Annotated in this window: 188 protein-coding genes, 3 tRNA genes, 1 other RNA gene and 3 pseudogenes; 78 read left to right on the top strand and 117 right to left on the bottom strand. The window is 61.5% G+C overall.

Going from position 1 to position 183,987, the window contains the following annotated elements:
- Positions 1–443 precede the first annotated feature (443 nt).
- Complete coding sequence (locus QTL95_RS28430; protein WP_289723160.1) at positions 444–1,241, top strand: creatininase family protein; 798 nt, start codon at positions 444–446, stop codon at positions 1,239–1,241.
- Positions 1,242–1,252: 11 nt separating this feature from the next.
- On the opposite strand, the gene QTL95_RS28425 is transcribed toward QTL95_RS28430, so the two are convergent.
- On the bottom strand, positions 1,253–2,203 hold the full coding sequence (locus QTL95_RS28425; RefSeq protein WP_289723159.1) for a LysR family transcriptional regulator: 951 nt from the start codon (positions 2,201–2,203) through the stop codon (positions 1,253–1,255).
- 183 nt (positions 2,204–2,386) lie between these two features.
- On the opposite strand from QTL95_RS28425, the gene QTL95_RS28420 reads away from it, so the two are divergent.
- The 6 genes from QTL95_RS28420 to QTL95_RS28395 all read left to right on the top strand — a co-directional run bounded on the left by QTL95_RS28420 (position 2,387) and on the right by QTL95_RS28395 (position 8,442).
- Positions 2,387–3,403: an ABC transporter substrate-binding protein gene (locus QTL95_RS28420; protein ID WP_289723158.1), complete on the top strand. Its 1,017-nt coding sequence runs from the start codon at positions 2,387–2,389 to the stop codon at positions 3,401–3,403.
- Between the two features lie 64 nt (positions 3,404–3,467).
- Positions 3,468–4,298 carry an ABC transporter ATP-binding protein gene (locus QTL95_RS28415; RefSeq protein WP_289723157.1) on the top strand — a complete coding sequence of 277 codons (831 nt, stop codon included), beginning with the start codon at positions 3,468–3,470 and terminating at the stop codon, positions 4,296–4,298.
- Complete coding sequence (locus QTL95_RS28410) at positions 4,298–5,140, top strand: ABC transporter permease (RefSeq protein WP_289723156.1); 843 nt, start codon at positions 4,298–4,300, stop codon at positions 5,138–5,140. Before QTL95_RS28415 ends, QTL95_RS28410 begins: the two co-directional genes overlap by 1 nt.
- Positions 5,140–6,453, top strand: coding sequence for a cytosine deaminase (locus tag QTL95_RS28405; RefSeq protein WP_289723155.1), 1,314 nt, complete (start codon positions 5,140–5,142; stop codon positions 6,451–6,453). The genes QTL95_RS28410 and QTL95_RS28405 overlap by 1 nt, the downstream gene beginning before the upstream one ends.
- Position 6,454: 1 nt before the next feature.
- Positions 6,455–7,864, top strand: a complete 1,410-nt coding sequence (locus QTL95_RS28400) for an FAD-binding oxidoreductase (protein ID WP_289723154.1) — start codon at positions 6,455–6,457, stop codon at positions 7,862–7,864.
- Positions 7,861–8,442 (top strand): NAD(P)H-dependent oxidoreductase, encoded by a 582-nt coding sequence (locus QTL95_RS28395; RefSeq protein WP_289723153.1) that lies wholly within the window; start codon positions 7,861–7,863, stop codon positions 8,440–8,442. The genes QTL95_RS28400 and QTL95_RS28395 overlap by 4 nt, the downstream gene beginning before the upstream one ends.
- Here QTL95_RS28395 and QTL95_RS28390 read toward each other — a convergent pair.
- The 3 genes and pseudogenes from QTL95_RS28390 to QTL95_RS28380 form a co-directional block, all read right to left on the bottom strand.
- Positions 8,439–8,827 (bottom strand): annotated as a pseudogene (locus QTL95_RS28390) (VOC family protein). The gene QTL95_RS28395 and the pseudogene QTL95_RS28390 sit on opposite strands and share 4 nt — an antisense overlap.
- An 11-nt stretch (positions 8,828–8,838) precedes the next feature.
- A complete protein-coding gene (locus QTL95_RS28385) occupies positions 8,839–9,234 on the bottom strand; it encodes a RidA family protein (protein ID WP_289723152.1) in 396 nt (131 codons plus the stop codon).
- 55 nt (positions 9,235–9,289) lie between these two features.
- Positions 9,290–9,967 carry a GntR family transcriptional regulator gene (locus QTL95_RS28380; protein ID WP_289723151.1) on the bottom strand — a complete coding sequence of 226 codons (678 nt, stop codon included), beginning with the start codon at positions 9,965–9,967 and terminating at the stop codon, positions 9,290–9,292.
- 325 nt (positions 9,968–10,292) lie between these two features.
- On the opposite strand from QTL95_RS28380, the gene QTL95_RS28375 reads away from it, so the two are divergent.
- From QTL95_RS28375 to atzF, 10 genes are read left to right on the top strand one after another with little or no spacing between them, the layout of a single operon-like run.
- Positions 10,293–11,417, top strand: coding sequence for a BMP family ABC transporter substrate-binding protein (locus tag QTL95_RS28375; RefSeq protein WP_289723150.1), 1,125 nt, complete (start codon positions 10,293–10,295; stop codon positions 11,415–11,417).
- A gap of 18 nt (positions 11,418–11,435) precedes the next feature.
- Positions 11,436–12,575: an ABC transporter permease gene (locus QTL95_RS28370; RefSeq protein ID WP_289723149.1), complete on the top strand. Its 1,140-nt coding sequence runs from the start codon at positions 11,436–11,438 to the stop codon at positions 12,573–12,575.
- A complete protein-coding gene (locus QTL95_RS28365) occupies positions 12,575–13,501 on the top strand; it encodes an ABC transporter permease (RefSeq protein WP_289723184.1) in 927 nt (308 codons plus the stop codon). The genes QTL95_RS28370 and QTL95_RS28365 overlap by 1 nt, the downstream gene beginning before the upstream one ends.
- A gap of 42 nt (positions 13,502–13,543) precedes the next feature.
- A complete protein-coding gene (locus QTL95_RS28360) occupies positions 13,544–14,560 on the top strand; it encodes a formamidase (protein WP_289723148.1) in 1,017 nt (338 codons plus the stop codon).
- Positions 14,561–14,572: 12 nt separating this feature from the next.
- Positions 14,573–15,274, top strand: a complete 702-nt coding sequence (gene biuH / locus QTL95_RS28355) for a biuret amidohydrolase (protein ID WP_289723147.1) — start codon at positions 14,573–14,575, stop codon at positions 15,272–15,274.
- Positions 15,274–16,326 (top strand): ring-opening amidohydrolase, encoded by a 1,053-nt coding sequence (locus QTL95_RS28350; protein ID WP_289723146.1) that lies wholly within the window; start codon positions 15,274–15,276, stop codon positions 16,324–16,326. The genes biuH and QTL95_RS28350 overlap by 1 nt, the downstream gene beginning before the upstream one ends.
- A 1-nt stretch (position 16,327) precedes the next feature.
- Positions 16,328–17,878, top strand: coding sequence for an ABC transporter ATP-binding protein (locus QTL95_RS28345; RefSeq protein ID WP_289723145.1), 1,551 nt, complete (start codon positions 16,328–16,330; stop codon positions 17,876–17,878).
- The gene (locus QTL95_RS28340) at positions 17,878–18,546 is read left to right on the top strand and encodes a cysteine hydrolase family protein (RefSeq protein ID WP_289723144.1); all 669 of its coding nucleotides are present in this window, start codon (positions 17,878–17,880) and stop codon (positions 18,544–18,546) included. Before QTL95_RS28345 ends, QTL95_RS28340 begins: the two co-directional genes overlap by 1 nt.
- Positions 18,539–18,892, top strand: a complete 354-nt coding sequence (locus QTL95_RS28335) for a cupin domain-containing protein (protein ID WP_289723143.1) — start codon at positions 18,539–18,541, stop codon at positions 18,890–18,892. The genes QTL95_RS28340 and QTL95_RS28335 overlap by 8 nt, the downstream gene beginning before the upstream one ends.
- On the top strand, positions 18,889–20,715 hold the full coding sequence (gene atzF / locus QTL95_RS28330) for an allophanate hydrolase (RefSeq protein ID WP_289723142.1): 1,827 nt from the start codon (positions 18,889–18,891) through the stop codon (positions 20,713–20,715). The genes QTL95_RS28335 and atzF overlap by 4 nt, the downstream gene beginning before the upstream one ends.
- Before the next feature lie 25 nt (positions 20,716–20,740).
- On the opposite strand, the gene QTL95_RS28325 is transcribed toward atzF, so the two are convergent.
- The 3 genes from QTL95_RS28325 to metG are packed head-to-tail and all read right to left on the bottom strand — an operon-like array spanning position 20,741 to position 23,922.
- A complete protein-coding gene (locus tag QTL95_RS28325) occupies positions 20,741–21,574 on the bottom strand; it encodes an MBL fold metallo-hydrolase (RefSeq protein WP_289723141.1) in 834 nt (277 codons plus the stop codon).
- Positions 21,575–21,578: 4 nt separating this feature from the next.
- Positions 21,579–22,361 carry a TatD family hydrolase gene (locus QTL95_RS28320; RefSeq protein ID WP_289723140.1) on the bottom strand — a complete coding sequence of 261 codons (783 nt, stop codon included), beginning with the start codon at positions 22,359–22,361 and terminating at the stop codon, positions 21,579–21,581.
- 7 nt (positions 22,362–22,368) lie between these two features.
- A complete protein-coding gene (metG, locus tag QTL95_RS28315; RefSeq protein WP_289723139.1) occupies positions 22,369–23,922 on the bottom strand; it encodes a methionine--tRNA ligase in 1,554 nt (517 codons plus the stop codon).
- Between the two features lie 241 nt (positions 23,923–24,163).
- Between metG and QTL95_RS28310 the strand changes: the two genes are divergently transcribed.
- Positions 24,164–24,964 carry a sulfite exporter TauE/SafE family protein gene (locus QTL95_RS28310; RefSeq protein WP_289723138.1) on the top strand — a complete coding sequence of 267 codons (801 nt, stop codon included), beginning with the start codon at positions 24,164–24,166 and terminating at the stop codon, positions 24,962–24,964.
- Positions 24,965–24,968: 4 nt separating this feature from the next.
- Here QTL95_RS28310 and QTL95_RS28305 read toward each other — a convergent pair whose 3' ends face one another.
- From QTL95_RS28305 to QTL95_RS28285, 5 genes are all read right to left on the bottom strand, one after another.
- Positions 24,969–25,994 (bottom strand): DNA polymerase III subunit delta', encoded by a 1,026-nt coding sequence (locus QTL95_RS28305; RefSeq protein ID WP_289723137.1) that lies wholly within the window; start codon positions 25,992–25,994, stop codon positions 24,969–24,971.
- Positions 25,987–26,670, bottom strand: a complete 684-nt coding sequence (gene tmk, locus QTL95_RS28300) for a dTMP kinase (protein WP_289723136.1) — start codon at positions 26,668–26,670, stop codon at positions 25,987–25,989. Before tmk ends, QTL95_RS28305 begins: the two co-directional genes overlap by 8 nt.
- A 127-nt stretch (positions 26,671–26,797) precedes the next feature.
- Positions 26,798–27,994: a D-alanyl-D-alanine carboxypeptidase family protein gene (locus QTL95_RS28295; protein ID WP_289723135.1), complete on the bottom strand. Its 1,197-nt coding sequence runs from the start codon at positions 27,992–27,994 to the stop codon at positions 26,798–26,800.
- 71 nt (positions 27,995–28,065) lie between these two features.
- Positions 28,066–29,139 (bottom strand): septal ring lytic transglycosylase RlpA family protein, encoded by a 1,074-nt coding sequence (locus tag QTL95_RS28290; protein WP_289723134.1) that lies wholly within the window; start codon positions 29,137–29,139, stop codon positions 28,066–28,068.
- A gap of 197 nt (positions 29,140–29,336) precedes the next feature.
- A complete protein-coding gene (locus QTL95_RS28285; protein ID WP_289723133.1) occupies positions 29,337–30,899 on the bottom strand; it encodes an FAD-dependent oxidoreductase in 1,563 nt (520 codons plus the stop codon).
- A gap of 242 nt (positions 30,900–31,141) precedes the next feature.
- On the opposite strand from QTL95_RS28285, the gene QTL95_RS28280 reads away from it, so the two are divergent.
- From QTL95_RS28280 to QTL95_RS28255, 6 genes are all read left to right on the top strand, one after another.
- Positions 31,142–31,231: transfer RNA gene (locus QTL95_RS28280), tRNA-Ser, on the top strand.
- A 311-nt stretch (positions 31,232–31,542) separates the two neighbouring features.
- Positions 31,543–31,791, top strand: a complete 249-nt coding sequence (locus QTL95_RS28275; protein ID WP_336622299.1) for a helix-turn-helix domain-containing protein — start codon at positions 31,543–31,545, stop codon at positions 31,789–31,791.
- Positions 31,788–32,615 carry a hypothetical protein gene (locus QTL95_RS28270; RefSeq protein ID WP_289723132.1) on the top strand — a complete coding sequence of 276 codons (828 nt, stop codon included), beginning with the start codon at positions 31,788–31,790 and terminating at the stop codon, positions 32,613–32,615. The genes QTL95_RS28275 and QTL95_RS28270 overlap by 4 nt, the downstream gene beginning before the upstream one ends.
- Positions 32,616–32,697: 82 nt before the next feature.
- Positions 32,698–32,955, top strand: a complete 258-nt coding sequence (locus tag QTL95_RS28265) for a hypothetical protein (RefSeq protein WP_289723131.1) — start codon at positions 32,698–32,700, stop codon at positions 32,953–32,955.
- 159 nt (positions 32,956–33,114) lie between these two features.
- On the top strand, positions 33,115–35,880 hold the full coding sequence (locus QTL95_RS28260) for a DUF3987 domain-containing protein (protein WP_289723130.1): 2,766 nt from the start codon (positions 33,115–33,117) through the stop codon (positions 35,878–35,880).
- Between the two features lie 882 nt (positions 35,881–36,762).
- Complete coding sequence (locus tag QTL95_RS28255; protein ID WP_289723129.1) at positions 36,763–37,080, top strand: hypothetical protein; 318 nt, start codon at positions 36,763–36,765, stop codon at positions 37,078–37,080.
- A gap of 5 nt (positions 37,081–37,085) precedes the next feature.
- On the opposite strand, the gene QTL95_RS28250 is transcribed toward QTL95_RS28255, so the two are convergent.
- The gene (locus tag QTL95_RS28250; protein WP_289723128.1) at positions 37,086–37,352 is read right to left on the bottom strand and encodes a helix-turn-helix domain-containing protein; all 267 of its coding nucleotides are present in this window, start codon (positions 37,350–37,352) and stop codon (positions 37,086–37,088) included.
- Between the two features lie 137 nt (positions 37,353–37,489).
- Here QTL95_RS28250 and QTL95_RS28245 point away from each other — a divergent pair, with 137 nt between their 5' ends.
- Complete coding sequence (locus QTL95_RS28245) at positions 37,490–37,765, top strand: hypothetical protein (RefSeq protein ID WP_289723127.1); 276 nt, start codon at positions 37,490–37,492, stop codon at positions 37,763–37,765.
- Here QTL95_RS28245 and QTL95_RS28240 read toward each other — a convergent pair.
- Entirely contained in the window at positions 37,723–38,364 is a 642-nt protein-coding gene (locus QTL95_RS28240; protein WP_289723126.1) for a recombinase family protein, read from the bottom strand. The two genes, QTL95_RS28245 and QTL95_RS28240, sit on opposite strands and share 43 nt — an antisense overlap.
- A gap of 584 nt (positions 38,365–38,948) precedes the next feature.
- Between QTL95_RS28240 and QTL95_RS28235 the strand changes: the two genes are divergently transcribed.
- The 9 genes from QTL95_RS28235 to QTL95_RS28195 all read left to right on the top strand — a co-directional run bounded on the left by QTL95_RS28235 (position 38,949) and on the right by QTL95_RS28195 (position 46,552).
- Entirely contained in the window at positions 38,949–39,461 is a 513-nt protein-coding gene (locus QTL95_RS28235) for a hypothetical protein (protein WP_289723125.1), read from the top strand.
- Entirely contained in the window at positions 39,454–39,921 is a 468-nt protein-coding gene (locus QTL95_RS28230; protein ID WP_289723124.1) for a hypothetical protein, read from the top strand. The genes QTL95_RS28235 and QTL95_RS28230 overlap by 8 nt, the downstream gene beginning before the upstream one ends.
- Before the next feature lie 11 nt (positions 39,922–39,932).
- A complete protein-coding gene (locus QTL95_RS28225) occupies positions 39,933–41,522 on the top strand; it encodes a hypothetical protein (protein WP_289723123.1) in 1,590 nt (529 codons plus the stop codon).
- A complete protein-coding gene (locus QTL95_RS28220; RefSeq protein WP_289723122.1) occupies positions 41,522–43,675 on the top strand; it encodes a hypothetical protein in 2,154 nt (717 codons plus the stop codon). The genes QTL95_RS28225 and QTL95_RS28220 overlap by 1 nt, the downstream gene beginning before the upstream one ends.
- Positions 43,676–43,677: 2 nt before the next feature.
- Complete coding sequence (locus QTL95_RS28215) at positions 43,678–44,130, top strand: hypothetical protein (RefSeq protein ID WP_289723121.1); 453 nt, start codon at positions 43,678–43,680, stop codon at positions 44,128–44,130.
- Positions 44,131–44,140: 10 nt separating this feature from the next.
- Complete coding sequence (locus QTL95_RS28210) at positions 44,141–44,770, top strand: hypothetical protein (protein WP_289723120.1); 630 nt, start codon at positions 44,141–44,143, stop codon at positions 44,768–44,770.
- A gap of 99 nt (positions 44,771–44,869) precedes the next feature.
- The gene (locus QTL95_RS28205; RefSeq protein ID WP_289723119.1) at positions 44,870–45,025 is read left to right on the top strand and encodes a hypothetical protein; all 156 of its coding nucleotides are present in this window, start codon (positions 44,870–44,872) and stop codon (positions 45,023–45,025) included.
- Positions 45,026–45,236: 211 nt separating this feature from the next.
- Positions 45,237–46,079, top strand: a complete 843-nt coding sequence (locus QTL95_RS28200) for a DUF6731 family protein (RefSeq protein ID WP_289723118.1) — start codon at positions 45,237–45,239, stop codon at positions 46,077–46,079.
- Entirely contained in the window at positions 46,079–46,552 is a 474-nt protein-coding gene (locus tag QTL95_RS28195) for a hypothetical protein (RefSeq protein ID WP_289723117.1), read from the top strand. Before QTL95_RS28200 ends, QTL95_RS28195 begins: the two co-directional genes overlap by 1 nt.
- A gap of 24 nt (positions 46,553–46,576) precedes the next feature.
- Here QTL95_RS28195 and QTL95_RS28190 read toward each other — a convergent pair whose 3' ends face one another.
- A complete protein-coding gene (locus QTL95_RS28190; protein ID WP_289723116.1) occupies positions 46,577–47,674 on the bottom strand; it encodes a DUF6161 domain-containing protein in 1,098 nt (365 codons plus the stop codon).
- A gap of 144 nt (positions 47,675–47,818) precedes the next feature.
- Here QTL95_RS28190 and QTL95_RS28185 point away from each other — a divergent pair, with 144 nt between their 5' ends.
- The 4 genes from QTL95_RS28185 to QTL95_RS28170 all read left to right on the top strand — a co-directional run bounded on the left by QTL95_RS28185 (position 47,819) and on the right by QTL95_RS28170 (position 50,826).
- On the top strand, positions 47,819–48,004 hold the full coding sequence (locus tag QTL95_RS28185; protein WP_289723115.1) for a hypothetical protein: 186 nt from the start codon (positions 47,819–47,821) through the stop codon (positions 48,002–48,004).
- A complete protein-coding gene (locus QTL95_RS28180) occupies positions 48,004–48,219 on the top strand; it encodes a hypothetical protein (protein WP_289723114.1) in 216 nt (71 codons plus the stop codon). The genes QTL95_RS28185 and QTL95_RS28180 overlap by 1 nt, the downstream gene beginning before the upstream one ends.
- A 405-nt stretch (positions 48,220–48,624) precedes the next feature.
- Entirely contained in the window at positions 48,625–49,356 is a 732-nt protein-coding gene (locus QTL95_RS28175; protein ID WP_289723113.1) for a hypothetical protein, read from the top strand.
- A gap of 12 nt (positions 49,357–49,368) precedes the next feature.
- Positions 49,369–50,826, top strand: a complete 1,458-nt coding sequence (locus QTL95_RS28170) for a KAP family P-loop NTPase fold protein (protein ID WP_289723112.1) — start codon at positions 49,369–49,371, stop codon at positions 50,824–50,826.
- On the opposite strand, the gene QTL95_RS28165 is transcribed toward QTL95_RS28170, so the two are convergent.
- The 4 genes from QTL95_RS28165 to QTL95_RS28150 form a co-directional block, all read right to left on the bottom strand.
- A complete protein-coding gene (locus QTL95_RS28165; RefSeq protein WP_289723111.1) occupies positions 50,823–51,125 on the bottom strand; it encodes a hypothetical protein in 303 nt (100 codons plus the stop codon). The genes QTL95_RS28170 and QTL95_RS28165 overlap by 4 nt on opposite strands.
- A 90-nt stretch (positions 51,126–51,215) precedes the next feature.
- Positions 51,216–52,433, bottom strand: a complete 1,218-nt coding sequence (locus QTL95_RS28160; protein WP_289723110.1) for a tyrosine-type recombinase/integrase — start codon at positions 52,431–52,433, stop codon at positions 51,216–51,218.
- 432 nt (positions 52,434–52,865) lie between these two features.
- Positions 52,866–53,219 carry a hypothetical protein gene (locus QTL95_RS28155; RefSeq protein ID WP_289723109.1) on the bottom strand — a complete coding sequence of 118 codons (354 nt, stop codon included), beginning with the start codon at positions 53,217–53,219 and terminating at the stop codon, positions 52,866–52,868.
- Positions 53,220–53,399: 180 nt separating this feature from the next.
- Positions 53,400–53,696: a hypothetical protein gene (locus tag QTL95_RS28150; protein WP_289723108.1), complete on the bottom strand. Its 297-nt coding sequence runs from the start codon at positions 53,694–53,696 to the stop codon at positions 53,400–53,402.
- A 183-nt stretch (positions 53,697–53,879) separates the two neighbouring features.
- Here QTL95_RS28150 and QTL95_RS28145 point away from each other — a divergent pair, with 183 nt between their 5' ends.
- The 3 genes from QTL95_RS28145 (at position 53,880) to QTL95_RS28135 (ending at position 56,054) form a co-directional block, all read left to right on the top strand.
- The gene (locus QTL95_RS28145) at positions 53,880–54,137 is read left to right on the top strand and encodes a YMGG-like glycine zipper-containing protein (RefSeq protein WP_289723107.1); all 258 of its coding nucleotides are present in this window, start codon (positions 53,880–53,882) and stop codon (positions 54,135–54,137) included.
- A 164-nt stretch (positions 54,138–54,301) separates the two neighbouring features.
- The gene (locus tag QTL95_RS28140) at positions 54,302–55,051 is read left to right on the top strand and encodes a cytochrome c biogenesis CcdA family protein (RefSeq protein WP_289723106.1); all 750 of its coding nucleotides are present in this window, start codon (positions 54,302–54,304) and stop codon (positions 55,049–55,051) included.
- Between the two features lie 52 nt (positions 55,052–55,103).
- A complete protein-coding gene (locus tag QTL95_RS28135; RefSeq protein ID WP_289723105.1) occupies positions 55,104–56,054 on the top strand; it encodes an AEC family transporter in 951 nt (316 codons plus the stop codon).
- Here the strand turns inward: QTL95_RS28135 and QTL95_RS28130 are convergent.
- The 5 genes from QTL95_RS28130 to cysG are packed head-to-tail and all read right to left on the bottom strand — an operon-like array spanning position 56,034 to position 61,237.
- Positions 56,034–57,245: a UbiH/UbiF family hydroxylase gene (locus tag QTL95_RS28130; RefSeq protein ID WP_289723104.1), complete on the bottom strand. Its 1,212-nt coding sequence runs from the start codon at positions 57,243–57,245 to the stop codon at positions 56,034–56,036. The genes QTL95_RS28135 and QTL95_RS28130 overlap by 21 nt on opposite strands.
- A 36-nt stretch (positions 57,246–57,281) precedes the next feature.
- Positions 57,282–57,794, bottom strand: coding sequence for a DUF934 domain-containing protein (locus tag QTL95_RS28125; protein ID WP_289723103.1), 513 nt, complete (start codon positions 57,792–57,794; stop codon positions 57,282–57,284).
- Between the two features lie 10 nt (positions 57,795–57,804).
- The gene (locus QTL95_RS28120; protein ID WP_289723102.1) at positions 57,805–59,475 is read right to left on the bottom strand and encodes a nitrite/sulfite reductase; all 1,671 of its coding nucleotides are present in this window, start codon (positions 59,473–59,475) and stop codon (positions 57,805–57,807) included.
- 8 nt (positions 59,476–59,483) lie between these two features.
- Complete coding sequence (locus QTL95_RS28115) at positions 59,484–59,798, bottom strand: DUF2849 domain-containing protein (protein ID WP_037178063.1); 315 nt, start codon at positions 59,796–59,798, stop codon at positions 59,484–59,486.
- Positions 59,799–59,800: 2 nt separating this feature from the next.
- On the bottom strand, positions 59,801–61,237 hold the full coding sequence (gene cysG / locus QTL95_RS28110; RefSeq protein WP_289723101.1) for a siroheme synthase CysG: 1,437 nt from the start codon (positions 61,235–61,237) through the stop codon (positions 59,801–59,803).
- Positions 61,238–61,499: 262 nt separating this feature from the next.
- Between cysG and QTL95_RS28105 the strand changes: the two genes are divergently transcribed.
- Genes QTL95_RS28105 through QTL95_RS28095 form a run of 3 tightly spaced genes read left to right on the top strand, consistent with a single transcriptional unit; the run spans position 61,500 to position 64,178 of the window.
- On the top strand, positions 61,500–62,087 hold the full coding sequence (locus tag QTL95_RS28105; protein WP_289723100.1) for a deaminase: 588 nt from the start codon (positions 61,500–61,502) through the stop codon (positions 62,085–62,087).
- 19 nt (positions 62,088–62,106) lie between these two features.
- On the top strand, positions 62,107–62,940 hold the full coding sequence (mazG, locus tag QTL95_RS28100; RefSeq protein ID WP_289723099.1) for a nucleoside triphosphate pyrophosphohydrolase: 834 nt from the start codon (positions 62,107–62,109) through the stop codon (positions 62,938–62,940).
- Between the two features lie 8 nt (positions 62,941–62,948).
- Entirely contained in the window at positions 62,949–64,178 is a 1,230-nt protein-coding gene (locus QTL95_RS28095) for an FAD-dependent oxidoreductase (RefSeq protein WP_289723098.1), read from the top strand.
- A gap of 9 nt (positions 64,179–64,187) precedes the next feature.
- Here QTL95_RS28095 and hflX read toward each other — a convergent pair whose 3' ends face one another.
- The 7 genes from hflX to dusB all read right to left on the bottom strand — a co-directional run bounded on the left by hflX (position 64,188) and on the right by dusB (position 73,467).
- Positions 64,188–65,516 (bottom strand): GTPase HflX, encoded by a 1,329-nt coding sequence (gene hflX, locus QTL95_RS28090; RefSeq protein ID WP_289723097.1) that lies wholly within the window; start codon positions 65,514–65,516, stop codon positions 64,188–64,190.
- Positions 65,517–65,593: 77 nt separating this feature from the next.
- Positions 65,594–65,836, bottom strand: coding sequence for an RNA chaperone Hfq (hfq, locus tag QTL95_RS28085; protein ID WP_003539403.1), 243 nt, complete (start codon positions 65,834–65,836; stop codon positions 65,594–65,596).
- A 194-nt stretch (positions 65,837–66,030) separates the two neighbouring features.
- Positions 66,031–67,395 carry a nitrogen assimilation response regulator NtrX gene (gene ntrX, locus QTL95_RS28080; protein ID WP_289723096.1) on the bottom strand — a complete coding sequence of 455 codons (1,365 nt, stop codon included), beginning with the start codon at positions 67,393–67,395 and terminating at the stop codon, positions 66,031–66,033.
- Entirely contained in the window at positions 67,385–69,655 is a 2,271-nt protein-coding gene (locus QTL95_RS28075) for a sensor histidine kinase NtrY-like (protein ID WP_289723095.1), read from the bottom strand. The genes ntrX and QTL95_RS28075 overlap by 11 nt, the downstream gene beginning before the upstream one ends.
- A 196-nt stretch (positions 69,656–69,851) precedes the next feature.
- Positions 69,852–71,303 (bottom strand): nitrogen regulation protein NR(I), encoded by a 1,452-nt coding sequence (gene ntrC / locus QTL95_RS28070; protein WP_037178055.1) that lies wholly within the window; start codon positions 71,301–71,303, stop codon positions 69,852–69,854.
- Positions 71,300–72,454 carry a two-component system sensor histidine kinase NtrB gene (locus QTL95_RS28065; RefSeq protein WP_289723094.1) on the bottom strand — a complete coding sequence of 385 codons (1,155 nt, stop codon included), beginning with the start codon at positions 72,452–72,454 and terminating at the stop codon, positions 71,300–71,302. The genes ntrC and QTL95_RS28065 overlap by 4 nt, the downstream gene beginning before the upstream one ends.
- Positions 72,451–73,467, bottom strand: a complete 1,017-nt coding sequence (gene dusB, locus QTL95_RS28060; RefSeq protein WP_442981362.1) for a tRNA dihydrouridine synthase DusB — start codon at positions 73,465–73,467, stop codon at positions 72,451–72,453. The genes QTL95_RS28065 and dusB overlap by 4 nt, the downstream gene beginning before the upstream one ends.
- A 147-nt stretch (positions 73,468–73,614) precedes the next feature.
- Here dusB and QTL95_RS28055 point away from each other — a divergent pair, with 147 nt between their 5' ends.
- Together QTL95_RS28055 and QTL95_RS28050 are read left to right on the top strand one after the other, a co-directional pair.
- Complete coding sequence (locus QTL95_RS28055) at positions 73,615–74,829, top strand: bifunctional 2-C-methyl-D-erythritol 4-phosphate cytidylyltransferase/2-C-methyl-D-erythritol 2,4-cyclodiphosphate synthase (protein WP_289723092.1); 1,215 nt, start codon at positions 73,615–73,617, stop codon at positions 74,827–74,829.
- Positions 74,830–74,831: 2 nt separating this feature from the next.
- On the top strand, positions 74,832–75,332 hold the full coding sequence (locus QTL95_RS28050; RefSeq protein WP_289723091.1) for a CinA family protein: 501 nt from the start codon (positions 74,832–74,834) through the stop codon (positions 75,330–75,332).
- Here the strand turns inward: QTL95_RS28050 and QTL95_RS28045 are convergent.
- From QTL95_RS28045 to QTL95_RS27960, 18 genes are all read right to left on the bottom strand, one after another.
- Complete coding sequence (locus QTL95_RS28045; protein ID WP_112534195.1) at positions 75,323–75,766, bottom strand: type II toxin-antitoxin system RatA family toxin; 444 nt, start codon at positions 75,764–75,766, stop codon at positions 75,323–75,325. The two genes, QTL95_RS28050 and QTL95_RS28045, sit on opposite strands and share 10 nt — an antisense overlap.
- A 9-nt stretch (positions 75,767–75,775) precedes the next feature.
- Positions 75,776–76,345 carry an AAA family ATPase gene (locus QTL95_RS28040; protein ID WP_289723090.1) on the bottom strand — a complete coding sequence of 190 codons (570 nt, stop codon included), beginning with the start codon at positions 76,343–76,345 and terminating at the stop codon, positions 75,776–75,778.
- 43 nt (positions 76,346–76,388) lie between these two features.
- Complete coding sequence (locus QTL95_RS28035; protein ID WP_289723182.1) at positions 76,389–76,976, bottom strand: AAA family ATPase; 588 nt, start codon at positions 76,974–76,976, stop codon at positions 76,389–76,391.
- Between the two features lie 69 nt (positions 76,977–77,045).
- Complete coding sequence (locus QTL95_RS28030) at positions 77,046–77,330, bottom strand: type II toxin-antitoxin system RelE/ParE family toxin (RefSeq protein ID WP_289723089.1); 285 nt, start codon at positions 77,328–77,330, stop codon at positions 77,046–77,048.
- Positions 77,331–77,335: 5 nt separating this feature from the next.
- Positions 77,336–77,572 (bottom strand): type II toxin-antitoxin system ParD family antitoxin, encoded by a 237-nt coding sequence (locus QTL95_RS28025; protein ID WP_289723088.1) that lies wholly within the window; start codon positions 77,570–77,572, stop codon positions 77,336–77,338.
- Positions 77,573–77,638: 66 nt separating this feature from the next.
- Entirely contained in the window at positions 77,639–78,613 is a 975-nt protein-coding gene (gene lipA / locus QTL95_RS28020) for a lipoyl synthase (RefSeq protein WP_289723087.1), read from the bottom strand.
- A gap of 40 nt (positions 78,614–78,653) precedes the next feature.
- Positions 78,654–78,902, bottom strand: coding sequence for a GlsB/YeaQ/YmgE family stress response membrane protein (locus tag QTL95_RS28015; RefSeq protein ID WP_289723086.1), 249 nt, complete (start codon positions 78,900–78,902; stop codon positions 78,654–78,656).
- Positions 78,903–78,915: 13 nt separating this feature from the next.
- On the bottom strand, positions 78,916–79,170 hold the full coding sequence (locus QTL95_RS28010; RefSeq protein ID WP_289723085.1) for a GlsB/YeaQ/YmgE family stress response membrane protein: 255 nt from the start codon (positions 79,168–79,170) through the stop codon (positions 78,916–78,918).
- A 76-nt stretch (positions 79,171–79,246) separates the two neighbouring features.
- The gene (gene lpdA / locus QTL95_RS28005) at positions 79,247–80,692 is read right to left on the bottom strand and encodes a dihydrolipoyl dehydrogenase (protein ID WP_289723084.1); all 1,446 of its coding nucleotides are present in this window, start codon (positions 80,690–80,692) and stop codon (positions 79,247–79,249) included.
- Between the two features lie 15 nt (positions 80,693–80,707).
- Entirely contained in the window at positions 80,708–81,289 is a 582-nt protein-coding gene (locus tag QTL95_RS28000; protein ID WP_289723083.1) for a GNAT family N-acetyltransferase, read from the bottom strand.
- A gap of 2 nt (positions 81,290–81,291) precedes the next feature.
- Entirely contained in the window at positions 81,292–81,933 is a 642-nt protein-coding gene (locus QTL95_RS27995; protein ID WP_289723082.1) for an SGNH/GDSL hydrolase family protein, read from the bottom strand.
- 19 nt (positions 81,934–81,952) lie between these two features.
- Positions 81,953–83,299 carry a pyruvate dehydrogenase complex dihydrolipoamide acetyltransferase gene (locus QTL95_RS27990; protein WP_289723081.1) on the bottom strand — a complete coding sequence of 449 codons (1,347 nt, stop codon included), beginning with the start codon at positions 83,297–83,299 and terminating at the stop codon, positions 81,953–81,955.
- An 18-nt stretch (positions 83,300–83,317) separates the two neighbouring features.
- On the bottom strand, positions 83,318–84,703 hold the full coding sequence (locus QTL95_RS27985) for a pyruvate dehydrogenase complex E1 component subunit beta (protein WP_289723080.1): 1,386 nt from the start codon (positions 84,701–84,703) through the stop codon (positions 83,318–83,320).
- Between the two features lie 19 nt (positions 84,704–84,722).
- The gene (gene pdhA / locus QTL95_RS27980) at positions 84,723–85,769 is read right to left on the bottom strand and encodes a pyruvate dehydrogenase (acetyl-transferring) E1 component subunit alpha (protein WP_112534186.1); all 1,047 of its coding nucleotides are present in this window, start codon (positions 85,767–85,769) and stop codon (positions 84,723–84,725) included.
- Positions 85,770–85,915: 146 nt separating this feature from the next.
- Entirely contained in the window at positions 85,916–86,236 is a 321-nt protein-coding gene (locus QTL95_RS27975; RefSeq protein ID WP_037178023.1) for an FtsB family cell division protein, read from the bottom strand.
- A gap of 139 nt (positions 86,237–86,375) precedes the next feature.
- Entirely contained in the window at positions 86,376–87,650 is a 1,275-nt protein-coding gene (gene eno / locus QTL95_RS27970; protein ID WP_289723079.1) for a phosphopyruvate hydratase, read from the bottom strand.
- A 140-nt stretch (positions 87,651–87,790) separates the two neighbouring features.
- The gene (kdsA, locus tag QTL95_RS27965; RefSeq protein WP_289723078.1) at positions 87,791–88,633 is read right to left on the bottom strand and encodes a 3-deoxy-8-phosphooctulonate synthase; all 843 of its coding nucleotides are present in this window, start codon (positions 88,631–88,633) and stop codon (positions 87,791–87,793) included.
- Entirely contained in the window at positions 88,630–89,511 is an 882-nt protein-coding gene (locus QTL95_RS27960; RefSeq protein WP_289723077.1) for a VOC family protein, read from the bottom strand. The genes kdsA and QTL95_RS27960 overlap by 4 nt, the downstream gene beginning before the upstream one ends.
- 201 nt (positions 89,512–89,712) lie before the next feature.
- Here QTL95_RS27960 and lexA point away from each other — a divergent pair, with 201 nt between their 5' ends.
- A complete protein-coding gene (lexA, locus tag QTL95_RS27955) occupies positions 89,713–90,438 on the top strand; it encodes a transcriptional repressor LexA (protein WP_289723076.1) in 726 nt (241 codons plus the stop codon).
- On the opposite strand, the gene QTL95_RS27950 is transcribed toward lexA, so the two are convergent.
- Positions 90,419–92,872, bottom strand: coding sequence for a ComEC/Rec2 family competence protein (locus QTL95_RS27950; RefSeq protein ID WP_289723075.1), 2,454 nt, complete (start codon positions 92,870–92,872; stop codon positions 90,419–90,421). The genes lexA and QTL95_RS27950 overlap by 20 nt on opposite strands.
- Positions 92,873–93,165: 293 nt before the next feature.
- On the opposite strand from QTL95_RS27950, the gene gltA reads away from it, so the two are divergent.
- Entirely contained in the window at positions 93,166–94,455 is a 1,290-nt protein-coding gene (gene gltA, locus QTL95_RS27945) for a citrate synthase (protein ID WP_289723074.1), read from the top strand.
- 28 nt (positions 94,456–94,483) lie between these two features.
- On the opposite strand, the gene lpxB is transcribed toward gltA, so the two are convergent.
- From lpxB to QTL95_RS27870, 15 genes are all read right to left on the bottom strand, one after another.
- Positions 94,484–95,665, bottom strand: a complete 1,182-nt coding sequence (gene lpxB / locus QTL95_RS27940) for a lipid-A-disaccharide synthase (protein WP_289723073.1) — start codon at positions 95,663–95,665, stop codon at positions 94,484–94,486.
- Positions 95,662–96,543, bottom strand: a complete 882-nt coding sequence (locus tag QTL95_RS27935; protein WP_289723072.1) for an LpxI family protein — start codon at positions 96,541–96,543, stop codon at positions 95,662–95,664. Before QTL95_RS27935 ends, lpxB begins: the two co-directional genes overlap by 4 nt.
- Positions 96,544–96,546: 3 nt before the next feature.
- Positions 96,547–97,365: an acyl-ACP--UDP-N-acetylglucosamine O-acyltransferase gene (gene lpxA, locus QTL95_RS27930; RefSeq protein WP_112534182.1), complete on the bottom strand. Its 819-nt coding sequence runs from the start codon at positions 97,363–97,365 to the stop codon at positions 96,547–96,549.
- Positions 97,362–97,829 carry a 3-hydroxyacyl-ACP dehydratase FabZ gene (gene fabZ / locus QTL95_RS27925; protein ID WP_289723071.1) on the bottom strand — a complete coding sequence of 156 codons (468 nt, stop codon included), beginning with the start codon at positions 97,827–97,829 and terminating at the stop codon, positions 97,362–97,364. The genes lpxA and fabZ overlap by 4 nt, the downstream gene beginning before the upstream one ends.
- Positions 97,822–98,883, bottom strand: coding sequence for a UDP-3-O-(3-hydroxymyristoyl)glucosamine N-acyltransferase (gene lpxD / locus QTL95_RS27920; protein WP_289723070.1), 1,062 nt, complete (start codon positions 98,881–98,883; stop codon positions 97,822–97,824). Before lpxD ends, fabZ begins: the two co-directional genes overlap by 8 nt.
- 51 nt (positions 98,884–98,934) lie before the next feature.
- Positions 98,935–101,274 carry an outer membrane protein assembly factor BamA gene (bamA, locus tag QTL95_RS27915; RefSeq protein ID WP_289723181.1) on the bottom strand — a complete coding sequence of 780 codons (2,340 nt, stop codon included), beginning with the start codon at positions 101,272–101,274 and terminating at the stop codon, positions 98,935–98,937.
- A 195-nt stretch (positions 101,275–101,469) separates the two neighbouring features.
- Positions 101,470–102,603, bottom strand: coding sequence for an RIP metalloprotease RseP (gene rseP / locus QTL95_RS27910; protein ID WP_289723069.1), 1,134 nt, complete (start codon positions 102,601–102,603; stop codon positions 101,470–101,472).
- Positions 102,604–102,631: 28 nt separating this feature from the next.
- Entirely contained in the window at positions 102,632–103,465 is an 834-nt protein-coding gene (locus tag QTL95_RS27905; protein WP_289723068.1) for a phosphatidate cytidylyltransferase, read from the bottom strand.
- Positions 103,465–104,211 carry an isoprenyl transferase gene (locus QTL95_RS27900; protein ID WP_289723067.1) on the bottom strand — a complete coding sequence of 249 codons (747 nt, stop codon included), beginning with the start codon at positions 104,209–104,211 and terminating at the stop codon, positions 103,465–103,467. Before QTL95_RS27900 ends, QTL95_RS27905 begins: the two co-directional genes overlap by 1 nt.
- A gap of 44 nt (positions 104,212–104,255) precedes the next feature.
- Positions 104,256–104,816, bottom strand: coding sequence for a ribosome recycling factor (frr, locus tag QTL95_RS27895; RefSeq protein ID WP_289723066.1), 561 nt, complete (start codon positions 104,814–104,816; stop codon positions 104,256–104,258).
- 52 nt (positions 104,817–104,868) lie between these two features.
- Positions 104,869–105,591 (bottom strand): UMP kinase, encoded by a 723-nt coding sequence (gene pyrH, locus QTL95_RS27890; RefSeq protein WP_037177986.1) that lies wholly within the window; start codon positions 105,589–105,591, stop codon positions 104,869–104,871.
- Positions 105,592–105,684: 93 nt separating this feature from the next.
- Positions 105,685–106,611 carry a translation elongation factor Ts gene (gene tsf / locus QTL95_RS27885; protein WP_037177983.1) on the bottom strand — a complete coding sequence of 309 codons (927 nt, stop codon included), beginning with the start codon at positions 106,609–106,611 and terminating at the stop codon, positions 105,685–105,687.
- 243 nt (positions 106,612–106,854) lie between these two features.
- The gene (gene rpsB / locus QTL95_RS27880) at positions 106,855–107,622 is read right to left on the bottom strand and encodes a 30S ribosomal protein S2 (protein WP_037177980.1); all 768 of its coding nucleotides are present in this window, start codon (positions 107,620–107,622) and stop codon (positions 106,855–106,857) included.
- Between the two features lie 223 nt (positions 107,623–107,845).
- Positions 107,846–108,556, bottom strand: coding sequence for a pentapeptide repeat-containing protein (locus tag QTL95_RS27875; protein ID WP_289723065.1), 711 nt, complete (start codon positions 108,554–108,556; stop codon positions 107,846–107,848).
- Positions 108,557–108,669: 113 nt separating this feature from the next.
- Positions 108,670–109,500 carry a cell envelope integrity EipB family protein gene (locus QTL95_RS27870; RefSeq protein WP_289723064.1) on the bottom strand — a complete coding sequence of 277 codons (831 nt, stop codon included), beginning with the start codon at positions 109,498–109,500 and terminating at the stop codon, positions 108,670–108,672.
- 136 nt (positions 109,501–109,636) lie between these two features.
- Between QTL95_RS27870 and QTL95_RS27865 the strand changes: the two genes are divergently transcribed.
- The 4 genes from QTL95_RS27865 (at position 109,637) to QTL95_RS27850 (ending at position 112,572) form a co-directional block, all read left to right on the top strand.
- Positions 109,637–110,104 carry a RidA family protein gene (locus QTL95_RS27865; RefSeq protein WP_289723063.1) on the top strand — a complete coding sequence of 156 codons (468 nt, stop codon included), beginning with the start codon at positions 109,637–109,639 and terminating at the stop codon, positions 110,102–110,104.
- The gene (locus QTL95_RS27860; protein ID WP_289723062.1) at positions 110,104–110,823 is read left to right on the top strand and encodes a glycerophosphodiester phosphodiesterase; all 720 of its coding nucleotides are present in this window, start codon (positions 110,104–110,106) and stop codon (positions 110,821–110,823) included. The genes QTL95_RS27865 and QTL95_RS27860 overlap by 1 nt, the downstream gene beginning before the upstream one ends.
- Positions 110,824–110,901: 78 nt before the next feature.
- Entirely contained in the window at positions 110,902–112,092 is a 1,191-nt protein-coding gene (locus QTL95_RS27855; protein WP_289723061.1) for a GNAT family N-acetyltransferase, read from the top strand.
- Between the two features lie 54 nt (positions 112,093–112,146).
- Positions 112,147–112,572, top strand: a complete 426-nt coding sequence (locus tag QTL95_RS27850; RefSeq protein ID WP_289723060.1) for an HIT family protein — start codon at positions 112,147–112,149, stop codon at positions 112,570–112,572.
- Here QTL95_RS27850 and QTL95_RS27845 read toward each other — a convergent pair whose 3' ends face one another.
- From QTL95_RS27845 to QTL95_RS27810, 8 genes are all read right to left on the bottom strand, one after another.
- The gene (locus QTL95_RS27845) at positions 112,573–113,499 is read right to left on the bottom strand and encodes a phosphatase PAP2 family protein (RefSeq protein WP_289723059.1); all 927 of its coding nucleotides are present in this window, start codon (positions 113,497–113,499) and stop codon (positions 112,573–112,575) included.
- A gap of 115 nt (positions 113,500–113,614) precedes the next feature.
- Positions 113,615–116,116 carry an ATP-dependent Clp protease ATP-binding subunit ClpA gene (gene clpA, locus QTL95_RS27840; protein WP_289723058.1) on the bottom strand — a complete coding sequence of 834 codons (2,502 nt, stop codon included), beginning with the start codon at positions 116,114–116,116 and terminating at the stop codon, positions 113,615–113,617.
- 10 nt (positions 116,117–116,126) lie between these two features.
- Positions 116,127–116,480, bottom strand: coding sequence for an ATP-dependent Clp protease adapter ClpS (clpS, locus tag QTL95_RS27835; RefSeq protein ID WP_037178986.1), 354 nt, complete (start codon positions 116,478–116,480; stop codon positions 116,127–116,129).
- Positions 116,481–116,739: 259 nt separating this feature from the next.
- A complete protein-coding gene (locus tag QTL95_RS27830; protein ID WP_289723057.1) occupies positions 116,740–117,108 on the bottom strand; it encodes a phasin family protein in 369 nt (122 codons plus the stop codon).
- Between the two features lie 220 nt (positions 117,109–117,328).
- Positions 117,329–117,760: a DUF3597 domain-containing protein gene (locus QTL95_RS27825; RefSeq protein WP_289723056.1), complete on the bottom strand. Its 432-nt coding sequence runs from the start codon at positions 117,758–117,760 to the stop codon at positions 117,329–117,331.
- A 252-nt stretch (positions 117,761–118,012) separates the two neighbouring features.
- Positions 118,013–118,216: a DUF3126 family protein gene (locus QTL95_RS27820; RefSeq protein ID WP_037177956.1), complete on the bottom strand. Its 204-nt coding sequence runs from the start codon at positions 118,214–118,216 to the stop codon at positions 118,013–118,015.
- Positions 118,217–118,353: 137 nt separating this feature from the next.
- On the bottom strand, positions 118,354–119,187 hold the full coding sequence (cysE, locus tag QTL95_RS27815) for a serine O-acetyltransferase (protein WP_289723055.1): 834 nt from the start codon (positions 119,185–119,187) through the stop codon (positions 118,354–118,356).
- Positions 119,188–119,312: 125 nt separating this feature from the next.
- Entirely contained in the window at positions 119,313–120,098 is a 786-nt protein-coding gene (locus QTL95_RS27810; RefSeq protein ID WP_289723054.1) for an alpha/beta fold hydrolase, read from the bottom strand.
- Positions 120,099–120,267: 169 nt separating this feature from the next.
- Here QTL95_RS27810 and QTL95_RS27805 point away from each other — a divergent pair, with 169 nt between their 5' ends.
- Together QTL95_RS27805 and QTL95_RS27800 are read left to right on the top strand one after the other, a co-directional pair.
- Positions 120,268–120,513: a zinc-finger domain-containing protein gene (locus tag QTL95_RS27805; protein ID WP_037177950.1), complete on the top strand. Its 246-nt coding sequence runs from the start codon at positions 120,268–120,270 to the stop codon at positions 120,511–120,513.
- 27 nt (positions 120,514–120,540) lie between these two features.
- Positions 120,541–121,692: an FAD-dependent monooxygenase gene (locus QTL95_RS27800; RefSeq protein ID WP_289723053.1), complete on the top strand. Its 1,152-nt coding sequence runs from the start codon at positions 120,541–120,543 to the stop codon at positions 121,690–121,692.
- 30 nt (positions 121,693–121,722) lie between these two features.
- Here the strand turns inward: QTL95_RS27800 and QTL95_RS27795 are convergent, their stop codons facing one another.
- Positions 121,723–122,913: a cystathionine beta-lyase gene (locus tag QTL95_RS27795; protein ID WP_289723052.1), complete on the bottom strand. Its 1,191-nt coding sequence runs from the start codon at positions 122,911–122,913 to the stop codon at positions 121,723–121,725.
- A 370-nt stretch (positions 122,914–123,283) separates the two neighbouring features.
- Here QTL95_RS27795 and QTL95_RS27790 point away from each other — a divergent pair, with 370 nt between their 5' ends.
- From QTL95_RS27790 to QTL95_RS27775, 4 genes are all read left to right on the top strand, one after another.
- Positions 123,284–124,309, top strand: a complete 1,026-nt coding sequence (locus QTL95_RS27790) for an amino acid ABC transporter substrate-binding protein (protein ID WP_289723051.1) — start codon at positions 123,284–123,286, stop codon at positions 124,307–124,309.
- Positions 124,310–124,418: 109 nt separating this feature from the next.
- Entirely contained in the window at positions 124,419–125,621 is a 1,203-nt protein-coding gene (locus QTL95_RS27785; protein ID WP_289723050.1) for an amino acid ABC transporter permease, read from the top strand.
- Between the two features lies 1 nt (position 125,622).
- On the top strand, positions 125,623–126,777 hold the full coding sequence (locus QTL95_RS27780) for an amino acid ABC transporter permease (RefSeq protein ID WP_289723049.1): 1,155 nt from the start codon (positions 125,623–125,625) through the stop codon (positions 126,775–126,777).
- Between the two features lie 17 nt (positions 126,778–126,794).
- Entirely contained in the window at positions 126,795–127,568 is a 774-nt protein-coding gene (locus tag QTL95_RS27775) for an amino acid ABC transporter ATP-binding protein (protein WP_037177935.1), read from the top strand.
- A 454-nt stretch (positions 127,569–128,022) separates the two neighbouring features.
- Here QTL95_RS27775 and QTL95_RS27770 read toward each other — a convergent pair whose 3' ends face one another.
- Positions 128,023–128,457: a hypothetical protein gene (locus QTL95_RS27770; protein WP_037177933.1), complete on the bottom strand. Its 435-nt coding sequence runs from the start codon at positions 128,455–128,457 to the stop codon at positions 128,023–128,025.
- A 379-nt stretch (positions 128,458–128,836) separates the two neighbouring features.
- Here QTL95_RS27770 and QTL95_RS27765 point away from each other — a divergent pair.
- Positions 128,837–128,911: transfer RNA gene (locus QTL95_RS27765), tRNA-Glu, on the top strand.
- Between the two features lie 114 nt (positions 128,912–129,025).
- Here QTL95_RS27765 and QTL95_RS27760 read toward each other — a convergent pair.
- From QTL95_RS27760 to QTL95_RS27750, 3 genes are all read right to left on the bottom strand, one after another.
- On the bottom strand, positions 129,026–130,366 hold the full coding sequence (locus tag QTL95_RS27760) for a glycerate kinase type-2 family protein (protein ID WP_442981358.1): 1,341 nt from the start codon (positions 130,364–130,366) through the stop codon (positions 129,026–129,028).
- Between the two features lie 78 nt (positions 130,367–130,444).
- A complete protein-coding gene (locus tag QTL95_RS27755) occupies positions 130,445–131,671 on the bottom strand; it encodes an adenylate/guanylate cyclase domain-containing protein (protein ID WP_289723047.1) in 1,227 nt (408 codons plus the stop codon).
- Positions 131,672–131,799: 128 nt separating this feature from the next.
- Positions 131,800–132,564 carry a TIM barrel protein gene (locus tag QTL95_RS27750; protein ID WP_289723046.1) on the bottom strand — a complete coding sequence of 255 codons (765 nt, stop codon included), beginning with the start codon at positions 132,562–132,564 and terminating at the stop codon, positions 131,800–131,802.
- On the opposite strand from QTL95_RS27750, the gene QTL95_RS27745 reads away from it, so the two are divergent.
- Positions 132,563–132,766 (top strand): hypothetical protein, encoded by a 204-nt coding sequence (locus tag QTL95_RS27745; protein ID WP_289723045.1) that lies wholly within the window; start codon positions 132,563–132,565, stop codon positions 132,764–132,766. The genes QTL95_RS27750 and QTL95_RS27745 overlap by 2 nt on opposite strands.
- A 13-nt stretch (positions 132,767–132,779) precedes the next feature.
- Here the strand turns inward: QTL95_RS27745 and QTL95_RS27740 are convergent, their stop codons facing one another.
- The 9 genes and pseudogenes from QTL95_RS27740 to QTL95_RS27700 all read right to left on the bottom strand — a co-directional run bounded on the left by QTL95_RS27740 (position 132,780) and on the right by QTL95_RS27700 (position 140,467).
- Positions 132,780–132,968: a hypothetical protein gene (locus QTL95_RS27740; protein ID WP_289723044.1), complete on the bottom strand. Its 189-nt coding sequence runs from the start codon at positions 132,966–132,968 to the stop codon at positions 132,780–132,782.
- A 267-nt stretch (positions 132,969–133,235) separates the two neighbouring features.
- Positions 133,236–133,456, bottom strand: a pseudogene (locus tag QTL95_RS27735) (hypothetical protein).
- 200 nt (positions 133,457–133,656) lie between these two features.
- Positions 133,657–133,732: transfer RNA gene (locus QTL95_RS27730), tRNA-Lys, on the bottom strand.
- 127 nt (positions 133,733–133,859) lie between these two features.
- The gene (locus tag QTL95_RS27725) at positions 133,860–134,771 is read right to left on the bottom strand and encodes a PhzF family phenazine biosynthesis protein (RefSeq protein ID WP_289723043.1); all 912 of its coding nucleotides are present in this window, start codon (positions 134,769–134,771) and stop codon (positions 133,860–133,862) included.
- A 65-nt stretch (positions 134,772–134,836) separates the two neighbouring features.
- Positions 134,837–135,577 (bottom strand): NUDIX hydrolase, encoded by a 741-nt coding sequence (locus tag QTL95_RS27720; RefSeq protein ID WP_289723042.1) that lies wholly within the window; start codon positions 135,575–135,577, stop codon positions 134,837–134,839.
- Positions 135,578–135,588: 11 nt separating this feature from the next.
- On the bottom strand, positions 135,589–136,698 hold the full coding sequence (locus tag QTL95_RS27715; RefSeq protein ID WP_289723041.1) for an endonuclease/exonuclease/phosphatase family protein: 1,110 nt from the start codon (positions 136,696–136,698) through the stop codon (positions 135,589–135,591).
- Positions 136,699–136,768: 70 nt separating this feature from the next.
- Complete coding sequence (locus tag QTL95_RS27710; RefSeq protein ID WP_289723040.1) at positions 136,769–137,797, bottom strand: ABC transporter ATP-binding protein; 1,029 nt, start codon at positions 137,795–137,797, stop codon at positions 136,769–136,771.
- Positions 137,785–139,479 carry an ABC transporter permease gene (locus tag QTL95_RS27705; protein WP_289723039.1) on the bottom strand — a complete coding sequence of 565 codons (1,695 nt, stop codon included), beginning with the start codon at positions 139,477–139,479 and terminating at the stop codon, positions 137,785–137,787. The genes QTL95_RS27710 and QTL95_RS27705 overlap by 13 nt, the downstream gene beginning before the upstream one ends.
- Positions 139,480–139,489: 10 nt before the next feature.
- Complete coding sequence (locus QTL95_RS27700) at positions 139,490–140,467, bottom strand: ABC transporter substrate-binding protein (protein WP_289723038.1); 978 nt, start codon at positions 140,465–140,467, stop codon at positions 139,490–139,492.
- A 169-nt stretch (positions 140,468–140,636) separates the two neighbouring features.
- Between QTL95_RS27700 and QTL95_RS27695 the strand changes: the two genes are divergently transcribed.
- Complete coding sequence (locus QTL95_RS27695) at positions 140,637–141,695, top strand: aldo/keto reductase (RefSeq protein WP_289723037.1); 1,059 nt, start codon at positions 140,637–140,639, stop codon at positions 141,693–141,695.
- 18 nt (positions 141,696–141,713) lie between these two features.
- Here the strand turns inward: QTL95_RS27695 and QTL95_RS27690 are convergent, their stop codons facing one another.
- Positions 141,714–142,937, bottom strand: coding sequence for an aminotransferase-like domain-containing protein (locus QTL95_RS27690; protein ID WP_289723036.1), 1,224 nt, complete (start codon positions 142,935–142,937; stop codon positions 141,714–141,716).
- Positions 142,938–143,138: 201 nt separating this feature from the next.
- Here QTL95_RS27690 and QTL95_RS27685 point away from each other — a divergent pair, with 201 nt between their 5' ends.
- Positions 143,139–144,239, top strand: a complete 1,101-nt coding sequence (locus tag QTL95_RS27685) for a branched-chain amino acid aminotransferase (protein ID WP_289723035.1) — start codon at positions 143,139–143,141, stop codon at positions 144,237–144,239.
- An 83-nt stretch (positions 144,240–144,322) separates the two neighbouring features.
- Here the strand turns inward: QTL95_RS27685 and QTL95_RS27680 are convergent, their stop codons facing one another.
- Positions 144,323–144,811, bottom strand: a complete 489-nt coding sequence (locus QTL95_RS27680; RefSeq protein WP_289723034.1) for a YidB family protein — start codon at positions 144,809–144,811, stop codon at positions 144,323–144,325.
- Between the two features lie 143 nt (positions 144,812–144,954).
- On the opposite strand from QTL95_RS27680, the gene QTL95_RS27675 reads away from it, so the two are divergent.
- Together QTL95_RS27675 and QTL95_RS27670 are read left to right on the top strand one after the other, a co-directional pair.
- Positions 144,955–145,212: a GlsB/YeaQ/YmgE family stress response membrane protein gene (locus QTL95_RS27675; protein ID WP_289723033.1), complete on the top strand. Its 258-nt coding sequence runs from the start codon at positions 144,955–144,957 to the stop codon at positions 145,210–145,212.
- A gap of 102 nt (positions 145,213–145,314) precedes the next feature.
- The gene (locus tag QTL95_RS27670; protein WP_289723032.1) at positions 145,315–145,902 is read left to right on the top strand and encodes an SAM-dependent methyltransferase; all 588 of its coding nucleotides are present in this window, start codon (positions 145,315–145,317) and stop codon (positions 145,900–145,902) included.
- Between the two features lie 57 nt (positions 145,903–145,959).
- Here the strand turns inward: QTL95_RS27670 and ilvC are convergent, their stop codons facing one another.
- From ilvC to QTL95_RS27655, 3 genes are all read right to left on the bottom strand, one after another.
- Positions 145,960–146,979 carry a ketol-acid reductoisomerase gene (gene ilvC / locus QTL95_RS27665; RefSeq protein ID WP_289723031.1) on the bottom strand — a complete coding sequence of 340 codons (1,020 nt, stop codon included), beginning with the start codon at positions 146,977–146,979 and terminating at the stop codon, positions 145,960–145,962.
- 58 nt (positions 146,980–147,037) lie between these two features.
- A complete protein-coding gene (locus QTL95_RS27660) occupies positions 147,038–147,691 on the bottom strand; it encodes a TetR/AcrR family transcriptional regulator C-terminal domain-containing protein (protein WP_289723030.1) in 654 nt (217 codons plus the stop codon).
- Between the two features lie 120 nt (positions 147,692–147,811).
- Positions 147,812–148,714: an AraC family transcriptional regulator gene (locus QTL95_RS27655; RefSeq protein ID WP_289723029.1), complete on the bottom strand. Its 903-nt coding sequence runs from the start codon at positions 148,712–148,714 to the stop codon at positions 147,812–147,814.
- A gap of 201 nt (positions 148,715–148,915) precedes the next feature.
- Between QTL95_RS27655 and QTL95_RS27650 the strand changes: the two genes are divergently transcribed.
- A complete protein-coding gene (locus tag QTL95_RS27650) occupies positions 148,916–149,962 on the top strand; it encodes an NAD(P)-dependent alcohol dehydrogenase (protein ID WP_289723028.1) in 1,047 nt (348 codons plus the stop codon).
- A gap of 78 nt (positions 149,963–150,040) precedes the next feature.
- Here QTL95_RS27650 and QTL95_RS27645 read toward each other — a convergent pair whose 3' ends face one another.
- Positions 150,041–151,303, bottom strand: a complete 1,263-nt coding sequence (locus QTL95_RS27645) for an NAD(P)/FAD-dependent oxidoreductase (protein WP_289723027.1) — start codon at positions 151,301–151,303, stop codon at positions 150,041–150,043.
- A 184-nt stretch (positions 151,304–151,487) separates the two neighbouring features.
- Between QTL95_RS27645 and QTL95_RS27640 the strand changes: the two genes are divergently transcribed.
- From QTL95_RS27640 to QTL95_RS27630, 3 genes are all read left to right on the top strand, one after another.
- Complete coding sequence (locus tag QTL95_RS27640) at positions 151,488–152,405, top strand: bifunctional helix-turn-helix transcriptional regulator/GNAT family N-acetyltransferase (protein WP_289723026.1); 918 nt, start codon at positions 151,488–151,490, stop codon at positions 152,403–152,405.
- Between the two features lie 58 nt (positions 152,406–152,463).
- Complete coding sequence (locus tag QTL95_RS27635) at positions 152,464–153,081, top strand: TetR/AcrR family transcriptional regulator (protein ID WP_289723025.1); 618 nt, start codon at positions 152,464–152,466, stop codon at positions 153,079–153,081.
- A 76-nt stretch (positions 153,082–153,157) separates the two neighbouring features.
- Positions 153,158–154,369, top strand: coding sequence for an MFS transporter (locus QTL95_RS27630; protein ID WP_289723024.1), 1,212 nt, complete (start codon positions 153,158–153,160; stop codon positions 154,367–154,369).
- A 51-nt stretch (positions 154,370–154,420) separates the two neighbouring features.
- On the opposite strand, the gene QTL95_RS27625 is transcribed toward QTL95_RS27630, so the two are convergent.
- Positions 154,421–154,840 carry a winged helix-turn-helix transcriptional regulator gene (locus QTL95_RS27625; protein ID WP_289723023.1) on the bottom strand — a complete coding sequence of 140 codons (420 nt, stop codon included), beginning with the start codon at positions 154,838–154,840 and terminating at the stop codon, positions 154,421–154,423.
- 123 nt (positions 154,841–154,963) lie between these two features.
- Between QTL95_RS27625 and QTL95_RS27620 the strand changes: the two genes are divergently transcribed.
- Positions 154,964–155,851: an SDR family oxidoreductase gene (locus tag QTL95_RS27620; RefSeq protein WP_289723022.1), complete on the top strand. Its 888-nt coding sequence runs from the start codon at positions 154,964–154,966 to the stop codon at positions 155,849–155,851.
- Between the two features lie 69 nt (positions 155,852–155,920).
- Here QTL95_RS27620 and QTL95_RS27615 read toward each other — a convergent pair whose 3' ends face one another.
- Entirely contained in the window at positions 155,921–156,673 is a 753-nt protein-coding gene (locus tag QTL95_RS27615) for a pyridoxine 5'-phosphate synthase (RefSeq protein ID WP_289723021.1), read from the bottom strand.
- 424 nt (positions 156,674–157,097) lie between these two features.
- Here QTL95_RS27615 and QTL95_RS27610 point away from each other — a divergent pair, with 424 nt between their 5' ends.
- Positions 157,098–157,784, top strand: a complete 687-nt coding sequence (locus QTL95_RS27610; protein WP_289723020.1) for a MerR family transcriptional regulator — start codon at positions 157,098–157,100, stop codon at positions 157,782–157,784.
- An 8-nt stretch (positions 157,785–157,792) separates the two neighbouring features.
- Here QTL95_RS27610 and QTL95_RS27605 read toward each other — a convergent pair whose 3' ends face one another.
- On the bottom strand, positions 157,793–158,920 hold the full coding sequence (locus tag QTL95_RS27605) for an ATP-dependent DNA helicase (protein ID WP_289723019.1): 1,128 nt from the start codon (positions 158,918–158,920) through the stop codon (positions 157,793–157,795).
- A gap of 175 nt (positions 158,921–159,095) precedes the next feature.
- Here QTL95_RS27605 and QTL95_RS27600 point away from each other — a divergent pair, with 175 nt between their 5' ends.
- The 3 genes and pseudogenes from QTL95_RS27600 to QTL95_RS27590 all read left to right on the top strand — a co-directional run bounded on the left by QTL95_RS27600 (position 159,096) and on the right by QTL95_RS27590 (position 160,793).
- Positions 159,096–159,476 (top strand): COG4315 family predicted lipoprotein, encoded by a 381-nt coding sequence (locus QTL95_RS27600; RefSeq protein ID WP_289723018.1) that lies wholly within the window; start codon positions 159,096–159,098, stop codon positions 159,474–159,476.
- A gap of 21 nt (positions 159,477–159,497) precedes the next feature.
- Positions 159,498–160,014, top strand: a pseudogene (locus tag QTL95_RS27595) (RNA polymerase sigma factor).
- Positions 160,011–160,793, top strand: a complete 783-nt coding sequence (locus QTL95_RS27590) for an anti-sigma factor family protein (protein WP_289723017.1) — start codon at positions 160,011–160,013, stop codon at positions 160,791–160,793. Before QTL95_RS27595 ends, QTL95_RS27590 begins: the two are co-directional and overlap by 4 nt.
- Positions 160,794–160,821: 28 nt before the next feature.
- Here the strand turns inward: QTL95_RS27590 and QTL95_RS27585 are convergent, their stop codons facing one another.
- The 8 genes from QTL95_RS27585 to QTL95_RS27550 form a co-directional block, all read right to left on the bottom strand.
- Positions 160,822–161,193 (bottom strand): nitrile hydratase accessory protein, encoded by a 372-nt coding sequence (locus tag QTL95_RS27585; RefSeq protein ID WP_289723016.1) that lies wholly within the window; start codon positions 161,191–161,193, stop codon positions 160,822–160,824.
- Positions 161,194–161,280: 87 nt separating this feature from the next.
- A complete protein-coding gene (locus QTL95_RS27580; RefSeq protein WP_289723015.1) occupies positions 161,281–161,706 on the bottom strand; it encodes a type II toxin-antitoxin system death-on-curing family toxin in 426 nt (141 codons plus the stop codon).
- Complete coding sequence (locus QTL95_RS27575; protein ID WP_289723014.1) at positions 161,703–161,954, bottom strand: hypothetical protein; 252 nt, start codon at positions 161,952–161,954, stop codon at positions 161,703–161,705. The genes QTL95_RS27580 and QTL95_RS27575 overlap by 4 nt, the downstream gene beginning before the upstream one ends.
- A 74-nt stretch (positions 161,955–162,028) precedes the next feature.
- Positions 162,029–162,694, bottom strand: coding sequence for a nitrile hydratase subunit beta (nthB, locus tag QTL95_RS27570; RefSeq protein WP_289723013.1), 666 nt, complete (start codon positions 162,692–162,694; stop codon positions 162,029–162,031).
- On the bottom strand, positions 162,691–163,344 hold the full coding sequence (nthA, locus tag QTL95_RS27565; RefSeq protein WP_289723012.1) for a nitrile hydratase subunit alpha: 654 nt from the start codon (positions 163,342–163,344) through the stop codon (positions 162,691–162,693). The genes nthB and nthA overlap by 4 nt, the downstream gene beginning before the upstream one ends.
- Before the next feature lie 80 nt (positions 163,345–163,424).
- Complete coding sequence (locus tag QTL95_RS27560; RefSeq protein ID WP_289723011.1) at positions 163,425–164,018, bottom strand: LysE family translocator; 594 nt, start codon at positions 164,016–164,018, stop codon at positions 163,425–163,427.
- Positions 164,019–164,127: 109 nt separating this feature from the next.
- Positions 164,128–164,451: a type II toxin-antitoxin system PemK/MazF family toxin gene (locus QTL95_RS27555; RefSeq protein ID WP_289723010.1), complete on the bottom strand. Its 324-nt coding sequence runs from the start codon at positions 164,449–164,451 to the stop codon at positions 164,128–164,130.
- Between the two features lie 28 nt (positions 164,452–164,479).
- Positions 164,480–164,749, bottom strand: a complete 270-nt coding sequence (locus QTL95_RS27550) for an AbrB/MazE/SpoVT family DNA-binding domain-containing protein (protein WP_289723009.1) — start codon at positions 164,747–164,749, stop codon at positions 164,480–164,482.
- A gap of 69 nt (positions 164,750–164,818) precedes the next feature.
- On the opposite strand from QTL95_RS27550, the gene QTL95_RS27545 reads away from it, so the two are divergent.
- Positions 164,819–165,664 carry an aldo/keto reductase gene (locus QTL95_RS27545; protein WP_289723008.1) on the top strand — a complete coding sequence of 282 codons (846 nt, stop codon included), beginning with the start codon at positions 164,819–164,821 and terminating at the stop codon, positions 165,662–165,664.
- Between the two features lie 40 nt (positions 165,665–165,704).
- Here the strand turns inward: QTL95_RS27545 and ilvN are convergent, their stop codons facing one another.
- The 4 genes from ilvN to QTL95_RS27525 are packed head-to-tail and all read right to left on the bottom strand — an operon-like array spanning position 165,705 to position 168,876.
- Positions 165,705–166,277: an acetolactate synthase small subunit gene (gene ilvN, locus QTL95_RS27540; RefSeq protein WP_289723007.1), complete on the bottom strand. Its 573-nt coding sequence runs from the start codon at positions 166,275–166,277 to the stop codon at positions 165,705–165,707.
- A 28-nt stretch (positions 166,278–166,305) separates the two neighbouring features.
- Positions 166,306–166,710: a type II toxin-antitoxin system VapC family toxin gene (locus QTL95_RS27535; protein ID WP_289723006.1), complete on the bottom strand. Its 405-nt coding sequence runs from the start codon at positions 166,708–166,710 to the stop codon at positions 166,306–166,308.
- Positions 166,688–167,026 carry an AbrB/MazE/SpoVT family DNA-binding domain-containing protein gene (locus tag QTL95_RS27530; RefSeq protein WP_289723005.1) on the bottom strand — a complete coding sequence of 113 codons (339 nt, stop codon included), beginning with the start codon at positions 167,024–167,026 and terminating at the stop codon, positions 166,688–166,690. The genes QTL95_RS27535 and QTL95_RS27530 overlap by 23 nt, the downstream gene beginning before the upstream one ends.
- Before the next feature lie 56 nt (positions 167,027–167,082).
- Positions 167,083–168,876 (bottom strand): acetolactate synthase 3 large subunit, encoded by a 1,794-nt coding sequence (locus tag QTL95_RS27525; protein WP_289723004.1) that lies wholly within the window; start codon positions 168,874–168,876, stop codon positions 167,083–167,085.
- A 334-nt stretch (positions 168,877–169,210) separates the two neighbouring features.
- On the opposite strand from QTL95_RS27525, the gene QTL95_RS27520 reads away from it, so the two are divergent.
- The gene (locus tag QTL95_RS27520; RefSeq protein WP_289723003.1) at positions 169,211–171,250 is read left to right on the top strand and encodes an ATP-binding protein; all 2,040 of its coding nucleotides are present in this window, start codon (positions 169,211–169,213) and stop codon (positions 171,248–171,250) included.
- Positions 171,251–171,260: 10 nt separating this feature from the next.
- Here QTL95_RS27520 and miaA read toward each other — a convergent pair whose 3' ends face one another.
- A complete protein-coding gene (gene miaA / locus QTL95_RS27515; RefSeq protein WP_289723002.1) occupies positions 171,261–172,157 on the bottom strand; it encodes a tRNA (adenosine(37)-N6)-dimethylallyltransferase MiaA in 897 nt (298 codons plus the stop codon).
- Here miaA and serB point away from each other — a divergent pair.
- Positions 172,156–173,046: a phosphoserine phosphatase SerB gene (gene serB / locus QTL95_RS27510; RefSeq protein ID WP_289723001.1), complete on the top strand. Its 891-nt coding sequence runs from the start codon at positions 172,156–172,158 to the stop codon at positions 173,044–173,046. The two genes, miaA and serB, sit on opposite strands and share 2 nt — an antisense overlap.
- A 50-nt stretch (positions 173,047–173,096) precedes the next feature.
- On the opposite strand, the gene QTL95_RS27505 is transcribed toward serB, so the two are convergent.
- The 8 genes from QTL95_RS27505 to QTL95_RS27470 form a co-directional block, all read right to left on the bottom strand.
- On the bottom strand, positions 173,097–174,740 hold the full coding sequence (locus tag QTL95_RS27505; protein ID WP_289723000.1) for a DegQ family serine endoprotease: 1,644 nt from the start codon (positions 174,738–174,740) through the stop codon (positions 173,097–173,099).
- A gap of 173 nt (positions 174,741–174,913) precedes the next feature.
- Positions 174,914–175,849 (bottom strand): protease modulator HflC, encoded by a 936-nt coding sequence (gene hflC, locus QTL95_RS27500; protein WP_289722999.1) that lies wholly within the window; start codon positions 175,847–175,849, stop codon positions 174,914–174,916.
- Positions 175,850–175,852: 3 nt separating this feature from the next.
- Positions 175,853–176,956, bottom strand: coding sequence for an FtsH protease activity modulator HflK (hflK, locus tag QTL95_RS27495; protein WP_289722998.1), 1,104 nt, complete (start codon positions 176,954–176,956; stop codon positions 175,853–175,855).
- A gap of 153 nt (positions 176,957–177,109) precedes the next feature.
- Positions 177,110–177,622, bottom strand: a complete 513-nt coding sequence (locus tag QTL95_RS27490) for a dihydrofolate reductase (protein ID WP_289722997.1) — start codon at positions 177,620–177,622, stop codon at positions 177,110–177,112.
- Positions 177,623–177,744: 122 nt separating this feature from the next.
- Entirely contained in the window at positions 177,745–180,315 is a 2,571-nt protein-coding gene (locus QTL95_RS27485) for a TonB-dependent receptor (RefSeq protein ID WP_289722996.1), read from the bottom strand.
- 123 nt (positions 180,316–180,438) lie between these two features.
- Positions 180,439–181,368 carry a FecR family protein gene (locus QTL95_RS27480; RefSeq protein ID WP_289722995.1) on the bottom strand — a complete coding sequence of 310 codons (930 nt, stop codon included), beginning with the start codon at positions 181,366–181,368 and terminating at the stop codon, positions 180,439–180,441.
- Positions 181,365–182,003, bottom strand: a complete 639-nt coding sequence (locus QTL95_RS27475) for an RNA polymerase sigma factor (RefSeq protein WP_289722994.1) — start codon at positions 182,001–182,003, stop codon at positions 181,365–181,367. Before QTL95_RS27475 ends, QTL95_RS27480 begins: the two co-directional genes overlap by 4 nt.
- 47 nt (positions 182,004–182,050) lie before the next feature.
- Positions 182,051–182,845 (bottom strand): thymidylate synthase, encoded by a 795-nt coding sequence (locus QTL95_RS27470; protein WP_289722993.1) that lies wholly within the window; start codon positions 182,843–182,845, stop codon positions 182,051–182,053.
- A 116-nt stretch (positions 182,846–182,961) separates the two neighbouring features.
- Between QTL95_RS27470 and ssrA the strand changes: the two genes are divergently transcribed.
- Positions 182,962–183,333, top strand: a transfer-messenger RNA (tmRNA) gene (gene ssrA / locus QTL95_RS27465).
- Between the two features lie 127 nt (positions 183,334–183,460).
- Positions 183,461–183,973 (top strand): SspB family protein, encoded by a 513-nt coding sequence (locus QTL95_RS27460; protein ID WP_289722992.1) that lies wholly within the window; start codon positions 183,461–183,463, stop codon positions 183,971–183,973.
- Positions 183,974–183,987 lie beyond the last annotated feature (14 nt).

Here is a 183,987-nt window from a genome sequence, read left to right as displayed (position 1 = left end):
TCCATGTCGATATGGGAATAGGTGCGGTTCATTGCAGCTTCCTTGCGAGTGACAACCCATTGGTATCATTCGCAAGTCGCACTTCATCCTTGAACCCACCACCCCACAAACAAAAATCGCATAATCTATGTTATGGAACTATCATGGGTATCCACTTGAGCTAGCCGCGCCATCCAGCCGGTCGATCTTTCTCACGTCAAAGCGACCCATAACTTCCCCGAAGTCCATCGCACATCGAGCGTGCAACGCAATCCAGATGTGCGCGGCCTCGTTTGGCCAGCCTATCTGCGGCAAGCGCTTCGATGCAACATCAGCAACGAGGCTCATTGTCCTACTAATTTTGTCTCTCGCAAAAAGGCATCGGCATGGACGCAAATTGATGCTTTTCCCATGCCGCCGTATTGCCTAGTCAATGGCAACCCAGCTTCGAAAGGAACACGGCGATGGCAACCCCATTCTATTGGAACGAGCTCAACACCTACGACTTCGCCGGGCTTTCCGCGGACACCACCATCGCCATCCTGCCGATTGCTTCAACCGAGCAGCACGGGCCGCATCTTCCGATCGCAACCGATGTCGCCATCGCCACAGGGATGCTTCAGGAACTTCGTAGCCAACGTGCTGACGATCTCGACATACTGGTGTTACCGACTCAGGAGATCGGCAAGGCCAACGAGCATATCCATGGTCCTGGCACGCTGTCGCTTGGAGCCGAGCTTCTGATACCGGTCTGGACCGCGATCGGCGCCAAGGTGGCGGAAGCGGGCATTCGCAAGATGGTGATCGTCAACTCGCATGGCGGCAATGTCGACATAATGAGCATCGTCGCGCGCGAACTCAGGGTTCGCTACCAAATGGCGGTGATCTCCACGCAATGGGGCCGCTTCGGCCATCCCGATGGCATGATCAGCGAACACGAGACGCGGTACGGCATTCATGGCGGCGAAGTCGAGACATCACTGATGCTGCACTTCCGGCCGGATCTGGTGCGCATGGAGAAGGCCGAGAACTTCGTCTCCAAGGCCGAATGGATGCGTGAGCAGTCGGACTACATTCAGCCGCTGCCGCCGCATTCGCTGGCCTGGATCGCCCACGACCTCAACCCGAACGGCGTGGTGGGCAATGCTTCGCTCGGCACCGCCGCCAAGGGCGAAGCGATCTGCCGGCACCAAGTCAAGCGGTTCATCGAGATGCTCTACGATCTCAAGCGCTATCCGCTGGTCAATCTTTATTCGAAATAGGACCAGGCCAACTAGGCCGCGGCCGGCTTGTCGCACGCGATATGGCCTTTTTCCTGCAGTTCCTGAACCAGTCCGGCCATTTCGGCCAACAGATATTCGACGAACAGACTTGTCGCTGCATCGAGCGGCGCACGCGCGCGGGCAAACAGCTTCATCGGTTGATGCCGGGCATGCGGCTCGGCAATCGGGCGGAAAACCAGTTCGCCGGCACGGCATTCCGTTACCACGTCCAGTGGGTTCAGCAGCGTGAGCCCTGCCCCGCATTTGACGAGCTTTTTCAACATCTCAGAAGCATTGCTTTCCAAGACGGGTTCGACCGGCACATCGAGCCGCGCCAATGCTAGATTGATCACGTCGCGCAGGCTCGTGCCCGGCTGGGCCAGCAGCAGGCGCTCCTGGACGACATCACCTAGGTTGATCGGCCCCGGGGAGATCAGATGGTGGCCCGGCGGAAGCACGACGCCGATCGGTATGTCGAAACTACCGAGTGAGCGAATGCCCGGCGTAGCGGGAATGTTGAATCCAAGGCCGATATCGACCTCCCCCGACAAGACCGGATTGACCGTTGTAGTGCCGGCATCGTTTCGTATCTGGAAATAGACGCGCGGATGCTCCGACTGGAAACGGGCGATAATCTCGGCGAGCGGGCCTGAGGCCAGCCCGACCGTCGTCACCAGCCGCACCTTGCCGGCCTGCTGCATCTTCAAGCTTCGGATGCGACCCTCCAGGCGATCGTAGTTCTTCAGCACCTCGCGGATATGCTCGATGCAGAGCTCTCCGGCGGCCGTTAGTCTGAGACCGCGCGGGAGCCGTTCGAACAAGGGCGCACCGATTTCCTCTTCGAGCGCGAGAATCTGCCGGTTGATCGCCGAGGACGCGACGTTCAGACGGGCGGCGGCCTTGCGGATCGAGCCAGAGCGGGCGATCTCGTCTATGTACTGAAGCTTCCTGGAGTGCAGCATAATATCCTCGTTGCATCTATTTTAAGCGCGGCGCCCAAATAAGACACAGCCGCGTTCGCAGATGCCAAAAAGGCATCGTTGCGCACGAATTTTGATGCTTTTCAAAGCGCAAGGCAACCGTTCAAATAATGGAAATGAGCGCTATCGAAGTACGCTCCACGGCCTTGAAGGGGAACGCCGCACATGTCCAAAACATTGAAGAATATGGCATATACTGCGCTGCTAGGCTTCGGATCCACTGTCGTCGCGACAGCGCCGGGCTATGCCCTCGACAAGGTCAGCTACGGCACCAACTGGCTGGCGCAGGCCGAGCATGGCGGCTTCTACCAGGCGGTGGCCGACGGCACCTACGCCAAGCACGGCCTCGACGTGACGATCGTCCAAGGCGGGCCCAACGCGGCGAACTCCGCACTGCTGATTTCAGGCAAGATCGATTTCTATATGGGCAGCTCGCAGGGCGAACTGACGGCGGTCGAGCAGGGTATTCCGCTGGTCGATGTCGCCGCGATCTTCCAGAAGGATCCACAGGTGCTGATCGCGCATCCCGACGCCGGTGTCGAGAAATTTGAGGACCTCGCCAAGCTCAACACGCTGTTCCTCGGCAAGGACGGATATCTGACTTTCTTCGAATGGATGAAGGCCAATTACTCCGGCTTCAAGGACGAGCAGTACAAACCTTACAACTTCAATCCCGGTCCGTTCATCGCCGACAAGTCTTCGGCGCAGCAGGGCTATCTGACGTCCGAGCCCTACGAGATCCAGAAGCAGACCGGCTGGGAGCCGAAGGTGTTCCTGCTCGCCGACAACGGCTACACCCCCTACTCCACGGCGATCACCACCACGCAGACGATGATCGATAGCAAGTCCGACGTCGTGCAGCGCTTCGTCGATGCCTCGATCGAAGGTTGGTACAACTATCTCTATGGCGATAACACCAAGGCCAACGAGCTGATCAAGAAGGACAATCCCGAGATGACCGATGGTCAGATCGCGTATTCCATCGCCAAGATGAAGGAATACGGGATTGTCGAGTCCGGCGAGGCACTGGACAAGGGCATCGGCTGCATGACGGACGCGCACTACAAGAAATTCTTCGACGAAATGGTCGGCATCAAGGTGCTGAAGGCCGACACCGACTACACCAAGGCGTTCACCACCAAATATGTCTGCAAGGGCGTGGGCATGGCGCTGAAGAACTAGTCCCGGTTCCCCTCTTCCTCTCGGGGAGGAGGCTTCTGGCAGACGCAAGAAATGAGCGGACCTTATGACTTCATCGCAGCCCCTCCAGTCAGCGACACCAGCCGAAGCCCGCAGGCGGCCGCTCGTTGCGATGAAGCAGGTCTCAAAGATATTCTCCAGCGGCACGGTCGCGCTTTCGGGCATGACGCTGACGGTCGAGAGTGGTGAATTCATCAGCCTGCTCGGGCCATCGGGTTGCGGGAAATCGACGGCGCTGCGGATCATGGCCGGGCTCGGCGACGTGTCATCCGGGACGATCGACTGGCCGAGCTCGCGCATCAATTCGCGCGGACTGCCGGAGGGCGATATCAGCTTCGTGTTTCAGGAGCCGACGCTGATGCCCTGGAAGAACGTGTTCGACAATGTGCACCTGCCGTTGAAGCTGCGCGGCGTGTCCAAGGCGGCGGCGCGTCCAGACATCATGGCAGTGCTTGCGACGGTCGGGCTGCAGGATTTCGCGGAAGCCTATCCGCGCGAGCTCTCGGGTGGCATGAAGATGCGCGTGTCGATCGCACGCGCACTGGTGACGAAGCCAAAGCTGCTCCTGATGGACGAGCCTTTCGCGGCGCTCGACGAAATCACCCGGCAGAAGCTCAATGACGACGTGCTGCGGCTCTGGAAGGAGACCGGCATCACGGTGATCTTCGTCACGCATTCGGTGTTCGAATCCGCCTACCTCTCCAACCGCATCGTCGTGATGAAGGCGCGACCCGGGCGCGTGCATGCCGATCTGCCGCTCCTCACCAGCCTTGAGCGCGACGCGCATTACCGCACCTCGGAGGAATATCGCCGGGCTTGCGAGACGGTCTCGCACTCGCTGATCGGGGCGATCAATGCCGCGAAGGAAGATCACTGATGGCCGATATCGCCGACACTGCCGTCATGGAGGTTACCAACCCGATCAATGCGCGGCGCCGCGACCTGGCGCTGCGGATCCTTGTTCCGGGGCTCACCGTCGCGGTGCTGGTCGTGATCTGGTGGCTCTATGTCAAGCTGTCTGGTGTGCCTCCGTATATCCTGCCGGGGCCGGCAGCCGTAGCCGCCTCTTTTGTCAGCGATTGGGGAACGCTCGCCCCTGCCCTCTGGGTCACCACCAAGATCACGTTCCTCTCTTTGATCCTGGCGCTGATCGGCGGTGTCGGCTTTGCCGTCTTCCTGGTGCAGTCGCGCTGGATCGAGATCGCGTTTTATCCTCTGGCGGTCATCCTGCAGGTGACGCCTGTGGTAGCGATCTCGCCGCTGATCCTGATCTACGCGCCGTCGACGCAGGTGGCACTCTTGATCTGCGCCTTCCTGGTCGCCTTCTTTCCGATCCTGTCGAACATGGTGCAGGGCCTGAAGAGCGTCGATCACAATCTGATCAACCTCTTCGAGCTCTATGGCGCCTCACGCTGGCAGACATTGCTCTATCTGAAGCTGCCGGCCGCACAGCCCTATTTCATGACGGGTCTCAGGATCGGTGGCGGGTTGGCGCTGATTGCCGCTGTCGTCGCTGAATTCGCGGCGGGTTCGGCGGGCGCCGGATCGGGGCTGGCCTTCCGTCTGCTCGAGGCGCAGTACCGCATGAACATCCCTCGCCTCTTCGCGGCCCTGCTGATGCTGTCGCTGCTCGGCGTGGCGATCTTCGCGGTCACCTCATTCATCTCCTGGCTCAGCCTGCATCGCTGGCATGAGAGCAGTTTGAAGCGGGAAAACTGATGACCTATTCCTTCATGTCGCCGCCCAATTCCGCACGCTTCGTTCTGAGCCACGCGACGCTGCCCACTATCGCCGTCGCGGATTACGAGGATGTCTCGGTCGAGGGGCTGGTAAAGGCCGATCTCGTTATCGAGGACGGGTTGATCGCCGCGATCCTGCCGCCCGGTTCGGCGCCGCAGGAGCTTGCGAAATCCGACATGCGCGACGGCATGGTCTGGCCATGTTTCGCCGATGTGCATACGCATCTCGACAAGGGTCATATCTGGGCGCGCAACAGCAATCCGGATGGCACCTTCATGGGCGCGCTGACCTCCGTCGGCATCGACCGCGCGACCCACTGGAACGCCGCCGATGTGCGCAAGCGGATGGAGTTCTCGCTACGCTCGGCCTACGCGCACGGCACCAGCCTGATCCGTACGCATCTGGATTCACCGGCTCCGCAGCATCGCATCTCGTTCGAGGTGTTTGCCGAGGTGCGCGATGCCTGGAAGGACAAGATCGCCCTGCAGGCGGCGGCCCTGTTTCCTATGGACGACATGGTCAACGAGGCCTATTTCGCGGAACTCGTCCAAATCGTTCGTAACACAGGCTGCCTGCTCGGCGGCGTGACGAAGATGAGCGCGGATTTGACCTGGCAGCTCGATACGCTGCTGAAGGCCGCCGCCGACAACGGGCTCGACGTCGATCTGCATGTCGACGAGACCGACGATCCCGGCGCCGAGACGCTGAAGGCGATCGCCGAGGCTGTCATCCGCAACGGCTTCACCGGCAATGTGACGACAGGCCATTGCTGCTCGCTTGCCAGGCAGGATGACGCGCTCGCCAGGCGCACCATCGAACTTGTGCAAAAGGCAAATATTTCAATAATTTCTCTGCCGATGTGCAACATGTATCTTCAGGACAGGTATCCCGGTCGGACGCCGCGCTGGCGGGGCGTGACGCTGTTCAAGGAGCTCGATGCGGCCGGGGTTCGGACCGCCGTCGCCTCCGACAATACGCGCGACCCGTTCTATGCCTATGGCGATCTCGATCCCGTCGAGGTGTTTCGCGAGGCGGTGCGCATCCTGCAGCTCGATCATCCGCTCGACAGCGCCGCACGCATCGTGACCACATCGGCCGCCGATATCGCCGGACGCGCGGATATGGGTCGCATTTCCGTCGGAGCGCCGGCCGATCTCGTGCTTTTCAGCGCCCGGCGCTGGAGCGAATTTCTATCCCGTCCGCAGGCCGACCGCGTGGTGCTACGCCGCGGCAAGGTCATTGATCGCAGCCTGCCCGATTACCGTGAACTCGATAGCGTCGTTGGAGCCTGACATGCCGGATTACCAGAAGATCAAACAGGAACTCGAAGGCATCGCGATCGAGGACAATCCGGCGCTGGTGCGCCAGAAGAGCCGGGACTTCTATTGGTACTCCCCCGTTCTGAAGGCGCAGCTCGACGGCGTCACGGCCGATCTGGTGGTCACGCCGAAAAACGAAGCGGAGGTCATCCAAACGCTGAAGGTGGCGTTCGCCCACGGCGTTCCGATCACGCCACGCGGGGCCGGAACAGGCAACTACGGCCAGGCCATGCCGCTCTCCGGCGGTATCGTTCTCAATCTTGCGGCGATGGACCAGATCAAGGAAATCCATCCGGGCCGGGTGATCTGCGAACCGGGGATCATCATCGCGCAGCTCGACAAGCAGACCAAGGCGCATTCCGGCCAGGAGCTGCGCTTCCATCCATCGACGGCGCAGACGGCGACGATCGGCGGCTTCATCGCCGGCGGCTCCGGCGGCGTCGGGTCGATCACCTGGGGCGGCCTGCGCGATATCGGCAACATCATCCGGCTGCGGGTGGTGACGATGGAGGCCGAGCCGCGTATTCTGGAGCTGACGGGCTGGGACCTGCAGAAGGTCAGCCACGCCTACGGCACCAACGGCATCATCACCGAGATCGAGATGCCGCTCGCGCCGGCCTATGATTGGGTGGATGTGCTGGTCGGATACGACCAGTTCATGGACGGCGTGCGCTACGCGGATGCGCTGGCAAAGTGCAACGGCATCCTGACCAAGGAGATCGCCCCGATTGCCGCCCCCATCCCCTACAGCTACTTCACCCGCCACAAGCCCTATATCCGCGAGGGGCAGTCGGTCGTGGTGGTGATGGTGGCACCGCACTCGATCGATGCTTTCAGCGCGTTCACGGCCTCGCAGAAGGGCGAAATCATATTCCGCTCCGACAAGGTGGAGAGCATGAAGGGCATTCCACATGCCTATGAGCTCGCCTGGAACCACACGACGCTGCGCGCGCTCAAGGTCGATCCCGAATACACCTACCTGCAGGTCCAGTATCCCGGCCCAGACCATGTGGCGAAGGTCGCCAAGATGGTCGAGATTTTCGGCGACGAGGTACCCGGCCATCTCGAGTTCATCAAGTTCGACGGGCAGATCCAGTGCTCCGGCCTGCCGCTGGTGCGCTACACGACGGAAGAGCGGCTGGAGGAGATCATCAAGATCCACCAGGACCACGGCTGCCCGATCTTCAACCCGCACCGCTACACGCTCGAGGAAGGTGGCATGAAGCAGACGGATAAGGTGCAGCTGGCCTTCAAGCACGAAACCGATCCGAAGGGGCTGCTCAACCCCGGCAAGATGATCGCCTGGGAGAACCCCGACTTCGATTTTTCCGCCGGCCAGAACTATCTGTTCCCGGGCCTGGCCTCGGTGATGGAGAGCGCATGAGGGTACTCGTCCTTCACTCACATCCGGTGGAATCGAGCTACGGCAAGGCGCTCTATCAAAAAACGCTGGAGAGCCTGAAGGCGGGGGGCCACGAGGTCGATGGATGCGACCTCTACGCCGAGGAATTCGATCCTGTTCTTTCGCGGCATGACCGGCTGATCTACCACGACTATCCTGAGAACGCCGAGTTAGTGAAGGATCATGTCGAGCGGCTGAAGCGGGCCGAGGGATTGGTGATCGTCACGCCGATCTGGAACTTCGGCTTCCCGGCAATCCTAAAGGGTTATTTCGACCGCGTCTGGCTGCCGGGCGTGTCCTTCGAACTGGTGGAGGGAAAGGTGGAATCCCGTCTCAGGCACATCCGCAAGCTTGGCGCGGTGCTGACCTACGGGGCCACCCCTTTCCGCGCCTTCGTCGCCGGCAATCCGCCGAAGAAAATTGTCAAGCGGGTGCTGAGGGCGCAGATCAACCCGGTGCGCCCGGTAACCTTTCTCGCCCACTACGACATGAACAATTGCACCGAGGAGACGCGCGCGCGGTTTCTGGGCCGGGTGCATGCGGCAATGGAGCGTTTCTAGGGGGAGGTTGGTGCGCCCTGCCCGCCTTGGCGAAACGCGCGGCTGGAAACGGAGACTGGGTTGCCGGAGGGATCGCGGGCATTGGCATAGACATAGCCGTCGGCCTCGTGCTGCGGGCCGAAACCAGCCCTTCGACAGCGCGGCCAACGCAGAAGGCTGCCACGTCCTCCATAGCGAAGATCAGCTTTACTGTCGACTGACCCTGCTTCACTGCCTTTCCCGCCTGATGGACAAGAATGCGGCCGCCGCCACTTTCATTTACTAGCTCGACTATTCTGTCAGCATCATCTCTCACTGCTTTGAAAAAGAAATGCTTTTCATAGAATGAAATCGTGCCTTCAACATCTCGCGCATAGATCACGACGGCTGCGAATTGAACGGTCAAGGTAGCCTCCGTTACGGCGTCATCACCTTCGCCGCCGTCACTTCCACCTCGACCAGAAACTCCGCCCGTGTAAAGCCGCCAACGACGATCAGTGTGGAGACAGGCTTGGGGTCGAGCGTATAGCGGTCGCGCACCGCCATGTAGGCCGGAAAATCCTCCCGGCGGGTCACGAAGCCGGAGATGCGGATCACGTCGGCAAAGGTCATGCCGGCCTCATCGAGGATCGCGCCAATCGCCTTGAAACAAAGCTCCGCCTGGGCGGTGACGCCCTCCGGAATGCCGTCGTCAAGCGCGATACCGAGTTGGCCAGATGTCACGAGTAGCGATGCTCCAGGCGGCACGAGCAGGCCGTGATTGTAGTTGCCGAAGGGCTTTCGAACAGATGGGGGATTGATCGCCTTCTTCATGAAAACCTATATTTCATAGATCGTTATGGTGCATTTCTGATACCCGACAGGAGGATCATTCCGCCTTGTCGGACGCGAATACAATACTGGCATCACTGACGATGGCAACATGCGAATAGGCGGCCTGGCTGGCCGCCGCGCTGTCGCCGCGCATGATCGCGGTGACGATAACATCGTGCTCGTCATATGACTTGGCGAGGCGCCCGGGGAGCCGGAATTGCGCGCGGCGGAACGGTGCCAGGCGTGCCCGGGTCTGCGTCACCATTTCGTAGATATGGTCGTTATGGGCGCCGCGATAGAGCCGGGTGTGGAACTCCGTATTGTGGGCGGCGTAGTCTTCCTGGGCGTTGGCGTGGACCAGCCTCGCCGATGCGCGGTGCTCGAGTTCGAGCGCGTGGCGCTCGTCGACCGTCATGCGCTCGGCCGCAAGCCGCGCGCAGATGGCTTCCAGTTCCGACATCGCCTCGAACATGGAGTGAAGATAGGCTTCCGTGACATTGGCGACGACGGCGCTGCGGTTGGGTTCGCGATCGACTAGGCCCATGGCGCCCAGTTCCCTCAAGGCTTCGCGCACCGGCGTTCTCGAAACGTCGAAACGGACAGCGAGCGAGAGTTCATCCAGCCGTTCGCCGGGATGCATCACGCCAATGACAATCATATCCGCGATGGCCCGCACCATCTGCTCGACGGTGGTGCCCGTGCGTATGACCTGCCTTCGCCTGATCTGCTTCACTTTCGACCTCTATATTGCTTGTTGCATACAGATGATCTTCAGTACTTACAAAGTCAAATAATTTCGTATTTGCCGCATCTTATGGCCGTATGCGAATATCTAAGTGCAGCTTTTCCCGCGTGTTTTCAGTCATGTACGCTCATTTTTCCAGCATGGATGCATTTTTAATCACGCGCGCAGCGAAATCTGCATACAGTTTACGCTCTCCCGCCTCCCCTCTTTTGAAAGTGATGCGATAACAATAACTTAAAATCTGGCACGGTCATTGCATACACTTTTCCTGCCACCATTTGTTTGACGCGGCCACGCCGCAGGGAGAATCGCAATGACCAAACTCCTTTCCATGAATCGCCGCCATTTCCTCCAGGCCTCCGCCGCCGGCGCGCTGGCGGTAACGCCGGGCCTGTTGTCGGGTCGGGTGATGGCACAGACCGCGCTGACCGTCGGCTTCATCTATGTCGGCCCCAAGGACGACTATGGCTATAACCAGGCGCATGCCGAAGGTGCCGCCGCCGTCAAGGCGCTTGAGGGCGTCACCGTGGTCGAAGAGGAAAATGTGCCTGAAACCGTCGATGTCCAGAAGACGATGGAATCGATGATCAACCTCGATGGCGCAACCCTGCTCTTCCCGACCTCGTTCGGCTATTTCGACCCCCACATGCTGGCCATGGCCGCGAAATATCCCGACATCCAGTTCCGCCATTGTGGTGGCCTCTGGCAGGAGGGCAAGAACCCTGCGAATACCGGCTCTTATTTCGGTTATATCGGCCAGGGCCAGTATCTGAACGGGATCGCCGCCGGTTATGCCACGAAGAGCAAGAAGATCGGCTTCGTTGCCGCCAAGCCGATCCCGCAGGTGCTGCAGAACATCAACTCCTTCCTGCTCGGCGCGCGCTCGGTCGATCCCGCCATCACCTGCCAGGTGATCTTCACCGGCGAATGGTCGCTGGCCGTCAAGGAAGCAGAAGCCACCAACGCGCTGGTCGACCAGGGCGCCGACGTCATCACCTGCCATGTCGACAGCCCCAAAGTGGTTGTCGAGACTGCTGCCGGCCGTGGCGCCTTCGTCTGCGGCTACCACGCAAACCAGAGCCCGCTGGCGCCAGAAAAGTATCTCACCGGTGCGGAATGGGCCTGGGGCAACGTCTACACCGATTTCGTCAAGAAGGCGCAGGACGGCGAGAAGCTCGGCAATTTCGTACGCGGCGGCCTGAAGGACGGCTTCGTGAAGATGAGCCCGCTCGGGCCGGCCGTTTCGGCTGAAGCCCGGACCAAGTTCGAGGCCGTCCACGCCGAGATCATGAGCGGCAAGTTCTCGGTCTTCAAGGGGCCGATGAAGGACAACAAGGGGAACGTCATCGTCGCTGCCGACAAGGCGCTCGCCGAGGACGCGATCGAACTCGAGAGCATGGACTATCTGGTCGAGGGCGTCGTCGGTTCCACGGCTTAAGCCAGAGGGAGAAGCGTCATGACAATCGAGGCGAACACTCCATCCCTATCGCCTGCAATCTCCGATACGCCGGCGCGGTCCATCTTGGGACCGTTGCTGGAATGGCTGGCGCGGCGGGCAGAGCCCGTCGTCATCAGCCTTGGCGCGATCCTGGTCGGTCTGGCGCTCTTCTCGCTCTTCATCTTGGCGGTCGACAAATCGCCGGCCGTGCTTTTCCAGCTCATGTATACGGGCGGCTTCGGCAGCTGGTTCTCGGTGCAGAACAGCCTCAGCCGGTCCGCGCCGCTGCTTCTGACGGCGCTCTGCGTGGCGCTGCCTGCAAGGCTTGGTCTGACGATCATCGGCGGCGAGGGCGCGGTGGTGCTTGGCGGCGTGGCGGCTGCAGCGATTGCCCTTCCCTTCATCGGCACGCTGCCCGCTATTCTGGTGCTGCTTCTGATGGCGGCGGCCGCCATGGTGGTCGGCGGTATCTGGATCGGCTTCGCGGGCTTCCTGCGGCACTATCGCGGGGTCAACGAGACGATCTCTTCGCTGCTGCTTGCCTATATCGCGATCGCGCTGATGAACCAGTTCGTCGAGGGGCCGCTGCGCGATCCCGCGAGCCTCAACAAGCCCTCCACAGCGCCGCTGCCGGCGGAGTACATGATGGGCAAGATACCCGGCATGGACGTGCACTGGGGTCTGGTGATCGGTATCGTTGCCTGTATTCTCTCCTGGATCCTGATCGAGGTGACGAGCTACGGCTTCGCTGCGCGCATCGCCGGCGGCAATGTGCGTGCAGCGCAGATCCAGGGGTTGCCGGTGGGACGGCTGATCGTGGGCTTCACCGCGATCGCCGGCAGTTTCGCCGGGCTTGCCGGCATGATCGAGGTCGCTGCCGTCCAAGGTGGCGCCAATGCCTCGATCGCGGCTGGCTACGGCTATACCGGCATCCTCGTCGCGTTCCTGGCGCGACACAATCCGTTGGCGATCATTCCCGTCGCCATCCTTCTCGGTGGCATCGATGCCTCGGGCGGGTTGATCCAGCGGCGCATGGGCCTGCCGGATGCGACCGTGCTGGTGCTGCAGGGGACGCTGTTCGTCGTCATCCTGCTGTTTGAGACCTTCTACGGTCGCTTCAAGATCTTCAACCCCGACCTTTGGAAGAGGAACCCATGATGGACGAGACCGGTATCGGCATATGGGGCGTACCACTGGCGATTTTGGCCGGCGCCATCCGCGTCTCCACGCCCTTCATCTTCGTCAGCCTCGGCGAGACGATCACCGAACGATCGGGGCGCATCAATCTCGGGCTCGAGGGTACGCTGGTGTTCGGCGCGATGACGGCCTACGCGGTCGCTGTGATGAGCGGATCGGCATGGCTCGGCGTGCTGGCGGCGATGGGCACCGGCGCCGTATTCGGCCTCGTACACGGCTGGATCTGCAAGTGGCCGAAGGTCAACGACATCGCCATCGGCATTGCCATGATGCAGTTCGGCCTCGGGATGGCCTTCTTCCTCGGCAAGCCCTTCATCAAGCCGGTGGCGCCGCACCTGCCCTCGATCCCGCTCGGCGGCTGGTCGAGCCTGCCACAGGTGCAGGCGGCGCTGAACATCAATGTGCTCTTCGTCATCGGCGCGCTGCTCGCCGTGGCGCTGTGGTGGGCGTTCAAAAATACGCGCGTCGGTCTGATCCTGCGCGTCGTCGGCGACAGCACGGATGCGGCGCGCGCCATGGGCATCGATCCGGATCGTGTCCGCTTGCTCGCCACGGCCGCAGGCGGATCGCTGGCGGCGGCGGGCGGGGCTTATCTCTCGCTCTACTATCCGGGGTCGTGGAACGAAGGCATCTCTTCCGGCCAGGGCCTGATGGCGGTGGCGCTGGTCATCTTCGCGCGCTGGAACCCGATCGGCTGCTTCCTCGCCGCCCTGCTGTTCGGCGGCGCAGGTGCGCTCGGCCCTGCCCTGCAATCGGTCGGCGTCACGCAAGGCTACTACCTGTTCTACGCGGCACCCTACGTGCTGACGCTTGCCATCCTGATCGCCACCTCCTCGCCCACCCGCTCTCTCGCGGGTGCGCCGGGGGCCCTGTCACTAACAAAATAAGTCACTCACCAGACAATTCTGTTTCGAAATAAGGATTTAGCCATGAACGGTCTCGGCGGCCTCAACAAATCCGAACACGGCGTTGGCATCGGCCTCGTACAGCTGCAGCTTCCCGTGACTGTCACCAAGGAGGATCTGGCGCGACAGACGCAGGTGATCGTCGACCTTGTCGGCAAGGCGCGGCGCAACCAGCCGGGCATGGATCTCGTGGTGTTCCCCGAATATGCGCTGCACGGTCTGTCGATGGACATCAACCCTGACATCATGTGCCGGTTGGATGGGCCCGAGGTCGCGGCCTTCAAGAAGGCGTGCCTGGACAATAAAATCTGGGGCTGCTTCTCGATCATGGAATTCAATCCCGGCGGCATGCCCTACAACTCCGGCATCGTCATCGACGACACGGGCGAACTGAAGCTCTATTACCGCAAGATGCATCCCTGGGTGCCGGTCGAGCCGTGGGAGCCGGGCAACCTCGGCATTCCCGTCATCGACGGCCCCAAGGGCGCCAAGCTGGCGCTGATCATCTGCCATGACGGCATGTTCCCGGAGATGGCGCGGGAATGCGCCTACAAGGCCGCCGAAATCATGATCCGCACGGCGGGCTATACCGCGCCGATCCGCGATAGCTGGAAATTCACCAACCAGTCCAACGCGTTCTGCAACCTCATGGTCACGGCGAGCGTGTGCATGTGCGGCTCGGATGGCACTTTCGACTCGATGGGCGAAGGCATGATCTGCAACTTCGACGGCTCGATCATCGCCCACGGCACATCCGGTCGCGTCAACGAGATCATCACCGCTGAAGTGCGGCCCGATCTGGTGCGTGAGGCGCGCCTCGGCTGGGGCGTCGAGAACAACATCTACCAGTTCGGCCATCGCGGCTATGTCGCTGTCGCGGGCGGCGCGGGCGACGCGCCCTACAGCTACATGCACGACCTGATCGCGGGCCAATACAAGCTGCCGTGGGAAGCGGACATCAAGATCACCGACGGCACGTCCTGCGGCTTCGACAAGCCTGTCAGGCGCTATGGCGAAACACTCAAGCTCGCTGGCGAATAGAGGAGACGGACGATGGACATGATGACCGAGGCAAAAGAGCACTACGTCAAGGCCGATCCCTATCCCTGGCCCTATAACGGTGCACTACGCCCCGACAATACGGCCCTCATCATCATCGACATGCAGACCGACTTCTGCGGCAAGGGCGGCTATGTCGATCACATGGGCTACGACCTGTCGCTGGTGCAGGCGCCGATCGAGCCGATCAAGGCGGTGCTGGCAGCGATGCGCACCAAGGGGTACCACATTATCCACACGCGCGAGGGTCACCGGCCTGACCTCGCCGACCTGCCAGCCAACAAGCGCTGGCGCTCGCAGCGGATTGGCGCCGGCATCGGCGACGCCGGGCCCTGCGGCCGCATCCTCGTTCGCGGTGAGCCGGGCTGGGACATCATTCCCGAGCTTTATCCTCTTGAGGGCGAAGTGATCATCGACAAGCCGGGCAAGGGCTCGTTCTGCGCCACGGATCTCGAACTGATTCTCAACCAGAAGCGCATCGAGAATATCATCCTCACCGGGATCACCACCGACGTCTGCGTCTCCACCACCATGCGCGAAGCCAATGATCGCGGCTTCGAATGCCTGCTGCTGGAGGATTGCTGCGGTGCCACCGACTATAACAACCACCTCGCCGCCATTCACATGGTGAAGATGCAGGGCGGCGTGTTCGGCTCGGTCTCCAATTCCAAGGCCCTGATCGAGGCGCTCGTCTGATGTCGTCGATGCGTGCCCAAGTCTTTCGCGTGCCGGCCGACGGGCCGGATGATGTCTCGGGCGTCGAGGCGCTGTTCGCTGCCGGCCTGAAGCCGGAGAGCGTGGTGGCTATTCTCGGCAAGACCGAGGGCAATGGCTGCGTCAATGATTTTACCCGCGGCTATGCGACATCGAGCTTCGAGGCGCTGTTTCACCGACATAGTGTCGAGGGCGTGTCGATCGTGATGTCCGGTGGCACCGAAGGGGCGCTGTCGCCGCACTGGACGGTGCTTGCCCGCGAGGAAACTGACGCGCCTGCGACGCGGTCGCTGGCGATCGGGGCGGCCCGGACGCCCGCCCTACCCTCGCATGATCTCGGACGTCGGGCACAGGTGCTGATGGTGGCCGATGCCGTGAAGGCGGCGATGCGCGATGCCGGTATTGATGATGCTGCCGACGTACATTTTGTGCAGATCAAATGCCCGCTTCTCACCACACAGCGGATCGCCAAGGTCGAAGCATCCGGCAAGACCGTTGCCACGCGCGATACGCTGAAATCGATGGGGCTTTCGCGTGGAGCGTCGGCGCTCGGCGTGGCGGCGGCGCTCGGTGAGATCGATGCCGACGCGATCACCGACAGCGATATCGGCACGCGCCACGACCTCTACTCGCGCTGCGCTTCGGCATCCGCCGGGGTCGAACTGCTCGATCACGAGATCGTCGTGCTCGGCATGAGTTCCAGATGGTCAGGGCCGTTCCAGATCGACCATGCTGTCATGCAGGACGCAATCGATGTGCAATCGGTCAAGGCAGCCTATGCGCGGCTGCCTGGGGGCAAGCTTGCGGCGGTGCTGGCCAAGGCGGAGCCAGACCCGAGTGGTCAGGTGCGCGGCAACCGGCACACCATGCTTGGCGATTCCGACATTTCAGGCACGCGCCATGCCCGCGCCTTCGTCGGCGGCGTGCTTGGTGGCGTGTTCGGGATGACCGATCTTTACGTCTCGGGTGGCGCCGAGCATCAGGGGCCGCCCGGTGGCGGCCCAGTAGCAATCATCGTCGAAAAGGAGACCTGAAGTGAGCATAGTCCGCGACACGCCTCTTCCGCAGGCCGGCAAGGCCGTCGGCATCCAGACGCTCGACATGACCATGCGCTTCGGCAGCTTCACGGCGCTCGACCATGTCTCGGTCGATATCCCCGCCGGCAGCTTCCATGCGCTGCTCGGAGAAAACGGCGCCGGCAAGTCGACGCTGGTGAAATGCATCATGGGTTTCTACCACCAGACCTCCGGCTCGCTGTCGGTGGATGGGCGCGAGGTGGCGGTCGCCTCACCCAAGGATGCGGCGACCTATGGACTCGGCATGGTCTACCAGCACTTCACGCTGGTGCCGTCGCTGACGGGCGCCGAGAACCTCGTCATCAGCCGTGCCGCAGTGCCCGCGATCATCAACTGGGCCAAGGAGCGCAAGGACCTTGCCGCCTTCATGGAGCGGATGCCGTTCAGGATTCCGCTCGACAGGCCGGTGAGCGAGTTGGCGGCCGGCGAGAAGCAGAAGCTGGAGATCGTCAAGCAGCTTTATCTCGGCCGATCCTTCCTGGTGCTCGACGAGCCGACCTCGGTGCTGACGCCTGCAGAAGCGGATGAAATGCTCGGGCTGGTGCGCGGGATGACCGAGCGCGGTGAGCTGACCGTCCTGATGATCTCGCACAAGTTCCACGAAGTGACCAAGTTCGCGGATGCCGTCTCCATTCTCCGACGCGGCAAGCTGGTGGGATCAGGCAAGGTCGGCGAGCTCTCGACATCGGACATGGCGGCGATGATGATCGGCGACGTGAAGCTTGCGGAACTAGACACGCGCGTACCGGTGTCCTCGGCCGCCAAGCCGGTGCTCAAGGTCGAGAAGGTGAAGGCGCCGGATCGCTCCGGACTGAAGACCATCGAGATCAACAGCCTGACGGTGCGGTCCGGCGAGATCGTTGGGATCGCCGGCATTTCGGGCAACGGCCAGAAGGAGCTGACGGAAATCCTCGCCGGCCAACGGCCGACCGATGCGGGCACGGTTGAGGTCAACGGCGACGCCTATGGCGCGACGCGGCCGGAAACGCGGCGCAACAATGTGCGCTTCATCCCCGAGGAGCCGCTGCAGAACGCCTGCGCGCCGAAGATGACCGTCAGCGAAAACCTGGCGTTCCGCACCTTCGATCTAAAGGCCGATGGAAAGGATGCGATCTGGCTGAGCAAAGGAAAGATGCGCAAACGCGCCACCGACCTGATCGCCGATTTCAAGGTCAAGACCGCGTCGTCCTCCTCGCCCATCGCCGCCCTGTCGGGCGGCAACGTGCAGCGGGCGGTGCTGGCGCGCGAGCTCACCGGCGAGGTCGATCTGCTGATTGTGTCCAACCCATGCTTCGGCCTCGATTTTTCGGCGGTGGCAGAGATCCGGGCGCGGATCATGCGGGCGCGCAATTCGGGTGCCGCCGTGTTGTTGCTTTCGGAAGACCTCGATGAATTGTTGGAGATGTCGGACCGCATCATGGTGATCTCCGAGGGCAAGCTCGTCTACGAGACGCCGGCGCTGGCTGCCGATATCTCCGTCATTGGCGCGCATATGGCGGGGCATCACTGATGGCTGAGATCAGCGCGCAACCGTTTTCCTTTCCCTTTAGAAAACAAGAGATCGCGCTCGTCGTCATCGACATGCAGCGCGACTTCGCTGAGCCAGGCGGCTTCGGCGCCAGCCTCGGCAACGATGTCGGTCGCATCACCAAAATCGTGCCCGAGGTCAAGCGGCTGATCCAAGGCTTTCGCGATGCCGGGTTGCCGGTCATTCACACGATGGAATGCCATCGCCCTGACCTCTCCGACCTGCCGCCGGCCAAGCGCAACCGGGGCAAGCCGAGCCTCAGGATCGGCGACGAGGGGCCGATGGGGCGCATCCTGATTGCAGGCGAGCCGGGTACGGCGATCCTGCCGGAACTCGCGCCCATCGAAGGCGAAGTCGTTATCGAAAAGCCGGGCAAAGGCGCCTTCTACGCAACCGAACTCAGCGACGTGCTGAAGGAAAAAAGCATCAAGCAGCTGGTGTTCGCGGGGGTGACGACCGAGGTCTGCGTGCAGACGACGATGCGCGAGGCCAACGACCGGGGTTACGAATGCCTGCTCTGCGTGCAGGCGACCGAAAGCTACTTTCCGGAATTCAAGGAAGCCGCCTTTGCGATGATCCGCGCCCAAGGGGCGATCGTCGGGTGGACGGCCGATATCGATGACATATTGGAGACGATCAGCCATGCCTGAGACGACGCGCGAACTGCTGACATCGGGTGGGTGGAGAGACCTGCCGTTCGGACCGTTTCGCGATGCCGTGACGATCCACTGGATCAAGCCCTTCGAGGGTGACCAGCCGGGCGTCGCTTTGCTGAAATACGAGGCCGGCGCTTCCGTGCCACGGCACCGGCATGAGGGGCTGGAGACGATCCTTGTGCTCGATGGCGTTCAGTCGGACGAAGCTGGCGACTATGGCAAGGGCAGCTATGTCGTCAATGCGATCGGTACCGAACATTCGGTGTGGAGCGACACGGGCTGCGTGGTGCTGATACAGTGGGATCGGCCAGTGAAAATTCTTGAGGAGGAAGCGGCATGAGCAACGGACCTGCTTTCGACATCGCTTCGCTGCACGCGTTCTACGCCGGCGGTGGCACAGCGGCCGAGATCATCGATCAGGTGTTCGCACGGATCGCTACCGTCGACGATCCCGGCATCTTCCTTCATCTGGCCGATCGCCAGTCTCTGGTAGCAGAGGCGGCCGCTCTCGGCGCCTTCGATCCAGTGGCAAAGCCGCTGTGGGGCGTACCATTCGCCGTAAAGGACAATATCGACGTGGCCGGCATGCCGACGACGGCGGCTTGCCCTGACTACGCTTATAAGGCAACCGCCGATGCGACAGTCGTGCGGTTGCTCAGGGAAGCGGGTGCGCTTGTGATCGGCAAGACCAATCTCGATCAGTTCGCGACGGGCCTTGTCGGCGTCCGCTCGCCCTATCCGATCCCGCGCAATGCGATCGATCCGATGCTCGTGCCGGGCGGATCGAGCTCCGGGTCGGCGGTGGCGACGGCGCAGGGGATCGTCAGCTTCGCGCTCGGGACGGACACTGCCGGTTCCGGCCGCATTCCAGCCGGGCTGAACAACATCGTCGGGCTGAAGCCCAGCGTCGGCGCGCTGTCGACCGCTGGTGTCATTCCCGCCTGCCGGACACTCGACTGCGTGTCGATCTTCGCGCTTTCCGTCGATGATGCATGGCGCGTCTTCAGTGTCGCCGCCCGAGAGGATGGCGAGGATGCCTACTCGCGAGCGGTGTCGGCGACCGGCTACGGACGGTTGCCACCAATGCTGACGATCGGCGTGCCCGCGAAGGCGGACCTGCGCTTCTTCGGCGATGCCGTCATGGCGGCAGCCTATGAGGATGCGCTCAATATGCTTCGGGGTCTCGGTCATCGGATCGTCGAGGTCCCGTTCGGCGATTTCTACGATGTTGCCAACCTGCTCTACGAGGGTGCCTGGGTTGCCGAGCGCTATGCGGCGGTGAAGGACTTCTTCGATGCGAGCGAAGAGGCCTTCCACCCGGTCACCCGCAAGATCTATGGCGCGGCCAAGGAACTGACGGCGGCCGATGCCTTCAACGGTTTCTATGCGCTGCAGGCGATGAAGCGGAAGCTCGCGCCTGTCATCGCCTCTGTCGATCTCTTCTGCGTGCCGACGGCGCCGAGCCATTACACGCTTGCCGATCTCGCCGCCGAGCCGATCCGCGAGAATTCGCGGCTCGGAACCTACACCAACTTCGTCAACCTGCTCGACATGTGCGGCATCGCGGTTCCCACCGGCAAGCGTTCGGACGGCCTGCCGGCGAGTGTCACCCTGCTCGCGCCCTTCGGCCGAGATGGGCTGACGGCGTCACTCGCCAGCGACATCCACCGTGCATCTGGGCTGACGCTGGGTGCTACCGGCTGGTCGCTTCCAAGCACCGAAGAAAGGAAGGCAGGGATCGACGATGCCGGGATCGATATCGTCGTGGTCGGCGCACATCTCTCTGGCATGCCGCTCAACGTACAACTTCGCGATCTCTATGCGCAATTCATGCGCGAGGCGCGGACGACGGATTCCTATCGGCTGTATGCGCTTGCCGGCCAGGTACCAGCGAAACCGGGGCTGATCCGTGTCGCGCAGGGCACTGGAGGGGCGATTGACGTGGAGGTGTGGCGACTGACGCCGGACGCCTTCGGTCGCTTCGTGGCCGCCATCCCCTCGCCGCTCGGGATTGGCAGTATCTCGCTGTCGGATGGAACTGCGGTGAAGGGGTTTCTGGTCGAGGCGGCGGCGATCTCCGGCGCCACCGATATCACCGCCTATGGCGGTTGGCGCAACTATGTCGAGGCGGGATCACAGCAGAAGGCCGGCGGCGCGCGATAAGACGACGCGGGCGGAACGCGTGGGCTTAGTCTCCGTGCTCCAGGCTTTCCAGTTCGACCTCGAAGCTCATCTGGTCATACGCGGGGACGACGTGATCCGGCGTCTCGCCCATGACTGTGTCGTAATCCAGCGGCGTGTGCATATGGGTGAGGATGGCGCGCTTGGGCTGCAGGCGTGCTATCCAGTCGAGCGACTGTTCGAGCGACAGGTGGCTCGGATGATAGCGATACTGGAGCGCGTCGATGACGAGGACATCGAGGCCTTCCAGCTTTGCAATAGTTTCGGGCGGGAAATCACTGATATCGCTACAATAAGCGACATCGCCTACCCGGAATCCCAGCGACGTGATGTCGCCATGCTGCTGCACGTGCGACCGTAGCGAAATGGTGCCGCCGGCGCCGGTGATGCGCACCGGGCTTTCGATATCCTCGATCAGCCTTGCTTCCACGATCGGCGGATAATTGCTCCCCGGCGGGGTTTCCAGGCAATAGCCGAAGCCCTGGCGAATACGGTCCATGGTAGGCCGGTCGGCGTAGATCGGGACGCGCTGCTGGGACCCGAAATAATAGCCGCGCAGATCGTCCAGCCCATGGATGTGATCGGCATGCGCGTGCGTGTACATCACCGCATCGACGTGTTCGACCCTGGCGGCGATCATCTGCTCACGAAAGTCGGGACCGGTATCGATGACGACGGTGGTCACACCGCCGTTGTCGTCATATTGCTGGATCATGAAGGCGGCGCGGGTGCGCCGGTTCTTCGGATTGTCGGGATTACAGGCACCCCAATCGCCGGTGATGCGTGGAACGCCCGGAGACGAGGAACAGCCGAGAATGGTGAACCGCCGCCTGTAGCCCACCGTGTCAGATCCTTGGCATCTTGGAGAAGCAACGGAAGGCATTGTCCGTCGTGATCGCGGCCATCTCGGCATAGCTGAGGCCGAGAGTCTCGGCGAGCACTTCCGCCGTGTTGACAACATAGGACGGCTCGTTGCGCTTGCCGCGCCAGCGCTTCGGCGCGAGATAGGGCGCATCGGTCTCGACCAGCAGACGGTCGTGCGGGACGGTGGCGGCGATGTCGCGCAGCTCCTGCGACTTCGGGAAGGTCAGGATGCCGGAGAAGGAGATGTAGCCGCCGAGCTCGACACCAACGCGCGCCAGATCCGCGCCGGCCGAAAAGCAATGCAGGATGAAGGGGAAGGCGCCCTTCCCCGTTTCCTCGATCAAGATCGCGGCCATATCCTCGTCGGCGCTGCGGCTGTGAATGACCAGCGGCAGTTTGGTTACGCGGGCGGCCTCGATGTGGCGCAGCAGCCCGGTCTTCTGATCCTCGGGCTTCTGCGTGTCGTAGAAGTAGTCGAGACCCGCCTCGCCGATCGCCACCACCTTCTCATGCGCATTCGCCAGACGGATCAGGTCTTCGGCTTGGATGTCCAATTCTTCGTCGGCATTGTTGGGATGCGTGCCGACGGAGCAGAAGACGGACGGATACTTCTCGGTGATCGCAAGCAGGCTGTCGAGCTTGCGCACCCGTGTGGAGATCGTCACCATCTGCTTGACGCCGCTGTCGTGCGCACGTTTGACGATCTCGTCGCGCTCCTCTTCGAAGTCGGCGAAATCCAGATGGCAATGGGTATCGATCAGCATCTTTGCCTCACGCCTTCGGCGCGACGTAACGCGGGAAGACCGGCGTCGGCGCTTCGAGCGGCGTGCCCGAAACCAAGCGACCGGTTTCACCCAGCACCGTAAAGTCGCGCTGGTCGGCGGCTGCACCAACGAGATCGAGCAGCTTTTCGGCGGAGCCCGGAACGAAGGGCTGCAGCAGGATAGCGATCTGGCGCACAACTTCGGCCGTAACGTAAAGTACGGTCCCCATGCGATCAGGATCGGTATCCTTCAGCGCCCAGGGCTTCTGGCCAGCGAAATAGCGGTCAGTCTCGGACACAACAGCGATAATGGACGTCAGCGCGCGATGGATGAGCTGGTTGCCCATGTCCTCGCGCGTCGAAGCGAGCAGCGAGTCGACGGCATCAAGCATCGCCTTGTCCTCGTCGGTCAGCGGACCGCAGACGGGCACCCTGCCTTCGCAGTTTTTGCCGATCATCGACAGCGATCGGCTGGCGAGGTTGCCGATGCCGTTGGCGAGGTCGGCGTTGATGCGGGTGCCAATCGCCTCTTCGCTGCAGTTGCCGTCATGACCGAACGAGATTTCGCGCATCAGGAAGTAGCGGATCGCGTCGAGGCCGAAATGCTCGATGAGCTCGAACGGATCGAGCACGTTGCCGAGCGACTTCGACATCTTCTCGCCGCCCTTGGCCAGCACGAAACCATGCGCGAAAACGCGCTTGGGCAGCGGCAGCTTGGCCGACATCAGGAAGGCAGGCCAGTAGACGGCGTGGAAGCGGATGATGTCCTTGCCGATGATATGGACGTCGGCCGGCCAATACTTGGCGCGTGGGCCGTTCCTGTCCTCAAGGTAGCCGGTGGCTGTGAGGTAGTTGGTCAGCGCGTCGACCCAGACGTACATCACATGCTCAGGATCATTGGGCACTTTGATGCCCCAGTCGAAGGTCGTGCGCGAGATCGACAGATCCTTCAGCCCCGACTTGACGAAGGCGATCACCTCGTTGCGGCGCTCGGCCGGGCCGATGAAATCGGGCTCCGCTTCGTAGAGGGCCAAGAGCTTGTCCTGGTATTCGGAGAGCTTGAAGAAGTAGCTGGCTTCCTCCACCCATTCGACGGGCGTGCCCTGCGGTCCGTAGCGCACGCCGTCGGCGCGCAGCTCGGTCTCGTTTTCCTGGTAATAGGCCTCGTCACGCACCGAGTACCAGCCGGCGTAGCTGTCCTTGTAGATGTCGCCGGCATCGGCCATCAGGTTCCAGATGTTGCGCGACGTCTCGTGGTGACGCTCCTGCGTGGTGCGGATGAAGTCGTCGTTCGAGGCGTTGAGGAGCTTGGCCATCGCCTGGAATTCGCCGGAATTGCGGTCGGCGAGTTCCTGCGCGGTGATGCCTTCGGCGCGAGCCGTCTGCTGCATCTTCTGGCCATGCTCGTCTGTGCCGGTCAGGAAGAACACGTCCTTGCCGTCGAGGCGCTGGTAGCGCGCCATGGCATCCGTCGCGATCAGCTCGTAGGCGTGGCCGATGTGCGGCTTGCCGTTCGGGTAGGAAATCGCGGTGGTGATGTAGAAGGGTGTCTTGTCTGTCATGGCGGCCATTCTCGTGCGGCTTATTCTTTGAAATTTATATGCCGCTCCTTAGCGCATGTGGCGGCGAAGCGAAACACTAAGTTTCGAAAGGCGCGAGGGATTTACCGCGTGCAGGCGTACCGCACTTGACTCGTTTTTGAGCACATTCTACCCAAAGAGGACGCTCACACGAGGGGACTCGCAGTTTGACATCACCGGTTCCCCGCGACAGCATCGACCGCGCAAGCCAGAGGTCGGCTGCTTGACGTTCCTTTCCGATTTTAATCCGCTCTACTCGCTGTCCGGCCTATTCGTCGGCGCGCTCGTCGGCATTACAGGCGTCGGCGGCGGATCGCTCATGACGCCGCTGCTGGTGCTTCTGTTCGGCGTCCATCCGGCCACGGCCGTTGGCACCGACCTGCTCTATGCCGCCGTCACCAAATCAGCCGGCACGGCTGTGCATGGCATGCATGGACGCGTCAACTGGCGGGTCGTCGGCTGCCTGGCTGCGGGCAGCGTGCCCGCAGCGCTGCTGATGCTCTGGCTGATGGCAGGTGTCGACCGCAAGAGCATCGGTGTTGCCCATACCATCACGACGGCGCTTGGCTGGCTGCTGGTCCTCACTGCCGTGATGCTGATCTTCCGCAAGCCGGTGCTCGCCTTTGCCCGGCGCGCGATGGGCGAGCGATCCGCGCCCTCGCCCCTCACCGTCTCTGCCTTCACCGTAATCCTCGGGCTCGCGCTCGGCATCCTGGTGACGCTGACCTCGGTCGGCGCCGGCGCGCTCGGGGTCACCGTCCTTCTTGTGCTCTATCCGCGCCTCGATGTCCGCGAAATCGTCGGTTCCGATATCGTCCATGCCGTGCCGCTGACGCTGATCGGCGGCATGGGCTACTGGATGATCGGTGAGATCGACTGGGGCATGCTGCTCGCGCTGCTTGTAGGCTCGATCCCCGGCATCATTGCCGGCAGCCTGCTCGCGCCGAAGCTGCACGAGCGCACTATCCGCATCGTACTGGCTCTGACGCTCGCCGTTGTCGCCTGGAAACTCCTGACCGCCTGATAGTTTACGGCCCCGGTTGCTTGATCTCGCCGAGAATGCCGAGGATCGTCTGCTTGCGATCGAGATTATAGGCATCGGAAACGGCGAAGCGTTCGATGATATCGGCATGCAGGCGCGAGAGGCGCTCGGCGGCCGCCACCTGGCCGGCAATCGCGGCGGCGCGCGCGCGCGCCATCAGATCGTCGCCGATATGGCTTGCAAAGAACTCGAAGATCGTATCGCTGTCCTTGCCGGAAACCGCGTCGGCCAAGCGATGCATCGCCTTGCGTGCGGAAGGACCTTGCGCGGACAAGACCTCCTCATAGGCCGCGATGATCTCGCCGCCGCCATAGTTGATCAGCTTCAGCGCCTCTCCGACGCTGCCGTTGGCTGCCGCGAGCAGACCGGCGTCGCCGGCATCGACGCCGAGATTGGCCAGCGCCCTGTTCATCGCATCGTCGCGAAGGGCAGAGAGCTTCAGCGGCAGGCAGCGCGAGCGAATTGTCGGCAGCAGTTTGCCCGGCGCATGCGAGATCAACAGGAACAGCGCCCGCTTCGGCGGCTCCTCCAGGATCTTCAGGATGGCGTTGGCGGCGTTGCGGTTCATGTCGTCGGCCGGATCGATGATGACGATGCGCCAATTTCCGGTGCCCGATGTCTGCGAGAAGAAGCGGCCTGCCCGTCTCGCCTCCTCCACCGTGATTGCGGATTTCACCTTGCCGGTCTTTTCGTCGACCGGGCGGGCGAGGTGCAGGACGTTGTGCGACGCGCCGGATGAAATCTGGCGGCTAACCGCCGAGGACGGATCGGGGTCTGCCATGCGCTCAGGCGCCGTCAGCGGATCGGGGTGTGAAAGCACATGATTGACGAAGCGGAAGGCCAGCGTCGCCTTGCCGATGCCCTGTGGCCCCTCGATCAGGATCGCGTGGTGGTTCTTGCCGGAGCGGTAGCACTGCGCCAGGAAGGCTTCCGCCTCCTCGTGGCCGAAAAGCTTGGTGTTGTCTGCGGGCCAGATGGCACCGTCGAGGAGGCCCGGGCGTTCGTCACTCATCGCTCACCTCCGCCAGACTGTTTGTAACCTTCGGCTCGAGCAGGCGATCAACATGCTCGCGGACGAGAGCCGCGATCTGCTCTTCCGGCTGCGTCGCATCGATGACATGGCAGCGCTCCGGTTCGCGGGAGGCGATGTCGAGAAAAGCTTCGCGGCGCTTTTCATGCGTCTCCATCTCCTCCTTCTCGAAGCGATCTGGCGCGACATCACCGGCCGCGCCGCGGCGTCTTGCGCGCTCCAGGCCCGTCCGGGCAGGAAGATCGAGGATCAAGGTGCAATCGGGCACGATGCCGTTGATGGCAACGCGCTGCAGGGTCTCGATGAATTCGGGTTCCAAATTGCCGGTCACGCCCTGATAGACGCGCGAGGAGTCGATGAAGCGGTCGCAGAGCACGATCATACCCGCTGATATCGCCGGGCGAATGAGTTCCTCGACGTGGTCGTTGCGGGCCGCGGCGAACAGGATCGCCTCCATGCGCGTGCCGAAGGCTTCGGCGGCGCCGGATAGCAGCACATGGCGCACGGCCTCTGCTCCTTTCGATCCGCCAGGTTCGCGCGTCAGAAGCACGTCATGCCCACGCGCCCGGAGCGATTCGGCGAGATGGCGGATCTGCGTGGACTTTCCCGCACCTTCTCCGCCCTCGAACGTAACGAATAATCCAGCAGCTCCCGGCAATGATACTTTCCTGCATTTCGACGCGCGCGCCCGCGTCCCTATCCTAGCTCTAGCCGAAGACGCTCCAGAGTGAAACCTTCAAGGGGTCTAGGCGTGCGGATACTCACGGTGATCGCAAATGCGATGCTTACGTGGCCTCTGGCTTATCCCATAGCCATGAAAATAGCAGCGTTTCACCAAGTTCCATCACGGCATCGATGGCTCGGCTGCTCAGCGAGCCGACGCCAACGCTCTCCTTGGTATAGAGCGGAACCTCGCGAAGGAGCCTGGCTCCAGCCATGACCCGCAACGTCCCCACCTCTCGGCCCGCTTCGACGGGTGCCGCCAGCGGCCACCGGTAGATGATGCGCGCTGACAGGCGTTCCGGATTGCTGGTCGGGATATAGACGCTGAGCGGCACCTTGGCGACCAGATCGACGCTGCGCGATGTACCGCCATAGACGCTCGCGGAACCGATGACCTCATTATCCGCGAATAGCTGCCGGCTCTCGAATGATGTCAGGCCCCATTCGAGAACGCGTCGCGCCTCTTCCGTGCGTTCCTTGTCCGACGCAATGCCGCCGAGCGCCAGAAACAGCCGCCGGCCGTTGTTCTGGGCGGAAGCGACGATCGAATAGCCCTCGCCTTCGGCAAAGCCCGTCGCCAGGCCATCGACGCCAAGACCGAGGCCAAGCAGCGGATTGCGGTTTCGCTGGAAGATCTTGTTCCATTCGAAATCCGGCATTGCGAAATAGGCATAAAGCTCCGGATAGGCGCTCTGCAGCTCTGCTGCGAGCGTGACCATATCGAAGGCGGTCGTCTTGCTCTTGCCGTCAGGCAGGCCGGTGGAGTTGCCGAAGATCGAGCGCTGCATGCCGAGCGTCTTTGCCCGCCGCGTCATGGCATCGGCAAAACCGAGCTCGCCGCCGCTCATCCCTTCGGCCAGTATGATGCAGCTGTCGTTGGCGCCCTGGATCGCGATGCCCTTGATGAGGTCCTCGACGCGCACATTCGACTTCAGCGCCGCGAACATCGTTGCCGTGCGCGACGGCGCGCCACCGGTCCGCCACGCGTTCTCGGAGACCGGATATTGCGTATCGAGGGTGATCTGCTTGTTGGTGACGGCGCCGAAAACGAGCTCCATCGTCATCAACTTGGCAAGCGATGCCGGCGAGAAGGTCTGGTTTTCGTTCTTGGCGAGCAGGACCGTTCCGGTCGAAGCTTCGATCATATAGGCTTGTGCGGCCTTGGTCACGAAAGCAGGCGCCTGATCGCCTCCGGCGGCGAGCGCGCCGGAGGCCAGAGGCAGAAGGCAGGCGCAAATCCTGATCACGCGCTTGAACATCCGGACCCCCATGCAAACCAGCGACACGTAGCGATTTTAGATGCGGATCGGCGCGGTTACAACCGACCCGATCACTTGCTTTTCTGGCGCTTCCACGATTTCAGGATCGCATCCTGCGTCAGCCCGTCGTTGCGAACCATGACCGCGTCGAAGGCGAGGTCGACGGTAACCGTCTTCACCGCCTCTTCCTGATAGCCCATGGCCAGCGAGCCCTGCGGGCCGCCATAAGGCCGTTCATAGGGAACGGGTCCAATTTCTGGCAGGAATACCGTCTGCTCGAAGGTCGGCGCTCCGTTGCCGAAGGACGGCGCGCGCAGCGGTGTCGGGACCGGCGCCTCGTAAGGACCGCCGCTCGGCGTGGAGCCGGCGTAGGAGGTGGCGGACAGGGGAACCGGCACGTTTGACGGCGCTGAGTAATCGCCGGCACTCCTCAACTGATCGGCGGTGATCCGCTTGCTGTTCGACGCAACCATGACACCGCTGGCGATCTGCCCTTCGCCCGGATTGATGCCGGGCATACGGCTACCCTTCGGCACATAAGACGCCATCAGATAGGGCATGTCGTGGCCGTCCATGCGGGCCTTGCCGACATACTGCACGCGAACATTGCCGGTGCCGCTGTGCTGCAAGTCGAGCATATCGGCGGTCTTGTTCGACAGGTCGATGATGCGGCCCTCATGATAGGGCCCTCGATCGTTGACGCGAACGATGACGGACGAACCGTTTTCGATATTGGTGACGCGGGCGTAGCTCGGCAGCGGGAATGTCGGATGCGCGGCGGAAAGGTGCATCTGGTCGTAAACTTCGCCGTTGGCCGTCAGGCGGCCATGGAAGGCCGAACCGTACCACGAGGCGATGCCCACCTTGTTGTAGGAGAAGTCTTCCTTCGGGTAATACATCTTACCCTTGACCATGTAGGGATTGCCGACGATGTAGCGACCGCCGCCCTTGGGAATGTTGTTGCCGGTGGCGACGCGCGGGCTCGCCTTGACGCCATATTCCTTCTCGGAGAAATATTCCTTACCGTGGGTGCGCTTGGCCACTGTGGGCGCCGTGCCGCATGCCGTGACCGTCGCACAGATCAGTGACAGACCAAGCCATCGCATTCCCGTCGCAAATGACGCCGCCCCGTAGTCTCGTCTCATATGTCCCACGCCGCAAAAGACCGTTATGGTTAAGAATTCCGCCCCAATATGGGTCAGCCACCCCTAGTCCCATCAACCTAACGAGACTTTAATCATGCGGCTTTCATGGCAAATTTGCGAAACCTTTCGCGAAGATCGGGACAATTCTAATTAACATGGTTAATAAATAGCTAATATTTAAAGCGCGAAAGCCACACTCAGGCGGTATCCGTCGATGCGGTCGACATTACTTCACGGTCGCCACTCAGGATTTTCGCGATATACTGCCCTACTCTCAGAGCATTTGCCGCGATCGTGAGACTGGGATTGACGCCGCCGCTGCTTGGAAAGAACGATCCGTCGACGACAAACAGGTTCTGCAAATCATGCGTTCTATTGTTCCTGTCGAGCACGGAGCTTTCCGGATCGTCACCGAACCGGCAGGTTCCGCAAGCGTGGCCGAAATTGAGATTTACGCCTGAATGGAGAATGAAGACCCAGTGGCCAGCGAAGGCGGTGCGATAAAGCCGCCGGAACCAGGCGGTCCGGCGCTTCAGTTCATCATGCGCGGTATACACGATACGGATCGCGGCCGGCGTCGCCGTCCCAGGCAGGACCCGATTTTCCCAATAGGGATAGTCTTCCAAGATCGATGCGAAGACGACCGCCCGGCCGAAAACCCACGCGCCGATCAGACCTGGTATGTGCGTTAGTTGACGCAGGAATCGCGGCCAGCGAATTCCGCTGCGATCAAGCTTCTGCTTTAGGAAATAAACGATATTTCCCCTGCCCGCAGTTAGCCCGGTCGATTGGATCTGGCCGAATTTCTCGCCCTCGTGCCAATAGAAATCGCGAAACGCGATCGACTTTGCCGTCGACGAGACCCTCACACGACCGCGCGGCCATACCGCCATCATGTCGCTGACGTGAAACATCAGGTTTCGACCGACCAGTCCGGACGAATTGGCAATGCCGTCCGGCCAGTCCGCACTCGTCGAGTTGAGCATGAGAACAGGCGTAGACAACGCCCCCGCTGCCATGACGTAAACCATCGCCTTCACCTCGAACTCGCCGTTCTCGGTCTCGCACAAGAGCCCGGTCACGCCTTCGCGTGTCGCTTCAATGCGCTTGACGGCGCAGTTGGGAAGGAGATGCACATCGCCGAGCGCCGTCGCGGGCTCGAGAAAAGCGGTCATTGCGTCGATCTTGCCGCCGCGCTCCCTGTCGCCGGCATTATGCAGCTGATAGGGATGCATGCCATTCTTATGCAGAGAGCCAAAGAAGTGCTGATCGCCGGGACTGAGCGGGGGCGGATCAGGAAGATCGGTCGGGTCCGACTGCAGCGGGTCGCCTCCTCCCCTGGCTCCGAGCCGTTCCTCCGCCAGACGATAAAATGGCGCGAGGTCATCGTAGGAAATCGGCCATGACGGAGCGACGCGTTGTTGCTCCGGGCCGCTCATGAAATCGTCTCTCTGCAAGCGCTCAAGAGCGCCGGCATAAAGAAGCGTCGAGCCGCCGGCACCGCATCCCAGCGCAGCAAAGAAGCTCGAATCGACGGAATCGATCGTAGCCTCTATCTGATCCGGCCAGCGGCCCGCCCGCATTCGCGCGTCAGGATCGAGAGAGTCGGCACCCGCCCCGTCGGTATCGACACGTGCCCAGCCTTTCTCGATGACCAGCACCTTTTGCCCGGACGTGGCGAGCGAATAAGCAAGCGCCGCTCCGCCCATTCCAGCCCCGACGATCGCTACATCCCATTCCTCCGCACTCGGATCGCGCATGTTTGCCCCCCGGCAACTTTCGCTGAGCTAACGTATGATATCGGTGCCGCCAAAGAACAGCAAAGTCAAGATTATCCAATAGACTGCGCGGCGCGGCGGCAGCGCTTCCAAGACGCATCGCAAGACTTACAGATCGTCCAGGCCAGCCAATGAATGCCTGGCGCAAGGCGGCCCGAAAGACGCCGATGCTGCGGAACAGGTTGACGCTGCAAATCGAACGGCTATAAAGCCGGGAAACCGATGGAAGAGTGTCCGAGTGGTTTAAGGAACCGGTCTTGAAAACCGGCGTGCGGGAGACCGTACCGTGGGTTCGAATCCCACCTCTTCCGCCATAACACGCCTTAAACCGCTGTTTTTAAATCACTATTTTAGCGCGACCGTGATCGCCCTAGCATTTACCCTAACTTCGATCTCCCCTGAACCGCGCGTTATCACTGCGTTGGGGGTATTCCGCACGCCAAAAGCTAAAACACACGCTTAGGTATGTCACTTATATGGCACCTGTATGTCACGAGCGCGGATTATGAATTGTGTAGCGGACAAAATGTCCTAGTTATTACATGTACTTAAATCTTATCTGGCTTCTTGACTTGGGTGGAAAAGGGCACGACTATACATTGCAGAACTAGGAGAACCATCTGCGATGACCTCTTCAGCATCCCCCAAAGTAATGACGATCAATGAGTGCGCCACATATCTGCGGTCCTCGCGCAACCACATCTACAACTTAATGCGCCGTGGGGATCTCCCGTCCATCAAGATCGGCGGCCGGCGGCTTCTTCGCCTCAGCGATGTGGACGGGCTGATCGATCAGAACGTTGTCAAATTCCAGCCTTCACGCCGGTCTGCGCCCTGTCTCGTCCGGATTGCTTCGGAAGGGATATTCGGATGAGCAACCACTATGAGGTCTTCGCCGACAAACCTGCAGAGAATTCGGATTACGAGTTCTATACCGCCGGCTTTGAGATCCTGATGGAAAAGCCCTACCTATCGGAACTTGTTGCGGCGCTCTCGTCGCCTGAAAGGCCGGTGGGCGCATTCGCGGGTTACATCGCGATGTTATACGATAACAAGCGGCGGTCGGTCATCTGTGAGATGCGCGACGCCGGCCTGCTCAACGCCCCCAACTTCGCAAACTCCGTGGAATTGCCCGGCTCAGTCGACGCGCTGATAGCAGAACTTGCGACCGGTCGCCTGGCTTCCATACGATCGGTGTTGGAATACGTGGGGCAAACACGCGACAGTGTTTATCGTATCCCTGCCTTCTTGCGGGTGCTGTCCGCCGCAGAAACCGTAGCAGGCAGCCCGACGGCGGCCGCCCACTTGCTTGGGCAAAACAGCGGCTCGTTCACCAAGGTTCTAACGCGGCACCATGTCGCCCGCGGCCGTTTGAGGTATGTGCAGGCGCTTCACTCATGGCTCGAGACATTCCGTCTGCCTGGCGTAGATATCATGGCTGCGATCAGCGAAGTCGACAGACTTTGGTTTCGCGCCCTGCGGGAGGTGCGAGAGAACGCGAAACGTGACGCCGCCTATAGGCGCCTTCGTGGACGCGTGTTGGCGGAGGCACTCAACGAAGAGCTGGAGCTGTGGCGACGGGCGCTTGATGCCGCAAACATGCTCGATGAAGCCGCGGGGCTTCCGTTGCGAACCTTGTTTTCGATTGCGATGTTGGACATGGCTTGCCCGATCCGAGATCGATCAGCAGCGGCATAGTGCGATTTCCGTGCTTTTGTCAGGGCTATATTCGCACCGCCAATCGCGACACGATTTGCCACCGACAACGAAAGGCAAGTCAATGTTCCTGACCAGATACCCCCGCGACCAAAAAGTTCTGACTGTTTCCGAAGCCGCCGCTTTCTTCGCCCGATCGACATCATGGGTCCGCGACGAGATCGCTGGCGGCAGATTGAAGACACTCCACCCCGCGGGGCGGCGCCCGTTCCTGGTCACTGAAGCCAGCGCGAAGGCCCTAAAACGGTTCATTCTAGAGCGGTCGCAGGCACCAGGCAAAAGGCTGCCGGCGCTTCGGCTCGTCGTCGACAACACAAAATGAAGGCCGGCGCGCACTGCGAATGCGACCGGCCTACAGGAAGAAGATATGCAACATCAACATATAGACGACCGGCATGGAAATCAATCTACCGGTGGCAACGGGCCCCGGCTCGGCGATCTGCTCAGCGGGAAAAATCCGCGCGTTGATCAGCAGAATTCCATGGTCCAGCCAAAAGCGCCCGATCTCGAAAGCGAGAAGACACTCTCCTGCTCGATGACGCTGGTCACAAGCAAACACCCGCTGACGAAAACAATTTCGCGCCTCTCCGATGGCACCCTGAAGAAATCAGGGGGCGTAGCGCTCGCCGAAGGGGCTGCGCGACGTGTCGACCTGGTTGGCGCGCCGAACGAGATCCTGCGGCAACTGTCGGGCCTTTTGGTCAACCTGACAGCGCACCAGGCGATTATATGCGCTCCGCCGCCAGCATCGAAACCGGAATGGCAGATCGTCTCCAGAGACGCGGCGCCGTATAACCAAGGCGCGATAACTCGCAGCAAGGAAAACTTCGTTCGCCGTGCCGAACCTGCAATCCTTGCGATGGACTTCGACACAGCCGAATTTCCTGACCAGCTGCTCGATCGGCTTCGAGACGCCGGCTCGGTATCGCACGCACTTGCTTCGGTTCACGCAGGTTTTCAACGCGCTGCCGTTATCAGTCGGAACTCGGTTTCGGCTGCTGTAGCGCAGCCCGGAAAGCACGTTTCCGGCCACCATCGCTATTATGTGGTGGCTGATGGTTCGGCTCTGGAAAGTTTCGCTCGAAACCTTGCCGACAGGCTGATGCTGTCCGGCTTTTTGTGGGGCAAGATCAGCGAGACGGGTGCAATTCTGCCGCGCACGATCTTCGACGTCCCCGCGACGGAGCAAGCCAGCAAGATTTTCTATGAGGCCGACCCGATCTTGCAAGATGGCTTGACCGCGACGCCTGGCGCCCGCGACGTGCACCGGACCGCAGGCGGTGTGTTGGACACTTCCGATCTTCTCCCTCTCACTGAAGCCGAGCGGAAGACACTGAGCGGGCATATCCGTGCGCTCGAAAAGCAACTGGAACCGGAGGCTCGGAAACAGCGCGACGCCTGGCAGAAACGGCGCATTGCCAATCTGGTCGCCAAGGGCATGAGCGAGGCCAAAGCTGTCAGAACGGTTACTTGCGCCCTCGAACGAAAGGAACTTGGCGAGGATTGGGAGATTGCGCTCGATGACGGCACGTTCGTGACTGTCGGGGAGATCCTCGCTGCCCCGGACGCATACCACAGAAAGACCTGCTCCGACCCAATGGAGCCGGACTATGGCGCCGGGCGCAACCTTGCCGTCATATACTCCGACCGGCATCCGGTGCGCATCTATTCTCACGCCCACGGCGGAATAGACTACATTCTGACACCGTCTCCGGAAACCTACTTCGACGTACTTCCAGATCTCGCAGAGGCGCCGCAGAAAGCGGACGGTCTCGAGCCTTTCGATATATTCGGTCACGACGACGTGGCAGAGCTTCGCGAACCGCCGCCCAACTGCCTGCCGCCGATCCTCGAACGGTGGGCGCGCAGCGAGGCACGACGGAAGGGTGTGTCGCTGGCATTCGCCGCCGCATCGGGATTGACCGCGGTCTGCGGCGCGATCGGCGGCTCTCTGCGTATCCAGGTCCGCGAACACGATGAGCATTTCACCGAGCCCGCGGCCCTGTGGACAGTGCTTGTGGCAAATCCTGGCAGCGCGAAGTCCGCAACCATCAATGCGGCGCTGGAACCCATCCGCACGCTGGAACGCAAGTGGCGACGTGAGGACGAGCCGAAACATGCGGAGTGGAGCAAGCGCGCGAAGCTCGCAGCCAAGGCAAAAACGGACATGCGCGCCGACCCGGAACCAAGACTTCGTCGGCTTCTGGTCGATGACGTCACGGCCGAGAAACAGATCATGCTGCACGCCGCAAATCCAAATGGCTTGCTGAGATCTACCGACGAACTGACTGGCATTCTCGAAAGCCTTGGCGCGTATAAGCGCTCCGGCGGCGGCGATCGCTCGTTCATGCTGCGTCTCTTCGATGGTGGCGAGATCAAAGTAGACCGCGTCACATCCGGTTCGCTTTTCGCAGAGCGAGGGCTGATGAGCATCCTGGCCGGAACGCAGCCCGACAAACTCCGTACCATGGTCCGAGATCTTCAAACCGACGGCCTGCTGCAGCGCTTCCTCTTTATCCTCGACGATGGAGAAAAGGTCGAGGCTGTCGACGAACCTGCCGACAGGTCGGCGCTCGTCGACTACGAAGCAATGCTCCGCGAATTTGCTTCGGCAAATTACCTGTTTCCGGCCTCGCTTAAAATGTCTGCGGCTGCCCGGCCGGTTTTCAAGGCGTTCATGACGGAGGTCAGCAACCTGGCGGAACTCCCCGCCGGTGTCTCCTGGCGGGGACATGTCCATAAAATGGAGAAGATCGCCGCGCGCGTAGTCCTCGCATTCCATGCAATGGACCAATTCGCGGTGATGGGGAGTGTCAGCGAAACGCTGGCGATTGACGACACCACGGTGACGCGTGCCCTCACCTTCACGCGCTTTCTGTTGCGCCACAGCCTGCGCTTTTACGAGCAGTTCTTCGATGCGGACCCCGCGCATACCGAGACGTTGGGGTTGGCGGGCTTTCTGTTGACGCGGCCAGAGCTGACGGAGATCAAGCGGCGCGACATTTATCAGGCGCGAGCAGCCTTGAAGGGCGCCGAAAACCGCAGAGCCCTCGTTGCCGTGGCGAGATCGCTGGAAGACGCCGGTTGGCTCGCGGTCACGGAGCGGGAAGCGGACGGGCCGTCGTCGTGGCGTGTTAATCCAAGAATTCATGTGCGCTTTAAGGATCGCGCAGCGCGAGAGCGCGCGGAGCGGTCGGCACGTCATGACGCAATCTTGCGTGCCGCCGATGCACGCCGCCGACTTTAAAGGGGACGGTTGCCGTGTTTGATCTTCAGGTTTGGGGTAATTGGGGCTTGTGCGCGCGAGGTAAATTTATCTCTCCGCCTTCTTCTTTACCTATTATATCCCCTCTCCCCACTCTTTGTGGAAAAGTACTACGTACGCGCAAGCCCCAATTACCCCAAAGGAAACGGCAACCTTCCTCACACGCTCACTGGCACGCTTCGGACATTCTGTCCTTGCCGCAGCCGGGTAATGGCTCGCCTCGATTTCGTCAGACCTCGATTTTCGATGGATACCTTAAGGGGCCGTGCCTTGGAATGTTGCCGCGGGGAGCGCACCGCCGATGAAGAAGCGGACGAGGTCGCGCCGGCCCCTGACGGCGTGGGAAAAATCCGCCGAGTTCCGAGCAATCGCAGTTGCGACCCTCCGGAAACTAAACGCCGAGCGCCATTTGCTCCCAAAATGCAAGGCAAAGGCGAAGTCGACAGGTGATCGCTGTAAGCACCCTGCCCTCGCAAACGGCACCTGTCAGTATCATGGGGGCCGGACGCCTAAAGGCAATGATTGGCACCTGACGCAGTGGCCCGACGGAAGCGCAGCGGACGCGGAAACAAAACTCGATCGGAAGCTTAGAGCCCAACAGCGTGCAGCCACGGCCAAAGCACGTCGCATGGCGTCGATGAGCGAACAAGAGCGGCAGCGACATTCGGCTTGGCAGAAAACCCACAGGCCAGGTCGAGCCAGTGACCGCGCCCGTTCAAAGAAGGAGCGAGCCGACGCCGCGTCCTTTGCGGCTAGCCTCGATGCACCGGCGGCGCCGATCTCAATTGAACAAGCACGGTTGGCGAACGAGCTACAGGCGCTGAGATACAAACTCGCGATCTTAGAAGGCGAAGGGATTTTCGGATGAGTGAGAAAAAGACAGCGGATCAGCCTATTCCGCAAGACGTTCGAAAGCTTATAGACGACGCGCTGCCGCGCATCTGTAAGCGCGCGATCGAGCTGATTGACAATCCCGCTGTAGCGCCGTCCGCGCAGGCGCAGATGATTTCAACGCTCTTCCGCGCAGCGGGCCTGTTCAACCCGGACAACGCGAAAAACAAGAAGCAGCCTCACGAGATGACAGCCGCGGAGCTCGCGGAAGAACTTGCCGAAGCCAGGTCGAAAGCGGCCGCTCTTATGAGGGGCGAGCGAGTTGAAAACGATCGGGGAATTTTGGGCTGATCGGCCTATCGCGATCGTGGCGCGCGTTTCGGTTTCAGAAGCGCCAGGCGCGCCCACTCCTGCGCGCTGATTGTAGGCTTCGTGTCTGCTGCTTGTGCTTTGGCCTGGACTTCGCGTTTGCTCGCCTCGATATATGCCAGCAAGTCGACCTCGTCGATAAGCAGCGGCCGCCCGGGGATATAGGGCAGCTTTCCGGAAAACCGGAGCCGCTTCACCTTCCCTCGACTGCAGCGAAGAATGTCGGCCACTTCTTGCTCCGTCAGCATCTTCATTCGTTTTCTCCCACGAAAAGCTCATGCTTGGTTAGCCCCGTCGTGTCTGTCAACGAGGTCGTTTTCGAACGCCATAACCTCATTTGACAGACATGCCTGTCATCGCAATCGTGGGCGGAAGACGTAGGGGATAGCCAATGAGCACTTACCAAGTTGCGGAAATCGATGCGCGAGGCTTCCTCGCACTGACGGTGGCAACCACGCGCCGGCGAGGGATCATTGTCGCCAAGGTGGCGTTAGCTGCGGGTCTGGATTGGGATCTACACTTTGGCGACGGCGATGCCGTCAGGTTCAATCTGTGCGCCGAGGCCGCACGGATCGACGCGGTCGTGAAAACGCTTCGTCGATCCCGCTTCCAGCCCGCCGACAATCACAAACCCCAAGCCTTCAAGGCGTCGTCCGCATCCGTCTGATTTGCTCGAATGCGAAGAACGGTCTGTCGCGTTAGGCCGGTGACCTTCGCGATCTCCGACGTGCCCGCGCCATCCGTCAGCATTGCGATCACCGTTTCAAGTTCTTTCCGGGTGTAAGAGGGTTTGCGTCCCTTGTAGACGCGCGTTCTGTTCTGCGCTCTGGCGTGCTCAATGCCAGCCTTTTGCGCCTCTTTCGTCGCTTCGGCTTGAGCTTGCGCCATGGCGGCCATGAACGCGACCAGTGCGTCGCGTACGGCCGCCTGCATTGGATCGGACGCGCTACCGTCGAAGGTCATGCCGTTGATCACCGTGCGGATCAGCACGCCTTTACGCATGAAATGGCGGATCGTGTCGGTGACGTCTTGATAATTTCGGCCAAGCCGGTCGACCCACCGCACGACGAGCGTGTCGCCCTTTCGGAGCATGTCGAAAAGCCGCTTGCCTTGCGGTCTTTCGGCTAACGGCACCTGTACGCCGGATACGCCCTCGTCGACAACGATTTCGTCGATCTCAAACCCGGCGGCTCGAGCCTGCGTTTCCTGGTGGGCGGCTGTCTGATCGTTCGTACTTACGCGAGCGTAAAGGATTGTCTTTGTCATTATCGCCTCAGTTTATGGGAAAGCCGGCGAGCGAGGTAAGCGTAGCTTCGCAACGCATGCGCAATGCAGGCCAATCGGAATGCTGTTGGATGCCTCGCAACTCCTCGACGGCCAACGATGCGGTGCGGAGATCGAGCCGGTTAAGAGCGTCGCGCATTTCGGCGCATACGCTGGTGTAATACTGGAATTCAGATGCGCGGGTCACAGACTGCATTTTCGTAAACCTCATGTGTACGTATTGGTGATGTACGAACAATGATATGTACGTTGACGGTTGTCAAGCCCGTGCGTACACCTTTCTTGTGCTCCTCCTTGGTGACCGCATTGGTATGCCCTAGCGGACACTGTGAATGGCGAGGTCGAGGAAAGTACGGATATCGCGCGAGCCGCCGATCGGCCCGTGCCCCAACGGTTGCCGCACCCCGGCCGGTCCACCCCCTGGCCCACTCCCAACGCGCGAGCGGAAACGGCGTACCCTGCTCGCACAAAAATGCGCCCCGCTGGAACTTTTGGACACCCCGGCGCGAATATTCGCGGCTTGCCCCCCGTAGTATCGCGCTGCACTCCCGCATAGCTTTGACAGCATGAGAGACAGCGGAACCGCATCTGCAAACGACGTCCCCGGATCGGGCTCTGAGGCCTGTTCAACTTCGATGTCCTATCATGCTGGAAACATTGCCGACGAACTGCTCAGGGCTGTCGATGGCGACACCGCGTATCACGTTTCCGGCGCTCTCGACGTAATGCTCGGCGTGGCCGACAGAACTGGCCTTGAACCGCTTTGTTCAAAGCGCCGCGGTGACCTCCTTGCGGCTCTCGCGAACGTCGAATTCGCCGTCCTCCGCATATTCAGGCTGGAAGATCAAAATGAGGTGCGACGTTCGCTCGCCGCGTTTCGCACAGTGGTCGAATGCTGGAACGAGGACGCCCACCCTTCAGCAAGGGTGAAGATCGACCACGAGCGGCGGCTCCGTCTCCGGTGGCTACAGAATGCCTGTTTTAACATAAGCATCATCGAGGAATTGGCCGCGCGGGCCGCTGAGCGCAGAGCTAGCGCTGTCGGAAAGCTGAAGCAGTTAGGTTTTGCAAATGGCTGACGTAGCGGATGTGAACATCGGATTGTTGCTCGAAGCTGCAAAACGTTCGTTTGCTAGCGTCTGCGAGCACGACAAGCCAATGGAGAACGCCATGGTCGGCTTGGACACGCTTCTTCGCGCCGTGAGCCACACGCCGTCGATCGCGAAACACTATCCGGCTTATGCCGGAGATCTGCTCCACCTGTTTTTCGCGGCAACCCTCGTTCTTGGCGAGGTCGCTACCCGCTACATTCCGCGCGAACGTCTCGATCTATCCATGGCAGCCGCTAGTGCGCTCATCACCGGCGCACCCGGCGATCCGCTTCGCGATGACCGGGTGCTTTACGCTGCCGCCTTGAGCCATGAACTCGCAGCCGCAATCTGCAGACGGGAAATCGCCCGGCGCGGAGATCCGGTCGCTCGCGAAGTCGCCGTCCACCGTGCAGCGGGTGCCATTGTCCCCGAACATCGTTTGCAGTGAGGAAGTCTCCCATGCCTGTCGTCGGATCTCGATTTTACAATTCGCCAGAGTTGGGGCAGGCCTTCCAGTCTCTGGCGGGCTTGTTCGCGCCGCCAAGCGGGAGCGACCTGGCCGGCTATGCGACCGCGCGGGAAAAGAACATGGTCTCGGACGCCTACCAGCGCGCCGGTTCGGTACTCAACGATCCCAACTCGACAGATGCGCAAAAGGATGCTGCCGGCGTTCTGGCAAAGCTCTTCGGCCCAGGTCAGGGCTACCGAGCCTTGACCATGGACGACGCAACCAAGCGTTACGGCTACGATCAGCAACTCGCGGGCACGCAATACTCGGCAGATACGAAAGCGCAGACGGACATGGACGTCGCGCGGCTCAACGATACGACGCTCCGACGTGGGCAGGATCTCGTCGCCGACACGTCACGGGCCAACAACACGGCGAATGCGACGAAAGATGTTACAGTTTCGCTGCTGGCGCCGGTGACGGACGGATCGACGCGTTTCGTTCCACCGGCGATCGCGGACATGTACGGCCTGCCCGCAACGCAGACGGGCGTGCTCAGCGCGCAACCCGACGAAACGATTGTCGCTCCTGATGGACGCACCGTTTACGGCAAGACTAAACCCTTGGGCGAAACCGAATGGAAGGCAGCGCAAGGAGAGCGGCTGCATCAGTCTGGGGCACTCACGGACGAGATGCTGTTGAACACAATCCTTGGAGACAAGGCACCCGTTCAGGCTATCGGCGCCGACGGTAAGCCACAGTACATGTCGCCCGGCGCAGCCATCCGCTCGGGCGCCGAACCCTACAACCCGTCGGCGGATAAGTCCTTGATCGAAGGGACGGCCGTGGTCGGGAACAAGAGCGTCCAGGTATTCCGCAAGCCGAGCGAGAGCACTTATGTCACGGCAGACGGTCAGCCCCTGCCCGCCGATGTCCAGGTGTTCGATAAGGCCAAGCCGACAGGCACCAATGAGCAGCTTGGCATGAAGCCGACGGAATTCACTACCAAGAACGGGATGTTCTACAACCGCGCCGCATCAGCGGCGGCGAACCTCGACGACCTGCAAGGCAAAAAAGGCTATGTGCCCGCGGCGCGCGACTTTGAACTGATGCTCGGGCGAACGGGAGATGTATTGCCCCTCTCGCTAAGCAATAATCTCGTCTCTCCTGAGGGCCGACAGTTCTATAATTCCGCAATGAACTTCATGCTATCAGTGCTGCGCCCCGATACGGGCGCGGCATTCGGTCGAGAAGAATTTCAGAACTACGCCCGCGTCTTCATCCCCCTGCCCGGCGATGACCCGGAAACACTGCAGAACAAGAAGGTCGCGCGGGACACCGCGTTGACGGCCCTGGCGGGCTCGTCGGCTGGCGCAGCCGATCAGATCACGCGGATCATGCAGGCCAACGGTGTCCCTGTCCCTCCCGAAATGTTGGCCCGAATGCAGACTGCGCAGCAAACCGCCGCGGCAGCCGTGACGACAACAGCGGCGTCTGAAGATCCGTTGACGGCCGCCCGCGCGGCGATTGCCAAAGGCGCCCCGCGCGACAAAGTAATCGAGCGACTTCGCCAGCACGGCATCAATTCGGAGGGCCTTTGATGGCTGGCATTTTTGATGACCTCGTCCCTTCGGTTTCTTCCCTGACGTTCGATGATCTGATCACCGACGCTCGGCCGAAGCCGGCACAGCCGAGCATCGCGCGCGATATCGCGTCTAGCGTGCCCGCCGGCATTGCGCGCGGCGCCGCGGAGACGGTGATGCTGCCCGTTACGGTCAATCGCTTGGGCGAAGCGGCCGGCGACTATCTCGCTAACGGTGCCGACCACCTGGTGCGTGCGATATTCGGCCTCCCCGCGCGGACAGCAGAGGACGAGGCGCGCAGTCGTGAGTTCCGCGCGAGCTCGATAGGCGGAAAGGTCAATCGAGCCATCTTTGACGCGCAGGACGAGGCGCGTGGGTTCATGGATGACCATCTGTACGAACCGCGGACGATGCCAGGCAAATTCGCCGAAACCGTTGCCGAATTTGCGGTCCCCGGCGGCGGCCCCTCGCGTTCAACGCGTCTGGCTGAAGGTGTCGGCCGACGGGCTGCAAGCTACGCCGGCGACCTCGCGCGCAATGCTATAGCGCCGGGCGTCGCATCCGAAGCCGCTGGTCAGTTCACCGAAGGTACTTCACTCGAGCCGTACGCCCGCGTCGCCGGGGCTCTCGTCGGGAATGTCGGTGCTGCGGCGGCAAGCGCGGCGAGTGCGCCGGAAAGCGCTCTCGTCCGGGCCTTGGGCGATCCGGATGCGATCGATTGGGATCGTGCCGCTCGTTTGCAAGACAATGGCACTGGCGTCCGACTTACAGGCGCGGAAGCGATCGACCAGGCGCAAGGCGGCTCCACTTCGCTCCCCACGCTCCAGCGCGTCGTTGAAGGCTCCGTTGACGGCCGTTCGGCGATGGGACCATTCTTCCGAGATCGCCCGGCGCAAGTCGATAGCGCGGTCGGGAACGTGTTAGATATGATCGCGCCGCAATCGCCAAACCCGTCGGTGCTCGGTCCTCGCGCATCTGAAGCCGCGACCAATGCCATTCGGGATGTCGAGCAGGCGCGCACGGCGGCCGTCCGGCCTGCCTACACCGCAGCGAACGCCGAAACGGTGCCTGAAGATGCGGTGCAAAATATCCTCGCGAGCATCGATAGCGCTATCGCGAGCGATACGACGGGCATCATGGCGCGCCCGCTCGGCGAACTTCGCCGCCATCTCATTGCCGAGCAGGCACAGCCCGGCCAGCCTGCAACGCGCTCGCCTGTGACCGGTCCTGACGGTCAGGTCACCCGCTACACGATGACGCCGGCGGTTCCCGCTGTTCCCGAACGTGCGATCACGGATATCGGTAATCTAGATCGCGTGCGCAAATTCTTCCGAGATCGCATGGATCTGCCGCAGATTGGGCAGGACGCGATCACCAAGGAGCAGAACGCCGCGGTTACATCGATCCTTCAACAGATCGACGATGCTATGACGAACGCCAGCGACAACTTCGCGGCGGGCAAGCAGCAATATGCCGATATCACCCGCGAAACAGTCCAGCCGATTGCCGAAGGCCCGCTCGGCCGCGTTGCTGCGGCCAATACGACTGGTTCGGCCGGCGACGCCCTGATGCCGCATAACCCGATGACGGGTTCGGGCGACGAAACGCTCGACGCGGTGCGCCGCCTTGTCGCTCAAGATCCGGATACGACGACGGGCCTTGTTCGGCAGACGCTGGCCGATCGCTTCGCCCGCGCTTCGACGGAGACACAGGAAGGAAGCCGAGAGTTCGCGGGCGCCAAGTTCCGGAAGGACGTCGCCGGCAACCAGCCGCGTGACGAACTGCTCGCTGCGATTTTCCGCGGGCTGCCTGATCAGGCTGCGGGCGAAGCCATGCCCGAACTGCTCGACGTGCTCCAGGCAACCGGCCGCCGGAAGCCGATCGGTAGCGCGACAGAATTCAACCGGGCGGCCAATGCCGATCTTGCACAGGGCTCTTTGTCGCAGCGTGCAGCCAACGCTATCGGCTCCTTGGGCGCCAGCTTCGTCACCAACGCCGGCGATGCGCTGAAGCGGGCGGCGTTGGGGCGGAACGTTGTGACCTTGGCGAACCTGTTCACCGATCCGCGATCCGTCCAGTTGATCCGTGAGGCGGCGGCACGCGGGGCACCAAACCGCTTGCCTGCCGCCGCGGGTCGAGCCGCCGTTCAGTCGACGATAGAGGGGCAGTAATTATGGCGAACGACCACATGGAAATTATACAGCGACTGGCGATGGCCGAAGACTTCTTGTTGCGAGCAGCTGCCGGGCAAGATCCAATCACCTTCGTAAATTGGGCGCTGACCGCAATCGGTGATCTCGCGATATCCATAGACCTTGTCGCGGAATTTCCCAATCAAGCGGCATCACTGAAGCCGCTTGTTGAGGAATGCGCAGAACCTCTTTCAATTGCCGTCGATGGGAAAGTCGATCGCAGCGAGGTGCGGTTCGCGATGGGCGCGGCGGCGAACCTTTTGGGAGGCGGTAGCGCGACGTCCCGCAGGGAATGGCTGATCTACTCCGGTCTCTTGAAGCTCGAGCTCACGCGTTTGGTGTTGGTCGAACAGCTTTCGGGTATCGTCGGCGCGCCTTTCCTGCCGGACCTCACCCGCGTGAAGTCATTGCCGCACGCAATTGCGTTGAATTAGGAGCATCACCATGGGCAAAAAGGGTGGCAGCAACGAAGCTGCGCAGGCAAGGGCCGACGAAGCGGCCCGTCAGGCGAAGATCCGGTCGGGAACGACCAAAGTCAATTCGATCTTCGACGGACAATTCACTCCCGATTATTTCGACAAGCAGCAGCAGAATTTCCTCGATTACGCCTCGCCGCAGCTGGAGGACCAGTTCGGCAACGCGTCGAAAGAGCTGACGTTCGCGCTGACCCGTGCCGGGCTGCTCGATAGCTCGGCCCGTGCCGAAAAAGAAGCGGATCTTCAGAAGACCTACGATCTGAACAAGCAGCAGATCGCCGACCAGGCGCTTTCCTACAAGACGCAGGCGCAGAACAACGTCGAGGACGCCCGGTCCAATCTTATTTCGACGCTGAACGCCACGGGCGACGCGGAGGGCGCCGCGAGCTCGGCCCTGACCCGCGCATCGGCGTTGTCGCAACCGGCGGCTTACAGTCCACTTGCTGATCTCTTCACTCAATTCACCGCTGGTCTCGGTACGCAGGCGGCACTGGAGAAGGCCAACGCTTACGCCGGCAGTGGCGTTGGGAACTCACAGATTGGTCGCTACGGCACAGGCCTATTTGGTACGAAGGGTGCGGTTCAGATAAAACCTTGAAGATTGGCGCGCGATTATTTCCGACTTCCCCTCAAAAGCCTCAGTTTCTGCAGCCGCGGGAGAGTGCTAAACTCTCCTCCCGGCGATGGGAGCGGGGAAATGAAACAAGTTGTCGACGATCTCGTGGCGGTGCGTGAACGGGCCGCTCTGTTGAAACATGACGTGCTGGAATACCTTATTCGCGTCGCCATCGAAGAAGCGAATGAGATAATCAAACGGGAAAGGTCGGTGCGCGCAGACGGCGCGTCGCGATGAGGTATTTCCGGACGCAAGTCTCAGGCATTCGTGAACGCGGCTCTCGCGAATGGACAGTGGACAAATATTAACACACAAAGAGCCAACGGCTGTTAAGGGTATCCCTAACCAGTTCACACTATAAACGTGTGGATTGAAGCCGCGACATTTCGATTGGGGTATTTATCAGAACGTGCTTGTGCTTTCTTGGCGCCAAGGTAAGGGGCGCATCATGGAAAAGACTTTCACGTTCAGGTTTTACAACGTCACCAGAGACAACGCTGCTAAGCCGGCAATGGTCGATATACTACGGCAAGCCGCAAAAGAACCAGATAAGCAGAAGCGCGAACAGACATTGGCTCAAGATCTGACCATACGTTTAGAAGAGCTACATGACGACGGTGCAGACGCTATCGTGGGAGAGTTTGTTCGTTGCCAAGACACGAACCTTCCGAGCGAACTAGATGGCTCCGCGCGTATGCCTCTCAGCGCTAAAAAATTAGGACACAGCGTGGTTTTCAGGCTGAACCATAAGATAGGCGTTATCGGCATTCAACACGACCCTCGTGTTGTCTCGATCGGACGGATCTTGGAATATTTGCACACCTACAACGCCAACGCTTTCTACAATATCGCCCCGCGACTTGACCCGAAAGCATGGCAGAAATTCAAGAAGGGCTCGGTTCGGAAGCTGTCCGTAAGAATAGCGTCCCCAGATAGCATGCATGATCTTGGCGGAACGGATAATGCTGCGTCGACCGGCATACGGGCGCTAGCAGACGCGTACGACGCCCCAACGATAGGTATCGAGCTATCAATGGGGCACCGCAAAGGCTTTCTTGCGAATGCGGTCTCTGATTTCGCAGATAAACTGACAAGATCACTTGGCCCGACCGCGCGATTAGATAAATTGACAGCTGTCACGGTCGTTGACGACCATACGGAAGAACTCGATCTTATCGAGGAACGGCAGGTGTTGAAAGAAACTCTGCCTATAGATGATCGCGATCCGGTGAAAAACTACCAGATCAAAACGTCCTATCTTTCGAGCGAAATGAAGCGGATAATCGGATAATGGCGTTCTTAGAAAGATACGGTCCGTTCGTCGCCGCCGCGCTAACAGCGGTAGCGATTTACTATTTTCGCGATGACCTGGTGGATGCCGCAGCGCATAAGCGGATAGATTTTTCGAGCCTGTACTCCGCAGTGTTCAACTGGTCCTCGATCCAGACCGGGTTTGTGTTCGGAATTTTTGGTTATGTTGCAGGGAAGTCCGGCGGCTTTATTGAGGCTATCAGGAATACGGCCGAAATGTCTGCGTTCCTCGTTTATACGAAACGCGCTATCTATTTGGGCTTCGCGCTTACATTTTTCTGCATTTTTCTAACGGTTATGTCGTTCAATATTGGTGACGGAGCGGCCTGGAAATTTTACGTCTTTTTGTTGTTTAGCTTCGTTTCGGTTTGGGGATTTCTGGCCTTCTTGCGTGTGGCCTACATCTTTGGCGACATCCTTCGCGTTAAAGATAGAACGCGCATCCCTGGCTAGGCTCGAAACCCACCTTCACTAACGTTACCTGCGCAAAAGTTCCAACAGACCCGCGGGAGGCCCTTCGTCTTGTGGGCTGGTCGGCGCCGGTCGAAACAGAGCGTTAAGGATCAACGCGCGATCTTGTTCGCTCATTCCTACAGATTTCCTTCTCGCCAGGCCTAGAAACGTTATCGCCATAACCCGTCGGTGCTCGGCATCAGAACTTACGGCAAGGTTTTGGGCGAATACCCGACTAATGTGTTTGAGAAGCCAGCCATATGCCAAAACTGGAACCGTGAAGACGACGAGGGCGGCTATGGACAGGCTGCCTTTCGTAACGTCGATTACGTGGTCGATGTAACCGGAAAGTGCGGTCCAGTTTGCGTATATCGCAATCGCTGGGGCGAGTATCATCAGGAGGAACAAAGCAAACGCTCCGGCAGCATAGCGCCATGCTCGTTCTTCAACGCGCTTCCAATGTTTGGAGGGCCCCTGCAGCAGAAGATGCGTCTCGTACAGCGTCTCGAGGGCGGTAAGCTCCTTCTTTTTCTCCTCAGCGAAAGCGTCATAGGCTGCCTTCGCATCTTCGATCGACTTCTCGAATTCCGCCATCGCGGCTACGATGGCCTTTTCAGTCGATTTCGCCTTCGCCAGTGCGGTCTCTGCCGCGACGACGTTCATCTGGGGCGGGATATTTGGGTTGTAACGAAGCGCCGCCCGCAGTGGAGCTAGCTCTCGAGCAACCTCCGGCCTCATATGAACGACCCCTCGCGAAAAGAGGAGAACGAGCCGCTGCGCCACATCGCCCTCCCTCACCACAAGCTCGGTGATCTGTTTTGCCATATGTCCGTGGCCAAGCACCGCATCTAGTGTTTTGGCTAGATTTAAATAATCTCGAAACGGTTGGAGGTTGTTGTTAGCGAGCGCACCCTCTATCGCCGAAAGGGCATTATCGTAGTGGCGGATGATATTCGGCGAACCCCAGTTCGATTGGCCCATGACGAGATCCTCGTTGAGGTTCGGCAAGCCTCGCCAGAAGGCGCGTTCCTCAGAAATCCACTCCTTCGCCTCGTCGATTGACAAAACGCTCTTGTCTATTCCCTGGTTCGGGCAGTGCAGCAAAACCGTCTTATCAGCCATATTTTTCCCTCAACCCCAGATACTGAACTAGCGCAAGGACACGCGGGCGCGCAAGTGCCTAGACCATGCCTTACCAACCTCAAAAGGATAAGCTTGACTTTCCATCAAATGAGAACAAAATAAGAACAAACGATGGAGGTTCGCATGACACGGACGGAATGCGTAGTAGAGAATGCTCTTGCTTTTGTTGCCGCCTCTAGGCTGCAGCGCGAAAGGGATCAGGAACGCCGGCGCCAACTGTCGGAACGTGTTCAGTTGCTCACCCCTCCTAATCCGCATGTGGTCAAGATCCTTGGAGGCGAGCAGCTGTCGCTGAAACTTGACAGCTGATGTCGGCGTTCTCCTCAGAGACGCCTACGGGCGCCGCGACCGAAATTCGATGGGAAGTCGAAGCGGTTCTCGCCTGGCACGATGATGACGCTCGAGCAGCGATCGAAACCCTGTTGCTCGATTGCAAGCACCTTCGGCAGCAACTCGCCTTGACGGAGGGCGCGATGAGCCGCGGCATGACGCGCGGGTGGGTCCCTGATTTCGATCGGAAGTGAAATGCGCCATCGCCGCGGAATAGATCTGGCGCCGCCCGAAGAACAGGCGCTGGAACTACAGCGAGCGACCTTGGCTTCCCTGCCCCAATGGTTTGTCTTGATCGCGCACTGTGGCAGTTGCCAGCATACGGCAATCGTCGATCGTTGGGCGCTAGCCCGGACTTTGGGTCGGAGCATTGCCTTGGCGAAGATCGGCACCCTGCTGAAATGCAGTTCATGCGAGGGAAAAGCGGGCAACCATCTTCTGCTAGGGAAGTTGCCGCGAGACTGACGGCGCCACGTAGCATGGTTGGAAGAAGAACTCTTTTCCGGTGGAGAAGTTTGGCGGCCATCGGCTGCGAGCGAAATTGCGGTCGACACGTCTTCTAGTTGATTTCATATTTGGCTCATGGGTCGGGGGACATCATGAAATCGAACTATGCGATCGGAATACTTCTGCCGTTCTTGCTAGCGGGTTGTGGGACAATCACGCTGCCGGCGGCGGTGAAAATGACCAATGGCGAGGCCATGATTGGCACCACGACCGCAGCAATCAGCGGCGGCAGGTTCGAAGTTGCATCGCCAGCGGGTGATGTTTCCTGCAGCGGAAACTATGACGCGCTGGACACGCGGCCTGTCATAACTGCGCCGGTGCGTTGCTCCGACGGGCGATATGGGACGATTGAAGTGCTACGCGCTCCCGACGGCATGTCGGGCTCCGGGCATGTCAGGCTTGCCAACGGGACGGCTGGAAACGTGGCATTCGGGCGCGCGGCCGCAACGGTGATCTCCGCAACGAGCTCTTATCCGGCCGCACCCGCACCCGCGCTAGCGTCGGCGCCGATCGATAATGCGCCCTCGCCGCTTGCTGCTCTAGCAACGAACAACAGCAGCGCGGCCCCCACATCGGCCTCTCATGGCGTTGGAACCAGCGTCCCGTCATCGGGCCGCGTCTACACTGGCAACTGCCCGACGCCCGAAAGCCTGGATGCCGCCGGCCGGCGTTGCGGCCTACGCAGCGCAGCGTCGCGGCCCGGCGGCTATGACGGCTATGGATCTTGGGCCACACCAGCCAGAAGCTACGGAGGAAGCGTCTATGTCCGCGGCTACTATCGGAAAAACGGAACATACGTGCGCGGCTACACCAGGCGGCGCTAACAGGAGTGGAAATTGACGATCGACGAAATTTGGGCCGACGATAGACTTGATCGTCGACAAGACGCTGAGTTTCTTTACAGGTTCCTCACCGGCCAGGTCGAGAAGCGCAAGAAGCTCGGCAAACCGGCGACTTATGTGCTCAACGTCGATGCCGGCTGGGGCGGTGGAAAGTCTTTCTTTCTCGAGCGCTTCGAACGTCAGTTGGCATTGGACAATCATGTCGTCGCATCGATCAACGCCTGGCGCGATGATCACGCGGATGATCCCTATATCGCGATCATGGCCGCGATCGACAAAGCTTTTGCTCCGTACGTCAAGAAGGAGCCCAAGCTACAGAAGGCGTGGAGCGCGGTGAAGGCCAATGGTGGCCGATTGGCCGTCAAAGCAGCTGGAGGCGCGCTGAAGGTCCTAGCAAAGCGTCATCTCGACATATCGCCCGATGATGTTTTCGAAGCCGGCGATGACGCCAGCTTGCTGGAGGAAACAGCCGAGATCGTGGTCGAACAGGCGCTCGACGCTGGCAACAAAGAGATCGAAAAGATCTTCGACGGCGCCTTGGAAAAGCTGATCAACCAGTTCCAGAAAACCGAGCAAGCGATGAGGAGCTTCCGAGACAGGCTGGCGGCCGCGATAAAAGCCGTTCCGACCACCGGCAAAGGTGGACCACTGTTCGTTCTGGTCGACGAACTGGACCGGTGCCGGCCGACCTATGCGATACAGCTGCTCGAGCGCATGAAACACCTGTTCGAGGTCGAGGGGGTAGTTTTCGTGTTCGCGACGAATGCCTCGCAGCTACAGCATAGCGTCGCCGGGGCGTATGGTCCGGCATTCGACGGATATATGTATCTCAAGAGGTTTTTTGACAGCACGTATGCGTTTGGCTCGCCCCACGCGAAAGCTTTTGTCTCAGATCTGTGTGCGAACCTGGACAGTTCGAAGATCCACGTTCCGCAAAACGATCTAGTGCAGTTCGTTGACGCTGGCCGAGTTCGCTTCGATATCGATCTTCGCTCTCTTCAGCAGATATTAGACTTGATTGATGCTGTCATCTCGGCGTGGTCGCACCGCGCGCGCATCGAAATCGTACTGTTGTTTCCGCTTTGCGTTGCTTTTCATCGTACGGGTCGGGCGAACTGGGATGAAATAGACACCCAAGTCCTCGATGGGTGGATCTTGGGACCTCCACCCACAGAGGACCGTTTCCGGGGGCGTTCAGATAGAACGATCAATGTTTTGCAGGCGTTCCACGGCGCGCGCCGGGTGATTGGCAGTATGCAAGCAATTCTCGACCTATCTCAGATCGAGAACGCTGATCCCACTGCTCGATATGTTAACGAGGGGTTCGAAGCGGAGTGGGTCAACCAAGCGATAGATCGAAACAAGCCGAGCATTCAACACGGGCTTTTGCAATTGGTGATGAACGCTGGCCGTCTGGAACGTCAAGGAAGCTCACCGACGAGCGCCGCCTAGACAGGCAGCCCGCCGCACGGCCCGGTTCGCTCGGTGCCTCTGATAAGCCAGTGATCCGCCGTAGCTATCTTGGCTTCGTTGACGGCCCTGATAAGCAGCTGGCACTGAGATGAGCGGGTTATCGCCGGCGTGACGTTTGTCGCAGGAAGCGTCACATAAACGGGAGGCATGCGGAAAACGAACACGCGGCCCTCGCTAACGGGATAGGCGTCGACTGGAAGCATTCCGGTGCGTGCCTGAAACTCCGCGATCGACAGGCCGTTGTAGCGCTCAAGCCGGGCGCTCAGATCGGCGTTCACTGCTTCCTGGTGCTGCTCCTGAGTTTGGCAACTCGCCAGGAGAACGCAAATCGCTGCGATACTGAACAATCGATATTTGCGCATCTCCGATCAGGCCTTTCGCAGTTGGAGAACGTTTGTCGGCTTGGGCTCGCAGTAGTTTGACCAAGCGGTCATCAGCTTCCGGCGCTTCTCCAACGCGTCGCTGCGCCGATAGGCGCGTTCTGTCTCATCGCCCACGATATGCGCTAGCGCGGCCTCCGCAATTTCTCGCGGGAACGTACTTTCCTCCCCGCACCAATCACGAAACGACGATCGAAAGCCATGGACGGTAAAATCCGCTTTCATCCGACGAAGCTGCATATCCATCGCCATGGTGGAAAGCGGTTTCACGAGACCCGGCGCATTCCTGCTCTTTCGGCCTGGAAAAATCGGCCGATCGCTTTCCGTCCCGAACACCGCCATCTCCGTTAGCAGCGCAACGACACGCGGGACGAGCGGAACCCTATGTTCACGATAGCCCTTCATTCGCTCCGCCGGCACAGTCCAGACGTTTTTCTCAAGGTCGATTTCCGCCCATGTTGCACCGAAGGTTTCCCCGGAGCGCGCCGCGGTGAGGATGGTGAATTCCAGCGCCCTGGCGGCAACAGCTTCGCGCTTGCGTAAACTTGCGATGAACGCTGGCACATCGACATAGGGCATTGCCGCATGGTGACCGCGCGCGAGCTTCTTTCGCTTCGGCAGGAGGTTTGCCAGATGCCCGCGCCATAACGCCGGGTTCTCACCAGACCGCAAGCCCCGCGCCTTCGCGGCGTCAAGCACGCGCTCAACCCGGCCGCGGAGACGCGACGCTGTCTCCGCCTTCGTATACCAAATCGGTTTCAGAATGTTTAGGACATCAACTGTCGTTATCTCATCTACCCGGATTGAGCGGAGCGGCTTCGCGTAGACCCGTAGTGTCATTTCCCATTGCGCGGCGTGTTTCGCATTCCTGAACTGTGGCCGCATTGCTGCGAGAAAATCGTCTGCGATCTCGCCGAACGTCGGCACGTTCTTCACTTCCGACTTTCGAGCAAACAGCGGGTCGATGCCTTTGCTCGATAGAGCCCGCGCTTCGGCGGCGCGCTCACGGGCATCGGCGAGCCCGACAGAGGTCAGCCCTCCAAGGCCCATCTCCCGCATGCGGTTGTCATGGCGATAGAAAAACACCCACCTCTTGGCGCCGCTCTTGTCGACCACGAGGTAGAGATTGCCTCCGTCGCTGTGCCGGCCAGGCTTGGTGACGGTCGATACAAATCGAGAACTCAGCTTGTTCAGCTTGATTGCCATGCCCTAACCTTTACCCTAGCGAACTGCGCTGATTGTATAGCTAGGGAATGTAAGGCGAAATACGGGTAATGAAAATAAGTTATTGAATACCTTGTATTTTATTTGCCTGCATTGTTCTCTATTGTGCAACAGTTTGGCGGACACCTCTTCCGCCATTTTCCAAATGTCCGGCTTGTTTTCACCCCAAGGGCGGAGACAAATGAAAAAGGCCGATACCTCCCTTGGCGCCGACCTTCCACAGTCTGTCTCAACAACAACTGCCAGTACATCCGTGGACAGCAATCAGAAACACGACAACATCGAGATTAGCTTAAGCAACGGACATATCAAGTACTGCTTAATCGGTAGAGGGCGGCTCGTTCGCCAGGGCCGATAGAGATCGGCGCTCAAGGCCCGCAAAAATGCCGGAGCTTGCGGCTCCGGCAACATCACTCAGCGGCAGACCCGCATGCTTTCCATGTGCCATCCGCCGTCATAGGCATTCGGAACCTGGCGGTCCTCGAACCAGCAACGTGGCGGCGGGGGTGGTGGTGGCGGGTCGATGTAGCGGGGGCCGGTGTTGTTGGCGATGGCGCCGCCGATCAGGCCGCCGATGACGCCGGCGGCAAGACCGCCGACAACCGCGTCGCGACTGCTGTGGTCGTGATGCCGGCGCGGCGGTGGCGGTGGCGGCTCGTAGCCGTAATGCGGCCGACGCCATTCCTGCGCTGCGGCAGGTGCAACCGCGGCAAACGTGCTGCTGACTGCGACGGCGGCGACGAGCGCGGTCATAACAATCTTCTTCATGATGTCTCCAGCTGAGAACAAAGATTCGGAGGTTTCCCAACCCTTGAAGCGAGATATGACACCGACGTGATTAATGCCTGATGAACGATTTAAGGCGTGTTTGTGGCGGCGAATCACAAGTCGGTTTGGCGTCCGCCATTGCTTCGCGCGGCGCGTGCCTGACAGGCCCAACGCTGCCCGCTATGGGTTGTTGTAGAAGGAACCGGGATCATAGGCGCAGGCATAGTCCAGCGTGCATTGCCTGCCTGTCGCATCGCGGAAGCTGACCGTCGTGCGCTTGCTCCCCAGCGCGCATTTGGCCGGCGGATAACGGAAATTGTGGCCGCCGAAACCAACGCGCACGAACACCGTCTTGTTCTGGCGGATAACCTGCGCGATCTGGCCGCAACTTTGCGCGCGGGCATCTATCTTGAGCGTCTGGGCCGCAAGAGCAACCTGCGGCAGCAACAACGCGGCAGCGAACAACAACGATCTCATGACAGCATCCTTTCTCGACGAGCGGTGTCTCCAGCGCGGGAGATCTCCGTCGCGGCAACGGTGTCATCCTTGCGCTCCAATCCGGCCTCTGTACAGGCCCTGCCGAATGCCACTCGACTTTCCTTCAGTGTGTTCTAATTCATGAAACGGGCTCTTGTATCGCAACCCAGGGGAGACAGCATCATGTTGAAGAAGATCGCACTTATCGGCGCCGTTGCCGGAACGCTCGCGGCATGTACCGCAACCGAGCAGGGAACCGCGATAGGCGCCGGTTCCGGAGCCGTCATCCGCGGCGTTGTCGGTGGCAGCTGGGAGGGTGCGGCCATCGGCGCGGTGGCGGGTGGGGTCGCCGGCGCACTCATCGGCCGCTCGACGGAACATCGCGGCTACTGCATCTATCGCGACCGCTACGGCCGTACCTACGAAGCGCGCTGCCGCTGACCGAAACCGCCGCGCGCGCATGACTGCCCGGCCTCGCGCCGGGCTTTGCATCTAGAGCACCTGCGATCTCGTGGGTTGAGACGCGATGCGCGAAAAGGTGATTGGCGATCGGCTATCTCTCGCGCTAGGACTGCGCGACCCATTGCCCGCGACCGGAGAAACGAGTGTCGATCGCAGATATTTCCTTGCTGAGCGCGCTCTTCGCGGGCGCGCTGTCGTTCCTGTCGCCTTGCGTGCTGCCGCTGGTTCCGCCTTATCTCTGTTACATGGCCGGTATTTCCGTCGAGCAGTTCCGGGGCGGCGGCGCGGTGACGGTCGCGCCTGAAGTTCGGCGCGGCGTGCTGTTCTCGGCGCTTTTCTTTACGCTCGGCTTTGCAACCGTTTTCGTGGCGCTGGGTGCGGGCGCGTCGAGCATCGGCATGGCGCTGCGCCAGCATCTCGATCTTCTCTCCAAGATAGGCGGTCTCATTATCATCGTCATGGGCCTGAACTTTCTCGGGCTGTTCCGGATTGGGATGCTCGCGCGCGAGGCCCGTTTCCAGGGCGGCGGCAAGCCCGCGACGCTCACGGGCGCCTATGTCATGGGGCTTGCCTTTGCCTTCGGCTGGACGCCGTGCATCGGCCCGGTGCTCGGTGCTATCCTCGGCGTTGCGGCCTCCCGTGAAACGGTCGGCTCGGGTGCCGGACTGCTCGCCGTCTACTCCCTCGGCCTTGCCATTCCCTTCTGGATCGCCGCTGGCTTTTCCGGCGCCTTCATGGGTTTCCTCACGCGCTTCCGCCGGCATCTGGGCATGGTCGAGAAGATCATGGGCGTCTTCCTCGTGCTGACCGGGCTCGCCTTCATCTTCGGTTTTGTCAGTGATGCCGCGATCTGGTTCCAGCAGACCTTTCCAATACTGATGAAAATCGGCTAAGCCTGAGATCTCCCGCCGACCGCTCCCGCTTTCGCATGCATTGGAATGACCCTTGGCCGATATCGTGAGCCTTCTCCTGCCGTTCTTCGGCCTGATCATCATCGGCTTCATCGCAGCAAAGGTGACCAAGCAGCCGGCAGAGGAGATGGGATGGCTCAACACCTTCATCATCTATGCCGCCCTGCCCGCGCTCTATTTCAAGCTCGTATCGCGGACGCCTTTCGAGGATCTGACGCGGATCGATTTCATCGTCACGGATCTGGCGGCGACCTATTCGATTTTCCTGGCGATGTTCCTGATCGGCCGCTTCCTGCGGCGCAACTCCTTCGCCGACAGCACGATCCAGGCCTTCGCCGGTTCATACGGCAACATCGGATATATGGGTCCGGGGCTTGCGTTAATTGCGCTGGGTGAAAAGGCCGCTGTGCCCGTGGCGCTGATCGTCTGCATCGAGAACGCGTTTCACTTCATCGTGGCGCCGGCGATGATGGCGGCGTCGGGCGACGACAAGCGCTCACCTGCACGGCTTGCCTTCGATATCATCAGCAAGGTGGCGCTGCATCCGTTCATTCTCTCGACCGCGCTGGGCTTTGTCGCGGCTGGGTTCGAGGTGCCGCAGCCGCTGGCGTTCCAGCGCTTCGTGGATTATCTGGCACAGGCGGCGGCGCCCTGCGCGCTGTTTGCGATGGGTGTGACGCTGGCGCTGAGGCCAATCCGCCGTATCCCGGTGGAGATCGGTTATATCGTGCCGGCCAAGCTGATCATCCACCCTCTCGTCGTCTATCTCGCGCTGACAGCCGTGGGCGGCTTCGATCCGGTGTGGATCTACGCGGCCGTGCTGCTTGCCACGCTGCCGACGGCGACCAACGTCTTCGTCATCGGCCAGCACTACGGAGTCTGGCAGGAGCGCGCGTCCGCCACGATCCTCGTCACGACGGTGCTTTCTGTCGTGACGGTCTCAATGTTCCTGGTGGCGATGAAATCAGGCCTTCTTCCGACGTAGGCCGTCGCGGATTGCAGCCGGTATGTCACGAAGGCCGCGTCCGGGCTCGATGCCTTCGCGTATCACCAGGCTGCGGAGCGGCGGGATGGCCGAGAGGATGTGAAGGCCGGCGGCGCGCAGAACCTGCATCGGCAGGAAATCCGAAAGCAGCGAACGGTTGAGCACGTCCACGCTCGCCGTTCGCGTCATGATATCGGCACGGCGCTTGCGATCGAACTGGTTGCCGGCATCCGACGGCAGCGGCAATTCCGGACGGCCGCAGAGAATGTCGTAAAGTGCCATGACATCGCGCAGGCTGAGGTTCAGCCCCTGCGCGCCGATCGGCGGGAAGACGTGGGCCGCCTCGCCGATGAGCGCGGCCCTACCCATGCCGGAGCGATGCGCCATCATGCCCGACAGCGACCAGACCTGAAGCCCCTCCTCGACGGTGACCTTGCCGAGCAGTGACTGCATGCGCTCCTCGACGACGTCGCTGAGCTCGGCGAGAGAGAGTTCCCGGCGGGCCTCGGCATCCGCGGGGTTCTGCACCCAGACGAGACTTGAGCGATTGCCCGGCAGCGGCACCTGCGTGAAGGGGCCGCTCTCGGTGTGGAACTCGGTCGAGATGTTTTCGTGCGGCAGCGAATGGGCGAAGTTCAGCACCATGGCCGACTGCGGATAGGACCATTGTTTGACATCGACGCCGATGGTCTCGCGCAGCTTCGACTTGCGGCCGTCGGCGCCGATCACGAATTCCGATGTCAGCATGTCGTTATCGGACAACGTGATCGCGACGATGTCGGCGCTCACCTCGACGGCGGCTGCGAAGGCGTTGAAACGGGTAATGTTGCCCTCGGCCTCGGCGGCAGCGTCGAGCACATCCATCAGGGCCTTGTTGGGGAAGTTGTAGCCGAAGGCCTCGAGGCCGACTTCGGCGGCACGGAAGGTGGTGGTCGGCGCGCGCAGCAGACGGCTGGTGCCGTCGATTATACGCATGGTCGCGAGCGGCGCGGCGGAGGGTTTCAGCTTTTCCCACAGCGTCAGCCGGTCGAGGAAGCGAATCGACTGATCCATCAGCGCGGTCGTGCGCCGGTCTTCGCCCTCAGCCTTCGGGGCGATGAGGGCCACGTTGCGGCCACCACGCGCGAGAGCGATTGCGGCCACCATGCCGGCCAGACCGCCACCGATCACCGCGATTTCGAAAGTCTTCATTGCACCGTTCCGTCAAATCTGAACGGCGAGCCGGCGTTACGCCGCCGGCTTCGCCTGACGGCGCCAACTATAGCCCTTGCCCGGCTCCGCGTCACGCGCAGTCGGCTGATAATAATGCGGAATCTCCGGCAGGCGCTTCTCGGTGAGACGCTTTATCGCAGTCTCGTTGGTCACCGCGAAGCTGTCGATGCCACAGCGCAGCATGTGCGGCACCTGATCGATCAGCACGTCGCCGACGGCACGCAGCTCGTTCGTATAGCCCAGGCGCTCGCGCAGAAGCGAGGCATGGCTGAAGGCACGACCGTCGTTGAAGGCCGGGAAGGCAACCGCCACCAGCTCCAGACGGTACAGATAGGGCTCGAGCTTACGCACGTCGTCGGCCGGCTTGATCAGCACGCCGAAACCGACCTCATTGCTTTCGTCGGCCTTGGCCACGAGCTCATCGAGGCTCAGCAGGGGCTTCTGTCCCTCGCCTGCCTTGACTTCCTCGGTTTCGATTACCCACGGATCGTTTTCGACGAAGCCGGTTTCTCTCCAGATCTTGGTCATCGTCTTCTCCTTATGCCGCTTCCGCCGCCGCACCGTAGAGCGCATCCTTGAAAGGCTGCGGACCGACGCGACGGTAGGCATCGAGGAAGATTTCCGACGGATCCTTGCGCAGGCCGAGATAGGTGTCGACGATCTTTTCGATCGCGTCCGTCACCTTCTCGGGCTCGAAGCCGCGGCCGATGATCTCGCCGATCGACGTATGCTCGTCGCCCGAGCCGCCGAGCGTGATCTGGTACAGTTCAGCGCCCTTCTTCTCCACGCCCAGCAGGCCGATATGGCCGACATGGTGGTGACCGCAGGCGTTGATGCAGCCGGAGATCTTGATCTTCAGCTCGCCGATCTCGGCCTGGCGCTCGGGATTGCCGAAACGCTTCGAAATCTCCTGGGCCACCGGGATCGAGCGCGCATTGGCGAGAGCACAGTAGTCCAGGCCGGGACAGGCGATGATATCGGTGATCAGGCCGGCATTGGCTTCGGCAAGGCCGATGGCGACCAGGCCGCGATAGATAGCTTCGAGGTCGGCCAGCGCCACATGCGGCAGGATGAGGTTCTGCTCATGGCTTACGCGGATTTCGTCGAAGGCGTATTCCTCGGCGATATCGGCGACCGCGTCCATCTGGCTGTCGGACGCGTCACCCGGAATGCCGCCGATCGGCTTAAGCGAAATCGTCACCATGCCGTAATCGGGGTTCTTGTGCGGCTGAACGTTCTGCTGCACCCAACGGGAGAACGCCGGATCGGCCTTCTTCCATCGGGCGAGGTTTTCCCAGCCCTCGGCACGCTCAGGCAGGGCCGGCGGCGCGAAGTAAGCGGTGATGGCGACGACGTCGGCTTCGGGCAGCTTCAGCTCGGTGTCCTTCAGTGCCGCGAACTCGACCTCGACCTGGCGCGCCAGTTCCTCGGCGCCGGTCTCGTGGACGAGGATCTTGATGCGCGCCTTGTACTTGTTGTCGCGGCGGCCATGCAGGTTATACACGCGCATGACTGCAGTCGTGTAGGACAGAAGGTCCTCTTCCGGCAGGAAGTCCTTGATCAGCTTGGCAATCATCGGCGTGCGGCCCTGGCCACCACCGACATAGACGGCAAAGCCGATCTCACCCTTCTCGTTCTTCTTCAGATGCAGGCCAATGTCGTGCACCTGGATGGCGGCGCGGTCGCGTTCGGCGCCGGTGACGGCGATCTTGAACTTGCGCGGCAGGAAGGAGAATTCCGGATGGACGGATGACCACTGGCGCAGGATTTCGGCGTATGGGCGCGGGTCGGCGACTTCATCGGCGGCTGCACCGGCGAAATGGTCGGCGGTGACGTTTCTGATGCAGTTGCCCGAGGTCTGGATGGCATGCATCTCGACGGTGGCGAGTTCGGCCAGCACATCGGGCATATCAGACAGCTTCGGCCAGTTGAACTGCAGGTTCTGGCGCGTAGTGAAGTGGCCGTAGCCGCGGTCATAAGTACGCGCGACGTGCGCCAGCATGCGCATCTGTTTGGAATTCAGCGTGCCGTAGGGAATGGCGATGCGCAGCATGTAGGCGTGGAGCTGCAGATAGACGCCGTTCATCAGGCGCAGCGGCTTGAACGCATCCTCGGCCAGCTCGCCGGACAGACGGCGCTCGACCTGATCGCGGAACTGCGCGACGCGCTCGGCGACAAAGGCGTGATCAAATTCGTCGTAACGGTACATCGTATTCCTCAGACTGCAATGAATGCGGGATCGGCCGGCTGGTAGCCCGGTGCGTATTCCATGGTCGGGCCTTGCGCGCGAATACGCTCGCGAAGGCGGAGCGGCCACAGAACCCCGTTGTTTTCCTGAACCTCGACGACGGCGACGTCAACGACTTGATTGTCGGCGTATGACTTCTTGCCGATTTCCTCGAGAGCCGTGACGGCTTCGGCATGACGGGCAACGAGCGCATCCTGCAGCGAGGTCGCCCATTTGCCGTTGGCGTCCAGCCACACGGCAATGCCATCCGTCAGCCGGTTGGCGGTCAAAACCTTGTCTACCATAATCAGCTCCTTAGCAGTTCAGCGGACCGGGCGCGCTCGCGCACCAGCGGTTCGGACAGTTCGAAATTGGCGCCTGCAACCGCATCGCCGATAATGACCATAACAGGTCCGGTCAACTCGTCGCGATGCTGCAGGTCGGGAAGATCGCGCAGAATGCCGTGGAGAAGGCGGCGATCGCTACGGCTGGCGTTCTCGATGACGGCAACCGTGGTTTCCGCCGGCAGACCGGCCTGCATCAGGCGCTCGGCAACGGAGGCGGCAACGGTACGCCCCATATAGACGGCGATCGTGGCACCAGAGACGGCGAGGCTTGCCCAATCCGGCAGGACGTGGCCGGTCAGGTCGTGACCCGTGGTAAATACCAGCGAGGAGGCAACGCCTCGCAGCGTCAGCGGCAGTTCGAAATCGGCGGCGGCCGCGAAGGCGGAGGTAATGCCGGGGACCACCTGATATGAGATACCGGCGGCGCGCAGGGCGGCCATTTCCTCGCCCGCCCGGCCATAGACCAGCGGATCACCGGACTTCAGGCGCACGACCCGCTTGCCCTGGCGGCCGAGATGAACCAGCAGTTCGTTGATCTCTTCCTGCGACTTGGAATGGCAGCCCTTGCGCTTGCCGACAGACAGGCGTTCGGCATCGCGGCGCCCCATGTCGACGATCGCCTGCGGCACGAGTGCGTCATAGACGATGACATCGGCTTCCATCATCACGCGCTGGGCGCGCAGCGTCAGGAGATCTTCTGCGCCCGGGCCGGCACCGACCAGCCAGACGTAACCTTTCGCCTCGTCCAGAGACTGCAGCAAACCATCGGCGGCATCACGGGCCTCGGCTACGTTCCCGGTCGCGACGGCATCGGCGACCGGGCCAGAGAAGAACCGACGCCAGAACAGACGGCGGGAGGCCCCCTTTGGAACGACACGCTCGACGATATCGCGATAGCTCGTGGCAAGCCGCGCGAGCGTGCCGAGCGACGGCGCGAGCAGCTGGTCCACCTGCGCCCGGATCATCTGAGCAAGCACGGGGCCGGCACCTTCCGTGCCGATCGCCACGGCCACGGGAGCGCGGTTCACCAGGGCCGGCGTGAAGAAATCGCAGTGATCGGGTTGATCGACGGCGTTGGCCGGGATCTTTTCAGCACGGGCGGCGGCGACGATGGCTCGGTCGCTTTCGGCATCGCTGGTGGCGGCGAAGACGAGCGTCGCACCGCTCACCTGTTGGGGCTCGAAACCTTCTCTGATCGTGCGGATGCGGTTGGCGATGAGGTAGGCGTGATAGTCTGCCTCCGGGCGATCGGCGTAAGCCACGATCGTCGCCTGCGTGTTCATCAGCAGCCGCACCTTGGCGTAGGCCTCGTCGCCATTGCCGAAGACGGCCGCGATCTTGCCTTCCACACGGAAAAAGGCAGGAAATACCGACAGCTGTTCACTCTTGGAGGGCATCATCAATCCACTTTGAAGTTGCCGGAATATGCACTGCCGCGACAGCATTATGAAGAAACAGAAATTCCAAAGGCCGTGCGGGCGCGTATTGTTTTACCCGGCATCCCAGTGATTTGAGCAAAACTCACCGGTGCGGCGCCGCGACAACACCAGTCGATCCCGCAACGCACCACAAAGACTGTGACAAATGGCATCCATATCCGGAATCGCCGTTTCGCTTCGTTTTTGCCGGAGATAAAGTAGGCCCAAGCAGGAGAAGACCATGACAGACAAGACAATCGCCGCCCGCCTCCTCCAGGTAATGGAGCAGGATATCCTTCCGATGACCGAGCGCGGCGTCGCGCTTGGCAACAAGGTGTTCGGCGCCGCGATCCTGCGCAAGTCGGACCTTTCGCTCGTGGTTGCGGAGACCAACAACGAGCTGGAAAATCCGCTTTGGCACGGTGAGGTACATACGCTGAAGCGTTTCTACGAGCTTGGCGAGAAGCCGGCGACGAAGGACCTGATTTTCCTCTCGACACACGAACCCTGCACCATGTGCATGTCGGCCATCACCTGGGCGGGCTTCGACAATTTCTACTATTTCTTCAGCCACGAGGATTCGCGCGACGCCTTCGCGATCCCGCACGACCTGAAGATCCTCAAGGAAGTCTTCGGGCTTGAGCCCGGCGGCTATCGCCGCAGCAACGCCTTCTGGAACAGCTTTGCGATCGCCGATCTCGTAGAGACGGAAGCGGATGCCGTGAAGGCCGATCTCAAGGCGCAGACGGCGCGGATCAAGGCGCGTTACGACGCTCTTTCCGACAGCTATCAGTCCTCCAAGAGCGACAACGACATTCCGCTGAACTGATACGATCGGCCAAAGCACAATGGAAGCTTCCAAAGACATTTCCCGCCTGATCGAAATCATGGCGGCGTTGCGGGCACCGGAGACCGGCTGCCCCTGGGACATCGTCCAGACCTTCGAGAGCATCAAGCCCTACACGATCGAGGAGGCCTACGAGGTTTCCGATGCGATCGAGCGCAACGACATGGACGACCTGTGCGAGGAGCTCGGCGACCTGCTGCTGCAGGTGGTCTTTCATGCCCGCATGGCCGAGGAAGCAGGTGAGTTTTCCTTCGGCGACATCGTCGAGGCGATCACCCGAAAGATGATCCGCCGCCACCCGCATTTCTTCGCCCGCTCGGACGCCGATACGCCGGATGCCGTGAAGAGGCAGTGGGACGAGATCAAGCAGGCAGAGAAACGGGAACGCGCGGAGCGGCGCGCCGCCCGCGGGATATCCGAGGATTTCAAGGCGGGCTATCTTGGCTCGGTACAACGGAGCTTCCCTGCGCTTACGGAAGCGCTGAAGCTGCAGGAGCGCGCCGCCAAGGTCGGCTTCGACTGGTCGGCACCGGAGCCGATCCTCGACAAGATCGAGGAGGAAATCGGCGAACTGCGCGAGGCGCTGAAGGATGGCGACAAGGCCAAGGTCAGTGACGAGCTGGGCGACCTCATTTTCGCGGTCGTCAACATCGGTCGCCACGTGAAGGCCGACCCGGAGCAAGCGCTGCGCGGGACAAACACGAAGTTCAGGCGTCGTTTCAACCATATAGAGACCGTCCTTCATAAAGAAGGCGAAACACTGGAGGCGGCGAGCCTCGATCGTATGGAAGAGATCTGGCAGGCGGCCAAGGCGATCGAGCGGGAGCTCGGCTAGACGGCGCGATGAAGCTTGACGCTCTGGATATTGCGATTGCTGGCGCCGGGATCGGCGGGCTGTCGCTCGCGGCCCTTCTTGCCCGACAAGGCGCGAGGGTAACGATCTACGACCAGATGAGCGCGCCGCAGCCTGTCGGCTCCGGCTTCGTGTTGCAGCCGACGGGGGCCGCCGTGCTCTCCCGCATGGGGCTATTCAGTGCCGTCGAGTCGCGCGGCGCCCGGATCAGCAGGATGCACGGACGCCTCTCCGGCAACGGACGCACGGTGCTCGACGTCGGCTATCGCCCCGGCGCCTACGGCATCGCCATCCAGCGGGTGGCGCTCTTCGACCTGCTGCTTGAAGCCGCCGTCAAGGCCGGCGTACGCTTCGAGACATCCTCGCGGGTGACCGGCATCGAAGCCGGCAGCGCGCCGCGGCTTGTCCTGGAAGGCGGCGGGACGTCGGCTGCGGCCGATCTGGTAGTGGATGCCATGGGCGCCAACTCCCCGATCGAAACAAAGGTCACCACCGAGCTTGGCTATGGCGCGCTCTGGGCCACCGTTCCCTGGCCTGCAAATGGCCTCTTCCGTCCGGATGAACTGGAGCAGCGCTATCGCCGGGCCAGCCAGATGGCGGGCGTGCTGCCTGTTGGCACGGCACGCGACGGCGCGCCTCCTATGGCGACGTTCTTCTGGAGCATCCGCAATCAGGATCATCCCGCCTGGAAAAGTGCCGGCCGCGATGCCTGGCTCGATGCCGTGCGCGCCTTCTGGCCCGAGGCTGAGGCACTAGCCATTACCGCCGAACCGGTTCATGCGCGCTACCGTCATCTCACGCGTACCCCTGTTGCCGGACGGAACACGGTGAAGATCGGAGATGCCTGGCACGCAACGAGCCCGCAACTCGGCCAGGGTGCGAACATGGCGCTGCTCGATGCCGCGTCACTCTGCTCGGCGCTCTGCCGGGAGGCAACGATCGGCGACGCCATCGGGCGCCATCTCAAACAACGTGAGATGCATATACGCTTCTACCAGCTGCTGAGCCGGGTGCTGACGCCCTTCTACCAGTCCGATAGCCGCCTTCTTCCGTTGAGCCGCGATATCTTCATCGGTCCGGCAACCAAGCTTCCGCTGGTGCGGAGCCTGATCACCACGCTGGTGACGGGGGAACTGCTCGATCCGGTCGGGCGGATCGGGCTCGACCGGCTTGCGCCGGGCGGCGCATTTAATACCGATGATCAGAGCGCGCTGGCGTAACGGAGTGCCTCAGCGCTCCCAGTCTTCCTTGGACTTCGCGCTGTTGCCGAGCCGCCCTTCCAGCGCGGAGGCTTCGGCTTCCGCCATGCGCACCTCGAGCGTCACGGAGCCATCCTCGTTGTCCTCACGAGAATCGATAATGGCGTGCTCGTAGAGCCAGGGAAGAAGCGCAAGCTTATCGACCGGCAGAGTGATCGTTGTTTCGGTCATCACGCCGGAGAGACGACGGCTGATCTCGTTCATCAGGTGATCGACGCCCTCGCCGCTGATGGCTGAGACAGCCACGACGTTTTCCGCGCCCGCCGCCTTCTGCACCATGGCCTCATGCGCCTCGGGCTCCAGGCGGTCGATCTTGTTCCAGACTTCGATGATGCGCTTGGCGCCTTCGGCCTCGTCGATGCCGAGATCCTTCAGGATACGCAGGACATCGGCGCTCTGCGCCTGATTGTCCTCGTCCGCCATGTCGCGGACATGCAGGATCAGATCCGCTTCGAGAACCTCTTCCAGCGTCGCGCGGAAGGCGGCGACCAGATGGGTCGGAAGGTCGGAAATGAAACCGACGGTATCGGAGAGAATGACGGTGCGGCCATGCGGCAGCTTCATGCGGCGCAGCGTCGGGTCGAGCGTGGCGAACAGCATGTCCTCGGCCAGAACGCCGGCGCCGGTGATGCGGTTGAACAGCGTCGACTTGCCGGCATTGGTGTAGCCAACCAACGCCACGATCGGATGCGGCACCTTACGGCGCTTGGCGCGGTGAAGCTGGCGGGTACGCACCACCTGCTCCAGCTCGCGCTCGAGCTTGATGATGCGGTCCTGCAGCATGCGCCGGTCGGCTTCGATCTGGGTTTCACCGGGACCACCCATGAAACCACCACCGCCGCGCTGGCGTTCAAGGTGGGTCCAGCTGCGGACCAGGCGGCCCTTCTGGTAATTCAGGTGTGCGAGATCGACCTGCAGCGTACCTTCCTTGGTGGAGGCGCGGCGGCCGAAGATTTCGAGAATGAGGCCCGTGCGGTCGATGACCTTGGCGTTCCATTCCTTTTCGAGATTGCGCTGCTGAACAGGGGTGAGCGGATGATCAACGATGACGAGACCGGAATCGCTCTCGTCCAGCTTCGCCTTGATTTCCTCGATCTTGCCGGTGCCCATCAGCGTTGCCGGGCGCGGGTCGTTGACCGGGACGATGATCGCATTTACGACATCGAGGTCAATTGCCTGCGCAAGGCCGGACGCCTCTTCCAAGCGGCTTTCGGGCGTGCGGGTGACGATCACGCCATCGGGCGTGTTACGGCCACCGCGCGCCTGCTTGAGAACAGGAACGACAACTGTCGCCCGCATGTCATCCCGGTGCTTGGCAGCTTCCGGGATGATGGAATCGTTTTTGGTATCGCGTGTCGAAATAACGGCAGGTCCTGTTAGGAAGCGGCTTCTTCGCTCTCGAACATCTGCATCGGCTGACCGGGCATGATCGTCGAGATCGCGTGCTTATACACGAGTTGCGAATGCCCGTCACGGCGAAGCAGGACGCAGAAATTGTCGAACGAGGTGACAACGCCCGTCAGCTTTACGCCATTGATGAGAAAAATTGTCAGTGAAATCTTTTGCTTGCGAACAGTATTGAGAAATAAGTCCTGCAAATTCTGAGAACGTTCCGCCATCGCGCCGATTCTTTCTTTATTGCCGGCGTTATGCAGCCGGTGAAATACTCTATGACCTCTCCCGGGGGCAGCAGACAACCCTCTTCCCTTCTGCCCGGAAAGCCTTGGTATCAAATCGCAATCTTTTCCGCAACGGCGAAAAAGGCTTTGCGAATATTGCCGGCCGTCCCAGCCGGGACAGCCGAGCGTTGGTATCAAACGCCAAGCGACTTCAGCTTGCGATGGAGTGCCGAACGCTCCATGCCGACGAATTCGGCGGTACGCGAGATATTGCCGCCGAAGCGATTGATCTGCGCGATCAAGTAATCCTTCTCGAACATCTCGCGCGCTTCGCGGAGCGGCAGCGTCATGATGTGATAGTCGTTCTTGGCGGAGACCTTCGGAAGCATGTCGCCGAGATCGGTCGGCAGCATCTCGGCCGTGATCGGCGCGTCAGGGCCGTCCGAGCGGGCGAGAATCATCAGGCGCTCGATATTGTTGCGGAGCTGGCGGATATTGCCCGGCCAGTCATGCGCCTGCAGCACCGCCATCGCATCGTCGCCGATCCGGCGGGGACGAATGCCGGCCTGCTCCGAAATCTGACGCATCAGCTGATCGACCAGGAAGGTGATATCCTCGCGGCGTTCGGCCAGCGCCGGCACCTTGACGGGCACCACGGCCAACCGGTGATACAGATCCTCGCGGAACCAGCCTTCGGCGATCCGGCTTTCCAGATTGTAGGCAGTGGACGAGATGATGCGCACGTCGACCTTTACCCGCTTGGAGCCGCCGACACGCTCGAACTGCTGATCGACAAGCACGCGGAGGATCTTGTTCTGCGTCTCGCGCGGCATCTCACCGACTTCGTCGAGATAGAGGATGCCGCGATGGGCCTCTTCCAGGGCGCCCGTCTTGCGCGCCTGTCCCGGCGAACCTTCCGTGCCGAACAGGGCGATCTCCATGCGGTCGGGCGTGATATTGGCCGCGTTGAGCGCCACGAAGGGACCGTTGGCACGCGACGACTTCTTGTGGATCATGCGCGCCACGAGTTCCTTGCCGGAACCGGATGCGCCGAAGATCATGATGCGGCTATTGGTGGGAGAGACCTTCTCGATCGTCTGGCGAAGCTGCGAGACGGCCACCGATGTGCCGATAAGTTCGACGGGATCGCCGGCCTTGCGCTTGAGCTCCGAAACCTCGCGCTTCAGCTTGGAATTCTCCAGCGCCCGTTCGGCGATCAGGATCAGCCGGTCGGCCTTGAAGGGCTTCTCGATGAAATCGAAGGCACCACGCTTGATGGCGGAGACGGCGGTCTCGATATTGCCGTGGCCGGAGATCATCACGACAGGGATTTCGGGATGGCGGGTCTTGATTTCGTCGAGCAGCGACAGGCCGTCGAGCTTGCTGCCCTGCATCCAGATGTCAAGGAAGATCAGGCGCGGCGCACGGTCGGAGATCGCCGCCAGCGCACTGTCGCTGTCGTGCGCGGTTCGCGTTTCGTGGCCCTCGTCGGAGAGGATACCGGAGACGATCTCACGAATGTCGTGCTCGTCATCAACGACCAGAATATCAGAGGCCATAAACGCTTTCCTTGTCGCCTGTTGCCGGAGCCGTGGGGGCGTTTTCCACGCGTGGCAAATGCACGCGGATCATGGCGCCTCGTCCCTGGTCAAAATCGGCGGGTGCATCGTGCAGTTCGAGCTGCCCGCCATGTTCTTCAATAATCTTCTTGACGATGGCGAGGCCGAGGCCCGTGCCCTTTTCCCGCATCGTCATATAGGGTTCGAGAATGCTGTGACGGTTCTCGACCGGGAGGCCGCGACCGTTATCGATGATATCGACCGTGAAGCGGTCGCGCGCGGCGTCAAGCGACGTCCGGATCAGGATTTTGCGCTCGTCGCGCTCCTCGGCCGGCACGGCATCGATGGCCTCGACGGCGTTCTTGATCAGATTGCCGAAGGCCTGGCCGAGCATGCGGTTGTCGAACTCGCCTGTAAGCGGCTGGTCGCCGAGCTCCTGCAGGAAGGTCACGTGGCTGTTGCCCATTTCGCGCAGGAAGATCGCGTCGTGCAGGATGGTGCGGAGATCCGCCGGTTCCTTGGTCGGCTTGGGCATGCGCGCGAAGGAGGAGAACTCGTCGACCATGCGGCCGATGTCGCCGACCTGGCGGATGATCGTTTCCGTGCATTGGTCGAAGACGGTGCGGTCGTCCTGGTTGATCTGCTTGCCGTAGCGGCGCTGAATGCGCTCGGCCGACAGCTGGATCGGCGTCAGCGGGTTCTTGATTTCATGCGCGATGCGGCGCGCGACATCGCCCCAGGCCGTCGAGCGCTGGGCGATGACGAGGTCGGTGATGTCGTCGAGCGTGATCACGTAGGATTCGCTCATGTCGCGAACCTCTTCGCGCGTCACCTGGACGCTCAGCGTGCGCACGGTGCCGCCGCGTACCAGCGCGATCTGCTTGCGGAAATCGCCGCGATAGCGCGATGCGGCCTCAGTGAGCACCAGATCGACCTCTGGAGCGATCTCTGACAATTGCTTGCCTAGCAAATCGGAAGCGGGAAGCGCCATGAGCACTTCGGCGGAACTGTTGACGATGGTGATCCGGCGATCCTGCTCGACGCCGATAACGGCAGCGGTCACGCCGGACAGAACCGCCTCAATGAAGCGACGACGGTCATCCACTTCGTCCTTCGCCTCGAGGATCTCGTCGCGCTGTGTGCGGATCTCCGAGATCATCTTGTTGAAAGTGAGCGACAGCTTGCCGACGTCGCCATCTACCGCGTGAACCGGAACAACGATGTCCATGTTGCCGGATGCCACATTATCGGCGGCGGTGATGAGCAGGCGGATCGGGCGAACGATGCGGTCGGCAACCGCGATTGCCGTCCAGATCGCGGCCAGCAGCACGATCAACGCAAAACCGATGTAGAGAATGGCGAAGGCAACCTGTAGTGACAGGCGGCCGGCTTCCATCGACTTATACTCGGTGGCGTTCTCCTCCATCATGCGCATCGCGCCCATGACCTTGGGATCGACTGCCCTGACCGTATAGAGGAAGGCGCCGTCGATGGACTCGAGCTTGATGATAGCGCCGACGAGATTTGTAACCCCTGGCGGAATGAGCGTCGGCTGTCCGGCGGCGGCCTTACTCAAAGCATCGGTTGGAATCGCCGGCAACGGCTTTTCCGTCTTGATATCGGCCTGCGTGATGACTGTACCGTCGCTCTCGACCAGGAACGCGCCCAGCAGGCCACGACCTCGCGCCTGGCGGGTCATCAGGTCGGCAAAGCCGGTGCGGTCGAGATTGAACAGCGGGCGGTTGCGCTCCAGGTCGTTCGCCATGGAAACGGTTTGGCCCTGCAGGTAGCTGGCGTTTTCCATCATGTAGGCCTGGCCTATGTTCCGGGAGGAACTGACGATGGACTGGGTGCGTAGAGCGAACCAGCGATCGAGGCCGGCATTCAGCGTGATACTGGCGAAGATCGCGACCAGAATGGCCGGCGTGATGGCCACGATCGAAAAGAGAAGCACGATGCGGATATGAAGACGCGCAGCCGCGCGACCGCGCTTACGGGCCTTGAAAAGTCGCGCGATCTCGCGTCCGATCAGCGCGATCAGGCCAAGCACGAAGAAGGAGTTGACGACGACGGAGGTGATGACGACATGGGAGGTCGGCGCAATCGGCGTCAGGCCAAGCAGCACGAAGAGCGTCGCCGTCGCACAGAGCAGCGCGCCGCCCGCGAGCACAAGACCCGGCAGTGCGAAGAGCGCACGACGATCGGTGACGGTCGTGACAGACTCGCCTTCCGCCGCCGTCGGCACCGCATCCTGCTCCATTCGCTTAATTCTCCAGGCAACGGACCAGAGGATCCGCCGCGCCCCAAGGATCAAGGCTACAAATCGCAATACGACCCGTTCGGACAGACTTCCGAACGAGGACCCGGAGGGTCTAAAACTGCTGCGAAATCACAACCCCATGCGTGACTTATAAGCAACGCATTGTGGCGAAAATGCAACGGCCTTCGTCACATTGTCAAGCTGTGCGGGAGCTCCGGTAGACCGAGACACCGAGTTCCCGGATCTTTTTGCGGAGCGTATTGCGGTTAAGACCGAGCAAATCCGCGGCCTTGATCTGGTTCCCCCGTGTCGCCGTCAGGGCGGCCAGGATCAGCGGGTATTCCATCTCCGTCAAAACCCGGTCATACAGGCCCGGAGGCGGCAGATTGTCGCCGAAAGTGGCGAAATAACTGCGCATGTTCTCCTCGACCGCCTGGGCGATCGTCATGTTGCCGGTGCGGATCGGGCCCTTGTCGATCGGGCTGTCCGGAACATCAGAACGCAGCTCGGATTCGATGATTTCGCGGGTGATCACATCCTGTGGATAAAGCGCCATCAGGCGGCGAATGAGGTTCTCGAGCTCGCGCACGTTGCCCGGCCAGGCATAGGCCTTCATCAGATCCAGAGCTTCCTGGTCGAAACGCTTGGTGCCGAGACCTTCCTTTTCCGCCTGTTGGATGAAGTGGCGGACAAGATCGGGGATGTCCTCGGCGCGATCGCGCAGCGGCGGCAGACGCAGCGGCACGACGTTGAGGCGGTAGTAGAGGTCCTCGCGGAAGAGGCCCTGGTTGATCGCCTGCTTCAGGTCCTTGTTGGTGGCGGCAACGATGCGCACGTCGGTGCGGATCGGCGTGCGGCCGCCGACGGTGGTGTATTCGCCCTGTTGCAGCACGCGCAGCAAACGGGTCTGCGCATCCATCGGCATGTCGCCGATTTCGTCAAGGAACAGGGTCCCGCCCTCGGCCTGCTCGAAGCGACCGGTCGAGCGGGTCTGCGCGCCGGTGAAGGCGCCCTTCTCGTGGCCGAAGAGTTCCGATTCGATCAGGTCGCGCGGGATTGCGGCCATGTTGATGGCGACAAAGGGGCCGTTGCGGCGCTTGCCGTAGTCGTGCAACGCGCGGGCGACGAGCTCCTTGCCGGTGCCGGATTCGCCGGTGATCATCAGCGTCAGGTCCGTCTGCATCAGACGCGCCAGCACGCGGTAGATTTCCTGCATCGCGGCCGAACGACCGACGAGCGGCATGCCGTCCTGCATGTCCTCGTCGAGCTTGGCGGGCTTCTTCTTCGGCTCGGCGAGCGCGCGGCCGATGATGCCGATCAGTTCGGTGAGGTCGAAGGGTTTCGGCAGGTAGTCGTAGGCCCCCTTCTCCGAGGCCTTGATCGCCGTCATGAAGGTGTTCTGCGCGCTCATGACCAAAACCGGCAGGTCGGGACGCGCCTTCTTGATGCGGGGCAGCAGATCAAAAGCATTCTCGTCCGGCATGACGACATCGGTAACCACCAAGTCGCCCTCACCCGCAGAGACCCAGCGCCAGAGCGTGGCGGCATTGGAGGTGATGCGCACGTCATAACCGGCACGGCTCAAGGCCTGATTGAGCACTGTGCGAATGGCCGCATCATCATCTGCGACGAGGATCGTTGCTGTCATCGAGAAGGTCCTGTGGATGTTATGATGGTAGCGTCCTCGGACGAGGCATCCTTCGATGCCGGCATCAGGACGCGGAACGTGGTGCGGTTATTCTGGCTATCGCATTCGATGATGCCGCCATGGTCACCGATGATCTTGGCCACCAGCGCCAGACCGAGGCCGCTGCCATTGGTCTTGGTGGTGATGAAGGGATCGAAAAGATGCGGCAACAGGTCCGCGGGTACGCCGGGGCCGTTGTCCTGCACGCAGAATTCCAGCGGAAGCGAGATTTTTTCGCGGGTTCCGGCGACGGATAGGCGAATGCCGGGACGATATGCCGTCGTCAGCACGATCTCGCCATCCGGACGATCGCCGATCGCCTCGCTGGCGTTCTTGACGAGGTTGAGAAAGACTTGCACGAGCTGGTCGCGGTTGGCGTACACGGCCGGGAGCGACGGGTCGTAGTTCTCGGTAATCTTGATGTTTCGCGCAAAGCCGGCCCTGGCGACGGCTTTGACGTGATCGAGAACCGAGTGGATGTTGACGGGGACGCGATCGACAGGCCGCTCGTCAGAGAACACCTCCATGCGATCGACCAGCGAGACGATGCGATCCGTCTCGTCGCAGATCAAGCGCGTCAGCGCCCGGTCCTCATCGACAGCCGATTGCTCCAGAAGCTGGGCGGCGCCGCGAATACCTGAGAGCGGGTTCTTGATCTCGTGGGCGAGCATGGAGGCGAGACCGGTGACCGAGCGCGCGGCAGCGCGATGCGTCAGCTGTCGGTCGATCTTGTCGGCCATCGAGCGTTCCTGGAAGACGATGACGACGGCACCCGGCTCGCTGATCACGGGGGCAACGTAGATATCGACCAGCTTGTCCTGGCCGAGACGCGGCGAACTCAAGTCCACGCGGTATTCGTTGATCGGCGCACGGCGCTCGCGCACCTGATCGATCAGTGCCAGAAGCGGGCTTCCGAACGGGATGAAGGTCGAGATCTTGTAGCGTGCCAGATGCGATGCGCTCGCTCCAAAGAAGGCCTCGGCCTCCCAGTTGGCGAATGCGACCAATCCGGCCTCGTTGACCATGACCACGGGATTCTGGATCGCATTGAGAACGGCCATCGCGACGGCGCTGCCGGCGTGGTCGGACGATGACGGCACGTTATTGGTCATGCGGCCTCCCGGGCGTCAACGCTCGACGCCGCTGCCATCAGGGCGTCGTGGAACCGAGCGGATACCTCGCGCGGATCGCGTGCAGTCATGATCGCGGTCTTTTCGGATGCGGCAAGCGACGGCGCGAAGCGATCGAGATACCAGCCGAGATGTTTTCTTGCGTGACGCACCGCCACAGACTCACCGTAGAAGTCCAGCATCATGTGATAGTGCTCGACGGCGATATCAGGGATCTCCCAGGCGTTGGGCGTTGCGCTGCCGGCAATCACGCCCGCATGCCACGGCCTGCCCTGGCAGCCCCGGCCGATCATCACGGCGTCGGCGCCCGAGCGGCGCAGGATTTCCTGGGCGTCTTCAGCTGTCTCGACATCGCCATTCGCAACCAGCGGGATGGAGAGTACGTCGCGCACCGCGCGGATCGCGTCCCAATCGGCCCGACCTTCGTAGAACTGCATGCGCGTACGGCCGTGAATGGTGACGAGCTTTATACCCGCCTCCTCGGCGCGCCTGGCGATATGAGGAGCGTTGATGGAGTTTTCGTCCCAGCCCAACCGCATCTTTAGCGTGACGGGGACGTCGACGGCCTTTACCGTCGCCTCGATAAGACCAAGCGCGTGGTCCGGGTCGCGCATCAGCGCGGAACCCGAATAGCCGCCGATTACCTTCTTGGCCGGGCAGCCCATATTGATGTCGATGATATCGGCGCCGTTGCCGGCTGCGATCTTCGCGGCCTCGGCCATCCAATAAGCTTCGCGTCCGGCAAGCTGCACCATGTGCGGCTGGAAGCCGGCGCTCCTCAATCGCGACCATGATTCGGATGTGCTATTGACGAGTTCCCGGCTTGCGACCATCTCGGTCACGACAAGCCCCGCTCCATAACGCCAGGCGAGCTGCCGAAACGGCATGTCGGTAACGCCGGACATCGGTGCGAGCACGACGCGGTTTCTCACCGCGACCGTCCCGATCTGCAAAGGCGATGCAAAGTCCGTATAAGACAAATGATTATCTTTCAGGCACGCAGGATGTGTGCACTATTTTTAGACAGGTTTGAGAGGCTTGCCAAGGGGGCAGAATCCGAAATGATATTTTTCGGGCAGATGCTGGAATTCGATGCGCCAAGCCGTTAGAGCACCATAGCAAATTCTGCTTTTTGGGGATTTATGCCGCAAATGCAACAAAAGCAACCACTTTCCATTGGTGTCGTCGTCGTCGCCGCCGGTCGCGGGGAACGCGCGGGCGCGTCAGAGGAAGGACCCAAACAGTATCGCATGATCGGCGGCAAGCCGGTGATTACGCATACACTTGAGAAATTCAGTTCCTGGGATCCCGCCCAGCATATCGTCGTGGTGATTCACCCTGATGACGAAGCGCTGTTTGCGCGGGCGTTTCGGCATGTGCTCTCGGTAACACCGATCGATGTGGTGCATGGTGGCCAGACGCGGCAGCAATCGGTGCTTTCGGGCCTGCGTCATCTGCAGGACAAGGGCATCTCGCATGTGCTGATCCACGATGCCGTGCGGCCATTCTTCGATCACGTGCTGCTCGACCGCATCGCAGGCAGTCTTGCCGGCGGCGCGGCAGCCGTGCTGCCGGCAACGCCTATCGCCGATACACTGAAGCGGGCGGATGCCGACGGGCTGGTGATCGAGACGGTATCGCGGGCGCAACTATACGCGGCACAGACGCCGCAGTCCTTCGACTTCGGCACCATCCTCGACGCGCATGAACGCGTCGCGGCGGCCGGGCTCTCCGACTTCACCGACGATGCCGCTATCGCCGAATGGGCCGGCGTTCCGGTCCGGATCGTCGAGGGCATGGTCGATAATGTAAAACTGACAGTGAGGCGGGATATCGCGATGGCGGACCACAAACTCTCCAGCAACCAGCTTCCCGATGTGCGCACCGGCAACGGCTACGACGTGCATCAGCTCGAGGCAGGCGATGGCGTTACGCTCTGCGGCGTGTTCATCCCGCACGACCAGAAGCTCAAGGGTCATTCCGACGCCGACGTCGCGCTGCATGCGCTGACGGACGCCCTTCTCGCCACCTGCGGCGCCGGCGACATCGGCGACCACTTCCCGCCATCGGACCCGCAATGGAAAGGCGCCCCTTCGCGCATCTTCATCGAGCACGCGGCAAAGATCGTGCGCGAACGCGGCGGCACCATCATGAACGCGGACGTGACGCTGATCGCCGAGGCGCCGAAGGTCGGACCGCATCGCGACACGATGCGCGCCAGCCTGGCGGAATTTCTCGGCATCTCGATCGACCGCTGCTCGGTCAAGGCAACCACCAACGAGACGATCGGCTTTGTCGGCCGCCGCGAGGGCATCGCCGCCATCGCCACCGCCACGGTGGTGTACCAGGGGAATTGATCATGAGCATCTTCCCGACCGACATCACCGACAAAGCAGAGAAGATCATCCGAGACTTCACCGCGGCGGGGCTGATGGTCTCGACGGCGGAATCGTGCACGGGCGGACTGATCGCCGGTGCGCTCACCGAGATCGCGGGGTCTTCCGCCGTCGTCGATCGCGGCTTCGTCACCTATACGAACACGGCGAAAATGGAGATGCTGGACGTCCAGGAGGCTACGCTTGCCCGCTATGGCGCGGTGAGCGAGGAAACGGCACGGCAGATGGTGCATGGCGCCGTCTTCCGCTCGCGCGCGGCGATTGCCGTTGCCGTCACCGGCGTCGCCGGCCCGGGCGGCGGGTCAGCCGAGAAACCGGTGGGGCTGGTGCATCTCGCCGCGAAATCGCGCTCAGGCGGTCTCATCCATCGCAAGATGCTCTATGGCGATATCGGTCGCGACCAGGTGCGGCTGGCAACCGTGCGCACGGCGCTGGAGATGATCGCCGAGCTCGCTCAGACGTAGATCTTGGCGGCGCGGGTCTCGAAGGCGTCGGTGAACATGCGGAAGGCGCGATCGAACATCGAGCCCATCAGCGCGCCGAGAATGCGGCTCTTGAACTCGTAATCGATGAAGAAGTGCACGTTGGAACCCGTAGCGGTCTCCTCGAAGCGCCAGCGATTGTCCAAGTATTTGAACGGGCCGTCGATATACTTCACCTCGATCAGCCGCTCAGCCTTGTTGAGCAACACCTGCGTGGTGAAGGTCTCGCGGATCGCCTTGTAGCCGACAGTCATATCGGCGACCAGCAGCACCTTGCCGTCGCGCTCCTTGCGGCTGCGTATGGCCAGTGCCTCACAGAGCGGAAGAAACTCCGGATAGCGCTCGACATCGGCAACGAGGTCGAACATCTGGTCGGCGGAATGCGGTACGGGGCGATGCGTTTCGAACTGAGGCATGAGCGGCAGTTAAGCGGGCGCGCCGAGAAGATCAAGAAGGCGGCGCATTTCCCGGTGCGATTTCAACTGTAGAACAGGCACATCCGGCTTGTATCGCTCGATGCCGGCAAGGATGAGCGGCACCCAGCGTCGCTCGAAATTCCAGATGAAGCTTATGAAATCCAGGTCGAGCTTTTCCGGGCAACCCGGCGCCATCTCCGGCCGCGCCCTGCCCCGCCAGCGAAGCCACCTTGTGGTGACACCGAGCAGGCAGCGCCAGCGCGGCAGCCGCACCCAGAGCACCACATCGGTGCGCGGCATCCTGAGATCGAAAGTCGAAGCGCCGGTGCCGTCCATCAGCCATCGCTCTTCGGCGACAGCGGCCGCGATCATCTCGCGCTCCTCGGCCTTAGGCCGCTTCACCCAGCCGGGCAGCCAATAGAAGTCGCGGTCCATCGAGATGTGCAGCAGATCAAGCCGCGCGCCCAAACGTTTCGACAGCGTCGTCTTGCCGCCGCCGGAGCAGCCGACCACAAGAATTCGGTCGGCGCGGCTGACAAGATCCGCGGCACTGGTGATATCGGTCACGAAATTCGGCATATCTTTCCCCTCCCGCAAGCAAAGACCGAATCAGGCTGTCATCCTACCCGATGGCTTCGAGGCGCTGAAGCAGCAGCCCCATCTGCGCCCTGCTCCTCAATTCGACCAGCGGGACGTCGGACCCATGCAGGCGGATGCCTTCCATGAATTCGGGCACGTCGTCCCTTTCGAAATTCCAGACATAGGACATGAACTCCCGGTCCGGCCACTGCTCCAGGCACCCAGGCGCCATGTCGGGCCGCGTTCTGCCGCGATAGACGATGCCGCGCTTGAAGATGCTCCACAGGCAGAGCCAGCGCGACACTCTCACCCACAGGATCACATCGGCGCGCGGCAGCCTGAGATCGAGCGTCCTCGGGTTGTTGCCATCGATGATCCAGCGGTCCCCGGCAACGATCTCGGTGATGATTTCGCGCTGCTCCGGCCTCGGCCTCAAGACCCATCCGGGCAGCCAGAACACCTCGCGGTCCATGGAGACGTAGCGGAGATCGAGGATCCGCGCGAGCCTCTGCGCCAGCGTGCTCTTGCCGCCACCTGACGAGCCGAAAATGACGATGCGGTCGGCGCGCTTCAGCAATTCTGCCGCCTCACCGAGATCGGTGACGTTCAGCCGATGCTTCGGTTGTTGCAACACGATGGCCTCTTGTCTGGTTGTTGGAAGATCAGGCCGCTTGGACGGGTATGGAAGGCACTACCGAGATTATGCCTGCCAATTCTCGTGGCCATGGCGCACGCGGATGATGAGAATGCCACCATCACCCAACTCATGGTAGACAATCAAGTGCGCGCCGCAAGGATGTATCCTCACCGGCGGGGTGATTTCCTGGCGAAGTCGGGCGAGTTTCGGGTTATCTGCGAGTATTTCGAAGATATCACCCAAATGACGGTGATAGCTGTCGGCTTGCGCTTTTCCAAAAAGCCGAAGGCCCGTCGCGTGAATAGTACGAAGATCATGAGCGGCCTGACGCGACAGCCGGTAGCCCATGAGACCTATTCCGCCGCTTCGTTGAGCGACCGCAGAATGTCATCCATGGTTTCGTCCGAAACGCCGCTTGCCAGCCCTTCATCGACAAGAGCCTGCATACGGGCGATCTTGCTCGCGCGCTCCTGGTCGCGGCGAACAAGATCGCGCACATAGTCGGACGCATCGGCATAGCGGCCGGCGGCGGCCTGCTTTTCCAGCCAGGCCTTCATCTCTTCCGGCACCGTCACTGTTACCACGGGCATGACGTGTTCCTTTGTTGCATTGCCTGCCGCCGATCATGGCACAGCAGGCCCGCCGAGAGAACCGTCTTACTCCGCAGCCACCAGCACCTTCTTCTCGCGCGCCGCGCGCAGGCGGGCGAAGTCGTCGCCGGCGTGGTGCGAGGAGCGGGTGAGCGGGCTGGAGGCGACCATCAGGAAGCCCTTGGTGTAGGCGACCGTCTCGTAGGACTTGAATTCCTCGGGCGTGACGTAGCTCATGACGGCGTGATGCTTGCGGGTCGGCTGCAGGTACTGGCCGATCGTCAGGAAGTCGACGTCGGCGACGCGCAGGTCATCCATCAGCTGCAGCACTTCGTTGCGCTCCTCGCCGAGGCCGACCATGATGCCCGACTTGGTGAACATGGTCGGGTCCAGTTCCTTCACCCGCTGCAGCAGGCGGACGGAGTGGAAGTAGCGCGCGCCGGGGCGGACGGTGAGATAATTGCCCGGAACTGTTTCCATGTTGTGGTTGAAGACGTCAGGCTTGGCCGCGACAACGCGCTCCAGTGCACCGGGCTTCTTCAGGAAGTCGGGCGTCAGGATTTCGATGGTGGTCGTCGGCGACGCGGCACGGATCGCCCAGATCACCTTCTCGAAGTGCTCGGCGCCGCCGTCTTCCAGATCGTCGCGGTCAACAGAGGTGATGACGACGTGGCTGAGGCCCATCTCCTTGACGGCCTTCGCAACGCTCTCGGGCTCGGCCATGTCAAGCGCGTTCGGCTTGCCGGTCGCGACGTTGCAGAAGGAACAGGCGCGGGTACAGATCTCGCCCATGATCATGAAGGTGGCGTGCTTCTTGTCCCAGCACTCGCCGATATTCGGGCAGCCCGCTTCCTCGCAGACGGTGACGAGCTTGTGCTCCTTCACGATCGAGCGGGTCTCGGCGTAGCCCTTGGAGGTCGGCGCCTTGACGCGGATCCAGTCCGGCTTGCGCATGACTTCGGTATCAGGCTTGTGCGCCTTTTCCGGGTGCCGCACGCGCTTTTCAGCGTTTGGATTGATCCTGTCGAGAATAGTTACCATCAATAACCTGCCTTCAAACCGCCGGACGCGGCCTCCTTCGTCAGCGTCTGACGAGTTTTGCCATAAATAGCAAGATGCACGAGCCGACGAAACCCGTCACAAGGTAACCCAGCCAACCGCTGGCGACATAGATGCCGGCGCGGGTGAAGATCGCACTGGCGATCACCGCGCCCACGATGCCGATCACGATGTTCATCAAAACACCGAAGCGGATGTTCATCAGAATGCCTGCCAGCCAACCCGCCAAGCCGCCGATGATGATCGCAGCAATCCAGCCTACGCCTTCCATTCCGTTCAACCCCTCACGCTATCGCCCTGGCAATCAGCACCACGATAATGGCGCCGACCGTGGCATGAATGATCTGCACGACGATCGCATTGTCGATACCGAGCGAAATCCCCAGCGCGTTGAAGAGAAAGCCTCCGACGAACGCGCCGATCATGCCGCTGAGCAGGCACCGGATCAAACCGCCTCCGCCGACGATCAGGCTGGCGAGGAACCCCGCGACCAGACCGATCAGGAGAAAGATGAGCAGTGCCTGCGTACCCATAGACATGATGATTTCCTTTCGCTTTTTCCAGTCCGGTATCGGATCTGATCCAATCCGTCATAGAGAGCAGCGAAGAAAATTATCAAGCGTTCAGCACGCGACCATAGGCATCAAGAACCGCTTCCTTCATCGTTTCGGAAACCGTCGGATGCGGGAAGATGGTGTGCATCAGTTCTTCTTCGGTCGTCTCGAGGTTCATGGCGACCACGAAGCCCTGGATGAGTTCGGTGACTTCGGCGCCGACCATGTGCGCGCCGAGCAGTTCGCCGGTCTTCTTGTCGAAGATCACCTTGCAGAGACCCTGGTCCTCGCCGAGAGCGATCGCCTTGCCGTTGGCAGCAAAGGAGAAGCGACCAACGCGGATGTCGCGGCCGGCTTCCTTGGCCTTGGCTTCGGTCAGGCCCACGGAGGCGACCTGCGGGTTGCAATAGGTGCAGCCCGGGACCTTGCCCTTGTCGGTGGCGTGAACGTTCGGCAGCCCGGCGATCTTTTCGACGCAGACGACGCCTTCATGCTCGGCCTTGTGGGCGAGCATCGGCGGGCCGGCGACGTCGCCGATGGCGTAGATGCCTGCGATATTGGTCTTGCCGTAGCCGTCGATGACGACGCAGCCGCGGTCGGTCTTGACGCCGACGGCCTCGAGGCCGAGGTTTTCGATGTTGCCTTGCACACCCACGGCCGAGATCATGCGGTCGGCGGTGATCTGCTGGACCTTGCCGTCAGCCGTCTCGACATGCGCGGTGATGCTGTCGTCCGCCTTTTCGACCTTGGTGATCTTGGCGCTGGTGATGATCTTCATGCCGCGCTTTTCGAGCTGCTTGCGCGCGATCGCGGTGACTTCGACGTCCTCGACCGGCATGATGGTCGCCATGACCTCGACGACGGTGACATCGACGCCCATCGAGCGGTAGAAGCTCGCGAACTCGATGCCGATGGCGCCCGAGCCCATGACGATCAGCGACTTCGGCAGGGCTGCCGGCTTCATCGCCTCGAAATAGGTCCAGATCAGCTTGCCATCCGGCTCGATGCCCGGCAGCGCGCGCGGGCGAGCGCCTGTCGCGACGATGATGTGCTTGGCGGTGTAGGTGCCCTCACCCTTGATGTTCTTCGGAACCGGGTTCTGCGGCTCGACGACGGGCTTGGAGGACTTGCCGACGACGATTTCGCCCAGCTTGGTGATCTTGGCTTCGCCCCAGATCACGTCGACCTTGTTCTTCTTCATCAGGAAGCCAACGCCGCCGTTCAAGCGGGCGGATACGCCGCGCGAGCGGGCGACGACAGCCTTCACGTCAGCCGACATCTTGCCTTCGAGCACGAGGCCGTAGTCCTTGGCGTGGTTGGCGTGATCGAGGATCTCGGCCGAGCGCAGCAGCGCCTTGGTCGGAATGCAGCCCCAGTTCAGGCAGATGCCGCCCAAGTGCTCGCGCTCGACGATCGCGGTCTTCAGACCGAGCTGGCTGGCGCGCACGGCGGCGACATAGCCGCCGGGACCGGAGCCGATGATGATGACGTCGTAATTCTCAGCCATGTTTTCCTGCCTTCGTTATCGGGCGTCGCGGGTGAGAAGCACCCACTCGTGTTTCCTGCCGGTTTTGAAAAGCGATATCGCCCTTTGGCGCGCGCTTTCCGAAAATCCATTCTTCTTGTAAAGCGACAGCGCCGCTTCATTGTCACTTGCGGTGATCAGACTGACGGGCAGCGATCCTGCCCTGTCGATCTGATCCTCCAGTATTCGCCTGCCGATCCCGATGCCACGCAGATGGCTGTAGACGCCGAGCGTTGCAATGAACCAGCTGCCAACAACCATCTTCTGCAGGTCGATCACCGGCTGCAAAGCCACCCGATCGACCTCCATGTCCTGCACGTCCTCGCCGAGTGCGTAACCGATCGCCGCTCCGGCCGTCTCTCCATAAGCCTCGGCCAGCACCGCATGGCGCCATGTGCCGTAGCCTTCGTCCCGACGCATCTTCAGCCGGCCAAGCGCCATCGGCGTATCGCTGCCGCTTCCGCCAAGCTCCCCCAGCCAGAGCCAGGAGGCAAAGCCATGCGAGGCGATGTCCGAGAGGATCGCCAGTTCGGCCGCGTCATCCCGTGTGGCGGGACGCAGCGTCACGAATGACGCCACGGTCAAAGTCCCAACATCATCCGCACGGTCGATTCCATACCGCGCCCGAGAGCGCGGGTATTGTCGGCGTCCAGATGGATGCCGTCGAGCGGCGTCGTCTTCGCAACCGAGTTGCTGTCGAAGAAGCCGCAGCCAAGTTCATCGGCGAGATCGCGGTAAAGCGTCGGCAACATGGCCGATTCCTCGATGCCGCCGACGAAGGATGCAGCAAACGGCACATTGGCCGTTTCGCAGATCTTCGGCGGCGCAACGATCAGGATATCGGGCACGTCGAACTCGAACGGCCAGGCATGGTTGCGGACCAGCCGCACCAGCCGGGCAATGCCCTGGCAGGCGGCGAAGGCCGATCCGGCCACAACATTCTTCATGTCGTTGGTGCCGAGCAGGAGAATGACGAGATCGAGCGGCGCATGCGTCTGCAGGATGGTCGGCAGGACGCGGGCGCCGTTGCGGTCGCAATCGGCGAGATGGTCGTCGAAGGCGGTCGTGCGACCGTTCAATCCCTCGGCGATAATCCTGATATCGTTGCCGAGGGCCGCCTGAAGCGCGCTCGGCCAACGATCCTTGTAATCATGACGGCCGACCGACGCGGCGTCATAACCCCAGGTCAGGCTATCACCATAGCAAAGAACGGTCTTCGTCATTTCCGCCTCCGCCGTTTTATCAGACGAGCATGCCCATCGGGTTTTCGATATAGCCCTTGAACGCCTGCAGCAGCTCCGCACCCAAAGCGCCATCGACGCAACGGTGATCGGTCGACAGCGTCACGCTCATCACCGTAGCGATGACCATTTCGCCCTTGCGGACGATCACGCGCTGCTCGCCCGCGCCGACCGCGAGGATCGTTGCGTGCGGCGGGTTGATGACGGCGGCGAAGTTCTTGACGCCCATCATGCCCATGTTGGAGACCGACGTGGTGCCGCCCTGGTATTCCTCGGGCTTCAGCTTGCGGTCCTTGGCACGCTTGCCGAGATCGCGCATCTCGTTGGAGATCGCCGACAGGGTCTTTTCCTCGGCCTTGCGGATGATCGGGGTGATCAGGCCGCCGGGGATCGAGACGGCGACGCCGACATCGGCGTGCTTGTGCTTGACCATGTTGGCTTCCGTCCAGGAGACGTTGGCATCCGGAACATCGCGCAGCGCAAGCGCCATGGCCTTGATGACCATGTCGTTGACGGAGAGCTTGTAGGCAGCGCCGCCATCCTTGCGGGGAGCCACGTCGTTGAGCTGGGCGCGAAGCGCCAGCAACGCATCGAGCTCGCAATCCACGGTGACGTAGAAGTGCGGCACGGTCTGCTTGGATTCGACCAGGCGCTTGGCGATGACCTTGCGCATGCCGTCATGCGGCACGAGCTCGTAGGAGCCGGGCTCGAACAGCTTCAGAACGGTCTCGTCCGATGCACCCTTGGGGGCAGCGGCCGGAGCCTGTGCGGCAGCCTGAGGAGCAGCGGCAGGCGCAGCCTTGGCGCCACCGCCCGACACGGCAGCTTCCACGTCGCTCTTGACGACGCGGCCATGCGGGCCGGAGCCGGCGATAGCAGACAGGTCGATACCGGCTTCCTTCGCCAGACGACGCGCGAGCGGCGAGGAGAAGGTGCGGTTGCCTGATGCAGCGGCAGGCGCGGCAGCTGGAGCCGGTGCCGCAGCAGCGGGTGCTGCGGCAGGCGCGGGAGCGGCTTCCGACTTTGCTTCCGCCTTCGGGGCTTCGGCAGCCTTCGGTGCCGGCGCAGCCGAGCCGGCGCCGCTTGCGGCGGCGGCGACGTCTTCACCATCGGCGGCGAGAACGGCGATCAGCGCGTTGACCTTGACGCCTTCGGTGCCGGCGGGAACGACGAGCTTGGCGACAACGCCTTCGTCAACCGCCTCGACTTCCATCGTCGCCTTGTCGGTTTCGATCTCGGCGATGACGTCGCCAGACTTGACCGTATCGCCTTCCTTGACCAGCCACTTGGCGAGGTTGCCCTCTTCCATGGTTGGAGACAGGGCAGGCATCGTGATGTTGATAGGCATCGAAATACCCTTCCCTTGTTACTTGTAGCAGACGGCCTTCACGGCCTGCACGACTTCGTCGACGCTCGGCAGAGCGAGCTTTTCGAGGTTGGCGGCGTAAGGCATCGGAACGTCCTTGCCGGCGATCGTCAGAACCGGCGCATCGAGATAATCGAAGGCCTGCTGCATGACGCGCGTGGCGATTTCGGTGCCGACGGAGTTCTGCGGATAGCCTTCCTCGACGGTGACCAGGCGGCCGGTCTTCTTGACCGATTCGATCACGGTCGGAAGGTCCATCGGGCGCAGCGTGCGCAGGTCGATCAGCTCGGCGTCGATGCCGATCTTCTCGAGTTCGGCGACAGCCTTGGTGGCATAGGTCATGCCGATGCCGAAGGAGACGATCGTGACGTCCTTGCCCGGACGGTGGATGCGGGCCTTGCCGATCGGGAGAACGAAATTGTCCATCTTCGGCACGTCGAAATGCTGGCCGTAGAGGATTTCGTTTTCAAGGAAGACGACCGGGTTCGGATCGCGGATGGCGGCCTTGAGCAGGCCCTTGGCGTCGGACGCCGTGTAGGGCATGACGACCTTGAGGCCCGGGATCTGGCTGTACCAGGCCGAGTAATCCTGGCTGTGCTGGGCGCCGACGCGGGCAGCGGCACCGTTCGGGCCACGGAACACGATCGGAGCGCCCATCTGGCCGCCGGACATATAGAGCGTCTTGGCGGCGGAGTTGATGATCTGGTCGATCGCCTGCATGGCGAAGTTGAAGGTCATGAACTCGACGATCGGCTTCAGGCCGGACATGGCTGCACCGACGCCGACGCCGGCAAAGCCGTGCTCGGTGATCGGGGTGTCGATGACGCGGCGGGCGCCGAATTCCTGCAGAAGGCCCTGGGTCACCTTGTAGGCGCCCTGATATTCGGCCACTTCCTCGCCCATGACGAAGACGTTGTCGTCGGCGCGCATTTCCTCGGCCATGGCGTCGCGAAGCGCTTCGCGCACGGTCATCGAGACCATTTCGGTGCCGGCGGGGATTTCAGGATCGTTCGGAACCTGAGCCTTGGGCTCGGCCGGGACCGGAGCGGCGGCAGCGGCCGGCTTTTCCTCGGTCTTCGGCGCTTCAGCGGCAGCCGGTGCGGCAGCAGCGGCTGGAGCAGCGGAGATGTCGGACGCGGATTCGCCTTCCTGCAAGAGGATAGCGATCTTGGCGTTCACCTTGACGCCTTCGGTGCCGGCTTCCACCAGCAGCTTGCCGATGACGCCTTCGTCGACGGCTTCGACTTCCATCGTCGCCTTGTCGGTTTCGATTTCGGCAATGACGTCGCCGGAGGTGACCTTGTCACCTTCCTGCTTCAGCCATTTGGACAAAGTGCCTTCTTCCATCGTCGGAGAGAGGGCGGGCATGAGAATATCGATTGGCATTGGGTCAACCCTCCCCGGATTACAGCAGAATGTCGGTGTAGAGCTCGGATGCGTCCGGCTCCGGTGCGGCCTGGGCGAAGTCGGCGCTATCGGCGACGATGTCGCGGACGTCCTTGTCGACTGCCTTCAGATCGTCTTCGCTGGCCCAGCCCTTTTCGATGAGGCGTGCCTTGACCTGCTCGATCGGATCCTGCTCGGAGCGCATCTTCTGCACTTCTTCCTTGGAGCGATACTTCGCCGGGTCGGACATGGAGTGACCGCGATAGCGATAGGTCAGCATTTCGAGAATGATCGGGCCCTTGCCGGAACGGCAATGCTCGAGCGCCTCGTCGGCCGCAGCCTTGACGGCGCGAACGTCCATGCCGTCTACCTGGACGCCGGGAATGCCGAAGCCGGAACCGCGCAGCGAGTAGTTCGACTGCGCCGTGGCGCGGGCCGTGGAGGTGCCCATGGCGTAACGGTTGTTCTCGATGATGTAGATGATCGGCAGCTTCCAGAGAGCAGCCATGTTGAAGCTCTCGTAGACCTGGCCCTGGTTGGCGGCGCCGTCACCGAAATAGGCGATCGAGACGCTGTCATTGCCGCGGTAGCGGTTGGCGAAGGCGAGACCGGTGCCGAGCGACACCTGGGCGCCGACGATGCCGTGACCGCCGTAGAAATGCTTCTCCTTGGAGAACATGTGCATCGAACCGCCCTTGCCGCGCGAATAGCCGTCGATGCGGCCGGTCAGCTCAGCCATGACGCCGCGGGCGGTCATGCCGGTTGCCAGCATGTGACCGTGGTCGCGGTAAGCGGTGATGACCTGGTCACCTTCCTTCTGCGCCATCTGCATGCCGACGACCACAGCTTCCTGGCCGATATAGAGGTGACAGAAACCGCCGATGAAACCCATGCCGTAAAGCTGGCCGGCCTTCTCTTCGAAGCGGCGGATAAGCAGCATTTCGCGATAGGCCTTCAGCTCCTCGTCGCGATCGAAATCGGCAACGGGGCCGCCATTCGATGCCTTGTTAGCTGGTTTCGCGCTGGTCTTGCGGCTGGAAACGGTCGCGTTTTTTCGCGGCGCCATTCAACCCTCCCTATGGGTTTATCGGTTCTTGGGTGGCGCGTACCATAGGGAAGAAACTTGGCCACAGCAATGCCATAAATGCATGGCACGTATTCAGTGCTAAGCAATTGATAACGCTTACAATATTACGATTAACTTGTTTTCAGTTAATTGGAATAATGGCTGAAAATAACGATCTCGTCGGCGCGCGACATATTCAGCTGAAGACGGGCTTTTTCGTCCAGCATATCCTTGTCCATCGAACCGTCGCTCAAAAGCGCGACCTGTTTTTCCAAATGCTCGCGCTTGGCCTTCAGCACGGCCAGTTCGCGCTCGCGCGCGACACGCTGGCGCTCGAACACCTCGGTGGCGCGCAGACCATAGTCTCCATGGATGCAATGGTAACCGAAATAGGAGAGAAACGCGACCGTCATCGCCGGAATGACGAAACGGCCGATCTTTTTCTTCTTATGATGCTTGGTCCACATACACGCATTCTCGAAACGCATTACCCTTATCGGCCAGACTACCGGGGAGAGATTAACCGTCCGTTGACTATGAACGCGGCGCAATAAAAAACCCGCGCCGGTTAAAGCGCGGGTTCCAACGGTTTGAAATCAGACGGCTTTAGCCGCGAAGGATCGAACGGCCGGCGTACTGCGCCTGCGGGCCAAGGCCTTCTTCGATGCGGATCAGCTGGTTGTACTTGGCAAGACGGTCGGAGCGCGACAGCGAGCCGGTCTTGATCTGACCGCAGTTGGTGGCAACCGCGAGATCAGCGATCGTCGAATCTTCGGTTTCGCCCGAACGGTGCGACATGACGGCGGTGTAAGCTGCTTTGTGGGCGGTGTTGACGGCGTCGAGCGTTTCCGTCAGCGAGCCGATCTGGTTGACCTTGATGAGGATCGAGTTGGCGACGCCCATCTTGATGCCGTCGCGCAGGCGCGAGGAGTTGGTGACGAAGAGATCGTCGCCGACCAGCTGGACCTTCTTGCCGGCCAGGTCCGTGAGGGCCTTCCAGCCATCCCAGTCGTCTTCAGCCATGCCGTCTTCGATCGAGATGATCGGATACTGGGCAGCGAGCTGCGCCAGGTATTCGGCCATGGCGCCCGGCTCCAGAGTGCGGCCTTCGCCTTCGAGAACGTACTTGCCGTCCTTGAAGAATTCGGTCGAGGCGCAGTCGAGGCCGAGATGGATGTCTTCACCAGGCTTGTAGCCGGCTTTCTCGATCGACTTCATGATGAAGTCGAGCGCTTCAGGGGCGCTCTTCAGGCCCGGTGCGAAACCGCCTTCGTCGCCGACGTTGGTGTTGTGGCCCTGAGCCGACAGTTCCTTCTTGAGGACGTGGAAGACTTCCGAGCCCATGCGAACGGCTTCGCGGATCGAGTCGGCGCCAACCGGCAGGATCATGAATTCCTGGAAGTCGATCGGGTTGTCGGCATGCGCGCCGCCGTTGATGATGTTCATCATCGGGACCGGCAGCAGGTGGGCGGAAGCGCCACCTACGTAGCGGTAGAGCGGCAGGCCGGCGGCTTCGGCGGCAGCCTTGGCAACGGCGAGCGAAACGCCGAGGATGGCGTTGGCGCCGAGGCGCGACTTGTTCGGCGTACCGTCCAGCTCGATCATGATGTTGTCGATCTGGATCTGATTTTCGGCGTCGATACCGCCGATGGCGTCGAAGATTTCCGTGTTGGCGGCTTCGACGGCCTTTTCGACACCCTTGCCGAGGTAGCGCTTGCCACCGTCGCGAACTTCGACGGCTTCATGCGCGCCGGTCGACGCGCCCGACGGAACCGCCGCGCGGCCCATGCTGCCATCTTCCAGATAGACATCGACTTCTACGGTGGGGTTGCCACGGCTGTCGAGAATCTCGCGGGCGATAATATCGGTAATAGCGGTCATCGGCTCTTCCTGATCGAGGGTGGATAAATCGTTTGAAATCCGTCTAAATCGAAGATGCGCAAATTACAATGGCGCTTGCGCGTCGGATGCGACGAAGTTCGTGGGTGGCGTATTACATGATCGTGTCAGTCTTTTGAACGTCAGCTCTTCGCGATGGCGTCGAAGGCCAAAAGCTTTTCGAGAAGACGCGGCATATCCTTGAGATAGACCATGTTCGGGCCATCGGACGGCGCGTTGTCGGGATCCTCGTGCGTCTCGACGAAGACGCCGGCGACGCCGACGGCAACGGCCGCGCGTGCGAGCGTTTCCACAAACTCGCGCTGGCCGCCGCTGGAGCCGCCCTGCCCGCCCGGCTGCTGCACGGAATGGGTGGCGTCAAACACCACGGGCGCGCCGAGGCCCGCCATGATCGGCAGCGAGCGCATGTCCGATACCAGCGTGTTATAGCCGAAGGAGGCGCCGCGCTCACAGAGCAGGATGTTCGGGTTGCCGCTGTCGTTGAGCTTGGCAAGCACGTTCTTCATGTCCCAAGGCGCCAGGAACTGGCCCTTCTTGACGTTGATGACGCGGCCGGTCTTGGCGGCGGCGACAAGCAGGTCCGTCTGGCGGCTGAGAAAAGCCGGGATCTGCAGGATGTCGACAACGGTTGCGACTTCCGCGCACTGCTCCTCGGTGTGGATGTCGGTCAGGACAGGGAAACCGTATTCCTTCTTGAGATCGGAGAAAACCTCGAGCGCCGTCTCCAGGCCGATGCCGCGCTGAGCCGACAGCGAGGTGCGGTTCGCCTTGTCGAAGGAGGACTTGTAGACGAGGCCGATGCCGAGCTTGTCGCAGAGTTCCTTGAGGACGCCGGCGATCATGAAGGCATGGTCGCGGCTCTCCATCTGGCAGGGGCCGGCGATCAGCGACAGCTTGCCGGCGTTGGAAAATGCGACGCGTGCGGCGCCTTCGCCGACTGCGACTTCGGAATTCGTCTGGCTCATCGTTTCTCCTCGAAGGCAAAGAGCACGCCCTGCCCGGGCGCGGCCTTCGCCAGAATTCGATTGTTCTTGCGCGTGTAGGTGATCCCGTTAGCAGCCAAATACGCTTCTGTCACGGCGAGATCGGCAACCGAGTAGACAATCGCGGCGCCGCGTAGTCCGGGATCTGAGCTCGGCGCGACGATATCGTAATAGGCGTCCAGCCCCGGCGACGACAGGATGCTGAGGCGGACATTGGGCAGCGCCAGACTGACGCCGAAAGCTTCCTCGCGGCTGACGGGCGCGGCAGCGGCAAGCCGAATGAATGGCGCGAAGGCCTTCGGATCCGGCGCCGTCAGCACGACCTCGGCGATGCCGGTCACGCCATTGGCGTGCGTATCGAGCGCTCCGCGATCCGATGGCAACGGATTGATGCGTTCGCAGGCGAAGCTAAAGAAATCCGGTGCGCGGAGATCGGCGGCGAAGGCAAGCTTGAACGCCGCCGTGCTCTCCGAACCGTCCGGCATCTTCATTGGCCGCGCGAAGCTCAGCATATCCCCACCGCTAAAACGTTCGGCCTTGAAGCGGGCGTGATCGCGATCGGCATCAGCGGTGCCGAAAACGACGGCGGACAGGCCATCTGCGCCGCAGCGGAACCGGAATGCCCGGTCTCGCGCCGTGAAGACGTTTCCGTGTTTGATCGATGCCTCGTAGCCGTCGGCATTAGCGACTGCAAGCGGCTCCAGATATGTTTTGTCGGCGAAGAAGATGCAGGCATTCGCCGTTCCGAAGGGATGCAGCGCATCGGCGGCGATGGTGAAGCCGAGCTTGCCTAGGCGCTCGCGGGCCTGGCCGAGATTCGCGACGGGCAATACGACGTGATCCAGCGGATGCGCTTCCATGGCAGATCCTCTCCTCGAATGCCGGAAGATGTGCGCCGACTACGGCGACAATTCAAGCCACTCGGACTGCTTCGGTCAAATGAAACGCAAAAACGCTATAAGTTGGAGGCAAGCTTTACGAAAATTTAGGCACTTGCAGAACACATATGGAACATATAGTGTATGTTCTGGCTTTGTTTCACAACTCTGGGGTCCAACTCGATGCTGACGCGCAAGCAACAGGAGCTTCTTCTCTTCATTCACGAGCGAATGAAGGAGTCGGGCGTCCCCCCGTCTTTCGACGAAATGAAGGACGCGCTGGATCTGGCGTCGAAATCCGGCATCCATCGCCTGATCACGGCTCTGGAAGAACGCGGCTTCATTCGCCGGCTGCCGAACAGGGCGCGCGCGCTCGAAGTCATCAAGCTGCCGGAAGCCTATAACCCCAGCCTGCAGCCGCGCCGCGGCTTCTCGCCTAGTGTCATCGAGGGCAGTCTCGGCAAGCCGCAGCCGGTCGCGCCACCTGCCCCGGCGAAGCCCGCACCCAGCGCAGACAACGGCAACTCCGTTGCCGTTCCCGTGATGGGCCGTATCGCGGCGGGCGTGCCTATCTCGGCAATCCAGAATAATACCCACGATATCACCGTTCCGGCCGACATGCTGGGCTCCGGCGAGCACTACGCGCTCGAGGTCAAGGGCGATTCGATGATCGATGCCGGCATCTTCGATGGCGACACGGTCATCATCCGCAACGGCAGCACGGCCAATCCGGGCGATATCGTTGTGGCGCTGGTCGATGACGAGGAAGCGACGCTGAAGCGCTTCCGGCGCAAGGGTGCCTCGATCGCGCTGGAGGCCGCCAACCCGGCTTACGAGACCCGCATCTTCGGACCGGACCGGGTGAAGGTTCAAGGCAAGCTGGTCGGACTTATCCGTCGCTATCACTGACCGGTGACGTCTCGCCGGAAAACTGGCCGCTTCGCCAGTCATAGGCGCGGTGCCGCAGCCAGAGGCGGTCGAGACGGTCATAGCTTTTGGTGACGACCGGTGCGCCCTGCTCGTCGATGCGGATTTCTATGGCGCCTGAACGGCGCAGCGTTTCGCCGGTGAACAGCAGCGCGCCGGAGCGGCACTCTCCGAAGCGCAGGCGTACCGGTGTGATGACGATATCCGATGTATCGCAGGCGGGGCCGAGATAGGCCGCATCTTCGAGTGCGGTTATCCTGTAGCCGTTGTCGAGGATGGCGCTGCACCATGCGCCTTTCAGGCAGAAGAATCGGTTCTCGCTAGCCGATGCCAAAGAGGCACGCATCGCCTTCGTTGCGTCCCGCCGCTCCGTGAAATCCAGCTTGTGACGCTCGCCGGGCCTGCCGCTTGTTCTGGGCTTGGGCCGATAATCTGACTTCAGGGCTTCAGGAGGGTCGTGAATCTCGGCCGCGAGCGCGCGCTGCCATTGCCCGAAGATGAAATCGGGTGGACGCGCGCGGTTAGAAGCCAGGTGGTCATCACGCAGGATCGCCACCAGGCTCCCATCCTCGGCGATGACGACATCCGGCGGTGGTGCGGACGATATGACCAGGACCGCCAGTGTCGCCAGACCGAAGATCAGTGTTCCGAGATGACGCAGGCGGGTGTGCAGCAGCAACATCAGCAGGAAACCGAGCACCGCGACGGGGAAGTACCACACCGGCAGCCGGCCGATATCGACATTGCCTCCCCAACTGGAGACCATCCGGGCGATCTCGATGACAACGTCGAGACCCAACCCGGCAACTTTCCAGGGCAGGACGTCCAGGCCGAGCGGCGTCAGAATCATCGCAAGCATGCCCATCGGCATGACGACGAAGGAGATGATGGGCATCGCCATCAGGTTCGCCGGCAGACCGTAACCGCTCATGCGATGAAAATGCTCGATCGAGAACAGCGCCGTCGAGAAACCGCCGATCATCGAGGTCAGCACGATACCGCCGAAGAAGCCGCCGATCACCACGACCGGCTTCATTGCCGGCACTTGCAGGAACGGATGATCGCGCATCGGGCGGCCGATCCAGAGGCCATAGCCCGCGACCAGCGCCAGGGTGGCGGCGAACGACATCTGGAAGCTGGGGCCAAGCGCTTCGGACGGCGACAGTGCGATAATCACTAGGGCTGAGAGCGCAATGTTGCGCAGACTGATCGAGGGCCTGTCGAAGAGCACCGCCGTCAGCATGATTGCCATCATGATATAGGCCCTCTCGGCGGAGACGGCGAAACCCGATATCATGTAATAGGCCGTCAATCCGAAGAGTGCGAAGGCGGCAGCGATCTTCTTGGTCGGATAGGCCTGGGCGAGCGCGGGAAAGAGGCTGAGCAGTTTGCGCAGTCCGACGAAGAAGATGCCCGCGGACAAAGCCATATTGAGCCCGGAGATGGCGACGATATGCGCAAGGCCGGACTGACGCAGCGCGTCCGTCGTTTCCCGCGAGATCGCACGCCGCTCATCGGTCACCAGCGAGGCGGCGAAGGCACCGGTGTCACCGGGCAGGATCGACCGGATGCGATCGCCGATGTCGCTGCGCAGCCGGTAAAGACCTTCGATCACGCCCTGCCGCACGATCGGCGCGACGCTGTCGCGCGAGGGAATAGCGGTGGGCGCGCCATAAAAGAAGCCGTTGGCGCCGATGCCGTCGAAGTAGGTCGAGAAAGCGAAGTCGTCGAGACCGGGTAAAGCTGGCCCGGAAGGAGACACCAGGCGCGCCCGACCACTGATCCATTGACCGATCTCGAACGGCGCTTTCGCGCCCCGGGCGACGATCGTCACCCGCTCCGGCGCGCGCCTGATTTCCGGCTCCTGCGTCGCCACGACGGCAACGACGTAGCGCCAGCGGCCCTCGCCGTCTCCCTCGCGACGCTCGACGCGGCCGTTAACGGTCGTGGTCACCGGCGAGTCCAGCATGATGGTGCCGGCACGCCATGTCTCCAGCTGCGCCGAGACCATGCCGGCGACGACTAGCAGCCCGGCGAGCGCTGCCTTGCGGACTAGCGGGCGCGCATAGCCCGCCGCAAGAATCGCAATCGCGAGCACCACCGCCCATGCAGCAAGCCTGAAAAGCGAGGGATCGGCGTCGAACTGAAACCAGGCGACGGCACCGCCGCCGAAGAGGAGAGGCGAAGCCAGGAAGAGCCTACCGTGGTCCACCTCTTGCGCAACTGCAGTGCGGACATGCGGCCAGAGTTGCCGGCCGGAGGCTAGCACCCTCCCCTTCCATGGCGATAGAGACTGCGTTCGGGACGGACGTATCGAAACGGCACGTTCACCGTTGAGGAGATCGATCGAAACCACAGAAAATCGCGCAGCGTCAGGCGCCGCCGGCATGGCGTCGATCGTTTTCAACTCGGGCATGCAATCGCACCCGCAAACTGGCCGCCTCTGCAACCACAATGCAAGCAGAACGCCTGTCAGGCAACAATAATCGTTTGAAAATCGCGGCTGGATCGCAACCGCGAAAAGCCTTGGGAACCTTGTACTTCCGCTATGCATTGGGCTCATCGCAGCAGTGCCCAAAAGTTGATACTGCGATGCACAAAATGGCGTCACGGTAACTTGGCATTAGGCGCGCGATCATATAGCTATCGCTGACGACGCTTAACCCTATGGCGCTTTTATGGCGCCACCCGCCAGTTTGGAGGATCATAATGACGGATCAAAGCGCAACGCTGAAAATCGGTGACAAATCAGTCGACCTCACCGTGAAGAGCGGTACGATCGGACCTGATGTCATCGACATCGGCGCCCTCTACAAGAACACGGCTTCCTTCACTTACGATCCTGGTTTTACCTCGACCGCATCCTGTGAATCGAAAATCACCTACATCGACGGCGACGAAGGCGTACTGCTGCACCGCGGCTTCCCGATCGAGCAGCTGGCCGAGCACGGCGACTTCCTCGAAGTCTGCTACCTGCTCCTCTACGGCGAACTGCCGACGGCCGCGCAGAAGAAGGATTTCGACTATCGCGTCACGCACCACACCATGGTGCACGAGCAGATGAGCCGTTTCTTCACCGGCTTCCGCCGCGACGCGCATCCGATGGCCGTCATGTGCGGCTGTGTCGGCGCCCTGTCGGCGTTTTACCACGACTCGACCGACATCACCGATCCGCACCAGCGCATGGTCGCTTCGCTGCGCATGATCGCCAAGATGCCGACGATCGCCGCCATGGCGTACAAGTACCATATCGGCCAGCCGTTCGTTTACCCGAAGAACGATCTCGACTACGCGTCGAACTTCCTGCGCATGTGCTTTGCCGTCCCTTGCGAGGAATATGTGGTCAATCCGGTGCTTGCCCGCGCCATGGACCGCATCTTCATCCTGCACGCCGACCACGAGCAGAACGCTTCGACCTCGACCGTTCGTCTCGCCGGCTCTTCGGGTGCAAACCCGTTCGCCTGCATCGCGGCCGGCATTGCCTGCCTCTGGGGCCCGGCTCACGGCGGCGCCAACGAAGCAGCGCTCAACATGCTGCAGGAAATCGGCACGGTTGACCGCATCCCCGAGTACATCGCCCGTGCCAAGGACAAGAACGACCCGTTCCGCCTGATGGGCTTCGGTCACCGCGTCTACAAGAACTACGATCCGCGCGCCAAGATCATGCAGAAGACGACGCATGAAGTGCTGGCCGAACTCGGCATCAAGGACGATCCGCTTCTCGACGTCGCCATGGAACTGGAGCGCATCGCGCTCACCGATCCCTACTTCATCGAGAAGAAGCTCTATCCGAATATCGACTTCTATTCGGGTATCACGCTCAAGGCTCTCGGCTTCCCCACGACCATGTTCACCGTTCTGTTCGCTCTCGCCCGCACCGTCGGCTGGATCGCGCAGTGGAACGAAATGATCGAGGATCCGCAGCAGCGCATCGGTCGTCCGCGCCAGCTCTATATCGGCGAAGCGCAGCGCGACTACGTTCCGGTTTCCAAGCGCTAAACGGCGCTTCAGAAACAAGAAAGCCCGGTCAGCGATGACCGGGCTTTTTGTTTTGGACCACATCCAGCAGAACCTCAGCGGCATGTTCGCCGGGTGGTTTTTCGGTCTGCATCCTCTGCCAGACGAGATCATATCCCTCCATCATGGCGCGACGCGGCAGGGTATCGACGGAGAGTTTCTCCATCCAGCGCGCGATGCTCGCGCCCCGCACCACGTCGTTGATATACTCGGGCACTACGGCGTAGTCGGTGATCAGGTTCGGGATGGCGCCCGTCCAGGTCTTGATGCGGCCCGTCATCAGGCTGATGATCCAGTCGGTCTTGTAGACCGAGACCGTCGGGACGCCTGACAGCCCGAGCTCCAGGATGACCGTGCCGGATGCGGCCATGGCGGCGTCGGCTTCGGCGAAGGCCTTCCACTTGGCGGGCGCGCCGACGACGATTTCGGGCTGGACCTTCCAGTCTTTCACGATCTCGCGGACGATCGCCTCACGGCGCGGCACGGTCGGCAGGACAAAGCGGGTCTCCCCGTTGCGCTCGACGAACTCGGCGATGGCATCGCCGAAGTAAGGCAGCAGCTTGGTGATCTCCGAGCCGCGAGAGCCGGGCAGCAGCATGAGCGTCCTGATATCGGCGCTGGTTTTCACCGGCGCCAGCGCGCGCAGGCGACGGGTTTCGAGAAGATTGGCGTCGGCCGTCAGACGGTGACCGACATAGGTGGTCTTAGGCCCGCCGAGCACGCGCATCGCCTCGGGTTCGAAGGGCAGCACGGCCAGAACATGGTCGACATAGGCGAGCATGCGCTGGGCGCGATATTCCTTCCAGGCCCACACACTCGGGCAGACGTAGTTGACGACAGGCACGTCGGGAAGAGCGGTGCGCACACGCTTTGCAACGCGGTGGGTGAAATCGGGGCTGTCGATGATCAGCAGCACATCCGGCTTCGCCGCGATGATGGCCGCCGCCGTCTGACGGATGCGCTTCACCAGGGTCGGCAGCTTGGAGAGCACTTGGGTGATGCCCATGATCGACAGTTCGGAATAGTCGAACAGCGATTGCAGGCCTTCGGCCTCGAGCCCCTCGCCGCCGACGCCTACCAGATCGATCGGGCCGTCATACCGCCGCTTCAACGCGGCGATCAGATCGGCGCCAAGCAGGTCGCCGGAGACCTCGCCCGCCACGACGGCAACCTTCAGCGGACGTGCGCTCATGACAGACCCCAATGCGGCAATCCCCGATCCAGACCGACGACGAAGATACCCGCCTCGTCCGCAGCCTTCATGACAGCCTTGCGATCAAGCACCAGCGAGCGCCCTGCCTCGACGGCTACACCGGCGAGGCCGGCCTTTTGAAGATTGGCGATGGTTGAAATTCCGATGGACGGCAGATCGGCGCGGATATCCTGCTGTGGTTTGCAGAGCTTGACCAGAACCCCGCGGCGGCGCGCCGAGATGCGTCCGGCGGCACGCAGTTCCGCCACCCGCTCAAGCATGGCATCGGTGCCTTCGACACCCTCCAGCGCCACGATGCGGCCGCCCACGGCGACCGCGCCCTGCCCGACGTCGAGCCGGCCGAGCGCTTCGGCCGCTTCTACTGCCTTCGCTATATCCTTGGCATCAGCGGCGCTGAACCCGGTCGCACCAATCGGCCCGACCGCAGCCAGCAGATCCGGCGCGATTTCATGCGCGCCGACCACGCGGCGGCCGTCAACCTCGATGAGCTTGATCACCATGCGCAATACCGTGTCATCGCCGCCGGATAGCAGCGTGCGGATCGTCGCCGGCACCTTCATCAGCGTCTTGAATGTCGGGCGCACTTCGCGCCACTCAGGCCGGCGCTTGACGCCGCCGGACATGACGACGCGATCGACGCCGTTGTTTTCCAGCGCACGAATGACGCCGGCAAAATCACCGACGCCGATGACCGCGTGGTCGAACCCATCCCAGGAGCGGTCGACTTCACCCTTGAGAGCGATGATGAACGGGTTTTCACCCGCTTCGCGCGCGGCTTCGGCGACGTGGGACGGCAGAAAGCCGCTTCCTGCAATGATTGCCAAGCGGCCTTTGGTGGTGTCACCGGCTAGGGACAAGGATCAGCCTTTCTGTCCCCTGGTCGGAGAAGACAGCGCACGATCGCTTTCGGCGGCGATGAAATCGAGGATCTGCATCGCCTGCTCGCAGTCGGCGTATTCGTCACGGATTGCGGCGGCATTGTCGCGGATCGATCCCGCGCCTTCGAAGATCGCCTTGTAGGCACGGCGAACGGTGTGGATCGTGGCGCGCTCGATGCCGGCGCGGGTCATGCCGACGACGTTGAGGCCGCCGAGCAGGCCGGGGTTGCCGTTCAGCATGCCGTAAGGGATGACGTCGTAGCTCACGGCCGAAAGGCCACCGACGAAAGCCTGGCGCCCGACGCGGGTGAACTGGTGCACGGCGCAGCCACCGCCGAGAATGACGCGATCCTCGATCGTCACGTGGCCGGCAAGCATGACGTTGTTCGACATGATGACGTTGTTGCCGACTCGGCAATCATGGGCGACGTGCGAATTGGCGAGGAACAGGTTGTTATTGCCGACGATAGTCTGGCCGCCGGCATCGGTGGTGCCGGTGTTCATCGTCACGCCTTCGCGGATGGTGCAGTTGTCGCCAACGGAAAGCGTCGTCTCCTGGCCGGCGTGATGCACGCTCTGCGGATCGCCGCCGACGACCGCCATCGGGAAAATGCGGGTATTCTTGCCGATCGTGGTCTTGCCGGTCACGATGGCATGCGCCAGCAACTCGACGCCATCACCGAGCACAACCTTCGGGCCAACATGGCAGAAGGGGCCGATCTTGACGTTTTCACCGATCACGGCGCCGTCCTCGACGACCGCCATGGGGTGGATGCTGGCACTGGCTGCGATCGTGCTCATGGCTGGTCCTTGCGAACGATCATGGCGCCAATATCAGCCTCGGCCACCAGTGCCCCATCGACCTTGGCGTCACAGTGGAACTTCCAGATATTGCCGCGCTGCTTCTGCTTCTTAACGTGGTATTCGACGCGATCGCCGGGAACCACGGGCTTGCGGAAGCGGGCATTATCGATCGTCATGAAGTAGACCAGATTGCCCGTTTCGCCTTCCTTCTTGGCACAGATGGCACCGGCAGTCTGGGCCATGCCTTCGACCAGGAGAACGCCCGGCATGATCGGTGATTCAGGAAAATGGCCGGTGAAATGCGGCTCGTTCGCCGTCACATTCTTGATGCCGATCGCCGAGTCATCGCCATCGATATCCACGATCCTGTCGACCAACAGAAATGGATAGCGGTGCGGCAGCAACTTCATTATCTCAATGATATCCGCCGAAGACAGCGACTTTTTGACTTCATCAGCCATTCTTATCTCCCGTTTTCTTGCCGCCGGTCGTCCGCATCATCACCGTCGCGACTTCGCGCAGGAAGTCATGCACCGGCCGCGCGGGGATACCCCCATAGCGCTCTCCGGCAGGGATGTCGGCAACGACACCGCTCATTGCGGCGATCTGGACGCCGTCGCCTATGGTTATATGGCCTTTTATGCCGCTGTGACCACCGACCTGAACGCCATCGCCGATGATCGCACTGCCGGCGATCCCGACCTGCGAAACGATCGCGCAATGCCGGCCGATGCGAACATTGTGGCCGATCTGGACGAGATTATCGATCTTCGTTCCCTCGCCGATCACAGTGTCATCCATGGTGCCACGGTCGATCGTCGTGTTGGCGCCGATTTCGACGTTGTCCTGCAGGATGACGCGGCCGATCTGCACGATCTTGATCATGCCGCGCGGACCCGGCGCATAGCCGAAACCATCCTGGCCGATGCGTGCGCCGTTATGGACGATGACGCCGTTGCCGACCAGCGCGCAGAGCACGCTGGCGCCGGCGGCGATCGAACAATTGCGGCCGATCTTGACGTCGGGACCGATGACGGCCCCGGCGCCGATGATGGTGCCCTCGCCGATTTCGGCATTGGCGCCGACGACGGCGAAAGGTTCAACGACGACCTTGCCCTCGAGCCTTGCCGTCGGATCCACGAAGGCACGGTCGGAGACACCCGACAAATCGGAGAGATTCGGCAGCGGCTTCAATGCCTTGTGGAAAAGGAAGCCGCCGGCCATGGCGAAGGCCGCATGCGCGTTCTTCGAAATCAGTACCGGGATATGGGGCGGAACGATCGGCTGCAGGGCGGCGCTGCAAATCACGGCGGATGCTTCGCAGCTCACGAGTTCGTCACGGCTTCTTTTGGAAATGATGTAACAGACATCCCCCGCCTTCGCCCGGCTTACGGGCGAAACGGAGCGGATGACGACATCGGCATGTGTGGGGTCAGCAAGTTCCGCCCCAAGATATTGCGCCAACTCCGAGAGTTTCACGCCATCATGGGGCAGAAAGAATCCAGTTTGCTCCATCGGCAAATCTCCAGAACGGAATTAAAGTCTACAGTTCTGGGACTGCCGATATCAGAATTGGTTGTTTATGCCAAACTTGAAGTTCTGGGTCTTGTCGAAGTCTTCCTTGAGGACGGGAACCGCGTAGTCGACACGGAGCGTGCCGAACGGCGATGCCCAGATGATGCCGAGACCGACCGAAGCGCGCAGCGAGGCGTCTTCACCGTTGACGTATTCACTACCACCGACACTGACCTTGTTGCCGAATAGCGTACCGGCATCCGCGAAGACAGCACCACGCAGACCGAAGTCACGCGGGAATGCCGGCAGCGGGAACGTGGCTTCAGCGGAAACCGTGAAGTACGTCGTGCCGCCGAGCGGATCATCAGGGCCGCCGCCGACTCGCGGGCCGATACCCTTGTTCTCGAAGCCGCGGATATCGCCGTTTGTCAGGGTGAACTGGTCGAAGACGTGCAGGTCATCGCCGAAACCGACGACGTAACCGGCCGAACCGCTGACCGAGCCGATGATGTCGGCGTCGTCAGCCAGCAGGTGGTAGTAGCGCGCCTTACCGTAGATCTTGTAGAACTGCGAGTCGCCACCAAGACCTGCGATTTCCTGCGTGGCTGAGGCGTAGATACCTTCGCGCGGCAGCGTCATGTCATCCAGCGTGTTATAGGTCAGCGTCTGCGAAATCGACGACTTCACCCACGGGCTGTTATTGACAAGATCCTGGTACGGTGTCGACAGATCATCCAGCGAGCCCGACGGATCGTACTTCATCTGCTTGTAGTTATAGCGGAACGTCGTCGCCAGATCTTCGGTGATCGGCGCCGTCGCGCGCAGGACTACGCTGTTTTCTTCGTAGTCGTAGTTGTCGTTGCTCGACGTTTCGCTGTGATTGAGGTCGAAACCGACAGCCAGGCGATAACCGAGGAAGTAGGGTTCGGTGAAGTTCAGGCCGTAGGCACGCGAACCTTCTTCACCGCCGCCAGCGGTCACCTTGATGTACTGGCCACGACCGAGGAAGTTCTTTTCTTCGATCGACGCTTCGAGCAGAAGGCCGTCGCCACCGGCAGCGTAGCCCGCGCCGATACCGAACGAACCGGTTGCCTGATCCTGCACGTCAACAACCACGACGACACGGTCCGGCGAACTGCCGGGCTGGGTCGAGATGTTGACGGAGGAGAAGTAACCGAGCGCCTCAAGGCGACGCTTGGCCTTGGTGATCATCTGCTGATTGAAGGCGTCGCCTTCGCTCATGTCGAATTCGCGGCGGATGACGTAGTCACGCGTGCGGCTGTTGCCGCGGATCTCGATGCGCTCGACATAGGCGCGTTCGCCCTGGTCAACCAGATACTCAACACCAATCGTGTTGTTGTTCAGGTCGCGGTTGCCGCGCGGCGTGACGCGGGCGAAAGGATAGCCAGCCGAAGCGACCTGATCAGAAATCGCTTCCATCGACTTCTGAACTTCCTTGGCGCTGTAGACCTTGCCTTCATGCGTCTGAACGAGGCCCTGCAGCTGGGCCGAATCGACACCGGGAACAGTGGACTGAACGCTGATGGCGCCGAAATCATAGCGCGGACCTTCGTCGATGTTGAAGGTCAGCGTGTACTTGTTCGTGGTCTCGTCGAAAGCCGCGTCGGACGAAACGATGCGGAAGTCGGCGTAGCCGCGGTTGTAGTAGAACTGGCGAAGCGCTTCCTCGTCGGCATGCAGCTTGTCTTCGCTGTAGACGTCCTTGCGGGTCAGGAACGACAGGAAGTTCGAGCGCTTCGTGGCAATCACAGCCGACAGGCGGCCGGAGCTGTAGGCGTTGTTGCCTACGAAATTGATGGCGGCGATCTTGGTTCGATCACCTTCGTCGACGACGAATGCGAGGTTGACGCGGCCTTCCCCGAGCGGAACGACCTGGGTCGTCACGTTGACTTCGCTGCGGCCGGTCGCTGCGTAGGCGTCCTTGATGGCCTGGATGTCGGACTGGATCTGCGCGTCATTATATGGACCGGCAGCGTGGGTCTTTACGACACCAGCAAGCTTGTCGTCCTTGATCTTGCGGTTGCCGTTGAAGACGACCTGGTTGACCAGCTGCGCTTCCTGGACCGTGACGACAAGCGTACCGCCGGAAACGGAGATCTTCACGTCTGAAAAGTAGCCCGTGTCGTAGAGCTGCTTGACGGAGTCATCGATGTCTGTGTTGGAGAAATTCTGGCCCGGCTGAATGGTCAGGTTGGAACGGACAGCCTCGGCACCAACACGGCTTGCACCGCGCACATCGATGCGCTGGATGACCGCAGCCTCAGCCGAGGTGGCAGATACAACAAATGTAGCGCCCGCTCCCGAAGCAACAACACCAGCAGACAGCGCAACCGCCGATACTGCGTTCAAAAATCTTGAACCAGCCTTCATTTCACCCATTACCTTTTTTCTCGTCCCCGGCTTCAGGCGTCCCCCGATTCCGGCCACGTGTGTCGTTTTACCCGCTTTTGTCCTACAAGCAAGGTAGCAAGTTAATTTCTGTTTACTTCATTTCAAACAGTGACGCATTCGCCACTACAGCTTTGAAACATCGTAAATAAACGGTAATTTTTCTTGCTCTCACTTTCATCCAATAAGCGCGCTAATATCGTTCCAAGTAGCGAATACCATCAGGCTCAAGACCATGGCCAGACCAATGCGGAATGCAATGTCCTGAGCAGACGATCCCAACGGCTTTCCCCTTACCGCTTCAATCGCATAGAACATCAGATGGCCTCCATCAAGTACCGGAACCGGCATCAGGTTGAGTAATCCGATGGAAACCGACAAGACGGCGGCCAACTGAAGCACGGCTGCAACGCCGAGCGTCGCCATCTGGCCCGAGGCCTGCGCAACGCGGATCGGGCCGCCGAGCTGATCGGGCTTCATGTAGCCGGAGACCAGATTGCCGATATATTTGAAGGTTCCGGTGACGATGTGCCAAGTCTGCACGGTGCCTTCGTGCAACGCTTCCATCGGCGAATAGGTCTGGACACGGAAGTGGCCAACCTCCTGATTGGTCACGATACCGATCAGGCCGATCTCGATCTTGTTACCGAACTGGTCGGTCATGCCGGTGCGCACGGGCACCATCGGCACGTCGCGCTTCTCGCCGTTGCGCTCGATCGTTACGACGATCTTCTGCTCTGGGCGAATGCTCACATAACGGCGGACGTCGTCGAAGGTCTGGACCTTGCCGCCGTCGATGGCGATCAGAAGGTCGCCGGGAATGATGCCGGCCTCGGCGGCCGCACTTCCGGGCTTAACCTCGGCCACGACGGGATCGGCCACCGAGCGACCGTAGATCGCAAACAACACGGTAAAAATGGCGATTGCCAGGATGAAGTTGGCGATCGGGCCGGCGGCGACAGTTGCCGCCCGCTTCCAGAGCTTGGCGCCTGCGAACGACCGCGCCCTCTCCTCGTCCGTCATTGTGGCCAGCACATTGTCATCGGGCTTGCTGGAGGCATCCTCGTCGCCAAAGAAGCGGACATAGCCGCCGAGCGGAATCAAGGAAAGCTTCCAGCGCGTCCCGTGCCTATCGGTGAAGCCCACCAGTTCCGGGCCGAAGCCGACGGAAAACGCCAGAATGCGGATGCCGCTCCAGCGTCCTACTAGGTAGTGCCCCATCTCATGCACGAAAACGAGCAAGGAGAGCACGAGGACGAAGGGGATGATATATCCCGTCAGAAAGCCAAAAATTCCGACCAAGCCTGCCATCAAATCTTTCCGCCAGCCATTGCAGACATCAAACGCCGAACAGGGCTGCACCGAGCGACATCAATTCACCGCCCTTTATCAGCGAAAAAACTCCAGCTAGCAAGAACGCCGCAAAGCAGGCGAAAATGAGCCCGTCGACACGGTCCATGACGCCGCCGTGGCCGGGGATGAGATGGCTGGAATCCTTGACGCCGAAGCGACGCTTGATGAAGGATTCGAAGAGATCTCCGGACTGGCTGCATGCCGACAGGACGAGCGCGACCAAGGCCGCCCACAGTACCCCACCGGGAACCAGGAAATAGGCCACGAGCGAGCCGGCGATGACGGCCGAGACCGCGCCACCAATGGCACCGGACCAGGTCTTGCCGGGCGATATGCGCGGCGCGAGCTTCGGGCCGCCGATGGCGCGACCGACGAAGTAGGCAAGAATGTCGGTCGCCCAGACGACAGCGAAGAGAAACAGCATGGCGACCAGGCCGGCGCTGTCGGCGCCGCGAAGGCCCGCCAGCGCAATGCCCGTCAGACCGGCATAGATGACACCCGTGGGGAACCAGCGGGATGTGCCGTCCATCAGCACGAAGCCGATTGCCACCGCGAAACACACGATCAGCACCACGAGCGCCGTCCCGGCACTTGCCGCGATAACGGCCGCGGCTATGGCCGCCTGCCCGATCCAGCCGACAATGTTGGCCAGCGGGTTCTCGGCCTGCAGCCGCGTGATGGTCGACCATTCGTAATAGATGAGAATCCCGATCAGGGCCGCGAGCAGCCTGAAGGCCAGGCCGCCATACCATGTCGCGGCCAGCACGACAGCGGCCAAAATGATCCCGGAAATGATGCGGAGCCTGAGTTCCGTCTGCATCAGGTGCCTACCGCCGCGGCGGTCTTTTCGACCAGACCACCGAACCGGCGGTTGCGGGACGCATAGGTTTCAAGCGCGGCGTAAAAAAGCTCGCGCGTAAAATCGGGCCAGTATTCCGGCATGAAAATGAATTCCGAATAGGCGGCCTGCCACAGCAGGAAGTTGGAAAGGCGCTCCTCGCCGCTGGTGCGGATGATGAGATCCGGGTCCGGGATGCCGGCCGTGTCCAGCCGCGCATTGATCAGCGCCGGCGTGATGTCCTGCGACCGCAGACGCCCCGCCTCCACATCCTGCGCAAGCGTGATCATGGCGCGCGCCATCTCGTCGCGCGAGCCGTAGTTGAAGGCGATGACGAGCGTCAGCGCGGTGTTGTTGCGCGTCGTCTGCTCGGCATCGATCAGGAGATCAAGGATATCGCTCTGCAGGTTGTTGCGCTCGCCGATCACCCTCACCCGCACGTTCTGCCGATGCAGATCGGCGAGGTCGCGGCGGATGAAGGCCTTGAGTAGTCCCAAGAGGTCGGAAACCTCGGTCTCCGGGCGGCGCCAGTTCTCCGAGGAGAAGGCGAAGAGCGTCAGATATTTGATGCCGACATCGCCGGCCGCCCGCACGGTTTCCCGTACGGCGTCGACGCCCTTGCGATGTCCCATCGTGCGCGGCAATCCGCGCTGCTTAGCCCATCGGCCGTTGCCATCCATGATGATCGCAACATGTTCTGGCACTGTCAAAAATGTTCGTTCCGACATTTCCCGTCCGGTTCTTCCAGCCATAGGCTCAGCCGCAGGTCCTACTAGACCTGCATGATTTCCTTTTCCTTCTCGCCAAGCAAGCGATCGATCTCAGAAATCGTCTCGTCCGTCATCTTCTGCACACGATCGGACTGTGCCCGGCTTTCGTCCTGGCCTATGACACCGTCCTTTTCGGCTTTCTTAAGGCCGTCCATGCCATCGCGGCGCACATGGCGAATCGCGACCTTGCTCTTTTCGGCGTAATCATGGGCAACCTTGACGAGCGACTTGCGGCGCTCCTCGTTGAGTTCCGGCAGCGGAATGCGGAGGTTCTGGCCGTCCACGATCGGGTTTAGACCGAGGTTGGCTTCGCGAATGGCGCGGTCGACTGCACCGACCATGGTCTTGTCCCAAACGGAGATGCCGAGCATGCGCGGCTCGGGAACGGTCACGTTGGCGACCTGGTTCAGCGGCACGCGCGAACCATAGGCCTCGACCGTGACCGGGTCGAGAATGTTGGCCGAGGCGCGGCCTGTGCGCAGCGATGCGATGTCGCTCTTGAACGCATTGATCGCGCCATCCATGCGGCGCTTGATGTCGTTGATGTCTATGCCTTGGCTCATATCAGTGCTCCCGTCTTGGTAGAAGCTGCGGCAAATATTTGCCGCTACTCTGTCAGTTGTCGGTGACCACGGTCTTCAGACCGCCGCCCCTTAGAATTTCAGCAAAACCACCCTTCTCGTGGATCGAGAAGACGATGATCGGAATGGCATTTTCACGCGCCAGGGCAACGGCGGCGACGTCCATGACGGCAAGCCCCTTGTCGAGGACTTCCTTGTGCGTCAAGTGATCGAAGCGCGTGGCGTCGGGCACCTTCTTCGGATCCGCCGAATAGATACCATCGACCTGCGTTCCCTTGAAGATGGCTTCGGCGCCCATTTCGGCGGCACGCAGTGCGGCGGCCGAGTCGGTGGTGAAGAAGGGATTGCCGGTGCCGCCGGCGAAGATCACGACGCGGCCGAGCGACAGGTGATAGAGCGTCGCGCGCTGCGAGAAGCTCTCGCAAATCTCCGGCATGGCAATCGCCGAGAGCACCACCGTATCGATGTTGAGCTTTCGCAGCGAGGTCGCCAGCGCCAGCGCATTGATGACGGTCGCGAGCATGCCCATGTGGTCGCCCGTGACCCGGTCACCGCCTTTGGAAGCGACGGCCACGCCGCGGAAGATGTTGCCGCCACCGACGACGACGCCGACTTCCACACCCATCTGCCGCGCTTCGGCGATATCAGCCGCAATGCGGTCGGCCACCGCTACATCGATTCCAAATCCCTGGCTGCCCATGAGGGCTTCGCCGGAAGCCTTGAGTAGAACACGTTTGTAGACAGGCTCTGACGACATCTTGGCTCCTCGTTTATCACCGCTGAGTGCCGGATACACGAAGGGCACCGCGTTGTCACGCGATGCCCTTCGGTTTTCACATATATAGGACGATCAGCCCTTGGCGACAGCAGCCACTTCAGCGGCGAAGTCGCTCTCTTCCTTCTCGACGCCTTCGCCGAGGAGGAGGCGTGCCATGCCGACGACTTCGATCTTGGCGCCGGCTTCCTTCGCAGCGGCTTCAACAGCAGCACCAACAGTCAGGTCGGGGTTGATGACGAAAGCCTGCGAGAGAAGAGCGACTTCCTCGAAGAACTTGCGCATGCGGCCATCAACCATCTTTTCGATGATGGCTTCCGGCTTGCCGGATTCGCGGGCCTGCTCGATGAAGACATTGCGTTCGCGTTCTGCAACGGCAGCGTCGACTTCTTCGGCGCGGATCGCGAGCGGGTTGGTCGCAGCGATGTGCATGGCAACCTGGCGGCCGATCGACGTCAGTACGGCCTTGTCGCCTTCCGACTTCAGGGCAACCAGAACGCCGAGCTTGCCGATGCCGTCGCCGGCAGCGTTGTGGATGTAGGTCGCGACAACGCCGTGCTCGACTTCGAGCTTGGCAGCGCGGCGCAGCGTCATGTTTTCGCCGATGGTGGCGATCGCGTCCTTGATGGTGTCGGCGACAGGCTTGCCGGATGCCGGGTAAGTCGCAGCCGAGATGGCTTCAACCGAACCGTCGGTCGTCAGCGCAACGTTGGCGATGCCGCGAACCAGATCCTGGAAGGCGTCGTTACGGGCAACGAAGTCGGTCTCCGAGTTCAGCTCGACGACAACAGCCTTGTGGCCGGCGCCGGCGATGGCAACCAGGCCTTCAGCGGCAGCGCGGCCAGCCTTCTTGTCGGCCTTCGAGATGCCCTTGGCGCGGAGCCAGTCGATCGATGCTTCGATGTCGCCGTTGTTTTCCAGCAGCGCCTTCTTGCAGTCCATCATGCCTGCGCCGGACTTCTCGCGCAGTTCCTTCACCAGTGCAGCCGTAATCTCGGTCATAAGCTTCCTCTTGTCGGTTCAAACGGTGGCCCGCCAGAGCGGTGCGGCACCGGATTGAGGCACGAAATGTACCTGTATGTATGACAGCGTGATGAATGACGCGTCATAACGAAACTCAAATGGCGAGAGACTTTTCCCCTCGCCTGAAATGGTCAAGGCCGCCCAACTTCATAAAAGTCGCGAGCGGCCTTTTCCCAATCTATGGAAAGCATGGCGGACCATTCGATCCGCCTGCTTCTTTTATCAGGCTTCGGCTTCGCCTTCGAGCGCCGGCTCAGCCGGAGCTTCGATCGATGCACCGAGGTCACGGCCCGACGAGCTCTGCTGGCGAGCGATACCGTCGATGGCAGCGCGCGAGATCAGGTCGCAGTACAGGGCGATGGCGCGCGAAGCGTCGTCGTTACCGGGGATCGGATAGTCGATCAGGTCCGGGTCGCAGTTCGAGTCGATGATTGCGACAACCGGGATGCCGAGGCGCTTGGCTTCGTCGATCGCGATCTTTTCCTTGTTGGTGTCGATGATGAACATCAGGTCCGGCGTGCCGCCCATGTCCTTGATACCACCGAGAGCCTTGTCGAGCTTTTCGCGCTCGCGCTCGAGGTTCAGGCGCTCTTTCTTGTTGTAGCCGGACTGTTCCGAAGACAGGATCTCGTCGAGCTTGCGCAGGCGCTGGATCGAGTTGGAGATCGTCTTCCAGTTGGTCATCATGCCGCCGAGCCAACGCGAGTTGACGTAGTACTGAGCGGAACGCTTGGCCGAGTCAGCGATGAGCTCGGAAGCCTGGCGCTTGGTGCCGACGAACAGAACGCGGCCGCCACGGGCTACGGTATCGGAGACAACCTGCAGAGCGCGCGACAGAAGCGGAACCGTCTGTGCGAGGTCGATGATGTGGATGTTGTTACGATCGCCGAAAATGTACGGCTTCATCTTCGGGTTCCAGCGGTGAGTCTGGTGGCCGAAGTGGACGCCTGCTTCGAGGAGCTGGCGCATAGAGAAATCGGGCAATGCCATGCCTTGTTATCCTTTTCCGGTTGAACCTCCGCAAGGCTAACAGCACCCTCTTCGAGGATGCCACCGGGCGGAACGATCCGGATTTCTCCCGGACAATCCCATGCCTTACGTGTGGAATGCGGGTGCCCTTACCCCCGCCGCGCGGGAAAATCAAGGCTTGGCGCTGAAAAATTGCCTAACCGGGCCGAAAGACCCTTTCAGCGTCCTGCCAGGGCGCGAAACCTCAATCGGAATCACAGGGCCAGCTTTTCGGCGTCGACAGGCCGGCCGGCAACTTGGTGTTCGAGTCGCCGCAAGTGAGGTCGACCTGTGCCTGTTCGAGGCCGGTCGCGGCCGACAGGTCGAGACCATTGATCCGCGTAAGGAACATGAAGGCGCCATCAAAGGCCAGCGGCCCTTCGAACTGGGCGGTGGTGAAATCCGCGCGCGAGAGGTTGGCGAGGGAGAACTTGGCGCCGGTCAGCACTGCTTCCTTGAAATTGGCGCGCCCGAGCTCGGCTTTCTCGAAATTGGCGCCCGAGAGCTTGGCAGCATGGAAGTTCGCGCGCTGCAGTTCGGCGCCGATGAAGGATGCACCATCCGCGACCACTCCGTCGAAGCCGGAGCGATAGGCCTCTATCTTGGCGAAGTTCGCCTTGGCGGCCTGCGCGTTCGTGAACCAGGCGCGGACCAGCGTCGCCTTCTCGAAGTTCGCGCCGTTGAGATTGGTGCCGCTGAGATTGGTGAGCGTCAGATCCGCGTCCGCCAGATTGGCACCCTGGAAGTCGTTACCCTCCAGCATCAAATTCTTCTTGTTGCACTGGCTCCAGTCGATACCCGCTGTCGGCATGCTGCCGCAATCAGCGGCCGATGCCGGCGACGCCGACCAGACGAGGATCAAGCCGGCCGCAACTCCCAACAGACGCCGTATCGATGCATCAAGACCTGCAGACACTATCCATTCTCCCATCATGCCATGGCCGCTGAATTGCCAGCCCTTCTTAACCCAGCCTTCTTAACATGGAGAACGCCTGCCCGGATATCAACGGCATTGCCGCGTGGTCTCACCTACTTGCAGGCTGCGGCCTTTGCGTCCAGCAGTTCAAGCTTCGCCAGCTTGCCGGAAAGAACGAAATCGCCGTAATCCATGGTCAGGTCGCGTGTGATGCCGTTCTCGTAGAGCTTGAACGACATGCGATAAACAGGAACGGCGTCCGTCTTGGTGTTTTCGTTGAAATAGGAAATCGTCACCGGCCAGAACGCAGCCTTGGAAAAGGCGCCAGCATTCCCGGCATCGGCTTCGTCAGCGGACGGGGTGACCTGCTTGCCGACAACTGTTGTCGTCACCAGCGTCTTGTCGCCATCGTCCGAGCCGTCGAAGACGCGCGCTTCAAAGAGGCGCTTGCCTGCCTTGGCGTTCTGGATGACGTCCAGCATATGTTCGGTCGGGAAGCGGCTGGCCTCGAGCTGCAACTGCTTGCTCGCGGGTTGCTTGAGGTCGACCTTGACGCCTGCCGTCTGATCCTCGGCGGCGCCGTTGACTTCCTTGTCCAGTTGGTCGTCCGTGAACGACTTGGTGTCGAAGGTGAACTTGCGATCCTTGATGTTCTCGAAGGTTTTTGTCTGCTGGTCGCTGACACGAACGGCGTCGCCGGTATCGATCTGCGTGACGAAGCGGAAATTGGTGGTGAATCCGGTGCAGTAGTTGCCATCGAACTCGTAGACCATGCGGCCCGACATGCCGGAGATTCCTGAGCGTTCGGAGGCATCCTTCAGCTCGAGATCGTAGATGGCGCGGTGCGCGATCAATCCCGACGCCGGGCTGTTCGCCGGCGCCGCCGCAAAGGCGCTTGCCGAAACGCTCGCCATCATAAGTGCGGCAAGACTCGATCGGACCATAGACAATCTCCTGTTGGACTCGCCCGCGATGTTATAAGGACTCTTTCGGCCAAATAGAGGCTGGAAAAAGTCACAAAATAGATTCTAGCCTTGATGCATAGTTTTAAAGCCAATGACAACAAAAGCGGAGAGGAAAATGTCCGATCAAATCACTGCTCGCCTCAAAGACATGGGGATATCCCTGCCTGACGCCGCGGCACCCGCCGCCAACTACGTCTCCTATGTCATCAGCGGCAACCAGCTCTTCATTTCCGGCCAGCTGCCGATCGAAAACGGCAAGGTCGCCGTAACCGGCCATCTCGGCAAGAACGTCGACGTCGCGACCGGCCAGCGCGCCGCCGAACTCTGCGCGATTGGCATCCTGTCGCAGGCCAAGGCCGCACTTGGCGGCGATCTCGGCCGCATCAAGCGCGTCATCAAGCTGAGCGGCTTCGTGGCCTCCGTACCCGAATTCGTCGAGCAGCACCTCGTCATCAACGGTGCCTCGAACCTGATCGCCAATGTGCTCGGCGAGGCCGGCAAGCACGCCCGCGCCGCCGTCGGCATGGCGGCACTTCCGCTCAACGCCGCCGTCGAAATCGATGCCATCATGGAAATCGCCTAATGACCTCCGCTTCCTGGCTCAAGGACCAGCCCGTCGCTCACCGCGGCTATCACGACCTCAACCAGAAGGTCTGGGAGAACACGCTTTCGGCCTTCAGCCGCGCCATCGAGGCCGGCTTCGCCATCGAGTGCGACCTGCACTACGCCTCCGACGGCGTGCCTGTCGTCTTCCATGACGAGGATCTGGAACGCCTCTGCAATCTCAAGGGCGATGTGCGCGAGCGGACCTCGCAGGAGCTCGGCCTGATCGCGGTCGGCGGCACATCCGACAAGATCCCGACGCTGAAGAAGATGCTCGATCTGGTGAAGGGTCAGGTTCCGCTCGTCATCGAGCTCAAGGGTCGGGAAGCCGACGATACCGGCTTTGCCGAATCCGTGCTCGAGGTGCTCGAGGGATACGAGGGCAAGGTGGCGCTGATGAGCTTCGATCACTGGCTGCTGCGCGACCTGAAGGAGCTCAACGCGCCCTACCCGCTCGGCCTGACGGCGGGCGGCGTTCAAGCGGAAGAGTTCGCGGTGCACGAGAAGGCGATGGCGCTCGGCCTCGATTTCATCTCCTACTATTATGCCGACCTGCCGAACCCCTTCATCAGCGCCGAGCGCGAGAAGGGAACCGTGATCATCACCTGGACGGTGCGCGACGAGGCGGCTCGCAGAAAGACCTTCGAGAACGCCGACCAGATGACCTTCGAAGGTTTCGACCCGCGCGTTTCGGTTTGAGGCTCGCTTTTTGGACAAGATCATGCGCAGACTGGTGACGAGCCCTCTTCTCCTCCCAAACGGTCTCGCATTCGTTCCATGACTGATGAGCTTTCAATCCGCATCGAGCGGTCCTTCGCCGACATTTCCCCCGAGAGCTGGTCAAAGCTCTCAGGGGCTTCGAAAGAGGCAGGCACACTTGCCTATAATCCCTTCGTGTCGCACGCCTTCCTGTCCTCTCTGGAGGAATCGGGTTCGGCGACGGCTGAAACCGGCTGGCTCGGGCATCACATGCTGCTCGAAACGGAGAGCGGCGAACTCGTCGGCGCCCTGCCCGGTTACCTGAAGAACCACAGCCAGGGCGAATATGTCTTCGACCACGGCTGGGCCGACGCCTTCGAGCGGGCCGGCGGGCGTTACTATCCCAAGCTGCAGTGCTCCATCCCATTCACGCCGGCGACCGGACCGCGGCTGCTGGTCGCGGAGGGGTTCGCGCGCCGGCCGGTCCAGGACGCGATGGCGGAAAGCCTCAAGGAGGTCGTGCGCCGGCTCGGCGTATCCTCGGCCCACATCACTTTTCTTCCTGAGGATGAGGTCGGCATCTTCGAGACCGACGGCTACCTGCACCGCACCGACCAGCAGTTCCATTTCATCAACGACGGCTACGCCAATCACGACGAATTCCTGGAAACGCTCGCTTCGCGCAAGCGCAAGGCGCTGCGCAAGGAGCGGCGCGCGGCGCTAGAGAATGGAATCAGCATCGACTGGCTGACGGGAAGCGACTTGACGGAAGAGATCTGGGAGCAGTTCTTCGCCTTCTACATGGATACCGGCGGACGCAAGTGGGGACGACCCTATCTGACGCGCCAGTTCTATTCGCTGATCGGCGAGCGCATGCCTGAGGACATCCTCTTGATCATGGCCAAGCGGGACGGCAGGTACATCGCCGGCGCCATCAACTTCATCGGCGGCGACACGCTCTACGGCCGCCACTGGGGCTGCATCGAGGATCATCCCTTCCTGCATTTCGAGGTCTGCTACCATCAGGCAATAGATTTCGCGCTGGCGAAGGGGCTGAAGCGGGTCGAGGCCGGCGCGCAGGGCGAGCACAAACTGGCGCGTGGTTACCTGCCGGTGACAACGCATTCCGCCCATTATGTCGCGCATGCCGGCCTGCGCCGGGCGATCGCCGACTACCTCGAGCGCGAGCGCGACGACGTCGAGCACATGAACGAGATTCTCACCGAGCACAGTCCCTTCCGCAAAGGCGAGCGGCTGCAGGAGGATTGACCTTCGCCTGCCCGCCGCGTTACGCGATCAGCGCAAAGAACGAGGAGATTTACCATGACAAGCGGCGCCTACGACGACAACAACATCTTCGCGAAGATCCTGCGCGGCAAAATCCCCTCGCACCGCGTCTTCGAAAACGAGCATGTCGTGGCCTTCATGGATGTCATGCCGCAGGCGCCGGGCCATGTCCTGGTCGTGCCCAAAGCTGCCTCGCGCAACCTGCTCGACGCCGATCCGGCAGTGCTGGCGCAGACCATTGCTGTGGTCCAGAAGATCGCCAACGCGGTGAAAGAAGCCTTCGACGCCGATGGTGTCTTCGTCTGCCAGTTCAACGAACCCGCCGCCGGCCAGACCGTATTCCACCTGCACTTCCATGTCATTCCGCGCCACGAGGGCACGGCTCTGAAGCCGCATTCGGGCAAGATGGAAGATAACGCGGTGCTTGCCGCGAACGCCGAGAAGATCAAGGCAGAGCTCTGATCAGGCGAGTTTGGCTTTTCGCCCTGCTTCGCGCCTGTCAACGTCCTTTAGAAGACGCGCCGACAGTCCATAGGCCGCCGCGAACGTTACCGCTCCGCCGATGAGATCAATCAGATGATGTCCGCCATGGATCAAGATGGCGGGCATCATGGCAGCGTTCAGGAGGCACGCGGGCACGGACAGAAATCGCACACGCGCCAGAAAGCACACGGACATGCAAGCCATGACCATGTGGAACGATGGAAACGCGATCAGCCCAAGAACATTCTTGGGGGTCAGGTAGACGGCACCTTCGCGAAGCGCTCGCGAAAGCTCCGCACCATAATGATTGTCGACGGCCAGCGGCATCCCATCGACTACATTCTGCGGAATCTGGTAGAATGCCGACGGTCCGATAGACGGCGCGAAGAACCAGGCGATCATCGCCAGCAAGGCTCCCATCACGCCTGTCAGCAGAAAATGGTGAAGCGTCCGGGTTTTGTCGGTGAAGCCAAGAACGACGATCACCACCAGCAACTGCAGCAGTGAGCTCATATAGACGATCCGGAGCGCAGTGCCCACCACGGGACGGCCGGCAGCCCACGAGACGATATCCGGCCAGGTGTAGCCAAGCATCCCGTCCAGCCGGATGAGTGTCCGGTCGATCGGCGTGAAATAGATGGGCAGCAGCAGATAGTTGAAAATGGACCCGGCAATGGTGAACAGCACGAAGAGCCCTGCCGCCGTCGCCGTCACGGCGATGCGCTCATTGGGCCGGAAGCGGCGGTAGAATTGGCCGAGCAGGATCAGAAAGACGCCGCAGGCCGATAACGCCGCGTAGCCGGGAACATCCAGACCGACGTCCTTCCACCACAGCAGGAGCGCGTCGAGCGAGATCAGCGTCGCCAGAATGGTGAGGATGAAACGTTCGGCCGGCAGAAATGCCATGAGCAGGCTCCTTGCTGGAGCCCGATATAACCCCGAGGCGTTTAAGATTCGGCTAAACGGCACCGTCGCCGGTTAGCGGATACGAAAAGGGCGGCCCGAGAGCCGCCCTTTCGATCTACTTCTTCGGCACGCGCGGCACCGCGGAGCCTTTCTTCGGTGAGGCCTTGGCCTCCGGCTCGGCCGACGCAGCCTTCGTCTTCTTGGCCGTCGCCTTCTTGGCCTTGGCCTTCGTCTTCAGCTCGCCATCGTCCTCGTCATCCGCCTCGGGGTGGATGACTTCGGCTTCCGGCTTCGGCTTGATCGGCGCGGTGTCGGATACGGCTTCCAGGATGATGCCCGGCTTGCCGTCTTCCTTCGGGCCGACGGTGACATTGACGACGCCGCCCTTCTTCAGCTTGCCGAAGAGGATTTCGTTGGCAAGCGGCTTCTTGATGACGTCCTGGATGACACGCGCCAGCGGACGGGCGCCCATCTTCTCGTCGTAACCCTTGTCGGCCAGCCAGGCGATCGCATCCTCGTGCAGGTCGAAGGTGACGTTCCGTTCGGAAAGCTGGGCTTCGAGCTGCATGATGAACTTCTGCACGACCTTGTGAATGACCACGGTCGGCAGCGGCGCGAACGGGATGACCGCGTCGAGACGGTTGCGGAATTCCGGCGTAAAGATGCGGTTCAGCGCTTCCTCGTCCTCGCCCGTCCGCTTGGACGAACCGAAGCCGAAGGCGGCCTTTGCCATTTCCGACGCGCCCGCATTTGTCGTCATGATCAGGATGACGTTGCGGAAGTCGATCTTCTTGCCGTTGTGGTCGGTCAGCGTGCCGTGGTCCATCACCTGCAACAGGATGTTGTAGATGTCGGGATGGGCCTTTTCGATCTCGTCGAGCAGGACCACGCAATGCGGATGCTGATCGACGCCGTCGGTCAGGAGGCCGCCCTGGTCGAAGCCGACATAGCCGGGAGGTGCACCAAGCAGACGCGAGACCGTGTGCCGCTCCATGTACTCGGACATGTCGAAGCGCAGCAGCTCGACACCCAGCGACGACGCAAGCTGCTTGGCGACCTCGGTCTTGCCGACGCCGGTCGGGCCGGAGAAGACATAGGAGCCGATCGGCTTGTTCGGCTCACGCAGGCCGGCGCGCGCCAGCTTGATCGAGGTCGACAGCGCTTCGATCGCGAGATCCTGGCCGTAGACCACCGAGCGCAGTTCCTGCTCGAGGTTGGCGAGCACCGCTTCGTCGTCCTTGGAGACGGTCTTAGGCGGGATGCGCGCCATCGTTGCGATGGTCGCCTCGATTTCCTTCTCGGTGATCAGCTTGCGGCGCTTGGACGGCGGCAGCAGCATCTGCGCTGCACCGGTCTCGTCGATCACGTCGATCGCCTTGTCCGGCAGCTTGCGGTCGGAGATGTAGCGCGCCGAAAGTTCGACCGCCGTCTTGATGGCGTCGTTCGAGTAGCGCAGGTGGTGATATTCTTCGAAATAGGGCTTCAGGCCCTTCATGATGGCGATGGCGTCATCGATGGAGGGTTCGGCCACGTCGATCTTCTGGAAGCGACGCACCAGGGCGCGGTCCTTCTCGAAGAACTGGCGATATTCCTTGTAGGTGGTCGAGCCGATGCAACGGATTGCACCCGACGACAGAGCCGGCTTCAACAGGTTCGACGCATCCATCGCGCCGCCGGACGTTGCGCCAGCGCCTATGACGGTGTGGATTTCGTCGATGAACAGCACGGCATCCGGGAACTCCTCGAGTTCCTTGACCACTTGCTTCAAACGCTCTTCGAAATCGCCGCGATAGCGGGTACCGGCGAGCAGCGTGCCCATGTCGAGCGAAAAGATCGTGGCATTCGCCAGCGCTTCCGGAACCTTGCCCTCGACGATGCGCTTTGCAAGACCTTCGGCGATCGCCGTCTTGCCGACGCCGGGGTCGCCGACATAGAGCGGGTTGTTCTTCGAACGGCGGCACAGGATCTGGATCGTGCGGTTGACTTCCGAATGGCGGCCGATCAGCGGGTCGATCTTGCCGGTCTTGGCCTTCTCGTTGAGGTTGACGCAATAGGCCTTCAGCGCATCCTGCTGCTTCTTGGCGCCGCCTTCTTCCTCGCCGCCGCGCGCCGCATTCGGCTTGTTCTCGGCTTCATTGTCCTCGGCGCCGCGCGGGGTGCGGGCTTCCGATGAGCCGGCACGCTTACCAATGCCGTGGGAGATGTAATTGACCGCGTCATAGCGAGTCATTTCCTGCTCCTGCAGGAAATAGGCGGCATGGCTTTCGCGCTCGGCGAAGATGGCGACGAGCACATTGGCTCCCGTCACTTCCTCGCGGCCTGATGATTGCACATGGATCACCGCACGCTGGATGACGCGCTGGAAGCCGGAAGTCGGCTTCGAGTCCTCATCGTATCCGGTAATCAGGTTGGAGAGTTCATTATCGACGTATTCGACGAGCGTTTTCTTCAGCGCATCGAGATCGACATTGCAGGCACCCATGACCGCGGCCGCATCGGCATCGTCGATCAGGGCGAGCAACAGATGCTCGAGCGTCGCGTATTCGTGGTGCCGCTCGTTGGCAAAGGTCAGTGCCTGATGGAGCGCCTTCTCTAAGCTAGGCGAAAATGTTGGCACGTTCAGATCCTCACTTCTTTTCCATGACGCATTGCAGCGGATGCTGGTGCTGCCGGGCAAAGTCCATCACCTGGCTTACCTTGGTCTCCGCCACCTCGTATGTAAATATTCCGCATTCACCGACGCCATGATTATGGACATGAAGCATGATGCGGGTGGCACCTTCCCGATCCTTCTGAAAAAAGCGCTCCAGAATATGGATGACGAATTCCATGGGAGTGTAGTCGTCATTCAGGATAAGCACGCGGTACAGGTTGGGCTTCTTGGTCTTCGGTTTCGTACGTGTAATGACCGAGGTTCCGCGATTTCCGTTGTCCCCGTTCCTTTCGCCATCGTTTTGCATCCGGATCGGTTTTACGATCATTTCCATTCATTCCTCGATCTGTCCGGCGGTGCCTGGGAGAATGCTTTACCCACCGAACAACTGACTACTAACTTAGTTCATAATAGCGCGATTTTAAGCCCCTCGCTTCACACTGCAATCACAATTCGAACGGACTTGATGCAAAGACACAAAAACAAGTGCCGGAAACGAAGGCTTTTCGCCGCAAACGAAAAAGACCGGCCCGCAGGTGCGTAGCCGGTCTTCGATTTTCAAGGGGTGCGGTGGCGCCGCAAGGCGATCACGCCGCCGCAGGCGTTACCGTCGCGGGCGTCTTGGCAGCCTTGACGGCAGCAGCCACAGGCGCCTGGTAGGGCTTGTAGGCGTTCTTGGCGATGTCGGAATACATCTCGCCGAGCTTGGTCGCCTCGGCCACGAAACCCTCGTAGGCGGACTTCGCGTAATTCGTCTGCAGTTCAAAGACCGTTTCGAAGCTGCGTGCGCCCGACAGGGTCTCGAAATGCGTCACCGCATCCTGGAAAGCGCTTTTCGAATATTCCGCCGTCTCGGTGGCGATCGCCTGAAAGGCTCTGGCCGTATCGGAATAGCTCTTCAGCATCGTATCGATGGCTTCCTTGCTCTTGCGATTGGCGTCGTCGAAATTGAACATGACCATCCTCCATTTGGCTTCTGTCGCCGAAATGTTAGCTGCAGCGCACAAATAGTCAAGCGATCTTGTGCGTCGCAAAACAATTGATGGTTGATTTAGACGTCATGAAAATGGCCTTGCCGCGATCAGGCAAGGCCTCCACTTGTTTTTGCTAAAATATATCAGCACACCGCGACTACCGGCTTCGGCAAAAATCTTTCCGCGGCGTCGAATGATGTCTCTAATCCAGCAAATCGGCCGGCACCTTGCCGCCATTTTCCGACAGCCGCTTCATCAGCGCCTTGTGCAGGAACATGTTCATGGCAGCGCTGTCGTGAGTGTCGCCGGTGTAGCCGAGTTCAGCGGCGAGTTCCTTGCGCTCGGTCAGGCTCGCATCCATTCCGACGGCCTTCATCAGGTCGACGATGGAGCGGCGCCAATCCAGCTTCTGGCCACTCTTCTTCACCGCGGCATCGAGCAGCGGCACGATATCGATCGCGGTTGCAGGTGCGGATGTTGCCGGGGCGGAACCAGCGGGAGCCGGCGCCGGTGACGGAGCGGCGGAGGGCGAGATCGGCGCCTGCGCGGGCTCGATCTTGGGCGCCGCAGGTGCGGCCTGCGCGGCCTGAGCTTCACCGAAGATCGCGTGCTTTATCTTGTCGAAAATACCCATTCCCGGCATCCCTTCCCTGAACCTGAGCACATGCTCAACAACAGACATGGAGCACGCGGCCGGCGGGTCCAGAGAAAAATCGCGATTTGGGATATTCGTTCTGCGATTGCCGCCCGCAGCCGGTATCGCCGATGCGACTACCGGGGCCGGTCGCCGGACCGCGACTGACGCGCGATCCGCAAGGCAGGCCGCACATCCTGCGCCCCGTGGTCTGATCGGCGCGGCGAAAATACGTTCGCCGCCAGCCCGTTCTTAGAGGTCGACGTCGAGGATCGCCATCGAGAAGTTATAGGAACGGTCGCCGTCCTCGTCGTCGATGTAAACGACACCCAGAAACTCGTCGTCGAGGTAGACTTCAGCGGAATCGTTCTTGCGCGGACGTGCCTTTACGACCACCTGCGGGTTGAACGTGCGCTTGAAATAGGCGTCGAGTTTCTTGATTTCTTCTGGCTTCACACTGCATCTCCTGAGCGGTCTCGGTGGCCGCTTCTTGCACGGGAAAGACTGGACTGTAAAGTCGCGAGGGCGGATGCAATCCGCTATCCCCGCGTAATCCCGGGCTATTCGTCCGAACCTCTACAGCCCACTTTGTCTCAAATATCGGCGCCGATCACCTGGTCCATCAATCGCGACGGCTCGGAACAACCGGCCTCTCCGACCACCTTCGCCGGAACGCCTGCGACCGTCGTTTTCGGCGGCACCGCCTTCAGCACGACCGAGCCTGCGGCGATGCGCGAGCAGTGACCGATCTCGATATTGCCGAGGATTTTGGCGCCGGCGCCGATCAGCACGCCGGTTCCGATCTTCGGGTGGCGGTCCGCCCCTTCCTTGCCGGTGCCGCCCAAGGTGACGCCGTGGAGGATGGAGACGTTATCGCCGATGACGGCCGTTTCGCCCACCACCAGACCGGTGGCGTGATCGAGGAAGATGCCCTTGCCGATGCGGGCGGCCGGGTTGATGTCGGTCTGAAATATGCTCGACGAGCGGCTCTGGAGATAGAGCGCCAGATCGCGACGGCCGCGCTCAAGCAACCAATGGGCAAGGCGATGCGTCTGCAGGGCGTGGAAACCCTTGAAGTAGAGCACGGCTTCCATGAAGCGCAGGCAGGCCGGATCGCGGTCGTAGACCGCCTGGATATCGACGCGCAGAATCGAACCCCATTCCGGCCAGTCGGCCAGCATCTGGTCGAATGTCTGACGCAGCAGGATCGCCTGCATGTCGGGATGATCGAGGCGCTCGCAGATCCGGTAGATGACGCATTCTTCCAGCGAGCGGTGGTTGAGCACGGTCGAATAGAGAAACGCGGCGAGAACCGGATCGGCTTCCGCGGCCACGCGTGCTTCCTCGCGCAGGCTGTCCCAGATGGGATCCACCTGCTTGATCGAACCTGCCGTCTCGAGTGGACGAATGTCTGTCTTTGCGACCATGGAGGTCTCCTCAGTATCCCGTCGGATTTGCCTCGTTATAAGCTAAAAATCCGCTGACATAAATGGGTTATCCCGCAACGCTTCCGGGATGGTTATGCATATCGCGATGCGCGATGCGACCGATGTCACCCGCCAGCGACTTCGGCGTAGAATTCGAGAACCGCCGCCTTGAAAACCCGGTCGCCTACGGCCAACATGTGGTCTCTGCCGGGGATATCAAGGGCGGTCGCGTGCGGCATCAGGGCCGCCAGCTCCTGGGGGGAACCCGCGATATCGTCCTTGGTTCCGACGCCGATCAGCGTCGGCGCCTCGATGCGGCCCATATCGCCGCGGGCGACCAGATCGCGCGATCCGCGGATGCAGGCGGCAAGCGCCTCGCGGTCGCTCTTCGTCTGGTCGGCGAAGGCACGGAACATGCGGCCGCGCGCATGGGTCACGGTGTCGATCGAAGGAGCGAGCAGCGCATCGGCGATCGGATCCCAGTCGCCGACACCGTCGGTCATGCCGATGCCGAGCCCGCCAAGCACCAGCGAGCGGACGCGGTCGGGGCTTGCGAGCGCGGCAAAGACGGAGATGCGGGCGCCCATCGAATAGCCCATGATGTTGGCCTCTGGAATGCCGAGATGATCGAGCAGCGCGATGGCGTCGCCGGCCATGTGCCAGGGGCGGTAGGCTTCGGCGTCGCGCGGCTTGGCGCTGGCGCCGTGGCCGCGGTTGTCGATGGCGATCACCCGGTAGCCGGCATCACCAAGCGTCTTCAGCCAGCCGGGATGTACCCAGTTGACGTTCGCCGTCGAAGCGAAGCCGTGAATGAGAAGAACCGGCGCACCGGAAGGATCGCCCTCGTCGAAGAAAGCAAATTCCAGTCCGTCATGGGTGAAGCTGGAAAAGACGGGCGTATTCAAATTCATCGAGGCTGTCCTTTTTTGCCGGACCTTATTTTATCGGTTCCCATACGAAAACCCTTCTCGTCGTAAAACCTGCCCTAAAAAACCGCGCCGCCTTCGTCGGTTTGGCTCTACACATTTGCTACGAAGGATTATAAGGTCCGCGCACATTTCAAAGCATTCGGAGATCGACATGGCCGGCCACAACATTCCTCACTTCCAGAACGACGGCGGTCACCGCGTTATCGAAGTCGGCGTGAAGGAATTCATGTGCACCGGCGCCTCGGTTCCCTACGACCATCCGCACATCTTCATCGACATGGGCGATGACGACGAGAAGGTCTGCTCCTACTGCTCGACGCTCTACCGTTTCAACGGTTCGCTGAAGGCGACGCAGACCAATCCGGCCGGCTGCGTCTTCCACGTCAAGGCTGCCTGAAGCCTTTCCTTCTAGATCGGATACGCCATGCCGGCCGAACACGCCGCCATCATCGGCGCCGGGGTTGCGGGCCTTACGGCTGCTCTGGCGCTTTCCAGGCGCGGGATAAGCTCCGACATCTTCGAGCAGGCGCCCGAGCTGACCGAGGTCGGCGCGGGCCTGCAGATATCGCCGAACGCCGCGCATATTCTTGACGACCTGGGCGTGCTCGACCGGCTGACCGATGTCTGGCTGGAGCCGCAATCGATCCGGCTGATCTCGGGCACGTCGCTCCGCAAGATCGCATCTGTCCCCTCCGGCCCGTTCGCCCGGGCGCGCTGGGGTGCGCCCTATGGCGTGCTTCACCGCGCGACGCTGCAATCGGCGCTGCTTGCCGCCGTTGCCGACAACCCGCTCTGCAAACTTCATCTCGGCGCGCGCATCGACGCAGCCGCGCTGCCCGACACGCAACGTCCGGCAAACCTGACCGTCGGCGCCGACGGCGTCTGGTCGCGGTTGCGGCAGCGGATCGAGGGTAGCCCGACGGCGCGGTTTTCCGGCAATATCGCCTATCGCTTCACCGTGAGCACCGACAGCGCACCTGATTTCTTCGACCGCGAGAACGTCTCCGTCTTCCTCGGCCCGGCCGCACATCTCGTCTGCTACCCGCTGCGCGAGACCGGCAATTTCAACATGGTGGCGATCGTCGCCGGCAACAGCGGCGCGCATGCGTGGCTCAGCCAGCCGAGCGAGACGCAGCGCGAGCAACTGACCTCCCGCTTCAAGGGATGGAACCGAGCGCTGACAGCGCTCTTCGACAAGGCCGACGGCATGAATTTCTGGCCGCTCTACGAGGCTACACCGGGCAAATGGCAGAACGGCCGCGACACGGTGCTGATCGGCGATGCCGCCCACGCGATGATGCCGTTCGCGGCCCAGGGTGCGGCGATGGCTATCGAGGACGGCTATGAGCTTGCCGGCTTCGTGGCAACGCGCCCGGTTGCCGAGGCCCTGCCGCTGTTCGAGGCGCACCGGGTTCCGCGCATCAACCGGCTCAGGCAACGCGGCGCCTTCAACCAGTTCGCCTATCACGCGCGCGGGCCGATCCGCATCGGCCGCGATATCGTGCTGTCGCTCAGGCCACCGCAAAGCCTGGCTGCGGATCTCGACTGGGTCTATGGCTACCGCGCCGTCGGCTGACGACGCGACCGATCCCCTCGCCTTACGTCCTCAGACCGCCTTGGCAGCCGCAAAGCCGCGCTCGATATCGGCCTTGATATCGGCCACATCTTCGAGGCCGATCTGCAGGCGGATGACCGGCCCCTCCTTCGGCGCCTTGCGAATGCGGCGGTCTCCCAGATAGACGTGGACGGCGAGGCTTTCGAAACCGCCCCAGGACCAGCCGAGACCGAAGATGTTGAGCGCGTCGAGGAAGGCGTGCGCCTTGGGCTTGAACTTCTCCGGTTCATCGACGGCGAGCACGAAGGAGAAGATGCCGCTGGCGCCCTTGAAGTCGCGCTTCCAGAGATCGTGGCCCGGGAAGCTCGGCAGCGCCGGATGCAGCACGGAAGCGACGTCGTCGCGGCCCTCCAGCCACTTGGCAACCGTCAACGCGCTCTCATAGTGTCGCTCGAGGCGAACGCCCATGGTGCGCAGGCCGCGCAGGATCTGGTAGGCGTCGTCAGGCGCGCCGCAGATGCCGAGCGTGATATTGGCCTCGTGCAGCTGCTCCCAATGCTTGGCATTGGCCGAGACCGTGCCCATCAGGATGTCGGAATGGCCGGACGGATACTTGGTGGCGGCGTGGATCGAGATATCGACACCATAATCGAGCGGCCGGAAATAGACCGGCGTCGCCCAGGTGTTGTCCATCGTGACGACGGCGCCGTGCTTGTGGGCAATCGCCGCGATTGCGGGGATATCCTGCATCTCGAAGGTGTTGGAGCCTGGCGCCTCGGTGTGGACCAGCCTGGTGTTCGGCTTGATCAGCGTCTCCATGGCGGCACCGATGATCGGGTCGTAATAGTCTACTTCGACGCCGAGGCGCTTCAGCATCGTATCGCAAAAATGACGGGTCGGACCATAGACCGAATCGACGATCAGTGCGTGATCGCCCGACGAGAGAAAGGCCAGGAACGGCACCGTGACGGCGGCGAGACCCGACGGCACCAGGATCGTACCCGCCGATCCCTCCAGCGCGTCGATCGCCTCGCAGAGCGCATCCGTGGTGGGCGTGCCGCGTGTGCCGTAGGTGTATTTCTGCGCGCGCGTTTCCATCGCCTTCGCATTCGGGAACAGCACTGTCGAAGCGTGCACCACCGGCGGATTGACGAAGCCGTGGTAGTCGAACGGCTTGTTGCCGAGGTGGGAAAGACGCGTGTTTATACCGGCGTTGTGAAGCGGGCTGTCTTTTTCAGTCATATCGGGAGAAGCCTCTGGCGTGCGAATGCAATCGCCGAACTTTCTGAACCGGCCAGCTTTCCCGGTCAACCCCGGTGGGAGATCGGTCGCCGGACACCGTACCGACGAATTCTACAGATATATCAGTAACTTTGTGCGAATTTACACATCAAATGCCGCACATTTTCTGATCATTTGCCTGTTTTTCCCGCTCGATTTCACGAATTGCCGAAATATCACGCAATCTTACGCTGTGACACTTGACCATGGTGACATTTGCGACTGTGATAGAACAACTCGCGCCGGGAGGGTGCCGGGTCATATGGCGGGGTCGCTTGCTTCAGGCGACGCCCCCACAAGAAAATATAAGACAAAGGAAAAGGTTGGGAAAATGAAGATCAAGCTTCTGTCCGCCGCGATCGGCGCAGCAGTTTTCGGACTTGGCGCTTCGGCAGCATCCGCCACGACGCTCGAAGACGTCAAGGCAAAGGGGTTTATCCAGTGCGGCGTCAATACGGGCCTTCTGGGCTTTGCGCAGCCCGACGCGTCCGGCAATTGGGCCGGTTTCGACGTCGACTTCTGCAAGGCTGTGGCTTCGGCTGTTTTTGGCGACCCGACCAAGGTGAAGTACACGCCCACCAATGCCAAGGAGCGCTTCACGGCCCTTCAGTCCGGCGAAATCGACGTCCTGTCGCGTAACACGACCTGGACCATCAACCGCGATACCGCGCTCGGCTTCAACTTCCGCCCGGTCACCTATTATGACGGCCAGGGCTTCATGGTACGCAAGAGCCTGAACGTGAAGTCGGCCCTCGAGCTTTCCGGCGCCGCCATTTGCGTCCAGTCCGGCACGACCACCGAACTCAACCTCGCGGACTACTTCAAGGCCAACAACCTGCAGTACAATCCTGTCGTTTTCGACAAGCTCGAGGAAGTCAACGCCGCCTATGACGCCGGCCGTTGCGACGTCTACACGACCGACCAGTCGGGCCTCTATTCGCTTCGCCTGACGCTGAAGAACCCCGACGAGCACATGGTTCTCCCGGAGATCATCTCCAAGGAGCCGCTTGGCCCGGCCGTTCGCCAGGGTGACGACCAGTGGTTCGACATCGTCTCGTGGACCGCTTACGCGCTCGTGAACGCCGAGGAATTCGGCATCACCCAGGCCAATGTCGACGAGATGAAGAACTCGCCGAACCCCGACATCAAGCGCTTCCTCGGCACCGAAGCCGATACCAAGATCGGTACCGACCTCGGCCTCACCAACGAGTGGGCCTACAACATTATCAAGAACGTCGGCAATTACGGCGAAGTGTTCGAGCGCAACATCGGTCAGGGCAGCCCGCTCAAGATCGAACGCGGCCTGAACGCGCTGTGGAACAAGGGCGGCATCCAGTACGCTCCTCCGGTCCGCTAAGCACGACACGTAACGCGTTGGAAAGGCGGCGATCGCCGCCTTTCCCTCAGCAAAAGCAGCAGCAAATAAAAAAAAGCCCATCAAGGGCACATAGGGGAATTGGCTCGGCATGACGCAAGAGGCTGTGGGAACGACTCCTTTGCAAAGCTCCGGCGGGAGCTTCCGTTCACTGATGTACGACCCGAAATACCGGGGCATCTTTTTTCAGATATTGACCCTCGTCGTCCTGGTGGCGGGCGTCTGGTGGATCGCGCACAACACGGCGCAGAACCTCGCACGCAGCAACACGGCCTCCGGCTTCGGCTTCCTGCGCGGACGCGCCGGCTTCGAGATCGGCCAGTCGCTCATCGGCTATTCCAGCGATTCGACGTATCAGCGCGCGCTCATCGTCGGCATCCTTAACACGATCCTCGTTGCCGTCACCGGCATCATCACTGCGACGATCATCGGCTTCATCGTCGGCATCGGGCGTCTCTCGCACAACTGGCTGATCGCCAAGCTGTGCACCGTCTATGTCGAGGTGTTCCGCAATATCCCGCCGCTACTGGTCATCTTCTTCTGGTACCAGGGCGTTCTGGCCGTGCTGCCGCAGCCGCGCGAATCCCTGCACCTGCCCTTCAGCATGTTCCTGAACAATCGCGGCCTCGCCTTCCCGCGCCCGGTCTTCGAGAGCGGCATGCTGGCCGTACTGGCCGCCCTCGTGATCGCGATCATAGCCGTGGTCGTCATGGCGCGCTGGGCGCACAAGCGGCAGGCGGCGACCGGCAAACCGTTCCACACCATCTGGGTGTCGATCGGCCTGATCGTCGGGCTGCCGGTGCTTGCCTTCCTGGTGTCGGGCATGCCGATGTCCTTCGACGTGCCAGTTGCCGGCAAATTCAACCTCACCGGCGGCTCGGTCGTCGGACCGGAATTCATGTCGCTGTTCCTGGCCCTGTCCTTCTACACCGCATCGTTCATCGCCGAGATCGTTCGCGGCGGCATTCGCGGCGTGCCGAAAGGTCAGTCGGAAGCGGCCGGCGCGCTCGGGCTGCATCCGTCCAGCGTCACCCGCCTCGTCGTGGTGCCGCAGGCGATGCGCATCATCATCCCGCCTCTCGCCAGCCAATATCTCAACCTGACGAAGAACTCGTCCCTGGCGATCGCCATCGGATTCTCGGATCTCGTCGCCGTCGGCGGCACGATCCTCAACCAGACCGGCCAGGCCGTCGAGGTCGTGCTGATCTGGGCAATCGTCTACCTGACGCTCAGCATCCTGACGTCGCTGTTCATGAACTGGTTCAACGCCAAGATGGCCCTGGTGGAGAGATAAGATGTCAGGTTCCAACACCTCGTTCGTGAGAACCAGCATGCTCACCCCTGAACCGGCGCCCGCCGGAGAGCGGGGTGCCGGCGCCTGGATCCGCAAGAACCTGCTCGCAACGCCCAAGGATGTCGTGCTGACGATCGTCGCGCTCGCCCTCCTCGCCTGGGTGCTGCCGCACATGATCAACTGGCTGTTCATCCAGGCCGTATGGCAGGGCACGGATCGTACCTTCTGCGCGACGACGGTGCAGGGCGGCATCTGGCCGGACGGCTGGAGCGGTGCCTGCTGGGCCTTCGTGTCGGCGAAATACGACCAGTTCATCTTCGGGCGCTATCCGCTGATGGAACGCTGGCGCCCGACGCTGGTCGGCATCCTCTTCGTCGCCCTGCTGGTTCCGATGCTGATCCCCAAGGCGCCGCGCAAGGGTTTGAACGCGATCCTGCTCTTCCTCGTTCTTCCGGTCCTGTCGTTCTGGCTGCTCTATGGCGGCTTCGGCCTCGAAATCGTCGAGACGCCGCTCTGGGGCGGGCTGATGGTGACGCTCATCCTCTCCTTCGTCAGCATCGCGGTGTCGCTGCCGTTCGGCATCCTGCTGGCACTCGGGCGCCGGTCGAAGATGCCCGTCATCCGCATGGTCTGCGTCGGCTTCATCGAGATCATCCGCGGCATCCCGCTGATCACCGTCCTGTTCATGGCGAGCGTCATGCTGCCGCTGTTCCTGCCGACCGGCTGGACCATCGACAAGCTCGTGCGCGCGCTGGTGGGCATGTCAATCTTCACGTCGGCATACATGGCGGAAGTCATTCGCGGCGGCCTGCAGGCCATTCCGAAGGGCCAGTTCGAGGGCGCCGATTCGCTCGGTCTTGGCTACTGGCAGAAGACGCGGCTGATCATCATGCCGCAGGCGCTCAAGCTGGTCATTCCCAGCATCGTCAACACCTTCATCGGCACCTTCAAGGACACTTCGCTGGTGTCTATTATCGGCATGTTCGACCTTCTGAACATCGTGCGGCTGAATTTCTCCGATGCCAACTGGGCAAGCGCCGTGACGCCGCTGACCGGGCTGATCTTCGCCGGCTTCGTTTTCTGGCTTTTTTGCTTCGGCATGTCACGCTATTCAAACTTCATCGAACGCCATCTCGACACTGGCCACAAACGATAAGACGTAAGGGAAAAATCATGGCTGAAGCCCAACCCAAGAAGATGACCGTGTCGGCAACGGATGTTGCCATCGAGATCATCGGCATGAACAAGTGGTACGGTGATTTCCACGTGCTGCGCGACATCAACCTGAAGGTCATGCGCGGCGAGCGCATCGTCATCGCCGGTCCGTCGGGCTCGGGCAAATCGACGATGATCCGCTGCATCAACCGTCTGGAAGAGCACCAGCAGGGCCAGATCATCGTCGATGGCGTCGAACTGACCAACGACCTGAAGAAGATCGACGAAGTGCGCCGCGAAGTCGGCATGGTGTTCCAGCATTTCAACCTCTTCCCGCACCTGACGATCCTGGAAAACTGCACGCTGGCGCCGATCTGGGTGCGCAAGATGCCGAAGAAGCAGGCCGAAGAGATCGCCATGCACTTCCTCAAGCGCGTCAAGATTCCCGAGCAGGCCAACAAGTATCCGGGCCAGCTCTCCGGCGGCCAGCAGCAGCGCGTGGCGATCGCCCGGTCGCTGTGCATGAACCCGAAGATCATGCTGTTCGACGAGCCGACCTCGGCGCTCGATCCCGAGATGATCAAGGAAGTGCTGGAGACTATGGTCGGCCTTGCCGAAGAAGGCATGACCATGCTCTGCGTCACCCACGAAATGGGCTTCGCCCGCCAGGTCGCCAACCGCGTGATCTTCATGGACCAGGGCCAGATCGTCGAACAGAACTCGCCGGCCGAGTTCTTCGACAATCCGCAGCACGAGCGCACCAAGCTCTTCCTGAGCCAGATCCTGCACTAGGACGATCGGCTCCAGCCGCTACGCTTGACGACCCGCCCGGCCATGCCGCGGCGGGTTTTTATATGGGATCACCGCCGAGGGCGGCAGGCTGCGGCGGATTCTGGCGTAAGGCCCGAAAGAGGCGGTGGCGATCGAGAGAAACGCCGACGCCTCCCCATTCTCGGCGTCATCCTCGGCCAACGTGCCGAGGGATCTAAGCACGCCGCCGGCAATGCAACGGTGTGGGTCAAGCAGAGTGGGTGAAGCCAAGGCGGGGGATGCGGCCGCTGGGCGCCAAGTGTCCATTCACGTCGCGCGAATGGAGGGACCGGCAGATGCTCGGCACGAGGCCAAGCATGACGACGGGCAGCGGAGCCACCGTCGGCGACCCATTGAATGAAGACGGTTCCGACTGCGATCCAACCGACCGGCGGGACGGCGGCTGCCGTCCCCGTAAAGCTTGGCAGTGCCGAACTCAGCCCTTCAGCTTGGCATTGCAGAGGCTGTAGAAACCGCCGCCCTTCTGGATCCATTTCAGGCCGTTCAGGGTGTTGGCGTCCTTGTTCTGGTGATAGGCGTCGACGCAGGTGTGCATGCGGCCCTTGCCGGGCGTTTCGCTGCTGTACTTCGTCGAGATGGCCGTCGGGAATTTGACGCCTGACGGAGCCTTGGTCGTCGGCTTTTCCGGCTCCTCGCCGGTCGCAAGCGTGACATCGGGCTCGGCGGTGGCATCCGCTCCGCATTGGGCCTTGCGGAAATCGTTCCACTTCATGTCCTTGGCGGAACCGTCGGCCTGAGCCGACTTGTACTTGGCGCTGCACTCCTTCATCGAGAGCGCCGCGGATGGCGATGCGAAGGCAAGCGCGCCGAGCAGGGAAACGGATGCAAGAATAGTCAGATGCTTGATCATGATCTTCCTCCAATGCCACGGATGGGGGCATGGCGAACTATCCGTCCGGCCGATTTTCTTGTCAACGCGACAATTTGGGCGAAGGGCGGATGCGATTTTCGTTTGCCACGGAAGGACTTATGGCAGCGGATGACCTGCCCTGCGCCGGTATCGAAGACTTGTTCGACGCCATCCGGCGGAAACGCCTTTCAAGCCTACTCGCCCGCGCTGGCGACCACCGACAATGCAGGAAATACGTCATAGATATCAGATAGATGGCTACGTTATCCCAGTGGACATTTGCCCAGATGAAGAAAAAATGACGCCATTCCCATTTTTTCGCGTTTTGCCGCTTGCGGGAATCCAAGTGCCTGATTATAAGGGCGCCACCACGAAGGAAGCGCCCTTCGTCTATCGGTTAGGACACCAGATTTTCATTCTGGGAAGAGGGGTTCGACTCCCCTAGGGCGTGCCACTTCTCTCGCGTTGCGAGATTGATTTTCAAGAACAATCAAAACACTACAGCCGGTCTTTCGAGCTATTGTTGAGCTCGCGCCTGTAGCGTCCCGAGGGCGCTAGACAGCCTCCCTCAGCTCACCACGAACGCCCTGAAATCATTCACATTGGTTCCTGTCGGCCCTGGCACGAAAAGGTCGTCGATCAGGTCGAAGGCGGACCATGCGTCGTGGCCGGAGAGAAGCGCACGGGCGTCGCCGCCCCTCGCCCGGATCCGCGCCACCGTCGTACCGTCGCAGAAAGCGCCGGCATTGTCTTCCGAGCCGTCGATGCCATCGGTATCGGCCGCGAGCCCGACGATGCCATCGGTGCCCTGCAGGTCGAGCGCCGAGGATAAAAGCAGTTCGGAGTTGCGCCCGCCTTTGCCGTAGCTGCCGCCGCCGATCGTCACCGTCGTCTCGCCGCCGGACAGAAGAACGAATGGCTTCTGGGCGATGCGCTGCGTTTGCGCGAACTCCTTGGCGAGCGCGGCATGCATGCGCCCGATATCGCGCGCCTCGCCCTCAATGCAATCGGACAGTATGATCGGCTCTACGCCCTCGGCACGCGCATGTGCCGCGGCCGCATCGAGCGAAACGCGGGCCGAGGCGATGACATACACCTCGTTACGCGCAAAGACCGTGTCCTCCGGGCGTGGCGCCCTTACGGAACGGATGTGGTCGATCATGCGCGGATCGAGTTCGATGCGATAATTGCGGATCAGCCTCAATGCCTCCTCCGCGTCCGACAGGTCGGGCACGGTGGGGCCAGAAGCGACGAAGGCGGGGTTGTCGCCGGGAACGTCGGAGACCACGAGGCTGACGACCCGCGCCGGGTAGGCCTGCGCCGCCAAGCGGCCACCTTTGATTCGCGAGAAGTGCTTGCGGATCACGTTCATCGCCGATATCGGCGCGCCCGACGCCAGCAGTGCTTCGTTAAGCGCGATCTCGTCGGCCAGCGTAAAGCCAAAGGGCGGCGCCGGCAGCAGCGAAGAGCCGCCGCCCGAAATCAGCGCCACGACCAGATCGTCACCGGTCAGCCCATGCAGATGATTGAGTAGCGCCTCGCCCGCGACCAGACCGGCCCGGTCGGGCACCGGATGGGCCGCCTGGAGGATACCCGTCTGCGCGCAGCTCTCCACCGGCCCGTGCCGCGCTACCACCAGACCGTCGAGGGGGCCGTCCCATGCCTTCTCAAACGCGGCTGCCATCTGGCTCGCGGCCTTGCCGGCGCCGACGACAATGGTTCGCCCCTTGGGGCGCTGCGGCAGATGCCTAACGATCGCGTCGTAGGGGTCCGCCGCCGCCACCGCCGTTTGAAACAGGGACGCCAGAAAGGCACGAGACCGAGCGATATCCAAACCTGATGCCCTCCACGCGACGGCACCCCGGGATGGTGCCGGCCGCCCCCACGGCGGCTTGCTGTCGACCGACATTGCCGCCGTTGCCGCCGCAGATCAACCCCTCCCGGCCCACCGGCCCGGCACCCGGGGAGCACTCAACCGCTTCCTGCGTTACGCCGCTGAAAAGGCGAACACATCCACGGGCTCGCCGAGGCCCCTGAGCGGATAGGAACCAAGGCTTTCCATCGCCTTTTGGCACCCCGCCAGTTCGACGAAGGCGCGTGACAGAAGCACCGGCCGCTTGATCTCCTTGGTCAGCGCCTCAAGCCGCGAAGCGATATTGACGGCCGGACCGATGACCGTGAAATCCAGCCGCCGGCGCGAGCCGATATTGCCGTACATGACGTCACCGACATGCACACCAATTCCATAGCGCAGCACTTGTCGACCATCCCGCCTGTTCTGCTCATTGAGCGTTTCCATGCCTACCTGCGCCTCGCGAATCGCCTGCAGCAGGTTGGCGCAGGCATTGGGGTCGGTGAGCGGGAAGATGGCCAACATGCCGTCGCCCATGAATTTAAGAATCTCGCCCCCATGCTTTTCGATCGGTTCCGACATCGCGTCGAAATAGCCGTTCAGCAGGTCGATAACGTCGTCGCGCGGCCAGTGGTCGGAGATATTGGTGAAATCGCGCAGGTCGCAGATGAGGATCGCCGCGCCGACGGTGGCGCCGCTACCGCGCGTGGTCGCGCCGGCGAGAATCTGCTCGCTCGCATGCGGGCCGACGTAGGTCTGCAGCAGCGTGCGCGCCATGATGTTCTTGATGCGGATTTCCGTAACCAGCGTGACGGCGGGCAGGAGATCCTTGAGGAACGCTACATGTTCCGGTGTGAAGCCACCCGGCCTGTCGCTGCAGAAGGTCATGATGTGGCGCTTTCCGAGCGTGTGGTACATCGGCCAGGCGATGTAATCGGTCAGCCCATCGCGCTGCAGCTCGTCATAGAACGGATAATGCCCATCGCCCTCGCGCATCGTATCCAGCCTCTGGCGCACCTCGGCGGCACCACTGAAAATATCGTTGACGGGGCTGTTGAGAAACTGCGAGGTGGTCTCGACGCCGTAGTCGAAGGTGGTGATCTTCGCCTCCTTCAATCCTGTCGTCCACAGGATGCGCGCACCAAGCCACTGCGGATGGTGCGTGCGGAAATGCAGGGTTGACCGCGCGACGGGAATGCCAGCCTCGCGTAGCCGCTCGCACATCTCGACCAGGATATTGTCGATGAACCGCTGGTCGCGCGTATCGTTGATCAGCCAATCGAGAATGCCGTTGCGCTCGGAGGGCCAGATGCCCTCCCGATGGGCCCTAGAGGTTCGAACTTCCTGTGAAACCGATGACATGGCGCCGCTCCAAAATGAATAAAATCGACCTCCGCCGGCAAGGCGGAGAAGCCCTCATGATCCCGTAGATGGTGTAGCCGGCTGCCAATTGGAATGGCGGCGATTGTGAAGAATCAACGACGTCCCGCTCAGCCCAGAAGGCGACGCGTGGCGGCGATCGTCTCGGCGCTCGGCTTGAGCGGCCGATATTCGAGCCCCACCGCACCCTCATAACCACTGGCAAACAGCCAGTCCACCCGTTGCTTCAGGTCGATCCCACCGCTGCCCGGCTCGTTGCGGCCGGGATGGTCGGCAATATGGATATGCAGCACGCCGTCGATGTCGGAGCCGATGACATCGGCCGTATCCTCGCCCATTACAGCGGAATGGTAGACGTCGTAGATGATACCGATCTCCTCCCGGCCGGTCGCTCTTGCTATATCGAGCCCCTCGCGCGTCGAGGGCAGAAAATAGCCCACATGGTCGATCAGCGTGTTGAGGGGCTCCACGCCGAGGCGTACCCCGCTGCCGGCAAGCACCTCGCCGGCGGCCGCCAGCGTCTCGGTCAGCGCGTCCCTCTGCTCCTGCCGCGACCTGCCGTCAAGGTCGTTCCCGGCCTGAGCGATCAGCGTCCGCGCGCCCAGCCGCCGCGCCACCTCGACCGACGCTTTCAACCCCTCCAGAAAGGCCGGCTTGTTGGCGATATCGGTAAGCGGGATCATCGGCTCGGCGACGAAGCTCGCCAGCGGCATGCCGGTTTCCTTCAAGGCCCGCTCGATGCTGCCGATATCCTTGTTGGTCCATTTCCAGAATTCGACAGCCTCTACGCCGTGTTTGCGCGCGAGCCGGATACGGTCGGCGACATCAGCCGCTTCGTCAGCGAACAGCCACTCTATACAGGCGGAAAGTCTCATGGCGATCTCACTCCCCTCGTTCATCGCATTGGCGATGAGTGGACGACATAAGGATGGTGGATTGCAAGCCGCAACTTCGATTACCGACAGCGGGCAAGCCCATGGACGCGCAAAAGCCGCCGCAGCGATCAGTGACCAATCATGGCGACGACGTTTTGCCTCGACAGACAAACAAGGCCCGTCCGATTGGGACGAGCCTTGAATGTTATTACGGGTTAGCCGGTGCCGGTGCGGCGGGTGCCGGAGATGCCGGCGGCGTTGCCGGTGCGGGCTCGGCTGCCGGAGGCGGCGTTGCTGCCGGCGGTGTCGCGGCCGGTGGCGTTGCCGGAGATGCCGGTGGCGTCGCGGGCTCGGATGCCGTTGGCGCGGAAGCCGGCGGAGCGCCGCTTTCCGATCTCGGCCAATAGCTTACCGCAAGAGCGACCACGACGACGATGACGGCCAGCGCAATCAACAGGGTTCTGGACGAACCACCGCTTCGGGTCGGTACAGGATCGGGACGGTTGAAATCGTTTGTCATATATACTCCTCCTCACATCGCAATAACGAATATGTGAGCGATAGGTTCCAAACGATTTTCAATTAACGCAAGATTTGCCGTTGGTTGGCTCTTGCGCAAGTTGCTCAAACGGACCCGCGAGGCTCGGCATTCCCGTAGGAAGCGGAAAACGTCACTCGACGAGAAAGTCCGGACCGGTCCGCTGCGAGGTTAGTTTGAGCGTTCCGTCAACTTTCCGAGAAACGTGTGCTTGACCACCGTTCCCGGTCGATAGGGAGAATGCACGACGCGGCCATAGGTAAGGCTTCCCGGTATCGGCTCCATTGGCGGAACTGTCGTCGTACATCCGGCAAGCGTCAATGCAGTCAGAACCGCCAAGATCGTCTTCATCACTGTTACTCCACCATCAGCCCGAACACTATTCTTTGCCACATCGGCACCCGCGATCAAGCGGCGATTCGTGTTCAAGCAGGGCGTCGAAAATGAAAAAACCGGCAAGGATCGCCTGTGATCCAACGGTCACAAATCGACGATATCAAGCTTCAGGTTCTGATTTATCCAATCAGCGTAAGATATTATTTTCAGGAAGAAAATGGTGGGTGATGTAGGGCTCGAACCTACGACCCGCTGATTAAGAGTCAGCTGCTCTACCAACTGAGCTAATCACCCGTCCGCCGCGCTTGTTTGCGTGGTGTGAGGGGGCGTATAAACAGGATCGTTCGGCTTGTCTAGCGCCTCTCCAAAAAATCTTCGAATAATTTCGAAGTTTTTTGTGCAACGCCGAAAATCAATGAAATCAAAGCTCCAACGTGCCGCTGGCGACGCGCACGGCCTTGCCGCCGATCCGGGCATTGGCGATCGCCCCGCCCTCGATATCCATGTGCAGGTGAATGAAGGATGGCCGGCCCATCTCCACGCCCTGCTCCACCATCACTCCGTGGTGGCCATCGGTGAGCTTGTCGAAATGGTTGATCGCACCGGACAAGGCCGCCACCGCCGAGCCCGTCGCCGGATCCTCGACGATCCCCATGCCGCTCGCAAACATCCGCGCATGGAACTTGGCGACATGGTTCACGCCGCCGCGACAATAGACATAGGCCGAGGCCAGCGCGCCATCGACGAACGGCACCGTCTCCTCCCAGAGCTGCGGGTCGAAATCGAGACGCTGCGCCGCGCCGACATCGTGCACCGGGATCATCAGGAACGGCACCCCAGCACTCCAAAGCGACGGAACATGATTTTCGAAGCCGATCTCGGTCACTTTCAGCGACAGCGCATTGGCGATTCCCAGCCGGTCGAGCGGCATGTTGATCTGCTGCGATTTGCGCGGCAGGTCGAATTCGGCGAAGCTCGCCTCGCCTTCCGCCAGCCTGACCGCGCAGCGCACCGGCCCGATATTCTCCTCAAGCACCGACACCAGATCGAGCGTCGAGCCGCCATGCGCTTGCTCGGCGAGCGCGATCGCCGTCCCGACGGTCGGATGCCCGGCGAAGGGCAACTCGCGGCCAGGCGTGAAAATTCTGATTCTGGCGACATAGGCGGGATTGCCCGGGCGCTGCACGAAGACGGTCTCGGAAAGGTTCATCTCCTTGGCGATGCACTGCATCGCCTCGTCGCTCAGGTCATCGGCATCGTAGATGATGGCGAGCGGGTTGCCGGCGAGCTTGCGGTCGGTGAATACGTCATAGACGCTGTAGCTGCGCGCCACATCTTCCTCCTGGTCTCGGTCCTCGTGACGCCAAACTGCCCGACCGGAGAACCGAGCGCAAGGCGTTAAGCGACGCCATTCTCCGCGAAATACCAGTCGATGACGGGAAGCATGGCGATGTTATAGGGCTGCGCCGAGTGGTCGGCCGAACGGATCACAACCGGCCCGGCAATCTCGTCGTCCTCGGCAACCAGCATGTGTGCATGGATCTTCTCGACGATCTCGTCGGCGCTAAGGTCGAAGCGAAACAGCCGCAGCACCGTCACGGTGCGCCGCACGCGGCTGGCATAGTAACTATCGCCGACAGTCGCGTCCCTGAGATCCAGCCCGGTTTCCTCCAGCACCTCGCGGCGCATGTTGGCCTCCACGTCGCAGCGCCCGTCCGCCACATCCATCGGTTCGAGCGAACCGGCGGCGAAATAGACCTGGCCGGGATTGGCCGTATGCGCGCCCATGCGGATCGCCACCAGCGCCCCGTCATTGGTGGCGATGACGGGATAGGCAAAGAGATGAATGCCGCCACGCCGGTCCGCCTGCCGGCGCCACCACATGAAGCAGGAAAAGGGGATGACATGCGCTTCGCCCGATATCCCCTTTTCGCTCAGCGCCAGCCGCTTCTGGAAGATCATCTCGCCGTCGAACAGCGCCGGGTTGGCGGCCGTCTCCTTCGCCCAGTTTTCCCGGATCGCGGCCTCGTCGGACAGGTGAAGGGGGTGCCGGCCCGGCAAGACCTTGAGGTCTAGACCCGCGACCGGAAAAACGGTCTGCTCCGGCGGCCAGCCGGCGAAACCCTCTGAACAATCCATCTCAAATCCACTCATTTCAAATCGAGTTCCATCACGACAGGGCAATGATCCGACGCTTTCGGCCGGTCCCAGCCGGTGCGAGGATAACGCTCGACCGCCTGGCCCGGCGGAAACACCGTGCGAAAGGGCTGGCCGTTGCGGATGATCTCCGGCAGGCGCCCGGCATTGGTCCGCGCCAGCGCCGGCGAGAGCCAGATATAATCGAGCTGGCACAGCCACTGCTCCTCCGGTCCCCGCGCGTGATAAAGCGTCCAGCGATCGAGGGGATCGCGACGCCGCACGACGTTCTCCGCGAAGCCGTCGCGGCTGAGTTCGTCGAGCGCGCTTTCGCTCTCGTCCTCATGTTTGAACGAATAGCCGGTCCGCCGCCGCCCGATCACGTCGACGCGCTCCTGGTAGTCGTTCATGTCACCGCAGATGACGAAGCGCTTGCCATCCGTGTTTCCAGCCCCGAAGCGATCCTCGATGATCCGCCGAACCGCCCTCGCCTCGGCGCGGCGAATCGGCATGGTATAGCGCCGGCCGTCCACGCCCTCGCGCGGCCCACCCATCGACTTGAAGTGCACGACGTAAAGCGTCATGGGGACGCCGCCGATCCTGAGATCAACCTCCAGGCAGTCGCGCTTGAAGATCTTGTCGTCGATATGGGCGTTCTGCGCCAGCTCGTCGTTGAAGAGACCGAATTCGCGATAGGTGCTCATCGCGTGGCTCTTGATCTCGACGAGTTCGATCTTCTGTCCGTCGCGGGTTTCCTCGCGCATCAGCACCGCGACGTCGATGCCGCGGCTGTCATTACCTTCGACCAGATACTTTTGCCGGTAGCCGTTGCCGACCATGCGGAAAAGATAGCCGTATTCGAAGGCCTGCAGCGCCTCCATGTTGTCGATCTCCTGCAGGCAGAGGATATCGGCATCCGCATCGGCGATGGCGAGCGCCGTCATCTGCCTGGTATCGTCGGTGGAGGCGATGACGCGGGCCTGCTCCAGCTGCTGGTAGACGCCCTCGCTTCTGACCTCGAAGAGCTTGATCACCCGGTCCTGGCGCAGCTGGTTTCGAAATCCGGTGAAGTCGAACCGCGTCATGAGGTTTTCGACGTTGAAGGTGGCAATGCGTAAAGACATCAGGCACTTCCGGTTGGTCTTGCGCCAACACTAGCCAGCAAATCCCGCTTCGAAAAGCCCGCTTTACCGATCATAGCCGCCAGGCGCCGCGCACGATGGCGCGGACCTCGTCGCCGACGGCAAGCCTCGACCGGCTGAAAGCCCTGAGGATCTGCCCATCCGCAAGCCTGAGCCGCGCTGCGTAGCGCTCACCTTCGTAGAGCACGGATTCGACCGTCGCCGCGATCCCCTCGCCGCCGAGAACGACATCCTCCTGCCGGATCAGAATATCCGACCGAGACGACGAGGCACCCTCGTCTGCGAACAGCGGCTCGACCGCCATCCAGTCGAGCCGCCTGACGTCACCATCAGGAGACCTCAGCGAAAGGATCGCCCCGCGCCCGATCAGCCCGCCGACGATCCGCCCCTCCGGTCGCGCATAAATATCGTCCGGCGGCGCCACCTGCAGCAGCTGCCCTTCCGACATCACCGCGACATCCGTCGCCAGCGCCATCGCCTCACTCTGGTCGTGTGTGACATAGACCATCGTCGCGCCGGAGCGCTGGTGGAACTCGCGAAACGTCTCCTCCATCTCCTGCTTCAGGTGCCGATCGAGATTGGCGAGCGGCTCGTCGAGCAGCACCACGTCGGGCGACGTCACGAGGCAGCGCGCCAGCGCCACGCGCTGCCGCTGCCCGCCGGAGAGATCGGCCGGACGCCGCTCTGCATAGGCCTCTAGCCTGACGGTCGACAGCGCCTCACCGACCTTCTTTCGATAGGCCTCGCCCGAGATCCCGCGCACCTTCAGCGGATAGCCGACATTGTCGGCAACGCTCATATGCGGCCAGAGCGCATAGGACTGGAACACCATCGCCATGTTGCGCCTTTCCGGCGGCAGCGATTGCGAGGCGTCGGCGAGCAGCCGTTCGCCGAGATGCAGCGACCCATCCGTCGGCGTCTCGAAGCCGGCGATCATGCGAAGCACCGTTGTCTTGCCGCAACCGGATGGCCCGAGCAGCGCCAGGAAGCCGCCTTCGCGCACGTCGAGCGAGAGATCGGAGACGGCAGCGCGGCCGGTGCCGAAATCCTTGGCGACGCGATTGAGGATCAGTTTCGCCACGGCACAACTCCCTTCGGCAGCCGCTTTGCCATCAGTTCCAGAAGCAGCATCATGAAAACGACCATGAGAACGACGAGCACCGACAGCGCCGAAGCGAGATCGGAGCTGCCGCTGTCATCGAGATTGTAGATAGCAACGCCGAGCGTCTGCGTGCCCGCCGACCAGAGCAGCGCCGAGATGGTGAGCTCGTTGCAGGCGATCAAAAAGACGAGGATCACCGAGGCGCCGGCCGCCGGCGCGATCAGCGGCACGATGATATCCTTCAGCCTCCGGAAGAACCCCGCCCCCGACAGCCGCGCCGCCTCTTCCAGCGCCGGATCGAGCTGGTGGAAGGCGCTGACGACAGGCTTGAGGCTGACAGCGAAGAAGCTCGAAAGATAGGCGATCAGGATGATCCAGACCGTGCCGTAGATCGTCACGTTGATCAGCGGGATCGGTGCCGCGAAGACGAGGATGAACGACACCGCAACGACGATCCCAGGCAGCGAATACGGAATCTCGATAACGCTGGCGACGACGCGCCCGAACAGGTCCCTGCGCCGCGTCAGCGCATAGGCGGCAAGCACGGTCACCACAAGGAGACACAAGGCGGTTCCCGCCGCCAGCGACAGCGAATTGACGAAGGCCGTGCGCGTCACCGCCTGCCTGAACAGGATCTCGGAGAAGGCGTGGAATGTCATCGTCTTGAAGGTCAGCGGCACGCCATAGGCCGGCACCAGCGCGCCCGCGAGCAGCGCGAAAAAGGGTGCGGCCAGCATGAAGAAGATGAGGATCCAGAGCACCGGCGCAAACAGGAGCTTCCAGTATCCGAGCTCGAAGGTCGCTGTCGCGCCCGAAAAACCGAGCACGCGGTAATCGCGCCCGCGCAGCGCGCGGTCCTGGATCGCAAGCCCCGCCACCGAGATGATCGCGATGATCGCCGAGAGCAGCGCGACATCGCCGAAGGTGCGGCTGGTGAAGGCCGAGAACTTGGTGAAAATCAGCGTCGGCAGCGTGTAGATCGACGCCGGGATGCCGAGAATGGCTGGAATGCCGAAATTGCCGGTGCAGGAGACGAACGAGATCGCCGCCCCCGCAATGATCCCCGGCAGCGACAGCGGCAGGATGATGTCGCGAAACACCCGGAAACTGGACGCCCCCGAAAGACGCGCCGCCTCGACCCCGTCGCGCGGCAGCGACATCAGGCTGGCGCGCAGCGCCAGATAGACCAACGGCGCATGCTGCACGCCGTAGAGCAGCGCAATGCCGCCGATCGAATAGAGCGGCTGCGGCGAGCCCAGCGGCGGCGCGATATGCAACGCCTTCAGAAGCGGGCTCGACGGCCCCGACATCTGCACCCAGGCAAGTGCCGTCACCTGCGGCGGGATCATCATCGGCAGCACGAAGAGAAAGCTGATCAGCCCTTTGGCCCTGATATCGGTGAGCGTCAGCAGGAAGGAGAAGGCGCAGCCGATCGCAAGCGAGATGATCGTCCCGAGGACGGCGGTCACCAGCGTGTAATAAGTCGCCGACCAGAGCGCCGGATCGGACAGAACGGCAATGGCGCCGCCATTGGCGAGTGCGGCGACACCCGTCATCGCCAGCCGCGCAAGCGGCAGCACGCTGAGGATGAGAACGATCAGAACGATAACAGGAAACAGCCAGACGGGCTGGCTGTTTCCTGGACGCACATATCCGTACATCGAGATGAGATCAGTTCGAGCCGTAGATGCCCGAGAAGGTCTTCAGGTCGGCATCGGTGTTCTTCAGCGCGGAGGCAGCGTTGATCGGCAGCACCTTGATTGTGTCGCGGGCCGGGAAACCTTCCGGAACCTTCATGCCGTTGCGCGCCGGGATATAGCCGAGCTTGACGAAGCCTTCCTGGCCCTTTTCCGAGAGCACGTAATCGACAAACTTCTTGGCGGCGTCGGCGTTCTTGGCGGTCGAGAGAATGCCGACCGGCTCGGTCACGGCGGATACGCCTTCCGTCGGGAAGACGAACTCGACCGGCGCGCCCTTGGCCTTCTCGCGGATTGGCATGTAGTCGACGATCATGCCGTAGGCCTTCTCGCCCGATGCAACGGCCTTGAGGATACCGCCGTTACCGCCGGCAGCGGTTGCGCCGTTTGCAGCCAGATCCTTGTAGAAATCCCAGCCGAGACCATCGACGCCGGCAAGTGTCTGCGCGTGGATGAGTGCCGCACCCGAGGTCAGCGGGCTCGGCATGGTGACGAGGCCCTTGGCTTCCGGCTTCGTCAGATCCTTCCAGCTCGTCGGCTTCAGCGAGGCCGACGTGTTGTAGATGATACCCGTCGTGATCAGCTTGGTCGAATAGTAGTAACCGTCGGCGTCGTAGAGCGATGCGTCGTAGTTGGCGGCCTCAGGCGACTTGTAGGCCATCAGCTTTCCGGCTTCCTTGAGGCGCTCCAGCGTCACCGTGTCGGCGATCAGCAAAACGTCGGCGACAGGATTGCCGGCCTCGATCTCGGCCTGCAGCTTGGCCATGATCTTCGGCGTGCCGTCACGCACCCAGTCGACCTTGATATCGGGATTGGCGGCCATGAAGCCATCGACGGTTGCCTGCGCATCCTCGTTCGGCTGGCTGGTGTAGAGCACCAGGTTTTCGGCGGATGCGGGGATGGCAAAGAGGCTGGCAGCGAGAAGTGCTGCGGCGGAAACGATCGTCTTCATGGATAATGCCCTCGGTGATGGAAGGCCCGTTCATTAGACAGCTGGATTAACACGATTGTGACAGTTGCCATTTGCCAATCGCCGCGCCGTCCGCCCCTTGACCCGTTCCCCTCACCCCTATCTTCTAGCCCGCGTTTTGATTTTCGATTTCGGGACAGGAGGAAGTCTTATGGAATATCGTCAGTTGGGCCGTTCGGGCCTCAGGGTTTCGACCCTCACCATGGGCACCATGACCTTCGGCGGCAAGGGCTGGGCAAAGACCGTGGGCGACCTCGGCGTCTCGGAAGCCCGCCGTCTGGTCGACATGTGCATCGACGCCGGCGTCAACTTGATCGACACGGCAGACGTCTATTCGGCCGGTGCCTCGGAGGAGATCATCGGCGAGATCCTCGGCGGCGTCAGGAAGAACGGCACGCTAATCGCCACCAAGGCGCGCTTCCCGATGGGCGAAGGCCCGAACGATGCCGGCAACTCGCGCTACCACCTGATCAGCGCCTGCGAAGCCAGCCTCAAGCGCATGAAGACCGATGTCATCGATCTCTACCAGGTGCACGAATGGGACGGCCAGACGCCGCTCGAGGAAACGCTGGAAGCGCTCGACACGCTGGTCAAGCAGGGCAAGGTCCGCTACGTCGGTTGCTCCAACTTCTCCGGCTGGCACATCATGAAGGCGCTTGGCATCAGCGAGCGCGAGCACCGCGAACGCTTCGTCAGCCAGCAGATCCACTACACGCTGGAGGCCCGCGACGCCGAATTCGAGCTGCTGCCGATCAGCCTCGACCAGGGGCTGGGCGTGCTGGTCTGGAGCCCGCTTGCCGGCGGTCTTCTGTCGGGCAAGCACCGCCGCAACCAGGCCGCGCCCGAAGGCACCCGCCAGTTCGCCGGCTGGACGGAACCGCCGATCCGCGACGAGAACCGCCTGTGGAATATCGTGGAAACGCTGGTATCGGTCGCTGAAAGCCGGAACGTCTCGGCAGCCCAGGTGGCGCTTGCCTGGCTGCTTGGTCGCCAGGCGGTGACGTCGGTCATCATCGGCGGCCGCACGGAAGCGCAATTCAAGGACAATCTGGCGGCGGCCGACCTGAAGCTGTCGGCGGAAGAGCGCAAGCGGCTCGACGATGTCAGCCTGCCGCAGCTGCTCTATCCCTACTGGCACCAGCGCAACACCGCCAGCGACAGGCTTGGCGAGGCCGATCTATCCCTGCTCGGCCCCCACCTCGACAAATAGCATGAAATCATCGGCGGCCTACTGGCCGCCGATCTCGCCTGCGATCAGCTTGCCGAGCCGGGCGATGCCCTCCTCGATCTTTTCCTCGTTGCTCGACGAGAAGCTCATGCGCAGGGTGTTCTCGCCCGAACCATCGGCAAAGAAGGCGCGGCCCGGCACGAAGGCGACCTTGACGGTCTCGATCGCCTTGGCGAGCAGCTTCGCCCCATCCATGCCCTTTGGCAGCGTCACCCAGACGAACATGCCGCCTTCCGGCTTCGTCCAAGTCACGCCTTCAGGCATGTGCTTTTGGAGCGCCGCCAGCATCGTGTCGCGACGCTTGCTGTAGGCAGCCTTGATCTTGGCGACCTGGGCGTCGAAGCCCTTGCGCGCCACTTCGGCAATGGCGATCTGGTTGATCGTCGAGGAATGCAGGTCGGCCGCCTGCTTCATCAGCACCAGCTTGCGGATGACGGCGGCGTTGGCGACGATGAAGCCGACGCGCAGGCCCGGCGCCAGCGTCTTGGAGAAAGAGCCGCAATAGATCGTCCGCGTCTTCTCGATGTCGCCCTTCTCGGCGATCTCGAGCGACAGGATCGGCGGGATCGCCTCGCCGTCGTAGCGCAGCGACTGGTAGGCGGCGTCCTCGATAATGGCAATGTCCATCTCGTCGGCGAGCCTGATCAGCTTTTCGCGCCCTGCGAGGTCGACGGTCTCGCCGGTCGGGTTGGAGAAATCGGCGGAGAGGTAGGCGAACTTAACCTTGCCGCCAGCCTTCTCGGCTTGCGCCTTGTAGGAGGCCGGCGTGCGGTTGCCGTTGGGCGCCAGCTGGTCGTAGGCCGGCTCATAGGCGTTGAAGGCCTGCAACGCCCCGAGATAGGTCGGCCATGTCACCAGCGCGGTGTCGTTGGGCGACAGGAACAGCTTGCCGAGATAATCGAGGCCCTGCTGCGAACCCGAGACGATGAAGACGTTGTCGAGGCTGCAAGAGATGCCGAGCTTCCCCATCTCCCCCACCAGCCATTCGCGCAGCGGCTTGTAGCCTTCACTGACAGAATACTGCAGCGCCGAATTGACCGCCGTGCTGTCGAAGATATCCGAATAGGCTTGCTTGAACTCCTTGTCGGGAAACAGCGCCGGATCGGGAATTCCGCCCGCAAACGAGATGATGTCGGGTTGGTCGAGCAGCTTAAGGAGCTCTCTGATTTCCGATGCGCGCATCCGCGACGAACGCGTTGCAAAGATGTTTTCCCAATTGAGCATGGGGCTTCCTCGTAATTTTTTGTCTTTACTGGACAACACCACGCAATAAATGATAAGTCAACATTGCTGACCTATTTGTTTGCTACCGTGACAATTTTCGGGTCTTTTAATGCGAAAGTAGCCGAAATCGGCCTTTGCAAAGCACACCCGGCGGCAGTAGTGTCGCCGCCGAAATCAAACAGGCTATGAAGGTGCCAGGAAATGACCGCGTCGTCGAATACCCATGAAATCAAAATAGAATTCCACACGTCCCCGGTCTCCGACGCCGACCGTATCAAGGCACTGGAAACACCCGGTTTCGGTAAGGTCTTCACCGATCATATGGTGCTGGCGAAGTGGACATCAGACAAGGGCTGGCACGATGCCAAGGTCACGCCGCGCCGTCCCCTCGAGCTCGACCCCGCCAGCGCCGTGCTGCACTATGCCCAGGAAATCTTCGAGGGCATGAAGGCCTACAAGGCCGAGGATGGCCGCATCCTGCTGTTCCGTCCCGAGCAGAACGCCCAGCGCTTCAACCAGTCGGCCGAGCGCATGGCGATGCCCGAGGTTCCCGAAGACCTCTTCCTCAAGGCGGTCGAAGAGCTCGTGCGCATCGACAAGAACTGGATCCCGTCGGGCGACGGCAGCCTCTATCTTCGCCCATTCATGTTCGCCAACGAGGCCTTCCTCGGCGTTCGCCCGGCGCAGGAATACATCTTCTGCGTCATCGCTTCGCCTGTTGGCGCCTATTTCAAGGGCGGCGCCAAGGCTGTGTCGCTCTGGGTCGAAACCGAATACACGCGCGCGGCAGCTGGCGGCACCGGTGCTGCCAAGTGCGGCGGCAACTACGCGGCCAGCCTCGTCGCCCAGGCGGAAGCCGCCAAGAAGAATTGTGATCAGGTCGTCTTCCTCGATGCCGCGGAACACCGCTGGATCGAGGAACTCGGCGGCATGAACGTCTTCTTCGTCATGAACGACGGCACCGTCGTCACCCCGCCGCTCGGCGGCACGATCCTGCCCGGCATCACCCGCGCCTCGGTCATCGTTCTCGCGAAAGAAAAGGGCCTCAAGGTAGAGCAGCGTCCCTACTCCTTCGCCGAGTGGCAGGCTGATGCTGAAAGCGGCAAGCTGGTGGAAGCATTCGCCTGCGGCACCGCGGCGGTGCTTGCCGGCATCGGCCTCGTCCGCCACGCCGGCGGCGAGTTCAAGGTCGGCGACGGCGAAACCGGCAAGCTGACGACGGACCTGCGCAACGAGCTGGTCGGCCTGCAGAAGGGCGTCACCAACGACGAGCGCGGCTGGACCCGCCGCATCATGGCGTAAGCCAACGGATAGCTTCGGAATACGAAAGGCCGGCGAAGTTCCCTCCGCCGGCCTTTTCATTGGCAATGATGAGACTGCTCTCCTCAGGAGCGCAAGAGAGCGGCGATCTGCGCCTGGCTCGGGATCTGCCCCTGCGGCGTCAGCTTGTCGACGACGCCGGGCAAAACCTTGGAGAGTTGGTTGAGCAACTCCTGCTCGCTGATTCCAGCCTGCCGCGCCAGATCGCTGATGGTCTGCGAGCCCAACGCGTTCTCCAGACTGCCCGGCGCGATCGGCTCGTTCTGGCCCGGCTTCACCCAGGAATCCGCGACCGACCCCTGCCCGGCCTCCGCGAGCTTGCCGAGCAGTCCGCCCAACCCGCCGAGACCACCCAGGCCGCCCGCGAGCCCGCCGAGATTGCCCAGCAGACCGCCATCGTCAGCACCTGCGCTGGCCGGCTGGTTCGGCTGCTGTGTTTTCTCCGCCTCGCCGCCGCCACCGCCGAGCAGCTTGCCGACTAGCAACGCGCCGAGAGCGATCATGATCGGCTTGGATATATTTCCGCCCGGAACGGCGTCATCAAAGAGTCCCATGCCATTCTCCTTTCGATTTTCTTGACGAGAAGAGTGAAACGACAACGAGAGGCCCCGTCGGAGCCTTGAATTTCTGATCCATCTATTTAGCTTAAAATGGGAGATGGCCGAAATATTCGGCCAATCAAGGAGGGGATCATCAGATGTCTGTTATCGGCTGGATTATTCTTGGATTGATCGCAGGTTTTATTGGCAGCAAGATCGTCAACAAGACCGGTTCCGGAATGCTCATGGATATCGTGCTCGGCATCGTCGGCGCGATTGTCGGCGGCGTGATCTTCACCTTCTTCGGCGCAGCCGGAGTGACCGGCTTCAACATCTATAGCTTGCTGGTCGCGGTCGTTGGCGCCGTCGTCGTGCTCTGGCTCTACCACGCGATCAACGGACGCCGCTCGATCTGACAGCGAACGTCGCGACGGAGCGTACTGCCGCGAGCAGCACTTCGAAACGCTTTATATATGTTTCGTGATATGCTTTTCCTCACGGCTGACGAGGCAAGGATCATGTCCGACGAACCGACCTCTTCGTTTTACAGAGACAATGCCGCGACCTATGCCGCGCGTGATCGGACGTTGCCGATCCGCCGTCTCGATGCGTTTCTGTCGAGACTTGAGCCCGGCGCCGCCATTCTGGAACTCGGCTGCGGCGCCGGCCACGACAGCGCCTACATGCTCTCGAAGGGCTTCGACGTCACTCCGACGGATGGCTCCGCCGAACTCGCCAGGCAAGCCGAAGCACTCCTCGATTGTCCCGTCGAGATCATGCGTTTCGATGAACTGGACGAGGACGAGGCTTTCGACGGCGTCTGGGCCGAGGCAAGCCTGCTGCATGTGCCGCGCGCGCAACTGCCCGATATATTCGCCCGCATCCTGCGCGCGCTGAAGCCCGGCGGCCTGTTCCACGCCACGTTCAAGGCTGGAGACGCCGAAGGGTACGACGGCTTCGGCCGGTATTATAACTATCTCTCCGCCGAACTACTCTCCGACCTTCTAGGCGCCGGCGGCTGGCACGGCATCGTCATCAGCGAGGGAGACGGCGGCGGTTACGACGGCAAGCCGACACGCTGGCTCTCCATGCGCGCGCAAAAATAGAAGAAGGCCGGCGCTTTCGCACCGGCCTCCGTTTTGTGATCCGGAAGATCTAGCCGATTAGTTGACCGACTTGTCGACCAGCTTGTTCTTGCCGATCCAGGGCATCATGCCGCGCAGCTTGGCGCCGACTTCCTCGATCTGGTGGCTGTCGTTCATGCGGCGAATGCCCTTGAAGCGCGAGCCGCCTGCCTTGTATTCCTGCATCCAGTCCGAGGTGAACTTGCCGGTCTGGATGTCGTGCAGGACGCGCTTCATTTCAGCCTTGGTTTCAGCCGTGATGATGCGCGGGCCGGTGACGTATTCGCCCCACTCGGCCGTGTTCGAGATCGAGTAGTTCATGTTGGCGATACCGCCTTCATAGATCAGGTCGACGATGAGCTTCACTTCGTGCAGGCACTCGAAGTATGCCATTTCAGGCGCGTAGCCAGCTTCCGTCAGCGTTTCGAAGCCGGCGCGGATCAGTTCGACGAGACCGCCGCACAGAACGACCTGTTCGCCGAAGAGGTCGGTTTCGCACTCTTCGCGGAAGTTGGTTTCGATGATGCCCGAACGACCGCCGCCGACGCCGCAGGCGTAGGAGAGCGCGAGTTCAAGCGCGTTGCCCGAGGCGTTCTGGTGAACGGCAACGAGGCAGGGAACGCCGCCGCCCTTCTGGTATTCGCCGCGAACCGTGTGGCCCGGGCCCTTCGGCGCGATCATGACGACGTCGAGCGAAGCCTTCGGCTCGATCAGGCCGAAGTGAACGTTGAGGCCGTGCGCGAATGCGATGGCAACGCCGTCGCGAATGTTGCCGGCGATGTCGGTCTTGTAGATATCGGCCTGCAGTTCGTCAGGCGTTGCCATCATGATCAGGTCGCCCCACTTGGCGGCGTCGGCGACGGTCATGACCTTGAAGCCGTCGGCTTCGGCCTTCTTGATGGTCGGGGAGCCGGCCTTGAGCGCGATGGCGACGTTGGCATGGCCGCTGTCCTTCAGGTTCAGCGCGTGAGCGCGACCCTGCGAGCCGTAGCCGACGATAACGACGTTCTTGGACTTGATGAGATTGAGGTCAGCATCACGATCGTAATAGACGCGCATTTGAATTTTCCTTCCCTTTGCTTGTCTTGTAGACTGTCAGTATTCGGTAAATCTGTCGTCAGACGACGGCCGGCATCTCTGCCAGCGCCTTCTCCGTGCCGTAGAGCCGGAGGAAGGCAGTCACCGCCTTTTCCGCCTGGCGCGCGGCATCCGTAACGCCCGTTGTATCTCCGAGCAGCATGCGCACATGCAGGTCGGAGACGATCAGGCCGTAAAATGTGTGGTAGGCTTCGTCGGCGTCGTGAAAGCGCAGCAGACCTGCGCGCTTGCCGGCATCGATCAGCGCCATGGCGCGGCGGTCGATCTGCCGGCGGCCGCGCTCGAGCAGCAGCTTGCCGAGCTTGGAGCCGTCGCGCGGCGACTGGCCGATCGCGAGCCGGTTCAGCGCCAGCGACACGTCGCCCGCCAGAACTTCCAGGAGATCGCGCGAGAAGATCACGAGATGGTCGTGCAGGCTGGCCGAGGTCAGGCGCTCGCCGTTGCGCTCGAAGGTGCGCACCTTGCTCGCCTGGTAGGCGATCATCGCCGACAAAAGGCCGTCACGGTCGCCGAACCACTTGTAGAGGCTTTCCTTGGAGCAGTTGGCGGCGCGTGCGACGCCCGACGTCGTCAGCGCCTTCTCGCCGCCATCGACGAGCAACCGCAGCGCCTGCTCCAGAACGGCGTTCTGGCGCGGCGAGAATTCGCTGGGCTCCAAGTTTTCGACAGACACGGCATTCGCTCCCGATAAGTACCGTACGGTACGGTTCGTGAGCGCTTATCGCGCAGAAGGCCCGGCCCGTCAAGGGGCTTTGAAAGGCAGCGGCATAAATTTTCGGCGCACCGCGCTCGTTTATTCGGCAGCGTTCAACACGGCACCGACATCGCGGGCCGGCGACAATCCGTAGAGACGGCTGTACTCGCGGCTGAACTGCGACGGGCTCTGATAGCCAACGCGATGCCCGGCGGTGCCGGCATCCAGCCGCTCGATCAGCATCAGCCGCCGTGCCTCGTGCAGACGGATCTGCTTCTGGTACTGCACCGGCGTCATCGCCGTGATCGTCTTGAAGTGATGATGGAACGACGAGACGCTCATGTTGACATGCTCGGCCAGTTCCTCGACACGCAACGTCCGCGCGAAATTCTCGCGCAGCCATGCGATGGCGCGGGCGATGCGATGCCCCTGGCTATCGGCCATGACCATGTCGATCAACTGTTCTCCGGCCGGCCCGGTCAGGATGCGGTAGAGGATTTCCTGCTCGACCAGCGGCGCCATCGCCGGAATGTCGGCCGGACGATCAAGCAAGCGCAACAGACGCACCGCCGCGTCGAGGAGCTCCGGCGTCGCGACGTTGACGACGATGCCGCGCTGGGCGGACGGCGCCGCCGCCGTGCGCTGTATGTTCGACAGGCTAAGCAGATGCAGCAGCTTCTCCCGGTTGATCGCCAGCGTGATGCAGAAATGCGGCACCTCGCTGCTCGCCTCGACGACCCGCCAGGTCACCGGCAGATCGAGCGAGGTGAGCAGATAGTCGCCGGCACCGTAATTGATCGTATCCGTGCCGAGCTGCACGCTTTTTGCGCCCTGGATCACCATGGCGAAGCACGGCCGGTAGCTGCCATGGCACGGCGCGCTCGGCGTGGTGCGGCGGCTGATCCCGAGCCCCTCGATGCCGGTCTGCACATCGCCGTCGCCGGTTGCGAAACGCGCCGCGATCGATGCGATCTCCTGGTAGCGATTGAAGGGCAAGGTCATCGGGCACACTTTCCGGCAGGAGCGGCATCAGCGCCGCGGTCCTTGCATATGTAGAATGGAAATCGCGCTTCGCAAACAGCACCTGCATCCAGATTTGCAGGATCGTGCAAGAACGCCAGAGGATCGCTCTAACGCTCGTTGCTGCGTTGCGGCATAAATGCCCTCGTCCGAACCACCCCTTTAAATATATGGAGTTTTCCCATGGCTATCGCAAAAGGCTATGCTGCCACAGACGCCTCCAAGCCGCTGACGCCGTTCACCTTCGAGCGTCGGGAACCGAATGCGGACGACGTCGTTATCGACATCAAGTTTGCAGGCATCTGCCACTCCGACATTCACACCGTTCGCAACGAATGGCAGAATGCCGTTTACCCGATCGTCCCCGGCCACGAAATCGCCGGCATCGTTTCGGCCGTGGGCGCCAACGTCACCAAGTTCAAGGTCGGCGACCGCGTCGGCGTCGGCTGCTTCGTTGACAGCTGCGTCGGCTGCGCCACCCGCGACGTAGACAACGAGCACTACATGCCCGGCCTCGTCCAGACCTACAACAGCGTCGAAGCCGACGGCAAGACGGCGACGCAGGGCGGCTATTCCGACTCGATCGTCGTCAAGGAAGGCTACGTCCTGTCGATCCCGGACAACCTGCCGCTCGACGCGTCCGCGCCGCTCCTTTGCGCCGGCATCACGCTCTACTCGCCGCTCGCACACTGGAAGGCTGGTCCTGGCAAGAAGGTCGCGATCGTCGGCATGGGCGGCCTCGGCCACATGGGCGTGAAGATCGGTGCGGCGATGGGTGCCGACATCACCGTACTCAGCCAGACGCTGTCGAAAAAAGAAGACGGCCTGAAACTCGGCGCCAAGGAATACTACGCCACCTCGGACGCCTCGACCTTCGAGAAGCTCGCCGGTACCTTCGACCTGATCATCTGCACCGCGGGCGTCGCCATCGACTGGAACGCCTATCTAAACCTGCTCAAGGTCGACGGCTCGATGGTCATCGTCGGCGCGCCGGAGCATGCCATCCCGGTTCACGCTTTCTCGCTGATCCCAGGCCGCAAGAGCCTGTCCGGTTCGATGATCGGCTCGATCAAGGAAACCCAGGAAATGCTGGATTTCTGCGGCAAGCACAACATCGTCTCCGAGATCGAGAAGATCAACATCCAGGACGTCAACGAAGCCTATGAGCGTGTACTGAAGAGCGACGTTCGCTACCGCTTCGTCATCGACATCGCCTCGCTGGCGGCCTGATAACAACCCCTATCGACGAACAACAAACCCCGCCTCACCGGCGGGGTTCTTTTTTTCGTCCATCTACCTAAGCGTAGACTACTTCTTGTCCGGGATCGTCTCGCGCTGCGTGATCAGCCGCGCGCTGTGCTGGCCACTGAGGAAGATCCATAACCAGCTCCAGGCTACGGCGAAGCGCGAGCGTGTGCCGATCAGGAAGTAGATGTGGGCGATGCCCCAGATCCACCAGGCAAGCCCGCCCTTGAGCTTGATACGGCCGAAATCGGCGATCGCCGCACTCCTGCCGATGGTCGCCAGGCTGCCTTGATGACGATACTTGAAGACCGGCGGCGTCTTGCCTGTGAGGCGCGCGCGGATGACCTGGGCCGCATAGCCGCCCTGCTGCTTGGCTGCCGGCGCCACGCCCGGCACCGGCGCACCGCTCTCCTGCATCACGGACGCAGTGTCGCCGATGACAAAGACATCAGGCAATCCAGGCGCGGTCAGATCCTTTTCGACGATGGCGCGCCCCGCCCTGTCGGCCGGTATGTCAAGCCAGCGCGCGGCAGGCGAAGCCTGCACGCCCGCAGCCCAGCTGATCGTCCGGCAGGGAACGAATTCATCCCCGATCTGGACGCCATCAGCCGTGCATTGCGTGACCGGCTTTCCGAGCCGCACCTCGACGCCGAGATCGTTGAGCGCCTTCAAGGCATATTCAGACAGCTCCGGCACAAAGGTCGGCAGAACGCGCGGCCCCGCCTCCACGAGCATGACCTTGGCCTTGCGTGTGTCGATGTTGCGGAACTCCTTCGGTAGCGTCTTGTGCGCGAGCTCGGCGATGATGCCGGCAAGCTCCACGCCGGTCGGCCCCGCACCGATGATGACGAAGGTGAGCAGTGCGTCTCGGACTGCCGGGTCGCTTGCCGTCTCCGCCTGCTCGAACGCAAGCAGCACGCGACGGCGGATCGTGGTCGCATCCTCGAGCGTCTTCAGGCCGGGCGCAACCGGCTCCCAGTCGTCACGACCGAAATAGGCATGGGTCGCTCCCGTCGCCAGCACCAGCGTATCATAGGAAATGGTAGGCCCGTCGCGAAGTGTCACCGTCTTGGCGACCTTGTCGACGCCCATGACGTCACCCAGCAGCGTCGTCACATCGGGACGGTCGCTGTAGAGATGGCGGATCGGCCAGGCAATCTCGGACGTCGCCAGGATCGTCGTCGCGACCTGATAGAGCAGCGGTTGGAACAGGTGGTGGTTGCGCCGATCGATCAAAGTGATCTTCACGCCGGCGCCCTTGAGACCATTGACCAGTTGCAGTCCGCCGAAACCGCCGCCGACAACGACGACATGGTGATCACTCATGGAGAATCCTTTTGCAATAAGACGCGACCTCCCGCCCCTTCATACGGTCACCACTTGTCATTTCGCAAATTTTTCTTTCGCGCCGTAATGTCGCAACCATGTGAACGCGCAGCCGAACAGCCGCGGTATATATTTGACTCAGTCCACCAAATAGGGGACAACGTCTCCTATCAGGAGATGTGCCATGCTCGATTCGCAACTCGTCGAAGCCGCCCGAGACTTCAATCGCTTCTACACCAACTTTCTCGGCGTCCTGAACAGGGCCTATCTGAACACGCCCTTCACGCTTACCGATGCAAGGGTATTGTTCGAGGTGGGATCTCACGAAGGCATAAGCCCGGTGACCCTCAGCCGCGATCTACAGCTCGACCCGGCCTATCTCAGCCGGATGCTGAAGCGTTTCCGCAATGAAGGCCTGATCGAAACGCGGCCGGACCCGGCCGACGGACGTGGCCAGCTTGCCTTTGTCACCGATAAGGGACGCGCCGCGTTTCAGGAACTCGGCAGGCGCTCCAACGCCCAGATCGAGGCCCGCTTCAACGAACTCGCCAGCGACCAACCGCAGCGGATCGTTGCGGCAATGCGGACGATCCGCTCGATGCTCGATCCCGCCAGTACGGCGCCACCGGCCATCATCCGCGCACACAGACCCGGCGATATCGGCTGGATCGTCCAAAGCCAGGCAAAGGCCTACACCGAGGAATACGGCTGGGACATGCGCTTCGAGGGTCTGATCGCCGAGGTGGCCGGACGCTTCCTGGCGAATTTCGATCCGGCCACGGAGCATTGCTGGATTGCCGAGCGCGGCGGCCTCAACATCGGCTCCATTCTCGTCACCAACGGCGGCGACGGCGTCGCCAAGCTCCGCCTTCTGCATGTCGACAAGTCGGCACGCGGTCTGGGGCTCGGAAAGACACTGGTCGATGAATGCGTTCGCTTCTCCAGGGACAAGGGATATCGACAGATTTCGCTTTGGACCAATGACATCCTGCATGCGGCCCGCGGCATCTATGTCAGGGCAGGCTTCCGCCTCGTCTCCGAAGAGAAACATCGCATGTTCGGCCCGGAACTGAACGGCCAGACCTGGGTGCTGGACCTCTAGTTTGCTGCAACGCAAAATTTCACTTGATTTGGAAACGATCATTTCCTAATTAGGTGGCATGACGACGGAAACCCTCGACAGAAAGCATCCGGCCCGCGGCCGGCCTCGCACATTCGATCTCGAATTGGCGCTCGACGGGGCACTCGCGGTGTTCTCCGAGCGTGGCTACCAGGCTGCCTCGATCAGTGATCTGACCGAGGCGATGAACTTGACGTCGGGCAGCGTCTACAAGGCTTTCAAGGACAAGCGCGGCGTCTTCCTGGCCGCTTTCGAGCGTTACCGCGCCGTTCGCCTTGCTGTTCTGCAGGGACGACTCGACGGCGTCGGCAGCGGCCGCGAGAAAGTTCGGCAGCTTTTGTCATTCTACGCCGACTCGTCACACGGGCTGTCCGGCAAGCGCGGCTGTCTCGTTGTAAGCAGCGCCAACGATCTCGCCCTCTTCGACGAGGAGGCCGCAAACCAGATCAGGGCCGCCTCCGCAATCAATGAAAAGAGGATATTGGACCTGCTGCATCTCGGCCAGGCCGACGGCTCGATCTCGTCGTCGGTGGACCCTGAAAGCTTGGCCCGCACGCTTTTCTGTCTCACGCAGGGCATGCGGATCGCCGGCAAGACCGGCCGGGGCCAGGAAGAGATGGCCGCCGTGGTGGATCGGGCGATGCAACTCGTCACCTGAGAACACTCAAGAAAGGGCGCAACGTTCGCCCGCCTAGAACCAGATCATAATCCGAACAGGCCCCATCGGAGCGCACATGAGCATTTCAGCCACTAGTCCCGAGACCGTCGCCCATCCGACGATTTCGCCATTGATGACATTCCTTTTCGCCGCCGCCTGCGGGCTCGTGGCCGCCAATCTCTATTACGGCCAGCCGCTGGCCGGCCCGATCAGCGCCTCTCTCGGCTTCTCTCCCGCCGCCACCGGCCTGATCGTCACGCTGACGCAGATCGGCTACGGCCTCGGCCTGCTTCTGCTCGTTCCGCTCGGCGACCTGATGGAAAACCGCAAGCTTGTGCTGACGCTTGTATTGATGTCGGCGATTGCGCTGATCGGCGCGGCTCTGTCGAGCACGCCGACGATGTTCCTGACCGCGTCTCTCTGTATCGGCCTCGGCTCGGTCGCCGTTCAGGTCCTCGTGCCCTTCGCTGCCAACATGGCGCCGGATGCCTCGCGTGGCCGCGTCGTCGGCAATGTCATGAGCGGCCTGCTCTGCGGCATCATGCTTGCCCGCCCCGTCGCGAGCTTCCTCGCCGAGGCCACCTCCTGGCACGTCGTCTATTACGCGTCGGCCGTCGTCATGATCCTGCTCGCCGCCATCCTGCGCATCCAGCTGCCGGTCCGCACCCCGCACACACGGTTGAGCTACGGTGCACTGCTCGCCTCCATGGCCCATCTCGCTCTGCACTCCCGTGTCCTGCAGCGCCGCGCGCTCTACCAGGCCGGCATGTTCGGCGCCTTCAGCCTGTTCTGGACGACGACGCCGCTCCTGCTCGCAAGCCCGGCCTTCGGCCTGACGCAGAACGGCATCGCCCTCTTCGCGCTTGCCGGTGCCGCCGGCGCCATCGCCTCGCCGATCGCCGGACGCCTCGCCGACCGCGATCTCGGCAAGATTGCCTCCACCATGGCCATGCTCTGCGGCATCATCGCCTTCCTGATCAGCCATTTCGCGACAGACGGCTCGGCACTCGCGCTGACGCTGCTGACGGCAGCCGCGATCATTCTGGATTTCGGGGTAACGACCAATCTCGTGGTTGGCCAGAGGGCGATCTACGCGATCAGCCCGGAGCACCGCAGCCGCCTCAACGGCCTGTTCATGGCAACCTTCTTCGCCGGCGGCGCCTTCGGCTCGGCCATCGGCGGCTGGGCGTTTGCCACCGGAGGCTGGACGCTGGCCGCCTGGATCGGCCTCTGCTTCCCGAGCCTCGCTTTCCTGCTCTTCCTCACCGAAGGACGGCGGAAGCGCTGAACGATCAGCAAAGGCGTGACGCTTCATTCCGCGCCGCAAGGCACGGGAGCGTCACGCACCCGATGCGTCGAACTTGATCCGGGCGGCGCGAACGGCCTCATGGTTGTTCTCCGCCCAGTTCAACAGCAGTGCCAGTGGCTGGTAGAGCGACTGGCCGAGATCGGTCAGCCGGTATTCGACGCTCGGCGGCTTGGTCGGAAACACCTCGCGCTCGATATAGCCGTCGCGCTGCAGGTCGCGCAGCGTCTGCGTCAGCATGCGCTGCGAAATATCCGGGATCATCCGGCGAAGTTCTCCGAAGCGGTAAGGCCGCTGCGACAGCGCCTCCAGCATCAGCGTCGACCACTTGCCGCCGATCTGCTGCATCATGTCCCGCACCGGGCAATTGTTGAAATCGAGCTTGGAGAGATCGACCTCGTTGCGCACGCGCGGCGCGGCCTTGCTCTTCAGGTTGACGACGGTGCCGGCCATTCTGCTGGTTCCCTTTTGGTAACTTACGGCGCAAAAACTGCCTCCTTTACAGCGGTCGGTCAATCCCTATTTTAGCCCTAGTCTCTTTTCGAGACCAGCAATCGAACGTAGAGGTTTACAGACATGAGCGAAACGATCCTCATCACCGGTGCCGCCGGACAGCTCGGCCAGCGCGTCATCCACCACCTGCTCGAGACCTACAAGGTTCCCGCGGCCAACCTGATCGCCGCCAGCCGCGACACCTCCAAGCTGGCCGACCTCGCCGCCAAGGGTATTCAGACCCGCAAGGCCGATTTCGATGACGCCGCCTCGCTGGAAGCAGCCTTCAAGGGCGCCGACCGCGTGCTCATCATCAGCACCGACGCCCTCGCCGTTCCCGGCCAGCGCCTGAAGCAGCACACGACCGCTGTTGAAGCCGCCGTGAAAGCCGGCGTCAAGCACATCGCCTACACCTCGATGCCCTCGCCCGACAAGTCGCTCGTCACCTTCGCGCCCGATCACCTCGGCACCGAAAACGCCGTCAAGGCCAGCGGCCTGCCCTACACGATCATCCGCAACGCCTGGTATCTCGACAACTACATGCATTCCATGCCGCACAATCTTCAGGGCGGCAGCTGGTACACGGCATCGGGCGACGGCAAGGTTCCGAACATCTCGCGCGACGATTGCGCTCTTGGCGCGGCCGCGGCGCTTGCATCCGGCACCAAGAACAGCGCCACCTACACGCTGACGGGCGCCCAGTCGCTTTCCGCCGACGAAATCGCCGCCGCCATCTCGCAAGCCGCCGGCAAGCCGCTCGCCGCCGTGAAGGTGACCGACGACCAGCTGCGCCAGGGCCTGCTCGGCGCCGGTCTTCCCGATTTTGTCGCTGACATGCTGGTTTCGGCCGACGCCAATGTCCGCGCCGGCAATTTCGATCACGTGACCGAGGACTTCAGCAAACTGACCGGCAAGCAGCCGCAGTCGCTGAAGGACTACTTCGTGGCCAACAAGGCAGCGCTCGTCGCCTGACAGCGCTGTCGTTGACGCCACGGCCCGCTCCGCACCACCGGAGCGGGCTTTCATTCGATCAGAACAGCGTCAGATCTTCTGGCCACAGGCGCGGCAGAAGCGGCGCACCGTCTCGGCCATGCCGAACTCCAGTGCATCCGCCGTCAGCCCGTGGCCAATCGATACCTCGGCGAGATCTGGAATGCGTTTCACCAGCGGCGGAAGATTGGCGACGGTAAGATCATGTCCGGCATTGACGCCGAGCCCGATCGCCAGCGCCGCATCTGCCGTCTTGCCGAGTGCTTCGAGAATCGGCCCCACCCGCTCCGGCGCGTCGTAACAGCCGCCGTATGGGCCAGTGTAGAGTTCGATGCGATCTGCACCGACTGCCTTGGCGATCGCAACGGCTTCCTCGTCCCCGTCCCCATCGGCGAACAACGACACCCGCGTCCCCATTGCCTTCAGCCGCCCGATCATGTCGGTCAGAAACGCACGATGCGCGCGAAAATCCCAGCCGTGGTCAGACGTCGCCTGCGAGGGATCGTCGGGCACCAGCGTTACCTGCTCAGGTGCTGCCGACTTGCACAGTTCGATAAACTCGTCCGTCGGATAGCCCTCGATGTTGAATTCCGCTTCTGGAAACTCGTCATCGATCAGGTTGCGGATGACGGGGAGATCGGAGAAGCGAATATGCCGCTGGTCCGGCCGCGGATGCACCGTCAGCCCGCTGGCGCCGGCCTTGAGCGCGATTCGCCCCAGCGCCTCCACGCTTGGCCAGGGCAGATCGCGACGATTGCGCAGCATGGCGATGGCGTTGAGATTGACGGAAAGCGTAGTCGGCATGATGAAGCATCCAATCAGGCAATGATCTCTCGCTTTTAAGCCAAACCTCCCGTCTTCGCCAACGAGATTCGCTCATGGGTTCATCTCATTTGATGATGCAGCGGATACAACCAATGCATGCGACAAAAGCCGCCCCATTCATGTATCATCGCCGAATTTAAGTGATTAACCGATACGCCTTCAATATGTTAAGACCACAACGTCAAGCAATGATGTACAATTCATCCGCAGCATTGCCCTCTTATTTAAAAGTGATTACTTTTAATACTAACAAAATACGCCATTCCTGAATAACATCAGCACAATATGTCCGCAGATATGTGCTAGGCGTTGCTTTGGAAATAAAAACATCACCGGAGGAAAAGCGGTCTACCGAGCTACGATATCGCGCAAAACTGCACCTCATGCATGAACAGGAGGGTTCATGACAGAGAACGACAAGCCCAGCTTTTCTGCGGCTGTTCCGTCGCAGGCGCAACCACGACACCGGTTTCTCCCGTTTGCTCCGCTTCCACCCGACCTGCCCTCCGGCAAGGTTCCTATTGCTGAAATGGCCAATGCCTTCGGCGTTACCCATCGTACGCTGCATTTTTACGAAGAGAAGGGCCTGATATCGGCAAGCCGCATGGGGCTGATGCGCGTTTATGACCGCAGCGACATCATGCGGATGGCGATCATCAATCTCTGTCGCGACGCGGGCATGGCGGTGGCGGTTATCCAGGAGCTGATGAACGAACTTTTGGAAGCGGACTCGCAGGAGAGTGCCGAAAGCATCTTCCGCGCCGCCCTCCTCACACGCAGGCGTGAACTGACCGCCGAAATGTCGACGCTCCATCGGCAACTGCGCCAGGTGACCGATCTCCTGGATCAGGATATCGAGGACGACACGCCACTCAACGACAACGTGAATGCAGCGGCCCTGACCGATCAGGAATCGCGCTGCCTCGTCCTCATGGCCGAGGGGCAATCCACCCAGCGCATCGCCCGCACGCTCGATCTCAGGCAGGAAGATGCCGAACTCCTGGAATCAGGCATCATCCGCAAGCTGCATGCCAACAACCGTTTCCAGGCTATCGCCAAGGCCGTCCTGCTCGGTATCGTCCAGGTCTGAGAAAGCTTCTAGCGAACGATCGTCAGCGTTTCCGCCGCGCGCGTGATGGCCGTATACAGCCAGCGCTCCCTTGTATCGCGAAACGCCCAGCTCTCGTCGAACAGAACCACATTGTTCCACTGCGAGCCCTGCGCTTTGTGGACCGTCAGCGCATAGCCGAAATCGAACTCGTCATAACGCTTGCGCGTGTTCCACGGAATCTCGCCCTCGACATCCTCGAAGGCCTGCTTGAGCAGCTTGATCTTCGCCGCGCCGCGATCCATGTCGTCGTCTTCGGGACGGATCAAAAGGTTGATCCCGGGCTTCGTCGTCTCCTTCGACGACGTCATCACCTGCCAGAGCGAACCGTTGAGCAGCCCCTTGGCCGGATCGTTGCGCAGGCACACCAGCTTGTCGCCGGTCTGCGGATAATCCGTCGTGAAACCCTTGAGTTCGCGCAGACGCTGATTGTAGCGGCGGCGCGTGCGATTGGTGCCGACAAGCACCTGGTCGGCATCGAGGACCAGCGCCTGGTTGACTTCGTTCTTCGAGATCACCTGCGCCGATCCGTAATCGCCGTACATGATCTCCTTGCCCTCGCGCACCTGCATGGCGAGCCCGATGATCGGGTTGTCGCGCGCCTGCCGGTGAATATCGGTCAGGAGATAATCCGGTTCCTGGTTGGTGAAGTAGCCGCCGCCGGAAACAGGCGGAAGCTGACCGGGATCGCCGAGCACGAGAATCGGCGTGCCGAAGCTCATCAGGTCCTTGCCCAGCGCCTCGTCCACCATGGAGCACTCGTCGACGATGATCAGCGCCGCCTTGGCGACCGGGCTCTGGCGGTTGATCGAGAACATCGGCGCGATCGAGGTCTTGCCGGTCTCCTCGTCCTCGACAGCCTCTTCGCCGCGCGGCCGGTAGATCAGCGAATGCAGCGTGCGCGCGTTGCTGGCGCCGCGCGACCGCAGCACCTGCGCCGCCTTGCCGGTGAACGCCGCGAACAGCACCTCGCCATCGACATGCTCGGCGAAGTGTCGCGCAAGCGTCGTCTTCCCTGTGCCAGCATAGCCGAACAGGCGGAAAATCGGAGCCTTTCCCTCCTTCAGCCATCTGGAAACGGCCTTCAGGGCTTCGTCTTGTTGCGGAGCAAATTGCATGATCCATCGACTTGGCAGGATTCGCGCGGGATAGGCAACCGCAAAATGGTGAGCGTCAGCCGGCCTTCATACCCTGCCGAATAAAAATCACCGGTACCAGGGAATAAAATCGCCCCTCGCTTTGTCTCATGTCAGGCAACGCAAACCGCGTGCGCCCAAACCGAGGAGACACCCGATGAAATCCGCGAAATTCCTGATCGCTTTCGCCGTCGCATCCGCAGCCGCCACCGCAGCCTTCGCCGCCCCGCCCGTGAAGACGGTCGAATCCGCCAAGGGCAAGGTTCTCGCGGGCGAAAACGGCATGTCGCTCTACACTTTCAAGAAGGACAAGATGGGCATGTCCAATTGCTACGACGACTGCGCCAAGAACTGGCCGCCGCTGATGGCCGATGGCAATGCCAAGCCGGAAGGGGCATACTCGATCGTGGACCGCAAGGACGGCACCAAGCAATGGGCAAAGGACGGCATGCCACTCTATTTCTGGGTCAAGGACAAGAAGATGGGCGACATCACCGGTGACGGCGTCAAGGATGTGTGGGATGTCGCAAAGCCATAAGCGCTGGGCGGGCTCGATCGCATGAAGCCACCCGCGCCCGAAACCTTCGAGGGCCAGATCCTGGCCCTCCTCCCGTCACTCAGGCGCTATTCCCGCAGCCTGGTCCGCTCCGACAGCGATAGCGAGGACCTGCTGCAGGACTGCGTCGAGAAGGTGCTCTCCCGCCGCGCGCAGTGGCGCGGCCTAAACCTGCGCGGCTGGGTGCTGACGATCATGACCAACCTCTACCGCAACCAGCGCCGCACCATCGTGCGCGGCAACCTCGTCGATATAGACGGCGCCGTGGACGTGGCAGCACCCGAGACATCCGCCGACCCGCTCGAACGCTCCCGCCTGGAAGACGCGCTGGAACGGCCTGTCGGAAGATCACCGCGCCGTGCTGATGCTCGTGGTCATCGAGGGTTACACCTACCAGGAAGCGGCTGACATACTCGATATCCCGCTCGGCACCGTGATGTCACGCCTTTCGCGCGCCCGCCAGCAGCTGGCCGAACACATGAAATCAGACAATGTCATTACGCTTCGGAGACCGAAATGAACGCCGCCGACCAACCCGTGACCGAAGCGGACCTCCACGCCTACACCGATGGCCTGCTTGCCGATGCCGATCACGCGCGCATCGAGGCATGGTTGCGCGACAATCCCGATGATGCCGCGAGAATAGCCGAATGGCAGGCGCAGAATACCGGCATCAAGACGATGTTCTCAGGCTATGAACACAGCAGGCCCGGCGATGCCGATATGGTCGGCAGGCCACCGGTGTTTTCCCCATGGTCGAAACGTCTCGCAGCGGTCGCGGCAACCATCGCCGTCTTCGCCGCCGGCGCGCTCGCCGGCCACTACGGCCCCGCCCTGTTCGAACGCCCGCAATTGCAGCTGACAGCGCAGGAAACCTTCCCGAAGGAAGCGCAGAACGCCTTCCTCGTCTACGCCAGCGAAGTCCGCCACCCTGTTGAGGTCTTCGCCGACGACGAAGCGCACCTCGCCACATGGCTCGGCAAGCGCCTGGCAATCGCAAATCTCAAGGTGCCCGATCTTGCGAGCCTGAACTACCATCTCGTCGGCGGCCGCCTGCTGCCTGTCGATGGCAAGCCGGGCGCGATGTTCATGTACGAGAACCAGGCCGGCGAACGCCTCACGGTCCTCGTCGGCCGCAACGCCGCCAACCGGACGACCAGCTTCCGCTTCGCCTCATCAGACAATATCGAGACCTTCTACTGGATCGACGGCGAACTCGGCTATGCCGTGACCGGCGAGATCTCGCGCGAGGAATTGAGAAAGGTCGCGGAGGAGTGCTATCGGCAGTTCCCATCGTAAAGTCACGACATGGGGACTTGCGACACCATCAGCGCTGCGGATCATTGTCGAGCGTAATCGGCTTGCCATGCGGCGTGGCCTCCGCCGCCCGCTGCCAACTCTGCTGCAGAGCCGCGATCGTCTCGGCATCGGCAACACCACGATCAACAAGAATCGAGGACAGCGCCGCCACCCAGCAATCGAAGTAATCGCTGCCATCCTCTGCTCTGCCGGGCTTGTGCAACTCGCCCGACAACGCCTCGGCCCACTCGGTCCAGGCAAACAGGCCGCGCTCGTGCAGATGGACGGTCATCGCAAAGGCTTCGGCAGCCCACGGCTCGGGAAACACCGGCTCGCCGTCTTGGGAACGTGGCAGCTGGGGCGATTGGGCAAGCGGCGAGCGTTTCTCACACTGGCTCAAGGTAGTTCTCCGAAGGTGCGGGTGAAGAGAAATGGTCGCTCATAAAGATTTCTTAGTACTATAACGAAAATCGCCAGGTCCTTTGTATTACAATTTAGGATTTGGCGTCATGCGATCTCTGACGATCCCGACGACCTCGTCAAACGCGATTTTATCGTCCATCAACTGCTCGACAGCCTTTGCGACAAATAGCTTTGCAGATTCGGCTTGCTGGTGATCTCGATCGTATAAGAGTGTGTAGCCATTCAATGCCAGGAAGTAACGTGCCGCTGCCCAAGCCGTCCGCTTGTTGCCTTGTGCGAAACCGTGAGCTTTTCCGACACCATAGATCATATGCGCGGCGAGAACTGCTATATCGGCCTCTCCATATGCAAATTGGTTTCTAGCGCGATCGATTCCGGCTTCTATCGACGCCATGTCGCGAACAAGGTGCGGCTCCCCGGTCGCTCCCACAGCCCGTTTGTTGAAATGAACGACATGTTCAGCGGCGACCCAAACGGGTTCGTGGCTCACTTGGCAAGATGCTCCATAATAACGGCATCTTCCTCAAGCAGGTAATCCATGAATGCGTCAGGATCGAGCGGAACCGGCTTGGTTGCAACGGCAGACTTGGCAACATTGTCCCCCAGCGCGCGCAGAGGATCACTCCCGCTCCCAGCAGCGGTAAACTTGCCGGTTTCGCCATCTCTGTCCACGGAAACGTAAGCCCCGTCGCGCACAGGTCGTGTCTGAGAACCCATTCTGACGTTTTTCTTGCTCATGCTTGCAAATATAGCGACGGGCCGTCGCTTGTCAAAGAGACGGAAATCGTCGCAACCCTTATGGCTTTGGGCTTTCAACCAACAGCCGGAACCAGATACGATTCCCACGCATCGATCGATACCGTCAGCGACGGATCCGCCCCCTCGCCCCAGATTTCGCCACCATCGAACACGACGGTATAGACCCATTGCGGGTTCTCGCCCTTGCCATGCGCGTTATCATCGGGAAACACGAAGGAGCCCTGCACCGCCTCTACGACACCGACCTTGGCGCGCGCGTAACGCGGCAACCGCGTATGCGTCGTCGGATTGAAATTCCGCGTCCTCACCTTATCGCCGACGGCAAATCGCGCAGGCTCATCAAGCGGACGATCGCAAGGGCCGCCCTTGGCGAGAACACCTGCAACCATGTCGGCTTTCAGCACCCGCTTAGGTGCAGCACCCTCGAATTGCCTGTGACCGCTGGCAATCTCCTCGGCGCTGGTAAAGCCGTGCCGTTCCAGAAGCACCTCCAGCGCCCGCGTCCAGATCTCGTAATAGCTGGCAGAGAGATAGCTGGCCGGCGGAATGCTTTCGCGCGCATGCCGGCTTTCATCGATGTTCCAAGCGCCGAAGGCACCGCAGGAGAGCGTCAGCCCCAGAGCCCGCTTTTCCCACTCAGCGTGGAAATAGGGCTCGTCCTTTTCGGGCGCGACGGCGCCGAAGCCCATCTGGCCGCCGAGATCGTGGGGCCCGTTCATGACGCCGCTCCCGGCACGGCCGCAAGCCCGGCACCGATCATCGCGTCGCGGCTGACGAGATCGGCAAGCCGCTCCTCGCTCCAGCCCTCGGTTCCCTCCGGCCGCTGCGGGATGACGAGATAGCGCAGTTCAGCCGTCGAATCCCAGACGCGGATCTTCTGTCCCTCCGGCAGGGTCACACCGAACTCGGCGAGCACCCCGCGTGGATCGATCACCGCCCGCGAACGATAGGCCGGCGCCTTGTACCAGACGGGCGGCAGCCCCAGCACCGACCACGGATAGCAGGAGCACAGTGTACAAACGACGAGATTGTGCGTCTCGTCGGTGTTGAACACCGCGCGCATGTGCTCGCCCTGTCGGCCCGTATAGCCGAGGCTTGATATCGCCGCGGTCGCGTCGCGCTTCAGCCATTCGGCGAAACCGGGATCGCTCCACGCCTTGGCCACCACCCGCGCGCCGTTCCGGGGCCCGACCTTGGTCTGGTAGGTGTCGACGATGGCGTCGATCGCGCCGGGATCGATCAGCCCTTTCTCCGTCAGCACAGTCTCCAGTGCCTTCACCCGAGCCTGCATGTCGGAGTAGTGGTTGTCGTGGTGGTGCCCATGATCATGGGCGTGTTCATGGTGGTGGTGATCATTGTCGTCGTGCAAGATAATACCCTCCGCCAGTGTCCCGCCTATTTTTAAGCGCTCGCGACCCGGACGCCAAGCCCCGGCGGCACGCAGCAAGGCTATTTCAGCATTGGCCACAAGCTGAGGACCAGAAGCACCGCCATGGTGATGTTGAACCATTTCAGCCGCACCGGGTCCGACAGCCAGTCCCGCAGCGCCGAACCGAAGCCGGCCCAGGTGGAAACGCTCGGCACGTTGACGGCGGCGAACGCCAGCCCGACGATCAGCACACTGACAAAATAGATGTCTTGGATCGTATAGGTTGCCATTGCCGTCACCGCCATCACCCAGGCCTTCGGATTGACCCACTGGAATGCCGCCGCCGACAGGAAAGACATCGGCTTCACCGCACCCTTCCCTTCGCTGAGCGATCGCGAGGTCGCGATCTTCCAGGCGATCCACACCAGATACGCGCCGCCCGCGAACTTCAGCGCCGTATAAACCGCCGGCACCGTATGCAGCACCGCGCCGAGCCCGAACCCGACGCCGATCAGCAGCGAGAAGAACCCGGCGCCGATGCCGATCATGTGCGGGATCGTCCGGCGGAAGCCGAAGTTCACGCCCGAGGTGAACAGCATCATGTTGTTCGGACCCGGCGTGATCGATGTAGTGAAGGCAAAGAGAAGGAGAGCCAGAAACGTATCCAGCGGCATGGGTGACCTCCATGGCTCGCGATCATCGCCCCGAGCCTTGTTCATTTAGGTCAGGATAACTGACCTAAATCCGAGTTTCCAGCCATCCATTGTTATGGTGACAGGATTGTCAGCCTCCCGCGCCGGCCACTTCCAGGTCGAGCAACCGGCCGACATAGCTTCTGACGAGCATGACGAAATCGGCGGGCATCGGCTCGATGAAGCGCAAGAGGCGCGCGGCCTTGTCGATCGACCGAACCTGATCCGCCAACACCATTCCCCGTGTCTTCAATCCATCGGGCAAGGCGATCTTGGTTGTCCATGGCTGTATGTTGCTTGTGATCGGACAGACGATCACCCGGCGGGATCGAAGGTTCATACTATCCGCCGACAGGATGATCACGGGTCGAATTCCAGCTTGCTCACTGCCGAGGATAGGATCGAGATTGGCCAAGTATATGGCCCCGGCGGAAGGCGGTGTATCATTCATCGTCGTAGAAGCGCTCCGAGCCGACGTCACGACCCCAATCCACGGTTTCCGGCTCGTTTTCCCACCCCAGCCTGTCCATCTCCGCCACCATCTCTTCAAGCGAAGGCGCCAGTTGCTGCTTCGGCTTTTCCAGCGTCGCCTTGCCATCGCGAACATCTAGGTTGACCACATCCCCAGCGCGCAGATGCAGCTCGTCCGTCACCGTTTTCGGCAAACGGATGGCAATGCTGTTGCCCCACTTGGAAATCGTGACTTTGGTCATATCTACCGGACCTCGTGATATCCGATGTATATCATCGATGGCATCCACCGACAATCTTGAGGTTCCGCCATGTCCGCGCCCATTCCGAACGTCACCCTTCCCACCGGCATCTCAGTTCCTGCGCTCGGTCAGGGCACATGGAACATGGGGGAGAAGGCCTCCCAGGCAACGCGTGAGATCGAGAGCCTGCGCGCAGGTCTCGACCTCGGCATGACGCTGATCGACACCGCCGAGATGTACGCCGAGGGCGGCGCCGAGAAGATTGTTGGCGAAGCGATCCGCGACCGCCGCGACGAAGTCTATCTCGTCAGCAAGGTCTATCCCTGGAATGCCAGCCGCAAGGGCACGATCGAGGCCTGCGAAAGCAGCCTATCGCGCATGGGCACCGATCGTATCGATCTTTACCTCTTGCACTGGCGCGGCAGCCACCCGCTGGCCGAGACCGTCGAGGCCTTCGAGACGCTGAAGGCCGAGGGCAAGATCGGCGCCTGGGGCGTGTCCAACTTCGACGTGGAGGACATGGAGGAATTGCTGGCCGTTCCCTCGGGCGGCAACGTCGCCGCCAACCAGGTGCTCTACAATCTCTCCCGGCGCGGCGTCGAGTTCGATCTCCTGCCCTGGTGCCAGGAGCGAAATATTCCCATCATGGCCTATTCGCCGATCGAGCAAGGCCGCATCGTCCATCACCCCGAGATCATCCGCATCGCCAAGGCCAACCAGGCGACACCGGCCCAACTGGCGCTCGCCTTCCTCCTCGAACGCGATGGCGTCATCGCCATTCCGAAGACATCCAGCGCCGCGCGCGTTGCCGAAAACCGCGACGCCGTTTCGCTCGACATCAGTGATGAGGACTGGGCCGCGCTGGACGCCGCCTTCCCGCCGCCGGCACGAAAAAAGCCGCTGGCGATGCTCTGACCTCCAGCGGCTTCCTATCCAACGGATTGCGGGGCCAGCCCTACATGCCCTGCGGACCACGGTTCATCGCCGCGATCCCGGTGCGGCAGACTTCGATCAGGCCGAGCGGCTTCACGATTGCCACGAACTGGTCGATCTTCGACGACTTGCCGGTCAGTTCGAGGATGAAATGCTCGACGGTTGCATCGACGACCTTGGCATGGAAGGCGTCGGCCAGGCGCAGCGTCTCCGCGCGCGTCTCGCCCTCACCCGCCACCTTGATCAGCGCCACCTCGCGTTCGATCGGCCGCTCCTGACCGAGCTCGCGTGCCCGTACCGTCAGGTCGACAACGCGATGCACTGGAATGATGCGCTCGAGCTGCGCCTTGATCTGCTCCAGCACCTGCGGCGTCCCGCGCGTCACGATGGTGATGCGCGACAGATGCGCCTGATGCTCGGTCTCGGACACGGTCAGGCTTTCGATGTTGTAGCCGCGCCCGGAGAACAGGCCGATGACGCGGGCAAGTACGCCCGGTTCGTTGTCGACGAGAACCGAAAGCGTATGGTTCTCGATCGCCGCCGTCTCAGGCGAAATGAAGTAGGCGGAGCCCGTGGGCTGTAGGTGTGCATTCATGTCTTGGTTCCGTTTCCTCAGATTATGGTCAGGACGCCAGCTCGACGCTGACGGAATTGATGTGTTTTTGAGCAAGCTTGGCGAGGTTGCGATCGAAGGTGATGAAGGTGTCTGCAGACGAAAGCGCGGAAATGTGAAAAGCATCGGCAAAATCGATGCCGTTTGAAAATGCTTCCAACGTACGGATGACCCTTTCCCTCTCGGCAAAGATGAAACGTTCGGAAAGAAGCATCGCCTGGAACAATGCGATTATCCTTGGCCGAACAAAGCTATAACGGCTGCGAAGCACCCACTCCGTTTCCAGAAGAACGGTTGACAACACGACAAGGCGATATCTCGTCATGATATCGGATGCAGTTGCCCACTGCTCGTCATCGTCCTGGGCAAAGAGTCGGACGAGGATGTTGGTATCAACCGTCCTTGTCGTGGTCATCCTTGGCCCCGTCTGCCCATTGCCGTTCCAGCCGTTCCCAATCCTCGATCGCGGCTTGATTGATCGCCTCGTGCATCATCTCGTCGGTGACAGGCGGACCTTCGTATTTCGGAAAGCTTCTAACGAACGCCAGAAACTCATCGATGGTGAGCTTGCGTTCCTCATCCGTTGGACGAAGCGTCGGTACGACATCAAGAAATATCCGCTGACCGTCATCAGTCACCTCGAATTCGACGCCGGCCTTGAAGCCATGCGCATCTCGCACCGCCTTCGGCAGCTCTACCGTACCGGCATCCGACATCTTCACTCTGGCCATTGCACCTGCTCCTCAAGGAAGGGACGCGATTAGTCTAGCGCGTCCCTTGCACTCGATCAAACGAGCGCGCGCCCCTTGGCGTCGATGGCGTTGGCGACCGCCTCGTCCGTGGCTTCGTCCGGCAGCAGCATCTCGTTATGCGCCTTGCCCGACGGGATCATCGGGAAGCAGTTGGCGAGATTGGCGACGCGGCAGTCGAAGATGACGGGCTTCTTGACGTCGATCATCTCCTGGATGGTCGCGTCGAGATCGCCTGGCTTTTCGCAGCGCAGGCCGACGGCGCCATAGGCTTCCGCCAGCTTGACGAAGTCGGGCATCGCCTCGGTGTAGGAGTTCGACAGGCGGTTGCCGTGCAACAGCTGCTGCCACTGGCGCACCATGCCCATGTACTGGTTGTTCATGATAAAGATCTTGATCGGCGCCTCATACTGGATCGCCGCCGACATTTCCTGAATGCACATCTGGATCGAGGCATCGCCGGCAATGTCGATGACGAGACTTTCCGGATGCGCGATCTGCACGCCGAGCGCCGCCGGCAGGCCGTAACCCATCGTGCCGAGGCCGCCCGAGGTCATCCAGCGGTTCGGCTTCTCGAAACCGTAGAACTGCGCCGCCCACATCTGGTGCTGGCCGACTTCGGTGGTGATGAAGGTGTCACGGTCCTTGGTCAGCGCATAGAGACGCTCCAGCGCATATTGCGGCATGATGACGTCGTTGCTCTGAGTATAGGCAAACGAGTTGCGCGCACGCCAGCGGGCGATATCGGACCACCATTCCGCGATCTGGCTCTTTTCAGGCTTCTTCGGCAGAGCCCGCCACAGGCGGACCATGTCTTCAAGAACGCTGCCAACGTCACCGCGGACAGGAACGTCGACGCGGACGTTCTTGTTGATCGACGACGGATCGATATCGATGTGGATCTTTTTCGAGTTCGGCGAAAACGCGTTGAGTCGGCCGGTAATGCGGTCGTCGAAACGGGCGCCGATACAGACCATGACGTCGCAGTCATGCATCGCCATGTTCGCCTCGTAGGAGCCGTGCATGCCGAGCATCTTCAGCCAGTTCTTGCCGGATGCCGGATAGGCGCCGAGGCCCATCAGGGTCGAAGTGATCGGGAAATCGGTGAGCTCGACCAGCTCGCGCAGCAGCTTGGAAGCTTCGGGACCGGAATTGATGACGCCACCGCCGGAATAGATGATCGGCTTGCGCGCCTTGGCCATCAGCTCGATCGCCGCCTGGATCTGATTGAGATCGCCCTGGACCTTCGGCTGATAGCTCTTCTGGATCGCATGCGCCGCCGGCGGCGTGTAGGTGCCGGTGGCGAACTGAACGTCCTTCGGAATGTCGACCAGAACGGGACCCGGACGGCCCGACTGCGCAATGCGGAAGGCTTCATGGATGATCGCCGCCAGATCGTTGACGTCCTTGACCAGCCAGTTGTGCTTGGTGCAGGGGCGCGTGATGCCAACCGTATCGGCTTCCTGGAAGGCGTCGGAACCGATCAGCGAGGTCGGAACCTGGCCACTCAGGCAGACGAGCGGAACGGAATCCATCAACGCGTCCTGCAGCGGCGTAACGGCATTGGTTGCGCCCGGCCCCGATGTGACGAGCATGACGCCGACTTTGCCGGTGGAGCGGGCATAGCCTTCGGCCGCATGGCCGGCGCCCTGCTCGTGGCGCACGAGGATATGCTTGATGTCGTCCTGCTGGAAAATCTCGTCATAGATCGGAAGCACGGCGCCGCCGGGATAGCCGAACAGGTGTTCGACACCATTGTCCTTGAGCGCGCGGATGACGATTTCCGCGCCTGTCATCCTGTTTTCGTCCGTCTGATTGTCCGTGCCCGTCATGTTCTTGTTCCGTTTTGACTGCTGGGATTTGAAGGTCTTGAGCGGCGAGCCTGAATTTCAGGCATAAAAAAAGGCCCCTTGGGGAGCCTGTTGTCTAGCGCATGGGTGGCTGTCGCCGGATGGTTACACCATCCTGCCCATGCGCTTTCCCACCACAATAAGAGCTGCTGCTATCTTCATGGCGGGAAGTGATAGACAGAAAATTGCGTATCGTCAACGCTGCCAGCAACAAAAAATCGGCTCTGTCTCTTGGCATGGTGTCGGCTCTTGGAAGCCAGAAGAGTTTATTAAGCGTTCAACGCTATACTCCTCTCCCACCGCAGGGAGTAGCCCTTTGCTGAAGAACGACTTGCAGATATCAGGCAAGCCAGGCGAGCATGACCGCCGAGATGGAGACGCGCCGGGAAACCGTCTGCTCGGCCGCGTCGTCGCCTGCAGCGGCGCCCGCGCGACCATCGCCGCCGTGGCTGAAGCGGGTGGCACCGATCTTTCGGAACTCTGGTCGGTTGGCAAACTCATCTCAATCAGCGTCGGCCTCAATCGCGTCGTCGCCCTTGTCTACTCCATGAATACGAGCACGCATTCATGGGGCGAAGGCGAGGACAACGGTTTCAGGATCGAGACCGAACTGCTTGGCGAGGTTCGCGTCGATGAGAACGGCCGCGAGGAGTTCTCCACCGGCATCTCGCGCTACCCCTATCTCGGCGCCGTCGCCCACCGTATCCGCGCCGCCGACTTGATGCGCATCTACGATGCCGGCGCCGGCACCACCGCGGTCATCGGCAAGCTCACCCAGGACGAGAGCATCGACGCCGCGATCCACGTGCCGTCGATGCTGTCCAAGCACTTCGCCATCGTCGGCTCCACCGGCGTCGGCAAGTCCACGGCCGTCTCGCTGCTGCTACACAAGGCGATCGAATCGGACCCGAAGCTGCGTGTGCTGATTCTCGACCCGCACAACGAGTTCGCCGCCGCCTTTCCAAAGCACTCCGTCGTCATCGACACCGATACGCTCGACCTCCCCTTCTGGCTGATGCGGCTGGAAGAGTTCGCCGAGGTTGTCTTCCGCGGCCGCACGCCGGTGCCCGAGGAAGTGGATATCCTTAGAGACATCCTGCCCGAAGCGAAGCGCGCCTTCCGCGGCAGCGACAGCTCGCTTGTGCGCCGCACGACGGAGAAAAGCTCGATCACCGCCGATACGCCGGTGCCCTACCGCATGGCGGACGTGCTCGCGCTGATCGACGAGCGCATCGGCCGGCTCGAAGGCCGCAGCGAAAAGCCTCTGTTGCGTTCGCTGAAGATGCGCGTTCTCGCCGCCATCAACGATCCGCGCTACCACTTCATGTTCTCCAACAATACGATCAGCGATACGATCATGGAGACCGTGGCCGAGATCTTCCGTATCCCCGGCGATAACCGGCCTATCTGCACCTTCCAGCTCTCGGGCATCCCGTCGGAGGTCGTCAATTCGGTCGCCTCGGTGCTTTGCCGCATGGCGTTCGAAATCGCTCTCTGGAGCGATGGCGCGATCCACATGCTCGTCGTCTGCGAGGAGGCGCACCGCTACATCCCGTCCGATCCCAATCTCGGCTTCTTCCCGACGCGCCAAGCAATCGCCCGCATCGCCAAGGAAGGCCGCAAATACGGCGTTTCGCTGGGGATCATCACACAGCGCCCCGGCGAGCTTGACCAGACCATCCTCTCGCAATGCTCGACGCTGTTTGCCATGCGCCTGTCGAACGACCGCGACCAGGAAATCATCCGCTCGGCGATCCCGAACTCGTCGATCTCGACCACCAGCTTCATCTCTTCGATCGGCAATGGCGAGGCTATCGCCTTCGGCGAGGCCATCAGCGTGCCGATGCGCATGCGCTTCTCGCGCGTCGATCAGAAGCTGCTGCCGAAGGCAAATGGCGCCAACGTGAAGGTGTCGGAGGAAGATCCCGACAACGTCGACCTGCGCAAGATCGTGACGCGCATGCGCGCCACCAGCGGCCCCGACATCTCCGCCTTCCAGCAGAGCTTCAGCACCGCCAACCTTCCCTACATGGATGAAGAGGACGACGAGGACGGCTTCGCCGAATTGCCGTCGACCACCGCAAGCTTCTCCGTCGCGCCGCCCTTGGCGCCAATGGAATCCTACCGGCGTGACATGCTGCCGCGCGCATCCACCGCACCGACGCCCCCTGCCGCCGCCCCCGAAACGTCGATCGACAGTCGCCTCGAGGCGCTGCGACGCGAGATGCGCGCCGAAACGCAGCCGAAACCCGCGGAGCCGCCGGCCGGCACAGCAGGCATCCGCCGCGAGCCCAACATGTCGCTGCGCGAAAGCATCCTGAAGAAGCCGCTGAGCAGCCTCTACAACAAGGATTGAAAACCTCGGATTACGGCTGGTAGCGTTCCCAGCTATCGTCCATCTGGTTGCGGAACCACGTCATCTGCCGCTTCGCATATTGCCGCGTCGCGGCCGCACCCTTGTCGAGCACCTCGTCGCGCGTCATCTCGCCCTTGAGCATCGCCGCGATCTGCGAGACGCCGATGGCCTTCATCACGGGCATCTCGGCCGGGAGCGACAGCGCAAGCAGTGCCTCGACCTCCTGCTGCGCACCCTCTTCCAGCATCACGGCGAAGCGGCCGTTGATCCTCTTGTGCAGCACCTCCCGCTCCGGCAGCACGACGAACTTCCGTGCCTTCTCAGGATCGACGATCACAGGCCCTGTCTGTCCATGAAACTCGGCGATCGACCGGCCGGTCGCGCCGAGCACCTCGAGCGCCCGCACGATCCGCTGCCCGTCCTGCGCACGCAAGGTGGCGGCCACGACGGGATCGAGCAGAGCGAGCTGCGCATGCAGCGCCTCCGCCCCCTCGTCCAGCAACCGGGCGCGCAACGGATTTCTGATGTCGTCGGGAATCGCTGGCATGTCCGACAACCCGCCGGTCAGCGCCTTGAAATAAAGCCCGGTGCCGCCGACGAAGACGGGAAGCAGTCCGTCGGCGCGAAGGCGCGGCAGCAGGTCGGTCACGTCGCGGAGCCACGCGCCTGTCGAATAGGCGGCGCCAGCGGGCACGTGGCCGTAGAGATAATGCGGCACGCCCTGCATGTCCGCCTCGGACGGACGGGCCGTCAGCACCCGCAGCGTGTCGTAGACCTGCATGCTGTCGGCATTGATGACGACGCCGCCGTGGCGTTTCGCCAGTTCGACCGCCAGTGCGGACTTGCCGCTGGCGGTCGGCCCGGTTATCAGGATCGCGTCCATTGCGTTCAGAAGGTTTTCCATCATGGCCCTCGTTGCCACGCTTGTTGCCAATCCGTCAAATCCCGTTCTCACGCCCGAGATCGCCGAACAGGCGGCCAAGGCCGTAAACGCCTCCGGTCTCTACTGGCTGGCCGACGGCGTGGCCTGCGATATCGCACTCAGGGACGGTACGGCCGCAGATGAGGCGGAAGCCGCGATTCTCGACGTGATCGGGACCGCCGCCATCGATCTGGTGGTGCAGGAAGCGGAAACCCGCCGCAAGAAAATCCTCATCGCCGACATGGATTCGACCATGATCGGCCAGGAATGCATCGACGAGCTTGCCGCCGAAGTCGGCCTCAAGGATCTGGTCGCGGCCATCACCGCCCGCGCCATGAACGGCGAGATCGCCTTCGAACCCGCCCTCCGAGAGCGCGTAGCACTCCTCAAGGGCCTGCCGATCTCGGTTGTCGACGAGGTCATCGCCAAGCGTATCACGCTGACATCAGGTGGCCCCGAACTGATCGCGACGATGAAGGCCAAGGGCCATTACACGGCGCTGGTCTCAGGCGGTTTTACCGTCTTCACCAGCCGCATCGCCGCGACCCTCGGCTTCGACGAGAACCGCGCCAATATCCTGATCGAGGAAGACGGCGTGCTCTCTGGCTTCGTCGCCGAACCGATCCTCGGCAAGCAGGCCAAGGTCGATGCGCTGAACGATATCGCGGCCAAGCTCGGCATTTCGCCCGACGACGCCATCGCCGTCGGCGACGGCGCCAACGATCTCGGCATGCTGCATCTGGCAGGCTCCGGCGTGGCGCTTCACGCAAAGCCCGCCGTTGCCGCCGAAGCGCGCATGCGCATCGACCACGGCGACCTGACGGCGCTGCTCTACATCCAGGGTTATCGCAAGACGGATTTCGTCACGGCCTGATCGTCAGGGGTCGTGGCCGGGCCGCAAGGCCCGGTCCTCCTCGCTGTCCGCTATTCGAGCGGCACGGCCACGAAGCGCAGGTCGCCATTGGCGGCGGCGATCATCATCTGGGCGTTGCGCCGCCCGTCCTGCTTCAGCGCCTGAACCTTGGTGGCGACCGCTTCCGGCGTGCGCATGAACTCCTGCGCCACCTCGACGATCACGTCGCCCGCCTTCAGACCCTTTTCGGCCGCAAGCGATCCCGGCGCCACCTCGGCGACGAGCACGCCGTCGACGCTCTCGGCAATACCGAACGTCTTGCGGGTCTCGGCGCTCAATGCCGAAAGCGAAAGGCCTAGCACCGGCTTTTTGGCGGAATCCGGCGCCGATTGGTCCGGCTTCGCCGCACCCGACTTATCCTCGCCCGTCGTGCCCTGGTCTGATTTTCCCTGCTCCGATTTGCCCTTGGCATCCGGCATCGGCTGGCCCTGATCCGTGTCCGGCTCGTCCATGTCCTGATTTTCGTCGGGATCGGGGTTGATCACGCCATTCGGCTCGCTGTCGTTCGATGCGGCCTCGTCGCTGTCCTCGAGACGGCCGAGCTTCACCTTCACGGTCTGCTCCTTGCCGTCGCGCAGCACGAGAACATCCACTTCCTTGCCGACAGGGCTTTCCGCCACGACGCGCGGCAGGTCACGCATTTCGTTCACCAGCTTGCCGTCGAACTTCAGGATGACGTCGCCGGCCTTGATCGAGCCGTCGTCGACAGGTCCGCCCTTAATCACGCCGGCGACGAGTGCGCCCTTGGCGCTGGAAAGACCGAGGCTGTCGGCAATGTCGTCGGTTACCGGCTGGATGCGCACGCCGAGCCAGCCGCGCCGGGTCTCGCCGAATTCGCGCAACTGATCGACGACGCCGGAGGCAAGCTCCGACGGTACCGAAAAGCCGATGCCGATCGAGCCGCCGCTCGGCGAGATGATGGCGGTATTGATGCCGATCACCTCACCCTTCATGTTGAACAGCGGACCGCCGGAGTTGCCCTTGTTGATTGCCGCATCCGTCTGGATGAAGTTGTCGTAGGGACCGGCGTTGATGTTGCGGCCGCGCCCGGAGATGATGCCGACCGTGACCGATCCGCCGAAGCCGAAGGGGTTGCCGATCGCCATGACCCAATCGCCGATGCGCATGACGCTGGAATCGCCGAATTTCACGGATTTCAGCGGCGTCTTCGGCTCGACCTTGAGCACGGAAAGGTCGGTCTTGGTATCGGTACCGATCAGCTTTGCCTTCAGCTTGCTGCCGTCGGCGAAATTGATCTCGATATCGTCGGCGCCTTCGATCACGTGGTTGTTGGTGACGATGTAGCCGGTCGGGTCGATGACGAAGCCGGAGCCGAGCGAGCTGACATTGTGGTTGCCGCCCTTGTTGTCCTTCTGCTTGTTGAAGAAGTCGTTGAAGAACTCCTGGAAGGGCGATCCGTCCGGCGCGCGCGGCGCGGGTCCGGCCCCCTCGTCATCCTTCACCTTCTGCGATGTCGAGATGTTGACGACTGCGTCCAGAAGCCCGCCCGCGAGGTCGGCGACGGAGGCCGGTCCATTGACCGGCGGCGTGCCTTGCGCATGCGAGACACCGGCGAGCCCGACATTCGCCAGAAGCGCAACGCCCGTCAAAAGAGCAAGCGATCGTCTGTAGGTCGGGCGTGTCAGGGGGGCCATAAAGCGTCCTCATTTCGAGCAAAAGCGCAGTTTGACCACCACCATAAGGCGGAATGATGGAGGGTGAAATCACCTTTTCGCGAAATCCCGTGCAATCTGCCGGGGCCACCTTACCTGCACAAAAAAGGCCGGCTAAACGGCCGGCCTTTTCATGACGTTGGGAGCTGGAATGCTCAGTTCGCGGGGGCGGACGGCGCCAGCGGCGCGCCTGCCGCCGGTGCCGGCGGCGTGCCGGCGGCGCTGTTGAAGAACCGGAAGAACTCCGAGTTCGGCGACAGAACCAGCGTCGTGTCCTGCGAAGGAAGCGCCGTGCTGTAGGCCGCCATCGAGCGGTAGAACTCGAAGAAGGACGGGTCCTTGTTGAACGCTTCCGCGAAGATGCGGTTACGGTCGGCATCGCCTTCACCGCGCAGAATTTCGGCGTCGCGCTGGGCGCCGGCGGTGATCTCCACCACCTGCCTGTCGGCGACGGCCCGGCGGCGCTGGCTTTCTTCGCCACCCTGCGCGCGCAGGAGTTCGGCTTCCGCCAGACGCTCCGCCCGCATGCGATCGTAGGTCTTCGGCGCAACTTCGCGCGTCAGATCCGTACGGCGGATGCGCACGTCCTGAATGTTGAGGCCGAGATCCTCGGCATCGCGATGCAGGTCGTCGCGAACCTCGAGCATCATCGCCACACGCTCTTCCGACAGCGCGGCGTCGAAGTCGCGCAGACCGTAGACACGGCGAAGCGACGAATCGAGCTGCGTGCGAAGGCGTGCCTCGGCGGCCTCGCGGTCGCCCGAAACCGTTTCGCGGAACTTGCGCACGTCACGGATGTCGTAGACCACGAAGGCGTCGACGTCGAAGGTCGCGCCGCCGCGAACCTGGACGCGGATGTTGTCGAGGTCGAAGCGCAGCGCCTGCCGCTCGACGATCTGGACGCGATCGGCATCCATGAAGCTGAACGGCAGCTTGAAGTAGAGGCCCGGCTCGGTCTTCACCGACTGGATCTGACCGAAGCGGACGACGATCGCCTGCTCGCGGGCGTTGACCACGAAGACCGAGGAGTAGAGGCCGACCAGCACGATGGCGAGGATGATGAGAATGACGGGAAGCTTGTTCGATGTCATGGCTCAATTCCCCTGCTGCGACGGCTTGCCGATTTCGTTGAGCGGCAGGTAGGGCACGACCCCCTGCTTCTCATCGATCACGACCTTCTTGGAATTCTTCAGAACCTGCTCCATCGTTTCGAGGAAGAGACGCGTGCGCGTCACTTCAGGCGCCTTGGCGTACTGATCGTTGATGAGCGAGAAGCGCTGTGCCTCACCTTCGGCTTCCTTCACGACGCGGTCCTTGTAGGCCGCGGCCGCTTCACGGATCTGTGCCGCGTCGCCGCGCGCCTGGCCGAGCTTCTGGTTGGAATACTGGTTCGCTTCCTCGACGAGACGCTGCTTGTCCTGGTCGGCGCGCTGCACTTCTTCGAAGGCATCGGCGACTTCACGCGGCGGCGCCACGTCCTGGATCGTCACGGCGCCGATGGAGACACCCGCCTTGTAGCGGTCCATGGTGCCCTGCACGATATTGGCGACTTCGGTCTCGATCGGCTGGCGATTGTCGCGGAACGCGTCCTGTGCCGGACGACGGCCGACGACTTCGCGCATGGCGCTTTCGGCGACCTGCTGCAGCGTTTCGGCCGGGTTTTCGACGTTGAAGAGATAGGCCTTCGGATCGCTGACCGTGAAGAATACCGAGAACTGCACGTTCAGGATATTCTGGTCGCCCGAAAGCATCAGGCCGCTCGACGACGAGGACGACGTGGAGGCAGCGCCGATATTCTGCTGCTGCATCGTCACCTTGACGATCTCGACGGTCTCCATCGGCCACAGGTGGAAATGCAGGCCAGGCGTCGAAATCTCGGGCTTGGGGCTACCGAAGCGCAGTTCCACGCCGCGCTCGTCCGGCTGCACCATGTAGATCGACTGGAAAAGCCAGAAGACGACGAGCACGAGGCCTAAAATGGCCACGACGCCGCCATTGAATCCGCCCGGCACGATATTGCGAAGCTGGTCCTGGCCGCGCCGGATGATATCCTCCAGATCGGGAGGACCACCCTTGCCGCCGCCGCCACTGCCACCGCCGCGCGGGCGATTGGGTCCCTGCCCCCATGGTCCCTGATTGTTATTTCCGCCGCCGCCGCCCCAAGGGCCGCCGCCGCCATTCTGATTGCTCCAGGGCATCAAAACCTCGTTGTTCGTTAAACTCCCGATCGCTGAAACCACGGGGGCGACGGATATCTGCGATCGAGATGGTTATAGGTGTCGCCGCACACGCTTTCAACGCAGCATGAGGAACTTGGCGATGTTTATTGGAAAATAGTTGCTTTTCGCCGCCTAGCGCCTGTCATAAACGACATAGCGCGTTGGAAAGCTGTCCTTTTCGCCGGCGGGCACGTCAAGCGTCTCACCGGAGCGCCAGATCGCCGGATCGATGGCGGGAAAAGCCGCATCGCCATCCACGACGGTCTCCACATGCGTCACGCACAGCCGGTCGGCGAAGTCGAGCGCCTGCGCGTAGATCTGCCCGCCGCCGATGATGCAGATCTCCTGCCCGCCGGACTGAGCGGCCAACGTCTCGCCGACGGCGATCGCCTCCTGCAACGACCCCGCCATCGTGACATCAGGATGATCGATCGCGGCCGAGCGGGAAATCACCACATTCGGACGGCCCGGAAGCGGCCTGCCGATCGAATCATAGGTCTTGCGCCCCATGATGACGGGTTTGCCTGATGTCAGCGCCTTGAACCGCTTGAGATCGGTCGAAAGCCGCCACGGCATGTCGCCGTCGCGGCCGATGATCCCGTTTTCGGCAACGGCGACGACGATGGTCTTGCGGATGTCGGCCATGAGTTTCCCTGCTCGGCGATAGGTCTTGGATAAGGCGGCACCGTGTCACGGACAGGCGCCTCCGGTCCAACACTTGTTCTCCCTTTCCCCGGATTTCACCTCTGCCGGAAGACTGGCTGGCTTCAGAACTTCGCCGTCAGCGTCGCCCGGAATGTCCGCCCAGGCGAAGGATTCCATCCGTCCAGCGCGTCGATATAATACCGGTCGGTCAGGTTCTCGGCCTGGAAATCGAAGGTGAGATTATCGGTGATTTTGTAGGTCGCGAAGGCGTCGACTGTCGTGTAGGGCGCCCACATCCCGGTAAATTGGCGGGCACCGGGATCGATCGGCGACAAGCGCTTGCCCGCATGAGTGATCCGGACGCCGGCCGATAGCTTGTCGTCAAGGAGACGCGTGCCGACGGTCAGCCACTTGAGAATCTCCGGAGGCATGTGGTTCGAAGCGTAGTCGTTCTCCTCGGTTACATCGGAACACGCTGCATACCGGCAGAAGGCATAGTCCGTATAGTAGGTCAGTGATCCTTCCGCGTAGAGAAAGCCTAGATCATAGGATCCTGAAATCTCGATGCCGGCAAAATGCGCCTTTCTCAAATTATCAAATGAATACGAATAGTTTGGCATATCAGGAGGAGTCGGGATGTTAACGGTATTAGCGCTCACACGAGAGATATAGTTGCTGTAGTTGTTACTGAAATAGGAAAGCTTCAATCTTGCGGTATCGCTGTCGCTGATCAGCCCATCCTTGCTGACATTGATCCCCACCTCCCAGTTCTTGGCGACTTCAGGTTTCAGGTAGGGATTGGGTTTGACGTTTCCGTCGTTGCCCATAGTCTCGCGCATGGTGGGTGGACGCACGCCCTCGGCATACAACGCGTAGAACTGCAAGCCATCGATCGGCTCTAGTGTCGCGCTGATTGATGGATTGAGGCGACCGCCGGCCTTCTCTCGAACGAGGACTTTGGACGCAGGGCCATCATCGGTTAGCCAATAGTGGTCGTAGCGCAGACCCATATCGAACTTGAGCCAATCCGTCGGTTCCCATTCGGTCGTCGTGAAGGCGCTCGCTATGGACCGTGTTCCAACCGCAGGCACCATCGGCACCCCAATGCTGGTGGCCGTTGTACGGCTCATGTAAGGTTTCGCATCGATGTCCTCGAACAGATATGAGACGCCGTAGTTGGCTGTGACCTGACCGTAATCGGTATCGAATATGCTCGTGTTCGAGATATCGCCCCCATATGTGCGGGTCAGTGCATAGCGCGGGTCGTCGCCGGGCGGGGTGTTTTCGGGTGTGACCCATGGCGGGAGGTAATAGGCGAGTCCCGTGGACATATCCATCTGGTCGACGATGCTCATCCACGCGTTGACCTTGAGGTCGACCATGTCGTCGGGATTGTAGTGATAGCGGCTGGTAAACGTATCCGTCTTTACGTTGGAGAAGGGTGCCTGTCGGAATGTTTGATCCTGCAGGAAGAGCAGCGAAGACATTCCCTCGCCATACTCGGCTTCGTAGTGGACGTAACCGAGTTCCAGGCTCTGGTCGTCATCGATGTTGATCGTTCCCTTGGCAAGGAAGGACGTCGATGCGCTCGACGTATTCCAGACCTCCTCGCCAGGCTTGGTGAAGGAGAGGGGATACTCGTGCCCTTTGAATTCGTAGGTCGTTGCACCCTTGGTGCCGGCGAAATAGTTGCCGCGATACCGGCGCGCGCCGGCGACGACGAAATCGAAATTGTCTTGCACCGTCGCGAGCGCGAAGCTTCCATTGCCATTCTTGAAATCGAAGAAGTCGGCAGGCTCTGTCTGCTGGACGATGGAATTGACGGTGACTTGCGAGGTCGTGTTGTCCTGAGCACCGATCCTCACGCGACCGCCATACTCTTTTCCCTCCTCGACGATGTCTTTTGCGTTGATGGTCCGGATGCCGACCACGCCGCCATCCACGCCGGCGCCGGCCGCTCCGCCCGAGGGGCCCTTGGAAACGGTCACTCCGCCAATCAAATCCGGATCGATATAAGTGCGATCGTCGACCCCGGCATAGCCCCGCCATGTCGTCGTCGTCTGCTGCGTCCCGTCAATCGCGACGCGCACGCGGTTCTGCCCCTGGAGACCGCGGATATTGACGTTGACGGCACCGCCATTGTGGTTGTTGGCGGAGATGACGCCGGGGGTGTTCTTGAACACGTCACCGGCCGTCGAGCCTCGAAACCGCTCGATCTGCTCGGCGGAGATGTAGCTCGACGAGCCCGCGGTCTCGTAGGGCTGATCGGACGGCTTGGCGGTTGTCGCCCGCAGCTGGATCGGTGCGAGCACCGTCGCATCGCCGGCATCCGCCCCATCGCCGGATGCCGCCGCGCCCGCATCGAGCGTCACCGTCTTTGCATCCGTGAAATGATAGCTGATGCCCGTCCCCGAGAGGATTGCGGCAAGTGCGCCGGCCGGCGAGAGCGGACCGTTCACGCCGCCGGTCGTCTTGCCGGCGGTGATTTCGGTGCGATAGACCAGCTTCAGCCCGGCCTGTCGCGCCAGCGCCAGAAGAGCACCCTCCAGCGGACCCGCCGGCAGTGACAATGTCGTGCTCGCCGCTGGTCTTGTCTCCTGGCCCGCCGCCGGCACGGTCGCCGAAAGCAAGCACATCCCCGTCAGCGCCATTCGCACGCGGCGCCCCACTGTATATTCCGTCAAAATCATCATGAACCCTAGTCGTCTAGCCGGCGCTTCAACGCACCCTCGCTGACGAAGAGCAGACATGGCGCATAGGTCCTGACGTCGAGAATCGAACAAAGATGATTTTTCTATTCATGTTTATTCCGGCGATCATCTCGGGCGGACGAGGGTGACCAAGCCGCCGGCATATGACCGCACGACAATCGGCATACTCGCCTCAAGGGCGGCCAGCGATTGTCCGACGTCCCGCGTGTCGAAAACCCCGCTGACACGTATTTGCGCAAGCGCCTCGCCGACGACGATGATGCGCCCGTTGCGATAACGGCCGAGCTCGTCGAGCACTTCGGAAAGCGGACGGCCGGAGAAGACCAGCTTGCCTTCGCGCCAGCTGGTCATTGCGGCCACATCGGCAACGCCCGATGCCAGATCACCGTCGCGCGCGACATGGGCGACACCGCCGGCATCCAGCATGACCTGACGATCGGCCGTGCTGACCGACACATGCCCCTCCTCGACCGCAACATCGTCGGCGTTCCCTACTCGCACGGTATAGTGCGTGCCGAGGGCCACGGCGCTGCTGTGGTCTCCCTCTACGACGAACGGGCGCGACGCGTCCGGCGAGACATCGAAGAAAGCCTCGCCGCGCAACATGACGATGCGTCGCTCGCGCTCGCCGAGGACGACCTTGATGGCGGTGTCGGTGTTGAGCGTAACCCGCGATCCATCCTCGAGAACGACCGTTTCGATATGCCCCACCGGCGTATAATAATCCGCCTGGAGGCGATCGAGGTAGCCCATGCGTTCGGCGCCATAAAAACCGATGCACAGCAAGGCGGCGACGGTCGCCACGGCGCCCAGACGGCGCCCGCGCGACCCGCCGACGGAACGTGGCACCTTCGCCAGATCGGCCCAGAGCGCAGCCATCTCATCATAGGCGGCTGCGTGTTCCGGGCTCGCGGCCACCCAGGCGTCGAATTCGCGCCGGTCGCCGTCGGTCGCATCCCGGGACGACAGCCGGGCAACCCACATCGCCGCCTGCTCGGCGACCGCATCCTCCGTGACGATTGGTGCCGCGCTCATCGTCCGACCTCCAGGACGGCGTCGATCCGTGCCTGGCGGCAGGCCATCAGCGCCCGAATGATATGCTTTTCCACCATGTTCCTGGAGACACCGAGCTTTTCTGCGATCTCGCCGTTCGATAGCCCTTCCAGTCGACTGAGAACGAAGACCGTTCGGCACTTGGGCGGCAGGAGGGAAATCGTCTCGATCAGAAGCGCCAGCTGCTGTCGCGCCTCGACAATACGTTGCGGTCCCGGTGCATCATCGGCGACACTCCCGAGGTCGAGCCCCTCGGTAAACAGCGCGCTGTCGCGCAGGAGCCGCGCCGTTATGCCGTGGGCGACCGTCTTGGCCACCTGAAAGAGATAGGCCTTGGGATTCAGGATATCGGTCTTGGGCGTCGTCGTCAGCAGACGCAGAAAGGTCTCCTGCGTCGCGTCCGCGGCATCCTCGCCATTGCGCAATCGTTTTATGAAGAAACGCCGCAGCCTGCCTTCCTCGGTCCGCTGCAGCCTCTCCACGAGCCCAAAGTCCAACGAAACATCTCCAAATGCTTGTCTCCGGTCATTAACACCCGTGAAAAATAATACAATTGAAAAGTTGACCTGGAATATCACCTTTAACGCAAACGCGCGCACCTCCTCGGCGAGGCGCAACGCGTCCTTCCCGGTATGATACGCTGCAATTTCGCGTGTGATTCAGATCAGACGGCGATCGGCGCCTTGATGCTGGCATCGGCCTCGTAGCCGACCAGCTCGAAATCCTCGAAGGTGAAGCCGAAAATATCCTTCACGTCGGGATTGATGCGCATGAAGGGCAAAGGCTTCGGCTTGCGCGTCAGCTGCAGTTCAGCCTGCTCGAAATGATTGTGGTAGAGATGGGCATCGCCCAGCGTATGCACGAAATCGCCGAGCTTCAGGCCCGCCACCTGTGCCACCATCATCGTCAGCAGCGCGTAGGATGCGATGTTGAACGGGACGCCCAAGAAAATATCGGCCGACCGCTGGTACAGCTGGCAGGAAAGCTTGCCGTCGGCGACATAGAACTGGAACAGGCAGTGGCAGGGCGGCAGCGCCATGTTGTCGACTTCCGCCGGGTTCCAGGCGGAGACGATATGGCGCCGCGAGTTCGGATTGTTGACGATGCCCTCGACGAGCTTGGCGATCTGGTCGATATGCCCACCGTCGGGCGCCGGCCAGGAGCGCCACTGCGCGCCGTAAACAGGGCCGAGATCGCCGTGCTCGTCGGCCCACTCGTCCCAGATCGAAACGCCGTGCTCCTTGAGATAGCCGATATTGGTCTCGCCCTTCAGGAACCACAAAAGCTCGTGGATGATCGAGCGGAGATGCAGTTTCTTCGTCGTCAGGACCGGAAAGCCCTCCTGGAGGTCGAAGCGCATCTGGTATCCGAACACCGAGCGCGTACCCGTGCCGGTCCGGTCACCGCGATCGGTTCCGTGTTCCATCACGTGCTTCAGGAGGTCATGATACTGCTTCATCGTACGCCGCCGATTCCATTTTTCCCATATTTAGGCGCATCCGCCGGCAAAACCAATCGGCGCGCCCTCCTTTTCCCGCCAATTCTGTGTGCAGGCGCAACGCTTTTGTGACGACGGCTCTTCCCATGCGGTCAGGAAAACACTATATCACCCTCGCCGGTCCTCGGATCGGCTATGGCGATAAATGAGCGGTGTAATAAACCTATTGGACCCGGGGGCGGTACCCGGCGCCTCCACCAAAAACCGGCGGCCTCGAAGATTTAGAAGGCCGGCTTTTGATGGGGGCGAAACAGGATCGACAAGGGTGTAAAGATCGTCTTTTTGCTCGGCATTGTACCGCCGTTATCGGGCTAAAATTGTAGTTGCAAACGACAACTATGCGGAAGCTCGTCTCGCTGCTTAATCGCGGTGTGACACTTCAAATAAAGCCCTAGTGGTTCGCACCTCTAGGCGGGGTCCGAAGGCACCTGGCAACAGAAGCCTTCACCTTCTCCCTGACGTCCAAATCATGTATGGTCTGAGAAACTATGACTCGGCTGCGGACTTTCCAAACCGCCTCGGCATGACATATACCTTTGGAAAAACACGTCCGAACCACAGAAAGACAGGAAAAGCATGGGGCAGGATCACATCCGTTACGACATTCTGGCACAGGACGCGCTCCGTGGCGTCATCCGCAAGGTATTGTCCGAAGTCGCCGCGACGGGCCGCCTGCCGGGCGAGCATCACTTCTTCATCACCTTCCTGACCGGCGCGCCGGGCGTGCGCATCTCGCAGCACCTGAAGTCGAAGTATCCCGAGCAGATGACCATCGTCATCCAGCACCAGTTCTGGGAAATGAAGATCACTGAGACGACCTTCGAGATTGGCCTCTCCTTCTCCGACGTGCCCGAAAAGCTGCACATCCCCTTCAACGCCATCCGCGGCTTCTACGATCCGTCGGTCAACTTCGAGCTCGAGTTCGACGTGCCGCTCGCCGACGGCGACGAGTTGCCGGAAGCCGAGATTACCGCCTATCCCGCGGCGTCCGAAAAGACGGAGGAAGCGGCGGCGGCCAAGCCCGCCGACGGCGAGGAGAAGAAAGCCGGATCCGTCGTTTCGCTCGACGCCTTCCGCAAGAAGCAGTAAGCCGCAAAGGGAAG

The sequence above is a fragment of the Rhizobium sp. S152 genome, assembly GCF_030380735.1.
Classification (GTDB): domain Bacteria; phylum Pseudomonadota; class Alphaproteobacteria; order Rhizobiales; family Rhizobiaceae; genus Rhizobium.
The sequence above is the reverse complement of the archived record's forward strand: the minus strand, read 5'-3'. Positions and strand labels throughout refer to the sequence as shown.

Excerpts from the sequence above, each read along its gene's own strand:
- QTL95_RS28430 (WP_289723160.1), top strand. The coding sequence starts at position 444 with ATGGCAACCCCATTCTATTGGAACGAGCTCAACACCTACGACTTCGCC.
- QTL95_RS28425 (WP_289723159.1), bottom strand. The coding sequence starts at position 2,203 with ATGCTGCACTCCAGGAAGCTTCAGTACATAGACGAGATCGCCCGCTCT.
- QTL95_RS28420 (WP_289723158.1), top strand. The coding sequence starts at position 2,387 with ATGTCCAAAACATTGAAGAATATGGCATATACTGCGCTGCTAGGCTTC.
- QTL95_RS28415 (WP_289723157.1), top strand. The coding sequence starts at position 3,468 with ATGACTTCATCGCAGCCCCTCCAGTCAGCGACACCAGCCGAAGCCCGC.
- QTL95_RS28410 (WP_289723156.1), top strand. The coding sequence starts at position 4,298 with ATGGCCGATATCGCCGACACTGCCGTCATGGAGGTTACCAACCCGATC.
- QTL95_RS28405 (WP_289723155.1), top strand. The coding sequence starts at position 5,140 with ATGACCTATTCCTTCATGTCGCCGCCCAATTCCGCACGCTTCGTTCTG.
- QTL95_RS28400 (WP_289723154.1), top strand. The coding sequence starts at position 6,455 with ATGCCGGATTACCAGAAGATCAAACAGGAACTCGAAGGCATCGCGATC.
- QTL95_RS28395 (WP_289723153.1), top strand. The coding sequence starts at position 7,861 with ATGAGGGTACTCGTCCTTCACTCACATCCGGTGGAATCGAGCTACGGC.
- QTL95_RS28385 (WP_289723152.1), bottom strand. The coding sequence starts at position 9,234 with ATGAAGAAGGCGATCAATCCCCCATCTGTTCGAAAGCCCTTCGGCAAC.
- QTL95_RS28375 (WP_289723150.1), top strand. The coding sequence starts at position 10,293 with ATGACCAAACTCCTTTCCATGAATCGCCGCCATTTCCTCCAGGCCTCC.
- QTL95_RS28370 (WP_289723149.1), top strand. The coding sequence starts at position 11,436 with ATGACAATCGAGGCGAACACTCCATCCCTATCGCCTGCAATCTCCGAT.
- QTL95_RS28365 (WP_289723184.1), top strand. The coding sequence starts at position 12,575 with ATGGACGAGACCGGTATCGGCATATGGGGCGTACCACTGGCGATTTTG.
- QTL95_RS28360 (WP_289723148.1), top strand. The coding sequence starts at position 13,544 with ATGAACGGTCTCGGCGGCCTCAACAAATCCGAACACGGCGTTGGCATC.
- biuH (WP_289723147.1), top strand. The coding sequence starts at position 14,573 with ATGGACATGATGACCGAGGCAAAAGAGCACTACGTCAAGGCCGATCCC.
- QTL95_RS28350 (WP_289723146.1), top strand. The coding sequence starts at position 15,274 with ATGTCGTCGATGCGTGCCCAAGTCTTTCGCGTGCCGGCCGACGGGCCG.
- QTL95_RS28340 (WP_289723144.1), top strand. The coding sequence starts at position 17,878 with ATGGCTGAGATCAGCGCGCAACCGTTTTCCTTTCCCTTTAGAAAACAA.
- QTL95_RS28335 (WP_289723143.1), top strand. The coding sequence starts at position 18,539 with ATGCCTGAGACGACGCGCGAACTGCTGACATCGGGTGGGTGGAGAGAC.
- atzF (WP_289723142.1), top strand. The coding sequence starts at position 18,889 with ATGAGCAACGGACCTGCTTTCGACATCGCTTCGCTGCACGCGTTCTAC.
- QTL95_RS28320 (WP_289723140.1), bottom strand. The coding sequence starts at position 22,361 with ATGCTGATCGATACCCATTGCCATCTGGATTTCGCCGACTTCGAAGAG.
- metG (WP_289723139.1), bottom strand. The coding sequence starts at position 23,922 with ATGACAGACAAGACACCCTTCTACATCACCACCGCGATTTCCTACCCG.
- QTL95_RS28305 (WP_289723137.1), bottom strand. The coding sequence starts at position 25,994 with ATGAGTGACGAACGCCCGGGCCTCCTCGACGGTGCCATCTGGCCCGCA.
- QTL95_RS28295 (WP_289723135.1), bottom strand. The coding sequence starts at position 27,994 with ATGTTCAAGCGCGTGATCAGGATTTGCGCCTGCCTTCTGCCTCTGGCC.
- QTL95_RS28290 (WP_289723134.1), bottom strand. The coding sequence starts at position 29,139 with ATGAGACGAGACTACGGGGCGGCGTCATTTGCGACGGGAATGCGATGG.
- QTL95_RS28285 (WP_289723133.1), bottom strand. The coding sequence starts at position 30,899 with ATGCGCGATCCGAGTGCGGAGGAATGGGATGTAGCGATCGTCGGGGCT.
- QTL95_RS28275 (WP_336622299.1), top strand. The coding sequence starts at position 31,543 with ATGACCTCTTCAGCATCCCCCAAAGTAATGACGATCAATGAGTGCGCC.
- QTL95_RS28270 (WP_289723132.1), top strand. The coding sequence starts at position 31,788 with ATGAGCAACCACTATGAGGTCTTCGCCGACAAACCTGCAGAGAATTCG.
- QTL95_RS28265 (WP_289723131.1), top strand. The coding sequence starts at position 32,698 with ATGTTCCTGACCAGATACCCCCGCGACCAAAAAGTTCTGACTGTTTCC.
- QTL95_RS28260 (WP_289723130.1), top strand. The coding sequence starts at position 33,115 with ATGGTCCAGCCAAAAGCGCCCGATCTCGAAAGCGAGAAGACACTCTCC.
- QTL95_RS28255 (WP_289723129.1), top strand. The coding sequence starts at position 36,763 with ATGAGTGAGAAAAAGACAGCGGATCAGCCTATTCCGCAAGACGTTCGA.
- QTL95_RS28250 (WP_289723128.1), bottom strand. The coding sequence starts at position 37,352 with ATGAAGATGCTGACGGAGCAAGAAGTGGCCGACATTCTTCGCTGCAGT.
- QTL95_RS28245 (WP_289723127.1), top strand. The coding sequence starts at position 37,490 with ATGAGCACTTACCAAGTTGCGGAAATCGATGCGCGAGGCTTCCTCGCA.
- QTL95_RS28240 (WP_289723126.1), bottom strand. The coding sequence starts at position 38,364 with ATGACAAAGACAATCCTTTACGCTCGCGTAAGTACGAACGATCAGACA.
- QTL95_RS28235 (WP_289723125.1), top strand. The coding sequence starts at position 38,949 with ATGAGAGACAGCGGAACCGCATCTGCAAACGACGTCCCCGGATCGGGC.
- QTL95_RS28230 (WP_289723124.1), top strand. The coding sequence starts at position 39,454 with ATGGCTGACGTAGCGGATGTGAACATCGGATTGTTGCTCGAAGCTGCA.
- QTL95_RS28225 (WP_289723123.1), top strand. The coding sequence starts at position 39,933 with ATGCCTGTCGTCGGATCTCGATTTTACAATTCGCCAGAGTTGGGGCAG.
- QTL95_RS28220 (WP_289723122.1), top strand. The coding sequence starts at position 41,522 with ATGGCTGGCATTTTTGATGACCTCGTCCCTTCGGTTTCTTCCCTGACG.
- QTL95_RS28215 (WP_289723121.1), top strand. The coding sequence starts at position 43,678 with ATGGCGAACGACCACATGGAAATTATACAGCGACTGGCGATGGCCGAA.
- QTL95_RS28210 (WP_289723120.1), top strand. The coding sequence starts at position 44,141 with ATGGGCAAAAAGGGTGGCAGCAACGAAGCTGCGCAGGCAAGGGCCGAC.
- QTL95_RS28205 (WP_289723119.1), top strand. The coding sequence starts at position 44,870 with ATGAAACAAGTTGTCGACGATCTCGTGGCGGTGCGTGAACGGGCCGCT.
- QTL95_RS28200 (WP_289723118.1), top strand. The coding sequence starts at position 45,237 with ATGGAAAAGACTTTCACGTTCAGGTTTTACAACGTCACCAGAGACAAC.
- QTL95_RS28195 (WP_289723117.1), top strand. The coding sequence starts at position 46,079 with ATGGCGTTCTTAGAAAGATACGGTCCGTTCGTCGCCGCCGCGCTAACA.
- QTL95_RS28190 (WP_289723116.1), bottom strand. The coding sequence starts at position 47,674 with ATGGCTGATAAGACGGTTTTGCTGCACTGCCCGAACCAGGGAATAGAC.
- QTL95_RS28185 (WP_289723115.1), top strand. The coding sequence starts at position 47,819 with ATGACACGGACGGAATGCGTAGTAGAGAATGCTCTTGCTTTTGTTGCC.
- QTL95_RS28180 (WP_289723114.1), top strand. The coding sequence starts at position 48,004 with ATGTCGGCGTTCTCCTCAGAGACGCCTACGGGCGCCGCGACCGAAATT.
- QTL95_RS28175 (WP_289723113.1), top strand. The coding sequence starts at position 48,625 with ATGAAATCGAACTATGCGATCGGAATACTTCTGCCGTTCTTGCTAGCG.
- QTL95_RS28160 (WP_289723110.1), bottom strand. The coding sequence starts at position 52,433 with ATGGCAATCAAGCTGAACAAGCTGAGTTCTCGATTTGTATCGACCGTC.
- QTL95_RS28155 (WP_289723109.1), bottom strand. The coding sequence starts at position 53,219 with ATGAAGAAGATTGTTATGACCGCGCTCGTCGCCGCCGTCGCAGTCAGC.
- QTL95_RS28150 (WP_289723108.1), bottom strand. The coding sequence starts at position 53,696 with ATGAGATCGTTGTTGTTCGCTGCCGCGTTGTTGCTGCCGCAGGTTGCT.
- QTL95_RS28145 (WP_289723107.1), top strand. The coding sequence starts at position 53,880 with ATGTTGAAGAAGATCGCACTTATCGGCGCCGTTGCCGGAACGCTCGCG.
- QTL95_RS28130 (WP_289723104.1), bottom strand. The coding sequence starts at position 57,245 with ATGAAGACTTTCGAAATCGCGGTGATCGGTGGCGGTCTGGCCGGCATG.
- QTL95_RS28125 (WP_289723103.1), bottom strand. The coding sequence starts at position 57,794 with ATGACCAAGATCTGGAGAGAAACCGGCTTCGTCGAAAACGATCCGTGG.
- QTL95_RS28120 (WP_289723102.1), bottom strand. The coding sequence starts at position 59,475 with ATGTACCGTTACGACGAATTTGATCACGCCTTTGTCGCCGAGCGCGTC.
- QTL95_RS28115 (WP_037178063.1), bottom strand. The coding sequence starts at position 59,798 with ATGGTAGACAAGGTTTTGACCGCCAACCGGCTGACGGATGGCATTGCC.
- cysG (WP_289723101.1), bottom strand. The coding sequence starts at position 61,237 with ATGCCCTCCAAGAGTGAACAGCTGTCGGTATTTCCTGCCTTTTTCCGT.
- QTL95_RS28105 (WP_289723100.1), top strand. The coding sequence starts at position 61,500 with ATGACAGACAAGACAATCGCCGCCCGCCTCCTCCAGGTAATGGAGCAG.
- mazG (WP_289723099.1), top strand. The coding sequence starts at position 62,107 with ATGGAAGCTTCCAAAGACATTTCCCGCCTGATCGAAATCATGGCGGCG.
- QTL95_RS28095 (WP_289723098.1), top strand. The coding sequence starts at position 62,949 with ATGAAGCTTGACGCTCTGGATATTGCGATTGCTGGCGCCGGGATCGGC.
- hflX (WP_289723097.1), bottom strand. The coding sequence starts at position 65,516 with ATGCGGGCGACAGTTGTCGTTCCTGTTCTCAAGCAGGCGCGCGGTGGC.
- hfq (WP_003539403.1), bottom strand. The coding sequence starts at position 65,836 with ATGGCGGAACGTTCTCAGAATTTGCAGGACTTATTTCTCAATACTGTT.
- ntrX (WP_289723096.1), bottom strand. The coding sequence starts at position 67,395 with ATGGCCTCTGATATTCTGGTCGTTGATGACGAGCACGACATTCGTGAG.
- QTL95_RS28075 (WP_289723095.1), bottom strand. The coding sequence starts at position 69,655 with ATGGAGCAGGATGCGGTGCCGACGGCGGCGGAAGGCGAGTCTGTCACG.
- ntrC (WP_037178055.1), bottom strand. The coding sequence starts at position 71,303 with ATGACAGCAACGATCCTCGTCGCAGATGATGATGCGGCCATTCGCACA.
- QTL95_RS28065 (WP_289723094.1), bottom strand. The coding sequence starts at position 72,454 with ATGACCAATAACGTGCCGTCATCGTCCGACCACGCCGGCAGCGCCGTC.
- QTL95_RS28055 (WP_289723092.1), top strand. The coding sequence starts at position 73,615 with ATGCCGCAAATGCAACAAAAGCAACCACTTTCCATTGGTGTCGTCGTC.
- QTL95_RS28050 (WP_289723091.1), top strand. The coding sequence starts at position 74,832 with ATGAGCATCTTCCCGACCGACATCACCGACAAAGCAGAGAAGATCATC.
- QTL95_RS28045 (WP_112534195.1), bottom strand. The coding sequence starts at position 75,766 with ATGCCTCAGTTCGAAACGCATCGCCCCGTACCGCATTCCGCCGACCAG.
- QTL95_RS28040 (WP_289723090.1), bottom strand. The coding sequence starts at position 76,345 with ATGCCGAATTTCGTGACCGATATCACCAGTGCCGCGGATCTTGTCAGC.
- QTL95_RS28030 (WP_289723089.1), bottom strand. The coding sequence starts at position 77,330 with ATGGGCTACCGGCTGTCGCGTCAGGCCGCTCATGATCTTCGTACTATT.
- QTL95_RS28025 (WP_289723088.1), bottom strand. The coding sequence starts at position 77,572 with ATGCCCGTGGTAACAGTGACGGTGCCGGAAGAGATGAAGGCCTGGCTG.
- lipA (WP_289723087.1), bottom strand. The coding sequence starts at position 78,613 with ATGGTAACTATTCTCGACAGGATCAATCCAAACGCTGAAAAGCGCGTG.
- QTL95_RS28015 (WP_289723086.1), bottom strand. The coding sequence starts at position 78,902 with ATGGAAGGCGTAGGCTGGATTGCTGCGATCATCATCGGCGGCTTGGCG.
- QTL95_RS28010 (WP_289723085.1), bottom strand. The coding sequence starts at position 79,170 with ATGTCTATGGGTACGCAGGCACTGCTCATCTTTCTCCTGATCGGTCTG.
- lpdA (WP_289723084.1), bottom strand. The coding sequence starts at position 80,692 with ATGGCTGAGAATTACGACGTCATCATCATCGGCTCCGGTCCCGGCGGC.
- QTL95_RS27995 (WP_289723082.1), bottom strand. The coding sequence starts at position 81,933 with ATGACGAAGACCGTTCTTTGCTATGGTGATAGCCTGACCTGGGGTTAT.
- QTL95_RS27990 (WP_289723081.1), bottom strand. The coding sequence starts at position 83,299 with ATGCCTATCAACATCACGATGCCTGCCCTGTCTCCAACCATGGAAGAG.
- QTL95_RS27985 (WP_289723080.1), bottom strand. The coding sequence starts at position 84,703 with ATGCCAATCGATATTCTCATGCCCGCCCTCTCTCCGACGATGGAAGAA.
- pdhA (WP_112534186.1), bottom strand. The coding sequence starts at position 85,769 with ATGGCGCCGCGAAAAAACGCGACCGTTTCCAGCCGCAAGACCAGCGCG.
- QTL95_RS27975 (WP_037178023.1), bottom strand. The coding sequence starts at position 86,236 with ATGTGGACCAAGCATCATAAGAAGAAAAAGATCGGCCGTTTCGTCATT.
- eno (WP_289723079.1), bottom strand. The coding sequence starts at position 87,650 with ATGACCGCTATTACCGATATTATCGCCCGCGAGATTCTCGACAGCCGT.
- kdsA (WP_289723078.1), bottom strand. The coding sequence starts at position 88,633 with ATGAGCCAGACGAATTCCGAAGTCGCAGTCGGCGAAGGCGCCGCACGC.
- QTL95_RS27960 (WP_289723077.1), bottom strand. The coding sequence starts at position 89,511 with ATGGAAGCGCATCCGCTGGATCACGTCGTATTGCCCGTCGCGAATCTC.
- lexA (WP_289723076.1), top strand. The coding sequence starts at position 89,713 with ATGCTGACGCGCAAGCAACAGGAGCTTCTTCTCTTCATTCACGAGCGA.
- QTL95_RS27950 (WP_289723075.1), bottom strand. The coding sequence starts at position 92,872 with ATGCCCGAGTTGAAAACGATCGACGCCATGCCGGCGGCGCCTGACGCT.
- gltA (WP_289723074.1), top strand. The coding sequence starts at position 93,166 with ATGACGGATCAAAGCGCAACGCTGAAAATCGGTGACAAATCAGTCGAC.
- lpxB (WP_289723073.1), bottom strand. The coding sequence starts at position 95,665 with ATGAGCGCACGTCCGCTGAAGGTTGCCGTCGTGGCGGGCGAGGTCTCC.
- lpxA (WP_112534182.1), bottom strand. The coding sequence starts at position 97,365 with ATGAGCACGATCGCAGCCAGTGCCAGCATCCACCCCATGGCGGTCGTC.
- fabZ (WP_289723071.1), bottom strand. The coding sequence starts at position 97,829 with ATGGCTGATGAAGTCAAAAAGTCGCTGTCTTCGGCGGATATCATTGAG.
- lpxD (WP_289723070.1), bottom strand. The coding sequence starts at position 98,883 with ATGGAGCAAACTGGATTCTTTCTGCCCCATGATGGCGTGAAACTCTCG.
- bamA (WP_289723181.1), bottom strand. The coding sequence starts at position 101,274 with ATGAAGGCTGGTTCAAGATTTTTGAACGCAGTATCGGCGGTTGCGCTG.
- rseP (WP_289723069.1), bottom strand. The coding sequence starts at position 102,603 with ATGGCAGGCTTGGTCGGAATTTTTGGCTTTCTGACGGGATATATCATC.
- QTL95_RS27905 (WP_289723068.1), bottom strand. The coding sequence starts at position 103,465 with ATGCAGACGGAACTCAGGCTCCGCATCATTTCCGGGATCATTTTGGCC.
- QTL95_RS27900 (WP_289723067.1), bottom strand. The coding sequence starts at position 104,211 with ATGTCGGAACGAACATTTTTGACAGTGCCAGAACATGTTGCGATCATC.
- frr (WP_289723066.1), bottom strand. The coding sequence starts at position 104,816 with ATGAGCCAAGGCATAGACATCAACGACATCAAGCGCCGCATGGATGGC.
- pyrH (WP_037177986.1), bottom strand. The coding sequence starts at position 105,591 with ATGTCGTCAGAGCCTGTCTACAAACGTGTTCTACTCAAGGCTTCCGGC.
- tsf (WP_037177983.1), bottom strand. The coding sequence starts at position 106,611 with ATGACCGAGATTACGGCTGCACTGGTGAAGGAACTGCGCGAGAAGTCC.
- rpsB (WP_037177980.1), bottom strand. The coding sequence starts at position 107,622 with ATGGCATTGCCCGATTTCTCTATGCGCCAGCTCCTCGAAGCAGGCGTC.
- QTL95_RS27870 (WP_289723064.1), bottom strand. The coding sequence starts at position 109,500 with ATGGTCCGATCGAGTCTTGCCGCACTTATGATGGCGAGCGTTTCGGCA.
- QTL95_RS27865 (WP_289723063.1), top strand. The coding sequence starts at position 109,637 with ATGTCCGATCAAATCACTGCTCGCCTCAAAGACATGGGGATATCCCTG.
- QTL95_RS27860 (WP_289723062.1), top strand. The coding sequence starts at position 110,104 with ATGACCTCCGCTTCCTGGCTCAAGGACCAGCCCGTCGCTCACCGCGGC.
- QTL95_RS27855 (WP_289723061.1), top strand. The coding sequence starts at position 110,902 with ATGACTGATGAGCTTTCAATCCGCATCGAGCGGTCCTTCGCCGACATT.
- QTL95_RS27850 (WP_289723060.1), top strand. The coding sequence starts at position 112,147 with ATGACAAGCGGCGCCTACGACGACAACAACATCTTCGCGAAGATCCTG.
- QTL95_RS27845 (WP_289723059.1), bottom strand. The coding sequence starts at position 113,499 with ATGGCATTTCTGCCGGCCGAACGTTTCATCCTCACCATTCTGGCGACG.
- clpS (WP_037178986.1), bottom strand. The coding sequence starts at position 116,480 with ATGATCGTAAAACCGATCCGGATGCAAAACGATGGCGAAAGGAACGGG.
- QTL95_RS27830 (WP_289723057.1), bottom strand. The coding sequence starts at position 117,108 with ATGTTCAATTTCGACGACGCCAATCGCAAGAGCAAGGAAGCCATCGAT.
- QTL95_RS27825 (WP_289723056.1), bottom strand. The coding sequence starts at position 117,760 with ATGGGTATTTTCGACAAGATAAAGCACGCGATCTTCGGTGAAGCTCAG.
- cysE (WP_289723055.1), bottom strand. The coding sequence starts at position 119,187 with ATGGTCGCAAAGACAGACATTCGTCCACTCGAGACGGCAGGTTCGATC.
- QTL95_RS27810 (WP_289723054.1), bottom strand. The coding sequence starts at position 120,098 with ATGAATTTGAATACGCCCGTCTTTTCCAGCTTCACCCATGACGGACTG.
- QTL95_RS27805 (WP_037177950.1), top strand. The coding sequence starts at position 120,268 with ATGGCCGGCCACAACATTCCTCACTTCCAGAACGACGGCGGTCACCGC.
- QTL95_RS27800 (WP_289723053.1), top strand. The coding sequence starts at position 120,541 with ATGCCGGCCGAACACGCCGCCATCATCGGCGCCGGGGTTGCGGGCCTT.
- QTL95_RS27795 (WP_289723052.1), bottom strand. The coding sequence starts at position 122,913 with ATGACTGAAAAAGACAGCCCGCTTCACAACGCCGGTATAAACACGCGT.
- QTL95_RS27790 (WP_289723051.1), top strand. The coding sequence starts at position 123,284 with ATGAAGATCAAGCTTCTGTCCGCCGCGATCGGCGCAGCAGTTTTCGGA.
- QTL95_RS27785 (WP_289723050.1), top strand. The coding sequence starts at position 124,419 with ATGACGCAAGAGGCTGTGGGAACGACTCCTTTGCAAAGCTCCGGCGGG.
- QTL95_RS27780 (WP_289723049.1), top strand. The coding sequence starts at position 125,623 with ATGTCAGGTTCCAACACCTCGTTCGTGAGAACCAGCATGCTCACCCCT.
- QTL95_RS27775 (WP_037177935.1), top strand. The coding sequence starts at position 126,795 with ATGGCTGAAGCCCAACCCAAGAAGATGACCGTGTCGGCAACGGATGTT.
- QTL95_RS27770 (WP_037177933.1), bottom strand. The coding sequence starts at position 128,457 with ATGATCAAGCATCTGACTATTCTTGCATCCGTTTCCCTGCTCGGCGCG.
- QTL95_RS27760 (WP_442981358.1), bottom strand. The coding sequence starts at position 130,366 with ATGTCGGTCGACAGCAAGCCGCCGTGGGGGCGGCCGGCACCATCCCGG.
- QTL95_RS27755 (WP_289723047.1), bottom strand. The coding sequence starts at position 131,671 with ATGTCATCGGTTTCACAGGAAGTTCGAACCTCTAGGGCCCATCGGGAG.
- QTL95_RS27745 (WP_289723045.1), top strand. The coding sequence starts at position 132,563 with ATGGCGATCTCACTCCCCTCGTTCATCGCATTGGCGATGAGTGGACGA.
- QTL95_RS27750 (WP_289723046.1), bottom strand. The coding sequence starts at position 132,564 with ATGAGACTTTCCGCCTGTATAGAGTGGCTGTTCGCTGACGAAGCGGCT.
- QTL95_RS27720 (WP_289723042.1), bottom strand. The coding sequence starts at position 135,577 with ATGGATTGTTCAGAGGGTTTCGCCGGCTGGCCGCCGGAGCAGACCGTT.
- QTL95_RS27715 (WP_289723041.1), bottom strand. The coding sequence starts at position 136,698 with ATGTCTTTACGCATTGCCACCTTCAACGTCGAAAACCTCATGACGCGG.
- QTL95_RS27705 (WP_289723039.1), bottom strand. The coding sequence starts at position 139,479 with ATGTACGGATATGTGCGTCCAGGAAACAGCCAGCCCGTCTGGCTGTTT.
- QTL95_RS27700 (WP_289723038.1), bottom strand. The coding sequence starts at position 140,467 with ATGAAGACGATCGTTTCCGCCGCAGCACTTCTCGCTGCCAGCCTCTTT.
- QTL95_RS27695 (WP_289723037.1), top strand. The coding sequence starts at position 140,637 with ATGGAATATCGTCAGTTGGGCCGTTCGGGCCTCAGGGTTTCGACCCTC.
- QTL95_RS27690 (WP_289723036.1), bottom strand. The coding sequence starts at position 142,937 with ATGCTCAATTGGGAAAACATCTTTGCAACGCGTTCGTCGCGGATGCGC.
- QTL95_RS27685 (WP_289723035.1), top strand. The coding sequence starts at position 143,139 with ATGACCGCGTCGTCGAATACCCATGAAATCAAAATAGAATTCCACACG.
- QTL95_RS27680 (WP_289723034.1), bottom strand. The coding sequence starts at position 144,811 with ATGGGACTCTTTGATGACGCCGTTCCGGGCGGAAATATATCCAAGCCG.
- QTL95_RS27675 (WP_289723033.1), top strand. The coding sequence starts at position 144,955 with ATGTCTGTTATCGGCTGGATTATTCTTGGATTGATCGCAGGTTTTATT.
- QTL95_RS27670 (WP_289723032.1), top strand. The coding sequence starts at position 145,315 with ATGTCCGACGAACCGACCTCTTCGTTTTACAGAGACAATGCCGCGACC.
- ilvC (WP_289723031.1), bottom strand. The coding sequence starts at position 146,979 with ATGCGCGTCTATTACGATCGTGATGCTGACCTCAATCTCATCAAGTCC.
- QTL95_RS27655 (WP_289723029.1), bottom strand. The coding sequence starts at position 148,714 with ATGACCTTGCCCTTCAATCGCTACCAGGAGATCGCATCGATCGCGGCG.
- QTL95_RS27650 (WP_289723028.1), top strand. The coding sequence starts at position 148,916 with ATGGCTATCGCAAAAGGCTATGCTGCCACAGACGCCTCCAAGCCGCTG.
- QTL95_RS27645 (WP_289723027.1), bottom strand. The coding sequence starts at position 151,303 with ATGAGTGATCACCATGTCGTCGTTGTCGGCGGCGGTTTCGGCGGACTG.
- QTL95_RS27640 (WP_289723026.1), top strand. The coding sequence starts at position 151,488 with ATGCTCGATTCGCAACTCGTCGAAGCCGCCCGAGACTTCAATCGCTTC.
- QTL95_RS27635 (WP_289723025.1), top strand. The coding sequence starts at position 152,464 with ATGACGACGGAAACCCTCGACAGAAAGCATCCGGCCCGCGGCCGGCCT.
- QTL95_RS27630 (WP_289723024.1), top strand. The coding sequence starts at position 153,158 with ATGAGCATTTCAGCCACTAGTCCCGAGACCGTCGCCCATCCGACGATT.
- QTL95_RS27625 (WP_289723023.1), bottom strand. The coding sequence starts at position 154,840 with ATGGCCGGCACCGTCGTCAACCTGAAGAGCAAGGCCGCGCCGCGCGTG.
- QTL95_RS27620 (WP_289723022.1), top strand. The coding sequence starts at position 154,964 with ATGAGCGAAACGATCCTCATCACCGGTGCCGCCGGACAGCTCGGCCAG.
- QTL95_RS27615 (WP_289723021.1), bottom strand. The coding sequence starts at position 156,673 with ATGCCGACTACGCTTTCCGTCAATCTCAACGCCATCGCCATGCTGCGC.
- QTL95_RS27610 (WP_289723020.1), top strand. The coding sequence starts at position 157,098 with ATGACAGAGAACGACAAGCCCAGCTTTTCTGCGGCTGTTCCGTCGCAG.
- QTL95_RS27605 (WP_289723019.1), bottom strand. The coding sequence starts at position 158,920 with ATGCAATTTGCTCCGCAACAAGACGAAGCCCTGAAGGCCGTTTCCAGA.
- QTL95_RS27600 (WP_289723018.1), top strand. The coding sequence starts at position 159,096 with ATGAAATCCGCGAAATTCCTGATCGCTTTCGCCGTCGCATCCGCAGCC.
- QTL95_RS27590 (WP_289723017.1), top strand. The coding sequence starts at position 160,011 with ATGAACGCCGCCGACCAACCCGTGACCGAAGCGGACCTCCACGCCTAC.
- QTL95_RS27575 (WP_289723014.1), bottom strand. The coding sequence starts at position 161,954 with ATGAGCAAGAAAAACGTCAGAATGGGTTCTCAGACACGACCTGTGCGC.
- nthB (WP_289723013.1), bottom strand. The coding sequence starts at position 162,694 with ATGAACGGGCCCCACGATCTCGGCGGCCAGATGGGCTTCGGCGCCGTC.
- QTL95_RS27560 (WP_289723011.1), bottom strand. The coding sequence starts at position 164,018 with ATGCCGCTGGATACGTTTCTGGCTCTCCTTCTCTTTGCCTTCACTACA.
- QTL95_RS27550 (WP_289723009.1), bottom strand. The coding sequence starts at position 164,749 with ATGACCAAAGTCACGATTTCCAAGTGGGGCAACAGCATTGCCATCCGT.
- QTL95_RS27545 (WP_289723008.1), top strand. The coding sequence starts at position 164,819 with ATGTCCGCGCCCATTCCGAACGTCACCCTTCCCACCGGCATCTCAGTT.
- ilvN (WP_289723007.1), bottom strand. The coding sequence starts at position 166,277 with ATGAATGCACACCTACAGCCCACGGGCTCCGCCTACTTCATTTCGCCT.
- QTL95_RS27535 (WP_289723006.1), bottom strand. The coding sequence starts at position 166,710 with ATGACCACGACAAGGACGGTTGATACCAACATCCTCGTCCGACTCTTT.
- QTL95_RS27530 (WP_289723005.1), bottom strand. The coding sequence starts at position 167,026 with ATGGCCAGAGTGAAGATGTCGGATGCCGGTACGGTAGAGCTGCCGAAG.
- QTL95_RS27525 (WP_289723004.1), bottom strand. The coding sequence starts at position 168,876 with ATGACGGGCACGGACAATCAGACGGACGAAAACAGGATGACAGGCGCG.
- serB (WP_289723001.1), top strand. The coding sequence starts at position 172,156 with ATGGCCCTCGTTGCCACGCTTGTTGCCAATCCGTCAAATCCCGTTCTC.
- miaA (WP_289723002.1), bottom strand. The coding sequence starts at position 172,157 with ATGATGGAAAACCTTCTGAACGCAATGGACGCGATCCTGATAACCGGG.
- QTL95_RS27505 (WP_289723000.1), bottom strand. The coding sequence starts at position 174,740 with ATGGCCCCCCTGACACGCCCGACCTACAGACGATCGCTTGCTCTTTTG.
- hflC (WP_289722999.1), bottom strand. The coding sequence starts at position 175,849 with ATGACATCGAACAAGCTTCCCGTCATTCTCATCATCCTCGCCATCGTG.
- hflK (WP_289722998.1), bottom strand. The coding sequence starts at position 176,956 with ATGCCCTGGAGCAATCAGAATGGCGGCGGCGGCCCTTGGGGCGGCGGC.
- QTL95_RS27490 (WP_289722997.1), bottom strand. The coding sequence starts at position 177,622 with ATGGCCGACATCCGCAAGACCATCGTCGTCGCCGTTGCCGAAAACGGG.
- QTL95_RS27485 (WP_289722996.1), bottom strand. The coding sequence starts at position 180,315 with ATGATGATTTTGACGGAATATACAGTGGGGCGCCGCGTGCGAATGGCG.
- QTL95_RS27480 (WP_289722995.1), bottom strand. The coding sequence starts at position 181,368 with ATGAGCGCGGCACCAATCGTCACGGAGGATGCGGTCGCCGAGCAGGCG.
- QTL95_RS27470 (WP_289722993.1), bottom strand. The coding sequence starts at position 182,845 with ATGAAGCAGTATCATGACCTCCTGAAGCACGTGATGGAACACGGAACC.
- QTL95_RS27460 (WP_289722992.1), top strand. The coding sequence starts at position 183,461 with ATGGGGCAGGATCACATCCGTTACGACATTCTGGCACAGGACGCGCTC.